The organism is Pontibacter fetidus, from assembly GCF_010119545.1.
Classification (GTDB): Bacteria; Bacteroidota; Bacteroidia; order Cytophagales; family Hymenobacteraceae; genus Pontibacter; species Pontibacter fetidus.
In genome coordinates, this window is the sequence record NZ_JAAEAA010000005.1 from 57,672 (window position 1) to 239,717 (window position 182,046).

Here is a 182,046-nt window from a genome sequence, read left to right on the forward strand (position 1 = left end):
GGAAATGAACTACTTGTCTGGAAGCGAAAGAAAATACTCCTGGTCCGGAAACCGCTGAAGTTACAGCCTGTGGCAGATCTGACATTTGACTATATTATACTGATGCAAAATGTAAGGTTAAAGCCTGAAACTTTAAAGCCGTTTAAGTTTAAAACGATAATGCTGGATGGCAGCAATAAGCCCTGGTACATATTCCGGATGAAGTCAGAACTGGCAAAGTATAAATTCCCGGTTTATGATGTAACTATGCAGGGAGCATTAGTGCAGGAATTATAGTTCCTTATTTGTCATTTCGAACAATGTGAGAAATCTGGGTTCTATAGTTAAATTCTATTTTTTTCACTTTTGTCATTCCGAGCGTTAGCCGAGGGATCTTATATGCCCTATAGTTAACTTTGCCTACTGTTGGAAACAAGCCGTTGTTCTATAGTCTCTTTCAATCCTGGGAGCTTTACTTACCCATCGTTTCAATTCAAACTTGGCTCCCTCACGGCCGGGAGGCCTCGTCTTCGGGCATCGCGCTGCTTTCGCTTCCTTTGCTCGTTCCTCGCAATGCCTTCGGCACCGGAACCTCTCGAGGCGCTCAACCCAAAGACTGTGATCTTTCTCATAGCCACTGCTTGGTTATAGTTTGAACTGTCAGCTTCGAAATTTATCGTGGTTGTATTCCCGTAGGGACAGGTCGCGACCTGTCCGTGCTATGTCTGTAACTATAGGCCGATGTAGCAAACTATAGCATAAGCCGAAAAGTCCCCCTTGGAAGGGGGCAGGGGGATGACAATCAGCAATTATAGAACTATAAATTCAACTATAGCAAAGGCCAAAAACCTCCTCTCCTGTGAGAAGAGGGCTGGGGTGAGGTGAAATGCCAACTATACATACAACTATAGTCATAGCCTCAAATCCCTTTTTAAAAGACGCACAGGCAAATGTCTCTTATACCCTCGCAAAAGATCCTTTCAGGAAGACAAAAAGGGAAAGTAGAACGTAAAATGGATCCGTCGCATAGTAAATTCTATACTTGTTTCGGGAGAGCCGCTACGGATGGTTAAACTAATAGTGACTATACTTTGAAACTAAAAAATGCCGCTCTATAGTTGGAGCGGCATTTACAGTTATTCGGTAGGGGTAGTTGGTGGTGTTGCGGCGTTGCCGGCAGGTCCACGTTTGCCCTTGTTTCGGTTGCGGGGCTTAAAAGGTTTTATAGGCCTGTCGTTTCCAGTTGGCTGTGTTACAGGTGTAGCACCAGTTTCGCCGGTAGTAGCTTTTTGCTCAGGCCGAGGGCCTCTTTCATTCTTGTTTCGGTTGCGGTTTCCGCCTCTGTTTCTGTCATTAGAACGGTTTTTGTTTCCCTGTCCCGGGCGGTTGCCACCATGCGGGCGTTCCGGTTTTTTAGTTGGGTCGTAAGTGGGGCCAGGTCCAAAGTCTTCCGGTAATGGCAGCTTCGGAATTTCGCGCTCAATCAGTTGCTCTACTTTGCGCACCCGGTACATGTCCTTTTCGTTCACAAACGTTATAGCCATGCCCGTTGAGGCAGCGCGCGCAGTACGGCCCACGCGGTGTACATAGTCTTCGGCATCCTGCGGCATATCAAAGTTAAGCACGTGGCTCAGGTTGTCAATATCAATCCCGCGCGAAAGAATATCGGTACCAACCAGCACCTGGTATCTCTTGTTCTTAAAATCACGCAGGGCAGCTTCACGCTCATCCTGGGTCATATCAGACTGTATGCCTTCAGCCTCAAATCCCATTTTGCGCAACGACCTTACAATCTGGGCTACATTAGACTTGCGCGATGTAAATATAATCATGTTCTGTACCTCCAATTCACGCAGCACATACTCCAACAGGGGTAGTTTCTGGTTGTCAAAAGTGAGGTACATGCGCTGGTCAATTTTTTCGGCAGGTTTCGAAACGGCCAGGTTTATTTCCTCTGGTTTGTTCAGTATCTGCTGTGCCAGGTCGCGTATCTTTTTGGGCATAGTAGCCGAAAAAAGCAAGGTCTGGCGGTTAGTTGGCAACTGGCGCACAATCTTCAGGATATCATCCATAAAGCCCATGTCCAGCATTTTATCGGCTTCGTCAAGCACCAGGTAATTCAGTTGGTCCAGCTTTACATAGCCCAACGCCATATGCGACATCAGTCGGCCGGGCGTGGCAATAATAATATCGGCGCCGCTGGTTAGGGCGCGTTTTTGCTGGTCCCATTCGCCGCCTTTGTTACCACCATAAATAGCAATAGAGCTAACCGGGGCAAAATAACCAAGGCCTTCTACCTGCTCGTCAATCTGTTTGGCAAGTTCGCGGGTAGGCACAAGTATAAGGGTGCTGGTGTGCGAGGCATCAGCATGAGATATTCTGTCGATGAGGGGAAGGAGGTAGGCTGCTGTTTTGCCGGTGCCGGTTTGGGCGCAGGCAATCAGGTCCTTGTTCTCTAAAATAAGCGGTATCGCCTGTTGTTGTATTGGAGTAGGGGAGTTGTAACCCATTGACTCTATACCAGTGACAACGTCTTCGTGTAAATTAAATGAATGAAAATTCAATGTTATAGTTTTTATATACGAACTGTAAAGTAGCTGCTTACCTAAAGGTTTGGCAGGGCTATGGTAAAGATAAAATAATTTAACATCATTTCTATATTTATGCAGCAGGCACAGAAGCTAATAGTGATTTAATATAGTGCTTAAAAAATAATAAATTGCATTAAATTATATATAATGCAAAATATATAAATGCCTGAATATAGTATTAGATGAAGGTTTTGGATTGGAAATTGAATAAATTTTGATGTAAAATGTAATATATAGGTTTGTTTGTATATTTATGTATCGAGGTGTTTATATGAAAAGTCATATTTTGTTGTAACATTTGGAATAGCCTGGCGTAAGATGAAATTGTAGAAACTACTACACAAATCCAGACTTCTTTTACTGTTTCAATATTTAATATGAAAAAGGCTATACAAGACTCACCAAATTTTTACCTTTTACTTGGCTTAAACATTATCAATGCCCTGTTTTTCCTGTTGTAACGGGGTAGATTTGTCTAAAAACTTAATAGGGAAGGCTGCGCTGCTTTGGTAGGGCAGCCTTTTCTGTTTTATAGTTTTCTTAGAGGCCTTTTTCTTCTGCGTTATTTCTAAAAATATTTCGCGATGTTTGAAGCCATAAGTACTAACTATAAACCTTAACGACATGATAGGGAAAGACATGCTGGTGCTGGAACTTGCCAGTGTGCTGGCCGGGCCAAGTGTGGGGCAGTTTTTTGCAGAACTCGGGGCTACGGTTATTAAAATTGAGAATGCCGCTACAAACGGTGACGTAACCCGCCGCTGGAAACTAAGCTCCGAACCAGCCGAAACCGATACCCCTGCCTACTTCTGCGCAGCCAACTGGGGGAAACAATCGCTGCCACTTAACCTCGCTCAGCCACAGGATTTGGAACAGCTTTATAGTTTGGTGAAACAGGCCACTATAGTTATAGCCAGCTACAAGCCCGGCGATGCCGAAAAACTACAGGTAGACTATAAAACACTGCAAACCATAAACCCAAACCTCATCTACGGTCACCTGACAGGCTATGGTACCGACGAGGACAGGGCAGGCTACGATGCTGTGGTGCAGGCCGAAACCGGTTTTATGTACCTGAATGGCGAGCCCGGCGGTGCCCCAACCAAAATGCCCGTAGCCCTTATAGATGTGCTGGCAGCGCACCAGTTAAAAGAAGGCCTGCTGGTGGCCATGCTGCGCAAAGCACAAACCGGCGAAGGCCAATATGTGCAGGTATCGTTGGTGCAGGCGGCAGTGGCGGCACTGGCTAACCAGGCTACCAACTGGCTGGTGGCAGGGCAAAACCCCCAGCGCATGGGCTCTGAGCACCCCAGCATAGTTCCGTATGGCAGCGTGTACACAACCCGGGATAATAAACAACTTGTGCTGGCCATTGGCGACGACCGGCAGTTTGAACGCTTGTGCCAGGTTTTAGGTGCTCTGGAACTGGCAGCTAATACCAACTATAAAACCAACTACAGCCGCGTGCAGCACAGGCATGATCTGAATGAAAAACTAAGAAACCTGATCTCCAAACATGACCAGCAGGAGTTGTTGCAGACCTTACATAAACTGCACGTACCCGCCGGTGCCGTTAATACCGTAGCAGCTGTTTTCGAAATGCCCCAGGCCCGGCAAATGCAACTTCAGTATCCGGGAGCAAAACCGGGCGTGCGGCAGGTAGCATTCAGGTTTGAGGATGAGGAACCAGCTTTGCTTACACCACCGCCTGCGTATAAAATTAAAAGTATAGTGCCTGAGAATGAAGCATAAAACCTGCATTTCATAACTCTTTACCCGCTAATCCTGTAAAAACTATATAAAAACAGAGCGTACAAACCAGCTATGGCAGCGAAAGAAGATAGACTAAGCGATATTATCAACGGGCTTCATCAGAAATCTGTAACCAAACAAGCCATTTACCGCAATACAAAGGCCACCTTCGACAGGATGAAGGAAATTGCGCAGGATGTAGTAAAAAAACTGACCGCCAAGATAACCAAACAAGACGCTGATGTGGTGATAGAATACACCAACGTAAGCGAGTTTGAGTTTCATGTTAAGTTCTCCGGCGATCTGCTCATATTTATCATGCATACCAACATCATCACGTTTCCGGAAGATTATGAGCTGATGCGCAACGACTATATTGAGGAGGATTTCAGGCGCAGGTTTTTCGGGCATATTATGGCCTATAACTTTATGGCCGACACTATTAAATATAACCGCATGGATGACCCAGGCTACCTGGTGGGCCGCATGCTGATAAACATAGACCGCCACTTTGTAATTGAAGGCGTGAAGCAGATGGAATTGCCATACGACCGCATCGCTCAGAATGTGATCAACAACAAAACGCTGCGCCTGATAATTGAAAGCGCTATGGTTGCCGCCGTAAACAACGACCTGATGGGCCAGGATGTAAGCGAAATAGAGCGTATTACCCTCAAACAAAAACAAGAAAACGTGATCACGCAGCCACGTAAACTGGGTTTCCAGGTGAGCTCTACGCTTACGCACTAACTATAACCAGCGTAACTATAGTTACCAGATTTATTCAAGGGATATAGGATGCTCAGCAGAACATCTTATATCCCTTTTTATTTAGTAAACTTCGCAGACTTTTACGGTAACACTAAAACGTGCAGAGAAATTAGTGCGTTGTAGTTAATTGAAATTGCGTTGTTTGTGTGTAGCCGGATTGCTTTAATTTTACTGGTTCAAAATTCCTACTCCCCAGGAGTACCTGCCTTGATACCTGTTTCCCCACTATTGCTAAAGATCTTCTTTAGAACCTATAGGCTTCACCTGCCTGTGTCACAGCCCTCCAATTCATCAGAGATATGCCTTAAACTACCAACACTATGAAAAATCTTTATCTGCTAGTGCTATGTGCCTGCTTATTAGCTTTTCCGGCTTGTGATAGCGAAGATGAGCAGGATATAATTCCGAACTCAAACCCAGGCCCTAAACCTCTTCCTCCTTCAACATCCGTAGACTCAATTGATCCCCAAATAGAAATATTATACCCATTACTTGAAGGAACATACCTGAGGATAGGCAATTTGGCTGTAAATGTTAATGCCTGGGATGAAAAGCAACTTAAAGAAATAAGAGTATTCCTGGAAGACCCGTCGGGTACACGCAGAAAAATAAATGAAGTGTTTACAGGTATAGAGGAAGACCCCAAACACCAGAATTTTTTTGCCCCTCTTTTGCCAAACAATGCTGTTACCGGAGGGGTGCATACGTTGATAATAGAAGCAGAAGACATGCAGAAAAATATCACCGTAAAATCGCTTCGTGTACATATACTAGCCGATAAATTGTCTGAGTTAGATTTTAACACCGCTTTTGCATCAACAGGTTGGTTTGAATGGAGCAATAATTACGAAACTGCTATGAATATTCTGTTTTTTAATGAAGCGATCTATAGCATACTAAATCAGAATAACTGGGATTATAGTATCGATACCACGCTTGTAAATGAATTCGGGCTGGATTTTGGAGGCCATAGCCAACTTTGGAAAAAGTGGGATACAAATAAAAATGATCACCTGGAGTATAGTGAGCTGGAAAAAGGGATGCAGGACCTGAAGTTTTTTGAAGACTGGGATAAGAACAAAGATAATGTGCTTTCGGAACAGGAACTGGCCGAAGGAGTTGGTAAACTTTGGGATGTTAACAAAGATAATGTAGTAACTCCTGATGAATATGAAAGGAAGCTGTTGAAATACTTCTTACCCTAACTATAAACAGAAAGCCCCGGCTATACTTTATAACCGGGGCTTTTTTATTCTAAATGGCAGCGAGGATTTCAGTTTTCTCTTTAAGTGTTGAAAGCGCTTTGTCCAGTGCAGGCAGTGAGTTCAGCAACTCCCTGAAATCAGAAATAAAAAAATACTGGCTCTGAAATGTTTCTTTAATGTAAGAAGTGTTCAGGATGTGTTCCACGTCAAACGCATACTTTATACTCTCATCAGAAACAGCCAGGTTACTTTCCCCGACCGACGAGAGGATGCCTGCTCCGTAAATGCGTGCTTCATTGTTAACGGTAAATAACCCGAACTCGATGGTGTACCAGTAAATGCGCGTCAGCAGGTCGATGATGTCTGGCCTGTTGGTGTATTTCAGGGCAAGTTGCGAGAGCTCGGCCAGGAACTGGCAGTAAACCGGTATAGTTAACAATGGCACGTGTCCGAACACATCATGGAACATATCCGGCTCTTCCAAGTAATCCAGCTGGTCCATGTTCCGAATCCAGACGGTAGCCGGAAATTTGCGGTCCGCTATCAGCTGAAAGAACACGATATCGTCTACGATGCCGGGCGCAGGCACCACTTCAAAACCGGTAAGTGGTTTCAGGCGCTGGTTCACTTCGGCAAAATCGGGTATGCGGTTGGGGTTAAAGCCTACTTTCTCTAATCCCTCAAAAAATTCAGGTATGGCTTTGCCCTGCAGGTTCTGGTACTGGCGCTCAAAAAGTATGGCCCAAACAGTATGGTTCTCTGGTGTGTAGCTGCTGTAGTTTTGTGTAATGTTCATTGGTTTGGTATGTATAGTTACGGATAGGGATAAATGCAAAAAAGCAGGGCTTTCGCTCTGCTTTTCAGTATCACTTTAAGTATAACCTGTTGGTTACCTGTTTTTACGAATCGTAATTAGTGTGATTGCCAAAGCGAGCGTAGCATGTGCTGCGATAATAATAGCTATAGTAGCTATAGATGCTCTGGCAATAAGAATAGATAGCATGCAGCAACTCCTGGCCAACAGTAGTAGGCAGTGTACGTGAGAACGCTATAGGAGCTGGTTGGTGCATGTGTTGATTTATACCCTAAATTGGTAAAGTTTCCTGAACAAAACAAGCCTGCCACGCAACTAGGCCAAAATAAACCCATAGTTGCAGCAAAATGCTATAGTTGTAAAGTTACCTTAACCAGCAAAGTGTAGTTGTATGAGTCTGTAAATGAGTAAGTAAGCGTTGTTCTGTAATTTATAGTTCTCGTATAGTTAAGTATAAAGGCTGATCTTATGAAAGCAACTATGCCCGACGCCAAAACTATAGGTTTATCACTACTTTTCCGGCAATTAGCTGTCGCGGTTATAGTTGGTAGCTTGCTTTTGCTGCAGGGCTGTGCTGCTACCGGGGGTAAAGGCTTACGCACCAAAAACGTGATTATTGTAGTGATAGATGGCGTGCGTGCGTCCGAAACCTGGGACTCCATACCAGGCGCTATCCCGAATATGGCTACTAACCTGAAAAGCAAAGGTGTCTTTTTTTCTGATTTCCAGAACGATGCCTATACCTATACTAACGCCGGCCACACTGCCATTACCACCGGTGTAAACCAGCCCATAGATAACTATGGCGCAGAACTACCGGCGCATCCGTCCATCTTTCAGCAATGGTTAAAGCAAACCGGAAAACCCACTACCGCCGCCTGGATCATCAGCAGCAAAGATAAGCTAAACATTCTGGCAAATACCAAAGACACGGTTTGGCAAAACACCTACATGCCCTCGCTTAATTGTGGTATAAATGGCCCCGGCACCGGCTACCGCGCCGATTCGCTGACCTTTGAAGTAGTAAAACAGGTACTGACGACCAACAAACCCAACCTGGTACTGATAAACTTTATGGAGCCCGATGGTTACGCACATGCTGCCAACTGGAACTACTACCTCAGGGGCATTAAGCGAGACGATAGCTACGTGCAGCAACTATACGATTTCCTGAAAAAAGACAAGAACTATAGAAAGAACACTGCCCTGCTGGTAACAACAGACCATGGCCGGCACCTGCAGGGCATAGACGGCGGCTGGATAGACCATGGCGATGACTGCCCCGGCTGCCGGAAAATATTTTTACTGGCGCTTGGGCCGGATTTTAAAACCGGGACTGTAACCAGCAAACATACATTGGTAGATATATCGGCGACGGTGGCGAAAATGCTCGGTTTTACATTTGAGCAGTCGCAGGGGCAGGTAATGAAAGAGTTGTTTCCGGCTAAAAAGCTGCGCGCTATGGGGCTGTAACTTAGCTGTGCGGTTGGAGTTGTGTGTTTTAGTAAACTATAGCAGGTGAAATGCACCGTTCCGGGTTTTATATTTTAACTGTACTGCTGGCTTTTAACCTGGCCTTGCCCGGGCTGGTAACAGCATCAGAAACTATAGTTGCCACCAATAGCTCCCACACTCAAAAACAGAATAACCCACTTTTTACCGACGAGTCAGTTCTGGAGTTTAAGCTCTCGATGGATTACCAGGAACTGCTGCAGGACCGCGATGAAGACCGCCAATATCATCCCGCTATTTTGTCTTATACCGATGCTTCCGGACTTGTAACCGTCATGAACCTGAAAGCCATGGTGCGCGGTAACCGCCGGCGCGATGCCAGCGTGTGTGCCTTTCCGCCCCTGATGCTGAATTTTGTGCGCAAAACCTCGCAGCACACCATTTTTAACAAAGTAAACAAGGTAAAACTGGTTACGCACTGCATCAACGATGATTATGTAATTCGGGAGTTTTTGGTGTATAAACTGTATAATGTGCTCACTAACTATAGTTTCAGGGTTAGGCTTTGCCGGGTTACCTACCAGGACCTGAACGGCAAACGAAAAACTGAGCAAAAATATGCCTTTATAATTGAAGACGACGACGAGATGGCCAAACGTAACAAAGGAAAAATTGTGCCCAATAAGTTGATACTGAATATGAAGGAAACAAGTGAGGAGGAAATGGCAAGAGTGGCTTTTTTTCAGTACATGATCGGCAACACAGACTGGTCTGTACCTTACCGCCATAACATAGACCTGGTATCGCTCGACTCAACGATGGCCCCCATTCCCGTACCTTTCGATTTTGACTATGCCGGTATTGTAAGCACGCCTTATGCCTTGCCACCACCCGAGCTCCAGATAGCCTCGGTAAAGCAGCGCCTGTTCCGGGGCTATAGTTACCAGGCCAATACCATTCGTAAAACAATAAACACGTTTAATGCCCTCCGCACAGCTTTATATGGTGTATATACCCAATGCGACCTGTTAGATGACAACTACCGCAAACGAACCCTGAAATACCTCGACAGCTTTTACGACACATTAAACAGCCCAAAAGATTTTGAGAAGAAGATAGCGAAAGTAGCCCGGAAAAATGAAGAAAACTATGTAACTGTAAAAGGCCTGAAATAGAACTATAGCAGAAGCCTAAAGTAAAAAAGGCAGCCAAAGTAGCTGCCTTTATAGTTTGTTATACGATCTCGGCCAGCTCCAGCCAGCGGAATTCTTTTTCTTCGAGTTGCTCGTTTATCGTTTCCAACTCGCTTGCCCAGGCACCTAGCTGCGCATGGTTGGTGGTAGTGCCGGCATTCATCAGCTCGATGATCTCGGTTTTGCGTTGCTCTAGCTTTGCAATTTCCTTTTCCAGTTGTTCGTATTCCTTTTTTTCCTGGTAAGTTGCTTTGCGTTTACCGGCTGGTTGTTCGGGTTTTTTCTCAGGGGCTGGGGCAACAGCTATAGTTGGTTTCGTTTCCGGTTCTGCTTTTTCCTGTTCTTTCAGCCACTCGCGGTAATCGGTATAGTTGCCCGGGAAGTTGCGGATCTTGCCATCGCCTTCAAACACAAACAAATGCTCTACCAGGCGGTCCATAAAGTAACGGTCGTGGCTTACCATTAGCAGGCAGCCGCCAAAGTTCAGCAGAAAATCCTCGAGTATGTTCAGAGTAATAATGTCCAGGTCGTTGGTCGGCTCATCCAGTATCAGGAAGTTCGGGTTTTTGATAAGCACGCGCAGCAACTGTAAGCGTCGTTTTTCGCCTCCGCTCAGCTTGTTTACCATGGTATATTGTTGTGACGGCGCAAACTGGAAATGCTGCAAAAACTGGCTGGCTGTAATCACTTCGCCATTCGCCATTTCTACTACTTCGGCAATTTCTTTGGCAATATCAATCACGCGCTGGCCTTCTTTAAACGTAAGCTCATCCTGGGTATAATAGCCGAAAACAGTAGTCTGGCCTGCATCTATAGTTCCTGCGTCTGGCTGTAGTTTGCCCGTAAGCATATTCAGGAACGTAGATTTGCCAGCGCCATTCGGGCCAACTATACCAATGCGGTCCTTTTTCTTGAACACATAACTGAAATCATCAACAATCTTTTTAGGGCCAAATGATTTAGAAATATGGTCTACCTCGATGATCTTACCGCCCTGGCGCGTGGTTTTAACCGATAACTCCAGTTGCGGACCACTTATTTTTTTTGCTGCTTTCTCTTTTAGTTCTTCAAAGGCATCAACTCTATACTTGGCTTTGGTGCCGCGTGCTTTTGGCTGACGACGAATCCAATCCAGTTCTTTACGCATTAGGTTGCGGGCTTTCTCAGTTTCGGCGGCGGCCATTTCCTCGCGCGATGCTTTCTTTTCTATAAAATAACTATAGTTGCCTTTGTAGGTAAAAAGCTGCCCGCCATCTAGTTCCGCAATTTCGTTGGCAACTTTATCCAGAAAATAACGGTCGTGGGTCACCATCAGCAGCGTTGTGTTCTGGGTAGATAGCAAGCCCTCCAGCCATTCTATGGTGTCCAGGTCAAGGTGGTTGGTCGGCTCATCCAGTATCAACATGGTAGGCTCTTCTATCAGCACGCGGGCCATAGCCACACGCTTGCGCTGCCCTCCCGACAAATGGCTGATCTTGTCTTCGAGGTTATGGATGCCCAGTTTGGAGAGAATCTGCTTTACCTTGAGTTCAAAATCCCAGGCCTGCAGTTCGTCCATGCGCTCCATAATATGCTGCATTTTTTCAGAGCTGGTATTGGGGTTTTCTATCGCTACTTCGTAGTCGCGTATCACATCCAGCACTTCGCCCTGCCCTGAAAATATACTTTGCTGCACCGTCATGGTCTCGTCAAACTCCGGGTTCTGGCCCAGGAAACCTATCGTTACTTCTTTGCGCACGCTTACACTGCCTTCGTCGGGCGGGATTTTGCCGGCCAGTACATTAAGCAGCGTTGTTTTTCCGGAACCGTTTACGCCCACCAGCGCCACACGCTGCCCCTGGCTAATACCAAAATTAAGGTTCTTAAACAGCCAGCGTTCGCCGTAACTTTTAGCTATATTTTCTGCGGATAGGTAATTCATGGTGCAAATTTACGCATTTATGCCGGATGGGCTTAGAGCATGTTTAAAATTCATCCTTTGCGCTGTAAATTGCCTCTATCGGAACCTGCTATCACTATTTCTTCGCCACGTAGCGCTGCTATGCGGCTCATAAATCGTTTCGTCAGAACCCTACAGAATCAATTTTCGCTTGCAAAAACGAAATTTAAACATACCCTTAAAATAAAACAGGCCAACCTGGTAGGCTAGCCTATTTTAAAACTAATGTAGTCTTTAAATTACAAGTTACGGATATGGTCTGGTGCTGTATGGGTTGCTTTGTAACTATGGCTCGGCACGCGGTGCGTGGTAAGCGAAGCAAGTATAGAGAATACACCTAAAATCAGGTGCGGCATATGTACCCGCTCATCAAAGTTTAGCAACCACGGCGAAACGGCCAGTGCCAGCCCCAGTATAAAATCCATGGTCAGGTGCCTTCTCATTGGTATTCTTCTGATCAGGCCAACTTCAAAATCGGTCATTATAGTTTGTAACAGCACCAGCGCACCGGCTATTACCATAGTCCAGGTGGCGGCATCGTTATCAGAAAAGTCAAGCACCCACGGCGCGATGATCATAAAAATACCAACTATATAATCCAATATTCCGTGGAAACGGGTTGGGATAAATCGCATAATAATCCTCCTTTATAAAGTGATAATCTGGTTAGGTTATACGACTCAGAAATAAGGAGAGTTAAAATAAGTACAATTTTGTTGGTTTGCGTTAGTCGGTTACTACAACGGTACGTGCCATATAATCATGGAACATCTGGCTGCGGCGGGTAGTAAGTATTAACAGGAAACCAAGGCCAACCGGTACCAGTGATAACAGTTTAGAGAAGTAACGTAAATTAGACTGCCACACTGAAATCCGCTTACCACGCAGGTCTGTTACTTTCAGGCCCAACGTAAATTTACCTATAGTTGCCTGCTTTGGCGAGGCCTCCAGCAGCGTATAGTATAGCCAGTGCACCACCGCAAAAAATGGGTTCAGGAAGAGGGCTTTGCCAATAGCCAGAAGGTCTGGTATGCTTACGCCATTGTGCTGGAGGGTTTTGTCCCAAGAGTTCATTTCCTGTGCGTTACTGCCTGCAGAGTAAAAAATGATCGTATAAAAAAAGACCAGCATGGTGGTATCTACCAGGAATGCTACAAAACGGGTAGTTAAGCTGCCGTAAAGTGATGAACGCTTTAAAAGGGATGGGGCGGGCAGGGTATAGGCTGTTTGCATAAAGGTCTTTTTCTAATTTTTAGCGTTGTTAAAAAGCACCGATCTGACTGTAGAGCACATAAAACCATGTGCTGTGCGTTTACCTTTGGCAGGCTGATAACCATGGCTATAGTTACCAGTTGTGGAATCAAATTCCAGTTAAATATAAAATTTTGTTTTAAACTCACAAAATGTTTAACAAAAATAATATTTAGCTTTTTAAAATTGTAATAAAGAAGTTACGAATTTAACTTAGTTAAGTGTAATATAATTCCAACAGCTGTAACTTTTGTGTGAACAGACTTATTTTGAGGGTTAAAGACATAAAACGAAGTTTTTAGCTACTTTCGCATACGATGGAAAAAGACAAACGATATCTGCCGATTGGTATATTTGATAGCGGTATTGGCGGACTTACTGTAGCTCAGGCAATTACCAAAGTTTTGCCAAACGAGCGCCTTATCTATTTTGGCGATACAGCCCATTTGCCTTACGGCGATAAATCTACGGCAGCTATTCAGGCGTATTCGGTAAAGATCTGCGACCTACTTTTAAAGCAGAACTGTAAGTTAATACTGATAGCATGTAACTCAGCATCGGCGGCGGCTTATGAACTGGTAAAAGAATATGTAGGCAGCAAAGCCAAAGTCCTGAACGTTATCGACCCGATCGTAGCACACATCGGCAAAACCTACCCCGGCGAAACCATCGGCCTCATCGGCACCAAGCAAACGGTAAACTCAAATGTATACCGCAAAAAAGTAGATAACCTGAACTTAGGGATCGAGTTAAAATCGCATGCCACGCCGCTGCTGGCCGCCATGATTGAGGAAGGATTTTTTAACGATACCATCTCTGAAAGCGTCATCCATACCTATTTGTCAGACCCAAACCTGCAGCACATCAAAGCGCTCATACTTGGCTGCACACACTACCCGCTCATCAAAAAACAGATCGAAAGTTTTTATAAAAAGGATGTGGATGTGTTGGACGCAAGCCTGATTGTAGCACAGCATGTAAAAGAATACCTGGAGCAAAATAACTTAGCATCGGATAAGCTGGTTGGTGACCATCATTTCTACGTGTCTGATTTTACTCGTTCCTTCGAAGAAAGCACCCGCATTTTCTTTAAGCGCCAGGTCCATTTAGAGCATTACCCGTTGTGGGAGTAGGGTGCAGTTAAAAAGTTAGAAAGTTTGTAAGTTAGAAAGTTAAAAAGTTGTTTTAGGATCTATGATCATCAAATGGTAAGGGTTTTATAGGTCTAATAATTCTCTTTTATCATTATCTGACTTGAAAGAAAGACCTAGCAGCGTGCGCAGCTCCTGCTAGTGTCTGGTAACTATAACTTTCTTTGTCATCCCGAGCAAAACCGAAGGATCTTATTTGTCCTATAGTTTACTTTGTTGTTATTTCGAACAACGTGAGAAATCTATTTCAGCCTATAGTTTGATTCCTTACTCTTCGAACCAAGCTATCCATTCAAACTTCCTTCAATCCTGGGAGCTCTTTAAACCCGTAGTTTCAATCTAGCTTTGGTGCCCTCACGGCCGGGAGGCCCCGTCTTCGGGCATCGCGCTGCTACCTTCTTGCTATCCTCCTTCGTCGGATTGCCTGCGGCACCGCAATAAGTCAAAGGCGCTCAACCCAAAGACTGTGATCAGTTCGATAGCTACTGAAGCTAGAGTTTGAAGCTTCTCGCTTCGGCTTTTATTGTGGCTGTAGTTTCGAGGGGACAGGTGAACCTGTCCTAATCAATATCGGGAACTATAGACTATAGCTCAAACTATAACTACAATTAAAAGTCCCCCTTTGAAGGGGGTAGGGGGATGACAAAACGTAACTATAAAAATATAACTCCAACTATAGCAGTAGCAACTCCCCTCCCGGGAGCAGGGTCGTTAAGTTCTAGCAAATTCTCCCCTTGAGGGGAGCGCAGAGGGGTGTTTGCATTAGCGGGTGAATTTAAAACTGGCTAACAATTGGCATTTTGGCCCTGAATAACACCCTTATAATCCCCTCAAGGGGATAGTTCTCGGCAGAACTTAACGGCCCTGCCTCCCGGGAGGGGTAGGGGTGGGTTAATCCAGCAAACTATAAAACTCTAACCCAAACTTAAACACCAAGAAAATCCTCTTTCCTACACTCCACATCAGCCTGAAAGAGACCTAAATCCTGTGATAATTACCAAAATGGGCCTAAAAACCGTACCTTTAACTATAATCCATCAGAACTCATGAAAAAACGATACCTGCGCATCGGCGATCTCAAACGCAATGCATTTATAGTGGCTGCTGCTGCCTGCATGGGCCTTACCAGTTGTGGCAATAGCAGTAACAACAACGACTGGAATTCCGGCGAAGAAGTTGCAGCACCAGATGGTATTATTACTGAACTTACCGAAGAAGCCCCTGACCAATGGAAAATTACCGACGAGCGCACGACAGTGCCAGGTGGCAGCATGGCTATTTTAAAGTATAACGATGGCCGGGTAGATACCCTGCAGGGCCTGGCCCTCGAAAATAAAATGAAGGACCTGGCAGCAAACCAGCAAACCTATAACCAAGGTGGCTTTGGGTTAGGTAGCGTACTTTGGTGGAGCGGCATGGGCTACATGGCTGGCCGTATGATGTCGCCGAGGGCAGGTTATTATGCCAACCCTGGTGTAATGAACAATACAGCTGCCTGGCGGCAAAACGTACAAACCTATCGTCAGCAAAGCACGGCACCTCGCTCCGGCAGAAGTGGTTACTTCAGAGGCCGAAGCAGTGGTGGCGGATTTGGTGGTTAGGTATATTTCATAACTATAGTTAATGCTGGATAATCTGAGAATTAGAGTTCGTCTGGAGCCACACTCCGGCGATGTAGAAACAGCCGTGCGTGGGCTTGGCTGGGATTGGTGCGTGGAAGATGGCTGCACCAACTATGTGCCCGGCGAAGCCGTGGTGTTAAATGAGCAGGATGCCGATGCACTGTTAGAAGCTGCAGATACGCTTTATAATATGATGGTACAGGCAGTGCCAGAAGACTTACCGGATGCTTTCCTGAATGTGCTGGGCATACCGCAGAACCTGTGGCAACTGGTACGCCAGTCCTGGAACGACGACCGTCACTGGCACTTATACGGCCGCTTTGACCTGGCTCAAACCCCGGAAGGGCCGAAACTGATTGAGTTTAACGCCGATACGGCGACCTCTATACCTGAAACTGCAGTTGTGCAATGGGCTAGCCTGGCAGCTGCCGGTAAGAACGATGCCAACCAATATTCAGGGTTATATGAGGCGTTGGTAGAGCAATTCAAAACATGGCGCACGATGAACAGCGATCTTGCTCCGGCTCTTTTACTGACTTACATTGGAGAGAGTGCAGAGGACGAAACTAATTGTGCTGTGCTGGCTCAGGCGGCAAAAGAAGCTGGTTTCGATACGCACCTTTGCCCGATAGACGAAGTAAGCATTTCTACAGAAGGAGCAGAGCGAGGCGTTTGGGCCCAGGTTGAAAATGAGCAATGGCAACAGTTTCCGTTTCTGTTTAAGTTACTGCCTTGGGAGCAGATTGCCTGGGAAGAGCCTGAACTATGCGAAAGCCTGACACAACTGGTGCGCAGCCGCAATGTAGTAATCGCTAACCCGGCCTATACCTTATTGTTCCAAAGCAAAGGTATGCTGGCCTGGCTCTGGAAGGCTTATCCTTACCACCCGCTGTTACTGGAAGCAGACCTCACTCCGTTAAGCGATAAGTATATTCGTAAACCTTACTTCGGCAGGGAAGGACAAAGTGTGGAAGTGGTAGATAAAGTGCGGGTTACCAAAATGGAGGGCGAATACGACCAGCAACAGCAGGTTTACCAGCGTTGGTGCGATTTACCACAAGACAATAAAGGCTATACTTACCAGGCAGGCGTTTTCTGGGCCGGAGAAGGCTGCGCCATCGGCTTCCGTCGCGAGAAAGGCATCATCACCAACCTGTCGCAGTTTGTACCTCATTTAGTAGAGTAAACAGATTTGACGATGAGTAGATTTCTGAAGTATAGCTATAGTTTGGTGCTTTTTCTGTTTGCTTTCTCTTGCAACCAAGTGCAGCAGGAAGAGAAGCCTGTTGAAATTCCATTCACGCAAGACGACCTGACCCAAATCTATAGTTTAGCTTTTGATTCTCTGCTTGGGCCTTCGGAGCAGTGGTTAGGAGCTAAGCCTTTAATCGTTGATGATAGTGTTAGTGTAGAGGTAATATTTAGAGATACCTTTGATGGAGTCTACCCCAGAATATCAAATCTATTATCTGAAGAAAGGTATTTCCAGCGTAAGAAATCTCTTCAGAAGTATGATGGTTTTAATACGAATGAATTTGCAGCTATTATAGCTGATAGCAACCAGCAGTCTAATAATTTTCAGGGTGCTCACATCGTAAGGTCATTATATAAGTATAAACCAACAGTTGTTTTAGCGCATAGTGATTCTTATTCAATAGGTGAACCCTTAGCCGCAGTTGCATTGGGAAAAGTCACTTTTAACAAAAATGCCAGCTATGCAATAATTATTGCGAGCTATCACAGAGGTCCGGAATGGTCTGAAGGCAAAGCCTACTTTCTAAAGAAGGATAATGGTAATTGGCGAGTTGTAGGAGTAAATAGTTTATTCATTAGTTAAGTAACAATCCTGCAAATCCTGATTCAGACAAAAGTCTATTTCCAAATTTAAACTTACCTTTGCCTGTCCATAAATTCTAACCGCCTATGCTCGCTTTTGTGCTTACACTTGTGCTGTTGCTTTCGATAGTGATCGTGCTGGCGTATGTAGAGCGTAAAGTGGCGGCTTTTATGCAGGACCGCATGGGACCAACTGAGGCTGGTCCGTATGGTTCGTTGCAATCGGTGCTGGATGTGCTGAAGCTATTGCAGAAAGAAGACATTGTTCCTGCTGCTGCCGATAAAAACCTTTTCAAATTGGCCCCGATCTTAATTTTTGCCGCCGTTTTTGCAGGATTTGCGGTCATTCCTTTCACGCCTGACCTGGTGCCTGCCGGCATTGGTATCGGGGTGTTTTACCTGCTGGCGATCATCTCATTAGATGTAATTGGTCTGCTGATGGCGGGCTGGGGCTCGAATAACAAGTATGCTATGCTGGGGGCCATGCGCTCTGTAGCTCAGATCGTGTCGTACGAAATTCCTGCCGGGCTGGCTATACTTGCTGCCGTAATGGTTTGTCAGTCTTTGGATTTCCAGGAGATCAGTTACCAGCAGGGCGCTTTAATGAACCGGTTTCCGGGATTGGAGTTTGAAATGAACTGGCTGTTCGGCATCGAGGCCCTGGGCATTAATACGACAACTATAGGTGGCATTACCACCTGGAACATTTTCCGGGCGCCTATACTTCTGGTTGCTTTTGTGATCTATTTTATCGCATCGCTGGCAGAAAGCAACCGCGCCCCTTTCGATATTCCGGAAGCGGAGTCGGAGCTGGTGGCGGGTTTCCACGTAGAATATTCTGGGTTCCGTTTTGCCATACTGTTCCTTGCCGAGTATAGTATGATGGTGCTGGTTAGTTTGGTGGCCGTTATCCTTTTCCTGGGTAGCTGGAACACGCCTTTACCTAATGTCGGCCCTGTTAGTTTAGCTTACTGGACAACCGGCACCATAGGAGAACTGTCAGGTATACTTTGGGGCGGCTTCTGGTTGCTGAGCAAAACATTTGTGCTGCTGTTTCTGCAATTACAGTTGCGGTGGACTTACCCACGGCTACGTGTTGATCAGTTGATGCACCTATGCTGGAAAGTGCTTACGCCAATTGCATTAGCTGTTATTTTAATAGCAGGCATCTGGCGATTATTGATGATATAGAATGAGTTAGAAAGTTATAAAGTTAGAAATTTAAAAAGTGATACTCACATAAATAACTTTCTAACCTTCTAACTTTCTAAATTTTTAACTTGAACAAAGTGAAACATAGATCCGGATTCTGGTTTGCGGTAACGTCGCTGGTAAGCGGCCTGCGGCTTACGTGGCAGCATTTTGTGCGCGCCAAAAACCGTCGTACTCCGGAATACGTGACCGATAAGAACTACTTTAACCAACCCGACGGCCTGGTAACGCTTACGTACCCTTATGAAGCCATTCCGGTTCCTGACAACGGCCGTTACCGCCTGCACAACGAGATCGACGATTGTATAGTTTGTGACCTTTGTGCCAAGATCTGCCCGGTTAACTGCATCACGATAGAATCTGTAAAAGCGACGGAAGAGATAGGGCTAACCTCCGACGGAACCAAGAAACGCCTGTACGCACCGGTTTTTGATATTGACATGGCTAAATGCTGCTACTGCGGCCTGTGTACCACCGTCTGCCCAACCGACTGCCTGACCATGACGCCGGTTTATGATTTCGCAGAAGTAGATATCAAAAACATGATCTACCATTTTACAGACCTGTCGCCGGAGCAGGCTGAGGAGAAAAAGCAATTGCTGGCAAAACAACAGGAAGAAATGGCAGCAGCCAAGGCAGCGGCACTCGCAGCAAGAAAGCAAGGGTAAAGAGGTAAAGAAAAGACCTAGCGGCGTGCGCAGCTCCCGCTAGTGTCTGATGCTACGAAGCAAAGCCTTAAACCAGACGCTCGTAGGAGCTACGCACACTACGAGGTCTTTTGAGAAACGATAAAAGTAAACTATAAAAATGCTTTTCTACATCTTCGCTATACTGGCTATAGTTTCGGGAGCTTACATGGTGCTGACGCGTAACCTGCTGTATGCTGGTTTTTCGTTACTGATCGTGCTGCTGAGTATAGCCGGTATTTATGTGCTGCTGTTCGCTGATTTTATAGCTGTTACCCAACTGATGGTGTACGTGGGCGGCGTACTGGTGCTGATACTTTTCGGTATTATGCTGAGCAGCCGTGTGCAGGATAAATCGGTGCTTTCGGAGAACGTGAATACGGTTTGGGGTACGCTGGTGGCCGGGCTTATAGTTGTAGGATTGAGCTATAGTATACTTAAATCAAATATCAGTTCGCTGTTGTGGCTGCAAACTATGGAAGTTGATGTGCTTGGAGATCAAAAAAGTACGGTGCAAATGATCGGTATTAAACTAATGACGGATTTTGTACTGCCATTTGAGATTGCCTCGCTGCTGCTGCTGATCGCCCTGATGGGAGCCGCTTACATTGCCACCGACAAACAGAAAACATAGCCATGAATATTCCCTTAGAACATATCTTGTTGCTGAGTGCTGTGCTGTTTAGTATCGGTGTACTGGCAGTAATTACCAAACGCCATGCGGTGGTGGTATTGATGGGTATTGAGCTGATCTTTAACGCGGCCAACCTGAACCTCGTAGCTTTTAGCCGTCATGATCCACAGTTGTTACAGGGGCAGTTGTTCTCCCTGTTTGTTATAGTTATTGCCGCTGCCGAAGCCGCTGTTGCCCTGGCTATAGTTCTGCGCGTGTACCAGCACTTTAAAACTGCTAATTTAAGCGAGATCACCTCACAAGACTAAAGCCCGTTTACTGCAAACTATAAGTATAAAATTAAGCTAATATACTTAACTTTGGCCGCTGATAAACCAAACTATAAACCTGAACTTGGAGCTTACTGAACTTCTGAAGCCGCTGGTTGGCACTCCACAGACTACTACCGCACTGGTGGTATTGCTGCTGCCGCTACTGGCTTTTTTTGTGCTCTTTTTTGCAGGTAAACGTTTGCCCCGCCGCGGCGATTGGCTGGCGATCGGCATTTCAGCAATCACTTTTGCGCTTTCAGTTTACCTTTTTATCCAAACCTGGAACACGGCAACGTATCATACCCGAACCATCTGGTTTACCCTGCCCTCAACTATAGTTTCCGATTTTACAGCCGGTATATTGCTGGATAACCTCACGGTGCTGATGCTGGTGATCGTAACGTTCATTTCCACACTGGTGCAGCTGTTTTCGGTTGGCTATATGCACGGCGACGCAGGCTATCACCGCTATTTCGCATACCTGGGGCTGTTTACGTTCAGTATGCTGGGTATTGTGCTGGTCGATAACCTGTTGCTGCTTTTTATTTTCTGGGAGCTGGTGGGTTTTTCATCGTACCTGCTTATTGGGTTCTGGTTCGAGCGGCCTACAGCAGTGGCAGCAAACAAAAAAGCTTTCCTGGTGAACAGGGTAGGGGATATTGGTCTGCTACTTGGCTTATTTGCATTCTATACCTACTTCCGCACCTTCGACCTGGAAGCACTCAGAACACAGATAGGCTCAGGCGACTGGCTGAACGGCAATTTTATAGTTAGCTATAGTTTGAACGGGCAATTGTGGCAACTGGAGCTGAGTACTATCCTGCTGACCTTAGCCGGCTTAGGTTTGTTTATGGGTTGTGTGGGTAAGTCGGCGCAGTTTCCGTTACAGATCTGGTTACCCGATGCCATGCAGGGCCCAACACCGGTTTCGTCGCTGATACACGCGGCAACTATGGTGGCAGCTGGTGTTTACTTGCTGGCACGTTGCTATGCCTTTTTTACCCCGGATGCCCTAACCGTTATAGCTATAGTTGGAGCCATTACAGCACTGCTCGGAGCGCTTGCCGCATTAAATCAATTCGACATTAAAGCGGTACTGGCCTTTTCTACTATTTCGCAGTTGGGCTATATGGTAATGGGCATGGGAACCGGCGCTTACGATGCCTCGCTTTTCCACCTGACCACGCACGCATTCTTCAAGGCAGCTTTGTTTCTGAATGCTGGTATCATCATTCATGCCATGCACCGCGGCCTGCACCACGCACACCTGGATAACATCGACCCACAGGATATCCGGAATATGGGAGGGCTGCGCAAAACTATGCCGCTTACTTTTTATAGTTACCTGCTGGCAACTGCTGCTTTGGCCGGTATTCCGCTTACTTCTGGCTTCCTTTCCAAAGACGCTATACTATCCGTTAGCTGGGCATGGGCACAGACTATGAGCGCAAACGGTAATTTAATTTACTTTATAGTTCCGGTCATAGGGTTTATAGTGGTGGTGCTGACAGCGTATTACATGACGCGCCACATGTGGTTTATGTTCTTCGGTAATTTCCGGGCACCTTTCGGCGTGGCTCAGATCCGCTTTTCTCCGAAACTGGAAACCGAGCGTGTAATGTTGGTACCTGTTATTCTACTGGCAGTACTTTCATTAGGTATATTCTTCTCTTTAAACCCATTGAGTTTTAGCGGCAACTGGGTTGTACATGGTATCGGGTTAGAAAATTTAAGACTTAATATTCTTGCCCAGGAACTGGTGCAGGCTATAGCTATACAGGATGATGCAAACCATCTGGTACACATTATAATCGGAGTTGCTTCTGCATTGCTGGCTATAGTTGGTATAGCCATAGCGCTTATTAAATATAACCGGAAAACAAGCGAACAACTGGTAAGCGAGCAGCCTGATGGCACTTTTGCCCGCCTCAGCTACAACCACTTTTACCTGGATACTTTCTTTAACACAACTTTTGTAAAGCCGGCACTCTGGACAGCAACTACACTTTACCGTGTTGATAAACGCATCATAGATTATACCCTGAACTATGGCAGTAAATGGCTGGTCGTGCTTTCTAAAATGGTGAGCTGGTTCGACAGGCTGGTAGTAGACGGATCGGTGTGGCTGGTAGGAGCACTGTCGAAGGTATTCGGAATGCTTGGCCGGAACCTGCAGAATGGGAAAGTACAGAGTTATTATGCCTATTCGCTTTTCGGATTTATTTTGGTTATACTATATATCGTCTTGTTTTAAAGTATCTTTGGGACTAGGATTTTTGAGATTTAAGAGATTATAGGATTTTGCTTTAGGTGGTCTTAAAAACAACTGTCAGCAATTATCATTCAGCGATTAACAATCAACCATAAAAACAGTTGATGGATTTTATACTTAGTAGCCTTATTTTTTCACCTCTATTAGCAGCGCTTGTATTGCTGCTTATGCCCGCTCGTCTGCAAAAGACGGCGAAGGTAGTAGCATTGCTGGGTTCATTGGTGCAGTTGGTGCTGGCTATCGTTTTATACTTCCGTTTTGATGGTGCCGCCGCAGCCAACGGGCAACAGGGCTACCAGTTTGTAGAGAAACTAAACTGGATCGGCTTTTCGTTGGGCAGCCTTGGCCGTTTCCAGATCGAGTACTTTGTAGGTGTGGATGGGATCAGTATCAGCATGGTGCTACTCACAGGAATTATCGGCGTTATCGGTGTTATCTCCTCCTGGACGATCAAAAAGAATGTAAAAGGCTACTTCCTGCTCTACCTGTTGCTACTTACCAGCGTAATGGGTTGTTTCCTGGCGCTGGATTTCTTCCTTTTTTACCTGTTCTTCGAGTTTATGCTCCTTCCGATGTATTTCCTGATCGGTATCTGGGGTGGCCCGAAACGCGAATATGCTGCCATTAAGTTCTTCATTTATACTTTAGTCGGCTCATTGTTCATCCTGATTGTGATGATCGGGTTGTATACTTCTGTGATCGACCCGCTAGCAACGGCTGCCCAGTTAGGTATGCTGCAAACCAGCGGAATTAACCCGGATACGATCCTGCAGGTACAGCAATCCTTGCAACAAAATGTAATTCAGGGTGCTGATCTTGTCCGCACGTTCAGTATTCCGGCCATGATGGATCCGGCCAATTTTATACCGGGTAGTTTACTGCATGTTTTGTCGGGTACCATGTTGTGGGATCTTCCGATCCGCTTTATTGCGTTTCTGTTATTGTTTGCCGGTTTTGCTATTAAAGTGCCATCGGTGCCGGTACATACCTGGCTTCCGGATGCGCACGTAGAAGCTCCAACACCTATTTCTGTTTTACTGGCCGCTATACTTCTGAAAGTAGGCGGTTATGGTCTGATCCGTATCGTTTACCCAATCTTCCCGGATGCAGGCGCTTACTTTGCAGTCCTGGTTGGTGGCTTGGGTGTTCTATCAATCATCTATGGTGCGCTATGTGCCCTTGCAATGAACGACCTGAAAAAGCTGATCGCTTACTCGTCGGTGTCGCACATGGGTTTTGTATTGTTGGGGCTGGCGTCACTTACCTCGGAAGGCGTGAACGGTGCCATTTATATGATGTTCAGCCACGGCATTATTTCGGCTATGCTCTTCCTGGTGGTAGGCGTTATTTACGACCGCGCCCACGACCGCATGATCCTGAATTTCCGTGGATTGGCGAAGCGCATGCCGGCTTATACTACGTTTGTTGTAATCGCTTTCTTTGCCTCGCTGGGCTTGCCTGGTTTCTCAGGTTTTATCGCCGAATTACTGGTGCTGGTAGGTGGTTTCAGCTCACCTGATATAACCGGCCTGCTGCCGCGCTGGCTAACTATAGTTGCAGTTTTTGGTTTGTTACTGGCGGCTGCTTACTACCTGTGGGCGCTGCAGCGCATGTTCTTTGGCAAATACTGGATCTTCCCCGAGCTACGTGAAAAAGCAACTATGTCGGACCTGAACGCCAGAGAATACCTGATGTTAGTGCCGTTGGCCATACTTGCCTTTGTGTTCGGAATTTTCCCGCACCTGTTGCTGGATAAGATTGGAATGACGGCTCAAGGCTTTACAGAACTGGTGCTCAGGAGCGGGCAGGAGCAGCTGCAGATGGTCTTATCAACTATAGTTAAGTAAGTGAAAGAGCAGGCAGCTTTATTATCTGAGAAGATCAACGCCATTTTAACCGGGGCAGGATCGCTGCTGCCTGAGTTATTGCTGGCCGGTTTCTTTCTGCTGCTGGTTACGCTCGACCTGTTCAGATCTAAAACTATAAAACAGCTGTTGCCGTGGCTGGCGCTTACCGGGCTTTTTTCCGCGTTCCTACTTCAGATTTTAGGGGGCTATACCTCGGGTGGAGTTCAGTTTCTGAATCTGCTGCGTTCTGATGGACTGGCCCGTTACGGTGGCATACTTTTCAGTGCGGCTGGTATCTTTACCATACTTTTATCGCTGCAAAGCAGGTTCCTTGAAAACCTGAAAGAGGGGAAAGGGGAATATTACGCTCTTATCCTGATGCTGGTGCTGGGCCTGAACCTGATGGCAAAGTCCATTAACCTGATCATGGTTTTCCTGGCTATCGAAGTGGTTTCCATCGCATCCTATATCCTTACGCTTACCTTAAAACACGAAAAACGCGCTGTAGAAGCCGGCCTGAAATATATCCTTTATGGTACACTTTCGGCTGGTGTAATGCTATATGGTATGTCGTTTTTCTATGGCTTTACCGGCTCGCTAAACTATACCGAAGGCACTTTCTGGCAGGCACTTTTGCAGGCTGATTATCTGCTGGTAACTATAGCAACTATACTCTTATTTGCTGGTTTCTTCTTTAAAATATCGGCTGCGCCGTTCCATTTTTGGGTGCCAGATGTGTACCAGGGCGCGCCGATGCCTATAGTTGCCCTGTTCTCTACAGGTCCTAAAATGGCGGGTATTATCGTTATCCTTCGCTTTGTAGCAGCTTTCTCCGATCCGGCTGTAGCTTCTTATTTCGATGATATACTATGGTTCCTGGGCATAGCTGCGCTGGCTACGCTGGTTATCGGTAATTTTACAGCACTGTGGCAAAAAACGCCGCGCCGCCTTATGGCATATTCGTCGGTGTCGCATGCGGGTTTTCTGCTAATGGCCTTGCTGGCTTTCGGTGCCAACTATAGTTCAGGTGTGCTGTTCTATCTGTCGGTGCTGCTGTTCATGAACTATGGCATTTTCCTGTTCCTGCAGATAACGGAAGAAAACTTTGGAGTTACCAGGCTGGAGCATTTTACGGGACTGGGTTATAAAGTGCCTTTCCTTGGGGTGATGGCTTTGCTGTACCTGTTGTCACTTACCGGGCTTCCGCCTTTGGCCGGGTTTATGGGCAAGCTGTTAATTTTTAGTAATGTCTGGGAAGCCTATAGTTCATCAGGCCAAACCATGCTGCTGGTGCTTTTAGTAGCGGGTGTGCTGCTCACCGGCGTTGCCCTATTCTATTATATCAGGATTCCATACTACCTTTTCTTTAAAAGGAATTATACTGAAGAAAATTTAGTTATTTCACTGTCGAATAAGCTGCTGCTGGGGTTTTTTGCACTGCCGCTGCTGGTCCTGTTTTTTAAACCCGACCTGCTGCTGCACTGGATTGAAAAGCTACTGGCACAGACACTTTAACAGCAAACATGAGCGATTCAATAAAACACGAATGCGGTATTGCCCTGATCAGGCTCCGAAAACCAATTGAGTATTACGTTGAGAAGTATGGCACGCCCATGTACGGCGTTAACAAACTGTTTTTGCTTATGCAGAAGCAGCATAACCGTGGCCAGGACGGGGCAGGGGTTGCCAGCATTAAAATAGATGCCGGTCCGGGCATGGAATACATCAGCCGTTTCCGTTCCGTAAAGACCCGCGCCATCGACAGCATTTTCGGCAAGATCGGCAAAGAATACAAAGAGCTGAAAGAAAGCAATCCGGAAAAAGCGGAAGATATCAGCTGGGTATGGAATAACATGCCTTTCCTGGGCGATGTGTACCTGGGCCACCTGCGTTACGGCACACACGGCGTAAACAGCGTTGATAACTGCCACCCGATGGTGCGCGAAAACAACTGGCGAAGCCGCAGCCTTGCTGTTGCCGGTAACTTTAACATGACCAACGTAGAAGAGCAGTTTCAGAAACTGATTGAGCTTGGCCAGCACCCGAAACAAAAGTCCGACACCATTACTGTACTTGAAAAGATCGGCCATTTCCTGGACGAAGAAAACCAGGAGCTGTTCGAGTCTTATAAGCACGAGTATACCAACAAAGAAATAACCAGCCTGATAGAAGAGAACCTTGACTTGGAACGTGTATTAAAGCGTGCCGCTAAGGATTTCGATGGTGGTTATGCGATGGCGGGCCTTACAGGTTACGGTGCATCGTTTGTTGTCCGCGACCCGAATGGCATTCGTCCGGCATATTATTACATTGATGAGGAAGTGGTAGTAATCGCCTCTGAAAAGCCTGCCATTAAAACAGCTTTCGATGTAGATTATGCTGCAATCAAGGAAATTACACCGGGGCATGCGCTCATAGTTGACAAAGAGGGCAATCCATCGCTGAGAGAGATCATCGAGCCGCGCGAAAAGTTATCATGCAGCTTTGAGCGTATTTACTTCTCCCGCGGCAACGACCCGGAAATATATGAGGAGCGCAAGAACATGGGCAAGCGCCTTTGCCGCCAGATTCTGGAAGCTGTTAACTACGATCTCAAAAATACTGTTTTCTCTTACATCCCGAACACGGCCGAAACGTCGTGGCTGGGCATGATGAAGGGAATTGAAGACTACCTGCGTACCTACCGCAAACAGGCAATCCTGAACCAGCAACTCACTGAAGAGGAACTGGACGATATATTGCAGTTTAAGCCGCGCGCTGAAAAGCTGGTGATAAAAGACGTTAAACTTCGCACATTTATCACCGACGACAACAACCGCGACGACCTGGTTACGCACGTGTACGACACGACCTATGAAGTAGTAAAGAAAGGCATTGATACACTGGTTGTGCTGGATGATTCTATAGTTCGTGGTACTACCCTGGAAAAGTCTATCATTAAAATGCTGGACAAACTGGACCCGAAAAAGATCATCATCGTTTCGTGTGCACCGCAGATCCGTTACCCGGATTGCTATGGTATTGATATGAGCCGCTTAAAGGAATTTGTTGCGTTCCGTGCGATGCTGGCGCTGCTTGAAGACCGTGGCTTATACTATAAAATTGATGAAGTATACGATAAGTGCCTGGCTGTAGAAGGAACGGAGGCCTTTAAAGAAACCAACTTTGTAAAAGAGCTTTTCGACCTGTTTACGCACGATGAGATCTCTGCCAAAGTATCGGAGATTGTGAAGGCACCGGAAGTAAAAGCAGAAGTTCAGGTAATTTACCAAACGATTGAAGATCTGCACCTGGCCTGCCCGAACCATAAAGGCGACTGGTATTTTACTGGTAATTACCCAACCCCGGGCGGTACACGTGTTGTAAACCGTGCCTTCATGAATTTTGTGGAGAAAAAAGCTGTAAGAGCCTATTAAGTAACTATAGCATAAATATAAAGGCACTTCCTATAGTTGGGAAGTGCCTTTTTGTTTTCTAACGAAGTGTTATTTCTCTTCTACCACTTTGCCATCTTTGTAAACTATAGTTTTAACTACTTTGCCATCTTGGTTGTAGTGCTTCCAGGTGGTAACTTTTTTGTTGTTGATGTGCTTGCCTGTCACTTCTACTTTCCCGTTTTCGAAGTACTGCTTGTAAGCGCCGAATTTCTTGCCGTCTTTATGCTCCGTTTCTGATTTAACCTTGCCGGATGGGTAGTATTCGTAGCTAAGGCCTACAATTTTGCCATTGTCATACACCACTTTTGATTTAACCTGGCCGTTTTCGTGGTAAGTTAGCTGATCGCCGTGTTGTTTGCCTTTTATGTATACTTCGCTGGTGCTTACCTTTTTACCGGGCTCATCGAAGTACGTTTTCCAGTTGCCTTGTTGCAGCTTGTCTTTAAACTCTTCCTCGGCTTTTATATTTCCGCTTGGGTAGTAGGTGGTTACTTTGCTGTCTGCGCCGTTGTTGCTATAGTTGCCTTGCTCGCGCAGGGTGCCATCTTCATAAAAGAACTGCGTCTGGCCGTTAGGTTCGCCATTTTTATAGTTTATAACGCTTCGTAACTGCCCGTTCTGGTAATAAGATTTACTCGGTCCGTTCATTTTGCCAGCTGCAAAACCACCTTCGGTACTTAGCTTACCGTCCGGAAAATAGCTTTTAAATGTGCCGTGGCGCTGACCTGCCACATTTATGACTTCCTGCTGTAGTTGCCCGTCATGGTAATAAGTTTTGTAGGAGCCTTCCAGCATACCACCGCGGTAAGTGGCATCAGATTCTAGTTGTCCGTTCGGGTAGTAGGTTTTGGCCGGGCCGCTTTGCTGGCTGTTCTTATAGTATATCTCCGATTTTACTTTTCCGTCCGGGTAGTATTCCTTCACCAATCCTTCCGGGAAACCTTTTACAAACGTAGTCTCTTTCCGGATCTTGCCATCATCGTAAAAGGTCTTGAACAGGCTGCTCTGCTGGTCGTTCTCGTAGCTGCCTTCCTGCATCAGGCGGCCATCCGGGTGAAACGCCTGGAAAGGTCCCTGCTTCACATCCAGTTTATAGGTTACTTTTATTTTAGGTGTGCCATTTGGGTAGAACTCCGTGAAAACGCTGTCCTTTTTACCTTCCACGAACTTAGCAAAAGCCTCACGCTCGCCGGTAGGGTAGTAGCGCACGTAATTGCCAACTATAGCCGAATCCGGTTTCATAAAGTAAACCTCTTTTATAGTTGTGCGGGCCTCGTCGTGGTAGGTTACTACTTTCCGGGCCTGCCCCAGCGCAACCGTGCTTACCAGGGATAGGGTAAACAGAACTGAAAATAATTTATACATATGTATAGAACTCAATGAAATAACTAACCTATAGTTCAGGCTTTCTTTTTAACGATCTCTTTTGATACTAATTTCATAAACGGATCCGGGTCCTTTAAGTAGCCCTTTGCAAAATCCGCAGCTTTAACATGGTTCACTTTAGCCAGGCTCATCAACGCTCTTCTAACAACATACTTGTCTTTATCACGGCTGATGAGGTTAACAAGTATTTTCTCCCGGTCTTCTACTTCGGTGTTACCAAGCAGTTCGGCTGCCTGCCACCTGGCCTGCGACTGATCCGAATTGATAGCTTTCTTTACAAACCGCAGTTTGGATTCCAGCTTTTCATCCACTTTCTGCAGCACCGTTCCCGATTCGTTATCTATAGCCAGGGCATAAACCAGCAGCTGGGCCAGGTCATGGTTAAATTCCTTGTTAAGCTGTTCGAGGGCTTCGTCTGCTGCTTTGTAAAGTTCATCCCAGCCGGGGTATTCTATTTCCCATTCGCCTAAGCCTCTTTCTTCGTTATAGGTTTCAGGAGTCATGTTGGCCCAATCCCAGAACTTAGCTAACTCAGTTTCTAATGTCATTCGTTTCGTCAGTACAGTTAAACACTAAAAGTATAGAAAACAGTTTAATGTGTGGCTAAGGTATAAAAAAGAAGCCTTACGTTTTAACGTAAGGCTCCCTGCAAAATGTATGCCTTAAGGCAAACTATAGTTTCTCGATTACAAGGGCAGAAGCGCCACCGCCACCGTTACAGATACCGGTTACTCCAATTTTACCACCTTTTTTATCCAGTACATTGCAAAGGGTAGTTACAATACGCGCACCCGATGCACCCAGTGGGTGACCAAGTGATACGGCACCACCAAATACGTTTACGTTACCGCCTTCCAAACCAAGTTTCTGGTTGTTAGCGATAGAAACTACCGAGAATGCTTCGTTGATCTCGTAGAAATCTACCTCCTCAGGCGTTAAGCCTGCATTTTTAAGTGCTTTCGGGATAGCCAGCGATGGTGTAGTCGTGAACCAGATCGGGTCCTGCTCTGCATCAGCAAAGCCACGGATCTTCGCGATTGGCTTCACACCAAGCTCTTCCGCTTTTTCACGGCTCATCAGTAAAAGCGCGGCTGCACCATCGTTCAAAGTAGATGCGTTGGCAGCTGTTACAGAACCTTCTTTGTCAAACACAGGGCGCAAGCCAGGAATCTTATCGAAGCTAACTTTTCTGTACTCTTCGTCCTCCGACACAACTATAGGATCTTTACCACGCTGCGGAATTTCAACCGGTATGATCTCATCTTTCATCATGCCGGCTTCAGCAGCTGCCGCCGATTTTTTATAAGAGTTGATGGCGTACTCGTCCTGCATTTCGCGGGTGATCTTCATTTCGCGGGCGGTGTTTTCAGCAGCGTTACCCATATGGAAGTCGTTGTAAACATCCCACAGACCATCTCTGATCAAGCCATCAGCCATTTGGGTATGGCCCATTTTAGCGCCCCAACGTGCTTTTTCTACATAGTAAGGCACATTGCTCATGCTTTCCATACCACCAGCTACAATCACATCCTTATGACCCAGCATAATGGCCTGCGCCGCATACATAATTGCCTTTGTACCCGAAGCACACACTTTGTTTATAGTTGTACACTCAACATTGTAACCCAAACCAGCTTTAACAGCCGCCTGGCGTGCCGGAGCCTGGCCAACATTTGCAGACAGTACGTTACCCATGATAACTTCCTGTACCAGGTTTTTATCGATACCAGCTTTTTCTACAGCGCCTTTAATGGCTGCTGCACCAAGTTCGGTAGCCGAAAGGCTTGCCAGTGCACCGCCGAACGAACCGATTGGCGTACGAACAGCCGAAATAATATATACTTCTTTAGTTTGCATGATTTTGAAAGGATTTAATTGGTACTGTGAAATTATCAGGATTTATAGTTAAAACCAAACGAACGTTAGGCTCACATGCTGTAACCAACTATACCAACTTATAAATTGCTTATAATCAGAATGATTGCTGAGATTGAAAGTACAGGTTAAACGTAGTGCCTTCGCCTAGTTTGCTTTCTACTTCTATGTGGCCGCCCATATCTTCTACCATGCGCTTTACTATAAACAGACCCATTCCGGTTCCCTCCACATCGGTGCTTACACGGGTATAGCGGTCAAAAATTGTCTGCTTTTTATCTCTCGCTAAACCTAAGCCATTATCGCTGACAGAGAGTAAAATATCATCGCCGGACTTTTTGGTTTTAATCAGGATGTTGGGGACTTTATCTGCTGCTTTATACTTTATGGCATTGCTAAGCAGGTTATACATTATGCTTCGGATGTTCTTCCTGGAGAAATTGACTTCTGTTACATCAAGCTCGGTTTTAATCTGTGCTTCCGACTCCGTTATCTTATCTTTCAGGGCCAGCTTGGCGTCTTCAATCACATTCCCAAAATTTACACGCTCTCTTTCCCTGGCAAAATCAGTGTCGCTTTCCTGTATATCGGCCAGTTCATTTATAGTTTTGCGCAGATAGTTCACCGACTTACTCAGCATGTCCAGGATGTTGGAGGTTTCTTTTTCGCAGCCTTCTATATCTCTTAAAATATCAACCAGCCCTTCAATGTTGGAGAGCGGTCCTTTTATGTCGTGTGAGATGGAGTGGATAATGTTCTCATAGTTCCGGTTCAGCTTTTCGTACCCTTTCAGGATCTGGATGCGGTCGTTGATATCTATGAAGGTAATGATGACACCATTGGTGCGGTTTTCTTTCCGGATAATGTAAGGCAGGATGTTCATCTGGTACCAGATCTTGTCAGTGGTCTGGATCTCCTTCTCCATGGCTCTTTTCTCAGTTATCACCTCCTGTATGTTTTCAATGATCGTCGGGAAACGGATGTTATTGGATACGTCGTTTATGTGCTTCCCCAGGTCGCTATCAGATAATTTGAAGTGGGTCATGGCGGCTGGCGTAAACTTGCGGAGAATCATATTGGCATCCACAAAAAGCTGCGGAATGATCGTGTTACTGAAATAGTTTTCCAATACGTCGTTCAGTTCTACCAGCTTCTGATGCTCGTCTGCCTTCTCGGGTTGCTTTCCCATAAATATAGATTCTCCGGGGATTTGTTTTGCAGTAAGGTTTATACCTGATGTTTACTCTTATCAGAACAAGTAGTTGTTAAAAGCAGGCTTATGAATTTAAGAGTTCAGGAGATTGTGCGTTAAAGAGTTGGGAATTTTAGAATTAAAGAGTTAATCTATTGTTCAGCGATAACTATCTGTTTCCTAAACACACTAGATCATAAATTCTCTTACTCTTAAACTGTTTTTATACTTTAAAAACTAAAAGTATAAACCGAATAAGGATTTAACCTGAACTATACCAATGTTTTAACACCTTTTGCAGTTTATACTTACCTTTAGTTACAGACAAACTAATCAACTATAACTAACCAATCTATTTCACCCAGGATGAAAAAACTTTTATACCTGGCTGTGTTGTGTAGCGTAGGCTTTTACCAGGCCAATGCGCAGCAGCAAACAGCAAAAAAACCACTCACCCACGATGTTTACGACAGTTGGAAAGGCGTGGATGGCGAGAAGCTATCGAATAACGGAAAGTACGTTCTGTTTACAGTAAACCCACAGGAAGGCGACGGCGAATTGCTGATGCGCGACCTGGTTACAAACAAGCTGACCAGTTTTGCCCGCGGCACTAAAGCCGCTTTTACCAACGACAGCCGCTATGCCGTTTTCCAGATAAAGCCGGAGTACCAGAAAGTGCGCCAGCTAAAACTGAAAAAGAAAAAAGCCGACGACCTGCCAAAAGACTCACTGGCTATAGTTATGCTGGAAAGTATGAATGTGGTAAAAATGCCGCGTGTGAAATCGTACCAGCTGCCGAAAGAAGGAAATAACTGGATAGCCTACCACCTGGAGAAAGAACTGCCTGCTAAAAAGGATTCGAAGAAAGCAGTAACTACACCAACCAACGAAGTAAACGCACCAACCGCAAATACAGAAGCAAAGAAAGAAGAAACTGCAAAGCCAGCCGTAGCTAAAAAAGCCCCGAAAAAGAACAAGAAGTATAACGGCACCGAACTGGTACTGCGCAACCTGCAAACCGGCCAGGAAAAACGCTTCGACAGGGTAATGGATTATACTTTTTCGGAGAAGGGCAACATGCTATACTTTGTGAAAGATGAGCTGGACTCGTTGCACAAAGCGGGCGTTTACGCCGTTAGCACTTCCGACCTGAAAGTAATGCCGATTGACACTGGTAAAGTATCTTATAAAAGTATAACACCGGATAAAGCAGGCGAACAACTGGCCTATGTGGCAACCAACGATACCCTGGAAGCCGAGATCCGTTACTTTGCCCTGCACCACTGGACCAAAAAAGACAACCGCAAAACGATACTTGCCGACACCGCCCGCGCTGGCATGCCGAAAGCCTGGATGGTAAGTGAGCATGGCAGACTGAATTTTTCCGAAGATGGCAAGCGCCTGTTCTTCGGTACGTTCCCGCGCCCGACCCGCTACGAAAAAGACACTACCCAACTGGAAGAAGAAAAAGTAAGCCTGGATATCTGGACCTATAAAGATCCATTGATACAGCCAATGCAGTTGAAGAACAAAGACCGTGACCTGAAGCAGTCGTTCCTGGCGATGTATGATTTTAAAGGCAAGCGCATGCAGCAACTGGCTACCCTGGAGATTCCAGATGTTTACCTGGATGCGTATGGCCAAGGCGATGTGGCCTTGGGAGTGAGTGATGAGAAGTATAAAATGACAATTGGTTATGATACGCCAACCCGCAAAGATGCCTATCTGATCGACTTGAAAAAAGGTACACGCAAGCAGGTACTGAACGAAACGCGCGGCTATCCACGGTTATCGCCAAAAGGTAACTATGTTTACTGGTACGAGCCAACTGACAGCAGCTGGCATGCCATGGCAACTAAAAACGGCAAAAACCTGAACCTAACTAAGCGCATTGGTTTGCCATTTTATGATGAAAGCAATGACATGCCGGTGCTGCCTGGCTCTTACGATCTGGCTGGTTGGGTAGAGAACGATAGTTATTTGTTAGTATATGATAAGTACGACATCTGGAAGCTGGACCCGACCAATAAAAAAGCACCTGTAAACCTGACTGACAAGTATGGCCGCCAGAACAAGCTTAGCTTTAGATATGAGCAGTTAGACGAGGACGAGAAGTTTATACCTGAAAATGCTACGTTATACTTAAGTGCCTTCAATAATAAAGACAAGTCGGGTGGTTATTACCGCGATTATGTGAGCAAAGATGCCCAGCCTGAAAAACTGGTAATGTCTCCGAACAGCTATGTGCGTTTGCGTAAGGCTAAAAACGATAACCGCTTTACGTTCCGAAAAGGCTCGTTCCAGGAGTTTCCGGACCTGTACACAGCTACAACTGCATTTGATAAGCCAACCCAACTGAGCAACGCCAACCCACAAATGAAAGATTACCTGTGGGGCACGGTAGAGCTGGTTAACTGGAAATCGACAGATGGCACGCCGCTGGAAGGTTTACTGTACAAGCCGGAAAACTTCGACCCGAAAAAGAAGTATCCGATGATTGCTTATTTCTATGAGCGCTCCTCTGACGAATTGCATGCCCATAAAACACCTGCGCCAAGTGCCTCTACGGTAAATATTTCTTACTTTGTGAGCAACGGTTACTTGGTGTTTGTGCCGGATATTGTGTACAAAAACGGTTACCCAGGCGAGAGCGCCATGGACTGTATTATACCTGGCGTGCAGAAACTGGTGATGCAGGGCTTTGTAGATGAGAAAAACATGGCGTTGCAGGGCCAGAGCTGGGGAGGTTACCAGATTGCCTATATGGTTACCAAAACCAAATTGTTTAAAGCAGCAATGGCAGGCGCACCGGTATCTAACATGACGAGTGCGTACGGTGGTATCCGTTGGGGTACAGGCTTGAGCCGCCAGTTCCAGTACGAGAAAACGCAAAGTCGTATTGGTGGCACACTTTGGGAGAAACCAATGCAGTTTATCGAAAACTCTCCGCTATTTTATGCTGACCGCGTGGAAACGCCGCTACTCATCATGCATAACGACCAGGATGGTGCAGTTCCGTGGTACCAGGGCATCGAGTATTTTATGGCGCTCCGCAGACTGAATAAGCCGGTTTGGATGCTGGTGTATAATGGTGAAGACCATAACCTGATGCAGCGCAAAAACCGCAAAGACCTTTCAGTTAGAATGTCGCAGTTTTTTGATTATTACCTGAAAGGCGCGCCAATGCCAACCTGGATGAAAAAAGGTGTGCCTACTATCTTAAAAGGGAAAGACTATGGTTTTGAACTAGAACCACAACCACAGCCTGAACCGGAAGTAGCCAGCGAGGTAAATCAGTAAGTTTATAGTTGACCAAAATGAAAAAGGGAGCAGGTTTATACTTGCTCCCTTTTTTGTTTTGAACCGTTGTTTTTCGCTCAGAATTATTTGCCCTGGTTTGCAACTTTAATCTGGCCGCAGGCTACTGGTATAGTTGGGTCATAAACACCATCTACATACATGCCGTGCATTACGATCACATTATTTTGTAGCGATCTGGCTGCTCTTGCTATAGTATATTGGTTCATAAAATCTACCATACCGGTAGCATCGGCTGTTGGGTAAGGATCCAGCGCGACTAAAACCGGTCCATAGAAAGGCACACCTTCAGCCAGGCTTATCAACCCATCGCCATTGGTATCTGCAGACATAGGCGGACAGACAGCATTCCTGTTATTTTCTATAAAGCCATGAATGTGTTGCATGTGCTCCATTTCAGGTGTTAGCCCGGCGGCTTCCAAACTAACTTCTATCTCATTGCCCATTAGTTCGATATGTGCCATGCCATGAACTCCCGAGCCATTTAGCTCCATTAGCTCAACAGTGTACGTTTTGTTAAGATTCATGGAGTTGGTCTGATGAGCGGCATCAGCATTTTGGGTTGATAAGTTTGCCTCAGGGCTAACATCAGACTGATCGCAGGCGCTGAAACTAAGAAGGAGGGCAGGGGCAACCACAAAACCGATTGTTTTTTGAATAAAGTTTTTCATAGCGTTTTTATAATTTTAAAAATGAAACATACCTACGAGGGCATATAGTCCGGTTTAAAAATTAGCTATGAAAAGACTGGTGAGCAGCCATAAGGTAAGTGGGAAAGCATAGATTTAACAAGTAAATGAAAAATCCGGTTTTAGAAGGAGTGAATAATACTGATAATACTGAAACAGAATGCCTTGTAAGCTATAGATATAAGTTTTAGTCTTTGTGCCTTAACTTTCCTGATTCTTTATCTCCTAAACTCTCTAACTCCTGTATCCCTGCAGGCTATGGAGTGGTTGAGTTGTTTTCATGAACTGGCCAGTGCCAAATGCAACCTCTCTTCCTTTATCATTAAACAAAGTAGCCTCTGCCACAAATAAGTTCTTACCTATAGTTCGTACTTTGCCCACAGCTTTTATTGTTCCTCCAGTTACGGGCCGTACCAGGTTTATCTGGAAAGATGAAGTAACTATAAACACATCCTGAACTATAGAAGCAACTGCAAAATAAGCGGCATCATCCAGCAATTTAAAGTAAAGCGCACCATGCATGGCATTGGCTCCGTGGTGATACTTTGGCTGCACCGGCAACGTGATCTCAGCCGCCTGGTGTTCCACTTTTATCTGGCTGCCATCAATAAACTGCTGAATGTTGGCGCTATGGTATAGTTGCTCTAGTTTGCGGTAATGTGTAGTGGCATCCATCGTATAAAATTTAAAACACACAAGTATACAAAAGCATAACTATAAGTTGGCTTATACTTTGCCGGAAGTATAAAAACAGAAAGGCGCTGGTAGTATTACCAACGCCTGCTGCACTTACCTGTTTACAATCTTATAATCTAAATCTCTGTTTTAAGCTAAAGCATTTTGAGAAGCTAACCTGGCCAGCACGGTTGTGGTCGAAATACCTGCTTTCTCCATTTTCTGTACAGCCTGTTCCTGTATCAGGTCTTTTAACTGGTCCAGGCAGGAGTCGAAGCCGGTATGGTCGCCCATTTTAAATACGTTTTCCTGTTCTACTTCCAGCCAGGTGGCAATGTCGGCGTGGTTATGTTGCAGGCGTACTTCAAGCTTATCTAGGGCGTTTGCAACTTTGGCTTCGTAGGTATAGCGTTCCTCAAACTCGTGCCATAGTTCGTATACATGCTGGCCTATTCCGTTGCCTAACTTCTCCCGAAGGTTCTCTATCGCTTTCAGTTCTTTCTGTTGTTTCAGCGCCTTTGCCTCGTCAGTCAGTACCTGAAATGCCGGTATATCGCCTGCCTCAATCTCTACCAGATCGTGTATCAAAATCATTTTAAGCATCCGGGCTGTATCTACTTCTTCGTCCAGGTAGGGCTCCAGCAACACGGCCATTAACGCCATACGCCAGGTATGTTCAGCTACGCTTTCCTGTCTGCCATCCGACATCCAGCTATGGCGCATTTCACATTTAAGCTTTTCGGCCAGGGTAATTACTTCCAGAATGCTCTTAAGTTCACTTTTCATATCAGGTTAGCGTAGGAGGATGACTAAACTATAGTTAATACTGCTTTATACGTGTGCTGCTCGTGTATAACAAGAACACTATATAAGCAAGAGCCACAAACAGCACGGATGGTTGCAAGCAGATACAATTTTTCTGAAAAAAGTAAACAACTATAAATGGCTTAACTAACTACAGCGGCTGCCTGCCTCAGTTCCAGTACGCGTTCTTCAAACATCATCGGGTCTTTGCCTTCGCCAAGAACAGCAACTTTGCCAAAAAGCTCCATTAAGTGGTCTTCATGCTGGGTTTTTTTACCCTGCTTCACATCAATATAGCTGAAGCGCATCCAGGCTACTGATTTTATTTTCTCTGTACGCTTATCCAGCATAATAGCTTCCATCAGAAGGTCGGTGTCGGTAAACCAGCGCAGGCAAGTGCGTATAGTTACGGTTTCCATCAGTTTTGCTTCGCGCAGGTAGGCCATCTGGTTTGTAGCAACTACCCAGGCTTTGCCAGCCGTTTGCATGTGGCGGTAAATATCCAGGTTATAGTTGTCGCGCAGCTGGTCTTCGCGGGCGTTCAAAAAGTAATCGGTATAACGGCCATTGTTCAGGTGGCCAAAAGGATCGCAGTCCTCGAAGCGGATGAGTGCTGTACTCTCCGGATGTTTTACTAATGCTGTTTCGTTCATAGTTGTAAAATTTAAAAAAGACCGATTGGTTTATTTATGGTTAAAAAAATTAGCTTTTCATTTCTGATATCATCTGACGCAACTGCCTGATCACGGTATGCAGGTAGTGCGGTTTGCCATAGGCTTTCGATACCATAACACCACCTTCTATCATGGTTATAAAAAGTATAGCAAACTGTTCCGGGTTAGTCGTTGCTTTCAGCTCTCCGTTCTGTATGCCTAGCTGTACTATATTTTCGAGGGAGCGCTGCATTTTATGGAGCACTTTTACAACGCTTGCGCGCAAAAGGGGGTTAGTGTCGTCAGCTTCTACCGAAGTATTCAAGATTGGGCACCCACCAGTAATAGGAGGCGTGATGATATATTTTTTGTAAAACTCCAGTAAAGCTTCCAGTTTGGCAATGGCGGTAACATGACCGTTTATAGTTTGGGCGAGCAGTTGTAGGATGTGCCCTGACGCATACTCAAAAGCAGCAATCGCAATCTCTTCTTTGCTCTCAAAATGCCCATAAATACCACCTTTTGTAAGCCCGGTCGCTGCCATTATATCCTGCAACGACGTACCAGCATACCCTCGCTGATTAAACAGGTGGGCTGCTTGCTCAATTATGTATTGGCGTGTGCGCTCGGCTTTGGTTACGGTATCCATAGTTACAGCTTATATAAACGCAAAATAAACCGTTCGGTTTTTAATTTCAAAACAAAAAGCTGCAAAATATAAGTATAGAATTGAATAGGGTAGGGGCTACCAGTCTGGTTTGCTGTTGTCTTTTTTGGTTTTTGCCTTTTTAGGAAGCTGTTGCAGGTATTGCAGTTCGGCATCGTGCATGGCATTCAATAACATCTTGGCTTTTTCGGCGCTTATTTTTACCTGCTGCCTTTCTGATTGTGTGCGGGCACGTGTGTCTTCAGCAGATGCATTGTCGCTGCTGCCGCGCTGGTCTGGTTGGTTAGGGTCAAACGGGTTGTCGAGTTGTTGTCCTTCGGTTTCGCCGGGAGCATTGCCAACTGCCTGTTCCTTATCTTTTTGTTTTGGTTGTTTGCTTTGGCCACCCTGCTTCTGCTCCTGGCCAGCTGGGTCGAGTTGCGGCTGTTCTATTTCCTGTTCGTCGGTGCCGTTTGCGTCAGGTTTTTGTTTGGGTTGCGGCTCCATTTCTTCATCAAAAGCGGGAGGGGGCAACTGTTCGTCTCCCTGCTCATTTTGCCTGGCTTCCGGTGCCGGTTTGTCCTGTTCCGCTTTTTCGGGGTGCAGTAACAGGTATTTTTTCAGGAGCTCGTAGTTATAGCGGGCTATCTCATTTTCGGGGTTTGCCACTAGGGCGTTCCGGTAAAGCGAAAGGGCCTGGGCATATTTTTTTTGATCGGCTGCGATGTTTCCTAACTGCAAATGCACCACCGACCGGATGTGTTCGGATGAATGGTCGGCAAGCAGGCGGTATTGTTCCTGCGCATCTTCCATCAAACCGGCTTTAAAGTAAGCGTGTCCCAGGTTCAGGCGCAGCTGGTCATCCTTTACTTCCAGGTCTTGCAACAGGTATTCGTAAGCAGTAATGGCTTCGGCATAGTTCTCTTTTGCGTAAGCTTTGGCGGCACGGTCTGCGTAATCGTTTATCCTGGAAATGGTTTTGATGCCAGACCCCGGAATGGTAAGGAAAAGAAGTATAGCCAGCCACACTTTCATATCCGCACGATCTTTATAGTTATCAACGCATCCAGCAATATAAGGATAAGCGCCAGCGCCAATGGGTAAACATACTTGTTAGCTGTTACATCTATTGTTTTGCTTTCGCGCAGCTCACCTTCAATGTTGTTGATAGCGCTTACCAACCGGCTTACTTCACTGATGCGGTCGTTTACCTCAAAGTATTGCCCGTTGGTAAGTTCGGCCAGTTTTACTAAAGGCTCCGGATTAAGTTTGGTAACTATAATGTTGCCGTCGTTGTCGCGTTTAAAACGGTTGCCTTGCGGTATGCGGCTGCCCTCGGTGGTGCCCACGCCCAGTGTAAACACCCGTATGTTCTGTTCGCGAAGTTGTTCGGCCAGCTGCTCTACATTTTCGCCAAAGTCTTCGCCATCACTTACCAATACCAGCACGCGGGCTTTTTGCTCTGCAGCCGGACTATTACCCAACTGCCCGAATTTCTCAACTGCAAGCTCAAGTATAGGTTCGTAATCGGTTCCGGTGTTTGGCAGCAGGCGGGTATATAAGGTACGGGTATAAAGCTGCAGGGCATTCTGGTCGTAGGTTAGCGGACTCTGTATGTAAGCGTCATCCCCGAAGATCATCAGCCCGATGCGGTCGGAGTTAAAGCGTGTAATAAGCCGCTCAATTTCCTGTTTCGATTTTTCAAGGCGCGACGGCTGTATATCAGTTGCATCCATAGAAGCCGAAAGGTCTACGGCAATGTACAGGTCTTTCCCTATCGTTTTGATCTCCTTTTTCATGGCACCGAAAGAGGGACCAAGTATAGCTATAACTATAAGGATAAGGTAGAGGTGGCGCAACACATATTTAACCCAGATGCCATGCGGCCGTTGCCCGAAGAACTGTGCCACCCGCTGCACACGCCACAGGTAGCCGATGTACAGCCCAAAAAAGAGCGCACCGAACAAAATCTCGAGCAGGGTGATGGTTTGGTACCAGGTCATTTAGTGCAAAAGAAAACGGGCTATAGTTTATAGTTTGCCTCAAACTATAGACCAACCGGTTACAAAGATAAGAATTAACTGCAGCCCGTAACTATGCGTTTGCAGCCTCAGAAACGCACTTTTTAATTTTTTTTGTGTGGTGCCTTAAAAAACTTTTTAGAGTAGGATATTGGCAAGTTGATTTAGTATCAATTACTTAAGCAGGAGGCAAGGGGAGGGGTTGACTTGATTGGCTGAAAAAGGCCTTTAAATTTTGAGTACAGCTATTGCACGGTCGTAAAGTTTTTGTAAGTTTGCATACTCTTTAGCAGAAAGAGGCCCGGAGGGGTGGGTGAGTGGCTGAAACCAGCAGTTTGCTAAACTGCCGTACTGGTAACGGTACCGGGGGTTCGAATCCCCCCTCCTCCGCAAGAGAAATATTTTTAAAATTTGTTTTGACAGTTTAAAAACTTCTCTTACTTTTGCACCGCGTTCAACAATAACAGCACGTAAGTGTTACCGGAGTTGAAAGCATAGTTCGGGGTGTAGCGTAGCCCGGTATCGCGCCACATTTGGGATGTGGAGGTCGTAGGTTCGAATCCTGCCACCCCGACTTAAAAATTTCGGAAGCAATTCCGAAATTTTTTGTTTAAAGGATACAGTAAACACTGTAACCATGGTCTCGTAGCTCAGCTGGATAGAGCAACTGCCTTCTAAGCAGTAGGTCTTTGGTTCGAATCCAAACGGGATCACTAAAAAGCCTCTTTGCATTGTGCGAAGAGGCTTTTTTGTTTGCTTTGTTCTTTCCTGATTTAACTTGTTTTAGTATATTCAGGTTTTACCAATTGCTTAGCTTGTAATGCCTTACCTTTCTTCTAAACCGTTACCGGATAGTGTAATAACCTGCTATAAAAAAGATTATGTAATTATAACCTTGCATACAGGTAGCGGTATTTTAACTGTTAAATGGCTAAGACCTGTAGATAGTAGGGAATATAGAACGGGCATTAAAGAAACTGGTAAAATTTTGCTGGAAAATAACCTGGAAAAGCTGCTTGTCAATAATCAGCTGATGGATGTGCTTACTGCAGATGACCAGGGCTGGCTCGCAAAGATATCTATTGAAGTTATCTCAAAAAGTGAGCTAAAGTATCTGGCAATTGTATCTTCTACAAACATGATGCAGCAACTTACAAATGAGGCATTAGATGTAAGGGTAAAGCAGGAGACTCCACCTTTTGAGACACAATATTTTTACATGGAGCGGGATGCCATGGAGTGGTTACAAGGGATTTATAAAGAATAACAGAAAAGCAGCTCTGAAACGACTATAAATTTCAGCACTTCAGGTAATGGGCAGCCGCCATTTGCCAAACTTAATCTCTCTTATGCTCTACCGGGCAATCTTCTAACATCACTTCTACCTCCGGAAAAGTATAGCGCTTGTTTTTGTTGCCGAAATTGGTTTGTATATAGTTTAGCAGGTTAGTGATTTCGTCCTCGCGCAGGGTAGGTACGCCGGGCATAGCCTTATTATATTCAATACCATTCACTACCATCGGACCATCGGCACCGTTACGGATAAGGCAGGCCAGTTCGTTACGGTGGGTTTGCAGGTAATCGGCGTTGGCAATAGGCGGAATAAGGCCACGTAAACCGGAACCATCCTCCATGTGGCAACTCTGGCAATGCTGCGCATATAATTTCTGGCCCTGGTTCTGTTTATTGGTAAAGCATTGTGTAAGTGTTAGGAGCGCAGTTGCACCAAAAACTATAGTTGTAAATCTACTTTTTCTCATGCTGTTGTTCTTTCAGCAATACTTTCATATCCTCAATCAGCCTGTCTACATCTGCCTGTTCGGTGCCTTCGTATTTGCCGCGTATGTGGCGGTTTTGGTCTATCAGCATAAAATGGCCGCTATGCGAAAAGCCTCCTTCCACGCCTTTATCTTCCTGGGCACCTACAAAATATTGCATGGCCATGTCGTAAATGCTGTCCCGGTCGCCGGTTACAAAGTGCCATTTGTCGGTTTCTACGTTCAGGCGCTCGGCATACTCTTTTAAAACAGCTACCGTGTCGTGTTTTGGGTCTATGGTATGGGAGAGGAGAACAACATTTGGGTTGTCTTTATAAGCCTCGTACACGCGCAGCATCTGGCTTTTCATTTTAGGGCAAATGCTGGGGCAGGTCGTAAAAAAGAAATCCGTTACATAGACCTTTCCGGCCACAGTTTCCTGTGTTACCAGTTGGCTGTCCTGGTCTACAAAGCTGAAGTCGGGTATCTGGTGGTAAACGGTATCTACTATAGTTTTACCGTTTACCTGGCGTTCTACAGCTTCCCGCTCGCCCAAAATAGGTAAGGTTTCTGTGGCGGGGTTGCTCTGGCAGCTATAAGTAAGGGCAGCGGTTAGTATAAAAGCGACGGCAACTATAGTTTGTTTCAGGCTATAGTTAGTTGGTTGGTTCATGTTGCTGGTAAGTTTGGCGGGCAGCCTGTATGGTGCTGTCCATGGTTGTTTTTACGCGTTCTATTTTCTGTAATTCCTGCTGCAGGTACTCCATTGCCTGCTGGTGCTGCAAAGAGTCCGGGGCGCTATAGTTACGCATCCAGCCCATCATATGCTCGTCGGCATTGTTCAGGGCGTTAATGTTTTGCTGCAGCAGTTGCAACGTGGCGCTGTCTGTTTGCTGTGCGGCTAGCGTATCGTGCAGGGCATTCAGGTTGCGGCGGAGTTTGAAGATCTGGTCCATTTCGGCCATGGCAGAATCGTGTACGGCCATTACGTGGTTCTCGAGTTCGGTTTTCTGCTCAGCTTCCGAGGATCCTGGTTTACAACTATAAAGTATCGTTACAGGCAGTGCCAGAAGTATAAGTAGCTTTTTCATGATGTGTTTCAGGATGAAGCTTTTAATTACAACCGCGAAGGTACGGTTAACTATAGCAATGTAAAAATGCAGGCAGTTTTAAATTGGATTTAGCTTACAGCAAAGCAGATATGGAATGACTAATTGGTAATGACGAATGATTAATGAATAATGAGTTATGAAAATTAGTCATTCATAATTCGTCACTATTCATTAAAGCCTACCATTTCTTGAACACGAAGAATACCGCAGCCAGAATTAGTACAAAGCCAACAATGTAATTCCATTTTACTTCTTCGCGCAGGTATAACACTGAAAAGCCGATAAACACTACCAGTGTAATTACTTCCTGAATTGTTTTGAGTTGGAAGGCGCTAAACTGCCCATGACCAATACGGTTGGCAGGCACCTGGAAACAGTATTCAAAAAACGCGATAAGCCAACTGATAAGTATAACTTTCCAAAGCGACACATCTTTATACTTCAGGTGTCCATACCAGGCAAAGGTCATAAATATGTTAGAGATAAGCAGCAGAACTATCGTTTTCATGAGTACAGCGATTAGCTTCAAAATTTAAGAAAATATCTGCAACTGCTACCACCTCATACCTGATTTTATATTTTAAACTAAAAGCGCCAGCTATATTTTATTGTTATGTGTGGTGCTTTTTTAATACTACAGTTGAGTTAACGTAACGGTTAAAGTATAACAGTTACAGGGTGTATCCTGCAAATAAAATCTATAGTTTGCCTTTAGCTGTAAGTCCGGATTACCAGGATAGTATTGCTGTTTTATGACATGGCCCTGGGGTAACTTATAACTATAGTTTATTTTTGTATTTTGTTGGGTATAAGGTTGCTACACAGGCACTAAAGCAATTATAATTTTGTTGATATAAAGATGTGGTTTACTTTAGGCAAAGTATAAAATTCCGGCACTGCAAGGCAGGTAGTTTTTAGCCGCCCAAAGTATAGCATAAACAAAATAAAAGTGGTAATTTTACCTATTAATCTACCTTATTAACACACATGAGTGAAGTAGAAGCACAAAGAGCTAACGATTATTCAGCAGATAGCATACAGGTACTGGAAGGACTTGAAGCAGTTCGTAAAAGACCAGCCATGTACATCGGCGACATTGGTATAAAGGGCTTGCACCACCTGGTTTGGGAAGTAGTAGATAACTCTATAGATGAGGCCCTTGCAGGTCATTGCGATGAGATCAATGTTACCATCAACGAGGACAACTCTGTTACAGTATCAGACAACGGACGTGGTATCCCGACAGATTTTCACCAGAAAGAAGGCCGCTCTGCCCTGGAGGTAGTAATGACGGTACTGCACGCCGGTGGTAAATTCGATAAAGACACGTATAAAGTTTCGGGTGGTTTGCACGGGGTAGGTGTGAGTTGCGTTAACGCACTCTCTACGGACCTGCACGTAACGGTGCACCGCAACGGTAAAGTGTTTGAACAGCACTATAACATTGGTATACCGGCTTACCCGGTACGCGAAATTGGTACAACCGACAGAACGGGTACGCAGGTGCATTTTAAGCCTGATGCTTCCATTTTTACGGTAACCGAATATAAGTACGACACTGTTGCAAGCCGTTTACGTGAGCTTGCTTTCCTGAACAAAGGCATCCGCATTAACCTGAAAGACCTGCGCGAACTAAACGAGCAGGGCGAGCCGTTGAACGATACCTTCTTCTCTGAAGGTGGTCTGAAAGAATTCGTTGCTTACCTGGATGAGACCCGCGAGAACCTGATTCCGGAACCGATACACGTAGAAAGCGAGAAAAATGGTGTACCAGTAGAGATTGCGCTGCAGTATAACACCTCGTATGCTGAGAACATCTTTTCGTACGTAAACAATATTAACACCATTGAAGGTGGTACGCACGTAGCCGGTTTCCGCCGGGCACTTACCCGTACCCTGAAAGCTTATGCCGAGAAATCAGGCATGCTGGATAAGCTGAAGATTGACATTGCCGGTGACGACTTCAGAGAAGGTTTGACAGCTGTAATCTCGGTTAAAGTACAGGAGCCGCAGTTTGAAGGACAGACAAAAACCAAACTGGGTAACTCCGAAGTTTCGGGTGCTGTGGATGTGGCTGTTGGCGAAATGCTGAATACGTTCCTTGAAGAGAATCCGAAAGAAGCCCGAACTATAGTTCAGAAAGTGATACTGGCTGCACAGGCCCGTAACGCAGCCCGCAAGGCCCGCGAAATGGTGCAGCGCAAGAACGTACTCTCCAGCACCAGCTTGCCTGGTAAACTGGCCGACTGCTCTGATAACAATCCTGAAAACTGCGAAATATACCTGGTAGAGGGTGACTCTGCGGGTGGATCAGCTAAACAAGGTCGTAACCGTATGTTCCAGGCTATACTTCCGTTGCGTGGTAAGATCCTGAACGTAGAGAAAGCACAGGAGCACCGCATTTACGAGAACGAAGAGATCAAGAACATGATCACGGCGTTTGGTGTGAGCTTCGGTACTTCGGAAGGCGAGAAAGCCCTGAACATGGAGAAGCTTCGTTATCACCGTATTATCATCATGACGGATGCGGACGTGGACGGATCACACATCCGAACCCTGATCCTGACATTCTTCTTCCGTTATATGCGCGAACTTATCGAGAAAGGCTATATATACATTGCGCTTCCACCGCTATACCTGGTTAAAAAAGGTAAAGAGGAACGCTATTGCTGGAGTGAGCAAGACCGTGCAGATGCCATTGCCGAACTTGGTAAAGGTAAAGACGAAAGTGTGAACGTGCAGCGTTACAAAGGTCTTGGTGAGATGAACCCGGAACAGCTCTGGACAACGACCATGAACCCGGAAGTAAGAAGCTTAAAGCAGGTAACTATAGAATCAGCTGCCGAAGCCGATCACCTGTTCTCGATGCTGATGGGCGACGAAGTAGGCCCACGCCGCGACTTTATTGAGCGTAACTCCAAGTATGCACGCGTAGACGTGTAAGCTATAGTTCTTATTGATTACAGAAGCCGGCTGTACTGCAAAGTATGGCCGGCTTTTTTATTGGAAATCTCCTGGAAATGCCGCCAGTTTGAGCGCAACAGTAACTGGAGGTGGAGTATGGTGCCAGTTTGCAACTGACGAAACTATAGTTTGTGGTATAATACCACTATTGATTGAGTTTTGCGCATCTAATAATTGCCCTCGCTCGCCTCTGGCGAGTGTGAGTTACAAGTGGCGTCTCGCCACGTCATACTTCATATATAGAACAGATTGAGCTACAAAGTATAAGTTACAGTGGCCAGAGGCCGCGAGTAGCTCACACTCGCCAGAGGCGAGCGAGGGCAGGGGTATAGGGCCAGTTTGTAACTGGCGTATTCCAGAACTATAGTTTCGCCAGTTGCAAACTGGCCCCATGTGCAGTCACAAGTTACGCTTACGCTAAACCTGCGACATTGCCGGTAAAAGCCGGCTGTACTGCAAAGTATAGCCGGCTTTTTTTGTGGGCTAACTATACCTGTAACTATAGTTTTGGCTATATTTAAGTTTATATATGTAATTGGCACTGCAGAACCAGTAGAAAAAGTCCTGGTTTGGAGGGGCATGCTCGTTTCATTCTTAAAATTAAGCTGCTATGGCGCGAGCGTTTTTGCCCCGAAATGCTTCGGGATCTGCGACTCGTGTCGAACTATAGTTGGGCATCCGGCCATTGGATCACAGATCCACGATTATAATAAGTCACGGATCACAGATCCGCGCAAGCAAAACGGAGAATGAAAGTCCCCCTTTGGACAGGGTCGTTTCATTCTCCATTTTTTGTCATCCTGTAAGGATCTTTTGAGTTAATAGTAAAGGCTTAACCTCCGGGGGTAGGGGCCCTCTTCTTCCACCAAGTTTCTTAACAGAATGACAGTAGATTTTTAGATCGTTTTCTTAGAACAAAAGTCCCCCTTTGGAGGGGGTAGGGGGAGGACAACACATACCTGATCCGTGAATTTAAGATCAAATAAAGTAAAAATCCTCCCCCTACCCCCTCCGAAGGGGGACACAAAAACTTGCAAAACAGGAGTGTACATTTGCCCTCTACCCAAAAGCGTTCGGGACGAGGGCGTTATAGTAAATGTTTTTGTCAGAACTTAACAGCCCTGCCCTTGAGCGAAGTTAGAAGCGGGTTAAATTTTAATAACGCAGGCAAATCGCAACTTAGGTTAAATTAAATAACTTTAACTCCTGATTTCTATACTTACCCGAACCGGTTTATACTTATGAAAAAGCTTTCCCTTGTTTTAGGTTTTATACTTTTGGCAACTATAGTTGCAGTGGCGCAGCAGGCTCTACTTAAAACCGTTACTTTTAAACTATACGCTCCCTCGCTTGCCGATAGCAGCACCGTTTATATAGCCGGAAGCGAACCACAGATCGGCAACTGGAACCCCGGAAAAGTTAAGCTCCAAAGCAAAGGCAACCACACCTGGCAAATACAGGTGCAGTTTCCGGCCCAAACACATCTCGAATACAAGTATACCCTCGGCTCCTGGGACCGCGAAGGCACCGACGCAAAAGGCTTTCCGCTACAAAACTTCAGCACAACTATAACACAGGACACAACTATAGCAAACACCATAGAGCACTGGCTGGATAAAAAAACACGTCCGTTTAAAGGCGGCATTACCGGCATGGTAAAGTATCATAAAGGCTTAAAAGCAACAGGCCTGCAAGACCGCGATATTATAGTTTGGCTGCCCGAAGGTTATCAACAAAGCAAAGGCAAAAAGTACCCGGTACTATACATGCACGATGGCCAGAATATAGTTGATCCCGCCACCAGCTCGTTCGGAGTAGACTGGCACCTCGACGAAACCGCCGACAGCCTGATAAAAGCAAAAGCCATAAAACCGATTGTTATAGTTGGCATCTACAACACCTCTGATAGAAGCGACGAGTACACACCCGGCCCAAAAGGCACCGCCTACATGGATTTTGTAGTGAACACCGTAAAGCCTTTTATAGATAAAACCTACCGCACGAAAAAAGGCAGAAAACATACGGCCATAGGTGGCTCCTCGGCTGGCGGTATCATGGCCTTTATGCTGGCCTGGGAGTATCCTGAGGTTTTCTCGAAAGCCATCTGCATGTCGCCGGCCTTTAAAATACAACATATAGATTATGTAGATGATGTAATGAACTATAGTGGTAAAAAGAAGAAGGTTTTCTTATACATTGATAACGGCGGCATAGAGCTGGAAGAAAGGCTACAACCAGGCATCGACGACATGCTGCAAGCGCTTAAAGCAAAAGGCTATAAAGAGAACAAGGATTTTGTGTGGGTAAAAGCACCGCAGGACAAGCATTCTGAAGCAGCCTGGGCCAGACGTATGCCGCTGGCACTAAAGCTGATCTTCGGCAATGGTAAGGTTACAAAGTAAGTATAGCGCTATTATGAAATTGATTAAAGTTGCTATCGCTATCATCGCTACTTTTCTGAGTTTGCCGGCACTTGCCCAACCACACGCAGGGGTTAGTTTAAAAGCCCGTGCCACCGGTTACTACGGCACCTTTGGCCAAACCTATAGTTCTGTTGGCTACGAACCCTCGCTCACCATAAAACCTGGCGCTGCGCCCTGGGCCGGAGGCATCAGTTTTTCCCGGAATATACTGGGCTACGATGCCAACTCCGATATGAAAGCCGGAACGAGCCTGTTAACCTTTCATGTAGGGGCTACTAAAGCGATGGGTAGCTATGTGCATCCGTTTGCTTACCTGTTGTTTGGCTTCCGGTTCATGGATTACAAAAGCGATGACATGTCTGCTGACGATGACCCCTTGTTTTCGTCCATCACGTTGGGCTACGGTGCCCGAACAGGAGTGCAGCTAGGCAAAGGCAAATGGCGTTTCGAAGGAAGCGTAGAATACATGTCGGGTACCAAAGCCCGCTATCTTACACCCGCGTTGTTTAACGAAGCCACAACTTCCGGCAAAGAGTACCGCGATGTTGCCCGTCGGTCCGTTATAAGTGGCATTTCGGCAAGTGCCGGCGTTGCTTATGTCATCACCTGGGATAGCGAAACTATAGAATAGCTAACCTATAGTTTTTGTAACATGCCGACAGTTTGAGCGCAGCGGTAACTGGTGATTTAGTTTGACAGCCAGTTTGTAACTGGCGAATTCCGGAACTATAGCTTCGCTAGTTGCCTTGTCCCGAAGCATTTTAGGGAACTGGCCTTATGTGCAGTCACAAGTTGTGCTATCGCTAAACTTGCGGCATACTAAAATTCAAAGCCGACAGAAGCCCTCGCTCGCGTCCCGCGAGTGTGCGTTTCCTGCGGACTCTGGCCGCGTAAAACTATAGCTTAGTAAAGATTTAGAATCGCTGCTTGACGTGGCGGGACGCCACCGGTAGCTCACACTCGCGGGACGCGAGCGAAGGCATTAAAAAGGCCTCTTTTGCTGGCGCGGATCTGCGATCCGTGACTTACTTATAATGTCGGATTTGTAATCAGACTGGGGCAGCCTGTTCAACTATAGTTTGCCACGCATCCAGGCGCTTACGCAAATCTTCTGAAAGCAACTGCTTTGGCAAGGCAAGTATAGCTTCTGCATAACATCCCGATTTTTATGCAATTTGTATCTTGCAGCAAGTATAAACTATAGAAACATGCCGCCATTTGTAAGATATTTACAGTTTGCCTTAGCCTAAACTATACAATATCCGTTACAAACTATATATTAGCAGACAGGAGCGTAAACAACCTGAATTACCGCCGGCAATTATACCCGACCGGCCCTTAAACACCCGAAAGCATGCTTATCAATAAGGTTTCTGACCAGATTAAAAAAAGTAAATACATTAGCCGCGACCTGAGCTGGCTGCGCTTTAACTACCGCGTACTCGATCAGGCCCGCGATACCAATAAGTCTATTTTCGACAGGCTGAAATTCCTGGCCATCACGTCCTCAAACCTGGACGAATTCTTTATGATCCGGGTGGGCAGTTTGTACAACTACATCGATTATGGAAAGGAACGTACCGACTACTCCGGGCTGCGCGAACTACCATTCCGTAAAAAGCTACTCGATTATTCGCACCGCTTTGTAAACGACCAGTACCTGACCTACAACAACGAACTGAAGCCCCTTTTTGATAAGCACGGCTTTGATGTGTTGCTGGTGAGCGAGCTGACCGAGATCGAGCAGAAGAAAGTGGATTCGTATTTCAAAAACACCATTTTTCCGCTACTCACGCCCATGGTGTTCGATAATTACCACGGCTTTCCGCTGCTGATGAACCAGTTGCTGACCTTTGGCGTGGTAACCCGCACCGATGAAGACCAGAAAGCGCAGGACCGCTTAACGTTTGTACAGATACCCCAAAACCTGGCGCGTTTTTACGAGATCAACCGAAAGGACAAGATCATATTTGTGCCGATAGAAGAGATCATCCGCTGGAAAATAAAGAAGCTTTTCCGCAATGTTGAGATCGTGTCGGTTAACATGTTCCGGATTACCCGTAACGGTGATTTTACCCTGGAAGAGTCTGATGACATAGAAGCCGATTTTGTACAGGAGATAAAATCCAAGTTAAAGACGCGTAAAAAAGGCCGCGTGGTGCGCCTGGAGGTGGAGCGCAACCCGTCTGCGTTTATGATGAAGATTTTGCGTGAGCGCTGGATAATAGATAATGCCAACGTGTTTACCATTAACAGCCTTATCGATTTTAAAGCTCTTTGGCAGATCATCAACCACCGGCAGTTTAAAGACAGGTGTTTTAAGCAGCCTTCGTCGGTTATGCCGGTAAGTTTGCCAAGCGATGGCGTAGATCTGTTCCAGTACCTGAAGGAGCACGACGTATTGCTGCACCACCCTTATAACAGCATGGAACCTGTGGTACAGTTGCTGGAGCGCGCCGCCGAAGACCCTTACGTACTGGGCATTAAGCAAACCATTTACCGCCTCGCAGACCAGAGTCGGGTTACGGCTGCCCTGTTAAAAGCCGCTGAAAATGGCAAGCACGTATCGGTATTGTTCGAGGTAAAAGCCCGCTTTGATGAGGAACGCAACCTGAAAGAAGGAGACCGTCTGGAAAAGGCCGGCTGCTTTGTGATCTACGGTATCAGCAAGTATAAAACACATACTAAAATGCTGATGATCATCAGGAAAGAAGGGGAGAAGGTAACACGTTACGTGCACATTGGCAGCGGTAACTATAACGAGCAAACCGCCCGCCTGTACTCCGACGTTAGTTTGCTTACCACCGACGAAGTTTACGCCCACGACGTTTCAGAATTCTTTAATGTAATAACCGGGCACTCCCGCCCCAACGAGTATAAATCGCTGATGACCTCGCCAAAGGGGTTACGCGCACAGCTGATAGAGCTGATACGCAACGAAGCTCGCAATGCCAAAAAAGGCTTGAAAAGTGGTATTGTCATCAAGATAAACTCTTTGGAAGATAAAGAGGTGATGGATGAGTTTTATAAAGCATCTAAAGCCGGTGTGCCTATTAAGCTTATAGTTCGGGGTATCTGCTGTCTGCGTCCTGGCCGCGAAGATCTGAGCGAAAATATTTTCGTGAAATCTATAGTTGGTGAGTACCTGGAGCACAGCCGCATTTACTACTTCCATAACAGTGGCGACGCCAAGGTATACAGTGGCAGTGCCGACATCATGGTGCGTAGTTTCGACAGAAGAATTGAGGCCTTGTTCCTGATACTAAACGAAGAACTGAAACGCGAAGCTATCACTATTCTGCACTATAACCTGCTCGATAACCAGAACTCGTATATTATGCGCGAAGATGGTACCTACGTGAAAAAACGCCCGGCTGTAGGAGAAGAGGTCGTGGACATCCACAAGGCTTTCTACAACCGCAGCATTTACGAAAACGCAGATTTTGATTTGGTGTAGGTCCCTCACCCCAGCCCTCTCCAGAAAAGGAGAGGGAGTTTTTGTCTGGATCAGGATTTTGAGGATTGATTAGAATTTGCAGGATTTTTAAACCTCACAGCGTCTTTAAGACCTGTGAGTGTTTCTTAACGGCGAAATGGCTGTACGTTAGACACTCACAGGTTTTGAAAACACTGTGAGGTCTTTAACTATAGTATAGATCCTAGTTCTATAACTATAACCTAACACCCAACCTTTTAATTTATCCCGCCAATAACAAACCGCTCCGGATGAAACTGCTCATAAAGGGCGTGGATCATGCCATCTTTCAAACCAACATTCGGTACCATCATACTTTCCAGTTTGGCCCAGCGCATAGCAGATAAGTAAATTTCGGCGGCTGGCAGAATAACGTCGGCACGGTCGGGGTTTAGGAGCAGTTTGGTGATGCGCTCTTCCATGGTCATGCCCGAAACCAGCGTTACTACTTCTTCGATCTGCTTTCTGAAAATGGGTTTGCCAGCGACTTTGCCGGCCATGTCATAGATCTTGTTAATGTTACCGCCCGTACCTATTGCGCGCGACAGGTGATATTTACGGGAGTTTTCCTCTATCCAGAGGCGCATATTATTCCAGAGCTCTTCGGAGTCGCGGCCGTGCATGTGGCGGATAGAGCCCTGCTCAAACGACCGGGAAGCCACTTTTTCGCGGTTTACATAGATGTTAAATTCAGTGCTGCCACCGCCTACGTCAATGTGCAGGTAGTTGCGTTCATCCAGGAAATTAACGATCACTTTGTTGATCAGTTCCGCTTCGGCCACACCGTCAATCACGTCTATCTTCATGCCCAGGCGCTCTTCCACCAGGCTCAGAATTTCGGGTGCGTTCTGTGAGTTACGCATCGCCGAGGTCGCACAGATCATAAAATGATCCACGTCGTGCACATCCAGCAGCAACTGAAAGGCATGCAGCAACTTTACAAACTTCTGTATTTTTAGCTCGCTGATAAGGCCGGTATTAAATACATCTTCGCCAAAACGGATGGCATACCGGATGTATTCTATTCGTTTGAATATAACGCTGGAGTTCTGGCTTAAAGCGCTGGAAATCTGGCATCTTACGGCGTTAGATCCTATGTCAATGGCGGCTAACTTTAACAAGCGGTATTGTTTTAAAGGTTTATAATGAAGGTTGCTACTTTCAAAGATAATCAGAAAACAGCATCCTTTAAAATCAAAAATGGCCATAACTAAGCTGGGTAGCGTATTTTTTTAGTGCTGCCATGCATCAGAAAAGCAGTTGCCTTTATACGGTATAGTTTTGCTGTTTAAACTATGGAGCCTGCAGGGCGTAAACTATACGTTAGGACGTACGCATAAACTATATTACTGATATGAGAAATCCACGATGGCGGGCACGGAAACGAAAAGTGGCTAAAAGGCTTTTCCCGCTTTTTGCACCGCTTATATTTTCGCCAATGGCATCACCGATCAGCACAAGTGCCGCAAAGAAAAGCGCGAAGAGCACTAACAAAACAGTTGTGGCCGGTTACAAAATTATGCAGTTTGATGAGGTAGCTTACAATTTATATAACGAGATGGGGTTGGGGCAGACGGGGCTGAAGTACGAGATATTCAGCAAGGCGCTGACAGGGTACTATAACATGAAACACGAAGGCCGTTTATCTGATAAACCTGTATTAACGATGGTCGACTTTACACGGTCATCAAAACAGAAAAGGCTCTGGGTGGTAGATATCGAAAAGAAGGAAATGCTGCATCACACATACGTGGCCCATGGCCGTAACTCGGGCGAAGAGTTTGCAGAAAATTTCTCGAACGATGATAAGTCTTATATGAGCAGCATAGGCTTTTATGTAACGCAGGCCACTTACCAGGGCAAGCATGGGTTGTCGCTAAAACTGGAAGGGTTGGACGAAGGCTTTAATACCAACGCCCTGGACCGCTGCGTAGTGATACACGGGGCCGAGTATGCGAGCCCGGCTTTTATAAAACAGTCTGGCAGGCTTGGCCGAAGCCTGGGTTGCCCGGCCTTACCCATGGAAGAGCACGAAGATATTATTAAAACCGTAATGGGCAGCACCGCCATGTACATACACGCCAACAAAGATACCTACACTTCGCATTACCTGGACCACACCACCGCTATGGCAGAATTGATAAACGACAACCCCAACAATACAAAGCTTCCGCCTAGTACGGATGTTTCCATTTAATGCCGCAGCCAATCGCCGCGTTCTGCTCAGTTGCCGGGCGCTGGCCTTGTAGTAAAGCATCGAGGGCGTTTGTAAGGTCTGAGCCCGTAACTGCTATGTTGTTGCCAGGCCTGGCATCGTCGAACTGCCCGTGGTAGGCTAAGCGCATGTTGGCATCATACACAAAAAACTCGGGGGTGCATACGGCCTGGTACGTGCGGGCTACCTGCTGTGTCTGGTCGTAAAGGTACGGGAACGGGAAACTATAGTCTTTGGCCAGGGCCTTCATTTTTTCGGGGCCGTCCTGTGGGTAGGTGCTGGCATCGTTGGCGTTAATAGCAACAAATCGTACGCCCTGCTGCTGGTAATGCCTGGCCACTTCTGTTACTTTATCAATTACATGCAGCACATACGGGCAGTGGTTACAGATAAACATAATAACCGTAGCTTTGGTAGAGGCTACATCGCGAAGCGAAAATAATTTGCCCGTTACGGTATCGAGCAACGCAAAATCGTGCGCCTGCGTGCCTAATGCAATCTCAGTAGCGTAAGCCATAGTTTTAGGGTTAGGGTGAGAGATGTGCCTTCAGTATAACCCGCCGGCACTCCTAAAATACCATAAACTTGCAACATTACAAACTGATTTCTGCTGCTTGTATTGTTATAGCTATAGTTCCCGCTTGCGGCCGTACAGTTCTGCCAGCGCATTCAGCCACTTTATATGTTTGGCTGTAAACTGATTTTTACGCAGTCGCCACTCCCAGTTACCGCTTGCCGTGGATGGTTTGTTCATGGTGGCTTCGGCGCCTAAGCCTAGCACATCCTGCATCGGAACTATAGCCAGCTGCGCTACCGAGGCATATGCCAACCGGATCATAACTTCATGCACATTGCTACTGGTAACCTGCCGAAAACTATAGTTGCTCAGCATTCGCCGGGATGCCGGAACTGCCTGCTGAAACCACGCACGAACGGTGGTGTTATCGTGGGTGCCGGTATAAACCAGGCTGTTTGGGGTGTGGTTATGTGGCAAAAAAGAACTATCGAACGCATGCTCGCTTACCTCAAATGCAAACAGCAACACCAGCATACCAGGCAAATCAAAATCTTTTATCAGGTCTTTAACAGGTTGGTCAATGTCGCCCAGGTCTTCGGCAATAATAGGCATGTCGCGGTGGTGTTGCCTGATGAGGGTGAGCAGCTCAAAACCCGGCGAATTTACCCATTTCCCGTTTATGGCAGTGTTATCGGTGGCAGGCACTTCCCAGTAAGCCGAAAAAGCCCTGAAATGGTCGAGGCGTAGCAGGCCAAACAGTTTCAGGTTATGGTCTATCCGGCGTATCCACCAGTCAAACCCATGTTTGGCCAGCACATCCCAGTTATAAACCGGCGTACCCCACAACTGCCCCGTTTCGCTGAAAAAGTCGGGCGGCACCCCTGAAACAGCGCTTGGTTTTTCGTCTTTATCCAGCTTAAAGTACGTGGGGTTTGTCCAGACATCGGCGCTGTCGAAACTGACATAGAACGGCATATCGCCAATCAGCTTTATCATTTTTGAGGCGCAGTAGGTTACCAGGTTTTGCCACTGCCTGAAAAACAGGAACTGCAGGAACTGCTCTTTCTCTATCTCGTCGGCCAGTACAGAGCCCAGCTGCTTTAAAGCTTCCTTTTTACGTCGTTTTATGGCCTCATCCCATTCTATCCAGGGTTTCTGCTCGTGGTGCCGCTGGAAAACTACAAAGTAACTATAGTCCTGCAGCCAGAAGTGGTGCTCTTCCTGAAAAGCCTCAAACTCCTGCCTTATAGTTGCAGGGGTGCTGGTTTTATAGTTGGTAAATGTCCTTTGCCAGATCTCTTTTTTGAAAGCTGTTGCCGCCTCGTAATTTACCCGGGAATCGGAGAACTTATAGTTGTGCTTCAGGTCTTTTTTGGTGAGCAGGCCATCTTCTAAAAGCAAATCGGGGCTTAGCAGCAACGGATTACCGGCAAAAGCAGAGTGGCTGCTGTAGGGTGAGTTACCCATGCCGGTTTCGGTTGGGTTTAGTGGGAGTATTTGCCAGTAGCGCTGCCCGGCTGCTTCTAATTGGTCGGCAAATTTGTAAGCTTCCGGGCCCAGATCGCCGATGCCGTATTTGGATGGCAGCGAGGTGATGTGCAGTAAAATGCCGCAGCTGCGATGTGGTAAGATCATGCGTTTGTTCCGGTTAAAAGTACAACAGGGAATGTTTCAGTTAGGGTAGCTAAAGTCAGTTTGCCGCTGAGCTGCTTATTGCCCAGTTCGTTCTGCCATTGCTGCGGCGCTCCATCCGGTAACACGAGTTCGGTATCACTCCAAACCTGCTCGCCTAAGGGTAAGTCTTTCTCACCGGTCAGTTTTGTTAGCAGCAGCGGCACAACAACTATAGCCCATTGATCTTTGTGCTTTCGTGCGAAGGCCAGCACGTGGTTTTTACACTTTCCAGTCGCTTTCATTGGCAAATATTCGCCCTGTTCAAATACTTCGCGGAAGTTGTTGCGCACTGCAAGGGTTCTGAACAGCAGGTATAGTTTTACCTGCCCATTTTCCGGTTGTTGTAGCAGTTGCTGGTGTAGTTCTGCCTGGTCGCCGGTAGCAGCAGCCTGTAGCTTATCCAGTGAACTCTGACGCAAACTATAGTCTACTTTCCGGCGGTTATCGGGGTCTACCAAACTCAGGTCCCAGAACTCGCAACCTTGGTAAACATCAGGTACGCCGGGGCAGGTAAGTTTGAGCAGCAACTGGTTTAAACTATAGAGCCAGCCGTAGTGCGACAGCTTGCGGAAGAACGGCAGGAAAATATCCAGAAAGCGCTTGCTTTTGAGCAGTTTCTGGGCAAGTTCTTTCGTAGCTTCTTCGTATTCCTCGTTCGGGTTGGTCCAGTTGGTGCGGGCTTTGGTTTCGCGCAGGGCTTTGGTAATGTATTCCTGTACCCGCTCAATCAGGGCATCGTCTATAGTTTCATCCATCGGCATTACTCCCAGCAGCGCCTGGAAAATAAAGTACAGGTCGTTGCGGCGCGGCACCATACCGGGCGCTACTTCCACGGCAAAATCAATCCATTGCTGCACGTTCTGTTCCCATTCTTCGGGCAGTTCGCTGATGACATTGATGCGCATGCGGGCATCTTCGCCGCGTTTGGTGTCGTGGGTGGCGGTGCCGTTAATGGAGTGCGGAAAGTGTTGCTGCCGGCGCTGCATGTGCTCGTGGAAACGCTCCGATGGCAGGTGAAAGATCTCCGGGCTGTTACCTACTTCGTTGAGCGAGAGCAGGCGGTTATAGTTGTAAAAAGTAGTGTCTTCCACACCCTTGGCTGCCAACGGACCTGTAAACTGCTGACTCCGCATCACAAAGTATAATTTGTCTCGCAACACATCTTCAGGCTCAGTCAGGTCAGGTTGATATACTTTGCGCAACGCTTCCAGTTGTTCCTGTCTTTCAGGAGCTTTTTCCAGTGCAGTAGTATATGCTTTCTCAATTACTTCATGGGCTACTTCCGGCAGCGGGAAGCTGTTGCCGTAAACGCGGTAAACCGGGAAAGAGGCCAGCCATACCGCCAATGCATGGTACCATGTTTCTTCGTAGGCTTCGGGCACGATCTGCAGGTGTTGCAGCAGGCGCAACAGGTTCTGTAGCTCGCCCTGCATGCGTTTTTCCAGTATAAATAGCTTTTTATCGAATACTAGTTTTTCGTAATCTGTAGTGGCAGTGGGTACTACGCGCTGGTATACTTCGGTCAGCTTTTCTTTGCCTTCCGGGTCAGTCATCACATTGCTCACCCACGCTAAAAAGTCGTAGCCGGAGTTGCCTTGTATCGGCCAGTAATCGGGTATCACTTCTTCGCCTTCCAGAATTTTTTCTACCACAATGTACTTTTCATCGCCGGCCATTTCACGGAGTTGCTGTAGGTATTTATCCGGATCAAAAAGGCCATCAACGTGGTCTACGCGCAGGCCCTGCACCAACCCCTGGTGGCAAAGCTGCTTGATAAACTGGTGGTACTTTTCAAAAACTTCCGGCTTCTCAATGCTCAGGCAGATCAGGTCGTTTACCGTAAAAAAACGACGGTAATTCATCTTCTGCTGGGACTCCTGCCAGAAACATAGTTTAAAGAACTGCAGGTCGAGCAGCTCCTGTAACTGCTTCTGATCTGCGTTTATCTTTTCCAGCAGTTTCTCCAGCGCAGCGCTATTGTTTATAGTTGAATGTAACGCCTGCTTTGCCTGTTGCCAGCGGGCAATGTCTATTTTATCCGAAGCTATAGTTTGCTCTAAGTGCTGCTGGTGTTTTTTTATAGTTTGGTCTCCGGAAGCATCAGCCAGTTTCTGCAGCAGGTAAGGGTAGGAGTTTATACTTGCCGGGTACACATTATCAAAATAAGCGATGTGGAAGCCGGTCTCATCATAGGTGAGTTTTAGCTGACTCTGCTCCAGAACCTTCTCCAGTGGCTCGCCCAGGAACGGCACCATCACTTTTCCTTCAAATTCTGGGTGCGTAAAGTTGATATCGAAGAAACTATAGAAGTTTGATTTCTGGCCTTTCTCCAGCACATCCATCAGCCACACGTTGGTGGGGTGGTAGGCCATGTGGTTAGGCACGATGTCCTGCAGCCAGCCCATGTTGCGTTTGCGCAGCTCTTCAGCAATATCTTCCAACTCATCCAGCGTTCCGATCTCGGGGTTTATCTGGTGCGGATTCACTACATCGTAGCCATGTTCGCTGCCGGGTGCGGCGGTGAAAAAAGGGGCAGCGTAAATGGTGCTGATGCCCAGGTCGTGCAGGTACGGAATCAGCTGTTTTACTTCGGTTAATTTAAGCTTTGGCGAGAGCTGCAGGCGGTATGTGGCTAGTGGTATATAAGTCATGTTATGCTTTCATGTTTAGGTTGTCGTATAGAGCGATGAATTGTTTGCCCCATTCGGAGCCGGGTGGTTGATGGGTGTATAGTTGCTGCTTCATGCGGTAAGCAATGTTCTGGGCATGCCAGAAATCAGGCTTCAGGGTGGTTGCCTGTAGTGCTGTTAGCAGTTTGTTGAGCAGCTGCATCTGTTCCAGGTTATCGGGTTGCTTTTCGAGTTGCTGCATAAACCGGTCTACCCGCTTAGAAATAGCGAACGTAATGGGTTCGAGCTCCAGTTTCAGCTGCATGCGTTCGGCTTGGTCACTCAGGCGCTTCATCTCTTCCAGGTCTGGCACATCCGAGGCCAGTTCTTCCAGCATTTTTTTGTTCAGGGTATATTCTACAATTACCTGCAGCGGACGCGGGAGCTTTACATTTAAGGTATGCATGGCCGCCATCAACGGGTAATTGTTATAGTATACCTGCTCAAAATCTCCTTCAATGGCGAGCATTGTATGGCTTAAAACCTCGTTCAGTATCTTATTCTGATCATCACGGAACAGGTGCCAGAAAGAGTAGTTATGCGACTCGAAATGCTTGTCCAACAGCATGATCACTTCACTGATCATTCCTTTCTTAAAAGCATCTGCCATTTCGTTGTACAGAGTTTCAAACGCATCATCGCCCCTGAACTCGCGGACGCCACCCAGTAACTGATGATCGCCGATATGCAGCACCCCATACGAAACTATAGTTTCATCCCAGGTTATGGCAGACCGGATACGTGCCCGGCCTACGGCCAGTTTCTGCCTGCCAGCTTCTGCAACCTGGTGTTTTTCTGATTTTACGTTGTAACAGTATAGTCTGCTTTCTTGGGTATAGTCTGAGAAGAGGGATGAAACGGCATAATGGGCGCCTACCCGCAGCAGATCGAGCATGGTGGTTTTGGCAATAGCACGGTAGGCTTCGGCAGCGTTCTTATACTCTTTTTTGTTGCTTTCGGCCTTTGCCAGGTATTCCAGGAAAGTTGTTTCGTAGTTCTGCCCGCTGATGCTTTCGGCAAGCTGCAGGGCACGCGCGGCATATAAAATATCCTGCATAGTCTCGATGCCGGTTACTTCATCAAAAAACCATCCGCAACTGGTATACATCAGCATGGCATGGTACTGCATCTCCAGCAATTTCAGGAAGGTGCGCTGCTCATCTATAGGTAGCTCCCGGTTACAATGATCAACTATAAAGCGCTGCACATTTTCTTCTGACCGGTCTGAAATAACCTGGATATAATCGTTACGACACCGCCACGGATCAGCGCCCAGTTGCTGCATCTGCAAAGTATATAGTGGCTCCAGTTCATCGCGCAGCCAGTCGAATGCTGCTCGTAACGGTTTGCGCCATTTCTGGTTCCAGGTAGGGTTGCCGCCGGTGTTGCAGCCACAGTCGCTTTGCCAGCGCTCTACCCCATGAAAGCAGCTCCACGAGCTTTTTTCGATGATCTGCGCTTCGTATTGTGGCGGATATTTTTCCAGGTATTCCCCGTAAATGGTAAGGTTGACGTGATGGTCGTGGTAGAGATGGTGCAGGGTGTAGGACAGGGCCATTTCGCCGAAGCGGTGGTGATGCCCATATGTTTCGCCATCTGTTGCTATGTGCAGCAGTTGTGGCTCGGGGGTATAGTTATCTAAGGCGCTCAGTAATCTGTTTGTGAATTTTTCGCCGTTATGCAGCAAGCCTTCAAAAGCCACACCCTGCGAGATAGGTGCCTGGTAAAAGAATACAACTATAGCTTTGCCTGATGGCAGGTTAACCAGGTATGGCCGGTTTGGGTTGATCTGCGCGTTGGTAGCATCGTGCCAGTTTGTTTCCCCAATTTTGCGATAACTCTTAGCCTGGTACGGCGACAGAATGGTGAATTTGATGCCATGATCAGCCAGCACTTCCAGGGTTGGCGTATCGGCAGCAGTTTCGCCGAGCCACATGCCTTCCGGGTCGCGGCCGAAGCGCTTCTTGAAATCGTAAATGCCCCAGATAACCTGCGTGTGCTTGTCACGCTCGTTGGCCAGCGGCATGATCATGTGGTTGTAAACTTGCGCCAGCGCCGAGCCGTGCCCCGAAAATCGCTGCTGGCTTTCTTTGTCGGCTGCAAGTATCGCCTGGTAGGTTTCCGGTGCTTTTTTCTCCATCCATTCCAGCAGCGTTGGCCCGAAATTAAAGCTCATCCAGGCATAATTGTTCAGAATGTCAACTATAGTTCCGTCGTTGTCCAGGATGCGGGATGCGGAGTTGCGGGCATAGCATTCGTCGGTAATGCGTTCGTTCCAGTCGTGGTAAGGCGCCGCCGATTCCTGCATCTCTACTTCGTTAAGCCAGGGGTTTTCGCGCGGCGGCTGGTAAAAGTGACCATGTATGCAAATGTATTTTTCCATACTTACGCGTTTGCCTGAATAATTATAACAGACTCGGGTTGGAGTGCGAAGCTGCCGGAACTATAGTTACTGCTTTCTATGCCTGGTCCGCCCCACTTTTCGTCCGCAGAATTTAGCACAACTTCCCATTCTTTACCTTCCGGTTCTATAGTTTGTGGCTCTTTGCTAAAGTTGATCATACATCCTAAACCAGCCGCTTTATGGGTAAACTGCAACACCGTTTCATCTTCATTTAGTGTAGCTTCGAGGTGCTCTTTGCTTAACTTCTGAACTATAGTTTTCCGGAGTTGAATGAGGGATTTGTAAAACTCACGAAGCCGGTAATGCTTTTCGCTGTTTTTATAATTGTGCTGTAGTTTAGAGTTGTTAAAGGTCTCTTCTGATTGTGGGTCCGGTGCTTCTCCCTGCCAGGCAAAGGTTTTAAATTCTTCTTTTCGGCCTTTGCGTACCGCTTCTACCAGGTCCTTATCGGTGTGGCTTACAAAAAACTGGAAAGGGTTTTCTTCACCGTATTCTTCTCCCATAAACAACATAGGAGTGTAAGGCGAAAGTATAACCAGCGCTGCTATCGGTTTCAGCATTTTAAACGAGACCAGTTGCGTCAGGCGCTCGCCCAACATGCGGTTGCCTACCTGATCGTGGTTCTGGGAGCAAACTACAAATTGCTTTGCCGGGTTAGCAGTAGCGTCAGAACCAACGGTACGTTTGCGGTTTTCAGAATAAATACCGTTGTAAATAAACGAGTGCTTCAGGGTTTTTACTAAGTGCTCCGGTTTTCCGAAATCTGCGTAATATCCTTCCGTTTCGCCGGTAACCATGGTGTGTATGGCGTGATGGTAATCGTCCATCCACTGCGCCACCAGGCCATACCCACCCTGTTCTATAGGGTTTATCAGGCGCACATCGTTCAGGTCGCTTTCAGCAATTAAATAGAAAGGTCTGTTTTGCTGCTCTGCCAGGTGATCTACGTGCTCCTGTAGTTCCTGCAAAAAGTGTTTGGCGCCGGTGTCCAGTATCGCATGCACGGCATCCAGGCGCAGCGCATCTATATGGAAATCGCGCAGCCACATCAGTGCATTCTGGAAAAAGAAGTTACGCACATGGTCAGAATGCGCGTCGTCGAAGTTCAGGGCAGCACCCCAGGGTGTGTTATATTTTTCAGTAAAGTAGGGGCCAAACTCATTCAGGTAATTTCCTTCCGGACCAAGGTGGTTATAGACTACATCCAGCACCACTGCCATACCAGCCTGGTGGCAGGCATCCACTAATTTTTTAAGTCCTTCCACGCCGCCATAACTATTCTGCGCAGCAAAGGGGTAAACGCCATCGTAGCCCCAGTTACGGCTGCCCGGGAACTGCGCAATCGGCATGAGCTCTATAGCGGTTATGCCTAAATCCAGTAATTCAGGTAGTTTGTTAATGATGCCTTCAAAAGTGCCTTCTTCTGAAAAAGTGCCCACGTGCAGCTCGTACACAATGTATTCTTCCAGAGGCAGGTTTTTCCAGTGCTGGTCGGTCCAGCTATAGTTTGGGTCGATGACTTCTGAAGGTTCGTGCACCCCATCGGGCTGCGACATGGAGGCCGGGTCGGGTAATTCTTTTTCTTTGTCCAGTCTAAAACTATAGCGGGTGCTGGGTTTAGCAGCCTCAACCAGGCCTACCCAGTAGCCGAAAGCTTCGCGTTGCATGGCTATAGTTTGCTTTTTCTCTCCGTGTATTACAACATCTACCTTTTCTGCTTCCGGTGCCCAAACCGTAAATGTAGTGCCCGTTTCGGGTACATAATGTGCGCCTATCTCTCTGGTTATTCCCATACATCAGCTTAAGTATACTAAGCAGGATTAACTGTGCCTGAGGCGCTAAGGTTATAGCTTTTTAGTGAAAGCAAACTATAGCTGACCGAACTGCTGCCGCCTCCTGCATATCGTTACCGAAACTTAACCGTATGTTATAAACTTACCTGTAACCCGATGTGCAGGTGGCAAGTAACTACAGACCAAAGCATACACGATACATGGAAGGACTTGACGGAACTCACAGAGTCATCATTGAAAATGTAAAACCTGAACTTAATTGTGGCCAGTACCCGGTAAAGCGGGTGGTAGGCGAAGAGCTGAAGGTAACAGCAGATATATTTGGAGACGGCCACGACGAGGTAAAAGCGGTACTGCTTTATCGCCACAGCCGAAGTAAAAAATGGAATGAAGTGCCCATGAAGTTCCTGGGTAACGACCACTGGCAGGCCGCTTTTGTACCTGATGCGATGGGCATGTACGAGTATACCTTGCAAGGCTGGATAGACCATTTTTATACCTGGCAAAAGGGACTGCGCAAGAAATTTGAGGCCAACAAGGACATAACCGTAGAGCTGCAGATTGGGGCACAGTTAATGGAAGAAGCTGCTGCTACCGCCAAAGCCGGTCAGCAAAAACGGTTGCACAAATGGGCGCAACAGCTGCGTGGCAATATATCGGCGGCAGATGGAGTAGAGCTGGCAACAAGCCACGATGTAACCGACCAGATGAATGCCTGCTGTGAGCGGGGGAATGTGACCTGGTATTCTAAAATTCTGCGGGTTGATGTGGAGCGCCAGAAGGCACTGTTCAGCACCTGGTACGAATTTTTTCCTCGGTCGGCAGCGCAGGAAGCCAACCGCCATGGTACTTTTCAGGATTGTATCAGGCTGTTGCCCCGCATCGCCGAAATGGGTTTCGATACCATCTACCTGCCACCCATTCACCCGATAGGCCGCGCTTTCCGGAAAGGTAAAAATAACTCTGTTACAGCAGAGCGGGGTGAGCCAGGGTCGCCGTGGGCCATTGGCGCCGAGGAGGGCGGACATAAATCCATACTTCCTGAACTGGGTACGCTGGATGAATTCCGGCACTTTGTACACGAAGCACGCAGCCACGGCATAGAAGTAGCGCTTGATTTTGCCATCCAGTGTTCACCCGACCATCCCTATGTAAAAACGCATCCGCAGTGGTTTAAATGGCGACCGGATGGCACCGTGCAGTACGCTGAGAATCCACCAAAAAAATACCAGGATGTGCTGCCTGTAAACTTTGAAACCGAAGACTGGCAAAACCTGTGGCAGGAGCTTAAATCTATAGTTTTGCACTGGATAGAGCAGGGCGTTTATATTTTCCGGGTAGACAATCCGCATACCAAGACTTTTGGTTTCTGGGAGTGGATGATCCGGGAAGTGCGGGCAAAACATCCGCAGGTTATTTTCCTGGCCGAAGCCTTTACACGTCCGCGCGTTATGGAAAGACTGGGTAAGATCGGCTTCACGCAATCCTATACCTACTTTACCTGGCGCAACAACCCGCAGGAAATACGCGAGTACATGACCGAGCTTACCAAAACCGAAATGCGCGAATACTACCGCCCGAACTTCTGGCCGAATACCCCCGATATTTTGCCGGAAGTGCTGCAACATGGCGGGGAGCCAGCGCACATTATGCGCGTTGTGCTGGCAGCTACGCTATCATCCAACTATGGCTTGTATGGCCCAGTATACGAATTCTCGATGGGCACGCCATATCCGGGTAAGGAAGAATACATCGACTCTGAGAAGTATGAAGTGAAGCACTGGGACTGGGGCAAGAAGACCAAGGTTTCAGAAGTCATCACGCTCATCAACAAAATACGCAAGGTAAACCCGGCCCTGCAAACCACCTGGAACATTGCTTTCGGAGATACCGATAACCCGCAGTTACTATGCTTTGCCAAATGGGACAGCGCCAAACGGAACAAGATTATAGTTGTTGCCAACATGGACCCGTACAACACGCAATCGGGTTGGGTACAGGTGCCGATACGCGAACTACAGTTACCGGAAGGAGAGCAATACATGGTGCACGACCTGCTGACGGAGCACAAGTATACCTGGCAAAACGAATGGAATTACGTAGAACTACGGCCGCATGAGATGCCGGTGCATGTTTTCCGTATAGAAGAAGCTAATACCGGAATGGGCCACAATAATTTAGACGATACCTGGCTCCCGACTGAACATACCACCCACGAATAAAAATAAAACTACACTATGGCTGCGGACAAAGAGCTATTAGACGATAACATTCACTGGTACAAGGACGCCATTATTTATGAGCTGCACATCAAAGCCTTTAAAGATGGCAACGGCGATGGCATAGGCGATTTTAAAGGGCTGATGCAGAAGCTGGACTACCTGGAAAGCCTGGGAGTTACAGCCATCTGGCTGCTGCCTTTTTACCCGTCTCCGCTGCGCGACGATGGCTATGATATTGCCGACTACTATAGCATAAACCCGAACTATGGCGACATGCGCGACTTTAAGCTTTTTGTGAAAGAAGCGCACCGCCGCGGCCTGAAAGTAATTACAGAACTTGTCATCAACCATACTTCGGATCAGCACCCGTGGTTCCAGCGCGCCCGCCATGCCAAACCGGGCTCTAACCACCGCGATTTTTACGTGTGGTCCGACGACCCGACCAAGTACAAGGATGTCCGCATTATCTTTACCGACTATGAGCCAAGCAACTGGACCTGGGACCCCGTAGCCAAGCAATACTACTGGCACCGTTTCTTCCATCACCAGCCCGACCTGAACTACGATAACCCTGCTGTGCAGAAGGAAGTGTTCAAGATGCTGGATTACTGGCTGGATTTAGGCGTGGATGGGTTCCGTCTGGATGCTGTGCCTTACCTGTTTGAGCGCGAAGGGACCAACGGCGAGAACCTGCCTGAAACGCACGACTTCCTGAAAAAGCTGCGCGCCCACGTAGATCAGAAATATACTGGAAAACTGCTACTGGCAGAAGCCAACATGTGGCCGGAAGATTCAGCATCGTACTTCGGCAATGGAGATGAGTGCCACATGAACTACCACTTCCCGATCATGCCGCGTTTGTTTATGTCGGTGAAGATGGAAGATCGTTACCCGATCATCGACATTTTTGACCAGACACCGGAGATACCTGAAACCTGCCAGTGGGCTATGTTCCTGCGCAACCACGACGAGCTTACCCTGGAAATGGTAACCGATGAAGAGCGCGATTACATGTACAAAGTTTACACCCGCGATCCGTTGGCTAAGATAAACTTGGGTATCCGTCACCGTTTGGCGCCGCTGCTGGGCAACGACCGCAATAAGATTGAGTTGATGAACGTGCTGCTCTTCTCGATGAAGGGAACGCCAGTGGTATACTATGGCGATGAGATCGGCATGGGTGATAACTTCTACCTCGGCGACCGAGACGGCGTGCGTACGCCAATGCAATGGAGCGACGACCGCAATGCCGGATTCTCGGAAGCCAACCCGCAGAAACTGTACCTGCCTGTCATCATTGATCCGGAATATAAGTATGAGTCGGTGAACGTTGACACGCAGGAGCAAAACAGCAGCTCGTTGCTATGGTGGATGCGCCGCATCATAAACATGCGTAAGCGTTACAAGGCTTTTGGTCGTGGAAGCATAAAATTCCTGAATCCCTCAAACTCTAAAGTACTTGCCTTTATCCGCTCTTATGAAGACGAGAACATCCTGGTAATTGCCAACCTGTCGCGCTTCCCGGAGGCGGTGGAACTGGACATGCAGGAGTTTAAAGGCTATACTCCACGAGAAGTATTCAGCAAGAATAAATTCCCGACTATAAAAGACGATTCCTACCTGTTTACTATTGGCGGGCACGGCTATTACTGGTTTGAGTTACAGCCACAGGAAGTATCGGCACAAAAGGTACTGGACATGCAGCGCTCCGTAATGGAAATAGCACCGTTGCACCAGCGCCTGCCGCAAAATGTGGTTCGACAGCTCGAAGCTAAAGTGCTGCCACCTTACATACTGAACAGGCGCTGGTTTGGGGGCAAAGCGCGCACCATTCAACGCATGCAGATCATCGACAACATGCCGCTGCAGCTGAATAATCAGGGCGTGTCGTGGTTGCTGATAGAGGTGAACTATAACGAAGGCTTGCCGGAACTATACCAGTTGCCGGTTGCCTTTATGCCCCGCGAACTAGAGCAGGATCTGATCAGTCATCATCCGGCGAGCGTGATTGCGCGGGTTACCCTGAACGGGCAGGAAGGTATTTTATACGATGCCTTGTATAGTGAGGAATTCCGGCAAATGCTGCTGCACCTGATAGCCAGGCGTCGCCGCCTACGGGCAGGACAGGGCGAGCTTGTTGGCCATAGTCACCAGCGCGTGAGCAATGTGCTGCGTGAGAACAACGGTAACCTGTCATCTAAAATACTGAGTGCTGAGCAAAGCAACACATCTATAGTTTACGACGGCCAGTTTTTCCTGAAGATCTACCGCAAAATAGATCGGGCACTGAACCCGGATGTGGAAGTAGTGCAGGCGCTTACGGATAGAGTAGGTTTTCCGCAGGTTCCGAGTTTTATGGGGATGATCGAGCAACAATCGGACACAGGTTCGCCGATGGTGCTGGCTATGCTGCAGGAGTTGGTGCCTAACCAGGGCGATGCCTGGGAGAATATGGAGGATTCGCTGAAACGCTTCTTTGAGCGCATTGAAACGCAGAGCGAGCGTGTAAAGACGGCTCCAACTATAGGTACGTTGTCGCGGCCGGTTGCTTTTTCGGATACGCCGGAGGCTGTACAAATGCAGTTGGGCGGCGCCTCGGTGAACAGGATAGAACTGCTGGGTTTGAGAACGGCAGAAATGCACTTGGCACTGGCTTCTATCCGAGACTCAAAAGATTTTGCGCCGGAAGATTTCTCGCTGCACTACCAGCGTTCTCTATACTCGTCGCTAACCTCGCTGGTGCGCAGCAACTTCGATAGTTTGCGCAAGCATTTACCAAAGCTACCGGACAATGTGCGTGTCGAAGCCGAAGAAGTACTGAACATGCGTGCCCAGATTCTGGAGCGCTTAAAACGCATTTTCTCCCGCAAAATAGATACCCTGAAAATACGAACGCACGGCGATTATCACCTCGGGCAGGTTCTGTTTACAGGTAAGGATTTCATTATTATCGATTTTGAAGGAGAACCGGCACGCTCGTTCAGTGAGCGCAGGTTAAAGCGTTCGCCGTTGCGCGATGTGGCCGGCATGATCCGCTCGTTCCATTATGCAGCTTACAATGCCCTGTTTCAGCAGGATTCGGCTGGCAAAGAGGATGGCTACCTGGAAGAATGGGCAGAACAATGGTACCATTATGCCAGCAACTTCTTTATGCACTGCTACCTCGATAAAACCATGGGGACCGGCATCGTGCCTGATAAGGAGGAAGACTTCGAAATTTTGATGGAAACCTTCCTGCTGGAGAAAGCGATCTACGAACTCGGATATGAACTGAATAACCGTCCGGACTGGGTGCTGATCCCGATCCGGGGCATTAAGTACATCATGAAAAAGTATCAGAATGGCTAAGAAGAAACTTGAGAAGGCACCGGAAACAAACTTAACGACACCATTAACTGATGCAGGTAGCGAAAAGCCAGCAGCAAAGCGCGGTCGGCCTAAAAAGGCCGACCTGGCTGCGGAAATGGGTTCACCAGTAACTATAGTTCCTGATACTGAAGCTACACCTGCTGCTGCAAAACCAAAGAGGACGCGTACCAAAGCAGTACCTGTTGAGACTACTGATCTTAAGCCAGCGCCAAAGGTAAGAGCTACAAAAAAAGCAGCAGGCGCTACAACTATAGCACAATCGCAAACTATAGTTCCGCAGGAGAAACGGGCTGTTTACCACGATATAAGCCGTTTTTCAGAGTTTGATGTTTACCTGTTTAAGGAAGGCCGCCATTTTACCTTGTATGATAAGTTGGGCGCGCACTGTATGGAGCATGCCGGGCAGAAAGGGACTTACTTTGCTGTTTGGGCGCCTAATGCAGAACGCGTTACGGTTATCGGCGACTTTAACCACTGGAACCGCGACAGCCATTCTTTAAAAGTACGGGAAGATGGTTCTGGTATCTGGGAAGGTTTTATTCCGGATCTGACAGGCGGTGAACTATACAAGTACCACATTAAATCGAATTACCACCTGTACCACGTAGAAAAGAGCGACCCGTTTGCGTTCGCCCGCGAAAAACCACCACAAACCGCCTCGCGCATCAGCGACCTGAAATATGAGTGGCAGGACCACGAGTGGATGGAACACCGCAAAACTATAGCCGGGCAGGCGCAGCCCATGAGCGTGTACGAAGTACATTTAGGCTCCTGGCGGCGACGACCGGAAGATAATAATCGGCCCCTGACCTACCACGAACTGGCCGAGGAGCTGCCGCAATATGTAAAGGAAATGGGCTTTACGCATGTGGAGTTCATGCCGGTCATGCACCACCCGTTTATGGGCAGTTGGGGCTACCAGATCACCGGGTATTTTGCTGCGGCCAGCGTGTATGGCTCCCCGCAGGAACTCATGCACCTGATCGATGTGCTGCACCAGCATGGCATAGGTGTAATTCTGGATTGGGTTCCGTCCCACTTCCCGTCTGACGAGCACGGGTTGGCTTACTTTGATGGCACGCACCTGTACGAGCACGCCGACCCGCGCAAAGGTTACCATCCCGACTGGAACAGCTACATCTTTAACTATGATCGCAACGAAGTACGTTCTTTCCTGATCAGCAATGCGCTTTTCTGGCTGGATAAATACCACGTGGATGGATTGCGGGTGGATGCGGTGGCCTCGATGCTGTACTTAGACTATAGCCGTAAAGAAGGGGAGTGGATACCAAACGAACACGGCGGGCGCGAAAACCTGGAAGCCATCTCCCTGATAAAAGACTTTAACCAGGCCGTGCATGAGAAGTATCCGGATGTGCAAACTATAGCCGAAGAATCCACGGCATGGCCTGCTGTAACAGGCAAGGTAAACGATGGTGGCCTTGGCTTTAATATGAAGTGGATGATGGGCTGGATGCACGATACGCTGGATTACTTCTCTAAAGACCCTATCTACCGCAAACACCATCAGGGCGAAATCACATTCAGCATTATTTACGCTTTCTCCGAACGGTTTATGCTGCCGCTCTCGCACGACGAGGTAGTGCATGGCAAAGGCTCACTCATCCGGAAGATGCCGGGCGATGAATGGCAGCAGTTTGCCAACCTGCGCATGCTTTATAGTTACATGTTTGCACACCCGGGCACAAAACTCCTGTTTATGGGCGGCGAGCTGGCCCAAAGCTCCGAATGGAACCACGACAGCAGCCTGGAGTGGCACTTACTGCAGTACCATTACCATAGTGGCATGCAACGCCTGTTACAACGCCTAAACAATTTGTATAAACAAGAACCGGCACTATACGAGCATAACTTCGACAGCAGCGGCTTTGAATGGGTTGATTTTCAGGATTCGCATAACAGCGTGATCAGCTTTTTACGGAAAGGCAATGACCCCAAAAATGACGTGCTTATAGTTTGCAACTTTACCCCGGTAGTACATGAAAACTATAGGTTAGGCGTGCCACACAAAGGCGAATGGGTACAACTCTTCAACTCTGATGACGAGCAGTTCGGCGGAAGTAACGTGCAGAATCCAGAAACGCTGCAGGCTGCAGAAGAGCCATCGCACGGCCGGGATTACTCCCTGACCCTGAAGTTACCGCCACTGGCAGTGGTATATTTTAAGTTAAAAAGTTAGAAAAGTATAAGTTTGGAAGTTATTTATAATAGAGAGTGAAAAACACCTTTCTAACTTTTTAACTTCCAAACTTTCTAACTTTCAATTATTTTCCATTCCGGAGGGGGAAGAGGCGGCGTAAACTCAATCCTCTTTTAGATTCTTCCTGTGGTAAACTATAGTCTGATACCGAACGCACATCTTCAATGGTATAAAATGCCTGTGGATTGTATTCCCGGATGATGTCCAGCACATGGTTCAGCTTTTTGCGCTTCACGATCATGAACAGCAGGTTTACTTTGCCCCGGGTGCCACGGGCATCTACACAAGTCAATCTATAGCCGTGGCCTTTCAGCCGCTCTATCAGGTTTTGTGCAGAATCTACAGTAATAACGCGCACTACCATTTGACCCAGGGCCAGCTTCTGCTCAATGCGCAGCCCTAAAAAGTTACCAGTAGCAAAGCCGCCGGCCCAGGCCAGGTAAGAGGCTACGTTGTTCAGGTTCTGCATCACTTGTGTTATGGCCACCAGCCAGATCAGCACTTCCAGGAAACCAAGCGCAGGCGCGATCATTTTGTCACCTTTGGAAATGAACACGATGCGTAGGGTGCCCAGGGTAACGTCCATGATGCGGGCAAAAAAGATCAATAAAGGAATAATTACCCACTCTGTTATAGTTGGGTCTAATCCGCTGAATAAATTCATTTGTAGTTAAATTTCGTCGGGTGGCTATAGTTTTAGTTTGGTATGTTGTTGCCTGAAACAGAAGCCCGTAGTTTAGGTAACGCTTCAGGATAGTTTTTCTGGATAAAGTAAAGCAGTTTTTCACGGACAAGACAACGCAGGTCCCAGGCATCGCCGGAATTACGGGCACTGAAAAGCGCACGAAGCTGTACATTGTCGTGTTGCGCATCGGTTACCTGCAGGCCGGCTACCTCGCCGTTCCATAACGCAGACCCGGATAGTATATGTTTTAGTTCTTTCCTGAGTTCCTCTACGGGTACTGCATAATCGGTGTAAAAATAAACGGTAGCTAAAATATCAGTGCTGGTGCGCGACCAGTTCTGGAAGGGCTTCTCGATAAAATAGTTGAGCGGAAGGATAAGCCGGCGGTTGTCCCAGAGGCGTAGCACCACATAGGTTAAGGTTATCTCTTCTACGCGGCCAAATTCCTGCTCTACTACCAGCACATCGTCTATCCGGATGGGTTGGGTAAACGCAATCTGTAAACCGGCCAGTAGGTTAGCCAGCGAGCGTTGCGCCGCAAAACCAAGTACCACCCCAGCTATGCCTGCTGATGTCAACAAACCGGTACCCAACGCCTTTACAGCCTCAAACTGTAACAAAACCATGGCGCTTCCTATAAAAACGATGAGGATAATGGTGATTTTCCGGACAAACTGTAGTTGCGTGTATAACTTCCGTTCCCTGAAATTATCCGGCTTATCGATAGCATACTTGTGCCGCACTATATCCTGCACCACCGACACTAGTTTTATCAGTATCCAGGCAAATACAATAATGTTGAAGATCTCGATTACACGTCTTAGCGAATGGATGCTGCTCTCTGATAACGGAACAGTTGGCAATGCCATCGATATAAAAAGCAACGGGAAAAAGTAAGTAAGCGGATGGTTAAGGTGTTTTGTAAGCGATGCTACCAACTTTGGGTTAGAGTACCTGTTATACAGATTCAGTAACTTAAATAACATGTACTTCAGGAGCAGGCCCAGCAAAACGCTTACAGCAAATATGATCAGGGTAATGGCCAGGTTATCGAGGTGGTCTATAAAAGATCGGAGTCTTTCCATGGGTTAAGCATTGGTACAGACATACATGCCGGTATATTTCTGCATAGTTACTTGCTAAAGTGCCTGTGGGTTATCATTTGTCAGGTATCTTAAGCTATTGCCTATTCTTTATGTAACTATAGCAAAAGCTTAATATAGGCCTCAACGTAACCGCGTATACCTACGTAAGGATATAAGAGCAAACTTGTGTTTTTTCTCATCAAATTCGACAATGTAAAATCTGGCACTATAGCCACAAAAACTAAACGTAATTGCCAGTTATAAACACTACTTTTTTCAGATGGCAAAACTGATTATCGTATCTAACCGCCTGCCGGTTAAACTACAGGAGAAAGACGGGAAACTGAAATACTCACCCAGTGAAGGAGGATTAGCGACCGGTTTGGGCTCTATCTATAAAAAGAAAGATAACCTGTGGATTGGCTGGCCCGGCATGGTGATAGAGGACGAACAGAAGCAGAAAACTGTTATAGAAGAGATCCGGAAGGATAACATGTACCCGGTTTTTCTGACAGAAAACGAGGTAAAAGAATTTTACGAAGGCTTTAGTAACGAAACACTTTGGCCTACTTTCCATTATTTCAGCCAGTACGCCATTTACGAACAGGACCTTTGGGACACCTATGTAGAGGTAAACCAGAAATACTGCGACGAGATACTGAAACATGCCAGCCCCAACGATACCATTTGGGTACACGATTACCAACTGTTGCTGTTGCCATCTATGCTACGCGAAAAACTGCCCGATGCAACTATAGGTTTTTTTCAGCACATTCCGTTTCCGAGTTACGAGGTGTTCAGGCTGCTGCCCTGGCGTAAAGAGATACTGGAAGGGATGCTGGGCGCTGACCTGGTGGGTTTCCATACCTATGACGATATGCGCCACTTCCTGAGTTCGGTAAACAGGCTGATTGGCTACGGCGGCATGCATGGCTGGATAAATACCGGAACCCGTTCCCTGCTCGTCGATTCGTTTCCGATGGGGATAGACTATGAAAAGTATTCGGAAGTAGCGGCATCAGAAAAAGTGCTGAAACTGGAGGAGCAATATCGTAAAAACGTTGGTACCGAAAATATCATCATCTCGATAGACAGGCTAGACTATTCTAAAGGAATACCACAGCGTTTACAGGCTTTTGAAATGTTCCTGGAACGTTACCCCGAGTTTCATGGAAAGGTAACGCTGGTGATGCTGGTGGTGCCAAGCCGTGATGCCGTGGAGAAGTATAAAGAACTGAAAGAAGAAGTAGACGAACTGGTTGGCCGCATCAATGGCAAGTATAGCGACATCAACTGGAACCCGATACAATATTTTTACAGATCGTTGCCACTGGAGGTACTTTCTGCTTTTTACCGCATGGCTAATGTAGCCCTGGTAACCCCGATGCGCGACGGCATGAACCTGGTGTGTAAAGAGTATGTAGCCAGTAAACTAGACCAGAAAGGGGTGCTTATACTCAGCGAAATGGCCGGGGCCTCTAAAGAACTATCAGATGCGCTGCTTATAAACCCAAATGACATAAATAAGATGGTTGAGGCGCTGCATGAAGCCCTGACCATGCCGGAAGAAGAGCAGAAAATGCACATGGCCGTGATGCAGGATACCTTGAAACGCTATAACATTCACCACTGGGTAAGCCTGTTTATGGACCGCCTTTCTTATGTGAAGATCAAGCAGATGTCTTTGGAAACCAGCTACCTCGACGAAGCTACATTCCAGGAAATGAGCGACTCTTACGAATTGGCCAGCTCACGACTTATTTTCCTGGAGTACGATGGCGCACTTACCAACTATAAAGCTAAGCCGCTGATGGCCCGCCCAGATGAAGACCTGCTGGAACTACTCGAAAACCTGAGTGCTAATCCTAAAAACAGAGTTGTAATCATTAGCAGCCGCGAAAAAGCAAACATGGAAGATTGGCTGGGCCACCTGAACCTGGATATAGTTGCCGAGCATGGTGTGTGGCTTAAACAACGTGGAGCAGGCTGGAAAACCATGATGAGCCTGATGGACGACTGGAAAAGCGATATTCGCCTGATTTTGGAACTATATGTTGACCGCACACCTGGCTCCTTTATCGAAGAAAAGGAATATTCGCTGGTGTGGCACTACCGCCGCGTAGAAACCGGCTTAGGCGAACTGCGTGCCCGCGAGTTGGTTAACCACCTGAACTTCCTGGCGACAAACAGTAACCTGCAGGTATTGGATGGGCAAATGGCGGTGGAGATAAAAGCGCAGGAAGTAAATAAAGGCAAGGCAACCAGTCATTGGCTGAACATGTATCCGCATGAGTTTGTGCTGGCCGTTGGCGATGACTGGGGCGATGAAGAAATTTTTAAAGCCATGCCACGTAACGCCTATACTATAAAAACAGGTAATGCGTATTCTATCGCCAAGTATCATTTAGATGGCCCTGGCGAAGTAAGGGAGATGTTAGCGAAACTTATAAAACAGGAATCAAGAGAGATGCCGCCCAACGCTAAAATGACGGGGTGAATTAAAACACAAAAGCCACTGCAAAGTGGCTTTTGTGTTTTAATAGAATTTGAACTTATCATATCAAGGTCAGTGAAAACCTAGGTTTTTATAGTTTTTACTATATCGTTTAGAACGAAGTTGAGAAATCTTATATATCCTATAGTCTTCTGTCATTTCAAACAAAGTGCGAAATCTATCACAGCTTATAGTTGAAGACTTCTGCAATATGAAACAAGTCTTCCTTTCAAATTCCCTATCTTCCTGGGAGCTTTACTGACCCATCGTTTCAACTTAACTTTGGTGCCCTCACGGCCGGGAGGCCCCGTCTTTGGGCATCGCGCTGCTGCCTTCTTGCTATCCTCGTTCCTCGGATTGCCTGACGGCACCGCAACAAGTCAAAGGCGCTCAACCCAAAGACTGATATCTTTCTACTATTGACCACTATCTATAGTTTAAACTTGCTCGCTTCGAGATTTATCATAGTTATAGTTTCGTAGGGACAGGTCGCGACCTGTCCGTATTATGCCGCCAACTATAGAACTGTAACTTTAACTATAGCTAATGCAGAAATTCCCCTCTTGAGAGGGTAGGGTGTGTTATAGTATAGTCTTAACGCATCTTCTCACAAGATCCTTCCAGGATGACAAAAGAAAATGTAGCAGAAACTACTTCCCCTGTTTTGAGGGTAGGTGCCCTCTTAAAAGGAGATGGCAGGGGAAAATCCTAAAACAGCGTTCCGCTACCACTGTTCTTGCTTTCAACCTTTTTAGGCTTGGCGGGCTCTTCGCAGTTTTCTTCGTTAAATACCTGGTCTATGGCTTTTTCGGCGGCGCGCAGTTTGTCTTTGCAGAGTTTAATAAGCTGCGACGAACGCTGTACCTTCTGGGTCAGTTCATCCACATCCACCGCATCGTTCTCAATCGCTCTCAGAATTTCTTCTAGCTCCTGCGTTGCTTCGCGGTAGGTCATGGTGCTGATATCTTTATAGGGTGTCATTGGCTTCTTTGTTTACGATTATACTATGGATGGTGCCGTCTTTCATTCTGGTTTCTACTACATCGCCGTCCTGCACCTGGGCTATGCTTTTTATGATCCTGCCGTTAACCAACGTAAGCGTGTAACCGCGCAGCAACAATTTTTCGGGGTTATTGGCCTTTATGCTTGCTTCGATCAGTTTAAGCCGGTGCTCGTCGGTTTGCAGTTTGCGGGCAGTGGCAAATGCCAGCTTATTGCTTTGTTTGGTAAAACTGATCTCTTTTAGTTTTATATTCTCTTTTACTTCGGTCTCTACACAGTGGCTGAGCGTGTTTAGCTCATGCTCCTTCATATGCAGGTAGCGCTGTGCCTTACCTTCTACGCAAACGGCGAGCTCGCTCAGGTAGCGCTCCCGTTGATGCATCCGGTCTTTGGTACATGCACTAATATCACGTTCCAGGTCACTTACCGTATGTTTCTGGCTATCCAGAAAAGCCTTTGGTTTAACCAGTAATCCCCGCGATAATGTTTCCAGCAAGTCCCGACCTTCCTGTAAGAAATCTTTGGTTGTGTTGGATATCCGTAGTCGTACCCTTTCCAGTTTGTCTTCTGTCAGGTTCAGTTGCTGGGCTGTAAACATCCGGATGCTATCGTAAAGTCCTTCGGTATATTCTTCAAAGCTACGGAAACGTTCTATCAGGAAAGTGGCTACAGCTGTTGGCGTTTTTAAACGGGTGTGTGCTACCAGGTCGGCAATGCTTTCGTCGCGCTCGTGGCCAATACCTGTTAACACCGGCAAAGGGGCATTCCCAATCGAAGCAGCTATACTATAGTCATCAAAACAGCTCAGATCGGTTTGCGAACCACCACCCCGAATAATAACAATAGCATCAAAGCGCTCTTTATAGTTTGCGATTAGGGCCATGGCTTTATTTACAGAAGCGGGGGCGTCGTTGCCCTGCACTGTTGCCGGAAAAAGCGTTGTATGGAAACTATAGCCGTACGCGTTATTTTGCAACTGATGAATAAAATCCTGGTAACCAGCCGCTGTGGCCGACGAAATTACGGCCAGGCGTTGCGGAACTTCCTCCAGTTCCAGTTCTTTATTTGCAGTCAGTAATCCTTCTGCTTCCAGTCGCTTCAGGGTTTCCTGTCGCTGGCGGGCAAGGTCACCGATGGTATAGTTTGGGTCGATGTTCTGGATATCTAGGCTCAAGCCATACAGCTCATGAAAACGCACCGTTGCCTGGAAAAGGATCTTTAATCCTGCTTTAAGCGGCTGACCTGTCTTATCCTCGAAAAAACGGCTGAGCATCGAAAACCGGGCGCTCCAGATGGTAGCACGAGCCTGGGCCACCACATTGCGGGCATCGTCGCCTTTATCAACCAGCGTTACATAGCAATGGCCTTTGCGCCGGTCCGGAGTAATCTGGGCTATCTCGGCTACAACCCAGTAGCTGTCCGGAAACGAAATCTCCAGTTCCTCCCTGATCTGCTGGTGCAGCTCAAAGAGCGACAGAGGAGTCTGGAACTCCTCGTAAACAGTGGTCTGCCGGAAAAATAACTGGGACATCAGCCGGATTAAGGGTTACTCTACTATAAATAGCAAATTACGAATTGATTTTATAGTTGTAAGGTAAGTATACCGGAATTTTTAAATTTTTTGCTCCTGCGACTTTATATAGTACTATAACTATACTTGTAAGGTTGCTAATTTGTTTGGTTTTATTGTTGCGTTTTAGGTTGCTGAAGTTGCGCTAATACCTCGTTTACCTGCTGTTGCCATTCCTGTTTCTGAAGGATGACCGGTGGCGCGGCGCGTTCCAGGCAGTCCAGGGCAGGGCAGCGCTCGCAGGTTTCGTTTACCATCCGGTGCAGTATGACAGGGTCCTGCAAAAATTTTACTTTCCGGCGCAAATTCTCATTCAGAAGCAAACCAATACTTACCGTTTCAGATGCCCGCTCCGATGGATTTGCCAACGCTATGACCAGGTACTCGTTTTCGGAGTTGATGTAATTGGAGCGTTGTGCCCCAACTATAGGCCCACCACCCGGCATGGTTGCAAAATCGTTAAACAAGGTTAGTGAGATCCAGCGGCGGCAATAGTGTTCGTTCAGCAGCGACGCGTGCGGGTTATGCAAACCAGCCAGGTGCAGCTCTTTGGTAAGCGAATAATGCTGGGTGCCCGGCTCGTGGTTAAACCTTAGAAAGAACAGTTGTTTGATGTTAAAGAACCTTGGTAACAGCGATGTGATACGGTGCAGCAATGTTTCCGGGGATGTTTTGTAGGTATCCATCAGTTGCAGCAAAAACTCCGGTTGCCAGGTAGGTAATGAAAAAAAACGCTGCAAGTCCTGCACCAGTCGGTCGCGGTTAAGCAGCAGGGCGCCGGCAAAGTACGAAGCCCTGAAATGGTTGAGCACTTCCTCAAAAGAAGTCACTTTAACCCAGGTAGATGTATAAGGCCGCAACTGTAGTTGCAGGTGTTGGAAGCCAAGTTCGCGGGCCATGGCAAAAGCCTGTTGTTGTTCTGTTAAGGCAGCATTCAGTAACAGTTTAGGCGATGGGTCCGGTATAAAAACACTGCGCAGGGGCTTAAGGGCAGGCTGTTCGTCAAAAGTAGCCAGCTCAGTTTCGATGCCATAGATATTCAGGAGCAAGTCGTTTAACTGGGGCAGGGTAGGTGTAAATTCAGGATCGAGGCCATGAGTTGTAAGAAAGGTTTCCGCTTCCGATTCAATATCCTCAAAATAGTTTTCGTGCAGTTCCTGGTACGAGCGCAGCGCAGAAAAATAGAACTGTTCTACCCGCAGGTCAAAAGCCCTGGAAATTTCAAGTAACGTTTTAATAAAAGCGCTCAGTTTGGCCGGGGCAGTAGCAAATATATCTACCAGCCGGCTCAGGTCCAGCCCGAAATGCTCGAGCGGCAACTCCGATAAGATATTGGAATGCAGCAACTCACCTACCGGTTGCAGTCGCTTCGATAACTGCAGCGACACCAACGAATCATAACTCACGCCCAAGGCATCGGCTATAGTTGCAATCTTACTTGGCTTCGGGTGTTTCTTCCCTTTTTCGATCTCATTCAGGTACGATACTGATATTTCGGTGGCAGCCGCGAGGTCGGTCAGCGAGATGCCTTTTTCGATACGCAGTTGCTTAATTTTCAATCCGAGGATGAGTCGGATAATGTCTTCCTGCAGCTTCATGTAAAGGGTTATAGTTTGGGCGCTGATGTGAAATACGAGGATTTAATGGATAACTCCTAAAAAAGCGTAAAAATATTTTTAGCGAAAATTCGCTAAAATTTTAAAACGCCCGTATAGTTCTAAAAATCCTTAAAAGTATCTCACCATCAAATTCTTATAAAGTCATGATTACTGAAAGCACGATCGAAGTAAAAGGAAAGATGACAGAAACCTTTGAGAAAATACTTACACCCGATGCCCTGGAATTTGTGGAAATGCTGCACGACAGGTTTAATGCTAAGAGGCTGGAGTTGCTGGCAGAAAGAGTAACAAGACAGCAACGGATAGATGCTGGTGAGTTACCGGGTTTTCTGACTGATACCGAAGACATCCGCAAAGCTGACTGGAAAGTGGGAAGTATACCGGAGGACTTGCAGCTGCGCCGGGTAGAAATTACCGGCCCTGTTGACCGCAAGATGGTGATCAATGCGCTGAACTCCGGAGCCAATGTGTTTATGGCCGACTTTGAAGATGCCACTTCACCAACTTGGGAAAACCTGTTGCACGGGCAACTTAACCTGCGCGATGCCATTCGCCGGGACATTGATTTTACAGTACAGAACGGCAAAACGTACCGGCTAAACGAGAAAGTGGCCGTATTGATGGTGCGCCCGCGTGGCTGGCATCTGCCTGAAAAACATGTTTTGATCGGTGACACCCCGGTTTCAGGGTCTCTTTTTGATTTCGGTTTATACTTTTACCATAACGCGAAAGCCCTTTTAGAGCGCGGAACCGGGCCTTACTTTTACCTGCCTAAACTGGAAAATCACCTGGAAGCCCGGCTTTGGAACGATGTGTTTGTAGCCGCCCAGGAGGCGCTGGATATTCCTGTCGGAACTATAAAATGCACCGTGCTCATCGAAACCATAACAGCCGCTTTTGAGATGGAAGAGATCCTGTATGAACTACGTGACCATATAGTTGGGCTGAATGCCGGCCGCTGGGATTACATTTTCAGTGCGATCAAGAAATTCAGGAAGCATGCAACAATCGTTTTCCCGGACAGAACAGACGTGACCATGCAGGTGCCATTTATGAAAGCCTATACTGATCTGCTGGTAAAGACCTGCCACAAACGCGGGGCGCATGCCATGGGCGGGATGGCCGCTTTTATACCTAACCGCCACGACCCAACTATAAACGAGAGAGCCTTTGCCAAAGTAGCCGCAGACAAAGCCTTTGAAGCAGCCAATGGTTTCGACGGAACCTGGGTTGCTCACCCGGATCTGGTTAAAGTTGCCCGCGCTGCTTTCGATGATGTATTAGGTGATAAACCGCACCAGAAAGAGGTGCTCCGAGAGGATGTACAGGTTACCGCAAAGGACCTGCTCAACTTTACTATTCCGGATGGTAGAATTACCGAACAGGGGCTGCGGCTGAATATAAATGTTGGCATCATGTACATCGGCAACTGGTTGTGCGGCACAGGCGCGGCGGCTATTCATAACCTGATGGAAGATGCTGCAACTGCGGAAATTTCGCGGGCACAGGTATGGCAATGGCTACACCACGAAAATACCAGAACGGTAGATGGCCTGGAGATAACCGAGGAGCGCGTACTGCAACTTATTAAAGAAGAAACCGCGAACATAAAAGAAGAGATTGGCCTGGTGATGTTCAAGAATTGTCATTTCGAGAAGGCTGCTCAGTTGTTCTCCGAATTGGTCTTATCAAAATACTTCGTCGAGTTTCTGACCCTGCCAGCTTACAAATACCTGGATTAATTAATAATGATTAATGGCGAATGAGTAATGAAGAATTGCTGTTTGTAGCCATTTCGCATTCATCATTAGTCCTTGGTCACTTATCATTAATCATTCTTCATTATTCACTACTCATTAATTACTGCCATGAACAAGAAAGAAAGAATTCAGAAGATCGAAACAGATTGGATTGAAAATCCGCGTTGGGCGGGCATCCGCAGACCCTATAGTGCCGAAGAGGTAGTGAAGTTACAGGGCTCGGTACAGATAGAACATACACTGGCCAGAAACGGGGCTACAAAACTATGGAAATTGCTGCACTCTGAAAAGTATGTGGCTGGCTTGGGCGCGCTAACTGGAAACCAGGCGGTGCAGGAAGTACAGGCAGGCCTGAATGCCATTTACCTGAGCGGTTGGCAGGTAGCTGCTGATGCCAACCTGGCCGGGCACATGTATCCCGACCAAAGCCTGTATCCGGCCGACTCTGTACCGAATGTGGTGAAGAAGATTAACAACTCCCTGCTGCGTGCCGACCAGATACAAAGTGTAATCGGCGACGGAGAAATAGATTACATGGTACCTATAGTTGCCGATGCCGAAGCCGGCTTTGGCGGTAACCTGAACGCTTTTGAGTTAATGAAAATGATGATAGAAGCGGGCGCGTCAGGAGTGCATTTTGAGGATCAGTTATCGTCTGCTAAAAAGTGCGGCCACCTGGGAGGTAAGGTGTTGGTTCCTACACAAGAAGCTATCAATAAACTGGTTGCCGCGCGCCTGGCAGCCGATGTAATGGGCGTACCAACTATAGTTGTTGCCCGCACCGACGCTGATGCCGCCACCCTGATCACCAGCGACATTGACCCACGCGATCATGAATTTATACTGGATGCACCACGAACCAGCGAAGGCTTTTACCATGTGCGCTGCGGCATAGAGCAGGGGATAGCACGCGGCCTGGCCTACGCGCCATATGCTGATCTCATCTGGATGGAAACATCACACCCTGACCTGGATCAGGCACGCCGTTTTGCCAAAGCGATCCATAGAGAGTTTCCGGGTAAGTTGCTGGCATATAACTGCTCACCGTCTTTTAACTGGGCAGCTAAATTAAGTGTGGAAGAGATGGCTATTTTCCGGGAAGAACTGGCAGAGATGGGCTATAAATTCCAGTTTATAACGCTGGCTGGTTTCCATGCACTTAACACCAGTATGTTTGAGCTGGCCAAGGCATACAAAGAGCGCGGCATGGCGGGTTACTCCGAGTTGCAGGAGCGGGAGTTTGCCCTTACCAAAGATGGCTTTAAAGCAGTAAAACACCAGTCGTTTGTAGGTACCGGTTACTTCGATGCCGTACAGAATACTGTAACAGCCGGTGCTGCCTCTACAGTTGCGTTGGCAGGCTCTACCGAAGAACAGCAGTTTCATTAATAGGAGCTATAGTTATAATATGGTGCGGGCGTAGTTGCCTTTTCCTGGACTACAACTTTATCGGAATGGGCTTTTATTATAAGGGATTGTCCCCTTGAGGGGACTACAGGGGTGTCGATAGGGAACGGATTAGCCCAAAGCTCATCTGTTATGATAAGCTTTGCTAAAAAAACACCCCTATAATCCCCTCAAGGGGATAATTCTCTCTTGTCAAAGAAATCTTTAACTGAAAAAGGGCGAAGATGGAAATGTTATGGGACATGATAAGGCATCTTCGCTCGTGTCGAACTATAGTCTGGGCGTCCCGACCAGTTGAGTTATAAGCTTCACTTTATTAAAGGCATGGGCTGCATGCCTGGGCTGGCCAATATAATTATCTTAGAAACTATAGTTACCAAAAAGCCCGCAGAGACTTTTGTGTCTGCGGGCTTTTTGCTGCTATTGGCAGTAACTATAAAATCACTTAATGCACTACGCGTAATACGGGTTCCGGCAGCGGCTGGCGGGTTTCGTGGTCTATGGTAAAGTACCCAACCATACTGGGTCCATAGCCAAGGTTTATCTCTATAAACCGGTTCTTTTCCGGCAGCATGCTGATCAACTCAGAACGAAGGGTACTGTATTTTGATAACAGGTCAGCCATTTTTTGTTCTTTGTCATTCAGATCGTTATGGCCTTCTTTAATTTCCTGCTCCAGGTCGTGCTGCTCGGGATCAAAATCCGATTTCATGCTTTGTAGCGAAAGCAGTTCTACATCCAGTAAACGAATGTCGCGCTCAATGTTGAGGTATTCTTTTACCTTATCTTCCAGCGGAATCAGCGATTTGTCTAAATATTGTGTCAGGTTTTCCATAGTAATTTGCAGGGTGTTGCGTTGTATGGAAGTATACGCAGTTCACAGAATTTATTTTCGGATTTTAAGCTATAGCTTTCAGAAACTATAGTTTAAAGCCATTTAAAAAATTTACGAAGCAGCTTAAGTTTATCGCCGTATGGTGGATACCGGAACGGAAGGTCGAGCCAGGTGCCGCGGTATAGCACACTTTTCTGATGCGAAAAAACATCAAAACTGGCCATGCCGTGGTAACTGCCCAAGCCGCTGCTGCCCACGCCGCCAAACGGTAAATTAGGGTTAGCCAAATGCGAAATAGTATCGTTAATACAGCCTCCGCCAAAGTGCACCTGCTGCAGTACCTGGTCCTGGTATAGTTTATTATTGGTAAACAAGTATAGCGCAAGTGGCTTGGCATGGCGGTTAACCATGGTTATGGCTTCGTTTAAGGTATCAAATGCAATTACCGGAAGTATGGGCCCGAAGATCTCTTCCTGCATGGACGGGTGATCCCAGGTGATGTTGTCAAGCACAGTTGGCGCGATGTATTTTTCTGAAGGATCAGTCTGGCCCCCAATCCGGATGTTTTCCGGGGTAAGCATGGCATTTAGGCGCTCAAAATGCCGGATGTTGATGATGCGGGCAAAGTCGGGGCTGCTGGCAGGATGCTCGGTATAAAAATCACGGATGCATTGGGCCATCTGCTGGATAAATTCTTCTTTTACATCTTCCTGCACCAACACATAATCGGGGGCTACGCAGGTTTGTCCGGCGTTTAAAAACTTGCCCCAGCAAATGCGACGCGCTGCAAGTTCCATATCCGCATCAGCGCTAACTATAGCCGGGCTTTTACCGCCAAGCTCCAGCGTAACAGGTGTCAGGTTTTCGGCGGCGGCTTTCATCACTACTTTGCCAACCTGTGTGCTTCCCGTAAAAAAGATATAATCGAACTGCTGTGCCAATAACTGCTGGGTGGTTTGTACGCCACCTTCTACTACGGCAAGGTAACGTTCCTCAAAATTTTGTGAGATAAGGCGGTTAACTATAGCTGCGGTGTTTGGCGCAATTTCAGAGGGTTTAAGTATAGCGCAGTTGCCGGCTGCCATAGCCCCGATCAGCGGAGTGAAAAGCAGGTTAAGCGGATAGTTCCAGGGCGAGATGATGAGCGCCACTCCGTAAGGTTGGGGGTATACATAACTGCGCGCCGGAAAATTGATCAGCGATTCTGGTACCTTGCGGGGTTTTACCCAGTCGTCTATACTTTTCAGGGCCAGCTTCAGTTCCAGTTCTATAAACCCGATCTCGGTGCCAAACGCTTCCAAGGCAGGCTTCCGGAAATCAGCATAGAGGGCATCAAACAAATCCTGCTCGTGCGCTTTTAAAATGTGTTGTAGTTTGCGCAGTTGTGCCTTCCGGAAGTTAACGGGCAGGGTATGGCCGGTAGCAAAATAAGTGCGTTGCAGGCGCAACAGCATTTCGATGCGTTCCTGGCTGTCTTCCCCGGTTGCAGGAGGTGTGGCGTGTTGTTGGGAAAGGGCCATATGCTAACGTTTTGAGTTGATGTCGTCGGTTGGAGATGGTGAAGCAGTTCGTCCCGTAAAGTTATCCATAGAAGTGTATACGTTAAATATACGGCCAACTATAACGTCGAAGAGGCGTGTTGGCAAAAGCCCCCGGAACAATGGTAAAAGGTGAACTATAGCAGGTTTGCGCACAATGATCCTGTTATCTGCTATGGCTTGTACAATAGCTTCTGAAATGACATCGGGGTCAAGTATAGGCGTGAGCAAAGGCCCGCGTGCACCGGCAAACATACCGGTATTTATGTAGCTTGGCGTAACGGTGGTAACGTGCAGGTCTTTGCTTTGCTTTTCCAACTCCAGGCGCAGGCTCTCAGACCAGCCAAGTACCGCCCATTTGCTGGCTGCATACACGCTCATGCGCGGGTTTGGTGTAAGGCCTGCCGCAGAGGCAATGTTTACAATATGGCCGCTTCCGCGCGTAATAAAACCATCTAAAAAAGCCAGGGCCACATACATCGGCCCGGCAGCATTTATGCCTAAGGTGCGGTCTATGTCGCGGTAGCTGTGCTCCTGAAACAGGTTACCAACCACTATTCCGGCATTATTGATAACTATAGTTGGCAACCCGACTTCCTGTATCACCTGTTCCGCGGCTTGTTGCACGTTTTGTGCATTGGCCACATCTACTATATACCCGCTTGCGCTAAAACCTTCTGCCTGTAAATCTGTAACAACCCGGTTAAGCAGTTCGGTGTTCACATCCCAGATAACCAGGTGGCTGGCTCCACGCTGCAGGCATTTACGGCCTATTATGTTGCCGATGCCCGAGGCACCGCCTGTTATCAAAACTATACTTCCCGAGATCTGTGTCATAGTTAGCGATAGGTATATTTTAAAAGCATCTTTAAATTAATAAGTATTTAAATAAAATAGAACGATAGCTACTGATTTAGAAAACAGACATGCAGATACGATAAATTTGTATCTTTGAAAGCAGCCATTGAACAGGTTGCCAAAGTATAGCACACACTACTATGAAGATAATCGAATGCCCGCGCGATGCAATGCAGGGGCTCCAGAAATTTATACCTACCGATGTTAAGATTGAGTACATCAACCAACTGCTAAAAGTAGGATTTGATACGATTGATTTCGGAAGCTTTGTGTCGCCGAAGGCTATACCGCAGATGAGCGATACGGCAGAAGTGCTGGCTAACTTGGACCTGGATAACACCACCTCAAAACTGCTGGCCATAATTGCAAACATACGTGGTGCAGAAGAAGCCGCTCAGCATAAACAGATCGATTACCTGGGTTTCCCGCTTTCAGTTTCCGAAACGTTTCAGCAGCGCAACACCAACAAAACTATAGCCGAGGCCATGGAGCAACTGGCCCACATTCAGGAAATCTGCCATAAGCACAATAAAACCCTCGTAACATACATCTCCATGGGTTTCGGAAATCCGTACAACGACCCTTGGGATACCGAAACGGTGCTGCACTTCGTTCACGAACTGGACAAACTACAGGTTAAGATCATTTCGCTGTCTGATACCATTGGCGTTTCTAATCCGGAGAATATACATTATTTGTTCAGTTCCCTGATTCCGGCGTTTAAACACATTGAGTTTGGTGCGCACCTGCATACCACGCCTACTACCTGGCACGAAAAAGTGGAGGCTGCCTATAGTTCCGGCTGCCGTAGCTTTGATGGGGCCATACGCGGTTTTGGTGGTTGCCCGATGGCGAAAGACGAACTGGTAGGCAATATGGCCACCGAAAATTTAGTAACATACTTTAACACGATTGGTGTAAATTTGAACCTGAACCAGGCCGCCCTGGATGCGGCCATCTCACAGTCTGATGCTGTGTTTTCCTGATTATGGCAAAGAATATAATTGTAGATATTTTCATTCCCTGTTTCGTGGACCAGATGTTTCCGGAAACAGCTATGAACATGGTAAAAGTGCTGGAAAGTGTAGGCTGCGAGGTAAACTATAACCCCAACCAGACCTGCTGCGGACAGCCTGCCTTTAACGCCGGTTTTTTTAGCGAAGCCCGCGAAGTAGCCACCAAGTTTCTGGATGATTTCTCGAACGAGACTTCGCATTACATTGTAGCGCCTTCGGCTTCGTGTGTGGGCATGGTGCGTAATGCATACCAGGATATTTTTGTGAAGTCGTCGAATTTGGTGAAGTACCGCGCCATGCAGAAAAAGGTGTATGAGTTCACGGAGTTCCTGACTGATATTATGGGCATTACCGCTATACCCGGTGCTTCGTTGCCGGGCAAGTTTACCTACCACGACTCGTGCAGCGCTCTCCGTGAGTGCGGCATCAAAGCTGGCCCGCGTGCTTTGCTGGAAAACGTAGAAGGCTTTGAACTGGTAGAGATGGCTGATAACGAAACCTGCTGTGGTTTTGGTGGTACTTTTGCCGTTAAGTTCGAAGCCATATCAACAGCCATGGCCGAGCAGAAAGTAGATAATGCCCTGGCCACTGGAGCCGAGTTTATAGTTTCTACAGACAGCAGCTGCCTGATGCACTTAGAGGCGTATATTAAAAAACAGAACAAGCCTATCAGGACCATGCACATTGCCGATGTGCTGGCAAGTGGCTGGTAGTTTTTGATTGTAGAGTTGCTGAATGTAGTTTCAGTTATAAACTATAGCATATATAAAAAGGCCTGTGCAACTATAAAGTGCACAGGCCTCTTTGTTTTTGTTAAACTATAGTTTAGCGGTTGATATAGTAGCTGAAGCCAATGCCAAATGTGCTGCTACTTAAGTTAAGGCCAAAATCTGACTGAACCTCTTTATATGATCCTTCTTTTGGCTTAAAAGTGACCTTGGTATAGCCAAGCGAGCCGAAATAAGTGCTTAAGCCAATCTTTTCAGTTGGGAAGAAAGTGATGCCAGGAACTATGCTTGCAAATACACAATTCCGTGTAGACTCCGTCTTGGTTGAATTAAAGTTATTTTCAGTTTTATTGTTACCTAAAGAGAATCCCGCTGAAGCAGTTCCGGTAAAGGCGAGTTTCTCCGAAAGCATAAAGTACTTTCTTACAAACGGACTGAACTCAACACTGGTAGAAACTGACTCACTGGTAAATTTATAAGACTCTTTACCGATAACCAACTCGGTCTTTGAATAATTAAGGCCAATATTCATTCCGAGTTCAAGGCGATCACTTACCATATAACCTATACTTGGTTTTAGGGCGAAACTTGTAATGGTATTTGTACGAGGATCACTGTTGCTTTCAATCTCATCCTGTGACCTGTTGATCCCTAAAGTGCCTGATACAACTATACTTCTCTGAGTAGTTTGTGCAAATGCACCTGTACTTAATAAAGCTAAAACGGCTGCTGTTAATAATTTTTTCATGTTTGTTTTCATAAATGTTTCCGTAAAAATATAGAAACATATTAATAACATAATATGTATTAGTTAAGGGATTTTAAGTAGGTTTTTGCAAGTAAGCTGAGCAGAAAACGGTTAATCTATACTTTGTGTGTACCCCTTCGTATAAAGCCTAAAAATAAATACAGTGCAATTTGAGTAAGTCACAGATTACGGGCGGCCGGCCGCTTAAATTATCGGTAAAAGAGTACATGCGCGGTATTACCGGCGGATTGCTTTTTAGTTTTCCGTTACTGTTTACCATGGAGGTATGGTGGGCTGGTTTTAGTGCCACACCTGCGCAGCTTCTGGGCCTGGTACTTTTTACTTATTTGTTATTGCTCGGGTATAACCGGTATGCGGGCATGCGGCCTGGTGTTTCCTGGCGCAGCATCATGATAGATTCTGTCGAGGAAATGGGCATCGGGCTGGTGCTTTCGTTTGCAGTGTTGCTTGTGCTTAACCGGATAGAACTTGCAGGGATGGCCCTGAGCGAGATAATTGGCAAAACCGTGATAGAGGCCATGGCGGTATCCATTGGGGTATCGATTGGTACGGCACAGCTTGGCGCCACCAATGACGCAGAACAGGAAGAAGACGAAGAACTGGAAGCAGAAAAAGAGCCCGGACGCTTTGGTATGGTTGTGCTTGCATTTTGCGGCGCTATACTTATTGGCGGCAATGTGGCCCCAACCGAGGAGGTAGTTATGCTGGCAGTAGAGGCTATGCCTGTCCATATTCTGTTTATGGCCCTTACGTCGGTAGGGCTCAGTGTTATAGTTGTATACTTCAGCGATTTTAAGGGATCATCCAGCAGCCGAAATTCCGATTTTTACTTCTGGCTAACCTTTGATACCTGCGTAAGTTACCTGGTAGCATTGCTGGCATCGGCAGTAACACTCTGGTTTTTTGGCCGGTTCGAGGGGCTTAACTTCTGGACAGGTTTTTCAGAAGTAATTGTGCTGGGCGTGTTGTCTTCGTTAGGAGCATCGGCGGGCAGGTTACTTATAAAATAAAGCAATGACAGTGGAAAAGAAAGATAAACAAAACAGCAACGACCAGAAGAACTGGCTGGAGTGGCTTGTATTTGGGGTAAGCCTGTTTTTATTGGTGGGGATACTGGGCTATCTCTTATACCAGACTATACAGCATAAACCAGGCGAACCCGACATATACGCCGAAGCAATGGCCGATCCGTCTGAGTTAGCGCCTAACCGCTATTTGGTAAGTATTTTTAATAAAGGAGGCGCGACTGCCGAAGAAGTGGTTATAGAATTTAAGCTCTATAAAAGTGGTGCAGAAAAGGAGAAATCAGAATTGTCAGTGGCTTTTGTGCCGAAAGATTCAGAGAGTAAAGGCTGGATAACTTTCTCGGGCAAACTTGAAACTACTGACTCAGTAGCGACAAGAGTGATCAGTTATAAAAAACCGTAATTGTAGTTGCTTACATAAAATAAAAACCTGCCATGGCAAAAAAGAAAAATCAACAACCGGTAGTTAAAGCCAATAACCAGACGGTGGAGTTACCTGTGCCTAAAGGCAAGCTACTGGCAATAGGCGGCAAAGAAAGCAAGTCAGGGGAAGAGCAGACTGAAGTACAGCGCCTGAGTAAAGACTTTATCAGCGAAGAAATTCTGAAACGTTTTGTAAAAGAACTGCGTGGCGAAAACCCTATGGTAGCAGTGTTGCCAACTGCATCAGGAGAGCCTGACGAAAGTGCCCAAAGCTACGTGAAAGAGTTTAAAAACCTGGGTATAAACGATGTGCAGGTGCTGGATATAAGAGAGCGGGCCGACGCGATGAAGGAAGAGAACTGCGAAATAATAAAAAAAGCGGCCGGCATTATGATAACCGGCGGAGACCAGCTAAAACTAACAGCTATACTTGGGGGTACGTCTTTCCTGGAAACTATAAAAGAGCGCTATACTTTCAACGATTTTATAATTGCCGGCACAAGTGCGGGCGCAGCGGCACTCTCCACACCTATGATTTATGAGGGTGAAACCAATAAAGGCATGCTGAAAGGTGATGTGCGCATCACTACCGGTCTGGAGTTTCTGAAAAACGTAGCCATAGATACTCACTTTATTCAGCGCGGCCGCATTATACGCATGGCGCAGTGCATAGCAACTAACCCTGGCTGTATTGGCATCGGTCTGGAAGAGGATACGGCTGTACTTGTAACAGAAGGCCGGCATGTAGAAGTAATCGGAACCGGGTTGGTAACTGTTGTAGATGGCATGAAGATTACACGCAACAGTATTTACGAGATTGAAACTGGCGAGCCATTTTCGCTGTGTGGGATAACTGTGCACCTGATGGCGGCCGAAGAGACCTATGTACTCCCAGTTTTCAACCAGTTGCATGCATGATAGGCTAATATGAAGTTACATACTATAGCAATAGTTCAAGGGCTATGCTGGGTGATAACCGGTATCTAGCCCTTTTTGCATTTGAGTACAGTTCTTGCCCCGAATTCTATACACCGAGTATAAGCTTAGCTGGGATTTAAATGGGTATCTTCTGTTTACCGGGAAAGCCGATACTCTGTGTTTTTTCCAAAACTATAGCCGGTAACTATAGGTTTTACCCAAAACAAAAGGCATCCTGCTACACAAGATGCCTTTTATAGTTTATACTTCAGCTTTTTAAGCTTCCGGTCGCAGGCGTACTACCAGCCCGTTCAGTTCGGGGGTTACGCGCAGTTGGCACGATAGCCGGCTCGTTTCGGTAGCATGTGGTAACGATTCCAGCATAAAAGCTTCGTCATCGTTCATTTCTGGTAATTCACCGCTTTCCAGTACCTCTACATGGCAGGTAGCACAAATGGCCATGCCGCCGCAAATGGCAGGCACATCCAGTTCATTAGCCTTCATCACTTCCATCAGCGAAAGGCCCATATCCGTCGGGGCTTCCAGCTCTACACGTTCACCGTTCTGGGTTTCAACTATAATTTTTATCAGATCTTCCATGGGCTATAGTTCCTGTATGCCATTTACGGTGGTGTATTTCAATACAAATTTTTTGTCAGGGTACACGATGTTGTAAGCGCTCTGGGCCATTAAAGCAGCCTCATGGAAACCGCACAATATCAGCTTCAGCTTGCCGGGGTAGGTGTTAATATCGCCAATGGCATAAACGCCCGGTATGTTGGTAGAATAATCAACGGTGTTTACCACGATTGCACTTTTATCCAGCTCCAATCCCCAGTTATCGATAGGGCCAAGCTTTGGCACCAGCCCGAACAACGGAATAAAGTAATCGGTCTCTATTTCGTAAGGCGTTTCGTTATCTACCAGCACAGTTACCGCATTCAGTTTTCCATTGCCATGCACATCCGTCACGTTCGATTTCAGTAATAGCTTCAGGTGTCCTTCTTCGGCCATGCTCACTACTTTTTGTGCGGATTCGGGAGCGCCCCGGAACGAGGTGCCACGGTGTACAAGGGTCAGGTCTTCGGCAATGCCGGCCAGGTAAATAGCCCAGTCCAGGGCAGAGTCGCCACCACCGGCTATAACTACTTTTTTGCTACGGAAATGCTCCGGGTCGCGCACCATATAGTTTACACCTTTGCCTTCAAATGTTTCCAGGTTATCAATAGCAGGTTTGCGCGGCTCAAAAGAACCCAGTCCGCCCGCTATAACCACAACTTTACAGGCTACATGGGTGCCTTCCGAAGTTTCTACGATAAAGCTGCCGTCTTCCTGTTTGTGCAGGTGCTCTACGCGCTCGCCTAAGGTAAACGTAGGGTGAAAAGGGGCTATCTGTTTTTCAAGATTCTTTACCAGGTCGCCGGCCAGCACTTCCGGAAAACCAGGTATGTCGTAGATCGGTTTTTTAGGGTAAATTTCTGATAACTGGCCACCCACTACAGGCAGCGCATCAATTACGTGGCAGCGCATTTTAAGCAAACCTGCCTCAAAAACGGCAAACAAACCCACCGGGCCTGCGCCAACTATACATATATCTGTCGTTAACATTTAGTTAAATAGTTATGATTATGCCAGCCTTGGCTGGTGCCGTAAATGTAAGGGCAAGTGCCCAGCTTACATAACCTTTTCTTCAATAATTAACCCCACATCGGGCGTATTGTTCAGGCAATTTTAGCGTACCGCTACCTTGCGTTCAAAACGGTTTTTTTCGGCAGTTTTGTTCCTGACCAGAGCCCGCAGCAGCAACGGTAACTATAGTTAGACCATATAGTGGTTACCGGGTTACACCAACAGGGCAGCACCGTGAATGCCAGGTATTTAGAAGTGTAAATCAGAACCGCAACCCGGGGGCTCCGTTTATAAAGGAATGTTTTACGCTTAAACAGATTAATTATGGCAAGACGAAATGAGTATGAACGCGACAGGTCGTATGGTGGCTATTACGGTACAAGCTCTGATGGTGGCTATACCCACGATTATGATAACCAACACAGATCGGGAGGCAATGATAGAGGACGTGAAATAGGCGCAGGCCGTAGCATGCGGGGCAACGATTATTACCACAATGCAGCGCAGGATTACCGTAACTATAACGACGTAGACTCCCAAAACGTTGGCGCGCGGCCGTATGATGACAGGAGTAGAGGAATGCGGTACGGTGAAAGTACAGGTTACGGACATTCGGACTATAGCAGCAGAAACAACCCATACCAGAACCGCGAACAATATAACACAGGCCCATACGAAGAATATATAGATTACAGCAGCCGCAACTATGGCAGCTTTGACAACAGTCCCGAACCAGACGATTACACTCCTGAACCTTATAACACAGGCGGCCGCGGCTACTACCGCGATACCTATAGTTCGGGCAACGATTACAGTCGGAATTATGACCGTAATCAGGGCTACGACCGGTCTTTCAGGGGAATGCCACAGGGCTACGGCTCTACCAGGTACGATGAGCGCGACCTGGACCGCGAGCGCAGCGTTAGAGGCAACCGAAACAACCTTAACCGCAACGATTATACCATGTAACCTTGGCAGGACCTGCCAGAGCGGGTTTGCTGTTTCAGGTTTGCAGCTATAGTTGGCATGCAGCTTTTATATTAATACATCCTAAAACTATAAACAGAAACTATGGAAAGATACGACAGAGATAATTATTACCACAGCGGCTTAGGAAGCGAGAACCGCCGCGACTGGGACCGTTCCTCACGCGACGGTGACTTTGGCCGCGACTACGAAAACCGTTTCCGGAACACTCACGACCGTGACGAAGAATACCGCCGCCGCAACTATGGCACAGACCGAAACTATACCAGCCGCCACGGGCAAAGTCATGACCCTAACGAAATCCGTCGGGGATATGGCATTTCTGATGTTGGTGGCGAAAACCGCTTTACTGACACCGGCGAAAACATTGAACAGCGTATGCGCCGCGACCGCAATTATCTGTATGATCGGGGTTATGGCTCAGGTAGAACCAGTGGCTACAGTGGCGCAGCTTTTGGCGGTTCAAACTATAGTTCTGACGGGGGCTTTGGTGGCTCCGAGGAGTATGGTGCTATGAGTGGCGGAGGTGGTAACGTAGATGATTACGTATCGATGTCGGGCTATGGAGGTGGCCGTGGAAACGTGCCGGTACGTTCTGACAGAGGCGTACCAAACTATAGCAGCGGCAGCAGCAGATCAGGACAATATAATTCGGATTACCGCAGTTCAGGGTTTGGCAGTAACTATGGCGACCGGCACTATGGCACCAGCGAGAGGAGCAGCTCCTGGAACCGGGATAACTACAATGATAACAGCGGAAATGAGGATGATAACGGGATGAACTATAGAAGCTTTGGGATTGGCAACACATCGGTTTACGACAGACGAAATGCTGACCGGGGCGGCTACAGTAACTACGACCCTAACTACTGAGATAAAGCAAAGAAAGGCCGGCAACTATAGCCGGCTTTTTTTTAATACCCTGTAACTATAGTTGCTATACAGTTTTGCCACCAATGCCGTACCTTAGTTATGTAACGTATCACACCTATTATTTGCAATGAAAAACAGAACCGTTGCCCGCCTGCTCTACGCCGAAGAAGTGGATATGAACGGAGCGCCTGTGCGCCAGCCCTTCCCGACCGGGCAGGTAGACCAGATCGATCCTTTCCTGATGCTGCATCATGTTACAACCATTTCCCCTGATATTGACCCAGGCAAAGCAGGTATCGGTCCGCATCCGCACCGCGGGTTTTCGCCGGTTACGTTTATTTACAAAGGAGGCGTGCACCACCGCGATTCGCGCCGCAACAACAGTGTGGTATATGAAGGCGGTACGCAATGGATGGATGCCGGTATGGGCATTATGCACAGCGAGCGCCCTCCACACGACATTCAGGAAAGGGGAGGAGTGCAGGAAATAATTCAGATATGGGTAAATCTGCCACGCAAGTATAAAATGAGCCAGCCATACTACCAGCCACTGCACGCCAACGAAACCCCTGTTGTAACAGGCGAAGGCTACGAAGTGCAGGTTGTAACAGGTCGGTTTCAGGAAATAAAAGGCCCCATCAGAACTTTAACGCCACTGCTAATATTGCGCCTTACCCTCAAAGCAGGCGCAACTATAGAAGTACCCATACCAGAAAGTTACCATGCTGTTTTATACTTACTCGACGGGCAGATATTCTTAAAAGGCCACGGCATGATAGAAGGCCATTATGCTGTGGAGCTAAACTCTGATGGCGAAGGTTGCACCCTTACAGCAAAACAAGACACCCGCATTTTGCTGCTCGCCGGCGAACCGATAGACGAAGAAGTATCGATGTACGGGCCGTTTGTGATGAATACCCAACTGGAAGTGATGCAGGCCATGCGCGATTACCAGTTAGGTAAAATGGGTATCCTGATAGAAGACTAAGGATAGTTTATGGTTGCTTATGCCGGTAAATTTATAGTTTCGGGAAACGTTACAGGTAGTAGTATAGCTTTTATCTATAGTTTGTCAGGCCAGTAACTGCTCCAGCATGGCGGTAATTTCTTCTTCGGTGTTCACGAGGCCGCATTGCTGTAGTATACCTTTTTTATAAGTAGCTATAAACGGTGCTTTGCTAAAGCGCACTTCTTTCAACGATACCGGGTTTTCTTTTGCATCCATTCTTAAAAACAGCACTTCGGTATACGCAGCACGCTGCGACAAGGTATCAAAAGATGGGGCTAATGCTTTACAGATATCACATTCCTTGTCTATAAACTTTACGATTACATATTCATTTTGGAAAACAAGCTGGCGCAGGTCTGCATCAGTTGCGTTATAAATAGTTGTCATGTTACTGGTTTTATACATAGTTAGCTAACGAAATTAACTTCACATTGTTAATCTCGGCGATAACACCTAAAACAGATACCCTGAGTCAGATAGCATTTAACCAAAAAATAACTGTGTTTACCATATAATATAGCAAAAAGATAAAGTTTTAAAACTATAGCATTAATTTTATGTGGAAATGAACTATAAGCTGAATGTAAGTGTATAGAAACTATATGCTAGTAACTATGGAAGAATTAGATAGATTAAAAAAAGGACTGGAAAACAGCCAGACAATGGTATTAAAAAATTGTGAAAATGGGCTTACTTGTTCTTTCATTAAATATGGCCTGGTGCAGGATAATTTTCTGGTAAAAGACGAAGAGCTTAAAAATGCGCTTTCGCAAACCGGCGTGAATGGTATAGTGGAGGGCAACAATTTTGAGCGCCTGCGCAACAACTATGGCTGGTTATCGGTGCGCGTAAAAACCCGCAAGCTGCTGAAAGAACTGGCTTAAATATTATTACTGGTGTAACGCACGTGCAGCTTTACAATTACCGATAGCATCAAAGAAATTTCAATAAGGTTTACTCATTTTAAAGCCACTTAGTTAAGTGGCTTTAATTTTTTATGTAATTGTAGATTAGCTGTTTAGTTAAAATATGATGCCTGTTTACGTACTGTAATAGTTTCTTAAAATTAAGCACCTAAGCTGGTATTTAGCGTTTTTAAGAAGAATTATAAATCATGTTCTTGCTTTTAAAAGATTTGAACAATGCTTAGAAAATCATAGAAACTATAAACGGTACAAACCAATTATGGCTCCGTATAATGAACTTTGGTGCTGCTTAAGAGGTTTGTGCAAAGGTGCCTGTCGGGCCATAACTACTTAACCCTCTGTATTTACTACCTTGAAAAACGGACTAGAAGCATATTATGCAGAATTAACTGCAGCGCTGCCTTCGCTGTACACACCTGAAGCTTTCCACGATAACCAGGCCCTGCCTTTGATTGCAGATGAGGAGAGCTTTAGTTTATCAAAGCAAATTACATATTACGTGCAGGAACTGGATAAGCTGGAAACTGTGCCTGTAAAACTTTTACAATTTTGTGGCTACGAACCTATCGATGGGGAGCATTACTTCTTCTTCTACAAGGTAAATTCCGAAAAACAGTACGATAAACTGAACGCCTCGCAACGGGTGCTGCGGGCTGTTATAGCGCTTGTACCAATACAGGGATTTCTGCGGTTGTTGGTGCAGCACGTAGAGGCCATTGCAGAGAGCTGCTTTCTTAATGAACATCAGCCTATAACCAACCGGTGGCAGGCTATGGCCGGCTAAATAATCTGTTTGATGCGCGATATTTCGGTTTCGTCTATGGGTTTCTGCAGAAAACCGCTTACCAGTTTATAGCGCCTGGCCAGCTCCTTTTCCTGCGCATCAATAGACGAGGTAAGTATAAATATCCTGCATTTCCCTAAAAATCGTTTCTCCTGCATGGTCAGCGTATTCAGGAAATCCCAACCGTTTAATACAGGCATGTTCAAATCCAGAAAAATAACCTGGGGCAGCAATTTGTCGCTTATTGTTATCAGCTTATCTAGCGCCAATGAGGCAAACTGGTAACACTCTATATGGCAGGCAAAGTTTTCAGCCTCCAGCAGCGCCGATGTCAGGAAGATACTGATCTCATCATCATCTATTATATAAGCCCTGTCGATCATACTGCTGGTTTCTGAATAGTATCCGGAAGACCGAGCCGGTCCCTTTGGCGCTTTCTACTTCTATGGTTCCGCCCATGGCCTCTACCTGCGATTTTACAAGGTATAAACCCAGGCCTTTCCCTTCAGTATGTACATGAAAACGTTTATAAAGTTTAAAAATATGCGGGCGCACAGCCTCCATGTCCATACCCAGGCCGTTGTCCTGTATCTGTAGCAGTATGCCTTCCGGTTTCAGAGCAACCTCAACCTGCACCTGCAATGCCCTTTCTTCAGAACGGTACTTTATGGCGTTGGTCATCAGGTTGTGTATAATGCTGTATAGGTAAGCCCGTTTTGCATTTAGCTGCAAACTGTCCGGTACCTGCAGGTTTATAGTTGCATTTATAGCGCTAAAGCTTTCCTGCAAGCTATGTACAACTTCTGTAGTTATTTCCTGTAGGTTTATAGTTTCGGTTTTTTCGGCGTTGTCCGGACTTTTGATTGAAAGGATTTTGCTCAGGTCGCTGATAACGGCATCCAGGCGCAATGCCGATTTGTCGAGGTTGGCAATGGCAGTGTTATAACTTGGCGTAGAGATATCGAGCTTCGGGAGGATGCGGGTGAGGCCCATCATATTGGCAATGGGTGCACGCAGGTTATGCGACACAATGTAGGTAAACTGTTCCAGGTCGCGGTTCTGCATTACCAGGTTCTCGTTCATCTGCAACAGCTTTTCTTCGGCAAATTTCCTGTCCGATATGTCTGTATAGATTACTACAAATTTTTCAACGGCCCCTTCCTCATCCAGAATAGGTGTAATATCAGCTGCCACCCATATTTTATCGCCGTCCTTTTTGTAGCTCAGCAACTCTTCCGAAAACGGAATAGCCAGACACAGCAAACGTTTCAGGTTTAAAATATCGGCTTTGCTCGTTTCGGGGCCCTGCAGTAAGGCAATGGGGTCTTTGTGCAGCAGCTCATCTATGGCGTAACCGGTCAGCTTCATAAACGAGTTATTTACCCACTCTATAATGCCATTTTTATCTGTAATGATAACGCCATTGGTAGTTTTACTGGCCACCAACGATAGTTTGTTCAGTTCGTCCTGTGCAGCTTTTCGGGCTGATATATCGGTATAACATACCGCAATACCATCTTCAAAAGGATAAATTCTATAGCACACGGTGGCCTGTATCGGCTCCACATATTCTTCAAACTCCAGGGCAACGCCGGTGGCCATTACCTGCATGCATTTGCGGTAAAAAAAGGTGCGCACCAGTTCCGGGGAGTCCTGCCAGATGTTGCGGTTCAGTAGTTTTTCGGGTGGCAGCTTAAAATATTCGGCAAATGTGCGGTTGGCATATGTAAAGCACCACTGCCTGTTCAGGGCAAAAAAAGCTTCAGTTATACTGCCAAGTATGTTATTGAGCTGGGTGGTTTGTTCCTGAAGTTGCCTTTCCGATAGCTTGATCTGGGTAATGTCTTTGGCAATGCAATGTACAGCTGTAATGCGGTCAGCAAGCCATACAGGTACCAGTGTTACACTAATGTCAACTAACTGATTGTCTTTGTTCAGGATCTTGGTCTCGAAAGTGTGGGCGCCCCCGGCAATAACCTTGCGGAAAGCCTGCAGGCCTTCTTCGAGGTGCGAAGGCGCCATAAAATGCGTAAAGTGCTTGCCAATGGCCTCCTCCGTTAAGTACCCCGATAACCTGGAAACGCTGGCGTTCAGCTCTTCTATCAATCCGTACTCGTTTAAGGTAAACACCAGGTCGGGATGGTTAAAGAAAAGCGCTTTATAGTAGGCCTGGCTCTTCTCAAGTTTCATCACAGAGGTTACCTCGTCTGTAATATCGCGGGCATTGGTCACGTAACCGTTTATGTCCGGGTTATCCAGCATGTTGGTAATGATCAGGCTTAGCCAGCGCCAGGTACCATTCTGGTGCAGGTACCGGAATGGTTTTACTTTTATCTGCTTTTCATTTTTGATAGCTTCCAGCACCTGTAAAACCTCTGGTAGGTCTTCGGCGTGTACCAGGTGCAGGGCACTGTTGTTTACAAGCTCTTCTGATTTAAAGCCAAAATGCAGCTCCACCGAATCACTGACATATTTATAGATTCCGGAAGGATCCAGAATCGTGATCATGTCATGACTGTTCTTTATAATGGCACTGTAAAACTCCGGTGTAAACTTATTATGCATGGGCGGCTCGGCTAAAAGTCAGTTTATACTTTTTTGATGTAGTATAAAGCAAAGCAAATTTAAAGGACAGCTTATTGGTAAACCACTATGTTTACAGAAATATGTTTTTTAACTGCTTTGTGTTCTGTGTTATTGCGTCTTGTTCTGGATAGTCAGGTATGAAATGAAACAGCCTTAAGACTGATTTTGAACTATAGGTGCCTGTGTTTAAAATAGAACTTAACGTAGATTGTGATAGGATGTTGAACATGAGCGTACTGCTGCAGAAAGCCCAACTATAGTTGTCGCATTTCAACTGCCCGGTAGCTGAAGCGGATTATGATTTAGCAAAGCAAAAGTGCGGGGAATGAGCAACATCCTATAGTTGCGGGGTTATTAATTCGCCGCCCTTCATTACCAGCTTTATTTTCCGGATATCGGTTATAGTTGTGGCAGGGTTGCCTTCTACAGCTACTAGGTCTGCCAGCAGCGTGGGTTTAATGCGGCCAACCGTTTTGCTTATCCCGAATACGTCGGCATTTACCGAGGTAGCTGCTTTGAGTACATCCAGTGGTTGCATGCCATAGTTCACGAGCAGTTCCATTTCGCGGGCATTGTCGCCGTGCGTAAAAACACCCACATCGCCACCCATATTTATGGTAACACCAGCATCCAGGGCGGCTTTAAAGCTTTTACGTTTCTGTTGTATCCTGTCGGGCTCCGGTTCGCTGCCTTTTTTCCAGCCGCGGTACTGCGAAATAGCATCGCCAGCGGCCAAGGTAGGGCAGAGGGCTACGTTGTGCTTCTTCATCAGGCGGTAGATTTCGGGGGTAGCGTTATCGCCGTGCTCTATCGTTGATACGCCTGCAAGTATAGCGCGACGCATGCCTTCGGGCGTGGCGGCGTGTGCTACCACTTTGCGGCCGCTGCTGTTGGCAACTTCAACTATGGTCTTCAATTCATCCAAAGTAAAAGTCGGAGCAGCTTCCTGGTTCAGGCCCCAGCGGTAATCGGTGTATACTTTTATCAGGTCGGCGCCTTTGCCTATTTGTTCGCGCACTTCGCGGGTAAGGGCTTCGGGGCCATCGGCAACTGCAGCTCCGATCGGAGTTTCAATTTCGTAGCTCAGCTCTTTGGGTCCATAACTGCCAGTGGCAACTATAGCTTTAGTAGCGATCAGCATGCGTGGGCCAGGAATTACCTTCTTTTCAATAGCTTGTTTCAACCCCACATCATCATAACCAGCGCCTTCCGTACCCAGATCCCGGACAGTGGTAAAGCCAGCTAGTAACGTATTTTTGGCATGCACCGTCGCCCGCGCCATACGCTCCGCCCGCGACTCTTTCAGTACCTGGTCGTTCCAGGAGGTTTCGTTGTAGGGGTGCAGAAAAAGGTGGCTGTGTCCTTCTATCAAACCTGGTAGTAAGGTCATGCCTTTCAGCTCAATTACCTTTGTATTTGCCGGAACCTGTAATGCATTGCCTGCGGCTTCAATCTTATCTCCTTTCACCAATACCTGCCAGCCTTCGTACATCTTCTCGCCATCAAACACGCGGTCTGGTTTAAGCAGGTAAGTTGTACTAGGTTGTGCCTGCGCAACTTGCGTAACTATAAAAATCAGTAGTAAAGAAAGGAAAGTAGTAAAGCGCATACGCTATAGTTTAAATCCGGAAACAGGGTATAAGTTACAATGCTAGCTGCTTATTGCCAAACTGCCAGACTTTATTATTCGATTTGCGGCGTGGGGTGTATATACCTATGTAATTGCATGTTGTAGGTAGCCTGTTTGGAACTATAGCCCGACTATAAAATAAAAGCCACCTGCAGGTTATACAGGTGGCTTTTATTTAGAGGATAATTTATAGTTTACTTCTTAGCTCTTGTTCCGAAAAAATCATTTTTGTTCCAGGTTGGTCTTTCGGGTTGCTGTGCTACCAGGTAACCGATCAGGAAGTTAAGTTGTGCATATTTTTTGCCGGCATTGTAATCGAAAATGCCGTCTGGGTTGTCCTGTGGTTTGTGGTAGTATACTTCGCGCCATTTCTTCACGGTCTCATCCAGGTTGTTTTTGCCATCTGCAGTTTTGTTGCCATACTTAATGTGCAGTGCCGGCACGCCCTGTACTACAAAACTATACTGGTCGCTGCGGATAAAGCGGTTCTGCTCTGGTTCAGGGTCATTTTCTACAGTTAAGCCCATATAGCTGCTAGCCTGCGCCACCTGGTTTGCCAATGACGAGTGCTGTGCGCCCAACGCCACAACAGACAATAACGGCGCAATAATAGCCGGCATATCGGTGTTCACGTTCGCTACCATTTTATCCGTCGGCACGGTTGGGTAATTTGCAAAGTAAGCAGAGCCCAGTAGCCCCATTTCTTCTGCCGTAACCATTACAAGTAAAACCGAGCGTTTTGGTTTTGCTTTCAGGTTATGATAGATCTTAGCAATCTCGAGTAAGCTGGCAACACCGGAAGCATTATCGTGGGCACCGTTATAAATAGAATCACCGTTGATAGGTGTGCCTACGCCGACGTGGTCGAGGTGCGCGCTGTGTACTACATATTCATCTTTCAGTTGCGGATCCGAGCCTTCTATTTTGCCAACTACATTGTAGCTTTCGATATCTTGGTAGGTGGAAGTATAGTTTGCTCTTATAGTTGCATTTAGGGCAGCCGAAGCGGTTTTGCCGGATTTTATACTTGCCTGTGTTTTAGAAAGGTCCAGGTTGTTGGAGGTAAATAATTTCTGTAGTGTGGTGTAGCTGATGTTAGCCAATAGTTTTATTTCCTCAGAAGCATAAGTACGCGATGCGCCTACTTTACCGTTGGGGGTCATCACGCTGTACACGCCTTTATCCAGGTTTGGCAACTTTGCTTTGTCAGTAGGGGCTGCCACTATAACACCAACCGCGCCGTGGGCAGCAGCATTTTTTAGCACGTTTTGCAGGTCCATGCTGTAGTTGGCAATGGTGTTCGGAAACTGCTCCGGCGCACCTCTGAAAACTACTACGATCTTCCCTTTCGCATCAATACCAGCATAATCATCATAGTTCAGGTCAGGAGCAGAAATACCGTATCCGGCAAATACCAGAGGCGCTTCTATAGTTACACTTGGTTGCGCAGGGTTTGGGTAAATAACCGCATTTTCAGCGTTTAATGTCTCGCTTTTTCCGTCTTTGCTGCTGATAGCTATACTTGCATTGGGCCCGGTTGTAGCCTGGCGAAGGCGCACAGTTTGCAGGTAGCTGTTATTTTCTCCGGCGGGTGCAACGCCTGTTTTTTTGAACTGATCGATCACATAATCCACGGCCATCTGGTAGCCGGGCGTACCCGGTTTACGGCCCAGCAGTTTGTCATCTGCCAAATAATCGATGTGGGCTTTTATAGCGTTGGAATCTGCTTTTTTGATAGCTTTTGCTACTTTGGGTTTCACTTTTATACTTTGCGAAAAAGCAGTGCCACTAGCCAGCAGGCAGAAAATAAGGAGTATGTATAGTTTATAGTTCCGCATAGGTTTTGGGTTCGGTAAATAAGTCAACCTAACAAATATAAGCTTTGAAACCGAATATATGCAGCTATAACTATACTTTAGAATGGATACCCGATGGCAATGTTCAGCACCATGCTGTTATCGCCTTTAAACCCGAACTTAAAATCAGAGAGTGCATTGCGCTGGGGAGTACGGACCGGAATGCCCAGGTCGAAGCGAAGGACAAAGAACTCCACATCTACGCGTAAACCAAAGCCGGTGCCTATTGCCAGCTCGTTCAGAAACTGGCTGCTTTCAAATTTACCTCCCGGTCGGTCCACTTTGCCATTTTCGTCACGCACCTCGTTCATCAGCCAGATGTTACCTGCATCAACAAACAAAGCGCCTTTAAAAAAGCCTGCCAGCGGGAAACGGTATTCTATGTTACCTTCCAGTTTTATTTCACCAGTCTGGTCAAAGTAGGTAGTTCGGGTAGTGTCTTCAAAAGTGCCCGGACCTATACTTCTCGCCCGGAACGCCCTGATGCTGTTTGGCCCGCCGATGGAAAATTGTTTTACATAAGGCAGTACCGTAGAGTTACCATGCGCATAGCCTATACCTGCCAGTAAGCGCGTCACGATCTGGCTCTCGGTACCAAAATTAAAGTAATACCGGAAGTCGTTTTCGGCACGCACATACTGCGAATAAGGTTTTCCGGCAAGGGTGCGGGGCTTTTCATCTTCAGGGTCATCTGCACCGGTCAGTGTCTGGATGCCGTTGATCAGGTTGCCCGAACCATCCAGTATAAAATTATCGAAGAACTGGTGGGTGCGCTTGGTTTCCATCTGGTTCGTGAACGTGAACTGGTACATCGAGCCAACTATAAACTGATCCTGAAAACTACGTCGCAAAAACGGGTTCTCAGCTAAGAGCTCCTTAAATACATCGGTGGTATTAGCCAGCTGAACATATTGGATATTGATGGGGGTAATATCGTGCGTGAACTTGGCTTTCGGGCGCCAGTTGTAGGCATACGAGGCATTAAAAGAGTTCATCTGGAAATACTGTACCCGGTCCAGGAAATTAAAACCAAGAGCCATCCGTGTTTTCGGTACAAATTCGGTACGCATGTTCCGCAGCTCAAACGGCGACACAATGCGTGGTATGGTAAGCGTCGTTTGTACGCCCAGTTCATACGAGCTCAGGTTTTTGCTGACGGTAGTTTGGCCCTCAGTCAGTGTGCCGGAGCCGCGCCCGCCTACCTGGCTTTCAAAGTTGCCTGTAACCTCCACGGTAAGCAATTCTGATCCTTTAAAGGCATTGCGGTTCCGGAACGAGAGGGTAATGCCGGGCCCGGCAAAGTTGGTCGATTTGCTTACATACCTGCCCTCCAGACGCAACGACTTCTTAAACGACGGTGTGAGGTAAATAAAACTATCGAGCTTGTTTACCTGAGTAGTGTCTGGTTTGTAGTCGATGTTCACAAATTTGTAGGCAGGCAAGCCGGCAAGCCTGTTTATAGTTAGCAGGTGGTTTTGGCGTGAGTACAAACTATCGTGCTCTAAAAATACACCACGCAGCAAATGGCGCGCCCGTACATAGTTCTCGTTTGGTATGTAGTGGTAGCCTTTGTAGTCTATGGTATCGCTTACCGAAAGGCTGTCGGCTATCGTATAGTTTGCAAAAATATAGACATCATCTAAAGTATAAGGCTGCAACGACTCGCCTGGTACATCCCTTTTCAGACGCATCAATACATCGGCCTGGCGGTTGCCTACGGTGGTGTCTACACTATAGATCAGCATATCAGGGCTAAAGAAATAGTAGCCTTTGTTTTTCAGGTTGGCATCGATCCGTACCCTTTCTGCCGTCATGGTCTGCAGGTCGTATGGGTCGCCGGGGATGAGTAATGATTCCGTTTTTGCCTGTTGTATGTCGTGGTGTACCGGCAGCGAATCAGCCAGGGTGTACGTTACTTTGCGAATGCGGTAAGGCTCGCTGATAAAGGCTGTAAAGTCTATGGTTGCCTTTTTACCTTTGATGTTGGTCTTGCTTTGTACGGTATTGTTAAAATAGCCCCTGTTGTGCAAGCGGCTGTGCATTACCTCGTTCACGCTTCCGGTATCTACTGTCGAGATAAGTACCGGTGGCTCACCCAGTTTGGTCTGTATCCAGTGCTTTATACCTTTCTCTTTTTCAGTATAAAACATGTTATGGATGGCCAGCTTGGGGCGCATGCCAAGTATAGAAAAGTTGGGTTTTGGGCGCACCGTGCCGGCTAACTCGGTTTTGATTACTTTCTGGCGGTTGCTGCTGTCTTTGTCGCCTTTTACAGTTACTGTAAAGCCGGTAAACAAAGCATCGTCTTTGGGTATGCGTTTGGTGCCCGCGCAGCCCGAAAATAGCAACAGCACCATGGCTACTGTAACTATAGCTAGTTTTCTGAAAATAAAGTTTACAGGTATAACTGCGAACATATAGGGTTATTTTGTAATGTCTTCTCTAATTTTTTCGGCCTCAGCCAGGCGGCGCTCGCGCTCCCGTTTATGTCTTTCTTCCAGGTTCCGGAACAGGTCTGAAAAGTTGTCGTATTCGCGCTGGTAAATAAGTCCGGCACCGGTAGCCCGCACATCACCTTCCAGAAAATCCTCGTACTGGTTGCGCTGGAATGCCTGTACCCGTAAGCGGCCATCAGAGGTCAGTGAATATTCCACGGAGATATCACCGGCAAAACCGCTCATGCTGCTTTGTTCGCGCTGCCCGCCTTCCAGGCCAATGTCTGTTCCTACTCTTACTGTCATCCTGTCGTTCAGGAACTGCTGGCGCAAGGCTACGTTCAGGTCGGTGCGGCCCTGTGCTGTCCCTGACGAATAATCCTCATACGAATCCAGGCCAAGTTCAAGGCCAAGGCCACCGGCATAACGCTGTGTCAGGTTGCTCAGCTGGTCAGACATTACCTGGCTTAAGCTGTTACGGGCGGTAGATGCAAAGCCACCACCCGAGCTTGTAAACGGATCGGGTGCCATAAAACGGTTGAGTACCAGGAGCGAGAAAACCTGTTTGTTCATCTCTGCTTCGTCGGTGCGCAGGTTGCCCAGGCTGGTCAGTACCTCACGCGGAATTTGTGTACGCTGTTGTTCCGGCACCTGTATGTCAAATCCTATCTCCGGTTTCAGCATTTCGCCTTCCACATCCACAAACACCTGGAACGTAAAGTCATTCTGAAGTATAGGGTCCTGGGTACCGCCTATCTGCGAGGCAACTAACTCCATTGGTGCGGTCTCTACATTATAAATGGCTTTTACCTGCATGTTGGCCTGCAGCGGGTCCCCGGTCCAGGCAATATAGCTGCCTTTTTCAATGGCCAGTTCGCGCGATACCAGGTCGTAGAAATCCATGCTGTACTTGCCTTCTGTTATCGAGTAACGCCCCGACATGTTAATTTCGCCACTCGGTTTCATGCCAATAAAAAGCGGGTCGGCGGTGCCTTTTACTACCAGGTTATCACCCGTTATCGGGTCCAGTATAATCGTGATCGGGGTTTCGTCGGTAACAGAGATCTGAGAGCGTACATCAACCCCAACAAAGCCTGTAACCTGTGCCGAATCTTGCTGCGCCTGGCCCCCGATGATGGCAGTGGCGGAGTCGTTCAGATTCACAAATTCCACAATGCCATCCCGCTCTGCTGCGCCCACTTCATCCGCCGGAATAACTATAGTAAAAGCCGAGCCGGGTAGAATTTTGACATTGGTCTGTACAACAGGTGTGGCCATTGTTCCGGTAATGGCTGCGCCGGCATCTATGTACACGGTGCCATAGTATAGCTCATTGTCTTTGGCAGTAGAGTTCAGGGCCAGGAATTTGTCGGTATTGGCTGTCAGGTCGAAGCGGTAGTCGGTATAGTTCTGGGTGTAGATATTGCCATTCAGTTCCAGTTCGTTGCCAAGTGAGTCGGTAAGCGTAAACTCCGGTAAGCTGATGCCGTTCTCGTTAAACACCATGCGCTCGTTCTGCAGTTTATAAAGCGACCCTAGTTGCGTAATGGTGAACTGTGCCTGGTTAAAGTTGAGCTCACCCAGAATATTCGGATCAGCTAAAGTGCCTGTAATGCGCAGGTTTCCGCTGGCGTTTCCATCCATATTTTTAACCGCGCCAGCCGTAAAGCCCTGCAACGATTTTATATTAAGGCTGGCGATGTTGGCGGTCAGGTTTAGCAACGTGGCGTTTGGCTGCATCTCTACAAAACCATCTATCAGCATCTGGTTGCCTTCATCGGTCAGTTTTGCATCTATAGTGTAGCGGTTTTTGCCTGCGGTGCCTGCTACCAATGCCAGATCGCCAACGGGTACACCTTCATATGCAAAATCTGTAACCGTGATATCGGAAGTAAAGCCCGGTGCATCCGACATAATATTGCGGAGCGTCGCGTTGCCGTTTATAGTTCCGGACATCAGGCTGTCGCTTTGCTGAAAAGAGCGTGTTAAGTAATCGATCTCGAAGTTTTTAAAAGTAGCTACTAAAGGGGCAGTTGGCCCGACCGGACCCTGGCTGTTAAGCCCCAGCGACATGTTGTTATGCTGCAGGTTGATGTTGTTGGCGTAAATAAAATCGGTGTCGAACTGCAAAAAGTTATCCTGCGAAACAGTCCATTTGTCGCCATTTATAACCAGCTGATCGGGATTAAAAGCAAAGCGGTAACCACGCCCTAGGCTATTGAGCACCCCGCCAACTATAAATTTAGCATCTGTACTGTCTTCGGCCACTGCCAGTTTTAGCACCAGGTCGTTGTCGCGGGCTGCCCCGGTTAAGGCCACATTTTTAGCGCGCAATGACGGCGATAGAAACTGGGTAAGGTCGGCGCTATAGTTTATCTGGTTGCGGTCGCCGCGCACCTGCAGGGTTAGTCCGTTCAACGTATAGTCTGTATATTTTATCTTAGGGAATACGCCATCCATTTTAAAGGTCTGGGTTTCGCCGTCGTAAGAGCCGGTAACAGGGCCGCTGGTTTGCAACTGCTCCAGCCCCGGAACAAAGGAGGTAACTATAGCCGGTTTCTTCAGGTCGATGTTAAAAGCAAAATCTTCCAGGCTCAGGTTAGCCGGAAAAGGAGGGTCGGGCTGCAGGTCGAAGTAGTTGGAAAAATGCTTTTGTAAAGCTGTAGGCAATGTCTCCAGGGTATTCCCGAAATTCAGGTTTGCTACCATAATGTCGGAACGAACCTTTACATCTGTTTTCCCAGCTTTTTGCTGCAGGTTAAGCATCAGGGAGTCGGCTGGATATACTTTGCCTTTATGCTCCACTACCAGTTGGCGCGCAGCAAGCGTACCATTCAGGCTTGCCATATCGGCGCCCGTAAAATTGGCTTTTATCTTCCCTTTTATACTTAATGGCTCGCCATAAAAATTAAGCGCCTGCAGGTTTGCCTGGTTCAGATCGAGGTTAAAGTTATAGTTGGCGCGCTCCGCGTTGCGCAGGTTAAAGGTCCCGTTCAGGGCAAGGTCCAGGTTCGGGTCTGCAGAGCGTGCTTTTACCGTAAACAGGTTTTTGTTGATGTCGCCATCTACCTTAATGTTTTGGTAAGTATAATTGTTGTACTCCAGTTTAGTCAGGTCCGCTTTTACGTCAGCTACCATGGTTTCCGGGGTCAGACCTTGTCCTTTGGCAACTATAGTTCCGGCTACGGTTCCCACTCCCAGGCTATCCGTTATCAGTTTATCTACTGCAAAGCCGCCAGTTTTTATAGTTGCTGTAAACGGTTCTGCTCCTTTTGGTCCGCCGCCCATGTTTGCATCTACCGTAAGGTTACCGATGGAGCTGTTGATGTTGGCACGGGTATCGAAATTGGTCATGCTGCCTTCAAACGTGCCTTCCATACTCAGCCTTTCGGGGATGCGGATATTGGGCGGAATGGTGCCGGCAGGAGCAAAGGCAAGTATAGTAGCACGAGAGGTCTGCAGTTGGTTTACGTCCAGGTCCAGGAACAGCTTATCGGGGTTGGTGGCGTTGCGGATGTTGCCCGTTACATTAACTATAGTTCCGTTCAGGCCCGATGCGCGCAGCTGCCTTACGATCATATTATCTACAGTTCCTTCCACGTCTCCGCTCAGGTTTAAGGTTGAGTTCATCACACTTCTGAACGAAGGATTATTGCGCAGCTCCGGCATAAAGTATAATACATCCTGCATGGCAATGCGACTGTCCACAATGTTCAGGTCCAGTTTTGTGTTGCCGGGTTTCTCTGCCAGGTCGTCCAGCGAAGTATAGCCTATGGCCAGGTCGCGGCGGATGTGGCTTCTACCCGTTTTCAGGTCGAGGTTGGTGAGTTTGGTTTGTACCGAATCGAAAAGAATGTTTGCCTGGAAATTCTCTACTTTAAAGCCGCTTCTTTCTTTTAACTGTAGTTGGTTCAGGTCCAGTTCGGTTCGGCTTCGGCTATACTTCAGGTTGTTGGCCTGCAACACTACATCGCTGAAGTATAGATGGTCGTAATCCATGCCACGCTTCTGAACCGGAGTGTTAAAGTTGTCGAACTTAATGTTGACGCCGGATATATCAGTTTCGCCTAAGGTAATGACCCAGTTTACAGGCTTGCCTTGTGTTTTTTCTACAGATTCATCCATGTCGCGCACTATTTCAGCGGGGTTAACGGCCAGCGAATCGGTTGGCTTATACTTTTCCTGGGCATAAACTATAGTGGAGTTGTGCAGGTCCAGGTTGCTAAGATCTATGCGGGCATTTGGCAGGTCTATGTTATCGGATGTAAGGTTGGCTTTACCTAGATCGAGCTCAATGCGCTGGTCAGCAACGCGGTTTATGTAACTGAGCTTTACCTTTTCCAGGTCAACTTTGTTCAGGCCAAAATTATAGGTGATAGGTTGGGGTTCTGTTTCGGGTGGCAGTTTGGTTTGCTCATATTTTATCCAGGTATTTTTTAGCGCAACCTTATCTACCAGGTATTTTTCTTCTTCCAGGTTCAGCTCATCCATCGTGCCGTTAAACTGCCCAATGTGTGTTTCTATCAGGTTACCGCCGGCTTCATCTTTAAAGTTTACATGCACATCATCCAGGTTTATCACATCCAGGTTAATGGCCATAGCAGTAGTGTCAGCAGGAGTAGCGGCAGTGGTATCGGTGGCAAAGGCTTCTATCAGGAAGTCGAAGTTAGAAGAACTGTCGGGACGGATGTGCAGATTCAGGCGACCGTGGTCCAAGTCTATTTTGCTGATATCAATATTACCCCTCAGCAGGCCAGATATGTTCATGTCCACACCCAGGCGCTGGCTATACCAGAGGGTGTCCTGTTGCTGGTCTTCGATGTATACTTCCTTCAGCACCATGGCATTGCGCCAGTCGGTGGTAAAGCCGCCGATCGTTACTTTGGTGTCCAGCATGTCGCTCAGGTAATTGGCACCTTTTTTTGCGGCATAGGTCTGTACTTTCGGGAACTGTAAGGCAATAACTAAAATGATCACCAAGGTAATGATGAACAGCAGTAGCCCAAGTATGATCTTGGCCGTTATTTTTCCGATATGTTTTGCAGTTGCGATGTTTCTATCCGTTTCAGGTTCTGAAAGCCTTTACGGAATTATCCAAACAAGGATAGGGGGCTATATAGTTGATTTGATGTTTTTTGTAAAAATAAAAGCAATTTATAAGAGAGCTATACTTTAAAAGTATAATTAAGAGGTACAATTTATAAGTTTAGAAGCAAAACTATTGTTTGACTGAGAACGTCACGCATTTTTCCTTAATGCTTCCAGAACTAAACCTACTCGCCCTCGCTCGCGTCCCGCGAGTGTGAGCTACCTACGGCCTCTGGCAGCTTCAAGCTATAGTTGATGAATATTGGCTTTTATCACTTACAGCAGTTTCAGACTTTGCAGCTGTTTCGGACATCCTTGTTAGAAACTTATCTTCTGCGGACGTCCACGTCCACGTAAATCTTAAACTGGGACATGGATGTCCCAGGCAGTTTACTTCCAGACGTAGATGTCCGGAAGAGCGGTCAGTAAATATTGTGTTATAAATAACACCTAAGGCGGTCAGAGGCCTTAGGTAGCTTACACTCGCGGGAGGCGAGCGAGGGCAGGGTACTTAGAGAGGCACTGGGATAAAACAAAAAAGAGCCGCAACTATAGTTACGGCTCCTTCTTTTTTTCGCTTTATCTGACTTAGCTAACCTGCTTTATCGCATATACATAGTTCACGAAATCATCTACAGTGTAAACCGGCGCGTCATCCGGAATAACTATACTATAGGTTTTTTCTACTTTCAGGATGATATCTACTACGTCGATGATGTCAAGGCCTAAACGGGTCAGGTCGCGGACCTTTAGCAGTAGGTTAGGATTAATTTTAGTAACTGAAGTAATGATCTTCACCACTTCTGTCTGAATTGCCTGTATGTTTGGAATTACATTTTGCATGGCATGTAAAAGGTAAATAAGTAAATATTGCTTTCAGTTTATCTTCAAAAGCTGTGCGGGGCATTAAAATTGCGGAGGCCAGCAGCCTCCGCAATCTGTTTCTATCTGCTTAAAAATTGTCAGGTGCTTAGTGCGCAAACTCGTGCGCCATTTTCTTTTCTTCCAGTTCCTTGGTTTCGTGCTCCAACTCTTCCAGTGTCTTATCTTCCAGCTCTATTTTGGTCTTCTTATCCATACCGAACCTGGCAAGTATACGGTCGAAACCATAGTAGATAATCGGAACAACTATAAGCGTCAGGAACATGGATGAGCTCAGACCACCGATCAAAGCCCAGGCCAGACCGTTTTTAGTAGCAGCCACCGAACCACCTGCCAGCGCAATCGGCAACATACCAATTACCATCGCCAGCGTTGTCATCAGGATCGGGCGGAAACGGATACGAACCGCTTCTATCAGGGCATCTTTCACAAACACACCTTCGTCTTTTAGCTTGTTCGTAAAGTCAACCACCATAATCGCATTCTTCGCAACCAGACCGATCATCATAATGATACCAAGTATAGAGAAGATGCTCAGTGACTGAGCAGCCAGCGCCAGGGCAAGCAAGGCGCCAATGATCGCCAACGGAATTGAGAACAGAACCACCAACGGATAGATGTAAGAGTCATACAGCGCCACCATGATCAGGTACACGAAAATGATAGAAGCCAGCAAGGCAATACCCAACGTACCGAAACCTTCGCTCTGGTTTTTGAGGTTACCCCCAAACTCTACGTTAACGCCAGCCGGCATTTTAATTTCAGCCATCTTCGCCTGAATGTCGGCACCCACCGAACCAGATGGACGGCCGATTACCTGCGAGTTCACGTTTACAGATGTAACGCGGTTATAACGCTCCAACTGCGACGGACCTGTAGATTGTTTAATATCAGCGAACTGTGATAGGCGAACAATTTGCCCCTTGTTATTCACGAAAGACAGGTTGCCAATATCGTTCACGCTACGGCGGTCAAACTCATCCAGGCGTATGTTGATGTCGTAGTCTTCGGTGCCGGAACGGAACGTTACATCGGAGTTGCCGCTAAATGCCAGCTGCATACTTGCACCTACGCTTTCCAGCGACAGACCAACGTTTGCCATCTTGTCGCGATCTACCACTACTTCAATTTCCGGATTACCACCTTCTACAGATGTTTCTACGTCGGCCGTACCCTGTACACTCTCTGTTATCTGCATTACCTTCTGAGAGAAAGCCATCACAGAATCCAGGTTAGAGCCAGAGATGATGATCTGGATTGGCGCCTGCGCAGTACCAACCAAACCTACAGGAACCGGTGTTACCTGCACGTTAGGCAGTTTGCTTTCGATGTCAGCTTTTACCTGGCGGCTGAACTGCTCTGTACTAAAAGTACGCTCTTTCACATCTATCAGCGAAACCGCCACATCTGCTTTGTAAGCTGTGTTCTGGCCGGCCTGCGCCGATGAAGTTGTACCTACTGTTGTAAATACTTTCTTCACTTCTGGTATAGCCTCTAAATATTGCTCTACCTGGCGAGTAGCAAAGTTGGTTTGCTCTACGGTGGCATTCTTCGGTAATTCCAGCTGTAAACTCACTTCACCGCGGTCGCCGGCAGGTATAAATTCAGAACCTATAAAGCCAAACGGAACCAGCGCAAACGATGCAAATAACATCAGTATAGTTACACCCAACGTGATAAACTTATGGTTGAACGCCCATTTCAGAGCAGCCGTAAAGCCATCAATTATCCTGTCCAGGAAGCGCTCGAAAGCAAGTATAAACCGTCCGAAAATGTTTGTGTCTGAGATATGCTCCAATCGTGAGAAACGGCTGGCGAGTAACGGGATCAAGGTAAATGCTACGAACAACGAGATCATCGTAGAGATAGCTACCACCACGGCAAACTGGCGAAGGATATCAGATACCAGACCACTTGAAAGCGCGATCGGGATAAACACAACCACAATTACAAGTGTAATAGAAGTAACTGTAGCCATGATCTCACGGATACCATCGTAAGCAGCCTGGGCAGGCTTTTTGCCCATCTCCATGTGGCGGTGAATGTTCTCGATCACCACAATGGCATCATCCACAAGTATACCAACCACCAGCGAAAGCGCCAGTAACGACATCAGGTTAAGCGAGTAGCCCAGCAGGTACATGGCAATAAAGGTAGCCACCAACGATGCCGGAATAGAGATCATTACGATAATGGCATTACGCAGCGAGTGCAGGAACAGCAACATCACCACAGCCACCAGTATAATCGCAATAACAAGGTCGTGCATTACCGAATCGGCAGCCTCCAGGGTAAAGTCAGAAGAGTCGCTGGCAATGTTAAATTTCAGGCCTTGTGAAGCATAGGTTGTCTCCAGTTTGGCAAGCGCCTCTTTCGTCAGGCGGCTTACTTCTACTGCGTTGGCATCAGACTGCTTTTGTATAGTGATACCCACCGAAGCTTTACCATTGTTACGGGTCAATACTTCCACGTCTTTCTGCGTATCCTGCACTTCGGCTACATCTGATAGGCGAACTATACCATTCTGGTCTTCACGGATGATCAGGTTACTCAGCTGGGCCAGGGAGCTATACTTACCAGCCAGTCGGATCTGCGTCTGGCCACTTTCCTGCTTTATTTTACCCGTAGGGAAGTCAAGGTTAGAGTTACGGATTTTCTGCTGTACCTGAAGTATAGACAGGTTATAGGCTTCCAGTTTGTTGGCATCGATATTTACTTTAATCTCGCGTTCCTGGCCACCCAGTACTTTAATAGCAGCCATGCCTTGTATGCGCGAAAGCTCCGGTTTAATCTTTTTATCGATCAGGTCATAGAACTCTGTGGCAGACATGTTGGCCGTAGCACCCATTTTAATAATAGGCAGATCATCGAAGTCAAATTTGTTCAGGGTTGGTGCATCGGCATCTTCCGGCAGTTTGGCCAGAATGGTGTTGATCTTACGCTGCGCATCCTGCAAACTCAGGTCCACATCCGTGCCCTGGTTCAGCTGTATCGTGATGATGGAAAAGCTCTCCAGTGAGGTACTTTTCATCTCCTTCACGTTCTCCAGTGACGATAAGGCGTCTTCAATTTCCTTGGTTACCGAGTTCTCTACCTCGTTTGGAGAGGCACCCGGGTAAATAGTACTGATAGTAAGTACCGGCGGGCTGAATTTTGGTAACAGCTCGTAGTTAAGCGACTTATAGCTGACAACGCCAAGCAGTGTAAGGACGGTAAATACCACCACTACCAAGGTTGATCGCTGTATTGATAATTTGGTTATGTTCATTTTATAGTTTCTCTTTTAAAAAGAAATATTCTTGTTTTGATCTGCTAAACCGGGTCATCCCCCTGCCCCCTTCAAAGTGGGACTTTATCTGCTTGAGTAATTCCCCTCTTGAGAGGGGCAGGGGTGTGTTATAGCAGAGGCTTTACTAACATCCACCAAGATCCTTTCAGGATGACAAATGGAAGAGCAGTTCCCTGAAGTCCCCCTTTGAAGGGGGCAGGGGGATGACAATCGTAAGCGAATATTACAGCAACGACACTTTAATGCCTTCGCGCAGGTTGATCTGGCCGCTTTGTACTACTTTTTCGCCTGGTTTCACGCCATCCAGTATCTCTACTTTATCTTGTGTAACCACACCCACTTTAACTTTTCGCATGTTGGCAACGCCATTGTTTACCACATACACGCTTGGGTTCTGGATGCTACCAACTATAGCTTCACGCGGTAAAAGTGTTGCTTCGCGCTGATCGGCTACCTCGAAGAAGGCTGTACCATACATACCGGCTCTTAGGTTATTATTAGCAGCGTTCTTTACTTCAATTTCCACATCAAACTTCAGGGTGGGGTCTGCCTGAGCAGCAATCGCAGTAACTATACCTTCGTACTCCTGGCCGGCACCGGCATCCGCTTTCACTTTTACTTTCTGGCCTTTGTTGATCAGCAGCACTTCACCTTCGTTGACCTTAACTTCCAGCTTCAGTTTGTCCACGTTAACGATGTCGTATAGTTTGGTAGCCATACCTAAGTAAGAACCAACTTCCACATAGATCTCGTTTATTTCGCCGCTGATAGGGGCTGTAATGCGGGTTTTAGTTAAGCGCTGGCGGGCTGCTACCAATTGTGCCTGTGTAGATTTTGCAGCTAAACGGGCATCTTCCAGCTGGCGCTGTGTGATCGCGTCGCCGGCAGCCAGGTTCTCGAAACGGGCAAGGTCACGCTTTGCTTTTTCGGCGTTTGTCTGGGCAGTTGCCAGGTCAGCAGCCATAGTGTTACTTTCAACCTGTAGCAGTAACTCCCCGGCTCTAACTTTATCGCCTTTGCGCTTTAACACGCGCTGCACCTGGCCGCTCGTTTCTGACATCAGAGTCAGGCTTTGGATAGGAGCAAAGTTACCCTGTGCCGTGAATGACTTATCCAGTTGCTCTGTTTTTACTTCGGTTACCTTTACAGGTATCGCATCGCTTTTAATCTCTGCAACCGCTGCGCTAGATGCCATTTTTTCTTTATTGCTCATCAGCTTAAAGCCAACAGCTACCAGCACTACAATAACAATTGCTATATAAATTAACTTCTTCATTTTGGTGGGTGGTGTATGTCTTATTTTGTTAATGTTTCTAATTTTCCTTTGGCTTTCAGGTAGTTCAGTTGCGCTATCTGGTATTTCAGCCTTTCGTTGTTATAGTTTGTCTGCGCCTCACGCAACGACGTCTCTGCATTTAACAGATCGCTAAGCGGTGCTAAACCTTCTTTGTAAAGTTCGTTGGTGGTATTGTATACTTCCTGCGCCAGTTTCACATTTTCGTCCTGGGCATCTATGTTACCTCTGGTGTTATTTAGCTGGTTAATGGCATTGCTAAGCTCTACCTGCGTGCTTTTGTTGTATTGCTGCAGGTCCAATTCCAGGTTTTTCAAAGCAATCTGGTGCTGCTGTACTTGTGATTTCTTGCGCAAACCATCAAATACCGGGATGTTCACCTGTAGTCCTACCTGCGAGTTAGGGAACCACATAGCCTCCTGGTTACTGATCATGCGGCCGTTGTATTGCGACTGGTAGTTATAGTTACCAAAAGCCGCCAGCGACGGGTAATAACCAGCCTTTACGCCTTCAATTTGCAGGGCTGTGAGTTCTTTTTGTTTCTTAAGGGCCTGGTAGCCTGTGCGTTCTGTAACAGGTTGTTCGGCTTCGGCCAGAGTTGGCTGTGTAGTAAGTATAGCATTATCAGCTGAGCCGGTTAATTTGATAGGTTGTTCCAGGGGCATACCCATAAAGAATTTAAGCATGTTAAGTTGCTGCTCATAACCCGATTGGAGGTTTTTCTTCTGGTTCTCAAGGTTTATCTTACTCACCTTTATGCGGTTTACATCTACCTTTTTAACCAGGTCGTTTTTATACTGGAGGGTAAGGATCTTCTCCAGCTGTTCCAGCTTTCGGAGGTTAGCGTTAATGCTCTCAAACTGCTCTTTGGTTTGTAGCACCATAAAGTAGGCAGTACCCACGTTAAAGATCACGTCCTCATTAGCCATTTCTCTGCGAATGCGGTAAACGTCTTCGGCGGTACGGGCAGCTTTTAAGCCTACAAAGTACGATTTGCTGAAAAGCAGCTGCGTTACCGAAATACCAGCCTGCACCGTATTGTCGGTACCCATTGGTTTAATGAGCGGCTTACCGTTTTGCTCGGGGTTAAAATCGGCAGGAAGCGCTATCATCTGTTTTTCAAGCGTTCTTACGGCAGTACCTTTAATATCAACCTGCGGCAAACCATTGCTGCGCGCTTCGTTTATCATATACTTCGAGCTCAGCTCATCGTTACTTGCCTTTTTTATGGTCTCGTTATTCTCCAGGGCATAGGAAACGGCTTGTTGCAAGTTCAGCTCCTTTGTTTCTTGCTGAGCCTGTGCAAACCCGGTCTGCATAAAGGCCATCAGTATTCCCAGCGCTAAATATTTTTTGATCACGTTGTAAAGTTTTATAGTTTATGTAGTTATACTTAGTTCATAAATTACTGAACCAAGCAGGTAAAAAAATTATTGCTTTCTGTTCTCCCACTTTTCCAGCAGGGTTGGCATTTCCTGGCTCAAAAAATCAAGAAATCCGATGAGCTCATGAATATTCTGGCTGGCCTGGCAATCTTTGTCGGCTTTTAGTGCCAGCGCTTCCTGCAATGATTCCCTGAAACTGATCATCTGGTCTATCTTCTTGGTAAAGCCGTCGCGCCAGTTGCTAAGTTTTAATTTAAAATAGCGCTTGCGTTCGCCTGAGAAGGTGGTATACTCTATCTGGCCGAGTTGCAGCAGCAGGTTAAGTGCGTTACTTGTTGCGCTTTTGCTCAGGTGCAAGGCTTCCGAAATTTCATCGAAAGTCATTTGCGACTGGTCAGATACAAAGAGCAAACCCATGATGCGGGCAACAGCGGGCTGCATGCCGTTGTTCTCATGGTAAATCCCGATTTTCTCGATCAGGGCTTTTTGTTTATCGTTTAGAACCATTGGTTTTGCGTCAATCATACCATTTAACAGTGCAAAGGTATTGACTTGTTCCCTTAGTTCATAATTTACAGAACTAAATTTGTAAAATATTTTTTGATGATGATTTTGAGTAGAGGTGAGCGGGGGTGTTAAGTTTAATTGTAGCAGAGAAAATTGCCTTTGGTATAACGGTCTGGTGTAGACGATGTGCGGGGCTTTCAGCCGAAGCATAGAGTATACACATGGTTGGCAAAGGTTATTCTATAATGTTCTATTTAATTAACTTTAGTGGTCCAGCTTACTCGGCTTAACCTTGTAGTAAAGTGTTAACAAAAGGGCTATTGCTGAAATGGGACAAGTAATTACAAAGAAGTAATACCAAAATCTCAATTGCTGAACAGTTTCTTCTAATCCATTCTGTCCAGAGGATGTAATATTGCCAAGTCTTCTTTGGTCACCATACAAGGCCCCTACATTGAAAATTTCAAACAATGAAAACAAGAAGTAGAATACTAAAAGTAGTGCAATCAAAGCAAATAGGTAATTGTTCTTTGTCAGGTTCATTGTTAAATGCCTTATCTTGATTGTTCCCTTCTTATAATTTTAATCATTGCCAACTACTGTATAAACGACAACATACGCTTATCTGCACTATAACTGTAGTTTAGCAAGACTGTAGCTATACTTCAATCTGCAAGGTAAAATAAATTGCCATTCCATCTCTATAATAAAGTATAAACTATAGTTTCCCCAATTCATGCCAGCGCATGCGGTAAGCGTTCATGGCGGTCTGGCCGAGCTTGCGCAGTAATCTATAGTTTACTACCGCCCCAACCGGTGCCCCCATTATAGGTATAAGTTGGGCCATTTTAGCCAGGTCAATGTAATCGCGATATTCCTGCTGAAAGCTGCGCCAGTCAAATTGATTTATATCCTCGGGTAGGTGTTGTTTCTTGGTTTCCCAGTCGGTCATGTGCTGGTATATGTCGCGGCGGTGCTCGTGGCTGCTAAAGGCCAGCTGAAAGATATAAAGCAGGCAGAACTGGACCTGGCGGCAGCTAAACTGGATGTGGAGGTAGCCAAAGCCAATTTTTATCCTTCACTGGGTATAACGGCAGGTATCGGTATCCAGGCTTTTGATCCATCGTATTTGCTGAAGTCTCCGGAGTCGTTGCTTTATTCTATTGCCGGCGACCTGACTGCTCCGCTGATAAATAGAAATGCGATAAAGGCAACCTACTATAGTGCGAATGCAAAACAGCTGCAGGCCGTTTACAACTACGAGCGTACTGTTCTTAATGCTTACATCGAGGTTGTAAATCAGCTGTCGAACATCAGTAACCTCGAGAAAAGCTACGACCTGAAAGCGAAGCAAGTAGAGGCACTTACGCAATCCATCAGTATCTCAAACGATTTGTTTAAATCGGCGAGAGCGGATTATATGGAAGTGCTGCTGACCCAACGCGAGGCCCTGGAATCGAGATTTGAACTGATTGAAACCAAAATGCAGCAACTGAATGCCCACGTTGCCATATACCAGGCACTGGGCGGCGGCTGGAATTAATTACTGATTCGTAAAGAACGGACTGGTTTATACCCCGAAAGCCATTTTGCATGTTGCAAAATGGCTTTCTTGTTTTTTATGCAACAGACCAAACTGGGGTGAACGCACACCAATTGTACTTATTTATTATGAGTTGAGCGTTTTAATATAAACTATAAAATGCCATGTACTACACAGGCGTGTAAGTATAAATTTTATGGCACCGAAAGAATATCAGGGTTTAAAAAAGGTTTTGTTTCCTGTAAAAGCCTCTGAGAAAGTTCCAACGCCTGTTGACGGATCTCACGCAAAGCGGTGGATTCGTATAGCATGGCTTTGCGGGGAGGGCCCAGTGTGTAGATGCCGGTTACAGGTAAGTTGTTACTGCCTATCACCGTTCCATACGCATCGGTTTGCAGGCCCAGGCGCAATTCATCAGGCGTAAGTAAGCCATCGACCAGCATTTGCTGTATAAGCGGGAGTTTAATTTTAGTATAGTCGGCCAGCGGACCAGTGCAGTTTATTACCCGGTTTACATGTACATTAAGAGGCGCTGCATCCATACTTTTCTTAAGTATTACTTTTGCAGTCTGCGTTTCTTCCTGCATGTCCACAATGTTGGCGGCTATTACTTCTAACTGCCCTTTTGCTTGTAGCTCATTTAAAAGTATAGCCGAACTTGCGGGCATACGGTGGCGGTGCACTTCCCAGTACGGGCGTATATGGCGCAGAAAACGTTTTTTCTCCTGCCAGGTAAAAGCCTGCCATATAGTTGGTAAATCGTTACGCATGGCATCCAGTACACTCCTCCAGGTATAGCCCTGGGCAACTGCTGCTTTAATCTCTTTTCTGATATACCGGAATACCTCCAAAGCTGAAGAACAGATATATAACGGGATCTTAAACGGCGGGTAAGGAGGGGTATTTACATCAAATGGTTGAGGCAACAGCCCGTGCCGCGACACAACATAAATCTTGCCTTTATGGCCCTGGGCCGCCAAACTGCCTGCCAGGTCTACCATCGTTAAGCTGGAACCTATCAGTAATAGTGCATCATCTGGTTTCAGCCCCGAAAGGACTTTTGCAGACCAGGGCGAAGCAAAATAGTGGCTGCTTTTGTAAAATGATTGGTTAGGTATAGGTAGCTGGCCCGGCGGAAAATTGCCCAGGGCAAGCACTACACTGTTGGCAAGTATAGCCTTCGTATTTTTAAATGATACCTTAAAACTCCCGTTCTGTTTTTTCAACGCTACAGCTTCATCAAAGAGTGTCACAACCTTTACGCTAACTGCTGCGGCTGCAACGGCCTCCCGGAAGCGGGCTTTCAGGTAATCTCCGAAAATAAAACGAGGTATAAAATCGTGTGGAGTAACCTCCGTTCTTAAATCGGCTTTGTAGTGGTGCTGGTGCTGGGTAAGCCAGTTATAAAAATCAAGCGGTTGATCGGGGAAAATACTCATGGCAGCGGCAGGCACATTCAGGGGCTGAAAGTTTAGCTGGCTGGAATAAGCAATGCCTTTGTTTACCCTATACCTGTCCTGCTCTATCAGGTAGATTGTTGTCGGGTTTACGGCACTTCGTAGCAATTGAATAGCGGTTAATGTACCGCTCAGGCCTGCTCCTATAATGGCAAATGTCATAATGGCTATTACTTAAATGAAGTTAGAAAGTAAGTAGTCGATACAAACAGAACCCATAGCAGGTAGCCTGTACATCAATCAGAATAAAAATGCGGCGCAAGCTTTATAAAAGTTCCTGATTTTACGGTAGTTATGGAGCAGGGTTAAGGAGGGTGAAGTATAAACAGCCAGTTGCCGTGTACTATACAGTTGGTGATGCTTACTAAACAGGCATCTATAGTTTATGTAGCCTAAAACTTATTGTGCCTTCCGGTTCGTATACGTCATAACATTTATACACGGCCAAATGAAACAGGATTCTACTACCATAGTTGAACCAGTACCAGCTCAACCCCATAAGCTTAAAGAACTACCGGCCACTGCCATCTGCGGAAATGATATCACTTCGTCGTGTTTGTATGTATCTGCGTTGGCCATTATTTATGCGGGGCAGTATGCCTGGGTGGCGCTTTTAATGGTTGGCGGGGTGCTTTTCCTGTTCCGGAGTATTTATGGCGAAGTAGTAGGGGCATTGCCTTTAAACGGGGGAGCTTATAATGCCTTGCTGAACACAACCAGCAAAAGTACGGCTTCGCTGGCGGCGTGCCTTACCCTGTTATCTTACATGGCTACGGCCGTTATTTCTGCTACCGAAGGCATGCATTATGTCCATCATCTCTGGGAAGGGCTTCCGGTTTTTTACGCAACTATAGGGCTGCTGGCTTTTTTTATGGGCTTAACTATACTGGGAATCGGCGAGTCGTCTATTGTTGCGGTCATCATTTTTATCACGCATATCTCCACGCTCACGCTGCTGGTGGTAGTTGGGTTCCTGTTTTTGTTTAACCATGGGTTTGATACGCTTTCCCTTAACTATAGCCAGCCACTGGAGGGCAGCATTTGGAGGGCCTTGTTCTTCGGGTTTGCGGCGGCCATGCTCGGGATATCAGGTTTCGAGAGTTCGGCCAACTTTGTGGAGGAGCAGGCGCCCGGCGTTTTCCCGAAAACCCTGCGCAACATGTGGTTGGCCGTTACAGTCTTTAACCCGCTTACAGCTTTCCTGGCAATTGCTATTTTACCTATGGCGGCGGTTGCTCAAAACCAGACGGCTTTACTGGCTTACCTGGGTGAGGTGGCCGGCGGTAACTGGCTTGCAACTATAGTTTCGGTTAATGCAGCTATGGTGCTGAGCGGAGCCGTGCTAACTTCTTATGTGGGCGTAACCGGCCTGGTACAGCGCATGACCTTAGACCGCTGCCTTCCGCAGTTCTTGCTGCGCACCAACAAAAGGGGCTCGGCTTACCTGATCATGATCACCTTTTTCCTGCTGTGTGTTTCAATCCTGTTTATCACGGCCGGTGATATTGGCGCTCTGGCCGGGGTTTATACCATTGCATTTCTATCGGTAATGGCCCTGTTTGTGGTTGGGAATGTACTGCTGAAACTGCGCCGTAACCGTTTGCCGCGCCCGGTGCGCGCTTCGGTACTGGTGCTGTTCCTGGCAATTTCTGCAGTGCTGGCGGCGCTGGTAGGCAATGCTATTCTCAACCCGGCTTACGTATGGGTGTTTCTCAAATATTTTATCCCTACTGTTTCGTTGGTGTTCATTATGCTGTACCGTATCGAGCTGCTGATTTTTTTTACCTTTTTGGTCAGACAGATAGAGCGCCCGCTTAAAAAGATACTTCCCTTTAAATCGTATACTATAAAGCGCCTTATCCAAACCATACGGTCTCAGCAGTTTGTGTTTTTTACCAAAGGCGATAACATCGCGAACATAAATAAAGTGATGCGCTATATTGTAGAAAACGAACATACCAACCGGCTGAAGATTGTAAATGTGCTGGCAAAAGGAGAGGAGCCACCTAAACGGCTGATGCACGAAGTGGAAGTGCTGGACCTGGCTTATCCCGAACTGGAAGTGGATTTTGTGATCATCAGGGGTAAGTTCGGACCCAAACTAATTCAGAAGCTTTCCGCTAAATGGGGCATTCCTAAAAACTTTATGTTTATTGGTTCGCCCGGCAACCATTTCCCTTATGGCCTGGAGGAGCTTGGCGGTGTAAGACTGGTTATTTAATATGTGGGTTATAGTTTGGTAACTATAGCTTTGTCTTGATTTGAAAATAATTCTGTTACCAACTATAAGCAGACAACTGTCCTTAATTTAGGTTACCCAGATACCTGCTGAAGCAACGTGCTCACTTCTGAATGGTTGAGGTGGCGCCACTCGCCAAGCGACAGATTGCCCAGTTCCAGGGTCGAAATGCGGATACGAACCAGTTTTTCTACCTGGTAGCCCAGCTTGTAACACATTCGCCTGATCTGCCGGTTTAGCCCTTGTGTCAGGATGATGTTAAAGGTCGTTTCATTTACCTGCCTTACGTTGGCGGGCCGGGTTGTTTTGCCCATGATAACGATACCCGTTGCCAGCCTGTCTATAGCTTCGGGCGTTAACGGTTTGTCTACGGTTACCTCATATTCTTTTTCCTGATACTTTTCAGCGTGCAGAATTTTAAATAACGTATCGCCGTCATTGGTAAGTAACATAAGCCCTTCCGAGGCTTTATCCAGCCTGCCAACCGGGAAAATGGTTTGGCTATAGTTTAAAGCCTGCGACAGGTTGTTCTCGATCTGGGTATTGGTCGTGGATTCGATGCCGCGCGGTTTGTGGTAGGCGATGTACACATTTTTACGTCCTTCTTTTAGTACCTGGCCGTCCAGCTGTACTTCATCTTCGGGTAAGAGCACCTGGCTTACACTGCCTTTTGCGCCGTTCACCAGCACCCGCCCCGAAACTATAAAATCGATAGCCACTTTATTGGAAACCGTTAATTTCTGAACTATAAAATACTTGAGCGAGGTGTTAAGGGACTTCATTGTAAGACAAAACTACTGCGTAAATGATGAGCTATACCTGGTAGCGCTGTAAGTTAGCAAACCCTGGCTTTATTTTAACTGCCTGCCGGCACCAAAACCAATCTGATACATGGTGCTGTAACGCAGGCGATAACTGATGAATTCAAAAGCAGAGCAAAGGCGCCACGATAACAGTGCTGCAAGTAACTATAGTTTATGGGAATTAACCTTATCTTTAGCTATTGCTTTAAAATTTTACCCGCGCAAAAAACTACCCTGATGAAGAAACTTTTACTGTCTGTTCTGCTGCTCCTTCCGTTTGTGTTGCAGGCCCAAACAAAGGCCACCCCTAACCTGGTAAAATATGTAAACCCGATGATCGGTACGGCCAAAATGGGCCACACCTACCCGGGTGCTACCGTACCTTTTGGCATGGTGCAGCTCAGCCCCGATACCGATACGATACCTTACGAGGTAAATGGCAAGTATAACAAGGATGTATATAAATATTGCGCCGGTTACCAGCACGACGACAATACCATAGTTGGGTTCAGCCATACACATTTCAGCGGAACAGGGCATTCTGACCTCGGTGATTTTCTGATAGCACCAACTATAGGTAATCTGCAGCTAAATCCGGGCACGGAAGATGATCCCAAAAGTGGCTATCGCTCGGCTTTCTCTCATGACAACGAAGTGGCCGAACCCGCTTACTACAAGGTAAAACTCGACGACCATAACATACTGGCAGAACTCACGGCCAGCAACCGTGTGGGCATGCACCAGTATACTTTCCCGAAGTCGGATGAGGCGCATATTATCCTGGATCTGATGTCGGGCATTTATAACTACGACGGCAAAACCACCTGGACTTTTGTGCGCGTGGAGAACGACACCCTGATTACCGGTTACCGCCAGACCAATGGCTGGGCCCGCACCCGCACAGTATACTTTGCCATGGCCTTCAGCAAGCCTTTTTACCAGTATGGCAACAAAGAGTACTCAGAGGCACAGGCTTATAAAGGCTTCTGGCGCAAGTTCGACCAGACCAAAAACTTCCCGGAGTTTGCCGGCAAAAAGCTACGCGCTTATTTCGATTTTAAAACGACAGAAGGGGAGAAGATCAAAATAAAATTTGCCTTGTCGCCGGTGAGTACCGAAGGTGCCCTGGCCAACATGCGCGCCGAGATACCGCATTGGGATTTTGAGCGTGTGAAGCGCGAAGGGCAGACAGCCTGGAACAAAGAACTGAATAAAGTAGTGGTGGATGCTGGTAAAGGCGACCTGGTAAACTTCTACACCGCCATGTACCATTCCTTCCTGGGTCCAACTACTTATATGGATGTGGATGGCAAGTACAGAGGGCTGGATATGAACGTGCACCAGGCCAACGGTTTTACCAACTATACCAGCTTCTCGCTCTGGGATACATACCGTGCACTGCACCCGCTTTTCAACATTTTGCAGCCCGCCCGCAACAACGACATGATCAAATCGATGCTGGCGCATTACGATCAGAGTGTACACAAAATGCTGCCTGTGTGGTCGCATTACGCTAACGAGAACTGGTGCATGATCGGGTACCATTCTGTGCCGGTTATTGCGGATGCGGTGATGAAAGGAACGGCTAACTTTGATGCCAACCGCGCCCTGGATGCTTGTGTGCAAACTGCCCGCACCCGTTACTATGACGGTTTGGGTTACTACATGGATATGGGCTATGTGCCTGAAGACAAGAACGGATCATCAGTTTCTAAAACCTTGGAGTATGCTTACGATGACTGGTGCATTGCGCAGATGGCTAAAAAACTGAATCGGCAGGACATTTACGAAGAGTTCAGCAAGCGTGCGCTCAACTATAAAAATGTATATGATTCGAAGTCTGGATATATGCGTCCGAAGTTAAGTGATGGAAGCTGGAAAAAAGAATTTGATCCGTTGGACACGCACGGACAAGGTTTTATTGAAGGTAATTCCTGGAACTATAGTTTATACGTACCCCACGACCCGGCACAAATGATTGCCATGATGGGAGGCAAGACACGCTTTGCCCAACACCTCGATTCGCTTTTCACGATGGAACTACCGGACAGATATTTTGAAAATACAGAAGATATTTCCCGCGACGGTATTATCGGCAACTATGTACATGGCAACGAACCTTCGCACCACGTGGCTTATCTGTATAACTGGACCGACCAGCCCTGGAAAACGCAGGAGCGCACGCGCATGGTGCTGAAAGCCATGTATAAACCAACTATAGACGGCCTGGGCGGCAACGACGATTTCGGACAGATGAGCGCGTGGTACATCTTCAGTGCGTTGGGCTTTTACCCGGTAGCCCCCGGCTCCGACCATTATGCCATCACCAGTCCGGCAGTAAAGTCAGCAACTATAAATCTGGAAAATGGTAAGACGTTTACGATAGATGTGAAGAATCAGAAAGACAAGAATTTATACATCCAGAAAATGGAGCTGAACGGCCAACCTGTAAACCGCACTTACCTGACGCATGCTGAGATCATGAATGGTGGCAAGATTACCTTTTACATGGGCAACAAACCTAACAAAAAACTAATGGCTGTTGCTCCGTAGCTATAGTTTGAAAACTATAGAAACAGAAAAGCATCTCTGGTTGGAGGTGCTTTTCTGTTTCTATAGGTGGTTTAATTAACCCACCCATAATCCCTCTGAGGAGGGTAATAAGCAAAACATGGCGTGAGCGTCTTCTCCCGCAACGAACTATAGTTGGGCCCTTGGTCTACATGTGTTTCATACTTAAAGTATAAACCCAGCTATAGTTGCCCAGCAACAGCGAGTCTGGAGACTAGCATCCACAGAGCGTCACCGGTTGGATACCGGCGCCAGAAAAGACTCCATCCCCTGTTTTCAGGCAGGGCCGTTAAGTTCTATCAAATTCTCCCTTTGAGGGGAGCGCAGAGGGGTGTTTGCATTAGCGGGTGAATTTAAAACTGGCTAACAATTGGCATTCTGGCCCTGAATAACACCCCTGTAATCCCCTCAAGGGGATAGTTCTCGGCAGAACTTAACGGCCCTCTCCTTTTTGTAGGGGAGGGTTGGGGAGGGTTAATTCTCATCTTTCGAAAACGAATAAGGTGCAGATTCATCTTTTGTGCCCCGATTCTTATTTGGTGCAGCTCCCATCTTAACCTTCATTTTGCCACCATTCATAATGTCCTCATGCGAAATCCAGTTCTTCTCCAGTTTTTTTCCGTTCAGGGTGGCTGTTTGTATGTATCGGTTATCCTGGCTGTTAGCAGGGGCTTCGATCACGAACTTTTTGCCATTCTCTAACTGTATAGTTGCTTTTTTGAACAAGGGGGCACCCATTACATACTGGTTTACAGCAGGCGTAACCGGGTAAAAACCTAAGGCCGAGAAGATGTACCAGGCTGAGGTTTGTCCGTTATCCTCGTCGCCGCAGTAACCGTCGGGTGTTGGCTGGTACATGCGGTTCATGGTTTCGCGTGCCCAGTACTGCGCTTTCCAGGGTTGGCCGGCATAGTTGTACAGGTAGATCATGTGCTGGATAGGTTGGTTTCCGTGCGCGTACTGGCCCATGTTAGCGATCTGCATTTCCCGAATTTCGTGTATCACGCCACCATAATAACTTTCATCATACTTCGGAGGGAGGGTAAATACCGAATCCAGTTTGGCCGTAAAGTTCTGCTTACCGCCCATCAAATCTATCAGGCCCTGCACATCATGGAAAACGGACCAGCTATAGTGCCAGCTGTTGCCCTCGGTAAAGGCATCGCCCCACTTAAACGGATTGAAGGGTGACTGGAAGGTACCATCCTGGTTTTTGCCACGCATCAGGCCGGTAGCAGGGTCGTAGAGGTTTCTGTAGTTCTGGCTGCGTTTGGCATACAGGTCTATCTCAGCTTGCGGGCGCTTAAGCGCTTTAGCTAACTGGTAAATGGCAAAGTCATCGTAGGCGTATTCCAGGGTGCGGGCGGCGTTTTCGTTTATCTTTACATCGTAAGGTACGTAGCCGAGTTTGTTATAGAAGCTAACGCCAGCACGACCAATGGCCGTAATCGGGCCTTCGTTGTTTGCGCCGTGCAGCAGTGCTTCGTATAGGGTGTTGATGTCATAATCGCGAAGTCCTTTCACGTAAGCATCCGCCACTACCGAAGCAGAGTTATTCCCGATCATAATATTGGCATAACCCGGGCTAGACCATTCCGGCAGCCAGCCGCCTTCCTTGTAATCGTTCACCAGACCAGCCTGCATCTCTTTGTTTATACTTGGGTAGGCCAGGTTCAGGAAAGGATATAGCGCCCTAAACGTATCCCAGAAACCGGTGCCGGCAAAGCGGTAGCCGGCGTATGTTTTGCCATCGTAGGGGCTATAGTGTACAGGTTTGCCAGCTGCATCCAGCTCATACATTTTGTGCGGAAAAAACAGCGTGCGATACAGGCAACTATAAAATGTGCGCAGCTGCTCATCGGTACCTCCTTCCACCGTAATGCGGCTCATGGCTTTGTTCCAGAGCGCTTTTGCTTTCAGCTTAGTCGTCTCAAAGTCATCTGTTGCCAGTTCGCGTTTCAGGTTAAGCTCGGCCTGCGCCATGCTTATAAAAGAGGAAGCCACACGTAGGGTTACCTTTTCGCCTTTCGCGGTTTTAAACCCAACTATAGCTCCGGTGTGGTTGGCCGTTTGTTCCAGCTTATTTTTAACCAGCGTAGTATCGTGCCAGGTATAGGCTACGGTAAAAGGTTTGTCAGTATAAATAACAAAGTAGTTTTTAAAGTCTTTGGGGTTGCTGCGTGCGGTGCGGGTGGTATAGCCTATGATCTTGTTTTCAGAAGGAATAACCTTGATGTATGAGCCTTTGTCCAAAGCATCGATAACGATAAACGAACTGTCGGATTTGGGGTAGGTAAACCGGAACTGGGCAGCGCGTTCTGTAGGCGTAAATTCGGTAGTTACATCATGGTCTGCGAGGTATACGCTATAGTAGTAAGGCTTTGCAATTTCGGATTTATGCGAGAACCAGCTGGCCCGGTCATCTTCCCTGAACTTTAGTTTACCTGTAACCGGCATAATGGCAAACTGTCCGTAGTCGTTCATCCAGGGCGATGGCTGGTGGGTTTGCTTAAAGCCCCGGATCTTGTCATCATCATAAGTATAGGCCCAGCCATTTCCCATTTTGCCGGTTTGTGCCGTCCAAAGGTTCATGCCCCAGGGCACCGCCACAGCAGGGTAGGTGTTACCGTTAGATAAGCTTACTTTAGAGTCGGTGCCCATAAGTGGGTTGGCCAGTTCTTCGGGCTCAAAGCGGTGCTTGTTTTTCTGGGCCTGCGCAGGTAGCAGAAAGGCAAGTATAACTATAGGAAGCAGGAGGCAAAGCGGGTGTAGCAGTTTCTTCATCAGGCTAAGAATAGGGCTTAAAATGTGGTGATTGTTGCTATGGTAGCGCTTATAAATATAGTGGTTTATAGGTAAGGGTGTGTGCTTAACGTATAGTTTTAGCAGAACGCCTTTCCGGAGTTTTTGTGATTTGCCATGTAGCAGCAACTAATATAAGCTCCGTCACTCTGAATCTGCAGCAATTTAAGATCGGAAACTATAAAAAAAGCGCCTGGCAGAAAGATGTCTGCCAGGCGCTTAACAGGTAGTTATAGTTTAATTAGTTTGCAGTTACAGCCCGGAAAGCGTTCAGGCGGCCATAGCCATACAGGGGGTCACGACCCGGCGAGCCCAGGTCGTCGGCGGTGGCACGCATTCTGGCCAGCACCAGCGCTGGAGCCATTTGCCCACCGTTAGCCCCAACTATAAGCGCCGCTACACCAGCCGCATGCGGTGCCGCCATACTAGTACCTACCGACCAGTAATAAGATGCCTTAGTTGGGTCTAGGTTACTGCCTGTACTAAACACATAATCAAACACGTATACATATTGGCGAATGCCACCTATAGTTGCTATTTCGTTGCCTGGGTAAATATAGTCGCCGCCCGGTGCCGCAAACGTTACATCGGATATGCCATAGTTTGAGTAAGAAGACAGGTTATCCATAAAAGTTGTAGCAGGGTTTAGTGCCCAGCCCATTGGCGCTGTTGCCGAAATAGAAATAACGCTACCAGCGCCCGAAGGCAGGTGTACAAGCGATTTGTCGGTATTGCCGTTGTTGGCTTCGTTACCTGCCGATGCAATAACGGTTACCCCATTTTTAGTGGCATATTTGGTTACACGGCTCAGGGCGTTTAGCAGTTCCTGCACTGCCTTGGTGTCACTAACTATAAAGTCATCTGTCGGGTCGTCCGGGGTATCATTATCATCCAGAAACTTACCATTACGTGGTATAGCTGCCCCGATACTCATGTTGATCACATCGGCACCCTGTTGCGTGGCATGTACAATACCTTCCATTATCCAGGAGAAAGCACCTGAACCCGAATCGCGAAGCACTTTCACAAGTATTAGCTTCGCCTCCGGGGCTACGCCTATCGTACCAATGCCATTATCAGCAGCGGCTATAGTACCGGCCGTATGCGTGCCGTGGCTGCCTACACCCGATAGTGCGTATGTCAGGCCCTCGCCAGTTACAAAGCTTTTGCTTGCGCTCATGTCAATGTTCGGGGCCAGATCCGCGTGGTCGGTGTCAAAGCCTGTATCCAGCACAGCAACCCGCACACCCTGGCCACGGTAACCCGCGTTCCAGGCTTCAGAGGCTTTTATAGCTGCATGGCCCCACTGCAGGTCGAAATAGCGGTCGTTATCGCCACTGGCCGGTGGCGTGCCATAGTCTTCAAGCTCTACCACTTTCTGGTCTTCGGGCTTCAGCCATTGCACATTTATGTCGCGTACCACAGATCGCACCCCACTTATTTTGCTGGCTTTGGTTATAAAATTCGGATCTTCGGAATATACTGTTGCTACACCCGCCTGCGACAAAAGGCTTGTAACCTTGCCGTTTGCATTTCTGATCTGGTTCTCAAGGCCAGCCGGAAGCTTTTCGGCTGTAGACTGCACGATGTAATGCCTGCCCCGGAAAGTTACATTTGTTGCTACAGAGCCATCGGTAGCGGCGCTGACAGCGCTCTGACCAAGGTTATCAGCTGATACAAAATCTTCTTCCTGGCTACAGCCAAACAAGCCGGCAACAGCAAACAAAACCGGAAACACTACTTTTGTCGGTTTAAACTTCTGCATATCCATATGATATAATTTTAGGTGAAAAAATATATGAAGTTATTTAGTGCGTATTGCGCTGGCCTGCTTGCCAGGATGATGTGGAGAATAATACGGATATATTGAACTATAGTAAGGTATTGATTATCTTTAACTTAGATTTATATGGTAAACGTACCTGAAACGCGGGTGAAAGGTCAGGTTATCTAGTGAGAAGCAAGTAGTAATAACCTCGCCCGAGCCGGACTTTGCGGTGCTGGCTACAATGTGCAGGCATTGTTACTGATGCGACGAGTAAGGACTGTAAAAATGGAATTGAAGAAAAGAAAGATGCACCCGGTAACCGGAAGTGGCTGTTTTACAAAATTATAGTTGTGGGTTATTTTAATAAGGTGTAAACGCTCCGCTAACACCTCAGGGTAGGGGAATTGGTAAAGTATGGCGCGAGTGCCCACACCCCGAAATTCTTTGGTATCCGCAACTTGTATCGAACTATAGTTGAACTTCCTGCTCGGTTCAATCTTCAGATTCGACTTTATCGTTTGCCACCGAAATCATTTCTGCGCCATGCCCTCGTCACGAACTTCTACGGAGTGTAAACTACCTGCAATCTATGGCCGAGTTAAACTATAGTTCGACGTGTGTCGCAACGTTCAAACTATAGCCTACTATAGATAAGGCATAAATTACCTTCCCGCAAGGAGCAGGGTGGGTTATTTTCCTGTACAAAAAGCAGCTCTAATCAATCAGGAACATGGAAATACTTAAAATTCAACTATAAACCCTAAAGTAGGTACCAGGTTGCCATCGTTGTCTTTTAGAATTACCGGTATAGCGTTACTGCCATCCGGGCGTAGCGGGTTTCCGTCGGTGGTAGCAAAGCCGGTGTTATCTTCGTTGCGCTCAAACGTATAGCGGTCGAAGCCGGGAGTTTTGCTGCTTAGCACGTTGGCAATATCCAGGAACAGGTCAAGCGTTACGCGGTTAATGGTCCATTTCTTATCGATCCTTACATCGAGTTGGTTAAAAGACTTCAGGCGTTCAGAGTTAAGCCTGCTGTAATCCAGGATACCCACACCCAAAGAGGCGTAGTTTCTGCGGGAGGCTTCGAGGTCAAAAGGCGTAGAGGGTGCACCGCCGGCGTATCTGTACTTGGCTCCAAACTCCCAGTTGCGGGGTAGCTTTTTGCCCACCAAGCCCGAAACCAGATGGCGGTAATCCCAGGCGCTGGCAATATAGTTTCCGTCCAGTCCGGCAAATTCACTCACCACATAGGTGTAAGACAGTACCGAAAATACGGTGCCTGTCAGCTTTTTCTGCACATAAAACTCTGCCCCGTACGCCCGGCCTTGCCCTGTAGTTGTAACTGCTTCGTTGCCAATGGCACCAAAGTCACCGCCCTGGTTTGCCAGCGAAATACCATCCCGAACAGATACCGGGTAATGGCTGTAATCTTTATAGAAACCTTCCAGGGTAAAGCGCAGGTCCTGGCGTGGTAAAAACTCGGTACCCAACACGTAATGAATAGATTTGATATAATCAGCCTGCTGGTTTAGGTAGGTGTCGTTAGCGCGATAACCCAACACAGTGTATTGCGGCAGTTTGTAATAAATACCTGAAGATGCGTTTACCGTCCATTTATCGTTTAGCAGGTAGGAGAGCGCCAATCGTGGCGATAAGGTTTTCAGGGGATTGCTGCCTTCGTCGGTAAAAGAGTTCATATCGGTTCTGAGGCCAAACGATAGCCCTAAACGGTTATCCAGCACCGACCGGGCAACCTGCCCGAATGCTCCGTACCGGAAGAAATCCAGGTCTGTGTTATAGTCCAGGGTAATGCCGGGCTGCACTACGTTATTCTGCTCGTCGCGCAGCTCTTTCCGGATAACGCTGTAAATATTGTTAGTAAACTGCACATACTGCCCCGACAGGCCATACGCGTATTTCCAGCCGTTTTTATACATATTTACGTCCAGGCGCAGTTTGTTTTCAGTTTCGCGGGAGTTGGTGTTTAGCGTAAGCGCTCGGTTTTCTCCTTCTTCGGCCGCCTCAAACTTGGTCAGTTCATTATCGAAAGCATTGCGGCTCAGGGCCAGGTTCACGTAGCCATCTGTTACCAGTCTTTTTACTGCCACGCCGGTGGTATAGTTCCACTGGTTTATAGATGGCACCGAACGCAGGATGTACTCATTTTCGGGAGTGCTTTTGCGCGGCACTCCGAAGGCAAACTCATCAATAGCACCTACCCCTATAAAAGACACAGAGGTTTTGTCGTTTAGTTTATGATCTACTTTATACTGAAAATCCCAGTAATTCGGGCGGATAGGGAGATCGAGAAGCTTGAACAGGAACTGCAGGTACGACCTGCGCGCCGACAAAAGATATGTAGTGTTGGCCCCCGCAGGCCCTTCCAGGGTAGTGGCAAACTCCGAACCGCTCAGGCGCACATTGCCCGAAAAACGCTCCGGGTTGCCGTAACGCTGCCTGAACTCAAACACCGACGCCAGGGCATTATCGTAGCGTGCATCAAAAGCCGAAGAGCTTACTTTCAGATCCTCTACAAACGATACGTTAAGTATGCCGGTAGCACCACCTGCACTGCCCTGTGTGGTAAAATGGTTTATTAGCGGAATCTCGATGCCATCGAGGTAATACACGTTTTCTGAAGGAGCGCCACCGCGTATGATCAGGTCGTTGCGGCCGCCGCTGGTGCCGTTGGTAGCTACACCTGGCAATACCTGTACTACTTTGGAGATATCGAAATTGCCGCCCGGGTTGCTCCGAATCTCCTCGGTCGTAAGGCTCTGTACCGATAGTGGCGTGATAAGGTCGGCTACAGCGGCGCTTTGCCTGCGGCTGGATACTACTTCTATTTGTTGCAGTTCGTTAGCGGCAGGCACCATTTCAAAGTTAAGTATCTGCACGTTGCCTACCGTTACGTTCACGTTAAACCTGGACTGTAGCTGGTAACCCAGGTAATTTGCCTGTATAGTGTAACTGCCCACTGGTATACTTTCTATCCTGAAAGCGCCTTTTTCGTTGGTTACAGAACCGAACTGGCTGCCGGTTACCTGCACCGAAACCCCGATTAAGGGCTCCTGGGTGTTGCGGTCGCGCACTGTGCCGGTAATTACGCCTGTTTGCGCCAGTACAAACGTTGGCACTAAGAAAGCAATCAGTAGTATAAGTTTCATGTTTACAAGTTTCTGCCAGTAATGCACGTATTACAGACTTCTTATAAAATTGTTTCCGGTTCCGGTAAAACTACTATTTTTAAAAATAACTATAGTGCCAGTAGCAGGCTTTACGTTATGGTTGCTATAGTTTATAGTTGCCAAAAAGCTGGATGCCCAGTTCATCTTTGAACATTTACCCGTTCATCTTACAGATTATATGCACAGCTTCCATTAATTTTGCCGAGCGCATCGGTGGTAATCCTGGTCAGGGAGCTAGCATACCTCCGGAGCTTTAAACTATAAAAACAGGTTGTGAGCGGTCTTTCTTTTGATTTCAGTAACAGCATTTTAAACAGGGTTGTGGTTTGTTGCATGCTTATAGTATGGTGCGTTACGGGTGCTTTGGGCCAGGCAACATCGCTTTCTGACAACTACCAGCAGGCCCGTAACCTGGCATTTGAAAAGAAAGACTATAAAGCGGCAATAAACCTTTGCCAGTACATTTTGCAACAGGATGCGGGCTACACAGATGCTAAAATATTGCTGGGCAGGCTGTATTACTGGAACGGGAACCCAGACTCCGCTATAGTTATACTTGACGAAACCTTTGCTCAAAACCCTGCAAACGCGGATGCCGCCCTGGCGCTGGCTGATGTACATTACTTTGAAAAAGACTATACCCAAGCGCTGCTGTATACCTCTAAAGGATTGGCGCATAACCCACAGGCGCGGGAGCTGCTGACGCGCAAAGCAACCATACTGGCAGCATTGGGCAACTATAAACACGCCCACCAACTCACCGATAGCCTTTTAGTTACAGAACCCGGCAACAGCCAGTTGCAGGCCCTGCGCGCGCAGCTAAAAGAGTACAGCTATAGTTCGCGGGTTGAAGTTACCTATGATTATACCTACTTCGATAAGCAGTTCAGTGATGCCTGGCACCTGGCAGGTTTGAGCTATGGAACACAGACAAAAGCAGGCCCCGTAACGGCACGCATCAGCTATGCGAACAGGTTTGCCACCAAAGGTTTACAGTTTGAAGCCGAGGCCTACCCTAAAATTTCGAAGACGTTTTATACCTACACCAACATCGCTTACTCCAAAGACCTACCAGTGTTCCCGACTGTTCGGGCTGGTTTCTCTTTATTTGCTAATCTGCCGAAGGCCTGGGAAGCGGAAGGAGGCTTGCGTTATTTACATTTTGATGACGATGTGTGGGCGTACACGCTTGCTGCCGGCAAGTATGTGGGCAATTTCTGGGTAAATGGCAGGGTTTATCTTACAGAAGGCACTTCCCGTTTGGCCAATGCCTATAGTTTAACCACACGCTATTACCTGAAAAGCGCTGACAATTATGTTTCGGCTATAGTTGGCTGGGGTGTGTCGCCGGATGACCGCGCGCAGGCAATAAGGCTGAACACTGCCAGCAACCTTAAGACTTTTAAAGCAGGTGCCGGCTACAGATTTACCCTGGCTACAAGGCACGTGCTGGGCATAAACGGCGTGTACGAAAATGTAGAATACCAGCCGGAAACAAAAGGCAACCAGCTTCAGATCTCAACTCTATACCAGTTCCGGTTTTAAGTGGATGCGTTAGGTGTCTGCGGCACAGTGTTAAAGCCCTGCCTGGTCATTTCGCCCCACGATTTTTTCTTGCGCAGCAGGTCCACGATGCCTTTTATAGACGACCACACCACAAACGGGTGAAACAGGAACGGCTCTGCCAACGCGGTAACTATAAGCTTTCGTAGGTCGCCCGGTTTCCGGTACTGGTTAAAGGTAACTACCTCCATCAGTATCGCAAACGTAGAGAACAGCCAGCCGAATAACAGGATAAATGCCGTTAGCACCAGGAAGAAAGACCAGTTTATCAGTCCGGCAAAGGCAAGTACCAGGAACAAGACAAACCCTGTAAACTCGATGACCGGTGCCAGCAATTCGTAAAATAGCCAATATGGGTAGCTCATTAAACCAAGTACGCCATACTTCGGGTTAAGGAAAAGTTTGCGGTGCATGTTCAGGGTTTCGATGGTGCCGCGCATCCAGCGGTTACGCTGCCTGCCTAAGATCTGGTAAGAGGCAGGGGCTTCGGTCCAGCACAAGGGGTCGGGGATAAAAGCTACTTTATACGGTATGTTGCGGTCTGCCATGTAGCGGCGCATGCGCACTACCAGTTCCATGTCTTCGCCAACGGTGTTATGATTATAGCCGCCAGCCGCAATGGCCACCTGCCTGTCAAAAGCCCCGAAAGCGCCCGAAATTAACAGCAGCCCGTTCAGGTTGCTCCAGGCCATGCGGCCCAACAAAAACGCCCGGATATATTCCAGCGCCTGCGCCCGGGGCAGGTACTCTTTTGGCAGGTTTATGTCCATCAGTTTGCCGTTTTTAAAGACACAGGAATTGGCAATTCTCACCACGCCGCCTGTGGCAATTACCTTCTTCCTGGTTTCATCCATAAACGGTCTCACCAGTTTCAGCAAGGCATCCTGCTCCAGTATACAGTCCACATCTATGCATACTAAATACTGGTTTTTCGCTACGTTAATACCTGCATTCAGCGCGTCGGCTTTGCCACCGTTTTCCTTATCAATAACAAGTAGTTTGTGGTATACCGGGTTGGTACTTTTATAGACGGCCTTTACGTTTTTGGTTGCCAGCTGCGGCGCATAATCCAGATGGGCAGGTTCCAGGTCGTAGGCTTGTATCAGCTTGGCCATAGAGTCGTCTTTGCTGCCATCGTTTATCACAATCAGCTCCAGGTTGTTATAGTAGATGCTCAGCAACGAGCGTACATTCTCGATGATGTTGGCCCCTTCGTTATACGCGGGAGCCAGTATGCTTACCGATGGTGCCTGAGCCGAAGAGGCCAGCAGGTTATAGTTGGTAAGCCGGCTGCGGCGCAGGTATTTTACTGCTTCAACTATAGCCAGGGAGCTTAAAAAGATGTAGCAGCCAAGCATGGAAACAGCATATAACAGCATCCCATAATGAAACAGATTGTATAAATGCACCATGAAGTGTAAAAGGCTAAAAGTATATTGATGGGTTATGATTTAAGCTTGCTGTTGCAGGTGCCGGATCGCTTTTTCTACGGCCAGTCGCATGCCCTCGTCGGGTGTTTGCCGGAGTTGGTGCAGAAAAGGGAGGTCGTTTGTTGTGCCTGTTTTAAGCAGCCCTGACAGAATGTTTAATTGCAAAGCTTTACTGTTTTCGGAAGTATAATGTGTGCGTAGCGCCAGCGCGGCCGGTGCTGATGGTATCTCGCCCAAGCACGAAATGGCCTGGCTGCGCACCAGTTCGGATGGGTGACTGAGGCAAGTGATCACATCCTCCTGAAACTGTGTGGCGTGCTGCTCGCTTATTAGCTTTAAAGTAAACTGCACCACCGTAGGGTTAGGCGAAACCAGCCAGCTTCTGACCATTTCGGGGGAAGGTATGGGTTGATTGGCCAGTAGTTGCAGCAGTTTTGCCTGGTGATATTCTGTTAACGGGTAAGCCAGTTGCCTGAAAAACGTAAGCCCGGCATAGCCTTGCAGGTATACCAATGCAGTTTGTGCCTCCATGCGTACCACCGGGTGGCGGTGCTGGGTTAAAGTATAAATTTCGGGTAAGTAGGCTTTTTGCTCCATAGCCGCCAGCTCCTGTATGCCTTTGGCTTTTAAATACCATTTGCTGCTGCGCATGTCGTGGGCAGACAGGTTGCCGAGGTGCAGTTGGTTAAAAAGCTGTTGTATGTTATCGCCCGACTGCCCACTCAGGTTATCTTTTAACCGGATAAGCTCAGACAGTAATGCCCTTCGTGCAAAGCGCTTTTGCAGTAACAGGGCTATAGTTGCAGGTATCTCAAAATCAGTTTTTTTGTCTTCAGGCTCGTGCAGAATGATACTTACCAGCCATTGTTTAAACTGGGCCTGCAGGTGCTTTTGCCGGGAGGCCTGTTTACTTTTGGCAAGCATAATAAAAACCATAGCGCTGATAAGCCCCAGGATGATACTTGTAAAAACAGCAATGGCTATGTAAAACAGCTCTATAGCTGTAAAACTATTCAGTTGCTGAAAGGCGCTTTTTAAAAATGTAGTCACAGGCAGTTACCAACTATAGGTCAGGAGATTCGCATCGCAAAACGTTTTACCCGCAGGGCAAGTTCATTCGGGCTAAAGGGTTTCGTGATGTAATCGTCGGCTCCTAAAGTAAAGGCCTCTAACACAACGTTTTCCTGGCCCATTGCAGAGAGTACGATAACCGGTATCCTGGCATTCAGCTTTTTTACAAAACTCAACACCTCCAGCCCCGATGCAAAGGGCATCATAATATCGGTTATGACCAGGTCTGGCATAAAATCACTGAGTTTACCTAAGGCATCCTGCCCGTTGTCGGTACTTATTACCTCGTGGCCGTCTTTGGTCAGGCGAAGCTCCATGGTCGCCAGCGTTATTGGTTCGTCTTCTGCGATCAGTATTTTCATGGGAGGTTAGTTGCTCGTTTCTAAATGTGCAAGAGAGGCTTCCACTTCTGCTACTATGGCTGGCATCAGTGCCTGGCAATTTGCGCTGCACTGTTCCAGGGCTGGCACAAACACGTTCAGGTGCTGCTGGGCAGGTGCATTTTCTTCTATCGCAAGCATTAGTTGGTGTACTTCTTCTATATGGATAGCTGACAGACTGCCTTTGGTTTTATGGGCTTTTTCTAAAAACGCTGCTTTGTTGTTGGCAGCAGCCAACGCTGTCAGTTCCTGCAGGTATACCGGCATGTTGTCGGAAAAGAGCGATAGGATGCGTTTTACATATGTGGTATTCTTCAGCTCCAGTAACCGGCTTGCATCAAAGGCTTTGGCCGTAGTTGGCATGTGCTGCTCTGTTATAGGCGGTGTTGCTATAGTTCTTGTTTCGTCGGCAAGTGGTATAAAGCGCTCCAGGGTGCGGGCCAGGTCAGCGATGGAGAACGGTTTGGCCATATAGTCAGAGGCGCCTATCTCCAGGCAGCGGTCGCGCTCGTTGCGCAGTACGCTGGCCGTTAACACAACTATAGGCGTCTGCAGTTGCAGGGTTTGCCTGATGTAAGCTGTAGCCTGGAAACCGTTCATCAGCGGCATGCGCAGGTCCATGAAAATAATATCAAACGTTTCGCCGGTCTGTAGTATATCCACTGCCTCCTGGCCGTTGTTTGCGATCACTACCTCTAAATGGTGCTGCTGCAGCGTAGAAGTAAGCACCGCCTGGTTTATGTCGTTGTCTTCTACTATTAAGGCGCGTTTGCCGCTATAGTTTTTGCGTGGTGGTTCCGCTACGGCCACATGGCTGGTGACGGCTATAGTAGCGGTTTCATCGGCTATCGTATAAGGAATAGTAAAGGTAAAGGTCGTGCCCTTATCTTTTATACTTTCCACCTCAATAGTGCCACCCTGCAATTCTATCAGCCTTTTGGTAATAGCAAGACCCAAACCGGTACCGCCATACTTGCTCGAAATATCAGTAGACTCCTGTGTGAAATTATCGAAGATGTATTGCAGTTTATCGGTGTCAATACCAATGCCGGAATCGCTTACAACAAACTCAACTATAGCCTGCTCCGGAGTTTCGCTTTGCAGCGAGGCCTCCAGACGCACAAAACCTTTTTCGGTAAACTTTATGGCATTGCTCAGCAGGTTATTCAGTATCTGATTTAAGCGGTGCGGGTCGCCGTTAAGGTAGCGAGGAATAAACGAATCGGCAGCTACGGCCAGCTTTATACCTTTTTCTTTCGCTTTCTCCCGGAACAGCAGGGCAGTGCCGGCAATGGTATCATTAAAGTCAAAATTAACGTGGTCTATAGTTAACATACCCGCTTTTATTTTTGATAGGTCTAAGATGTCGTTAATGAGATTGAGTAGAGTGTCGGATGAGCGCTTTATAACCTGTAAGCGGCCTTTCTGGTCTGGTTGCAGCGACGAAGACGTTAACAGCAGGTTTACCATGCCTATAATACCGTTCATCGGGGTGCGCAGCTCGTGGCTCATGTTGGCCAGGAACTGTTCCTGCAGGCGCTCTGCTTGTTCTGCATTTTCGCGGGCCTCTACCAGTTGTTGCTGGTGCCGTATCTGCTCAGTTATATCTTTAAACAGCGTACAAATACCAAATAGCTGCTGCTGCCTGTCGTAGAGCGGGAATTTTATGATCTCCATTTCCAGTACCTGCCCGTTTTGCAACACCACCTGCTGCTGCCATTCTTTCGAGTGTAAGCTACCGGCCTCGTGGCTGCTATAGTTTTGTGTAAACTCGTGCAGTACCTCGGCATCATCTAAAACAATACCCAGTGAGCTGTCCGGTTGCTGGCCAGGTTCAGGTGCGAACAGGTCAGTAAAGGCTTTGTTTGTAAAGATCTGGTTGCCCTGCGTGTCTTTTATCAGGATGGGCTGCGGCGAATAGTCAAGTATAGCTTTGAACCGCGACTGGTATTCTTCTTTTTCGGCGTTTGCAGCCTTTACCGCTTCCTCGCTTTTTTTGCGCTGGGTTATGTTTTTAGATGCACAGCAAATACCTATAATGGTACCGTCGGTATCTTTTACAGGGAAATAGGTAGAGTAATAATAGGCTTCCCCCTCATCGAGCATAAACGTGCGCTCCACATCCACTTTCTGGTCGGCAAGTACCTGGTCGTAAATAGCGCGCAGCCTGGTTTTAAAGGCAGGCTCAAAATAATCCAGGAAGTTATGGCCCGGTTCTGAATCAAATCCATAGCCCTGCTTTATAATCATTTTGCTATGGTCGTTCAGCAGTACCAGCCTGAAATCGAGGTTGAGGAGATAAATGGCTTCCTGGGAGCTGCTTAGTATAGCCTGCAGGTTTTTCTCTGATTCTTTCAGCTGTAGTTCGGATGCCTTGCGCTGCGAAATATCCCGGATACTGGCAATCAGGATGTTGCCTTCATACGCATTTACCAGGTTAAGGCGCACTTCAGCCGGAAAAGCTGTTTTGTCTTTTTTCAGCACCAGCATTTCGCGGCTGCTGTTGTTGGCTATTTGCCCCGCCAGTTCTCTCAGGTTTGTAAAATCTTCCCCAACTATAAGTGCCGAAATCGGGGTGCGCAGTACTTCCTGCTGACTGTAGCCAAACAGCACTTCGGCGCGGTGGTTAAACAGTACAATTTCGCCTTGTTTGTTAAAGCCTATCATGCCATCGGGGCTGGCCCTTAGCAGGGCTTCAGAAAAAGCTTTTTCGGTGCGTAGCTGATGGTTGGCCAGTTTTCTTTCGCGTTGCTGTTCCCAACTTTTCCAGATGGCATATACCAGCAAAATTATAAATACGATAATGCCTGTAAGCAGCACCCGGTTGGTAGCCAGCAGTGCATTTTCGTTTTCCTGTTTGCGTTGCGTAAGCTCCTTTTTGGCGTGCTGGTGCATTTGCTGGGCAAAGTACCTGATCTTATCCATGTACTTTTTACCAGCGTTGGTACTAAAGGCCTGCATAGCCGCAGCTTGGCCACGCTCGCGTTTTAGCCGGATAATGGTTTTAGAGAAGTGGGCCTTTTTATAAAGATAAAGGGTTAGCGAATCGAGGTTTTGGGTCTGGATCTGGTCGTTCCTGGTTTGGTTTTTCAGCTGTGCTATAGTTGCGTCCAGTACCTGCGATGCCTCCAGTAAGGGCAGCTCGTATGCATCCGAGCCCGTAAGCAGGAAGCCCCTGGAGCCGGTCTCGAAATCTTTTGCCAGCGATATAGTTTTTTCGATCTGGTATATCTGTTCCTGGGCACGCAGTACCCATTGGGCTATTTCGTTTTCGCGCTTCAGGTTGTAGGAAATGCCATAGATAAGCGCTGCAAAAATAAAAATGCCCGATGCCAGACCCGTTAATAAGCGCCTATTCTCACTTGTTATAGTTTTAAGCTCTTTTAATGTTAGCATGTAGTGTATGCGTTATCAGAGATTTTTGGGTGCCGGATACAAATCGCAGCTTCCCGAAAATACATGCAGGCAGCGGAGTTGAAAACCTTTACAAGAAGCAAATTTACTATTAAAAATGTTCCAGTCTGAATTTCTTTATATAGAATATTATTTGGTTGTATTTTCTTTTCCCGATATAATCAAGCAAACTATAGAGCTCTCACTTTTAAGGTTTTTAAACTTACCATCTGAGCTTACAAACTATACCAAACTAAACATAAATTATAGTTAGCTGTCGCCAGTTAGTGCTTGTAATATATCACAACAAAATAGGATAATAATGGTATATAGTAGAATTAGTTTTTGTTAACCTAACCGATAACCATTATGGCAGATTTACTCGAGTCTTTACGCGGATTTATTTCCCCGGACCTTATAGCAAGAACAAGCAGCGAATTAGGCGAGAGTGAGCCTGCGACTGCTAAAGCATTTGGCGGTATAGTACCAGCCGTTTTAGGCGGATTAGTTAACCGTACTTCCGACCCTGGAGCTATGGGGTCTATTTTTAACCTCATCCGGCATAGTGACAGGGGTTTGTTAGCTGATGTAACCAATACTGTTCCGGGGGCGCTAGGTAGCGCTGCACCTGTTGGTAACCAGTTCCTGTCCGAGATATTTGGTAACAATTTAGGGGGAGTGAGCAATGCACTCAGTAATTACGCAGGTGTTAAGTCTACATCAGTAACGGCCATACTTAGTTATGTAGCACCGCTGGTATTAGGATTTTTAGGGAAGAAAACACACGATGATGAGCTTGATGAAGGCGGACTAAGAAATTACCTGAACAGCCAGAAAGCAGGTATCATGAGCGCGCTTCCGGCGGGGCTTGGCAGTTTGCTGGGTTTGGGTGGGGCAGGTGCTGCCGCTACAGCCGCTGTACCGCCTATCGAGCGACCAATGCATGCACCTGTTACCGAAAGAGTACAGCATACGCCACCTCCGGTACCAGAAAAGAAAACGAATTGGCTGTGGCCTTTGCTGCTTGGCATTGGAGCCCTGTTGTTGCTGCTGTTCGGACTTCGTAACTGCGACAATGACAAGGATACTGAGACCGTAACCACAGAACCAGTTACCACCGAAGAAACAACAGTTGCCACTGACACAGATACAATGGCTACAACAGATACAGGCGCAGCATTTACAGAACGGGAGATACCAGGCGGCGTAGTGCTTAACATACCGCCAAATGGCATTGAAAGTAAACTGGTCGCATTTATTGAAGATGAAAACAAAGCGCCAGATAAAACCAGCTGGTTCAGTTTTGACCGCCTGAATTTCGATACCGGAAGCGCTAGAATACAACCGGAGTCGCAGGAACAGATTGATAATATTGCCAAAATACTGAAAGCCTACCCACAGGTAAATATCAAAATAGGAGGCTATACTGATAATGTGGGCCAGCCTGCTGCCAACCTTAAACTATCGCAGGAAAGGGCTGTTGCAGTAAAAGCTGCTATTGAGAAATTAGGTATAGATGCAAGCCGCCTGGAGGCGGAAGGTTACGGCGAAAAGCACCCTGTTGCTGACAACACAACCGAAGAAGGCCGCGCCCAGAACCGTCGTATCGATGTGCTGGTTACCAAAAAGTAAAATTGCTTTAACGGCTATAGTTACAAACTATAACTAAGTACATTTAAACAGAACCGCAGGAAAACTATAACTTTCTGCGGTTCTGTTTTTATAGCAAAGCAGAAGAAAAATGTTGCTTACTATAGTTTACAGAGGGGTAAAGCCAACTAAGTTAAGCAGGAGTGTACGGAGAGCAGGTTATAGTTGCAACACTTCAGGGTTGGCGATGTTGGTTGGAGTGCCGTTTGCAAAAGCTACCACATTCTCGAAAGCTTTCCGGAAGTATAGTTCGTACCCGTTCTTTTCTACATAGCCCAGGTGTGGTGTACAGATTACATTTGATAGCTGAAGCAACGGATAATCTTTGTCGAGTATAGGTTCGGTTTCATACACATCCAGCGCTGCAAAACCGGGCCTGCCTTGCTTAAGTGCCTGCAATAACGCGCCTTCTTCTATCAACTCAGCCCGGCTGGTATTTACAAGCACTGCATCGCGTTTCATTTGCGCCAGGTCTGCTGCTGTAACTATATTTCGGGTAGTTTCGGTAAGGCGTAGGTGCAGTGTTACCACATCAGCCTGCGCAAAAAATGCCGCTTTACTTTCAGCTTCCAAATGCCCGTCCTGTACGGCTTTATCCCTGGAGTTTTCGCTGCCCCAAACTATAACTTTAGCCCCAAATGCATTGGCATAGCCAGCTATCAATTTACCTATTTTGCCATATCCCCAGATGCCGATGAGCTTGCCGTTTATAGTACTGCCAATGTTGGTTTGCCACTTTCCCTCTTTCATGGCGGCTATGGCTTGCGGCACTTGTCTCAGGGCATTCATTATCAAAAGCCAGGCAAGCTCTGCGGGGGCAACCGGTGAGCCAGTTCCTTCGGCAACGGCTATAGTATAGTTGGTGCAGGCTGCCAGGTCCAGGTGATTAGATATTTTACCGGTCTGGCTGATGAGTTTGAGCCTAGGCAACCGCGAAACCAGTTCTTTTGTAATGGCTGTCCGCTCACGGGTAAGCACCAGGGCATCAGCAGTTTTAAAACGCTCAACCAGTAAATCAATGTCCTTCACTGTATCGTGGTAAATGGTTACCTGGTGTTGGTGCAGCAGCTGAAAGCAATCCAGAGTGCTTATTATATGCTGGTAATCGTCGGGGATGATGATATGCATGTGCGTCGGCTTATAGTAGCAAAAGTCACAGTTACATTTCAGAAGCGCAACACCCAAAGTGTTATTTTAACTAATCTGCTACCCGGGCAAGAATTCTAACAACATCAGGCTCAACTATAGAAATGGATTGTTGCATGAGCTGGCAAAGCATAAAACTGAACGGATAATTGAGCTGAGTTTGCCTTACCCAGGTACAGCCCCCGAAACCGAACATACCTGTTCAATAACGAACACCTTATTTTATTCTGAAACTATAGTTTTGTTGCGTAATTAATTGTTAATCAGTTATATACATAGCTGGCATATTAGTTGGCTAAGCAGTTCTTGTAAAGTACACTATAAACCTATGGACCGCGAATTATCAGCCACTACAAAACAAGTCAACAAACGCAAACGCTACTGGCAGTTAGGTATAGCTGTAGCCCTGCTGGCTTTGGCTGTGTTTGGCTTCAGAACCTTGATTACCCCAACTATAAACAGGGAGGCTTTGCGCACTGCTGTAGTCGAGCAGGGGCCGGTTATTGCAACTATATCGGCGAGTGGTGTGGTGGTGCCGGAACAGGAACAGGTAATTACCAGTCCGATACAGGCACGCATAGAGCAGGTGTTATTAAAAGCAGGAGAGCAGGTAAAAACCGGCGACCAGATACTGCTACTCGACAGAGCTTATACCCAACTGGCTTACGACAAACTGAAAGACGAACAGCAACTGAACCAGCACAAAAGCGTGCAGCTGCGCCTTAACCTTCGCAAAACACTCAACCAACTGGCATCGCAGCTAACTATAAAACAGCTTAGAGTTAAAAGCCTGCAGGCCCAGCTACAGGACGAAAAATACCTGCTAAAAATAGGCGGCACTACCCAGGAAAGCGTGAACCAGGCAGAACTAAATCTCCGCATCGCCCAACAGGAACTCTCCGAAATACAGCAGGACATGGCTACCGAGCGCGAACTGCTTAAAGCTGATGAACAAGAACTTGGGTATACCCTGGCCATGCAGAGCCGATCGATAGAAGAGCTGCAGCGCAAAATGGAACAGGCCGAAGTACGGGCTACGCACAAAGGAGTGATAACCTGGGTGAAGAACGAAATTGGCAGCACCGTAAATGCTGGGGATGTAATTGCCCGCCTCGCCGACCTGAGCAGCTATAAAATTAAAGCCACCATATCCGATAGTTTTGCCGAGCAGCTGAAAGTTGGAGGCAGTACCATCGTTCGCATCAACGATACCGATCTGCAGGGTATCATCTCCTCCATAGAGCCCACAGTCAGCAACGGCATAGTTACGTTTTATGTCGCCCTACAGGATAAAGCCCACGCATTGCTGCGCCCAAGTTTAAGGGTAGATGTGTTTGTAACAACGGCCTCTAAAGGCAACGTGCTGCGCGTGAAGAATGGTCCATACTTTAACAGTGCCAAGGGACAACAGGTGTTTGTAGTACAGGGCAACGAGATACTGCGCAAGCCTGCAACTATAGGCGTGAGCAACGTGGATTTTGTGGAGCTGGAAGATGGCGTAAAACCTGGCGATGTGGTGGTGATCTCGGATATGGCCGAATACGAGCACACAGAAAAGATAAAGCTTAAGTAAGCGCTACAGATACCCTTTTTAAGTGATAGAAATATAGCTGATACCAAGTATAAAATAAACCTATGAAAAGTAATTTTACCTGTTTAGTGTTTGTAATGCTGCTCTGTTGCGCACAAAGTATAGCCCAGCCCGCCCGAACTTTAGGTTTGCAGGAGGTGATTACGATGGCGCAACAGCAGTCGGCAACAGCAAAACAGGCTGAGGTAAGCCACGAGAGCAGTTACTGGCAATGGCGAAGTTTCAAATCTGATTATCGGCCGCAGCTAAGCCTGACCGGTACTCTGCCAGATTTCAGCAGAACCTATACGCCGGTTATCCAGCCAGATGGTACCACCGATTTTAAGCCGGTATCCATTAACAATGCCGATGTAGGTGTAACGCTTAAGCAACTGGTGGGTCCTACGGGAGGGAGCATTTTTGTTACCTCGCTTATGCAACGTTTCGATGACTTTGACCGCGATATAACACGCTACAACGGTAACCCGGCTATAGTTGGTTTTGAGCAGCCATTATTTGCTTTTAACCCGTATGCGTGGGCCAAAAAAGTAGAGCCCTTACGTTACCAGGAATCGCAGCGCAAGTTTGTGGAAGACAAAGAAAGTATAGCAGTAGAAGCTACCAAACTATACTTCGACCTGTTGCTTGCCCAGGTAAACCAACGCATCGCCACCCAAAACTTAGCCAATAACGATACGCTTTACCAGATAGCGGAAGAAAAGTATACCCTGGGGCGCTTATCTAAAAACGACCTGTTGCAATTAAAGCTAGCGGTGTTAAATGCGCAGCTAGCCCAGGACCAGGCCGAACTGGATGAACAAAATGCCACACTTGCCCTGAAAACTTTTGTCGGCTTAAAAGATACGGATGCGCTGCAACTGACTATACCAGACAATATACCGGAAGAAGTAGTATCTGCGGAAATGGCTTTAGCGGAAGCGAAAAAGAATAGGAAAGAAGCTGTCAGTTTTCAGCGGCGGCTTTTGGAAGCAGAAAGCCTGGTGGCCAAAGCGAAAGGCGATAATGGTTTGAACATGAGTGTTTTTGCCACCTTCGGATTATCGAACAGTGCCGGCAATTTTACGGATGTTTATACCCGACCCGAAAATCTGCAGCGTGCCCGTATCGGTTTTAACATGCCGCTACTGGACTGGGGCCGCCAGCGCGCCAACTATAAAGTAGCCGACCTGAACCGCCAGTTAGTGCAACACACCATAGCCCAGGAAGAAGCTACTTTTGAACAGGCAGTCCTGGCACAGGCAAACCAGTACATTACCCTGAAACGCAGGCTTAGCACTACCGCCACAGCAGATGAAATAGCAGAAGAGCGCTACCAGATCACGAAGAACATTTTTATAGTTGGCCGAATCAGCATCACAGACCTGAACATTGCTTTAGCCGAAAAAGACCAGGCGCGCCGTGCCTACATAACGTCGCTCAGCCAGTTCTGGGCAGCCCACTATAGCCTGAGGCAACTGACATTATTTGATTTTGAAAAACAGCAGCCGATTAAATACAATGAAGGAAATTTTGAATGAGTGCATAACATCAAATTTCGGAATCCACAGGACATGTGTTACCGAGGTTAAACATATTTCTATAGTTACAGACTAAGATCGGACAGGTCACGACCTGTCCCTACGGAAGTACAACCACGATAAAAGTCGAAGCTTACAGTTCCAAACTATAGATAAACTATAGCTATCGAAATGATCACAGTCTTTGGGTTGAGCTCCTTGTGAATATCTGGTGGCGCAGCCATTGCGAGGAAAGAGCAAAAGAGATTCGCGCAGCGCGATGCCCGAAGACGAGGCCCCCCGGCCGTGAGGGAGCCAAGCTAACTATAAAACTATAGGCAAATAGAGCTCTCAGGATAAAAGGTAATTTGAAACTATAGCTAAGTATAAACTGCAACTATAGGCTGAGATAGATTTCTCGCTGAGGCTCGAAATGACAGTAAATAAAAGATTAAAAGAGATAAATTTAAAACTATGATCACGCTATCCAACATCGAGAAAGTTTACCAGACCAAAACCATCGAAACGGTGGCTTTACAGAACGTAAACCTGACGGTACCCAAAGGAGAATTCCTTTCTATTATGGGGCCATCGGGTTGCGGCAAATCTACACTGCTCAACATTATGGGCCTGCTTGATATTCCGAGCTCCGGCATGGTAACTATAGACGGGCAACCCATACAGACCTATAAGGACAAAGAGCTGGCACACATCCGCAACCAGAAGATCGGTTTTGTATTCCAGAGCTACCACCTGGTAAACGACCTGAGCGTGCTGGACAATGTAGAACTACCGTTGCTATACCGCAGCAGTATTTCAGGTTCGGAGCGTACCAAAAGAGCTAAAGCAGCTTTAGAAAAAGTTGGCTTAAGCGCTCGCACACAGCATTTTCCAAGCCAGTTATCGGGTGGGCAGCGACAGCGTGTAGCCATTGCCCGTGCCCTGGTTGGCCAGCCCGAAATTATACTTGCCGATGAGCCCACTGGTAACCTGGACTCTGTGATGGGCGAAGAAATAATGAACATACTACTGGACCTGAACCGCCTGGATGGTACCACTATAGTTATGGTAACGCACGACGAGAACATGGCCCTTAAAACAGAGCGTTTGGTCCGCTTCTTTGATGGGCAGCAGGTATCGGATGCTAAGTTGTTTGCAACCTTTCAGCAAGTATAGCTATGCTTAAGAGTTACATAAAAATAGCCTGGAAGGTGCTCTTGCGGCGCAAGTTTTTCACCTTCATCAGCCTCTTCGGTATCAGCTTTACACTTATGATACTGATGGTAGCTACTTCACTGTTCGACCACACGTTTGGCCCGCAAATGCCGGAGCGCGAAACAGACCGCTTACTATTTGTAAACCTGATCCGGGAGCAGGTAAAAGAGGGATATACCAATAGCGGCCCTGCCAGCTATAGCTTCTTCGACCGCCACGTACGCACCCTCAAAACACCCGAAAAAGTATCGATCAACTCCATGCCTTTTCAGGTGAACAGTTACATCAACAACCGCAAACTGGCGATTGATATCAAGTATACCGACCGTGAGTTCTGGGATATACTGGACTTTAATTTCCTGGAAGGCAATGCCTTTACGCAGCAGGATGTAAAAAGCGCAAACCGTGTGGCCGTAATTAACGAAAACACCCGCGCAAAATATTTTGGAGAGACAGAGGCGGTAGGCAAGGATATAGTGGTAGATCAGGTAAAATATAAAGTAGTAGGCGTTGTAGAGAACGTACCGGTGCTGCGCGTGCAGTCGTATGCCGATGTTTGGGTGCCGGTTACCCTTAAAAGCCAGGACTTTTCGAAGCCCGGTATGAGAGGCACTTACTTTGCAACTATAAAAGCCCGTAGCGCCGCCGATGTACCTGAAATAAAAGCAGAGTACGCCACGATGATGCAGGAAGTAGAGCGCCAGCATCCCGAGAAAGGTACTAAACTTTTCTCTTTCCCGGATACTTTTCTGGAGAGCTTCGCCCGCACGTTTTTTGGCAATGGCAATGATACCGGTGTAGGGATTCTGTATGGTATACTGGCCGGTCTGACCTTGCTGTTCATGCTGCTGCCAACTATAAATCTTGTCAGTATCAACATCAGCCGCATCATGGAGCGTTCTTCCGAAATCGGGGTTCGCAAAGCCTTCGGTGCTTCTTCTTCCACCATTATCGGGCAGTTTATTGTCGAGAACATTTTCCTGACTTTGCTGGGTGGCTTTCTGGGTTTTATACTTTCGGCAGGAGTGCTCTGGCTCATAAACGACAGCGGCATGATCGTGTATGCCAACCTGGGGCTAAACCTGCGTGTGTTCGGTATTGGGCTGCTGCTTTGCCTTGTGTTCGGATTAATTTCCGGTGTTTATCCAGCTTATAAAATGTCACGCTTACAAGCCGTAGAGGCACTGAAAGGAGGTTCGAAATGATACGCCATTTATTTAAACTGATCTGGAACCGGAAGAAAAGCAACTTCCTGCTGATCACTGAAATATTCTTTTGTTTCCTGGTGCTGTTTGGGGTACTTAGCTTTATCGTATACAACGTACGCAACTATAGCAAACCACTTGGTTTTAAACACGATAACGTTTGGTTGCTGACCATGCGTCCGCCTACCGATTCTACTGCCCAGAACCGGCAGATAATGGAACAGGTGATCCAACGGGTGCGTACTTTCCCACAAGTAGAACATGCATCGTTTACATCCAGCAATGCGCCATTTGCTTTCAGTCAGATGAACAATCACTTCTCTTTCGGTAATGCCAAAAGTATAGATGCTGATGTTTATGAAGTGCAGGATGAGTACAAGGATGTAATGCAGCTAAATGTAATAAAAGGTCGCTGGTTCAGCACAAACGACAATGCGGCAGGTCATGAACCTATCGTGATCAATAAGGCTTTCCAGCAGCATATGTTTGGCTCAGAAGAAGCATTGGGTAAAATAATTCAGGTAGATGATACTACTAAATTTCAGGTAGTGGGTGTAACGGATTATTTCCGGGCGGGCAGTGAATTTGCTGCCGAAGACCCGGCTGTCTTTACGCGCATTAACCTCCAAAAGAACCTCAATTATATCTCCAACGAAATGCTGATCCGGGTGAAGCCTGGCACAGGTATAGACTTTGAAGAGAAAATGATGAAAGAGATCGCTGGCATCGGGAAAGACTGGGCGTTGGAAGTGGCTACGCTGGAAAAAATGCGCCAGAATAAAGCTAAAGTTACGCTTGTTCCGATGATTGCGCTGGGCCTGGTTTGTGGCTTCCTGATCCTGAACGTTGCACTGGGTTTGTTTGGGGTGCTGTGGTACAACATCAGTCGCCGCAACGGCGAGATAGGCTTGCGCCGCGCACTTGGTGCCCCGTCTGGTCAAATCTATCGCCAGTTTATAGGCGAGGTGCTGGTACTGGCTACTTTCGGATTGCTCTTCGGGGTGCTGTTTGCTGTTCAGTTTCCGTTGCTACAGGTTTTCCAGGTAGAGTCAGAGGTATACTTTACAGCGCTTGCCGGTGCTGTAGTGCTTATTTACCTACTCACAACTATTTGCGCGCTTTATCCAAGCCGGCAGGCAGCAGCCATACATCCGGCTGTTGCCCTACACGAAGAGTAACTATAGTTAAGTAGATTTATCTACAGATGTAGTCATCCCCCTGCCCCCTTCAAAGGGGGACAATCAGCAATGCGTAAAATTAAAATTTTATTTACGTTACCTGAAAAAGTCCCCCTTGGAAGCAGGGCCGTTAAGTTCTAGCAAATTCTCCCCTTGAGGGGAGCGCAGAGGGGTGTTTGCATTAGCGGGTGAATTTAAAACTGGCTAACAATTAGCATTTTGGCCCTGAATAACACCCCTATAATCCCCTCAAGGGGATAGTTCTCGGCAGAAATTAACGGCCCTGCCCTTGGAAGGGGGTAGGGGGATGATAACTCAAGCAGATAAACTTTTGCTGCGAATCAGTAATACGTGACTTACTTTAAAGTTGAATATGTGATTAGACAGGTTTAGAAGCCCGACCATAGTTCGACACAAGCGAGGACACTAGTTGATTTAATAGAATGAAAAGTCACCCTAGAAAGGAGTAGAGGAATGACAAACGCTAACTATAGAATTATACCTGCAACTATAGCTGCCTTAGTTAAACTATAATACCTTATATTTATACTTCCAAACCACTGGTTTTCCATGATCCTGATTATTGATGACGATGTAGCGGTACGTGCCTCGCTGAGCCTGATGCTGAAACAAAATGGCTTTAAAACCAAAGAGGCGGCTTCACCCAGAGAGGCGCTTCAGCTGGCGGAGCTGCACCCGTTTCAACTGGTAATCATGGATATGAACTTTTCTATTGAAACAACCGGTCACGATGGTCTGGCTTTGCTTGGGCAGTTTAAAAAACAGTATCCGGCATTGCCGGTCATCCTTATCACAGGGTGGGGCTCTATCAGTCTGGCCGTGGAAGGCATGCGCCTGGGTGCCGCTGATTTTATTACCAAACCCTGGAGCAACGACTACCTGTTACAGGCCATACAAACAGCACTTAGTTTATCAGAGCAAAGCCATAGTTCGGATGAGGCACTAACCCGCAAAAAACTGGACCAGCAGTATAATTTCAGGAACATTGTTGGCCAGGACCCGGACCTGCTGAAAGTGCTGAAAAAGATAGGACAGATTGCTGCTACTGATGCCTCGGTGCTGATAGAAGGACAAAGCGGAACAGGTAAAGAACTGATAGCCGAAGCCATACACCAGAACAGCGCGCGCCGCAACCAGCCGTTTGTAAAAGTAAACCTGGGCGGCATCTCGGCCAGTTTGTTCGAGAGCGAGATGTTCGGCCACAAGCGCGGCGCTTTTACCGATGCCAAAGGCGACAGGGTTGGCCGTTTCGAGATGGCGAACAAAGGCACTATTTTCCTGGATGAGATTGGCGAACTGGACATGAACAGCCAGGTAAAACTGCTGCGCGTGCTGCAGGATAGAACCTACGAAGTGCTGGGCGACAGCCGTTCCCGAAAGCTCGACATAAGAGTAGTTTGTGCTACCAACCGCAACCTCGAAGAAATGGTAGCCGAAGGTAAATTCAGGGAAGACCTTTTTTACCGCATCAACCTGATCACCGTTAAGTTACCATCCCTGCGCGAGCGTGCCGATGACATTCCGTTACTGGTGCAGTACTTCCTGGGAAATCTCAAGAAAACGTACAACCGACCGGAGCTAACTATAAGCAAAAGTGCCTTGCAGTGGCTAAAAGAACAGGCCTTGCCAGGAAACATACGGGAACTGAAAAACCTGGTGGAGCGAACTGTGCTGGTAAGTGACACCGATGTGCTGGAAGCAGAAGATTTTCAGGCGCAGGCACAGCGCAGCGCTGCCAAACCCGGCGATAAGACCCTGCCAGCCGTGGGCGCCATGACCCTGGACGAAATGGAAGCTACCATGATCCGGAAATCTATGGACCATTATCACAACAACATCAGTAAAGTGGCGCGCGCTTTGGGTTTGAGCCGTGCTGCCCTTTACCGCCGCCTCGAGAAGTTTAACATCCCGTATGAGCCTCAGGAGTAAGTTTATCCTTTTTGCCGCGGTGTTGCATGGGCTGCTGGCACTAATGGCGTACTTCCTGCTGCAACAGAACGTGTACCTGTTCCTGGGCATGGAGCTGCTTATACTTGTTTCTGTCTTTATTACAGCACAACTATACAGCACTTTCTTTAAACCGCTCAGTCTCATTCGGGCTGGCATCCAATCTATAAAAGACAAGGACTTCTCTACCAAGTTTATGGGGGTGGGGCAGAAGGAACTTGACGAGCTGATAAACGTGTACAACCGCATGATAGACCAGTTGCGACACGAGCGGGTGGCACAGGCCGAGAAACATTACTTTCTGGAGAAACTGATTCAGGCATCGCCGGCGGGTATACTTTTGCTGGGCTTCGATAACCAGGTGGAACACGTAAACCCTGCGGCTGAACAGTACCTGCAACAACCTGCCGCTAACCTGATAGGCAAACATGTCAGCCAGCTACCGAAAGTATGGGCCGGACAACTTACCCAACTACAAACAGGCAGTTCTATTACGTTCCGGGTAAATGGCATCCGGACGTATCGCTGCCACCGCGCGCACTTTTTAGACCGTGGTTTTCAGCATTACTTTGTGCTGATTGAGGAACTGACCGAAGCAATACTTCAGAACGAGCGGCAGGCGTACGAGAAGGTAATCCGGATGATGTCGCATGAGGTGAACAACTCGGCGGGTGCGGTAAATTCTATACTTGGCTCGCTGCAATATTATGCGCCACAACTTACCCAGGATCATCGCGAAGATTTTGACAATGCCCTGCAGGTTGCCATAGACCGCAATACCAACCTCAGCCGCTTTATGGCCAACTTTGCCAACGTGGTACGCATTCCGAAGCCTAAAAAAGTAAAAGCCGACCTGCACGAAATGCTGCGCAACATGGCCCTGCTGCTACAACCTGAACTGCAGCGCAGAACTATAGTTTGCAATTTACAACTTACTCCACAGCCGCTTTTTATTCATTTAGATCAGCAGCAGCTAGAACAGGTATTGCTTAACGTACTCAAAAATGCGATGGAAGCCATCGGAGAGAACGGCGAAATCACAATAACAACGCAGCAAACTCCAGTCCGCCTAACGATAACTGATACTGGCTCCGGCATCCCAGAAAATGTACGGGCATCGCTTTTTACGCCCTTCTTCAGTACCAAAGAATATGGCCAGGGTATCGGCTTAACAATGGTACGCGAGATACTCGTGAATCATGGTTTTCCATTCTCACTGGAGAGTGACTCAGAGGCCGGAATCACTACTTTTTCAGTCAGCTTCCCGGAGTAGCGCTGCCATAGCCACACTTTAGTTCTGAACTATAGATTCCTGGTAGCAACGGCTATAAATTCAAGAATAAAAATTTGCATATAATTTACAAATAATAGAAATTACGGTATATTTAAGGCGGCTAATCTTTTGTGCTGCCAAGCTGTACAACAGGTTAGATTTACTTCAGCTATAGTTGATGTAATTTGTTGCATTGCAGGGTGTTGAAGGTTGGGTTGTAAGCTATTGGTTTCTCAATGCTATAGTTGAATGTGCGGCCAAAGGTGCGAGCAGCAACTCATTTTTTGCTTCCGGATTTTCCCGGTTTTGGAGTAGGACTTAGGCATTGCAACTATACCTGAACGATAACCTTGTATACTATCACTAAATCAAACAATCTCTCTATGAACTTAAAGCGTTTACTTTTCAGCTTCTGTTTCACGGTGCTCTGCTGGGCAGGTGCAATGGCCCAAAATTGCGACCCCTGGATCGTACAGATTTACAAACAACAGTATAATGCGGTGCCTACAGCCGAAGAATGTAACATCCGCAACTATAACAACGGCTCCTGGAACAGCTACGAAGAATTGACAGGCTATATCCGGAATTATAAAAACCGACAGGCGGCTGCTAAACCTTCTGTTACGCCGGCTCAAAACTGTGACCCCTGGATTGTGCAGATCTACCAGCAGGAATACCGCCGAAACCCTACAGCCGAGGAATGTAATATCCGTAACTATAACAATGGCTCGTGGGGAAGTTACGCAGACCTGACCACCTATATTAAAGCATACCAAACTAAAAATAGCAGCACTGCAAAAGCCTCCGTGCCTGCAACTACAGTAAAACTGGAAGGAGACCCTTGGATATTTAAAGCCTACCGCGAACTATACCGTCGCGAACCGGTTGCACTGGAGCTGAACGTAAATAACTATAACGGTGGCTCGTGGGCTAGCTACGCGCAGTTAAAACGATTTGTAGCTGAATTTCAGAACTCTCTTAAAAACCATAATGCCCAGATTAAGACAGTAGATACGGCCAACGGCAACCAGCTTACCGGGCTATACCTGAACGGCGAGCAGGTAGCCGTAGCTTTGATCTCGAAAAACGGTGGCGGCGTTGTGGCGGCAGGCGGCATGAATGTGGTATCTGCCGGTGGGGCAAATGTGGTAGCTGCAGGCGGCATGAACGTTATTTCGCCTGGTGGCGGTAATGTTGTGTCAGCTGGTGGTGCCAATGTCGTATCGGCAGGAGGAGCCAATGTGGTTTCTGCGGGCGGCGCAAACATTTCCATGCACCAGAACATGGCAGGCTTAAGCTTCGGCGGAAGGTACTCGGTACAGTCTGCCGGCACAAAGGTAATTCCGACTTCAGGTAAAAGCGCTTTGATTATCCGGTAACGTTATCGGTAAGTCAGAACCTAAACTGACTTATGCAATTTTGCTACTTAAAAAAAGCCATCAGGTAATTTAACCCGGTGGCTTTTTTGTTTCAGACTAAACTATAGATTATTCTGTTTGCCAGGTCTTATAGTTGTAAGTATAATGTCTGCTTATCTGCCACTTAATATGCTTTTATAGTCTTGTGGAACTATACGCCAAACTGGGTCAGGTGGTGGTTCAGGTGTTTGTAAAACATGTTGTTCCATTGCTGGCTGGTCAGGGCACCAAACGAGATCGATTCTTTACCTTCAAAATGTGTGGTACCCAACTGCTGCGTTTCTCGGATATAGTTGATCAGGCGTGCTATTTCTGCTTCAAAATCTTTGTCGGAGGTTATAATAAATTGCGGAGCCGTATGCGCGTTTTGCTTGTAAGGTTTTTCGTTAACCACATAATTCTTCACCAGCAGTTTAAGTAAAAGCTTCATGAAAGGATTTGGCCTGGGGTACTTTTCTTCATACACCATTTCGTAGGTTACGCTGCAGTGGGCCAGCATTTGGGCTACATCCATTTTACCCCAAAGTGGTTTAGTGTCGGAGGTTAACATCTGGATGCGTGCAATAAGCTCGTCTGTAGTTTCGGGTATAAATACGTTTTTCATTCGGCTGTTTATAGTTTAGCTAAGGGTGCAAGGTAGCATTCCTTTTAATATAGTAAAAGCAGGATGTTGAATATAGCTGTATATCCGGTAACTATAGCTTTTACCTAAACGCAGGTTTTAAAAGCCAGAACCATGCGACCAGGTTCGAACTAAATATCCGGTTCAGCGAGGAGTAAAGAGGTTGCTTTAATCTATTAGCAATAACCTGAAATTCAGCACTTCAGAACTAAGCTTAGGCTCTTGCCGTCACTTGCCAGATTGCTGCAGATTCAGGAACCGGATTTAGTTTATATATAATATTCAATTTTTATTTACTAATAACCCACCGCCCCTCACACAGAAATTGATCCAATTCAACCTATATTCATTTATATTAAAAATACTAATTAAAATTAACATCGTAATAAAAATTCAAGCTTAAAATAAATAATTTATAAAATAATATTGTATAGTTAATAAACAAATGAACTATACAGATTTTTATTGTTGCTAATTACCAGTCAATATTTTACTGGGTTATAACTGTGTGAAAGAATATGATAACAAATAAGTCATATTCCATATCTGCTTGAAATAGTATTTGCCCTTCTGCGCTACAGCCCAGGTAAGAGGTTATTCAGGCATTGCTCCCCCGCCTTAGATTATCTAAGCTCTTGTTGTTGAAGTTAACCTAAAAGCACTGTAACTGATTACCTCATGAAAACCACTTATACACCTACCTGGAGAAACGTTATACTTTCCGTTATTTCCCTTCTCCTGTGTTATATCGCCTCAGCCCAGATACTAGTACATAACCCTGTTAAAGCTATAGTGCAGAGCGTATTAACGTCTCAAAAACCAGATGCTGCCGATATTATCCTGGCATCAAACAATAATGCAGAATACCTTAACAGCGCAGGTAACCAAAAGCAAAACAGGTCAGAATACGAGCATATTAAACAAGCCATAACAAAAGGTGTAAGTGCATCCCTGCCCGTTGCAGGTGGTAGTGGCTCTATACTTCTGGTTTCTTCCGCATCAAACAAATTCAGTGAATATACCGCTGAAATTTTGTTGGCAGAAGGGTTTAATGGGTTCGGAAGAACAGATGTAGCAGCCTTAACCGCCGACGTCTTAAACAATTACGATGTAGCTATAGTTGGCGATATTGCACTGACAGACGCACAGGTAGCAATGCTTTCGAACTGGACAGAGGCCGGAGGTACGCTTATCACTTTCAGCCCTGATCCTAAATTGGCAGGTTTGCTTGGCCTGGCAGCAACAGGAGGTACCTTAGCCAACAGGTACTTAAAAGTGCAGACTGCCTCTGGTCCGGGTAAAGGTATTGTAAACGAAACGATACAGTTTAAAGGCGAAGCAGATCTTTATAGTTTAGATGGTGCCACCGAACTAGCCAAACTCTACTCAAACGCAAGTACAGTAACAGGTAACCCGGCAGTAACTATAAAACAGGTTGGTACCCTTGGGGGCAGCGCAGTTGCTTTCACCTACGACCTAGCCCGCTCCGTGGTATACTTACGGCAAGGCAACCCGGATTGGGCCGGTGAAGAAAGAGACGGACAGTCAGGCCCTATCCGATCCAATGACCTGTTTTACCCGGATTGGGTAGACCTGAATAAAGTAGCCATTCCGCAAGCAGATGAGCAACAACGGTTACTGGCAAACATTATTTTACAACGGGCACGTAAGCCATTGCCACGCTTCTGGTATTTGCCAAGAGGCTTAAAAGCAGCCGTTGTAATGACGGGGGATGACCACGGAACCGGCGGTACCAAAGGACGCTTTAATCAATACTTGGCGCTAAGTGAAGATAACAGCGCCGAAGCCGTAGCCGACTGGAGAGCCATAAGGGGTACATCTTACATATACCCTAGCACACCTCTTACCGATGCGGAAGCTAAGGCTTTTCAGGATCAGGGCTTCGAGGTTGCACTGCACGTAAACACAAACTGCGACAATTTTACACCCTCCTCACTTTCCGAAATTTATACCACCCAGCTGAGTTCTTTCAGGAGCAAATACCAAAGCATATCGGCACCGGTTACCAACCGTACCCATTGCATTGCCTGGAGCGATTGGGACTCACAGCCTACTATAGAATCCAGGAATGGAATACGGTTAGATGCCAACTACTATTACTGGCCGGCAGCCTGGTTGCAGAACAGGCCAGGCATGTTTACCGGTTCAGGTTTGCCTATGCGCTTTGCCAGCCTTAGCGGCGAAACTATAAACTGCTACCAGGTTACAACCCAAATGACAGATGAGTCTGGCATGGTGTATAGCGAGCATATAACAAAATTGCTTGATAACGCTTTGGGTGCTACCGGTTACTATGGTACTTTTTGCGCCAACATGCACACCGATGACGCCACATCGGAAGGTTCGGATGTGATTATTGCAGCTGCCAAAGCCCGTAACGTTCCGGTTATTTCATCTAAACAACTGCTTGCATGGCTCGATGGCAGAAATGGCTCTGCCTTTAGTGCGATGACCTGGGATGGAAGTGAGCTGAACTTTACGGCAAGTATAGCACCCGGTGCCCGAAGCATAGAAGGTATGCTACCCATAACTGAGCGCAGCGGGCAACTGATAAGCCTTACAATTAATGGCAACACCGTAACAACCCGGCGCGAAGTTATAAAAGGGGTGGAGTATGCTTTCTTTAATGTAACCTCGGGTACGTATGTGGCCAGGTACGATGCAACTGCTTTACCAAACCAGGCACCAGTAGTAGCTATAACTTCACCTGAAACCGGTGCACAATTACAGGCTCCGGCAACTATTAACATTACCGCTGATGCTACAGACCCGGATGGTTCGGTTGCTAAAGTAGAATTCTATAATGGTGCTTCAAAACTGGGAGAAGATGCCACTGCCCCTTATGAGTTTAACTGGACCCCTGTAGCTGCAGGCAACTATAGCCTTACTGCAAAAGCCACCGACAACACAGGAACTGCTACAACTTCGGAGGTCATCAGTATAACTGTAGCAGCGAAGTGCCCCTGTTCAGTTTTCAGTGCTACAGAGGGGCCTTCCGCAACATCGCAGCTTTACCGCGATAACTCAACTGGTATACAGCTTGGTATGCGTTTCAGGGCCAGTGCTAATGGTTTTGTAACTGGCGTACGGTTTTATAAACAAACAGGCAACACCGGTACCCACACCGGTCAGCTTTACAACAACTCCGGAACAGTGCTGGCTTCAGTAGCATTTACTAATGAAACGGCATCAGGCTGGCAGCAAGCGCTGTTTTCTGAACCGGTATCTATTGTTGCAGGTACTACCTATGTTATTTCGTACCACAGCAGTGCGGGATATTATTCGGCTACGGTGCCTTATTTTACAACTTCCAAAGATAGTGCTCCCCTGCAAGCCCTTGCATCCGGTGTAGACGGACCAAACGGGGTGTACAGATACACCGGCTCACCAGCTTTCCCGACAGAAAATTTTAACGGAGGTAACTATTGGGTGGACGTGATTTATAACGCAACTATAAACACAGAGCCAGGAAATAACGCACCAACTATAGCCCTGACTTCGCCGGCTGCCAATGCTGCTTTTACCGCGCCAGCTTCCATCAGTATTAAAGCTGATGCAACAGACAGCGATGGAACTATAGCTAAAGTTGAGTTTTTTAACGGTACAAACTTATTAGGCGAAGACCTGACAAGCCCTTACGAATTTAATTGGACAAGTGAAGCGGCAGGCACTTATCAGCTTACGGCCAGGGCTACAGACAACAGTAACCTGACCACTACCTCAGCAGCTATAAACATAACGGTTGCAGGCGCTACCACTCCCGGTATGTCCCGAAGCATAAAAGAAGAAAACGAGCTGCAGGGCAACCCCGAATCGGAATGGCAGATCTCAGGCGCCGGCGATCTGAGCATACAGGGCTTTGCTACCGACATGAGCTACAACAAAGGCGAAACAGCTAAGTTTAAGATCAAGACCAATGCAAGTGCCTATACGATAAATATTTACCGCCTCGGTTATTACCAGGGCAATGGCGCCCGCCTGCAGGGAACTGCTACGGTAACAGCCACGCTGCCGCAAACTCAACCTAACTGCATTTATGACGAAGCTACAGGACTACTGGATTGCGGTAACTGGAGCGAATCGGCCAGCTGGGCTATACCTGCCGATGCTGTATCCGGGGTTTATATTGCCAGGTTAACCCGAAGCGGAGGTGGCTCAAGCCATATTATGTTTATAGTCAGAGATGATGCGAGCACTTCCGATCTGCTGTTCCAGACATCTGATGCTACCTGGCAGGCTTATAACGTGTATGGAGATAACAGCAATGGCCGCAGCCTTTACGCCGGCGCAGGTGGCAAAGCTGTAAAAGTAAGCTATAACCGTCCGTTTGTAACCAGAAATGGTGGTGGCGGTGGCGGAACCGAGGAGGACTGGATATTTAATGCCGAGTACCCTATGATCCGCTGGCTTGAAGCAAATGGCTATGATGTAACTTACACAACCAATGTCGACAGTGACCGCCGCGGTAACCTCATCAGGAACCACAAGGTATTTATGTCTGTAGGGCACGACGAATACTGGTCCGGCGCGCAGCGCACGCACGTTACCAATGCCCGCAATGCAGGCACGCATTTGGCCTTTTTTAGTGGTAACGAAATATACTGGAAAACCCGCTGGGAGAACAGTGTAGATGGCAGTGGGGCATCGCACCGTACCCTGGTGTGCTATAAAGAAGGCTCGAGTGGCGAAAATACCTGCAACGGTAAATGTGACCCAAGCTCGGAATGGACCGGACTTTGGAGAAGCGGCTGTGAGTATACCTCAGGAGACCCGCTGGCCTGCAACCCCGAAAACGAACTTTCGGGGCAGATAAGCTGGGCTGAGAATACAGCTCAGATACAGGTGCCCGCTACTTTTAAAAACCTTCGCTTCTGGAGAAATACAAGTATAGCCTCGCTGGCCGACGGACAGGCGGCTACCTTAACACAGGGAACTATAGGTTATGAATGGAACCCGGAACAAGAGCAGTTCAGGGCTACTTACCCGAAAGGCAGAATCATACTTTCCAGAACACAGGTAGGAGATAAAGTGCACCAGGTATCGCTTTACAGGCACACCAGTGGCGCTTTGGTATTTGGAGCCGGCACAGTGCAATGGTCGTGGGGACTGGACAGTAACCACGACCGGGGCAGCGCACCTGCCAGTAAGGACATGCAGCAGGCAACAGTTAACCTGTTTGCAGACATGGGCGTGCAGCCCGAAAATCTACAGGCAGGGTTAACACCAGCTTCTGCCACTACCGATACGCAGGCACCTGTAACAGCAATTAGTAACCCTGCAAATAATACTACACTGCCAGCCAACAGAGAAGTTATTATAAGCGGTACCGCGACAGATGCTGCAACGATAGCCGGGGTAGAAGTATCGACGGATGGTGGCACTACCTGGAAAACAGCAAACGGAACAACCAACTGGACTTTTGCCTGGACACCAACCACACAGGGCCCGGCAACTATACAAAGCCGCTCTTTCGACGATTCTGGTAACATGGGTGAAGCCGTAACCTTATCGGTAACTATAGGAGAACCAGGAGCCATTGCCTGTCCGTGCAGTATCTATCAGCCAACGGATGCACCAACTGGAACTTTGCAGAGAGATGGTGAAGGAGCGAATGGAATACAACTAGGCATGCGTTTTAAAGCGACCGTGGATGGTTATGTAACTGGCGTCCGGTTTTATAAACAGGAAGGCAATTTGGGTACGCATATCGGTCAGTTATACAGCAATAGCGGTGGTACTGCGTTAGCGGAAGTTACCTTTGAGAACGAAACTGCATCAGGCTGGCAGGAAGCAACTTTTACAAACCCTGTTTCTGTGAAGGCAGGCACTGTGTATGTCATTTCTTATTTCAGTAGCCAGGGATATTATTCTGCAAAAGGAGATGAGTTTGTGAACGATGTTATCCGGACACCTTTAATAGCACCTGCAAGTGCTACAGGTGCAGGCAACGGTCTGTACAAATACACACCTACAACTGCTTACCCAACCGAAACTTTTAACGAAGCCAGTTATTTTGTAGATGTGGTATTTAACACGACAGCACCGGAACAGAACGTAGCCCCAACAGTAGCCATTACGGCACCGGCAAACAACACAGCGTTACAGGCACCTGCAACTATAGCAATTACTGCCAATGCAACGGATACGGATGGAACTGTGCGGCAGGTAGAATTTTTGAATGGCACCGCCAGCCTGGGAGTTGATATGGATGGTACAGATGGCTGGAGTTATACCTGGAACAATGTAACTGCCGGAAGCTATAGTTTAACAGCAAAAGCTACAGACAACAACGGTGCTGTTACCGTCTCAGAAGCATCGGTTGTAACAGTAACAGCCATTTGCCCGTGCACTGTTTTCAATTCAACTGAGCCGCCTGTAGTCAATATTTTTACCGGTTCTGCTATTCAGTTAGGTATGCGGTTCAGGTCTACTGTAAACGGGTATATTACGGGTGTCAGGTTTTATAAGCATCCTGAAAACACCGGCACACATACCGGGCAGCTGTATAGTAACACCGGCACAGCACTGGCTACAGTAACTTTTGAAAACGAAACAGCATCTGGCTGGCAGGAAGCCTCCTTCTCAGCTCCGGTGGCTGTTAGTGCGGGTACTACTTATATTATATCATACCATAGTAGCAACGGGTCTTATACCGCCGCAAACAATGCATTTACCCAAGCCTTAAACAGAAGCCCGCTGATTGCTTTAAAAGACACTACCGGTAGCCGTAATGGTGTGTACATCGAAAGTACAACGCCTGCCTTCCCGACCGAGAGCTTTAAATCATCTAACTATTGGGTAGATGTGGTGTTTAACACAACTGTTACGCCTGCAAATAATGCTTCGCCAACTATAGCTATTACAGCACCTGCAAATAATGCTACGTTTGTTGCACCTGCATCGGTAACTATAACCGCCAATGCCACCGATACCGACGGCACTGTTGCCAAAGTAGAGTTTTACAACGGAGAAAATAAAATAGGGAACGGTGCTCTTTCAGAAGAGGTATGGACGTTTACCTGGGCGGGTGTGGCAGCTGGTACCTATCAGTTAACGGCCAAAGCAACGGATGATAAAAATGCAGTTACAACTTCAGGGATAGTTAACATAACGGTGAATGCGCCTGCAAATCAACCGCCGGTAGTAAGCATTACTGCCCCTGAAAACAATGCCGCTTTTACAGCTCCGGCAACTATAGCTGTTACCGCAACTGCAACCGACGGAGACGGAACTATCCAGAAAGTAGAATTCTTTAACGGGGCAGTATCAATAGGAGAGGATACAGACGGTACCAATGGCTGGAACTATAACTGGGCCAATGTAGCGGCGGGCAACTATAAGCTTACAGCCAAAGCTACAGATGACAAAGGCGCGGTTACTACTTCGGCAGAGGTGGCTGTTACCGTAAATGCACCTGCAAACCAGGCTCCTGTAGTGGCGCAGGCTATTCCGGACCAGATTGCCACTATAGGCACTGCATTTACTTATACTTTGGACGCTGGCACGTTTACTGACCCCGATGAAGATGCCCTGACCTATAGTGCGAAGTTAGCAGATGGAACAGCATTGCCAACCTGGCTTGGTTTTACAGCGGGCACCTTTAGCGGTACACCACCCGCAGGCAGCCCGGCCTTCCTGACTATAGCCTTAACAGCACAGGATGGAAAAGGCGGAGAAGTGAGCGATGAGTTTAAACTAACTATAAATCAGCCTGAAAATACGGTGCCCGTTCTGACAAGCATTGGCGATAAGACCATTGCCGAAGGTAATTTGCTAAGCTTCCAGGTGCAAGCTACAGACGATGGCGTACCTACCAGTACCCTGACCTATAGTTTAACCGGCGCACCGGAAGGCGCTGCTATAACTCAGCAAGGCGCCTTTACCTGGAGCCCCACCGAAAACCAGGATGGTGTGCACCAGATAACGATCAGCGTATCGGATGGAGTATTGTTGGCTGAAGAGCAGATACAGGTAACAGTTACGGAAGTTAACGCTGCCCCGGTGCTGGCAACTATAGGTAGTAAATCGGCGCAGGAAGGCGTGCAACTGGCTTTTACTGCATCTGCAGCAGACCCTGACCTTCCTGTAAACAACCTGGAATACACCTTGGTAAGTGCCGTGCCTGAAGCTAAAATAGATGCAAAAACCGGCGCCTTTACCTGGACACCTTCTGAACTTAACGGACCTGGCACTTACAAATTTGTGGTAAAAGTTAGTGATGGCAACCTGACAGACGAAGAAGAAATCAGGGTTAACGTTACGGAAGTGAACCAGGCGCCTGTGCTTGCAACAATTGGTAATAAGCAAATCGGTATCGGAGCCACGCTTTACTTTAAAATGGTGGGAACAGATGCTGATATTCCAGAACAGTTATTGAGTTATTCGGCAAACAAACTTCCGGCAGGGGCATCGCTCAACGCACTGACAGGTGAGTTCTCCTGGAAGCCAGCATCAAATCAGAAAGGGATTTATAAGATCAACCTCAGGGTAAGCGACGGCCTGGCACAAACCGGCGAAAACATAACCATCACTGTAAACGAACAGTCCGTTCCTGAATTAATAAGTTTTGACCCGCAGAGCGGTACTGAAGGTACACAGGTTATACTGGCAGTCAGAAATCTGATCGACCCGGTAGCGGTATACTTTGGCAACCTGCAAGCCGCTATACTTTCTCAGTCGGCAACCAGCCTGACAACCACGGTGCCAGCGGGGGCCATTACCGGTAAAATAAGAGTCATAGCTGCCAACGGCTCCGCAACAAGCGCCACTGACTTTGTGGTGCTGAAAGAAGCATCTTCAGCGCCTACGGTACAAATTGTTTCGCCGGTTTCAGGCTCCAGTTTTGCACAGGCTACCAATGTAACTATAACAGCAGATGCGAGAGACAACGACGGTATTGCTAAAGTTGAGTTTTACCAGCGAACTGATGGAGGTACAGACAACCTGCTGGGTGAAGGCCAAAGCGGTGCAAGCGGCTGGGCATTTGTCTGGAGTGCAGATGTACCGGGTAACTATAGGTTTGTTGCCAAAGCCACAGATATAAACGGCGAAACTGCTACCTCTGAAAGCATAACTATAACCGTGCTGGCAACTATACCAGAGGCTCCGGTGATAATGGGTTTTAGCCCAACTTCAGGGGCAGTTGGCGATGAAGTTGTGATCAGTGGGAACAGGTTTACTGGTGCTAACCAGGTAATGTTTAACCAGACGGCTGCGCAATACACTTTGGTAGATGATAACACCATAAAAGCTATAGTACCGGCTGGGGCTTTTACCGGAAAGATCAGTATTACTACGCCGGGCGGAACAACTACCAGTACCGCAGACTTTACGGTTATACCTGCAACTATGGCACTTCCGGTTATAGCAAGCTTTAGCCCGGCAAGCGGCGCAATAGGCTCCGAAGTACGCATCACAGGTTTGAATTTGGCAGGTACAACAAAAGTAACGTTCGGGCCGGCCACCGCAACCTTCAGGATGGACAACGGGGTTATTATAGCCAAAGTGCCCGGGGTTAACGGTAAGCTGCCAAGTGCGGTAAAAATTACAGTCACTACGCCTGCAGGCAGCACAACAACCCGGGATAAATTTACGATTGTAGCTACTTCGGTTTCGGCGGCTTCTGTAAGCACACTGCAAGCTGTAGGCAACGATGAGCTGAACAACTTAACGGTTTACCCGAATCCGTTCCAGGCAACAGCAACTGTTAATTTTACACTGCAGGAAACCGGAGATTTTGTCCTTTCGCTCTACGATAATATGGGTGCGTTAGTAACTGTACTGAAATCTGGAAAAGCGGAAGCAGGCGAACGCCAAACTATAGTTATTGACGGTGCTACGCTTACTGCCGGGTTATACATTCTTAAACTTGAAGCAAATGAAACAACAAAATCGGTTAAGTTAGTATTGGAGAAATAACATCCGGTTCATTCACAGGACATACTTAATACTAATAGGTAAAACTTAAAACAGAAGGCCGCTCCGGTTATTACGGAGCGGCCTTTTTTTGTGTAGCAGGCCAGGTAGTTGTGTTCTATAGTTTCCTGTTTGACGAGGTTCTGATAACATGAGCATATCCATAGTTTAGGAGCATTTTCGTTCGTTGGCCTGTTAAATCATCCTGCAACTTGCTTCCGGGGATGCCGGCTATAGTTTGTATGCAACCAGTTAAAAATAACTGTGCAAGCCCTGTTTCTGATCTTGTAACAACATTCTGTGTGCAATGTATACATCCAAGTATAGCCGCCCCCGTTAAACTCTTTGGATAGTGATAACGGAGTAGTGGCAAAATGGAAAGCAAGCAACTAGACAATCATTCATCTTATTAAAATGAATCCATATGAAATGGCAAGGCAGAAGAAAAAGCAGCAATATAGAAGACCGTAGAGGGCAATCGGCGGGCGGTTTTGGAGGAGGCAGAGGCATAAGCCCCATGCTACTGATCCCATTGTTCCGTCTCCTTTTCTCGAAGGTAGGACTGGTCATTGTAGGTATAATAGTGGTCATTATGTTCCTGACAGGAACCAACCCCTTAGAACTACTGCAACAGTTTGTAGGCGGCAGTCCGCAATATGCCCAGTCAACAACGTACCAGCCGAGCCCCGAAGAGCAGGCACTGGCCGACCAGACGGCCGTGGTGCTGGCAGATACCGAAGATTTCTGGAACAAAACGATACAGGGCTACCGGGAGCCAACGCTGGTGCTGTTTTCGGAGCAGGTAAATTCGGCATGCGGGCTTGCTTCGGCAGCTACAGGTCCTTTCTACTGCCCCGGCGATGAGAAGCTATACATCGACCTCAGCTTTTTTGATGAGATGGAACGCAAGCTTGGTGCTGAAGGAGATTTTGCCCAAGCCTACGTGGTAGGCCACGAGGTAGGGCATCACATACAGAAGCTGACAGGTACCATGGATAAGGTGAACGCCATGCGTGGCCAGTTATCTGAAGCTGATTTTAACAAACTGATGGTACGATTGGAATTACAGGCTGATTTCTATGCCGGTGTGTGGGCGCACCATACCCAACGCTCCACCGGATTTATGGAACCCGGCGACCTGGAAGAAGCCCTGAATGCAGCAAGCGCTATCGGTGATGACCGCCTTCAGAAACAGGCCACCGGCCGCGTAATGCCAGACTCTTTCACACACGGTACATCAGCCCAACGGGTACGCTGGTTCAGAAAAGGCTTTGAAACCGGCGATGTGTCGCAAGGCGATACCTTTAATGCTACACAACTATAGTTTAACTAAAATTACAGAACCGGAAACTATAGTTTGATGGACCAGCACCCAGACAGTAGGGCAAATAACGTTTCAGAAAAAGAAAAGCCGCTCTAAATACATAGGGCGGCTTTTCCATAACTATAGCTTAAACTATAGTGTACTTCCAGCACCAGCTACATATCCAGCCATTCCTTAAACTCGGGTGCCTTGCTGCTACTAATGATAACGTCTTTATCGGTGGGGGGCTGTAACAGAAGCGAAACCCTGCCTTTAAAGTAGGGCCGTACTTCCTGCACAGCATTAATGTGAACGATAAGCTGCCTGTTTGCCCTGAAAAAAACAGCGCTGTTGAGTTGCTCTTGCAGCTGGTCCAAAGTATAGTTGATGATAAAGCGTTTGCCTTGCCTGGTTACTAAAAACACCACCCCTTCTTCTGCCCAGAAATAAGCTACTTCCTCTACAGCAATGGCTTTAATGCCCTGTCCCTGCTTTACCAGAAACCTTGATTTTAGTTGCTGCTGTGGCTGTAGTAACTGCTGCAGGTTATTGATATCCAGTGATACAGGATGGTGCTGGTTTTCGTATTTTTTTAAAGCATGGGCTACATCTTCTGCCTTAATAGGTTTTAGTAAGTAATCGATGCTGTTTACCTTAAAGGCTTCGATGGCATATTGGTCATACGCTGTTGTAAAAATAACCGGGCAGTTAATGGCTACCTGCCTGAAAATCTCGAAGCTGTTGCCGTCTGATAAATGTATGTCGCAGAAGATAAGGTCGGGTGCCCGGTGTAGGATAAACCATTGCACCGCTTCTTCTACAGAGCCCAGCTGCGACAGGATCTCTGCCTGTGGCCGTAGTTTCTTTACGATAGCGGAAAGCGCGCTGGCCGCCAATTGCTCATCCTCAACTATAACTACTTTCATACGGTGCTGCATTAAGTAATGGTAAAGCAACTATAAACGACTGCCCGGTTTGGGCCACTTCTACTTTTGCATCTGTAAAATACTGGTACCTGCTGCTGATGTTCTGCAAACCTACTTTTGTAGATGTTACTTCATCCAGGCGTGGCTGTATGTTGTTTTCCACTACCAGCTTATCTTCTTTTACAAACACGGAGATGTGTAGCGGTTTAGCAGGAGTAGAGCCATTGTGTTTTATGGCATTTTCCAGTAGCATCTGCAACGACGTAGGAGGTAACTGCAAGTGCAGGTAGGCAGCAGGCACATCAACCTTAAACTGTACGTTATCGCCGAAGCGGGTCTGCATCAGGTAAATGTAAGCGTTGGCAAGCTGCAGTTCTTTCTCAAGCGTTACGAGTGGTTTGTCGCCGGTATCAAGCAAGCCACGGTATACTTCTGCCAACTGGCCCAGAAAAGTTGCTGCCTTGTCCGGGTCGATGTAAATAAGCGAGTTGAGTACGTTTAAACTGTTGAACAGGAAGTGCGGGTTTACCTGGTTTTTCAGGGCTTCTAACTGTGCCTTAAAGTTTTCTTTCTGCAACTGTTCTGCGCGTATATGCTCTGCCTGCAGCTGCTTCAGGTTACGTTCGCGCTCCACAAAATAGTAGAAGAAAAGTGCCGTAACACTGCTGATGACATAGGCCAGGCGCACGCGCTCGGGCAACAAATTTATCTCTGTATCAGCTACGTAATAAATAAACCTGTAAGGCACATAGTATAACAAAAAGCAAAGCGTAACACTGCTGGCAACTACCGTAATCCCTTCCAAAACTGCCTTAAAATTACCTGACAGCCGGCTGGCAAAGCCTGTAGCGAAAACCTGCGCTATAAAACTGTTAGACAAAAAAATAGCCAGCAGAAAAAAGAACGCCACCAATAGCTCGACCAGGATACCTCTGTCAAAAACCCAGATAGTACCCAGGTGTACAAACACCAGCGCATAGTACAGGAATACTGTCGTGAGGGCGGCGGTAGCTACCTGTTTTAAAAAGGGTTTATAGTTGGCGTGCATTTTACGCATTCTAAAGGTTAACGCCTGCTGGCCGGCATGTCAGGGTTCGGGCACAATTCATGTCGAAGTAAATCTATTTACAGCTCAAAAACAAACCGGCGATGCAGCGGCTATAGTTGCTGGTTTTGTTCCTTCACCTGCCCGTTTCATCGCTGGCCATTTCCATTTCAGGCATCGCATATCCCATTTCACCTGCCGCAGGTCCCGCTTCATCAGAAACTGGTTTCAATCCTTTTACTGCTGTCACATCTTTGAATCAATTAATTGATTTCAGGACAAATAAAACGTAATGAAAATGAAAAATTTACAACACATCCTCATCTTGCTGCTATTTGTTTTACCGCTGGCAGGCTTTAGCCAGGCAACTGGTTTTTTAACAGGCACTGTAAAAGATGAACAGGGGCAGCCAGTAGGTTTTGCCACTATAGCGCTTTTAAATGCTACCAACGCTACAGTTGTTAACGGCACCACCGCCGATGCCGAAGGCAGGTTCCAGATAAAATCTCCGGCAAAAGGAACGTACTTTCTGCGCTTCAACTTTCTGGGATATACACAACTGGATGCTGCACCTTTTGAAGTAACCACTGACAATTTTACGAAAGACTTCGGAAGCACAACCTTAAAAGAGAATGCACAGGTATTGCAGGAAGTGGTAGTACAGGCGATGCGCCCAAGCGTGGTTACTTACGCAGATAAAACGGTGGTAAATGTAGCTGGTACAGCCATGGCCGCCGGAAGTTCGGCTTACGAGGTGTTGTCTAAATCTCCGGGTGTATGGATAGATCAGAACGGGGACCTGAAACTTAATGGCAAAGCCGATGTAAAAGTGATGATCAATAACAAACTGGTTTACATGACTGGTAAGGAGCTGCAAAGCCTGCTCCAGAATGTGTCCGGAGACAATATCAAAGAACTGGAGATCATCACTAATCCGTCTGCCAAGTATGATGCCGAAGGCGCGTCGGGTATCATCAACATTAACCTGAAGAAGAACAAAGACACGGGCCTTAACGGCAGCCTGCACGCGGGTTACCAATACAACCAACTGAACGGCTATACAACCGGTGCGGAAGTAAACTATAAAAAAGGCCCCTGGAACTCGTTTGCCAGCTTTGATTTTGCAGAGCGTGCCAACTTCAGAACAAACAAAATGAAACGCACCTTCCGGAACCAGCAGGACAGCCAACTTAGCCAGGACCTGCGAGAGGAAGGAACACGAACAGTACCTACCTTAAGGCTGGGCACCGATGTTGACCTTACCACACGACATAGTATCGGTTTTATGGCCGACGCATCTGTTTACAACACCGAAAACAACATCAGAACTATAGCTAAGCTGGCAGATGGCAACCCGGAAAAGGATGTGCTGATTGATGCGCTGAACAACGGAAAAGCTTATAAACAGAACAGCACCCTAAACCTGCATTACCTGGGTAAATTAGATACGCTGGGTACTACCTTATCTGCCGACCTGGATTATGTGCGCCTCTACAGCCAGGATGATGCCACCTTCCTGAACCGCTTGGATAGCCTGGGCGTACCGGCCGGTGTAACTATAAACCGCCTGCAATACGACAACCCGAACAACTACGACATTTACGCTGCCAAAGCAGATTTTACCAAAACTATAGGTAAGGCAGGTAAACTGGAACTGGGCGCAAAAGCAAGCCGGGTGATATCGGACAACGAGTTAAAATTTTACGAAGAGACGGACGGGACCATGCAGCCGGACGCAAAGCGCAGCAACCATTTTATTTACAAAGAAAATATTGTAGCAGCGTATACCGCTTACACCACAGCCATAGGTAAAAAACTAACGGTGCAGGCAGGTCTGCGTGCCGAGCAAACCTTTGCAACCGGTAACTCGGTTACGCTAAAGCACAAAACAAACAGAGATTACCTGAGCCTTTTCCCTACGTTGTTTCTTCAGCATACCGTAAACGAGAATTACCAGGTAAGTTACTCCTACAGCCGCCGCGTAGACAGGCCGCAGTATAGTGCTCTTAACCCTTTTATCTTCTACATCGATCCTTATTCCTGGGTGGTGGGTAATCCATACTTAAAGCCGCAGTATACCAACGCTTTTACAGTAACCCAGACCATTAACCAACGCTACAATGTAGTAGTGGGCTACGCGGTAACAAAAGACTTTATAGCCGAAATACCGGTGCAGGATGCCGGGGCCAAAACCACTTATTTTGAGCAGCAGAACCTGAAGGAGATGAAGAATTTTAATGCAACGCTGGTAGCTCCAATCCAGGTTTCCCCGAAATGGCAGATCAACAATACAGCTGTTGTTTTGTACCAGCAGTTTACCGACGAGCAGGAACAGCAACTACTGCAAAACAAGCAGGTTTCTTTTGTGCTGCAATCAAGCCAAGCCGTGCAAATGCCTAAGGATATACGCCTTGAACTAAACGCAGCCTACCAGGGTCCGGTAGCTTATGGGTTGTATCGCATAGATGCTAACTGGGGAATAGATGCCGGCCTGAAGCGTTCTTTTATGGACGATAAACTGGATATAAGTATGAGCGTTACCGACATCTTTAAAACCAAACAAGTGCTGGGAACTATAAACATAACTGGCAACACAATTGAGTCCGATCAGTACAGGGGCACCCAAAGCTTTAAGATCAATTTTCGGTACCGCTTCAGCAGAGGCAGTGAGTTTAAGTCGAATAAGAAAAACATAAACCTGGATGAGGTGAACAGAGCAGGAGGTAAATAAGCCACAACTACAGGACACTGGCTTAAACACTAAATAGCATTAAGTTCTGATTTTGTCCTGAATCAGAAGAGGCGCTTGCCCTGGTGGCAGGTGCCTCCTTTTTTCTGCATAGTTAAGCAGCGCAAGTGCTAACTTTTTACATTTACAAACTATAGACAGCTACAAGCGGCAGGTAACTATAGTTAAATTTTACCATCACGGTCAGTTGTTCTAAGGCACGTGCCCCGCATCTTGTTCACTTTAAGCTCCTGGCTAATAAAAAGCAGATAGGATTGAAGGATATTGAAACAAAAGATCGTTCTATGTGCTATGGGTAGTGTGCTTATAGTTGTACGCAGCGGAAGGAATTTACGAACTGGTAAACGAAAATTTGCCAGCTTTAACTACCCGGTACCCGAAATGAAAATGTATTTTCGTGAGAGCGTATAACTATAAACCTGATGTATAGGTATGGGCCGTTAAGCTCCAACACGTTTTACAAATAGACCAGACTAAATAATGGGTACCAGAGCAGAAGACCAACAAAAGAAGCAGCGACAGAAAGAATTTAAGGAGAGAAAAGAGCACCAGGAACTTCTGAAAGCCGAAGCAAAAAAAGCGAAAAAAGCTTCGCCTGGAAATACGAACGCATCAAATAAACTGCCCCAAAGCGAAGATTAAACTATACTCATCTTCCCAGAATAGTACCATGTGTTTTGCCCTGGCATCGGTTTCTTGTTCAGAGCGAAAAACCCAGGCGAGCCTTCGGTAGCTACAAACTAAGGCTTCTCATTTACCAGTGTATCCCAAATCTGGTAACGCTGCTTTCAGAGCATATGCCCCTAGTTCAGAAGCCGTTGATCTGACAGATTTTGGCCAGAATTCGTAAACTTAGTTACGATGTGGTAAAACCTTGACTTGCAGTTTGGTTTAACATCCTTGCCTTATTTTTTGCCGGCACCCGGCAAATTGATTTTCCTGGTACAGTAAAGGGTGGAAGCCCGAAACGCTAACTGCTACGACTTACCAGACGGATTTTTACTTAAATGCCCTCTCTTTTAATACTATAGTTGTAACCCCAGGTCTTGTTGTATCATCTTACAGCTGTATACTTTACTTCCCACCAGTTGTTTTGTCTGCCTCTGAACTAGAATGCTTTTAAGTAATTAATAAAGCCATGAAAACCTCATTTTACCTATCTGTTATTTTTATCTGGACGATGCTTTTACTTGCTGCTGGTTGCAGTAATGGTGATGATCCCGATCCGGCACCGATTGATCCGGCGGGTAACAAGAAACAACCCATAGCCAATGCAGGAGCGGATCTGCGTATTTATCTGCCCGTGGACAGTGTTAAACTGGTTGGCAGCGGAACCGATGCCGATGGTACCATAGCTAAATACGAGTGGGCAAAGCTAAGCGGGCCTGCATCCTATAATCTTATCAATTCTACTGCAGCTGAAGCCAAAGTGAAAAACTTAATTGAAGGAGATTATGCATTTACTTTAAAAGTAACAGACAACGATGGTTTGTCTGATGCTGACACGGTACTTGTTATAGTTGGCCCGCCCTGCAATTGTGCACCTGATTGCGACCCTATAGGTGACCCCTGCAATCCCTGGGATTATTAACGTGATGAAACTGCATCGTGCATACCTAAACTGGTCATAGCTCACTAGTCAAACCAAAAATGCCTTTCCACATTAAATGGAGCAGCTTTTTATAGTTGTAGACCATATGCTGCAACCGGCGAAACTAAGCCAACATCAAATCAGTTTAGGATTGATTTCAAGTAAAGGTGTATGATAAAATCTGGCAAAAGTGCTGGGTTTGTACCTACAAAAAGCCAGTTGGTGTATCTTTTTTCTTAAGGTATAAGGGCTTGTTTAAGTTTGGACATCACTTAAACAACAAGCCCCATGAAATCAACATTACTTAAAACACTAGCATTCGTTTTATACAGCCTGAGTACATATACTTCTTTCGCCCAGACCACTACAGGGCAGCTGGCAGGCACGGTACAGGACAGTTTAAACCAGAAAGCAGTACCTTTTGCAACTATAATATTAAAAAAACATACAGATGCCGGATTTGTGCAGGTAACTGTGGCAGACGACAAAGGCAGCTTCAGTTTTGAGAACCTACAGCAAGGCTTATACTTTGTACACACAAATTTCCTGGGATATAAGAAGAAGCAGGTAGATTCTTTACAGGTAGTAGGCGCCGGTAAAACGCTTCAGTTGCGTATCGCTTTAGCTGAAGATACCCGCTTGCTGATAGAAGTGACAGTAGTTGGTCAGCGACCATTTTTGAAATACTTTTAAAATGGCATATGTAAAGTTTTTATCTGGTTCGTCCAAGGCATTATCTGTAATTCCTCTTACCACCAAATGGGTTGGTGCAGCCGATGGACGTGGCGGAGCCAGGCACAAAGGCTGAACTGGGTTGGCACCTGTTATTTTTCAGATTGTCTTCTTCTGAGGATTTTGCCTGTTATCGAATAAGGCGAGAATGTATATAGTTTCTTCTTTCTGCTTATAAAGAATGGTGGTGTGTCTGTGCAGCAAAAATCCTCTAATATCTTTTTCAGGACTTTCTAATGTACCTATTTGAGGGTACTTAACAAGTAGTTCTAAAAACTTGAATATTCTATAAGTAAATGTTTGCGCTGTTTTTTCTCCAAATTCCTGCTGCAGATAGTTTTGTAAATCAGCTAATTGTTTGCTTGCTCGCTTGTTCCAAACTATCTGAGCCATTTAGAGTTTCTTCTTTTCATCTCTTCCTGAGATATCCAGGCAGATTGGTTACCAATTTCGCTCTCACTTGCTAAAACTTCCTGTTTCTGAGCTTCAGTTAAGCTGGCCCAAAGGCTTCCTTCTTTGTAATTTCTTCTACTGGAAAGAATCATGAAGATGTCTTCTAATAATTTTTCATCATTAGTGGTATCAATCAGTTTATGCAAATCCTCCTTTATAGCTGCCATATCTAAACTTTTTGAAAATATACGAATAAATTCAATTTTTATCCTTTTTAACTTTTCTACGTGCCAATGTTACTCGTGCAGCTGAAGCCCGAAGCGTTGCAAGGGTTGCGGCTACACCAGGTTACGGAGTAGTAATTCTTCTTTTAGAGCTCAATAGAGATTTTCACTTTTCCGCCCAATCCTTTTTCCACAATGTCGAATAAGGTTTTGAGCGTGAGATTACTTCCGTCGTTTTCAACTCTGGATATGTAAGTTCTTTTCTTGTCAATTATTTCACCTAATTCTTGCTGGGTAAGGTGGCGAGCTTCACGGGCTTTTTTTAGCTCAAGCCCAATTTTAAACGATTCGAACTCCCTGTCAAGGTTATCACGTCGCTCTGTGCCTTTCATTCCGTATACTCTGTTCTTGATGTCTGCCCAAGAACTAACTTCTCTTTCTTTATCTTTTCCCTTCATAATATTCAGCCATTAATTGTAGTGCCTTTTCAATCTCTTTCTTTGGTGTTTTCTGTGTTTTCTTCTGGAAGCCGTTAAGTAGAATGACCAGCTTGCCTTCGTCGAAAAAACAGAAGACCCGCCAAATGTTGGAAGCAAGTTGTACGCGTGCTTCATAAAGCCCATCTGTGCCTGCCAAGTGCTTCAGGTAATTTTGAGGCACCCGCTCAAGCGTTTCTATCGCTTCCAAAATCTTGAATATCTTATCCTGCACCTTTGTTGGTTGCTCCTATAAGAAATCTTCAAAGTAGTTTTTGTAGGCGATGATTTCTCTGATTTTCTCCATCTGCTGTATTTTCAACAGTAAATGTAACTTAAAAGTTACTATAATTTACAAAAAAATATTTCTTTATACTTCCTTATTTCCCGTAACGGGTTCGTGCTATGATATGGGTGAGGCGTAGCCGACACCTGTATTATGCACCTTGTTAGTCTATTGCTGTTCTTTGTTTACCAATAGACTATTCAGTAGCACAGCACATATCTTATTTTCCAAAAGCAACAGTTCAAGGCTTAATACTGACAGCGGTCTTTGCGTTAGTTTTTGCTGGTTGAAGTAAGGTATCTCACTTAAGAACTGGTTCTGGACAATATATTCTGTAACCTTCATTAGGTCCTTATCTGAAGAGCCTGCCTTTGCCTTAGCTTTAGTGAGCAAATCAGTTAATCTGGCTTCTACTTTCAATTCTTTATAGATTTGTGCTCCTTTCTCCCCACTTTCCCTTGGATTCATAAAAGTGCCATTTTCAGCTATCCCACCAGTTTGTTCAATATATTTCATAGCTAAGGTATCTATCACCATAGCAATTTCCAGTACATCTTGATGAAGCTCTGGGTTATGACTTTGAGGGATTTTTACTTCAATTAAAGGATAGTAATCGAATCTGTTTGATACATTCAAACCTACTGCATAGGCTGATAAATCTTTTAAGTCATCTTCTGCTAAGGAAGAATGGCTCTCGGCACAACCTGTTATGAGTAAAGAGAATGAAAAAAGAACGATTAAACTTGTCCTTGAAAGGTAAAGATTCAGCATTACTTTTTATTTATGTTTGAGATTTAGCCTAACGGTTGGTACATAAAGTGAGCAAGGCATAGCCGCAGCTTGGCTTATGTGCAATGTTGTGCAAAGTATTTTTAGTATTGGCTTGTTGAAGCAAAAACGGTGTCTTTTTCAATTTTGAAAACAACTCGACTGTCGAGAGAGCCACCGTTGGTATAGTATCCAGCTTTACTTATTTCTTTTTCACCATTCTCACGAGTAAATTCTAACACATAACTCCCGTCTATCTTATTTTCACTCATTCTTAAAAAATCAGAAACTCTTTCATTAGTGCTTATGGCTGCAAAATCAACAGAATTTAATTTTTCAGACGTTGTAAACTTCACGTCATAGATGGGAGCTGCTGAATTATTTTCAATTTCAACTTCTATTCCATTTTCTCGAAATAAGTAACAGGAGTTCAAAGTCAGAGCCGTGATTAGTAAATAAGTCAGTTTCTTCATTTTGGATGATATTTATTATGCACAACGTTTTTGCTATAAAGTGGCGAAGCTAACTTATAGGTTTTGTTGTACACATCCTTCTATTATTATTTGCTCAAAGTGAATATTTTTAATCTTTTCGCTTTCTAAAACTTCTTTCAAATCTTCTCTCACTACTATCCAAGGTCTCGCAAATCTTACAACCTTATTACCAGACTTAACTTTGTTAGATAGACCTCTGCATTCCCAAGTTTTCAAGATAATTGCGTTAGATATTAACACTAAGTCTTCGTAGTTATATGTGAAAGCCAAAGGTTTTACTATAGTAGGGTTGCCTATTGTTACATCATTGTAAAAACCATTCCGCATGCAAACTGGACATTGGTCTTCGGTAACATATCCAGTAGAAGTCTCCTTAAATTTTGGCAGATTCAATCTGGTGTAAAGGTGGTAAAAATCTATAGATTGATTCTTTTTATCAACTACTTGCTCTAATCTAAGGTTTGGTAGCTTTTCAACTATACTCTCTTTTAAACTCTTAGATATTAGGCAATCACCATTAACTGTTTCAAAGAGGTTTTTCTTAGTTTTAGTTATTCCTCTAACTTTCAAGGTGCCCTTCAATTCAGCACCAGTTCCGCAAACTACACAGGCATTGTCAAAAATATAGTCCGTTCCACATTGTTCACCACTTTCGCCTGATGTACTCCCACGGTATGTTATGATATAATATTTCTTCATTAATTAAGATTCTGTACAACGGTCTCGTGCAATAATGTGGGTGAGGCGTAGCCGAAGCCTGTATTATGCACTGTGTTGGGCTAAGTATTTCTAATCGCAACTTAGCTATACTTTCTCATTAACAACCACAGTACCCAACAAACTCTTTTTCAACTTTATATTGACCTTTTGTAACGGTAAGTACTCCTTCAACATCTGTAGTTTCTTCCATTTCTGTGCTTTCTACACTTTTGGTTGTTCTTCTTTTAACTTCTATAGAGTCATTCGAATAGTAGGTAAAGCCTTTACCCTGGCCCTTATAGTTCACTATCTGCACCTGTCCATTTAGCTTTACCATCGCTATATCGCCCACATCTATGTAAATAAAGCTTCCCTTCTGTTTGTCTTGATCTGATAAAAAGTAAGAACATCCGCAGCCAATAAAATCATCAGAGTACGTACTAAACGTCTCTAGCTTTAGGCTTTCAACTAAAGATGTATTAGCAATAATTTCTTGAGACTCTTTAGAAGGTTTATTTTCGACTTCGGCTTTCGTTAGGGAAATAGACGTTGATTCATCTGTATTATTTACTTTCTCTTCAGCGCAAGAGATTACAGCAAAGATTATTAAAATAAGTAATCCCTGCTTCATAAGATTATTTTTAGATTCTTCATTCTATACTTACATATTTAGCCCAACGAAATGGTCTAGCAGACGCTTTTACTTGTCAAGCTTGCGAAGGTGTCTGCTAGGGTGTGTTGGGCGGGGTTGTTTTTCCCTTTTTCTCCCGGTACTGCGAATGTAAAAATAAGGGAAAAACAACCCGGATGGTTGGGAAGTTTTACACCTATTAAAAATCAGTTTCTCAAGTGGCGCTTTAGCCCTGTGGCAATGCTGTTAATAGCGAGGTATTAGCAACGTTGCCACAGGCGTCAGGCTCCGGGCTGGCCTCCATCAAAAGAAAGATTAAATAATCATTGGCCTCTCTATTGCAAGGCAACTCTCTGAAAAAGAGCCACCTGTCGAAGTTATGCTCTTGACTTTGTCATTTTCCAACTATAACTTCGCCTCACCAAAGTCTTGTCTGGACGCTCCCGTCCGAAAGCGCTGGCTTTCTCCCGGCATCGCCGAAGCAAGACTTCTCAGGCCAAAATTCCATTTATGCCTTTGGCTCTTTTTCTGATCGTTGCCCGGCTTTAGTGGCCTTTGATGCCGCCCAGCCCCTAAAAAAAGCCTGAAAATCGCGCCACTTTTAAATCCGTAAATTCACAATCACGGCCAACGTACTGGTGCAGCAGAAGCCCGCAGCGTAGCAAGGGTTAAAGCTGCACTTTGTTGGCGGCAGACATTTTAATCGTTTTTAAGTTTTAGATTCTTTGGCACGTTTAAATTAATGCATTGCTCATAATATTGACTCCTATTGTAAGGTCCATATACATTTGAATATCTGGCCACTTGATTTGTTGAGTCATATGAGTAATAGTCATTCTCTTTCTTGTTAATAATCCAATATTGCCTGAACACATTTTTATTAGCTGCAATCTCTTTCCGATCATTATCTGAATAGTAAAAGAATTTCATCTCAGGCAAGCTGTCTGGTGGGGACTGAGCAATAAGAACAAAAGTTGAATCCGTTGCATAGTCAAGTATATATTCCGAAACCACTATAGTATTTTGGTTATTCACAACAGCAGTGGTATAGCCTCCTTCTCCAACAATTTTATACCCTTTTCCTAACTCTGGATACCCTTCTGAACACCCAAATAAACTCAGACTAAAAATTGAAATTATAATGATTGTTCTCATAGTTTCTGATTACCGCCAACGTGTTCGTGTATACCTTGTGCAAGGCTATCAGCCGAAGCATACGGTATAAACCTTGTTGGCTTATGCTCTTTTATTTACCTTCAACTTATTTATAATTCACTTGCTTCTTTATTGAAGCATCTGTGTTATAGTAAGTCCACACACTATCTTTGAGCCACACATCTTCAGCAGGAAAAGGATTTGATTCACTGACAGAATCCCTGCTTTTATAGTACTCTATTCTTTCTTTTTGCCCATCGGTATATTGGTACATCACTTCTCTGTGACGGTGTCCATCCCTATTATATTCACGTGTGTAGGATGGACTTTGTGCTGCTGGACTAAAACTTCTTATTACCAAAAAAGCAATTACAGGTAATGGAGTGGACAGAATAAAAGCTGCAAAGTCAATAGGAGTCTTTATACTTATCTTTTTAAATTTAAGTAAAAATCCAAGTAAGAGACCACCCATTATCCAGAAGGCAGGAAAATATAAAAGAACATAAGCAATAGTCATGCTTTGGTCTTCTTTCATATTTCCATAAAGTCCAAGTGTTATCAGGATATAGACAACTGCAAAGAATATTATTCTCTTATTTGCTTTCATTTGAGTTAATGCCAACGGTTAGTACAGGCTGTGAACGAGGCGAAGCCGAGTATGGAGCCTGTGCCGGGTTAGGGTGCGCAATTTCTACAGGAAGGTCAAACCAATTTTCTTATTTAGCCCCTTTTCAAATATCCTGATCA

At 46.7% G+C, this 182,046-nt stretch carries 134 protein-coding genes, 3 tRNA genes and 2 pseudogenes (1 of these 139 cut by a window edge); 64 read left to right on the top strand and 75 right to left on the bottom strand.

Annotated features, from left to right (window positions below; genetic code table 11):
• A protein-coding gene (locus GWO68_RS05105) for a ComEC/Rec2 family competence protein (protein WP_162345347.1) crosses the window boundary here: on the top strand, window positions 1-276 show its end. 1,842 nt of this gene lie to the left of the window's left edge; the window shows 276 of its 2,118 coding nt (coding positions 1,843-2,118); the start codon falls outside the window, past its left edge; its stop codon occupies window positions 274-276.
• Window positions 277-1,115: 839 nt separating this feature from the next.
• Here GWO68_RS05105 and GWO68_RS05110 read toward each other — a convergent pair.
• Window positions 1,116-2,489: a DEAD/DEAH box helicase gene (locus tag GWO68_RS05110; RefSeq protein ID WP_162345471.1), complete on the bottom strand. Its 1,374-nt coding sequence runs from the start codon at window positions 2,487-2,489 to the stop codon at window positions 1,116-1,118.
• Between the two features lie 705 nt (window positions 2,490-3,194).
• Between GWO68_RS05110 and GWO68_RS05115 the strand changes: the two genes are divergently transcribed.
• The 3 genes from GWO68_RS05115 (at window position 3,195) to GWO68_RS05125 (ending at window position 6,298) form a co-directional block, all read left to right on the top strand.
• Window positions 3,195-4,322: a CaiB/BaiF CoA transferase family protein gene (locus GWO68_RS05115; RefSeq protein WP_162345348.1), complete on the top strand. Its 1,128-nt coding sequence runs from the start codon at window positions 3,195-3,197 to the stop codon at window positions 4,320-4,322.
• Between the two features lie 72 nt (window positions 4,323-4,394).
• The gene (locus GWO68_RS05120) at window positions 4,395-5,072 is read left to right on the top strand and encodes a hypothetical protein (RefSeq protein WP_162345349.1); all 678 of its coding nucleotides are present in this window, start codon (window positions 4,395-4,397) and stop codon (window positions 5,070-5,072) included.
• A 341-nt stretch (window positions 5,073-5,413) separates the two neighbouring features.
• Window positions 5,414-6,298 carry an EF-hand domain-containing protein gene (locus GWO68_RS05125; protein WP_162345350.1) on the top strand — a complete coding sequence of 295 codons (885 nt, stop codon included), beginning with the start codon at window positions 5,414-5,416 and terminating at the stop codon, window positions 6,296-6,298.
• 49 nt (window positions 6,299-6,347) lie between these two features.
• Here the strand turns inward: GWO68_RS05125 and GWO68_RS05130 are convergent, their stop codons facing one another.
• Complete coding sequence (locus GWO68_RS05130; protein WP_162345351.1) at window positions 6,348-7,094, bottom strand: phenylalanine 4-monooxygenase; 747 nt, start codon at window positions 7,092-7,094, stop codon at window positions 6,348-6,350.
• A gap of 486 nt (window positions 7,095-7,580) precedes the next feature.
• Between GWO68_RS05130 and GWO68_RS05135 the strand changes: the two genes are divergently transcribed.
• Window positions 7,581-8,585 carry a sulfatase-like hydrolase/transferase gene (locus GWO68_RS05135; protein ID WP_235941944.1) on the top strand — a complete coding sequence of 335 codons (1,005 nt, stop codon included), beginning with the start codon at window positions 7,581-7,583 and terminating at the stop codon, window positions 8,583-8,585.
• A gap of 50 nt (window positions 8,586-8,635) precedes the next feature.
• Complete coding sequence (locus GWO68_RS05140; protein WP_162345352.1) at window positions 8,636-9,739, top strand: hypothetical protein; 1,104 nt, start codon at window positions 8,636-8,638, stop codon at window positions 9,737-9,739.
• A 58-nt stretch (window positions 9,740-9,797) separates the two neighbouring features.
• On the opposite strand, the gene GWO68_RS05145 is transcribed toward GWO68_RS05140, so the two are convergent.
• From GWO68_RS05145 to GWO68_RS05155, 3 genes are all read right to left on the bottom strand, one after another.
• Window positions 9,798-11,678 carry an ABC-F family ATP-binding cassette domain-containing protein gene (locus GWO68_RS05145; protein WP_162345353.1) on the bottom strand — a complete coding sequence of 627 codons (1,881 nt, stop codon included), beginning with the start codon at window positions 11,676-11,678 and terminating at the stop codon, window positions 9,798-9,800.
• A gap of 257 nt (window positions 11,679-11,935) precedes the next feature.
• A complete protein-coding gene (locus GWO68_RS05150) occupies window positions 11,936-12,331 on the bottom strand; it encodes an SPW repeat protein (RefSeq protein ID WP_162345354.1) in 396 nt (131 codons plus the stop codon).
• A gap of 91 nt (window positions 12,332-12,422) precedes the next feature.
• The gene (locus tag GWO68_RS05155) at window positions 12,423-12,929 is read right to left on the bottom strand and encodes an RDD family protein (RefSeq protein ID WP_235941945.1); all 507 of its coding nucleotides are present in this window, start codon (window positions 12,927-12,929) and stop codon (window positions 12,423-12,425) included.
• A 335-nt stretch (window positions 12,930-13,264) separates the two neighbouring features.
• Between GWO68_RS05155 and murI the strand changes: the two genes are divergently transcribed.
• The 12 genes from murI to GWO68_RS05215 all read left to right on the top strand — a co-directional run bounded on the left by murI (window position 13,265) and on the right by GWO68_RS05215 (window position 27,934).
• On the top strand, window positions 13,265-14,080 hold the full coding sequence (gene murI, locus GWO68_RS05160) for a glutamate racemase (RefSeq protein WP_162345355.1): 816 nt from the start codon (window positions 13,265-13,267) through the stop codon (window positions 14,078-14,080).
• 1,064 nt (window positions 14,081-15,144) lie between these two features.
• Window positions 15,145-15,699 carry a hypothetical protein gene (locus GWO68_RS05165; RefSeq protein ID WP_162345356.1) on the top strand — a complete coding sequence of 185 codons (555 nt, stop codon included), beginning with the start codon at window positions 15,145-15,147 and terminating at the stop codon, window positions 15,697-15,699.
• A gap of 22 nt (window positions 15,700-15,721) precedes the next feature.
• Window positions 15,722-16,906, top strand: coding sequence for a glutathionylspermidine synthase family protein (locus tag GWO68_RS05170; protein ID WP_162345357.1), 1,185 nt, complete (start codon window positions 15,722-15,724; stop codon window positions 16,904-16,906).
• Between the two features lie 12 nt (window positions 16,907-16,918).
• Window positions 16,919-17,557 carry a hypothetical protein gene (locus tag GWO68_RS05175; RefSeq protein WP_162345358.1) on the top strand — a complete coding sequence of 213 codons (639 nt, stop codon included), beginning with the start codon at window positions 16,919-16,921 and terminating at the stop codon, window positions 17,555-17,557.
• A gap of 86 nt (window positions 17,558-17,643) precedes the next feature.
• On the top strand, window positions 17,644-18,747 hold the full coding sequence (locus GWO68_RS05180; RefSeq protein WP_162345359.1) for a complex I subunit 1/NuoH family protein: 1,104 nt from the start codon (window positions 17,644-17,646) through the stop codon (window positions 18,745-18,747).
• 98 nt (window positions 18,748-18,845) lie between these two features.
• Complete coding sequence (locus GWO68_RS05185; protein ID WP_317164488.1) at window positions 18,846-19,436, top strand: 4Fe-4S binding protein; 591 nt, start codon at window positions 18,846-18,848, stop codon at window positions 19,434-19,436.
• 139 nt (window positions 19,437-19,575) lie between these two features.
• Window positions 19,576-20,088, top strand: coding sequence for an NADH-quinone oxidoreductase subunit J family protein (locus tag GWO68_RS05190; RefSeq protein WP_162345360.1), 513 nt, complete (start codon window positions 19,576-19,578; stop codon window positions 20,086-20,088).
• 2 nt (window positions 20,089-20,090) lie between these two features.
• Window positions 20,091-20,396 carry an NADH-quinone oxidoreductase subunit NuoK gene (nuoK, locus tag GWO68_RS05195; protein ID WP_162345361.1) on the top strand — a complete coding sequence of 102 codons (306 nt, stop codon included), beginning with the start codon at window positions 20,091-20,093 and terminating at the stop codon, window positions 20,394-20,396.
• An 85-nt stretch (window positions 20,397-20,481) separates the two neighbouring features.
• Window positions 20,482-22,653 (top strand): NADH-quinone oxidoreductase subunit L, encoded by a 2,172-nt coding sequence (gene nuoL, locus GWO68_RS05200; RefSeq protein WP_235941946.1) that lies wholly within the window; start codon window positions 20,482-20,484, stop codon window positions 22,651-22,653.
• 122 nt (window positions 22,654-22,775) lie between these two features.
• Window positions 22,776-24,518 (top strand): complex I subunit 4 family protein, encoded by a 1,743-nt coding sequence (locus tag GWO68_RS05205; RefSeq protein ID WP_162345362.1) that lies wholly within the window; start codon window positions 22,776-22,778, stop codon window positions 24,516-24,518.
• On the top strand, window positions 24,519-26,033 hold the full coding sequence (locus GWO68_RS05210; RefSeq protein ID WP_162345363.1) for an NADH-quinone oxidoreductase subunit N: 1,515 nt from the start codon (window positions 24,519-24,521) through the stop codon (window positions 26,031-26,033).
• Between the two features lie 8 nt (window positions 26,034-26,041).
• Window positions 26,042-27,934, top strand: coding sequence for an amidophosphoribosyltransferase (locus GWO68_RS05215; protein ID WP_162345364.1), 1,893 nt, complete (start codon window positions 26,042-26,044; stop codon window positions 27,932-27,934).
• 69 nt (window positions 27,935-28,003) lie between these two features.
• On the opposite strand, the gene GWO68_RS05220 is transcribed toward GWO68_RS05215, so the two are convergent.
• From GWO68_RS05220 to GWO68_RS05235, 4 genes are all read right to left on the bottom strand, one after another.
• The gene (locus GWO68_RS05220; protein WP_162345365.1) at window positions 28,004-29,320 is read right to left on the bottom strand and encodes a toxin-antitoxin system YwqK family antitoxin; all 1,317 of its coding nucleotides are present in this window, start codon (window positions 29,318-29,320) and stop codon (window positions 28,004-28,006) included.
• 35 nt (window positions 29,321-29,355) lie between these two features.
• Complete coding sequence (locus tag GWO68_RS05225; protein WP_162345366.1) at window positions 29,356-29,889, bottom strand: HEAT repeat domain-containing protein; 534 nt, start codon at window positions 29,887-29,889, stop codon at window positions 29,356-29,358.
• A gap of 124 nt (window positions 29,890-30,013) precedes the next feature.
• A complete protein-coding gene (locus GWO68_RS05230) occupies window positions 30,014-31,198 on the bottom strand; it encodes an acetyl-CoA C-acyltransferase (RefSeq protein WP_162345367.1) in 1,185 nt (394 codons plus the stop codon).
• A 115-nt stretch (window positions 31,199-31,313) separates the two neighbouring features.
• Window positions 31,314-32,405: a sensor histidine kinase gene (locus GWO68_RS05235; RefSeq protein ID WP_162345368.1), complete on the bottom strand. Its 1,092-nt coding sequence runs from the start codon at window positions 32,403-32,405 to the stop codon at window positions 31,314-31,316.
• Between the two features lie 369 nt (window positions 32,406-32,774).
• Between GWO68_RS05235 and GWO68_RS05240 the strand changes: the two genes are divergently transcribed.
• Entirely contained in the window at window positions 32,775-35,708 is a 2,934-nt protein-coding gene (locus GWO68_RS05240) for an alpha/beta hydrolase family protein (RefSeq protein WP_162345369.1), read from the top strand.
• Window positions 35,709-35,791: 83 nt separating this feature from the next.
• Here the strand turns inward: GWO68_RS05240 and GWO68_RS05245 are convergent, their stop codons facing one another.
• From GWO68_RS05245 to GWO68_RS05275, 7 genes are all read right to left on the bottom strand, one after another.
• Window positions 35,792-36,397, bottom strand: a complete 606-nt coding sequence (locus GWO68_RS05245; protein ID WP_162345370.1) for a hypothetical protein — start codon at window positions 36,395-36,397, stop codon at window positions 35,792-35,794.
• A gap of 252 nt (window positions 36,398-36,649) precedes the next feature.
• Window positions 36,650-37,090 (bottom strand): PaaI family thioesterase, encoded by a 441-nt coding sequence (locus tag GWO68_RS05250; RefSeq protein WP_162345371.1) that lies wholly within the window; start codon window positions 37,088-37,090, stop codon window positions 36,650-36,652.
• Between the two features lie 150 nt (window positions 37,091-37,240).
• Window positions 37,241-37,876, bottom strand: coding sequence for an HD domain-containing protein (locus GWO68_RS05255; protein ID WP_162345372.1), 636 nt, complete (start codon window positions 37,874-37,876; stop codon window positions 37,241-37,243).
• Window positions 37,877-38,037: 161 nt separating this feature from the next.
• On the bottom strand, window positions 38,038-38,547 hold the full coding sequence (locus GWO68_RS05260; protein WP_162345373.1) for an acyl-CoA thioesterase: 510 nt from the start codon (window positions 38,545-38,547) through the stop codon (window positions 38,038-38,040).
• Window positions 38,548-38,596: 49 nt separating this feature from the next.
• Window positions 38,597-39,196, bottom strand: coding sequence for a TetR/AcrR family transcriptional regulator (locus tag GWO68_RS05265; protein ID WP_162345374.1), 600 nt, complete (start codon window positions 39,194-39,196; stop codon window positions 38,597-38,599).
• Window positions 39,197-39,292: 96 nt separating this feature from the next.
• Window positions 39,293-40,228 carry an aerotolerance protein gene (locus GWO68_RS05270; RefSeq protein ID WP_162345375.1) on the bottom strand — a complete coding sequence of 312 codons (936 nt, stop codon included), beginning with the start codon at window positions 40,226-40,228 and terminating at the stop codon, window positions 39,293-39,295.
• Window positions 40,225-41,196: a VWA domain-containing protein gene (locus GWO68_RS05275; protein WP_162345376.1), complete on the bottom strand. Its 972-nt coding sequence runs from the start codon at window positions 41,194-41,196 to the stop codon at window positions 40,225-40,227. Before GWO68_RS05275 ends, GWO68_RS05270 begins: the two co-directional genes overlap by 4 nt.
• Before the next feature lie 321 nt (window positions 41,197-41,517).
• Here GWO68_RS05275 and GWO68_RS05280 point away from each other — a divergent pair.
• The 4 genes from GWO68_RS05280 to GWO68_RS05295 all read left to right on the top strand — a co-directional run bounded on the left by GWO68_RS05280 (window position 41,518) and on the right by GWO68_RS05295 (window position 42,481).
• Window positions 41,518-41,604, top strand: a tRNA-Ser gene (locus GWO68_RS05280).
• A gap of 110 nt (window positions 41,605-41,714) precedes the next feature.
• A tRNA-Pro gene (locus tag GWO68_RS05285) sits at window positions 41,715-41,788 on the top strand.
• Between the two features lie 65 nt (window positions 41,789-41,853).
• Window positions 41,854-41,927: transfer RNA gene (locus tag GWO68_RS05290), tRNA-Arg, on the top strand.
• Window positions 41,928-42,034: 107 nt separating this feature from the next.
• Window positions 42,035-42,481, top strand: a complete 447-nt coding sequence (locus GWO68_RS05295) for a hypothetical protein (protein WP_162345377.1) — start codon at window positions 42,035-42,037, stop codon at window positions 42,479-42,481.
• Window positions 42,482-42,551: 70 nt separating this feature from the next.
• Here the strand turns inward: GWO68_RS05295 and GWO68_RS05300 are convergent, their stop codons facing one another.
• The 4 genes from GWO68_RS05300 to GWO68_RS05315 all read right to left on the bottom strand — a co-directional run bounded on the left by GWO68_RS05300 (window position 42,552) and on the right by GWO68_RS05315 (window position 44,591).
• Window positions 42,552-42,974 (bottom strand): c-type cytochrome, encoded by a 423-nt coding sequence (locus GWO68_RS05300; RefSeq protein ID WP_162345378.1) that lies wholly within the window; start codon window positions 42,972-42,974, stop codon window positions 42,552-42,554.
• Window positions 42,961-43,644 carry an SCO family protein gene (locus GWO68_RS05305; RefSeq protein ID WP_162345379.1) on the bottom strand — a complete coding sequence of 228 codons (684 nt, stop codon included), beginning with the start codon at window positions 43,642-43,644 and terminating at the stop codon, window positions 42,961-42,963. Before GWO68_RS05305 ends, GWO68_RS05300 begins: the two co-directional genes overlap by 14 nt.
• Window positions 43,628-44,062, bottom strand: coding sequence for a hypothetical protein (locus GWO68_RS05310; protein ID WP_162345380.1), 435 nt, complete (start codon window positions 44,060-44,062; stop codon window positions 43,628-43,630). The genes GWO68_RS05305 and GWO68_RS05310 overlap by 17 nt, the downstream gene beginning before the upstream one ends.
• Before the next feature lie 199 nt (window positions 44,063-44,261).
• Window positions 44,262-44,591, bottom strand: a complete 330-nt coding sequence (locus GWO68_RS05315) for a DMT family protein (RefSeq protein WP_162345381.1) — start codon at window positions 44,589-44,591, stop codon at window positions 44,262-44,264.
• 479 nt (window positions 44,592-45,070) lie between these two features.
• Here GWO68_RS05315 and gyrB point away from each other — a divergent pair, with 479 nt between their 5' ends.
• From gyrB to ppk1, 4 genes are all read left to right on the top strand, one after another.
• On the top strand, window positions 45,071-47,026 hold the full coding sequence (gyrB, locus tag GWO68_RS05320) for a DNA topoisomerase (ATP-hydrolyzing) subunit B (protein ID WP_162345382.1): 1,956 nt from the start codon (window positions 45,071-45,073) through the stop codon (window positions 47,024-47,026).
• Between the two features lie 1,262 nt (window positions 47,027-48,288).
• Window positions 48,289-49,449, top strand: coding sequence for an alpha/beta hydrolase-fold protein (locus GWO68_RS05330; protein WP_162345384.1), 1,161 nt, complete (start codon window positions 48,289-48,291; stop codon window positions 49,447-49,449).
• 13 nt (window positions 49,450-49,462) lie between these two features.
• Window positions 49,463-50,101: a hypothetical protein gene (locus GWO68_RS05335; protein WP_162345385.1), complete on the top strand. Its 639-nt coding sequence runs from the start codon at window positions 49,463-49,465 to the stop codon at window positions 50,099-50,101.
• A gap of 723 nt (window positions 50,102-50,824) precedes the next feature.
• Window positions 50,825-52,927: a polyphosphate kinase 1 gene (ppk1, locus tag GWO68_RS05340; protein WP_162345386.1), complete on the top strand. Its 2,103-nt coding sequence runs from the start codon at window positions 50,825-50,827 to the stop codon at window positions 52,925-52,927.
• Between the two features lie 236 nt (window positions 52,928-53,163).
• Here the strand turns inward: ppk1 and GWO68_RS05345 are convergent, their stop codons facing one another.
• Complete coding sequence (locus GWO68_RS05345; RefSeq protein ID WP_235941947.1) at window positions 53,164-54,066, bottom strand: Ppx/GppA phosphatase family protein; 903 nt, start codon at window positions 54,064-54,066, stop codon at window positions 53,164-53,166.
• A 233-nt stretch (window positions 54,067-54,299) separates the two neighbouring features.
• Between GWO68_RS05345 and GWO68_RS05350 the strand changes: the two genes are divergently transcribed.
• A complete protein-coding gene (locus GWO68_RS05350) occupies window positions 54,300-55,142 on the top strand; it encodes a murein L,D-transpeptidase catalytic domain family protein (RefSeq protein WP_235941948.1) in 843 nt (280 codons plus the stop codon).
• Here the strand turns inward: GWO68_RS05350 and GWO68_RS05355 are convergent.
• The 5 genes from GWO68_RS05355 to treZ all read right to left on the bottom strand — a co-directional run bounded on the left by GWO68_RS05355 (window position 55,120) and on the right by treZ (window position 64,217).
• Window positions 55,120-55,677 carry a thioredoxin family protein gene (locus tag GWO68_RS05355; protein ID WP_162345388.1) on the bottom strand — a complete coding sequence of 186 codons (558 nt, stop codon included), beginning with the start codon at window positions 55,675-55,677 and terminating at the stop codon, window positions 55,120-55,122. The genes GWO68_RS05350 and GWO68_RS05355 overlap by 23 nt on opposite strands.
• 111 nt (window positions 55,678-55,788) lie before the next feature.
• Window positions 55,789-57,312, bottom strand: coding sequence for a 4-alpha-glucanotransferase (malQ, locus tag GWO68_RS05360; protein WP_162345389.1), 1,524 nt, complete (start codon window positions 57,310-57,312; stop codon window positions 55,789-55,791).
• Window positions 57,309-60,002 carry a malto-oligosyltrehalose synthase gene (treY, locus tag GWO68_RS05365; protein ID WP_162345390.1) on the bottom strand — a complete coding sequence of 898 codons (2,694 nt, stop codon included), beginning with the start codon at window positions 60,000-60,002 and terminating at the stop codon, window positions 57,309-57,311. The genes malQ and treY overlap by 4 nt, the downstream gene beginning before the upstream one ends.
• A gap of 1 nt (window position 60,003) precedes the next feature.
• Entirely contained in the window at window positions 60,004-62,403 is a 2,400-nt protein-coding gene (locus GWO68_RS05370; RefSeq protein ID WP_162345391.1) for a DUF3536 domain-containing protein, read from the bottom strand.
• Window positions 62,404-62,405: 2 nt separating this feature from the next.
• Window positions 62,406-64,217, bottom strand: a complete 1,812-nt coding sequence (gene treZ / locus GWO68_RS05375; RefSeq protein WP_162345392.1) for a malto-oligosyltrehalose trehalohydrolase — start codon at window positions 64,215-64,217, stop codon at window positions 62,406-62,408.
• 200 nt (window positions 64,218-64,417) lie between these two features.
• Here treZ and GWO68_RS05380 point away from each other — a divergent pair, with 200 nt between their 5' ends.
• From GWO68_RS05380 to glgB, 3 genes are read left to right on the top strand one after another with little or no spacing between them, the layout of a single operon-like run.
• Window positions 64,418-66,439 carry an alpha-1,4-glucan--maltose-1-phosphate maltosyltransferase gene (locus GWO68_RS05380; protein WP_162345393.1) on the top strand — a complete coding sequence of 674 codons (2,022 nt, stop codon included), beginning with the start codon at window positions 64,418-64,420 and terminating at the stop codon, window positions 66,437-66,439.
• 15 nt (window positions 66,440-66,454) lie between these two features.
• Window positions 66,455-69,787 (top strand): maltose alpha-D-glucosyltransferase, encoded by a 3,333-nt coding sequence (gene treS, locus GWO68_RS05385; protein WP_162345394.1) that lies wholly within the window; start codon window positions 66,455-66,457, stop codon window positions 69,785-69,787.
• Window positions 69,780-72,008: a 1,4-alpha-glucan branching protein GlgB gene (glgB, locus tag GWO68_RS05390; RefSeq protein WP_162345395.1), complete on the top strand. Its 2,229-nt coding sequence runs from the start codon at window positions 69,780-69,782 to the stop codon at window positions 72,006-72,008. The genes treS and glgB overlap by 8 nt, the downstream gene beginning before the upstream one ends.
• Window positions 72,009-72,093: 85 nt before the next feature.
• On the opposite strand, the gene GWO68_RS05395 is transcribed toward glgB, so the two are convergent.
• Together GWO68_RS05395 and GWO68_RS05400 are read right to left on the bottom strand one after the other, a co-directional pair.
• On the bottom strand, window positions 72,094-72,693 hold the full coding sequence (locus GWO68_RS05395) for a DUF2179 domain-containing protein (protein ID WP_162345396.1): 600 nt from the start codon (window positions 72,691-72,693) through the stop codon (window positions 72,094-72,096).
• Window positions 72,694-72,725: 32 nt separating this feature from the next.
• Window positions 72,726-73,799: a mechanosensitive ion channel family protein gene (locus GWO68_RS05400; RefSeq protein ID WP_162345397.1), complete on the bottom strand. Its 1,074-nt coding sequence runs from the start codon at window positions 73,797-73,799 to the stop codon at window positions 72,726-72,728.
• A 280-nt stretch (window positions 73,800-74,079) separates the two neighbouring features.
• Between GWO68_RS05400 and GWO68_RS05405 the strand changes: the two genes are divergently transcribed.
• Window positions 74,080-76,296, top strand: coding sequence for a bifunctional alpha,alpha-trehalose-phosphate synthase (UDP-forming)/trehalose-phosphatase (locus GWO68_RS05405; protein ID WP_162345398.1), 2,217 nt, complete (start codon window positions 74,080-74,082; stop codon window positions 76,294-76,296).
• A gap of 705 nt (window positions 76,297-77,001) precedes the next feature.
• On the opposite strand, the gene xseB is transcribed toward GWO68_RS05405, so the two are convergent.
• From xseB to GWO68_RS05420, 3 genes are all read right to left on the bottom strand, one after another.
• Entirely contained in the window at window positions 77,002-77,274 is a 273-nt protein-coding gene (gene xseB, locus GWO68_RS05410) for an exodeoxyribonuclease VII small subunit (protein WP_162345399.1), read from the bottom strand.
• Window positions 77,261-78,826 carry an exodeoxyribonuclease VII large subunit gene (xseA, locus tag GWO68_RS05415; RefSeq protein WP_162345400.1) on the bottom strand — a complete coding sequence of 522 codons (1,566 nt, stop codon included), beginning with the start codon at window positions 78,824-78,826 and terminating at the stop codon, window positions 77,261-77,263. Before xseA ends, xseB begins: the two co-directional genes overlap by 14 nt.
• Window positions 78,827-78,978: 152 nt before the next feature.
• Window positions 78,979-80,463: a helix-turn-helix domain-containing protein gene (locus GWO68_RS05420; RefSeq protein ID WP_162345401.1), complete on the bottom strand. Its 1,485-nt coding sequence runs from the start codon at window positions 80,461-80,463 to the stop codon at window positions 78,979-78,981.
• Between the two features lie 164 nt (window positions 80,464-80,627).
• Between GWO68_RS05420 and aceB the strand changes: the two genes are divergently transcribed.
• Together aceB and aceA are read left to right on the top strand one after the other, a co-directional pair.
• On the top strand, window positions 80,628-82,226 hold the full coding sequence (gene aceB / locus GWO68_RS05425; protein WP_162345402.1) for a malate synthase A: 1,599 nt from the start codon (window positions 80,628-80,630) through the stop codon (window positions 82,224-82,226).
• Between the two features lie 126 nt (window positions 82,227-82,352).
• Complete coding sequence (gene aceA, locus GWO68_RS05430; RefSeq protein WP_162345403.1) at window positions 82,353-83,633, top strand: isocitrate lyase; 1,281 nt, start codon at window positions 82,353-82,355, stop codon at window positions 83,631-83,633.
• 463 nt (window positions 83,634-84,096) lie between these two features.
• On the opposite strand, the gene GWO68_RS05435 is transcribed toward aceA, so the two are convergent.
• The 3 genes from GWO68_RS05435 to GWO68_RS05445 form a co-directional block, all read right to left on the bottom strand.
• Window positions 84,097-84,486 (bottom strand): hypothetical protein, encoded by a 390-nt coding sequence (locus GWO68_RS05435; RefSeq protein WP_162345404.1) that lies wholly within the window; start codon window positions 84,484-84,486, stop codon window positions 84,097-84,099.
• Window positions 84,487-84,578: 92 nt separating this feature from the next.
• A complete protein-coding gene (locus GWO68_RS05440; RefSeq protein ID WP_162345405.1) occupies window positions 84,579-86,006 on the bottom strand; it encodes an aldehyde dehydrogenase in 1,428 nt (475 codons plus the stop codon).
• 3 nt (window positions 86,007-86,009) lie between these two features.
• The gene (locus GWO68_RS05445) at window positions 86,010-86,861 is read right to left on the bottom strand and encodes an SDR family oxidoreductase (protein WP_162345406.1); all 852 of its coding nucleotides are present in this window, start codon (window positions 86,859-86,861) and stop codon (window positions 86,010-86,012) included.
• A 161-nt stretch (window positions 86,862-87,022) separates the two neighbouring features.
• Here GWO68_RS05445 and GWO68_RS05450 point away from each other — a divergent pair, with 161 nt between their 5' ends.
• Together GWO68_RS05450 and GWO68_RS05455 are read left to right on the top strand one after the other, a co-directional pair.
• Window positions 87,023-87,868, top strand: coding sequence for a hydroxymethylglutaryl-CoA lyase (locus GWO68_RS05450; protein WP_162345407.1), 846 nt, complete (start codon window positions 87,023-87,025; stop codon window positions 87,866-87,868).
• A gap of 2 nt (window positions 87,869-87,870) precedes the next feature.
• On the top strand, window positions 87,871-88,611 hold the full coding sequence (locus GWO68_RS05455) for a (Fe-S)-binding protein (RefSeq protein ID WP_202923681.1): 741 nt from the start codon (window positions 87,871-87,873) through the stop codon (window positions 88,609-88,611).
• 112 nt (window positions 88,612-88,723) lie between these two features.
• Here the strand turns inward: GWO68_RS05455 and GWO68_RS05460 are convergent, their stop codons facing one another.
• Window positions 88,724-89,374 (bottom strand): outer membrane beta-barrel protein, encoded by a 651-nt coding sequence (locus GWO68_RS05460; protein WP_162345408.1) that lies wholly within the window; start codon window positions 89,372-89,374, stop codon window positions 88,724-88,726.
• A 170-nt stretch (window positions 89,375-89,544) separates the two neighbouring features.
• Here GWO68_RS05460 and GWO68_RS05465 point away from each other — a divergent pair, with 170 nt between their 5' ends.
• The 3 genes from GWO68_RS05465 to GWO68_RS05475 are packed head-to-tail and all read left to right on the top strand — an operon-like array spanning window position 89,545 to window position 91,761.
• Window positions 89,545-90,405 carry a TIGR02587 family membrane protein gene (locus tag GWO68_RS05465; RefSeq protein ID WP_235941949.1) on the top strand — a complete coding sequence of 287 codons (861 nt, stop codon included), beginning with the start codon at window positions 89,545-89,547 and terminating at the stop codon, window positions 90,403-90,405.
• A gap of 10 nt (window positions 90,406-90,415) precedes the next feature.
• On the top strand, window positions 90,416-90,823 hold the full coding sequence (locus GWO68_RS05470) for a hypothetical protein (RefSeq protein ID WP_317164489.1): 408 nt from the start codon (window positions 90,416-90,418) through the stop codon (window positions 90,821-90,823).
• Window positions 90,824-90,855: 32 nt separating this feature from the next.
• A complete protein-coding gene (locus GWO68_RS05475) occupies window positions 90,856-91,761 on the top strand; it encodes a cyanophycinase (RefSeq protein WP_162345410.1) in 906 nt (301 codons plus the stop codon).
• A 276-nt stretch (window positions 91,762-92,037) separates the two neighbouring features.
• On the opposite strand, the gene GWO68_RS05480 is transcribed toward GWO68_RS05475, so the two are convergent.
• Window positions 92,038-92,361 carry a 2Fe-2S iron-sulfur cluster-binding protein gene (locus tag GWO68_RS05480; RefSeq protein WP_202923682.1) on the bottom strand — a complete coding sequence of 108 codons (324 nt, stop codon included), beginning with the start codon at window positions 92,359-92,361 and terminating at the stop codon, window positions 92,038-92,040.
• Window positions 92,362-92,364: 3 nt separating this feature from the next.
• Window positions 92,365-93,369 carry an NAD(P)/FAD-dependent oxidoreductase gene (locus GWO68_RS05485; protein ID WP_162345411.1) on the bottom strand — a complete coding sequence of 335 codons (1,005 nt, stop codon included), beginning with the start codon at window positions 93,367-93,369 and terminating at the stop codon, window positions 92,365-92,367.
• Window positions 93,370-93,714: 345 nt separating this feature from the next.
• Between GWO68_RS05485 and GWO68_RS05490 the strand changes: the two genes are divergently transcribed.
• From GWO68_RS05490 to GWO68_RS05500, 3 genes are all read left to right on the top strand, one after another.
• Entirely contained in the window at window positions 93,715-94,359 is a 645-nt protein-coding gene (locus GWO68_RS05490) for a hypothetical protein (protein WP_162345412.1), read from the top strand.
• A gap of 102 nt (window positions 94,360-94,461) precedes the next feature.
• The gene (locus GWO68_RS05495) at window positions 94,462-95,250 is read left to right on the top strand and encodes a hypothetical protein (RefSeq protein ID WP_162345413.1); all 789 of its coding nucleotides are present in this window, start codon (window positions 94,462-94,464) and stop codon (window positions 95,248-95,250) included.
• A gap of 127 nt (window positions 95,251-95,377) precedes the next feature.
• Entirely contained in the window at window positions 95,378-96,238 is an 861-nt protein-coding gene (locus tag GWO68_RS05500) for a pirin family protein (RefSeq protein ID WP_162345414.1), read from the top strand.
• A gap of 84 nt (window positions 96,239-96,322) precedes the next feature.
• Here the strand turns inward: GWO68_RS05500 and GWO68_RS05505 are convergent, their stop codons facing one another.
• Window positions 96,323-96,664 carry a thioredoxin family protein gene (locus tag GWO68_RS05505; RefSeq protein WP_235941950.1) on the bottom strand — a complete coding sequence of 114 codons (342 nt, stop codon included), beginning with the start codon at window positions 96,662-96,664 and terminating at the stop codon, window positions 96,323-96,325.
• Window positions 96,665-96,873: 209 nt separating this feature from the next.
• Between GWO68_RS05505 and GWO68_RS05510 the strand changes: the two genes are divergently transcribed.
• Window positions 96,874-97,143 (top strand): hypothetical protein, encoded by a 270-nt coding sequence (locus GWO68_RS05510; RefSeq protein ID WP_162345416.1) that lies wholly within the window; start codon window positions 96,874-96,876, stop codon window positions 97,141-97,143.
• Window positions 97,144-97,537: 394 nt separating this feature from the next.
• Window positions 97,538-97,969, top strand: coding sequence for a hypothetical protein (locus GWO68_RS05515; RefSeq protein WP_162345417.1), 432 nt, complete (start codon window positions 97,538-97,540; stop codon window positions 97,967-97,969).
• Here GWO68_RS05515 and GWO68_RS05520 read toward each other — a convergent pair.
• The 6 genes from GWO68_RS05520 to GWO68_RS05545 form a co-directional block, all read right to left on the bottom strand.
• Window positions 97,966-98,352 carry a response regulator gene (locus GWO68_RS05520; protein ID WP_162345418.1) on the bottom strand — a complete coding sequence of 129 codons (387 nt, stop codon included), beginning with the start codon at window positions 98,350-98,352 and terminating at the stop codon, window positions 97,966-97,968. The two genes, GWO68_RS05515 and GWO68_RS05520, sit on opposite strands and share 4 nt — an antisense overlap.
• A complete protein-coding gene (locus GWO68_RS05525; protein WP_162345419.1) occupies window positions 98,324-100,534 on the bottom strand; it encodes a PAS domain S-box protein in 2,211 nt (736 codons plus the stop codon). Before GWO68_RS05525 ends, GWO68_RS05520 begins: the two co-directional genes overlap by 29 nt.
• A gap of 358 nt (window positions 100,535-100,892) precedes the next feature.
• Window positions 100,893-102,164, bottom strand: a complete 1,272-nt coding sequence (locus GWO68_RS05530) for a metal-dependent hydrolase family protein (RefSeq protein ID WP_162345420.1) — start codon at window positions 102,162-102,164, stop codon at window positions 100,893-100,895.
• A gap of 215 nt (window positions 102,165-102,379) precedes the next feature.
• Window positions 102,380-104,023 carry a M28 family peptidase gene (locus tag GWO68_RS05535; RefSeq protein WP_162345421.1) on the bottom strand — a complete coding sequence of 548 codons (1,644 nt, stop codon included), beginning with the start codon at window positions 104,021-104,023 and terminating at the stop codon, window positions 102,380-102,382.
• A gap of 77 nt (window positions 104,024-104,100) precedes the next feature.
• Window positions 104,101-106,458: a translocation and assembly module lipoprotein TamL gene (gene tamL, locus GWO68_RS05540; protein WP_162345422.1), complete on the bottom strand. Its 2,358-nt coding sequence runs from the start codon at window positions 106,456-106,458 to the stop codon at window positions 104,101-104,103.
• A gap of 6 nt (window positions 106,459-106,464) precedes the next feature.
• Window positions 106,465-111,456 (bottom strand): translocation/assembly module TamB domain-containing protein, encoded by a 4,992-nt coding sequence (locus tag GWO68_RS05545; protein ID WP_235941951.1) that lies wholly within the window; start codon window positions 111,454-111,456, stop codon window positions 106,465-106,467.
• On the opposite strand from GWO68_RS05545, the gene GWO68_RS05550 reads away from it, so the two are divergent.
• Window positions 111,446-111,652 (top strand): hypothetical protein, encoded by a 207-nt coding sequence (locus tag GWO68_RS05550; RefSeq protein WP_162345424.1) that lies wholly within the window; start codon window positions 111,446-111,448, stop codon window positions 111,650-111,652. The genes GWO68_RS05545 and GWO68_RS05550 overlap by 11 nt on opposite strands.
• A 500-nt stretch (window positions 111,653-112,152) precedes the next feature.
• On the opposite strand, the gene GWO68_RS05555 is transcribed toward GWO68_RS05550, so the two are convergent.
• From GWO68_RS05555 to GWO68_RS05580, 6 genes and pseudogenes are all read right to left on the bottom strand, one after another.
• Window positions 112,153-112,407 carry an acyl carrier protein gene (locus GWO68_RS05555; RefSeq protein ID WP_162345425.1) on the bottom strand — a complete coding sequence of 85 codons (255 nt, stop codon included), beginning with the start codon at window positions 112,405-112,407 and terminating at the stop codon, window positions 112,153-112,155.
• Between the two features lie 127 nt (window positions 112,408-112,534).
• On the bottom strand, window positions 112,535-115,714 hold the full coding sequence (locus GWO68_RS05560) for an efflux RND transporter permease subunit (protein WP_162345426.1): 3,180 nt from the start codon (window positions 115,712-115,714) through the stop codon (window positions 112,535-112,537).
• Window positions 115,715-115,958: 244 nt separating this feature from the next.
• The gene (locus GWO68_RS05565) at window positions 115,959-117,011 is read right to left on the bottom strand and encodes an efflux RND transporter periplasmic adaptor subunit (RefSeq protein ID WP_162345427.1); all 1,053 of its coding nucleotides are present in this window, start codon (window positions 117,009-117,011) and stop codon (window positions 115,959-115,961) included.
• A gap of 20 nt (window positions 117,012-117,031) precedes the next feature.
• Window positions 117,032-118,390 carry a TolC family protein gene (locus tag GWO68_RS05570; protein ID WP_317164491.1) on the bottom strand — a complete coding sequence of 453 codons (1,359 nt, stop codon included), beginning with the start codon at window positions 118,388-118,390 and terminating at the stop codon, window positions 117,032-117,034.
• A 69-nt stretch (window positions 118,391-118,459) separates the two neighbouring features.
• A complete protein-coding gene (locus tag GWO68_RS05575; RefSeq protein WP_235941952.1) occupies window positions 118,460-118,939 on the bottom strand; it encodes a GbsR/MarR family transcriptional regulator in 480 nt (159 codons plus the stop codon).
• A 700-nt stretch (window positions 118,940-119,639) separates the two neighbouring features.
• A pseudogene (locus tag GWO68_RS05580) lies at window positions 119,640-119,936 on the bottom strand (EcsC family protein); the annotation flags it as partial.
• Here GWO68_RS05580 and GWO68_RS05585 point away from each other — a divergent pair.
• Window positions 119,925-120,464 (top strand): annotated as a pseudogene (locus GWO68_RS05585) (TolC family protein); the annotation flags it as partial. The pseudogenes GWO68_RS05580 and GWO68_RS05585 overlap by 12 nt on opposite strands.
• A gap of 194 nt (window positions 120,465-120,658) precedes the next feature.
• Here GWO68_RS05585 and GWO68_RS05590 read toward each other — a convergent pair.
• Complete coding sequence (locus tag GWO68_RS05590) at window positions 120,659-122,083, bottom strand: FAD/NAD(P)-binding protein (RefSeq protein ID WP_162345428.1); 1,425 nt, start codon at window positions 122,081-122,083, stop codon at window positions 120,659-120,661.
• Between the two features lie 286 nt (window positions 122,084-122,369).
• On the opposite strand from GWO68_RS05590, the gene GWO68_RS05595 reads away from it, so the two are divergent.
• Window positions 122,370-124,142, top strand: coding sequence for an APC family permease (locus GWO68_RS05595; protein WP_162345429.1), 1,773 nt, complete (start codon window positions 122,370-122,372; stop codon window positions 124,140-124,142).
• A gap of 92 nt (window positions 124,143-124,234) precedes the next feature.
• Here the strand turns inward: GWO68_RS05595 and GWO68_RS05600 are convergent, their stop codons facing one another.
• The gene (locus GWO68_RS05600; RefSeq protein ID WP_162345430.1) at window positions 124,235-124,942 is read right to left on the bottom strand and encodes a pseudouridine synthase; all 708 of its coding nucleotides are present in this window, start codon (window positions 124,940-124,942) and stop codon (window positions 124,235-124,237) included.
• Window positions 124,943-125,200: 258 nt separating this feature from the next.
• Here GWO68_RS05600 and GWO68_RS05605 point away from each other — a divergent pair, with 258 nt between their 5' ends.
• Window positions 125,201-127,516, top strand: coding sequence for a GH92 family glycosyl hydrolase (locus tag GWO68_RS05605; protein ID WP_162345431.1), 2,316 nt, complete (start codon window positions 125,201-125,203; stop codon window positions 127,514-127,516).
• Window positions 127,517-128,008: 492 nt separating this feature from the next.
• Here GWO68_RS05605 and GWO68_RS05610 read toward each other — a convergent pair whose 3' ends face one another.
• The 4 genes from GWO68_RS05610 to GWO68_RS17890 all read right to left on the bottom strand — a co-directional run bounded on the left by GWO68_RS05610 (window position 128,009) and on the right by GWO68_RS17890 (window position 135,436).
• Window positions 128,009-130,318, bottom strand: coding sequence for a GH92 family glycosyl hydrolase (locus GWO68_RS05610; protein WP_162345432.1), 2,310 nt, complete (start codon window positions 130,316-130,318; stop codon window positions 128,009-128,011).
• Window positions 130,319-130,577: 259 nt separating this feature from the next.
• Window positions 130,578-132,101, bottom strand: a complete 1,524-nt coding sequence (locus GWO68_RS05615; RefSeq protein ID WP_235941953.1) for a S8 family peptidase — start codon at window positions 132,099-132,101, stop codon at window positions 130,578-130,580.
• A 743-nt stretch (window positions 132,102-132,844) separates the two neighbouring features.
• Window positions 132,845-135,271, bottom strand: a complete 2,427-nt coding sequence (locus GWO68_RS05620) for a TonB-dependent receptor (protein WP_162345434.1) — start codon at window positions 135,269-135,271, stop codon at window positions 132,845-132,847.
• 30 nt (window positions 135,272-135,301) lie between these two features.
• Window positions 135,302-135,436, bottom strand: a complete 135-nt coding sequence (locus GWO68_RS17890; RefSeq protein WP_262887472.1) for a hypothetical protein — start codon at window positions 135,434-135,436, stop codon at window positions 135,302-135,304.
• Between the two features lie 189 nt (window positions 135,437-135,625).
• Between GWO68_RS17890 and GWO68_RS05625 the strand changes: the two genes are divergently transcribed.
• On the top strand, window positions 135,626-136,837 hold the full coding sequence (locus GWO68_RS05625) for a YaiO family outer membrane beta-barrel protein (protein WP_235941954.1): 1,212 nt from the start codon (window positions 135,626-135,628) through the stop codon (window positions 136,835-136,837).
• Here GWO68_RS05625 and GWO68_RS05630 read toward each other — a convergent pair.
• Genes GWO68_RS05630 through GWO68_RS05645 form a run of 4 tightly spaced genes read right to left on the bottom strand, consistent with a single transcriptional unit; the run spans window position 136,834 to window position 143,132 of the window.
• Window positions 136,834-138,267: a glycosyltransferase family 2 protein gene (locus GWO68_RS05630; protein WP_162345436.1), complete on the bottom strand. Its 1,434-nt coding sequence runs from the start codon at window positions 138,265-138,267 to the stop codon at window positions 136,834-136,836. The two genes, GWO68_RS05625 and GWO68_RS05630, sit on opposite strands and share 4 nt — an antisense overlap.
• Window positions 138,268-138,306: 39 nt before the next feature.
• A complete protein-coding gene (locus GWO68_RS05635; protein WP_162345437.1) occupies window positions 138,307-139,335 on the bottom strand; it encodes a HEAT repeat domain-containing protein in 1,029 nt (342 codons plus the stop codon).
• A 20-nt stretch (window positions 139,336-139,355) separates the two neighbouring features.
• A complete protein-coding gene (locus GWO68_RS05640) occupies window positions 139,356-139,718 on the bottom strand; it encodes a response regulator transcription factor (protein ID WP_162345438.1) in 363 nt (120 codons plus the stop codon).
• 6 nt (window positions 139,719-139,724) lie between these two features.
• Window positions 139,725-143,132: a PAS domain S-box protein gene (locus GWO68_RS05645; RefSeq protein WP_162345439.1), complete on the bottom strand. Its 3,408-nt coding sequence runs from the start codon at window positions 143,130-143,132 to the stop codon at window positions 139,725-139,727.
• A 366-nt stretch (window positions 143,133-143,498) separates the two neighbouring features.
• Between GWO68_RS05645 and GWO68_RS05650 the strand changes: the two genes are divergently transcribed.
• Window positions 143,499-144,761, top strand: coding sequence for an OmpA family protein (locus GWO68_RS05650; RefSeq protein WP_162345440.1), 1,263 nt, complete (start codon window positions 143,499-143,501; stop codon window positions 144,759-144,761).
• A gap of 177 nt (window positions 144,762-144,938) precedes the next feature.
• Here GWO68_RS05650 and GWO68_RS05655 read toward each other — a convergent pair whose 3' ends face one another.
• Window positions 144,939-145,907 carry a D-2-hydroxyacid dehydrogenase family protein gene (locus GWO68_RS05655; RefSeq protein ID WP_162345441.1) on the bottom strand — a complete coding sequence of 323 codons (969 nt, stop codon included), beginning with the start codon at window positions 145,905-145,907 and terminating at the stop codon, window positions 144,939-144,941.
• Between the two features lie 346 nt (window positions 145,908-146,253).
• On the opposite strand from GWO68_RS05655, the gene GWO68_RS05660 reads away from it, so the two are divergent.
• The 8 genes from GWO68_RS05660 (at window position 146,254) to GWO68_RS05695 (ending at window position 157,230) form a co-directional block, all read left to right on the top strand.
• The gene (locus GWO68_RS05660) at window positions 146,254-147,498 is read left to right on the top strand and encodes an efflux RND transporter periplasmic adaptor subunit (RefSeq protein ID WP_162345442.1); all 1,245 of its coding nucleotides are present in this window, start codon (window positions 146,254-146,256) and stop codon (window positions 147,496-147,498) included.
• A 62-nt stretch (window positions 147,499-147,560) separates the two neighbouring features.
• Window positions 147,561-149,033 (top strand): TolC family protein, encoded by a 1,473-nt coding sequence (locus GWO68_RS05665; protein WP_162345443.1) that lies wholly within the window; start codon window positions 147,561-147,563, stop codon window positions 149,031-149,033.
• Window positions 149,034-149,486: 453 nt separating this feature from the next.
• Window positions 149,487-150,188 (top strand): ABC transporter ATP-binding protein, encoded by a 702-nt coding sequence (locus GWO68_RS05670; protein WP_162345444.1) that lies wholly within the window; start codon window positions 149,487-149,489, stop codon window positions 150,186-150,188.
• Between the two features lie 2 nt (window positions 150,189-150,190).
• Window positions 150,191-151,432, top strand: a complete 1,242-nt coding sequence (locus GWO68_RS05675) for an ABC transporter permease (protein ID WP_162345445.1) — start codon at window positions 150,191-150,193, stop codon at window positions 151,430-151,432.
• Window positions 151,429-152,610, top strand: a complete 1,182-nt coding sequence (locus GWO68_RS05680; protein WP_162345446.1) for an ABC transporter permease — start codon at window positions 151,429-151,431, stop codon at window positions 152,608-152,610. The genes GWO68_RS05675 and GWO68_RS05680 overlap by 4 nt, the downstream gene beginning before the upstream one ends.
• Window positions 152,611-153,180: 570 nt before the next feature.
• Window positions 153,181-154,560: a sigma-54-dependent transcriptional regulator gene (locus GWO68_RS05685; RefSeq protein WP_162345447.1), complete on the top strand. Its 1,380-nt coding sequence runs from the start codon at window positions 153,181-153,183 to the stop codon at window positions 154,558-154,560.
• Window positions 154,544-155,851 (top strand): sensor histidine kinase, encoded by a 1,308-nt coding sequence (locus GWO68_RS05690; RefSeq protein WP_162345448.1) that lies wholly within the window; start codon window positions 154,544-154,546, stop codon window positions 155,849-155,851. Before GWO68_RS05685 ends, GWO68_RS05690 begins: the two co-directional genes overlap by 17 nt.
• A gap of 383 nt (window positions 155,852-156,234) precedes the next feature.
• Window positions 156,235-157,230: a hypothetical protein gene (locus GWO68_RS05695; protein WP_162345449.1), complete on the top strand. Its 996-nt coding sequence runs from the start codon at window positions 156,235-156,237 to the stop codon at window positions 157,228-157,230.
• A gap of 190 nt (window positions 157,231-157,420) precedes the next feature.
• Here the strand turns inward: GWO68_RS05695 and GWO68_RS05700 are convergent, their stop codons facing one another.
• Window positions 157,421-157,873, bottom strand: a complete 453-nt coding sequence (locus GWO68_RS05700; protein WP_162345450.1) for a DUF1569 domain-containing protein — start codon at window positions 157,871-157,873, stop codon at window positions 157,421-157,423.
• 696 nt (window positions 157,874-158,569) lie between these two features.
• On the opposite strand from GWO68_RS05700, the gene GWO68_RS05705 reads away from it, so the two are divergent.
• Window positions 158,570-167,830, top strand: coding sequence for a DUF4082 domain-containing protein (locus GWO68_RS05705; RefSeq protein ID WP_162345451.1), 9,261 nt, complete (start codon window positions 158,570-158,572; stop codon window positions 167,828-167,830).
• A 421-nt stretch (window positions 167,831-168,251) separates the two neighbouring features.
• A complete protein-coding gene (gene ypfJ / locus GWO68_RS05710; protein ID WP_162345452.1) occupies window positions 168,252-169,151 on the top strand; it encodes a KPN_02809 family neutral zinc metallopeptidase in 900 nt (299 codons plus the stop codon).
• A 155-nt stretch (window positions 169,152-169,306) separates the two neighbouring features.
• On the opposite strand, the gene GWO68_RS05715 is transcribed toward ypfJ, so the two are convergent.
• From GWO68_RS05715 to GWO68_RS17895, 3 genes are all read right to left on the bottom strand, one after another.
• Window positions 169,307-170,056: a LytR/AlgR family response regulator transcription factor gene (locus tag GWO68_RS05715; RefSeq protein ID WP_162345453.1), complete on the bottom strand. Its 750-nt coding sequence runs from the start codon at window positions 170,054-170,056 to the stop codon at window positions 169,307-169,309.
• Complete coding sequence (locus GWO68_RS05720) at window positions 170,037-171,113, bottom strand: sensor histidine kinase (protein WP_162345454.1); 1,077 nt, start codon at window positions 171,111-171,113, stop codon at window positions 170,037-170,039. Before GWO68_RS05720 ends, GWO68_RS05715 begins: the two co-directional genes overlap by 20 nt.
• Window positions 171,114-171,188: 75 nt before the next feature.
• On the bottom strand, window positions 171,189-171,317 hold the full coding sequence (locus tag GWO68_RS17895) for a hypothetical protein (RefSeq protein ID WP_262887473.1): 129 nt from the start codon (window positions 171,315-171,317) through the stop codon (window positions 171,189-171,191).
• 82 nt (window positions 171,318-171,399) lie between these two features.
• On the opposite strand from GWO68_RS17895, the gene GWO68_RS05725 reads away from it, so the two are divergent.
• From GWO68_RS05725 to GWO68_RS05740, 4 genes are all read left to right on the top strand, one after another.
• A complete protein-coding gene (locus GWO68_RS05725; protein ID WP_162345455.1) occupies window positions 171,400-173,832 on the top strand; it encodes an outer membrane beta-barrel protein in 2,433 nt (810 codons plus the stop codon).
• Window positions 173,833-174,330: 498 nt separating this feature from the next.
• Window positions 174,331-174,492 carry a hypothetical protein gene (locus tag GWO68_RS05730; protein WP_162345456.1) on the top strand — a complete coding sequence of 54 codons (162 nt, stop codon included), beginning with the start codon at window positions 174,331-174,333 and terminating at the stop codon, window positions 174,490-174,492.
• A gap of 496 nt (window positions 174,493-174,988) precedes the next feature.
• Entirely contained in the window at window positions 174,989-175,441 is a 453-nt protein-coding gene (locus GWO68_RS05735) for a PKD domain-containing protein (RefSeq protein WP_162345457.1), read from the top strand.
• Between the two features lie 288 nt (window positions 175,442-175,729).
• Complete coding sequence (locus tag GWO68_RS05740; RefSeq protein WP_162345458.1) at window positions 175,730-176,134, top strand: carboxypeptidase regulatory-like domain-containing protein; 405 nt, start codon at window positions 175,730-175,732, stop codon at window positions 176,132-176,134.
• Window positions 176,135-176,272: 138 nt separating this feature from the next.
• Here GWO68_RS05740 and GWO68_RS05745 read toward each other — a convergent pair whose 3' ends face one another.
• The 10 genes from GWO68_RS05745 to GWO68_RS05790 form a co-directional block, all read right to left on the bottom strand.
• Window positions 176,273-176,566 carry a type II toxin-antitoxin system RelE/ParE family toxin gene (locus GWO68_RS05745; RefSeq protein ID WP_162345459.1) on the bottom strand — a complete coding sequence of 98 codons (294 nt, stop codon included), beginning with the start codon at window positions 176,564-176,566 and terminating at the stop codon, window positions 176,273-176,275.
• Complete coding sequence (locus GWO68_RS05750; protein ID WP_162345460.1) at window positions 176,554-176,793, bottom strand: hypothetical protein; 240 nt, start codon at window positions 176,791-176,793, stop codon at window positions 176,554-176,556. The genes GWO68_RS05745 and GWO68_RS05750 overlap by 13 nt, the downstream gene beginning before the upstream one ends.
• 143 nt (window positions 176,794-176,936) lie before the next feature.
• Window positions 176,937-177,248 (bottom strand): helix-turn-helix domain-containing protein, encoded by a 312-nt coding sequence (locus GWO68_RS05755; RefSeq protein ID WP_162345461.1) that lies wholly within the window; start codon window positions 177,246-177,248, stop codon window positions 176,937-176,939.
• Window positions 177,232-177,501 (bottom strand): type II toxin-antitoxin system RelE/ParE family toxin, encoded by a 270-nt coding sequence (locus tag GWO68_RS05760; RefSeq protein WP_317164492.1) that lies wholly within the window; start codon window positions 177,499-177,501, stop codon window positions 177,232-177,234. The genes GWO68_RS05755 and GWO68_RS05760 overlap by 17 nt, the downstream gene beginning before the upstream one ends.
• Window positions 177,502-177,720: 219 nt before the next feature.
• Window positions 177,721-178,323, bottom strand: a complete 603-nt coding sequence (locus GWO68_RS05765; RefSeq protein ID WP_162345462.1) for a hypothetical protein — start codon at window positions 178,321-178,323, stop codon at window positions 177,721-177,723.
• A 101-nt stretch (window positions 178,324-178,424) separates the two neighbouring features.
• A complete protein-coding gene (locus tag GWO68_RS05770; RefSeq protein WP_162345463.1) occupies window positions 178,425-178,793 on the bottom strand; it encodes a hypothetical protein in 369 nt (122 codons plus the stop codon).
• Between the two features lie 54 nt (window positions 178,794-178,847).
• Window positions 178,848-179,513: a hypothetical protein gene (locus tag GWO68_RS05775; protein WP_162345464.1), complete on the bottom strand. Its 666-nt coding sequence runs from the start codon at window positions 179,511-179,513 to the stop codon at window positions 178,848-178,850.
• 118 nt (window positions 179,514-179,631) lie between these two features.
• Window positions 179,632-180,144, bottom strand: coding sequence for a hypothetical protein (locus tag GWO68_RS05780; RefSeq protein WP_162345465.1), 513 nt, complete (start codon window positions 180,142-180,144; stop codon window positions 179,632-179,634).
• Window positions 180,145-180,843: 699 nt separating this feature from the next.
• Window positions 180,844-181,299: a hypothetical protein gene (locus GWO68_RS05785; protein ID WP_162345466.1), complete on the bottom strand. Its 456-nt coding sequence runs from the start codon at window positions 181,297-181,299 to the stop codon at window positions 180,844-180,846.
• 106 nt (window positions 181,300-181,405) lie between these two features.
• The gene (locus GWO68_RS05790) at window positions 181,406-181,906 is read right to left on the bottom strand and encodes a hypothetical protein (protein ID WP_235941955.1); all 501 of its coding nucleotides are present in this window, start codon (window positions 181,904-181,906) and stop codon (window positions 181,406-181,408) included.
• Window positions 181,907-182,046 lie beyond the last annotated feature (140 nt).

Excerpts from the sequence above, each read along its gene's own strand:
- GWO68_RS05110 (WP_162345471.1), bottom strand. The coding sequence starts at position 2,489 with ATGGGTTACAACTCCCCTACTCCAATACAACAACAGGCGATACCGCTT.
- GWO68_RS05115 (WP_162345348.1), top strand. The coding sequence starts at position 3,195 with ATGATAGGGAAAGACATGCTGGTGCTGGAACTTGCCAGTGTGCTGGCC.
- GWO68_RS05120 (WP_162345349.1), top strand. The coding sequence starts at position 4,395 with ATGGCAGCGAAAGAAGATAGACTAAGCGATATTATCAACGGGCTTCAT.
- GWO68_RS05125 (WP_162345350.1), top strand. The coding sequence starts at position 5,414 with ATGAAAAATCTTTATCTGCTAGTGCTATGTGCCTGCTTATTAGCTTTT.
- GWO68_RS05130 (WP_162345351.1), bottom strand. The coding sequence starts at position 7,094 with ATGAACATTACACAAAACTACAGCAGCTACACACCAGAGAACCATACT.
- GWO68_RS05135 (WP_235941944.1), top strand. The coding sequence starts at position 7,581 with ATGAAAGCAACTATGCCCGACGCCAAAACTATAGGTTTATCACTACTT.
- GWO68_RS05140 (WP_162345352.1), top strand. The coding sequence starts at position 8,636 with ATGCACCGTTCCGGGTTTTATATTTTAACTGTACTGCTGGCTTTTAAC.
- GWO68_RS05145 (WP_162345353.1), bottom strand. The coding sequence starts at position 11,678 with ATGAATTACCTATCCGCAGAAAATATAGCTAAAAGTTACGGCGAACGC.
- GWO68_RS05150 (WP_162345354.1), bottom strand. The coding sequence starts at position 12,331 with ATGCGATTTATCCCAACCCGTTTCCACGGAATATTGGATTATATAGTT.
- GWO68_RS05155 (WP_235941945.1), bottom strand. The coding sequence starts at position 12,929 with ATGCAAACAGCCTATACCCTGCCCGCCCCATCCCTTTTAAAGCGTTCA.
- murI (WP_162345355.1), top strand. The coding sequence starts at position 13,265 with ATGGAAAAAGACAAACGATATCTGCCGATTGGTATATTTGATAGCGGT.
- GWO68_RS05165 (WP_162345356.1), top strand. The coding sequence starts at position 15,145 with ATGAAAAAACGATACCTGCGCATCGGCGATCTCAAACGCAATGCATTT.
- GWO68_RS05170 (WP_162345357.1), top strand. The coding sequence starts at position 15,722 with ATGCTGGATAATCTGAGAATTAGAGTTCGTCTGGAGCCACACTCCGGC.
- GWO68_RS05175 (WP_162345358.1), top strand. The coding sequence starts at position 16,919 with ATGAGTAGATTTCTGAAGTATAGCTATAGTTTGGTGCTTTTTCTGTTT.
- GWO68_RS05180 (WP_162345359.1), top strand. The coding sequence starts at position 17,644 with ATGCTCGCTTTTGTGCTTACACTTGTGCTGTTGCTTTCGATAGTGATC.
- GWO68_RS05190 (WP_162345360.1), top strand. The coding sequence starts at position 19,576 with ATGCTTTTCTACATCTTCGCTATACTGGCTATAGTTTCGGGAGCTTAC.
- nuoK (WP_162345361.1), top strand. The coding sequence starts at position 20,091 with ATGAATATTCCCTTAGAACATATCTTGTTGCTGAGTGCTGTGCTGTTT.
- GWO68_RS05205 (WP_162345362.1), top strand. The coding sequence starts at position 22,776 with ATGGATTTTATACTTAGTAGCCTTATTTTTTCACCTCTATTAGCAGCG.
- GWO68_RS05215 (WP_162345364.1), top strand. The coding sequence starts at position 26,042 with ATGAGCGATTCAATAAAACACGAATGCGGTATTGCCCTGATCAGGCTC.
- GWO68_RS05220 (WP_162345365.1), bottom strand. The coding sequence starts at position 29,320 with ATGTATAAATTATTTTCAGTTCTGTTTACCCTATCCCTGGTAAGCACG.
- GWO68_RS05225 (WP_162345366.1), bottom strand. The coding sequence starts at position 29,889 with ATGACATTAGAAACTGAGTTAGCTAAGTTCTGGGATTGGGCCAACATG.
- GWO68_RS05230 (WP_162345367.1), bottom strand. The coding sequence starts at position 31,198 with ATGCAAACTAAAGAAGTATATATTATTTCGGCTGTTCGTACGCCAATC.
- GWO68_RS05235 (WP_162345368.1), bottom strand. The coding sequence starts at position 32,405 with ATGGGAAAGCAACCCGAGAAGGCAGACGAGCATCAGAAGCTGGTAGAA.
- GWO68_RS05240 (WP_162345369.1), top strand. The coding sequence starts at position 32,775 with ATGAAAAAACTTTTATACCTGGCTGTGTTGTGTAGCGTAGGCTTTTAC.
- GWO68_RS05245 (WP_162345370.1), bottom strand. The coding sequence starts at position 36,397 with ATGAAAAACTTTATTCAAAAAACAATCGGTTTTGTGGTTGCCCCTGCC.
- GWO68_RS05250 (WP_162345371.1), bottom strand. The coding sequence starts at position 37,090 with ATGGATGCCACTACACATTACCGCAAACTAGAGCAACTATACCATAGC.
- GWO68_RS05255 (WP_162345372.1), bottom strand. The coding sequence starts at position 37,876 with ATGAAAAGTGAACTTAAGAGCATTCTGGAAGTAATTACCCTGGCCGAA.
- GWO68_RS05260 (WP_162345373.1), bottom strand. The coding sequence starts at position 38,547 with ATGAACGAAACAGCATTAGTAAAACATCCGGAGAGTACAGCACTCATC.
- GWO68_RS05265 (WP_162345374.1), bottom strand. The coding sequence starts at position 39,196 with ATGGATACCGTAACCAAAGCCGAGCGCACACGCCAATACATAATTGAG.
- GWO68_RS05270 (WP_162345375.1), bottom strand. The coding sequence starts at position 40,228 with ATGAAAGTGTGGCTGGCTATACTTCTTTTCCTTACCATTCCGGGGTCT.
- GWO68_RS05275 (WP_162345376.1), bottom strand. The coding sequence starts at position 41,196 with ATGACCTGGTACCAAACCATCACCCTGCTCGAGATTTTGTTCGGTGCG.
- GWO68_RS05295 (WP_162345377.1), top strand. The coding sequence starts at position 42,035 with ATGCCTTACCTTTCTTCTAAACCGTTACCGGATAGTGTAATAACCTGC.
- GWO68_RS05300 (WP_162345378.1), bottom strand. The coding sequence starts at position 42,974 with ATGAGAAAAAGTAGATTTACAACTATAGTTTTTGGTGCAACTGCGCTC.
- GWO68_RS05305 (WP_162345379.1), bottom strand. The coding sequence starts at position 43,644 with ATGAACCAACCAACTAACTATAGCCTGAAACAAACTATAGTTGCCGTC.
- GWO68_RS05310 (WP_162345380.1), bottom strand. The coding sequence starts at position 44,062 with ATGAAAAAGCTACTTATACTTCTGGCACTGCCTGTAACGATACTTTAT.
- GWO68_RS05315 (WP_162345381.1), bottom strand. The coding sequence starts at position 44,591 with ATGAAAACGATAGTTCTGCTGCTTATCTCTAACATATTTATGACCTTT.
- gyrB (WP_162345382.1), top strand. The coding sequence starts at position 45,071 with ATGAGTGAAGTAGAAGCACAAAGAGCTAACGATTATTCAGCAGATAGC.
- GWO68_RS05330 (WP_162345384.1), top strand. The coding sequence starts at position 48,289 with ATGAAAAAGCTTTCCCTTGTTTTAGGTTTTATACTTTTGGCAACTATA.
- GWO68_RS05335 (WP_162345385.1), top strand. The coding sequence starts at position 49,463 with ATGAAATTGATTAAAGTTGCTATCGCTATCATCGCTACTTTTCTGAGT.
- ppk1 (WP_162345386.1), top strand. The coding sequence starts at position 50,825 with ATGCTTATCAATAAGGTTTCTGACCAGATTAAAAAAAGTAAATACATT.
- GWO68_RS05350 (WP_235941948.1), top strand. The coding sequence starts at position 54,300 with ATGAGAAATCCACGATGGCGGGCACGGAAACGAAAAGTGGCTAAAAGG.
- GWO68_RS05355 (WP_162345388.1), bottom strand. The coding sequence starts at position 55,677 with ATGGCTTACGCTACTGAGATTGCATTAGGCACGCAGGCGCACGATTTT.
- malQ (WP_162345389.1), bottom strand. The coding sequence starts at position 57,312 with ATGATCTTACCACATCGCAGCTGCGGCATTTTACTGCACATCACCTCG.
- treY (WP_162345390.1), bottom strand. The coding sequence starts at position 60,002 with ATGACTTATATACCACTAGCCACATACCGCCTGCAGCTCTCGCCAAAG.
- GWO68_RS05370 (WP_162345391.1), bottom strand. The coding sequence starts at position 62,403 with ATGGAAAAATACATTTGCATACATGGTCACTTTTACCAGCCGCCGCGC.
- treZ (WP_162345392.1), bottom strand. The coding sequence starts at position 64,217 with ATGGGAATAACCAGAGAGATAGGCGCACATTATGTACCCGAAACGGGC.
- GWO68_RS05380 (WP_162345393.1), top strand. The coding sequence starts at position 64,418 with ATGGAAGGACTTGACGGAACTCACAGAGTCATCATTGAAAATGTAAAA.
- treS (WP_162345394.1), top strand. The coding sequence starts at position 66,455 with ATGGCTGCGGACAAAGAGCTATTAGACGATAACATTCACTGGTACAAG.
- glgB (WP_162345395.1), top strand. The coding sequence starts at position 69,780 with ATGGCTAAGAAGAAACTTGAGAAGGCACCGGAAACAAACTTAACGACA.
- GWO68_RS05395 (WP_162345396.1), bottom strand. The coding sequence starts at position 72,693 with ATGAATTTATTCAGCGGATTAGACCCAACTATAACAGAGTGGGTAATT.
- GWO68_RS05400 (WP_162345397.1), bottom strand. The coding sequence starts at position 73,799 with ATGGAAAGACTCCGATCTTTTATAGACCACCTCGATAACCTGGCCATT.
- GWO68_RS05405 (WP_162345398.1), top strand. The coding sequence starts at position 74,080 with ATGGCAAAACTGATTATCGTATCTAACCGCCTGCCGGTTAAACTACAG.
- xseB (WP_162345399.1), bottom strand. The coding sequence starts at position 77,274 with ATGACACCCTATAAAGATATCAGCACCATGACCTACCGCGAAGCAACG.
- xseA (WP_162345400.1), bottom strand. The coding sequence starts at position 78,826 with ATGTCCCAGTTATTTTTCCGGCAGACCACTGTTTACGAGGAGTTCCAG.
- GWO68_RS05420 (WP_162345401.1), bottom strand. The coding sequence starts at position 80,463 with ATGAAGCTGCAGGAAGACATTATCCGACTCATCCTCGGATTGAAAATT.
- aceB (WP_162345402.1), top strand. The coding sequence starts at position 80,628 with ATGATTACTGAAAGCACGATCGAAGTAAAAGGAAAGATGACAGAAACC.
- aceA (WP_162345403.1), top strand. The coding sequence starts at position 82,353 with ATGAACAAGAAAGAAAGAATTCAGAAGATCGAAACAGATTGGATTGAA.
- GWO68_RS05435 (WP_162345404.1), bottom strand. The coding sequence starts at position 84,486 with ATGGAAAACCTGACACAATATTTAGACAAATCGCTGATTCCGCTGGAA.
- GWO68_RS05440 (WP_162345405.1), bottom strand. The coding sequence starts at position 86,006 with ATGGCCCTTTCCCAACAACACGCCACACCTCCTGCAACCGGGGAAGAC.
- GWO68_RS05445 (WP_162345406.1), bottom strand. The coding sequence starts at position 86,861 with ATGACACAGATCTCGGGAAGTATAGTTTTGATAACAGGCGGTGCCTCG.
- GWO68_RS05450 (WP_162345407.1), top strand. The coding sequence starts at position 87,023 with ATGAAGATAATCGAATGCCCGCGCGATGCAATGCAGGGGCTCCAGAAA.
- GWO68_RS05455 (WP_202923681.1), top strand. The coding sequence starts at position 87,871 with ATGGCAAAGAATATAATTGTAGATATTTTCATTCCCTGTTTCGTGGAC.
- GWO68_RS05460 (WP_162345408.1), bottom strand. The coding sequence starts at position 89,374 with ATGAAAAAATTATTAACAGCAGCCGTTTTAGCTTTATTAAGTACAGGT.
- GWO68_RS05475 (WP_162345410.1), top strand. The coding sequence starts at position 90,856 with ATGGCAAAAAAGAAAAATCAACAACCGGTAGTTAAAGCCAATAACCAG.
- GWO68_RS05480 (WP_202923682.1), bottom strand. The coding sequence starts at position 92,361 with ATGGAAGATCTGATAAAAATTATAGTTGAAACCCAGAACGGTGAACGT.
- GWO68_RS05485 (WP_162345411.1), bottom strand. The coding sequence starts at position 93,369 with ATGTTAACGACAGATATATGTATAGTTGGCGCAGGCCCGGTGGGTTTG.
- GWO68_RS05490 (WP_162345412.1), top strand. The coding sequence starts at position 93,715 with ATGGCAAGACGAAATGAGTATGAACGCGACAGGTCGTATGGTGGCTAT.
- GWO68_RS05495 (WP_162345413.1), top strand. The coding sequence starts at position 94,462 with ATGGAAAGATACGACAGAGATAATTATTACCACAGCGGCTTAGGAAGC.
- GWO68_RS05500 (WP_162345414.1), top strand. The coding sequence starts at position 95,378 with ATGAAAAACAGAACCGTTGCCCGCCTGCTCTACGCCGAAGAAGTGGAT.
- GWO68_RS05505 (WP_235941950.1), bottom strand. The coding sequence starts at position 96,664 with ATGTATAAAACCAGTAACATGACAACTATTTATAACGCAACTGATGCA.
- GWO68_RS05510 (WP_162345416.1), top strand. The coding sequence starts at position 96,874 with ATGGAAGAATTAGATAGATTAAAAAAAGGACTGGAAAACAGCCAGACA.
- GWO68_RS05520 (WP_162345418.1), bottom strand. The coding sequence starts at position 98,352 with ATGATCGACAGGGCTTATATAATAGATGATGATGAGATCAGTATCTTC.
- GWO68_RS05525 (WP_162345419.1), bottom strand. The coding sequence starts at position 100,534 with ATGCATAATAAGTTTACACCGGAGTTTTACAGTGCCATTATAAAGAAC.
- GWO68_RS05530 (WP_162345420.1), bottom strand. The coding sequence starts at position 102,164 with ATGCGCTTTACTACTTTCCTTTCTTTACTACTGATTTTTATAGTTACG.
- GWO68_RS05535 (WP_162345421.1), bottom strand. The coding sequence starts at position 104,023 with ATGCGGAACTATAAACTATACATACTCCTTATTTTCTGCCTGCTGGCT.
- tamL (WP_162345422.1), bottom strand. The coding sequence starts at position 106,458 with ATGTTCGCAGTTATACCTGTAAACTTTATTTTCAGAAAACTAGCTATA.
- GWO68_RS05550 (WP_162345424.1), top strand. The coding sequence starts at position 111,446 with ATGATCACCAAGGTAATGATGAACAGCAGTAGCCCAAGTATGATCTTG.
- GWO68_RS05555 (WP_162345425.1), bottom strand. The coding sequence starts at position 112,407 with ATGCAAAATGTAATTCCAAACATACAGGCAATTCAGACAGAAGTGGTG.
- GWO68_RS05560 (WP_162345426.1), bottom strand. The coding sequence starts at position 115,714 with ATGAACATAACCAAATTATCAATACAGCGATCAACCTTGGTAGTGGTG.
- GWO68_RS05565 (WP_162345427.1), bottom strand. The coding sequence starts at position 117,011 with ATGAAGAAGTTAATTTATATAGCAATTGTTATTGTAGTGCTGGTAGCT.
- GWO68_RS05575 (WP_235941952.1), bottom strand. The coding sequence starts at position 118,939 with ATGATTGACGCAAAACCAATGGTTCTAAACGATAAACAAAAAGCCCTG.
- GWO68_RS05590 (WP_162345428.1), bottom strand. The coding sequence starts at position 122,083 with ATGACATTTGCCATTATAGGAGCAGGCCTGAGCGGTACATTAACCGCT.
- GWO68_RS05595 (WP_162345429.1), top strand. The coding sequence starts at position 122,370 with ATGAAACAGGATTCTACTACCATAGTTGAACCAGTACCAGCTCAACCC.
- GWO68_RS05600 (WP_162345430.1), bottom strand. The coding sequence starts at position 124,942 with ATGAAGTCCCTTAACACCTCGCTCAAGTATTTTATAGTTCAGAAATTA.
- GWO68_RS05605 (WP_162345431.1), top strand. The coding sequence starts at position 125,201 with ATGAAGAAACTTTTACTGTCTGTTCTGCTGCTCCTTCCGTTTGTGTTG.
- GWO68_RS05610 (WP_162345432.1), bottom strand. The coding sequence starts at position 130,318 with ATGAAGAAACTGCTACACCCGCTTTGCCTCCTGCTTCCTATAGTTATA.
- GWO68_RS05615 (WP_235941953.1), bottom strand. The coding sequence starts at position 132,101 with ATGCAGAAGTTTAAACCGACAAAAGTAGTGTTTCCGGTTTTGTTTGCT.
- GWO68_RS05620 (WP_162345434.1), bottom strand. The coding sequence starts at position 135,271 with ATGAAACTTATACTACTGATTGCTTTCTTAGTGCCAACGTTTGTACTG.
- GWO68_RS17890 (WP_262887472.1), bottom strand. The coding sequence starts at position 135,436 with ATGAACTGGGCATCCAGCTTTTTGGCAACTATAAACTATAGCAACCAT.
- GWO68_RS05625 (WP_235941954.1), top strand. The coding sequence starts at position 135,626 with ATGCTTATAGTATGGTGCGTTACGGGTGCTTTGGGCCAGGCAACATCG.
- GWO68_RS05630 (WP_162345436.1), bottom strand. The coding sequence starts at position 138,267 with ATGGTGCATTTATACAATCTGTTTCATTATGGGATGCTGTTATATGCT.
- GWO68_RS05640 (WP_162345438.1), bottom strand. The coding sequence starts at position 139,718 with ATGAAAATACTGATCGCAGAAGACGAACCAATAACGCTGGCGACCATG.
- GWO68_RS05645 (WP_162345439.1), bottom strand. The coding sequence starts at position 143,132 with ATGCTAACATTAAAAGAGCTTAAAACTATAACAAGTGAGAATAGGCGC.
- GWO68_RS05650 (WP_162345440.1), top strand. The coding sequence starts at position 143,499 with ATGGCAGATTTACTCGAGTCTTTACGCGGATTTATTTCCCCGGACCTT.
- GWO68_RS05655 (WP_162345441.1), bottom strand. The coding sequence starts at position 145,907 with ATGCATATCATCATCCCCGACGATTACCAGCATATAATAAGCACTCTG.
- GWO68_RS05660 (WP_162345442.1), top strand. The coding sequence starts at position 146,254 with ATGGACCGCGAATTATCAGCCACTACAAAACAAGTCAACAAACGCAAA.
- GWO68_RS05665 (WP_162345443.1), top strand. The coding sequence starts at position 147,561 with ATGAAAAGTAATTTTACCTGTTTAGTGTTTGTAATGCTGCTCTGTTGC.
- GWO68_RS05670 (WP_162345444.1), top strand. The coding sequence starts at position 149,487 with ATGATCACGCTATCCAACATCGAGAAAGTTTACCAGACCAAAACCATC.
- GWO68_RS05675 (WP_162345445.1), top strand. The coding sequence starts at position 150,191 with ATGCTTAAGAGTTACATAAAAATAGCCTGGAAGGTGCTCTTGCGGCGC.
- GWO68_RS05680 (WP_162345446.1), top strand. The coding sequence starts at position 151,429 with ATGATACGCCATTTATTTAAACTGATCTGGAACCGGAAGAAAAGCAAC.
- GWO68_RS05685 (WP_162345447.1), top strand. The coding sequence starts at position 153,181 with ATGATCCTGATTATTGATGACGATGTAGCGGTACGTGCCTCGCTGAGC.
- GWO68_RS05690 (WP_162345448.1), top strand. The coding sequence starts at position 154,544 with ATGAGCCTCAGGAGTAAGTTTATCCTTTTTGCCGCGGTGTTGCATGGG.
- GWO68_RS05695 (WP_162345449.1), top strand. The coding sequence starts at position 156,235 with ATGAACTTAAAGCGTTTACTTTTCAGCTTCTGTTTCACGGTGCTCTGC.
- GWO68_RS05700 (WP_162345450.1), bottom strand. The coding sequence starts at position 157,873 with ATGAAAAACGTATTTATACCCGAAACTACAGACGAGCTTATTGCACGC.
- GWO68_RS05705 (WP_162345451.1), top strand. The coding sequence starts at position 158,570 with ATGAAAACCACTTATACACCTACCTGGAGAAACGTTATACTTTCCGTT.
- ypfJ (WP_162345452.1), top strand. The coding sequence starts at position 168,252 with ATGAAATGGCAAGGCAGAAGAAAAAGCAGCAATATAGAAGACCGTAGA.
- GWO68_RS05715 (WP_162345453.1), bottom strand. The coding sequence starts at position 170,056 with ATGAAAGTAGTTATAGTTGAGGATGAGCAATTGGCGGCCAGCGCGCTT.
- GWO68_RS05720 (WP_162345454.1), bottom strand. The coding sequence starts at position 171,113 with ATGCGTAAAATGCACGCCAACTATAAACCCTTTTTAAAACAGGTAGCT.
- GWO68_RS17895 (WP_262887473.1), bottom strand. The coding sequence starts at position 171,317 with ATGAAGCGGGACCTGCGGCAGGTGAAATGGGATATGCGATGCCTGAAA.
- GWO68_RS05725 (WP_162345455.1), top strand. The coding sequence starts at position 171,400 with ATGAAAAATTTACAACACATCCTCATCTTGCTGCTATTTGTTTTACCG.
- GWO68_RS05730 (WP_162345456.1), top strand. The coding sequence starts at position 174,331 with ATGGGTACCAGAGCAGAAGACCAACAAAAGAAGCAGCGACAGAAAGAA.
- GWO68_RS05735 (WP_162345457.1), top strand. The coding sequence starts at position 174,989 with ATGAAAACCTCATTTTACCTATCTGTTATTTTTATCTGGACGATGCTT.
- GWO68_RS05740 (WP_162345458.1), top strand. The coding sequence starts at position 175,730 with ATGAAATCAACATTACTTAAAACACTAGCATTCGTTTTATACAGCCTG.
- GWO68_RS05745 (WP_162345459.1), bottom strand. The coding sequence starts at position 176,566 with ATGGCTCAGATAGTTTGGAACAAGCGAGCAAGCAAACAATTAGCTGAT.
- GWO68_RS05750 (WP_162345460.1), bottom strand. The coding sequence starts at position 176,793 with ATGGCAGCTATAAAGGAGGATTTGCATAAACTGATTGATACCACTAAT.
- GWO68_RS05755 (WP_162345461.1), bottom strand. The coding sequence starts at position 177,248 with ATGAAGGGAAAAGATAAAGAAAGAGAAGTTAGTTCTTGGGCAGACATC.
- GWO68_RS05765 (WP_162345462.1), bottom strand. The coding sequence starts at position 178,323 with ATGCTGAATCTTTACCTTTCAAGGACAAGTTTAATCGTTCTTTTTTCA.
- GWO68_RS05770 (WP_162345463.1), bottom strand. The coding sequence starts at position 178,793 with ATGAAGAAACTGACTTATTTACTAATCACGGCTCTGACTTTGAACTCC.
- GWO68_RS05775 (WP_162345464.1), bottom strand. The coding sequence starts at position 179,513 with ATGAAGAAATATTATATCATAACATACCGTGGGAGTACATCAGGCGAA.
- GWO68_RS05780 (WP_162345465.1), bottom strand. The coding sequence starts at position 180,144 with ATGAAGCAGGGATTACTTATTTTAATAATCTTTGCTGTAATCTCTTGC.
- GWO68_RS05785 (WP_162345466.1), bottom strand. The coding sequence starts at position 181,299 with ATGAGAACAATCATTATAATTTCAATTTTTAGTCTGAGTTTATTTGGG.
- GWO68_RS05790 (WP_235941955.1), bottom strand. The coding sequence starts at position 181,906 with ATGAAAGCAAATAAGAGAATAATATTCTTTGCAGTTGTCTATATCCTG.